Here is a 230686-nt window from a genome sequence, read left to right on the forward strand (position 1 = left end):
TCAATCGCGGCAGCCTGGCGCTCGCTCAACCCTGTGGTTTGTTAATATCGCGCGTTCTGTTTTTCCTTCCGAGGCTGGAGTTTACCGATGTCCGCCCCTGTGACCCCTTTCGGGCTTGCCGCCCTGCCGGATGCCTACAAGGCGGTGCTCTATGTGCTGGCTTTGTCTTTCCCGGGCAAGCATAAAACCGCTTTGCTCGAGCAGTTGCGCGAGATGGGGGTGCGCAGCACCTCAGCCCGGGCGATGGACGGCTCGGCGCTGAGCGAGGTACTGGCGATGCTGCACCGCCTCGACTGGGTCAGCCTCGGCGGCGGCGGACAGCCCTATTGCTTGCCGCCGGAGCGGCGCAATCTGGTGCTGCAGCAGCTCAATAGTGACGTCAGCAAAGACAGCTGGTTGCTTGCGCTGCGTAGCAGCATCGCACCGCAGCGTAGTGCTTGGGATATTCCCAGCCAGGCGAATCAGCGGCTGAGTCTTTGGCTGGCCATCCTGGGTGGGCAGGCAGATGACGTGCGGCAGGGAGTGGCTTTGCTGCAGTCGAGCTCGCTGCGCCAGACCCTGACGGGCGAGTCGCCTTGCCAGCAACTGCTGGCTGACGAGCCGGGCAGGCAGGTGTTTGCCACACTCAAGCATGAGGTCAAAAGCCTGTTGCTGGAGGATTATCTGGGACAGGTGAACTGGCAGTTGCAACCGGCAGATGAGGCTTATCGGCAGGGGTTGGCCTTGCTCGCAAACTCTTCGGCCAGTGTTGAGTTGTCGTTACAACTGATGTTGCAGGCCTTGTGGCGTGGCGACTGGTTGCAGTTTAAAGCGCTGGGACGGGGTGAGCTGGCGTTCATGCAACAGTTCATCCTGCAGTTGTTGCGTGGTCAGTATCCGCAAGCCTTGCTGGCCATGCAGGAGTGGATGCTGGTGATCAAGCGGCAGAGCAAGAAGCGCAAAGTTGACCTGCCGCCGATACTCAATGGTTTCTATTGCCTGCTGTTGTTGGCCTGTGCTGACAAACAGCTGTATCCGGCGCTGAAACAGGCGGTCAGCCTGGGTCTGAAGGAGTATTACGGCCGGGCTTATCCGGCTCTGCAGATGCTGGTCGAACAGCAGCAGGCGAGTGGGCGGCGGCTTGATCCTGAGCTTAGCGAGCCCTTGTCGTTCAATGGTTTCGATGGCCTGCTGCTGGCCCTGGGGCTGTACTGGGCGGATGCCGAGGTGGTGCGCGAGCCAGTGTGGCGGGAGCAGGTCAGTGGCTTTCGCGACAACCTGGCAGCGGCGGGCTACCACTGGCTCGCTGAGGAGCTGGATGCCCTGCTGGCGCAGCAGTTTGCCCAGCTGCGGCGCCAGCCGGACTGGCACCAAGTGGCCGGGCTGGTGCCGCTGGTTAGCCTCTACCAGCGCCAAGAAGCCTGGCAGCATGCCCTGACCGCACTGTCTCTGCTCAAGTCGGGAAAGACCGAGTCGGGCGCTACCCAGATCGAGAAGTCGACGCGATTGGCCTGGTTCGTCACCTTCAACCCTGAGCAGCTGGGTGTCGAACCACGCGAGCAGAAGCTCGGCGCCAAGGGGCAGTGGAGCAAAGGGCGCGCCGTGGCCCTTAAACGCCTGTTCGAGGATGCCGACAGCCTGGACTTCCTGCTGGAGCAGGACCGGCAGACGATTCGCATGATTCAGCCTGGGACCGATTATTACTCTGGTGGGACGCGCTATGAGTTGTCTGCTGAGCACGCCTTGCCTCGACTGGTTGGGCATCCGGCCTTGTTCTGGGCCGATGCGCCGGATGTGCGGGTCGATCTGCTGCTCGGCCAAGTGAGTTTGCAGCTTAAATCACAAGGCACACAGATCCACCTCAAGCTCGAGCCAAATGGTGTGCAGGGCAATCCTGCCGTGCTGCTGCGCAAAGAGACGCCAACGCGCCTGCTGGTTTACCCGATCAGCCGTGAGCTACGGCAGATCGCCGATATAGTCGGTGACGGCCTGAGTGTGCCGCAGGCTGCCAAGGCACAATTGGTCGAGGCCATCGGTGCGATAGCGCCACTATTGCCGATCCACTCGGACTTGCCGGAGTTGGCTGGCCATCTGGACAGTGTAGCCGCCGACGGTACGGTGTATGCGCACCTGTTGCCGCTGGAGGCAGGCCTGCGCCTGCAGTTGCTGGTGCGACCGCTGGCCAGCAGCAGCTGGTTCAAGCCCGGGCATGGATTGGAAAACATACTCGGTGAGCTCGACGGTAAAGCGCTACAGGCAAGTCGTGACCTGCACGCAGAAACCGCCGCGTTGCAGCGGGTGTTGCAGGCCTGCCCGGCGCTGGCGCAGGCCGACACCGATGGTCAGGAGTGGCAGCTGGCCGAACCTCAGGATGCCCTGCAAGTATTGAGTGAGTTGCAGGCGCTGGAGGGCGACTGGTTGCAATGCGTCTGGCCGGAAGGCGAGCGCATGCGGATCAAGGCGCGGCCGGGCATGGGCCAACTCAAGCTCGGGCTCAAGCAGCAGGGCGACTGGTTCGTGCTCAACGGTGAAGTGCAACTGGACGATGGCCGCGTGCTGCACCTACGTCAGCTGCTGGAATTGCTCAAGTCCAGCACCGGGCGCTTCCTCAAGCTTGGTGATAAGGATTGGCTGGCCCTGAGCGACAGCCTGCGCAAGCGCCTGGACGAGTTGGCCCATCTGGCCGATCGGGTCGGCGATGACGGTCTGCGCCTGAACCTGCTGACCACCCCGCTGTTGGCCGGGTTGGCGCAAGAGGCCGGCGAGTTTCAGGCCGATGCCGGCTGGCAAGCGCACCTGGACAAGCTCGAATCGCTCAAGCACTACCAGCCGCAGGTGCCAAGTACCCTGCAGGCCGAGCTGCGCGATTACCAGCGCGAAGGTTTCGACTGGCTGGTGCGCCTGGCCCAATGGGGCGTCGGCGCCTGTCTGGCCGATGACATGGGCTTGGGCAAAACCGTGCAGACCCTCGCCCTGCTGTTGCACCGGGCGCCTGCGGGGCCGCAATTGGTGGTGGCACCGACCTCGGTGGCGCTCAACTGGCAGGCGGAAACCGCCCGCTTTGCGCCAACGCTCAGGCTGCACATCTATCAGCAGACTCGCCACCTTGATGGACTGGGGCCGCTGGATCTGGTGATCGTCAGCTATGGTCTGCTGCAGCAGGATAATCAGGCGTTTGGCCGTCAGCACTGGACCAGCGTGGTGCTGGATGAGGCCCAGGCGATCAAGAACTCGCAGAGCAAGCGCTCGCAAGCGGCGATGACGTTGCAGGCCGACTTCAAGCTGATCGCCAGTGGCACCCCGGTGGAAAACCACCTGGGCGAGCTGTGGAACCTGTTCCGCTTTATCAACCCGGGTCTGCTCGGCAGCCAGGACCGTTTCGCCCAGCGCTTCGCCACGCCGATCGAGCGTGGCGAGCAGGGCGCGCGCAAGGCGTTGAAGGCCCTGATCCAGCCATTCATTCTGCGGCGACTGAAAAGCCAGGTGCTCGACGAACTGCCACCGCGCACCGAGATCACCTACAAGGTGCCGTTGTCCAGCGAGGAGAGGCACCTGTACGAGGCTCTGCGTCAGCAGGCCCTGACGACGCTTACTGCTACGGCGCCTGGCAAGTCGCTGCAGGTGTTGGCAGAGATCACTCGCTTGCGGCGCTTCTGTTGTCACCCGCGCCTGGTCATGCCGGGCTGTGGTCTGAGTGGCAGCAAGCTGGCCGCCTTTGCCGAAATCGTCGAGGAGCTGCTGGAGAACCGCCACAAGGCGTTGGTGTTCAGCCAGTTCGTCGACCACCTGAGCATCATTCGTGGCTGGCTCGATGAGCAGGGCATCAGCTATCAGTACCTAGATGGCGCCACCTCGCCGAAAGAGCGCCAGACACGTATAGCTGACTTTCAGGCCGGCATAGGCGAGATTTTCCTGATCAGCCTGAAAGCCGGCGGTACCGGCCTCAACCTGACGGCTGCCGACTATGTGATCCACCTCGACCCCTGGTGGAACCCCGCGGTAGAGGATCAAGCCAGCGACCGCGCCCACCGTATGGGCCAGCAGCGCCCGGTGACCATCTACCGGCTGGTCACCGAGCACACCATCGAGGAGCAGATCGTCGCCCTGCACGGGAAAAAGCGAGACCTCGCCGACAGTTTGTTGGGTGGCGGCGAGGTCAGCGGCAAGCTGGATGCCGATGCATTGCTGAGTCTGCTCAAAGGCGACCAGTTCTAGTGACGCCAGCGGATACCTGCCCCATGGGGAGACCACTACAGCCCGCCGCCATCGACGATAGGTCATCGCTGGCGGCAGGCTGTGAGGGGATGATTGAGGCAGAAGGCCAGCCAGAGTGCTGACCTTGCAGGTGGGACTTCAGTTACCGGTAGCGCGCATGTGCTGCACGCTGAACATTTCCGGCTTGCTCATTTCCGGGTCGACCTGGCCCTTGAACTGGCCGGTGGTGCAGTGCATGGCTTGCACATCGATCATGCTGAAGCTGTCGTCGATCGACACACCGCTGTCCTTGTTTTTCGCCAGGTGGTGATCCGGGTGGGCCTGGCCGATGGTGAAGGTTTTCCACAGCGCGCCCTTGCGGTCATAGGAGACGGTCCGCGGGATGGTGAAAGTCTGCGCGTCCATGTAGTGCACGCGCTTGGATAGCGGATGGCTACCTTCGACCGGTGCCGCTTCCACCTCGTAGACCTTGCGCAGCTGCCAGGTGATGTCGGGGAAGCAGCCGCCCTGGCCACCGAAAGCCACGACCTGGTAGCCGTCGCTGTCCTGATGGGTCTCGCTGTCCAGGCTCAGGTCGTTGTGGTTGTAAAACGGCATCAGCATGAAACGGGTGCCCTTGTAGGTCCAGTTCATGTCGGAGATGCGCCCGTTGTAACCCTCGAAGTCTTCAATCATCAGGTCTGAGCCGAGGAACGCATCGGTCACCTGGCCGGTGGCCAGGCGCCGTACGCGACGCTGGAAGCCGAGGTAGAGCCAGGAATTGTCGCGCTTGAGGTCGTCCTGGGCGCGGTGGATCAGCAGCTGGGTGTTACGTACGTCGTAGGGCTCGAGCACCTTGACGTAGATGCCGCGAAACAGTTCCGAGGGGTTTGGCGTGATCGCCGGCTTGGGTTCCTGGTTGACCCGACCGATGAAGTTGAGGAAGTGAAAATCGAACTTGATGGTGCGCTCGACCTTGGCCGACTCCATGTCGCGGTACTTCCAGTAGAACGGCGAGATGGCAGCGCTGTCGCCCCAGTTGTAGCCATACTTGTAGTTCCAGGCCAGCTTCTCGCCGGCGCGCGGGTCATTGCTATCCGGTTCCTGGGGGAACGGCCGACCGGCGACCCAGCCTTCGATCTCGCCAGCCTTGGCGCCGAGCTTGACCTTGTCCTGGCCCTGGCGGGTGGCCTCGACATAATTGGGGTGCAGGTCGAAGGAAGTGGTCTCGCCAACCTGCATATCCAGCCAGCCCTTCTCGATGAAGCCGTAGAAGGCCGGGTCGATGATGTCCTTGAACTGGGCGACGTTGGCCTTGTTGATCGTCAGGCCGGCGCTGAGTCCGGCAAAGGCCGGCTTCTCAGCCTGGTAGGGACGGAAAGAACGGTCGATCACAGCCGAGTCGGCTTGGGCGAAACCTGCGCTGATTGCCAGGGCAAGGGCGGCGAAACGGAAGCGGAATTGCTTATTCATGGGTCTTCCTCGTGATGATCAGAAGCTGTAGCGCAGGGTCAGTTGCAGTTCGTCTTCCTTTTGCGCCATGCCAATCGGGCCAGCGCGGAAACGACCAAGGGGTTCATAGCCGGTCAGACCAAGGCTCATGCCTTCTGGTTGGCCGCTGCTGGTGAAGGGGTCCCAGGGGTTGCAGGTACGGCAGTCGTCATACTCGCGGGCGCCGCGACCGACCTTGATGTTGGCGCCGGCGGTGATCTTCAGGGTGTCGCTGAACAGGTACTCGATGCTCGGGGCGATGGCGGTGGCGCCGGCCTTGAAGTCATGGGCGGCGAGCAGTTGCGGGCTGAGGCGGTCGTTCATCCACCAGCCCTTGACCAGCAGGGTGCCGATCCAGTTCTGTTCCCAGTCCGGCATGCCGACCTTGCCCAGCACTCGTTTCTCTTCCTGGTGTTCGTGGATGTGTTGGCCGAACAGCTGGGCGGAGAACAGGAAGGCGCGCCCGGGGTTGAGTGCCGGAATGAAGATGTTCTTGTCCGCACCGATCACGTAGCGGGTCACGTCCGACTCGGAGAACAGCCGCGACTGCATTGTGTTGGCAAACTCCTCACCTTCGGTATGCGCTACCTCGACGCGGAATACCGTGTCGATCGCTTGCGAGTAGTAGTCCATCGAGCCGCCGAGCAAATTGACCCGCGGGAAGTGGATATCGAACGCAATCAAACTCGGCGATACCCCGGTCTCGCCGGTAAAGCCGTTCTGCGCCGGAATGCCACCGCGCAGCGAAGGCAGCTGGGAGCGATAAGTGAGGGCGTTGAGGCTGAAGCCAAAGTCGCCATAAACGCCTTCCAGTTTGATCCCGAACTGGGTGTTGGACAGGCTCCAGGACGGCATGTGTGCCTTGCGGATACCGATCTGGCCGGGGCCGAAATCGGTGGCGGTGTCGCCGAAGGCGAAGTTGGAAACGGTGCCGCCGTTTTCCCACAGGTTGTTCATGCCGCGGAAAAAGCAGGCCGCATCGAGGATCGAGTTGGGGCCGCCGCATTGACCGAGGTTATGCGGGCGAAACTTGTCGACGTTCCACACGAAGGACAGGTTGAGGTCGTCGAACAGCTCGCCGGCGCCCATGCGCCAGTCGGCCTTGGCGATCCACATGGGGATACGGATGTCTTGCAGCTCGTCATAGATGTTGTTGCGCGAATAGTCGACCGGGTTGATCACGTCGAGCACCCGGAACAGGTCGGTGCGGCCCCAGATCACCTGCTGCTTGCCCAGACGCCAGCTGAGGATGTCGCCGTTGGGCAGCTCATTGTCGAAGTCGACGTATAGCTCGCGGATGAAATCGAGGCGATCGTTGAACTCGGGGAAACGCAGCTCGTTGCTGCTGTAGTCGAGGTAGTCGTCGATGCAGCCGCGACTGTCCTTGTCGCAGGGCCGCACCGGCACGCCGAAAGCGACGCCGCCATTGGTTTTGTGCAGGTTCTCACCGAGGACGATCATGCCCTCGTTGGGATTGTTGGCCACGTTGAAGGTGTTCGGCAGCTTCAAGCCGCCGCCGTGCGGCACCGAGCTGGCAGGGTTGATCGCGCCCGTGTCCTCCAGCTGGATGGCGCCCCCTGCGCCACTGCCATATTCGCTGCTATTGAGGTCGTAGACGCCATCGTAGGTGCCGCGGAAGGTGGCGTGGAAGGCGGTGTTCTTGAAGTTCAGCTGGCCCAGGTCGCCGAACTTGCGGTCGGCGTTGAGCTGCAGGGTGTTGCGAAACTTCGACAGGCCGACGCTATCGCGGGCGAAGGTGGCGTTCTCGACATAACCGGTGACCTGCATTTCCTCGTCGGCCAGGGCGCTGGCCAGCGGGGTCAGGCTGCTGCCCGCGCCTGCCAGCGCGGCCAGGGTCCAGTGTTTCAGGCTTTTTCTTATTCTTGTCTGCATGGCAGAACCTCTTGCGGTGGGTTGTTGATGCATTCCGGCTCAGGCCGGTTGGCGCGCCTCGGGCAGCAGCCCACCGTCCGACTGCGCCGAAGTCGGCAACGGATTGGTGGGAATTGCGGGAATCGGTTCGGCGTCCTGGTCGGCGTGGATCACGCCGTCGGCGTCGACATAGGCATCGGTGATGAAGCGCGGCTTGAATACCAGCACCCAGGCCGGCGCCAGGAGCATGGCGGCGATGCCGTTGATCACGATCATCACGCACAGCAGCTTGGCGGCGTCGGCCTGGAAGCGCAGGTCGGAGAGCAGCACCCACATGACGATGCCGGCCATCAGGGTCAGCGCGGTGAAACTTATCGCCATGCCAGTGGTGGCGATGGCGCGGTGCACCGCCGCGGACAGATTGCCGCTCTTGACCATCTCCTCGCGGATGCGGTCCATCATGTAGATCGAGTAGTCGATGCCGACGCCGATGCCCACGGCGATGACCGGCACCGTGTTGATATCAATGCTCATCCCGGCCAGGCCCATGTAGGCGTAGGTCAGCACGGTGGCGAAGAGCATCGCCATCAGCATCATCAGGCCGGCATGCCAGCTGGTGTAGAAGACCATGACGAAGGCGAAGATCAGCACGAACACCAGTGGCAGCACCAGCAGGTTGGTCTCGAACGCCGATTCGTTCATCGCCGCGGCCACCCCAAGGGTGCCGCCGGCCAGGCGAATGCTCAGGCCCGGTACATCCTCGCCGTGTTCGGCGATCCACTGCTTGGCCATGAACATGGCGCGGCGGATGGTCTCGCCCTGGCGGTCCTTGTAATAAAACACCAGGTTGGCGATGCGGTCGTCGGTGTCGTTGAACTCGTCGAGGGCACCGGGGATCGGGCTGGAGGCCATGTAGGTGAACATCAGTCCGCCGACGTAATCGGCGTCATGGGGGATCTGGAACCAGCGCGGGTCGTCGTTGTGCATCAGCCGATTGACCTGCTTGACCAGGTCCGGCAAACCCTTGCTGCCGCCCACCGCCGGGTCACTGAGCATGTGCGCCTGCAGCGACTGCAGCGACTGCAGCACCTCGGGTCGCTTGATCCCGCCGTTCTCGGCGTGTTCGGCGATGATGTACAGCTCCTCGGAACCGGGGAAGCGGTCGTTGATCTCCTTGGACGACAGGTTGTAGTCGTGCTCGGGGTAGAGGATCGGCGAGCCGGGTTCGGAGTCGCCGATGCGCACCTGCGACGAGGCCCACAGCCCGGCGAGAATCGCCAGTGCGGCCAGGCCCAGCAGCTTGCGTGCGGCACCGGGGCGCGACACGGTGGCGGCGCAGGTGGCGCCGATGTGGCGCAGGAAGGTTTCCTTGATCTGCGGGTTCTTCGGCTGCGGCAGGATCGACAGCAGCAGCGGCACGCCGATCAGTACCGAGAAGATCACCGTGGTCGCCCACAGCGAGGCGTAGATGCCGAGCTTGGTGTTCAGCGCGATCGAGCCGATGGCGATCAGCGACAGGCCGATGGCGTCCGAGGCGATGCCCAGGGTGCCGGGGCGGAACAGGCTGTCGAAGGTGGCGCGCGCGGCCAGTTGGCCATCACCGCGCTCGCGTACTTCGGCGTAGTAGCGCTCGACCAACTGCACGCCATGGCTCATCGCCCGTGCGGCAATCAGGAAGGGAATCACCAGGCCCAGCGGGTCGAGGTTGTAGCCCAGCAGGCTGATGATGCCCAGGCCCCAGATGGTCGAAATCAGTACCCCGCCCAACGGGATCAGCACGCCGTAGGCCTTGCGGAAATGAAACACCAGCAGCGCCAGCATCGCCAACACGGTGAACACGAAAATCTGCAGGATCTGCTCCATGTAGGTGTAGGCCCAGCCAACCAGTACCGGTTGGCCAGTGGCGTAGAGGCGCACGCCGTCACGCACCTCCGCCTGACGCAGGGCCTGCAGCTGGGCGAAGGTCTGCTCGTAGTCGAGTTGACCCTCGATCAGTTGCGCCTTGACCAGCGCCACCTTGAGGTCCGGCGAGACCAGCGGCCCATAGACCCGCGGGTTGGCCACCACGTCGGCCTTCATCGCGGCCAGCTGAGCGTCGTCGAGCTGGCCGAATTCGGGCTGGTAGTAGGGCTCGGAGTTGATGCTGCCGACCTCGGTCAGCCAGATCTTGCGCGAGTTGCGGTGGGTCAGGCTGCTGACCAGGTTGTGGTTGACCCCCGGCAGGTTGTCCACCGCCTGGGTGACGCGGTCCAGAGTGGCCAGGTTGACGTTGCTGAACAGGTCGCCGTCGGTGAACTCGACGCCAATCACCAGCACGTTGGCGCCGCCGAAGGTGTCCTTGATGCTGTTGTGCAACTGGATATAGGGGTGTTGCTGCGGCAGCAGGTCGGCGAAGTCGGTATAGACCTTGAGGGCCGGGATCTGCAGGGCGAAGAACAGGGTCAGCGCGCCGATCAGCGCCAGAACCCGGCGCGGGTGACGGAACAGCCAGAGTTTGGCCAGGTAGAAAAAATGGGTGAACCGGTGCATGGACATGGTCAAAGCCTCACTGAGCCTGGGCGGCCAGGGCCGGGCGGGTATCGAGGTTGAGCAGCAGGCCGCGGCCGCCGGCCACGGTCAGGCGATGGTCGTCGCCGCTGCTGGCGGCACGCAGGTAAACCGGCGCATTCGGCGTCGGCACTGTCTGCCAGCGTTCGCCGCTCAGGTGCAGCACGCTGCTGTGGTCGCCAATGGCGAACAGGCCGTCGCGGTTGGCGCTGAAGTTGAAGATCGGCGCGGTGGATGGAGTGTCCTGGCGCTGCCAACTCTGGCCGCCGTCGACGGTGTGGTAGATGAAGCCGTTGAGGCCGCCCACCCAGCCTTCATCGAGGCTGACGAAGTGACTGGTGTGCGGGTAGAACTCGTCCGGCAGATTGCCGCTGGCTTGCCAGCTCTGGCCGGCGTCCGTGCTGTTGAAGACCAGGCCGAACTCACCCGTGACTACCGCCTGATCGGCATCGAGAAACTGCAGGGTGGTGAGCATGGCGTCTTCGTCCAGGCTGGTTGTGTCCCAGCTGGCGCCCTGGTCCTGGCTGCCGAGCAGGGTGGTCAGACCGCCTGCCGCCCACCAGGCACCGCCGGGTGCGCAGGTCGCGGTGAGCATCTGCTCCTCGGTCGGCAGCGCATGGACATTCCAGCTCTGGCCCTGATCGGCGCTGTGCCACAGCCGGTTGTCAAAACCAAGGGCGATGAAGCTGCCGTCCGGGCAGGCATCCACATCGATCAGGCCGGGTTTCCCTGGCAGTTGCTGGCGCTGCCAGGTCAGGCCCTGATCCGGGCTGACCAGGACCACGCCATCGTTGCCGACCAGCACGCTGACGGCCTCGTTGCTGGCCAACGCCTGGTAATGGTCGGTGCGCAGGCTGGCGTGGCTGGTTTCCTGAGAGACTGCCGCCAGATTCAGTTCGGCCTCGCAGCCTGCCAGCAGCATGGGCAGCAGGATGAGAGCGAACGGGAAGCGAGGTAGACGGGTGGCAATAGCGTAGGGCAGGCCGTTACGCGGCTTTAGAGTGAAGCTCATTACAGGTCACCACTTCGATTGTTGTTGTCTTGCAGCGGTTGGTAACCCTAGAGCAACGCCTGTGCCAGTCTTCTTGGATGTTATGTAAGTTATTGAGCTGTATTGATTTATGTGTTTGTTAAGGGCTTTTTGACGAGTCATTCGAGCGGTAGGGGAGGACTTGTCGTTGAGCAAATAATCAAATCGTCCGGGTCTTTGTCCATTTGGTGAAACCGTCTCGAGGCACCCGTCTGCTTGCCATTGGCCGAGCCAGGGGGTGCCCGCTCCTTGGGCGTTTTTTCAGTATTTTCTCGCTGGCGCCTCGGCATCGTGCAGATGCCGGCCGGCCGCAGCCTGTCTAGCTCGGCGACATGCCGCAGCTGGCGCGGTTGATGCATCGAGCCTGGTAACGCAACTGAAGCCCTTGGCTGGCCAAGGGCTGCGCAGGTTGGAGCCGGCCATGAGCAGAACCCACCCGATTTTCCTGACAAGCGCGATGCAAGGGGCACGACAGGTGCTCTGGGATATCGACGCAGACGTCGAGCCGCCACTGGGCGCACACCTGGTCACGCCGCGCCATGGCTATTGCCATCACGGCATCTATGTCGGCAACGGTCGGGTGGTGCATTACGCGGGGTTGTGCGAATCGCTGCAGGCAGGGCCGGTGGAAGAGGTATTGCTGGAGCAGTTCGCGGCGAACCGGCCGGTGTGGATCGAGTATCGGCCCTTGCCTGGTTTCGCGGCCGGACAGGTGGTGGCCAGAGCCCGCTCGCGGCTAGGCGAGCACCGCTATCGGTTGCTGACCAACAACTGCGAGCATTTCTGCACCTGGTGTCGCTACGGCTGCCCGCGCAGCGACCAAGTGCGCGGCCTGCTGGCTCGTCCCTTGGTGGCGCTGGGCCTGGTCTGGCGCCTGTTGCCCAGGCTGCTGGTGCGAGCTAACCCGCAGTTGCTGCGAACCTGTCAGGCCTCGATACCGATCTTCTTCAGCCGGTAAGCCAGGGCTGGGCGGGTCAGGCCGAGGATGCGCGCCGCGCCGGAGACATTGTTGCCTGCGCGCTGCATGGCTTCGCGCATCAACTGTTCTTCGATGGCGTCCAGGCTCAGGCCCGAGCCCAGCACCTGCTCGATCCAGTTCTGCTCGGCAGCCGGCTCTAGCAGGGTGCCTTCATTGGAGAGCCGGCTTTCCAGCAACTCTTCCAGCTGCAACTGCGGGAACAGGGCCTCAAGGCTGATGCTCTCGTTGCTCTCGGTGAGGATGATGCCGCGCTCGATGACGTTCTCCAGTTCGCGGATATTGCCCGGCCACGGGTAGTGCATGCAGGCCTCCATGGCCAGGTCGGAAAGGCCCAGGGTCTTCTTGTTGTATTCGCTGTGGAAGCGCTTGAGGAAATGCTCGGCCAGCAGCGGGATATCTTCCTGGCGTTCGCGCAGGGGCGGGATGCTCACCGGGAACACGTTGAGCCGGTAGTACAGGTCGGCGCGGAATTTGCCCGTCTTGACCGCCTCGCTGAGGCTTTCGTTGGTGGCGGCGATCACCCGTGCGTCGACCTTGCGCGTGCGGTTGTCGCCGACCCGTTCCAGCTCACCTTCCTGCAACACGCGCAGCAGGGTGGCCTGGGCGCGCGGGCTCAGTTCGACCACTTCGTCGAGAAAGATGGTGCCCTGGTTGGCCCGCTCGAAACGGCCCATGCGCGACTGCAGCGCGCCGGTGAAGGCACCCTTTTCCACGCCGAACAGCTCAGCCTCGATCAGGTCTGGTGGAATGGCGGCGCAGTTGACCGCGACGAACGGCTGTTCGGCGCGGGCGCTGCGCAGGTGCACGCTGCGCGCAATCACCTCCTTGCCCACACCACTTTCGCCGAGTAACAGCACCGAGACCTTGCCCTGGGCTGCCTTGTCGATCATCTGGCAGACCTTGGTGTAGGCCAGGGACTGGCCGATGCCATAGTACTGGCCTTCCTGGCGCTGCAGGCTGGTGCGCAGGGAGGCCAGTTGCGACTGCAGCTCGTAGAGTTCCTCGATGATCGGGTCGTTCTTGAAATACTGCTTGAACGCCTCGGCGTCGTCCCATTCCTCGGCCAGCTTGCCGACGATCCGGCACTTGTCGTCGCCGCGGCCGCGGCAGGTGATCTCCTTGAAGATCACCTCGCGGCCCATGAACGAGGAGGAGTAGCTGCAGGCGTAGCCAAGCAGGGTCCAGCACACCGGATCGTCCATCGGACCCAGCTCGCTCTGGCATATCTCCACCTCGAAGGAGTCGATCCACTCCACCTCGACGTAGAAGCGCCCGGCCTCGATGTCGATATCCACCTCAGTGGGGATCGCCTTGACCAGGCCCTTGAGCGAGTGCAGCTGCGGACCGGCGAGGAAGATATCCAGCTCGCTGCAATGCGGGCGTAGCTTGCGCGCCAGTTCGGCGTCGCGCAGGCCGGACGTATAACCCAAACGCAGGAAGAAGCCCTTGGCCCGCTCTATGCCGAGAATGCTCACCAGCTCGCGGCGAAAACTGCCCATGGCGGAAACCTGCATCAGCAACATGCGCTGTTCGCCGAACCAGATCTTGCCTTCCATGCTTTGAAAACGGATCTGTTTGCTCAGATCCTGAAAGTCCGAATGTTGCAGTTGCGGCTTGTAGCTGATTGCCATGGCAAATAGGACCCCTGCTTGTTTTTGTAAGGGGAACCACCTCAGGCCGGTTTCCTTGCAGCCCGTGACAATGGCTGAAGTTACCCGCTGGTTACCTGTTTTTACCTGCATTTTCCGTCAATGGAAGGGCCTGGGGTGGTTGGCGGCCGAGGTCTTGGGGCAACGCCTCGTGGTTCGACTCGGCAGTCACCATATCCAGATCCTTGCGCGGGGGGAAGTCAACCAATTGATGAAATTGGCGCCGCCAGCTCCTCTCACACACCCCCCATCCAGGCGGCTGAGCATTTGCTCAAGCTGGCCTGTGGCATTTGATCAAATCATCAAAAATCCCTCCGGTCAGCTTGGCCATCTTGCGCTGCGTGGCGCATCTCATGCCGTCTTAAAACTTTATATATCTATATAAATCAAATGCTTAAAAGTTTTTTTCGGGCATTGGCACAGCCGTTGCGTTAGGCCTGTCACCCGCCACCAAGGGAGATGGCCCGAACATGAACACGCTTGAACCCCGTTTTGAAGACCTGCCGCGCTACATCCGGGTACGCAGCGAGCCAGATGCCCGCTTCGTCGAGTTCGATTTCGCCATCGGTTACCCGGACCTGTTCGTCGAGTTGGTGCTGCCGCACGCCGCGTTCATCCAGTTCTGCCAGCACAACCGCGTGCTGGTGATGGACCAGGCAATGGCCCAGGCGGTCGACGACGACATGGTCAAGTGGCGCTTCGGTGAAGCCGGCAGCCGCATGCCGGGTAAACACGACTAAGGGTTTGCCCACGGCAGCCACACACAACAACAACAGGTACGGTCGAGATGAGCATAGAAATCAAGACGAACACGGTGGCGCCGATCCGCCAGACCTTCAGCCATATCCGCAGACGTTTCGGCGACAAGCCGGCCAGCCGCTATCAGGAGGCCAGCTACGACGTCGCCGCCACGATCAACTTCCATTACCGCCCGCAGTGGCAGCCGGACAAGCTGCTCAACGATGTCACCCGTACCTGCCTGGTGATGCGCGACTGGTATGCGGTCAGCGATCCGCGCCAGTACTACTACGGCACCTATGTGCAGACCCGGGCACGCATGCAGGAAACCACCGAGCACGAGTACGCCTTCTGCGAGAAGCGCGATCTGCTGGGACGCCTGAGTGACGAGCAGCGGGCGCGCATCCTCCGTGCGCTGGTGCCGCTGCGTCACGCCGAGCTGGGTGCCAACACCAATAACAGCGGCATCGCCGCCGATGGCTGCGCCACCACCGTGGTGCAGATGCACATCTACACCGCCATGGATCGTTTGGGCATTGCCCAGTACCTGTCGCGCATCGGTCTGTTGCTCGACGGCGGCGGTACCGCGGCGCTCGAGCAGGGCAAGCGGCTGTGGCTGGACGACCCGGTCTGGCAGGGCCTGCGCCGTTACGTCGAGGACAGCTTCGTGGTCAAGGACTGGTTCGAGCTGACGCTGGCGCAGAACCTGGTCAGCGATGGCCTGCTGTTCCCGCTGATGTACCAGAAGTTCGACGAGACCCTGAGTGCCGAAGGCGCCGGCGACGTCGGCATGCTCACCGAGTTCATGCGCCAGTGGTACGCCGAGAGCAGCCGCTGGGTCGATGCCATGGTCAAGACCGTGGCCGCCGAGAGCGAGAGCAATCGCCTGCAGATCGAAGCCTGGGTCGAGTACTGGCTGGCCCGTGCCCTCGAAGCGCAGGCACCGCTGGCCGAAATCAGCGCTGGCGGTGCGGCATTCGCCAGCGTGCATCAGGACTTCCTCGCCCGGCTGAACAAGCTCGGCCTGAACATTCAATAAGGATTCAGACCATGTCGCTCGTTTACCTAGTCCTGCAGGACAACGACAACGCCCGCTACCTGGTGGATGGCATCACCCATGACAACCCCCATGCGGTGGTCCAGCACCAGCCCGCGATGATCCGTATCGAGGCCGAAGGCCGTCTGGAGATCCGTCGCGACACCATGGAAGAGCGGCTCGGCCGCGCCTGGGACGTGCAGGAAATGCTGCTGGACGTGATCACCATCGGCGGCAACGTCGACGAGGACGACGATGCCTTCGTTCTCGAGTGGAAAAATTAGGAGCCAAGCCATGACCGCCAACAAGAAAAAACTCGGCCTGAAAGACAAGTACCGCTACCTGACCCGCGACCTCGACTGGGAACCCAGCTACCAGGACAAGAAGGACATCTTCCCCCACGAAGATTTCGAAGGTATCAAGATCACCGACTGGGACAAGTGGGAAGACCCCTTCCGCCTGACCATGGATTCCTACTGGAAGTACCAGGCCGAGAAGGAGAAGAAGCTCTACGCGATTCTCGACGCCTTCGCCCAGAACAACGGCCAGCAGACCATCTCCGATGCGCGCTATGTCAATGCGCTGAAATTGTTCCTCGGCGGCATCAGCCCTTGCGAATACCAGGCGTTCCAGGGCTTCGCCCGGGTTGGCCGGCAGTTCAGCGGCGCCGGGGCGCGGGTCGCCTGCCAGATGCAGGCGATCGACGAGCTGCGCCACGTGCAGACCCAGGTTCACGCGATGAGCCACTACAACAAGCACTTCAACGGCCTGCATGACTTCGCTCACATGCACGACCGGGTGTGGTTCCTTTCGGTGCCCAAATCGTTCTTCGATGATGCGCGCACGGCCGGACCGTTCGAGTTCCTCACCGCCATCTCGTTTTCCTTCGAGTATGTGCTGACCAACCTGCTGTTCGTGCCCTTCATGTCCGGCGCGGCCTATAACGGCGACATGGCCACCGTCACCTTCGGCTTCTCGGCGCAGTCCGACGAGGCGCGGCACATGACCCTGGGCCTGGAAGTGATCAAGTTCATGCTCGAGCAGCACGAGGACAACGTGCCGATCATCCAGGGCTGGATCGACAAGTGGTTCTGGCGAGGCAACCGCCTGCTGTCGCTGGTCGGAATGATGATGGACTACATGCTGCCGAACAAAGTGATGTCCTGGGCCGAAGCCTGGGAGGTCTATTTCGAGGAGGCCGGCGGCGCGTTGTTCAAGGACCTGGAGCGCTACGGCATCCGCCCGCCGAAGTACGTAGAGCAGTGCCCGATAGCCAAGCAGCATGTCTCCCACCAGGCCTGGGCGACCTTCTATCAGTACAGCCAGGCCACCAACTTCCACACCTGGATGCCTAGCGACGAGGAGATGGACTGGCTGTCGGCCAAGTACCCGGAAACTTTCGACCAGTACTACCGCGAGCGCTTCACCTTCTGGCGCGAGCAGCAGGAAAAGGGCGAGCGCTTCTACAACAACACCCTGCCGCAGCTGTGCCAGGTGTGCCAGATCCCGACCATCTTCACTGAGCCGGACGACGCCACCCAGCTCAGCCATCGCAGCCATGTGCATGAGGGCGAGCGTTACCACTTCTGCTCGGATGGCTGCTGCGACATCTTCAAGAACCAGCCGGAAAAGTATGTCCAGGCCTGGCTGCCGGTGCACCAGATCTACCAGGGCAACTGCGGCGGTAGCGACGTCGAGTCGGTGGTGCGTGACTACTACAACATCAACATCGGCGAGGACAACTTCGAGTACCTCGGCTCGCCCGAGCACCAGCGCTGGCTGGAGTGGAAGGGCTTGAATCCGGCTGTCGCCCCGCTGCCCAAGGCGAGTTGAGCCGGGGCGGGACGGCAGCGCCGTCCCGATCCTTCCCATACCAAAAACAAGAGGAACCTCTTCATGACCGTCAATTCCATCGGGCCTTATGAATTCCCCCCGCTCGACCTCGAAGCGAACTTCCACGGCAATCGCCTGCTGTACGTGGGCTGGGATCGCCACCTGATGTTCTGCTCGCCGTTTGCCCTGGCGGTAAGCCCGGCCATGGGCTTCAGCGAGTTGTGCGAGCAGGTGCTGCGTGCGGCCATGGCCGCGCACCCGGACACCGCCAAGGTCGATTTCAGCGCCAGCGTCTGGCTGCTCAACGACGAGCCTTGGACTCCGGATTTCGCCGCCAGCCTGGACGCCAACGGCCTGCGCCATAAGGACATGCTGCGTCTGCAAACCCCCGGCCTGAACGGCTTGGGCAACTCCGCGAGCTGAGGTGAGCACCATGAGTTACAACGTCACCATCGAGCCGACCGGCGAAGTGATCGAAGTGGAGGAGGGCCAGACCATTCTCCAGGCCGCCCTGCGTCAGGGCGTATGGCTGCCTTTCGCCTGCGGCCATGGCACCTGTGCCACCTGCAAGGTGCAGGTGCTGGAAGGCGACGTCGAGGTTGGTGCGGCTTCGCCCTTTGCCCTGATGGACATCGAGCGCGAAGAGGGCAAGGTGCTGGCCTGTTGTGCCACTGTGCAGAGCGACGTGACCATCGAGGCTGACATCGACGTCGACCCCGATTTTCTTGGCCATCCGGTGGCGGACTTCCGCGCCACGGTCAGTGCCATCGTCGAATTGTCGCCGACCATCAAGGGCCTGCACCTGCGCCTGGATCGGCCGATGGCGTTCCAGTCCGGGCAATACGTCAACCTCGACCTTCCGGGCATCGAAGGCAGCCGGGCGTTCTCCCTGGCCAACCCCTCGGGCCAGGCCCGCGACGTGGAGTTGCATGTACGCCTGGTCGAGGGCGGCGCCGCCACCAGCTATATCCACCAGCAGCTCAAGGTCGGCGATCAGCTGCACTTGTCCGGCCCCTACGGGCAGTTCTTCGTGCGCGGCTCGCAGCCGGGCGACCTTATCTTCATGGCCGGTGGCTCGGGCTTGTCCAGCCCGCAGTCGATGATCCTCGACCTGCTGGAACAAGGCGACAGCCGCCAGATCACCCTGTTCCAGGGCGCGCGCAACGTCGCCGAACTGTACAACCGCGAACTGTTCGAGGGCCTGGCCCGCGAGCACCGCAACTTCACTTATGTGCCGGCGCTCAGCCAGGCCAGCGACGATCCGACCTGGCAGGGTTTCAAGGGCTTCGTGCATGACGCCGCCAAGGCCCACTTCGACGGCCGTTTCAGCGGCCACAAGGCCTACCTGTGCGGGCCGCCACCGATGATCGACGCGGCCATCAGCACCCTGATGCAGGGCCGCCTGTTCGAGCGCGACATCTTCATGGAGCGCTTCCTCACCGCAGCCGATGGCGCCGGCGATGGCCAGCGTTCCGCGCTGTTCAAGCGCATCTGAGGGCCGCCGTCATGGGCAGACAGTATCGAGTGACCGAGGTCAGCAGCGGCCAGCACTTCGGTTGCGACGAGGCGCTGCCGGTGCTGACCGCCATGGAACAGCACGGGCTGTTCTGCGTGCCGGTCGGTTGCCGCGGTGGCGGCTGCGGCCTGTGCAAGGTGCGGGTGCTGGCCGGTGACTACGAGTGCGGGCGCATGAGCTGCAAGCACGTCTCGGCAGAGGCGCGCGAACAGGGCTACGCCCTGGCCTGCCGCCTGTTTGCCCGCAGCGACCTGAGCATCGAGCGTTATTCAAAGCCGTGCAGTGAAAACACGGTCGACCCACAACAAAGACAAAAGGTGTCGTTATGAAAAAAGGTGTGATGCGTCCCGGCCACGTGCAACTGCGCGTGCTGGACATGGCCAAGGCCCTGGAACACTACGTCGAGCTGCTCGGTCTGATCGAGGTCGACCGCGACGAGCAAGGCCGGGTTTATCTCAAGGCCTGGACCGAGACCGACAAGTTCTCCGTGGTGCTGCGCGAGGCCGACGAGCCGGGCATGGACTTCATGGCCTTCAAGGTGATCGACGATGCCTGCCTGAGCCGCCTGGCCGGCGAACTGCAGGAGTTCGGTTGCCAGGTGGAAGAACTGCCAGCCGGCGAACTCAAGGACTGCGGGCGGCGGGTGCAGTTTACTTCGCCCTCTGGACACCGCTTCGAGCTGTTCGCGCAGAAGCAGGTCACCGGCAAGTGGGGCCTCGAGGAGGTCAACCCGGAGGCCTGGCCGCGCGGCCTCAAGGGCATGCGCGCGGTGCGTTTCGACCATTGCCTGCTGTACGGCGACGAGCTGGACGAGACCCTGCGCCTGTTCACCGAAGTACTCGGCTTCACCCTCGCCGAACAGGTACTCGATGGCGGCACGCGCATCGCCCAGTTCCTCAGCCTGTGCATGAAGGCGCACGACGTGGCCTTCATCCTCCACCCGGAGAAGGGCCGTTTCCACCACGCCTCGTTCTTCCTCGAGACCTGGGAGGACGTCCTGCGCGCCGCCGACCTGATCAGCATGACCGACACCTCGATCGACATCGGCCCGACCCGTCACGGCCTGACCCATGGCAAGACCATCTACTTCTTCGACCCGTCCGGAAACCGTAACGAGGTGTTCTGCGGCGGCGACTACCACTACCCCGATCACCCGGTGGTGACCTGGACCGCCGACCAACTGGGCAAGGCGATCTTCTACCACGACCGGGTGCTCAACGAACGTTTCCTCACCGTGCTGACCTGAGAGTTTTCCACAACCGCTGAAGGCCCAGTTCGACTTATTGCAGAGATTGCGCAAATGAAAGAGATCAAGCATTTCATTAACGGTGCTTTCGTCGGTTCGGCCAGCGGCCGCACCTTCGAGGACATCAACCCGGCCAACGGCCAGGTGATCGGCCAAGTCCATGAGGCCGGTCGTGTCGAGGTCGACACCGCGGTCAAGGCCGCGCGTGCCGCGCTCAAGGGCCCCTGGGGCAAGATGAGTGTGGCCGAGCGCGCGGAGATCCTGCATCGCGTGGCCGATGGCATCACTGCCCGCTTCGACGAGTTTCTCGAGGCCGAGTGCCTGGACACCGGCAAGCCGAAATCCCTGGCCAGCCACATCGACATTCCGCGTGGGGCGGCCAACTTCAAGGTGTTCGCCGACCTGCTGAAGAATGTCGCTAATGAAGCCTTCGAGATGGCCACCCCGGACGGTGCCGGTGCGCTCAACTACGGCGTGCGCCGGCCCAAGGGGGTGATCGGGGTGATCAGCCCGTGGAACCTGCCGCTGCTGCTGATGACCTGGAAAGTAGGCCCGGCCCTGGCCTGTGGCAACTGCGTGGTGGTCAAGCCATCCGAGGAAACCCCGCTGACCGCCACCCTGCTCGGTGAAGTGATGCAGGCCGCCGGCGTGCCGGCGGGCGTGTACAACGTGGTGCACGGTTTCGGCGGCGATTCGGCCGGCGCCTTCCTCACCGAGCACCCGGATGTCGACGCCTACACCTTCACCGGCGAGACCGGCACCGGCGAAACCATCATGCGCGCCGCGGCCAAGGGCGTGCGCCAGGTGTCGCTGGAACTGGGCGGCAAGAACGCCGGCATCGTCTTCGCCGACTGCGACATGGACAAGGCCATCGAGGGCACTCTGCGCTCGGCCTTTGCCAACTGCGGCCAGGTCTGCCTGGGCACCGAGCGGGTGTATGTCGAACGGCCGATCTTCGATGAGTTCGTCGCCCGCCTGAAGGCCGGTGCCGAGGCGCTGGTGATCGGGCCGCCGGACGATGCGAGCAGCAACTTCGGCCCGCTGGTCAGCCTCAAGCACCGTGAAAAAGTCCTCAGCTACTACCAGCAGGCGCTCGACGACGGCGCCACTGTGGTCACCGGCGGCAGCGTGCCGGACATGCCGGCGCACCTGGCCGGCGGCGCCTGGGTGCAGCCGACCATCTGGACCGGGCTGACCGACGATTCGGCGGTGGTCACCGAGGAAATCTTCGGGCCCTGCTGCCATATCCGTCCGTTCGACACGGAAGAAGAAGCCATCGAACTGGCCAACAGCCTGCCCTACGGCCTGGCGTCGGCGATCTGGACCGAGAACAGCTCGCGCGCCCACCGCGTCGCCGGGCAGATCGAGGCCGGCATCGTCTGGGTCAACAGCTGGTTCCTGCGCGACCTGCGCACCGCCTTCGGCGGCAGCAAGCAATCCGGGATTGGCAGGGAAGGGGGTGTGCACTCGCTGGAGTTCTACACCGAGCTGAAAAACATCTGCGTGAAACTCTGAGGTGCTCATGACTGCATCCCTGAAGGCACCCCCGCAGGCAGCGGAGCAGGCTCCGGAACCTAGCCCCGAGCTGGGTCGCGAGATCCTCGCGGCCGGCTGGCGCACCAACCTGCTGGAGCAGGGCAGCGGCTTTCCGCTGCTGCTGATCCACGGCTCCGGCCCCGGTGTCACCGCCTGGGCCAACTGGCGCCTGGTCATGCCGCAGCTGGCGCAGAACCGCCGGGTGCTCGCCCCGGACATGCTCGGCTTCGGTTACAGCGAGCGCCCGGCGGATGCGCACTACAACCTCGACACCTGGGTGCTGCATGCCCTCGGCGTGCTGGATGCTTTGGGCATCGCCCAGGCCGACCTGGTCGGCAACTCCTTCGGCGGCGCCATCGCCCTGGCCCTGGCCGTGCGCCATCCCGAACGGGTGCGCCGGTTGGTGCTGATGGGCAGCGTCGGCGTGCCCTTCGAACTGACCGCGGGCCTGGATGCGGCCTGGGGCTACACGCCATCGCTGGCCAACATGCGTGCGCTGCTCGACTTCTTCGCCTTCGACCGCGGCCTGGTCAGCGACGAGCTGGCCGAGCTGCGTTACCAGGCCAGCATCCGTCCGGGTTTCCAGGAGTCCTTCGCCGCCATGTTCCCCGCCCCGCGCCAGCGCTGGGTCGAGGCGCTGTGCAGCGACGAGCGGGCGATCCGCGCGTTGCCCCATCAGACCCTGGTGGTACATGGCCGTGAAGACCAGATCATCCCGCTGGAGACCTCGCTGACCCTGTCCCACTGGATTCCCAACGCCCAGCTGCACGTGTATGGCCACTGCGGCCACTGGACCCAGATCGAACACGCCGGCCGTTTCGCCCGCCTGGTCGAGGATTTCCTCGCCGAGGCCGCCCCCCTTTCCTGAGAGAGAGACAAGCATGGACCAGATATTAATCAACGAGCTCGGCGACGAGCTGTACCAGGCGATGGTCAACCGCGAGGCGATCGCGCCGCTGACCGAACGCGGTTTTGCCATCAGCATCGACGACGCCTACCACATCTCCCTGCGCATGCTCGAACGCCGGCTGGCCGCCGGCGAGAGGATCATCGGCAAGAAGATCGGCGTCACCAGCAAGGCCGTGCAGAACATGCTCAACGTGCACCAGCCGGACTTCGGGTACCTGACCGACGCCATGGTGTTCAACAGCGGCGAAGCCATGCCGATCAGCCAGCGGCTGATGCAGCCCAAGGCCGAGGGCGAAATCGCCTTCATCCTCAAGAAGGACCTGATCGGTCCCGGCGTGACCAACGCCGACGTGCTGGCCGCCACCGAGTGCGTGATGCCCTGCTTCGAGATCGTCGATTCGCGCATTCGCGACTGGAAAATCAAGATCGAGGACACCGTGGCGGACAACGCCTCCTGCGGCCTGTTCGTGCTCGGCGACACGGCGGTGTCGCCACGCCAGGTCGACCTGGTCACCTGCGGCATGCTGGTGGAGAAGAACGGCCAGCTGCTCAGCACCGGCGCCGGCGCCGCCGCGTTGGGTTCGCCGGTCAACTGCGTGGCCTGGCTGGCCAACACCCTGGGCCGTTTCGGCATACCGCTGAAGGCGGGCGAAGTGATTCTCTCCGGTTCGCTGGTGCCCCTGGAACCGGTCAAGGCCGGCGACTTCATGCGCGTCGAGATCGGCGGCATCGGTAGCGCCTCCGTGCGCTTCACCTGATCGAACAGAGGACTATCTGATGAGCAAGAAACTCAAGGCGGCCATTATCGGCCCCGGCAATATCGGTACCGATCTGGTGATGAAGATGCTCCGTTCCGAGTGGATCGAGCCGGTGTGGATGGTCGGCATCGACCCCAACTCAGACGGCCTCAAGCGCGCTCACGAATTTGGCATGAAGACCACCGCCGAAGGGGTCGACGGCCTGCTGCCGCACGTGCTGGACGACGACATCCGTATCGCCTTCGACGCCACCTCGGCCTATGTGCATGCCGAGAACAGCCGCAAGCTCAATGCGCTGGGCGTGCTGATGGTCGACCTGACCCCGGCGGCCATCGGCCCCTACTGCGTGCCGCCGGTCAACCTCAAGCAGCACGTCGGCCGGCTGGAGATGAACGTCAACATGGTCACCTGCGGCGGCCAGGCGACCATTCCCATGGTCGCCGCGGTATCCCGCGTGCAATCGGTGGCCTACGCCGAGATCGTCGCCACCGTCTCCTCGCGCTCGGTCGGCCCGGGCACGCGCAAGAACATCGACGAATTCACCCGCACCACCGCCGGCGCCATCGAGCAGGTCGGTGGGGCCCGGGAAGGCAAGGCGATTATCGTCATCAACCCGGCCGAGCCACCGCTGATGATGCGCGACACCATCCACTGCCTGACCGAGGGCGAGCCGGATCAGGACGCAATCACCGCGTCGGTCCACGCGATGATCGCCGAGGTGCAGAAATACGTGCCCGGCTACCGCCTGAAAAACGGCCCGGTATTCGACGGCAACCGCGTGTCGATCTTCATGGAGGTTGAAGGCCTGGGCGACTACCTGCCCAAGTACGCCGGCAACCTCGACATCATGACCGCAGCCGCGCTGCGCACCGGCGAGATGTTCGCCGAGGAAATCGCCGCGGGCACCATTCAACTGCCGCGTCGCGACATTGCGCTGGCCTGAGGAGTAGCACCATGAATCTGCAAGGCAAGAGCGTCATCCTGCACGACATGAGCCTGCGCGACGGCATGCACGCCAAGCGCCACCAGATCAGCCTGGAACAGATGGTCGCGGTCGCCACCGGCCTCGATCAAGCCGGCATGCCGATGATCGAGATCACCCACGGCGACGGCCTCGGCGGTCGTTCGATCAACTACGGCTTCCCGGCGCACAGCGACGAGGAGTACCTGCGCGCGGTGATCCCGCAGCTCAAGCAGGCCAAGGTTTCCGCCCTGCTGCTGCCCGGCATTGGCACCGTCGACCACCTGAAGATGGCGCTGGACTGCGGTGTTTCGACCATCCGCGTGGCCACCCACTGCACCGAGGCGGATGTCTCCGAGCAGCACATCGGCATGGCGCGCAAGCTGGGCGTCGACACCGTCGGCTTCCTGATGATGGCGCACATGATCAGTGCCGAGAAAGTCCTGGAGCAGGCCAAGCTGATGGAGAGCTACGGCGCCAACTGCATCTACTGCACCGACTCGGCCGGCTACATGCTGCCCGATGAAGTCAGCGAGAAGATCGGCCTGCTGCGCGCCGAGCTTAATCCGGCCACCGAGGTCGGCTTCCACGGCCACCACAACATGGGCATGGCCATCGCCAACTCGCTGGCCGCGATCGAGGCCGGTGCCGTGCGCATCGACGGTTCGGTCGCCGGTCTCGGCGCCGGTGCCGGCAACACCCCGCTGGAGGTGTTCGTCGCGGTGTGCAAGCGCATGGGCGTGGAAACCGGCATCGACCTGTACAAGATCATGGACGTCGCCGAGGACCTGGTGGTGCCGATGATGGATCAGCCGATCCGCGTCGACCGCGACGCCCTGACCCTGGGCTATGCCGGGGTGTACAGCTCGTTCCTGCTGTTCGCCCAGCGCGCCGAGAAGAAATACGGCGTGTCGGCCCGCGACATCCTGGTCGAGCTGGGCCGGCGCGGCACCGTCGGCGGCCAGGAAGACATGATCGAAGACTTGGCCCTGGATATGGCCAGAGCCCGGCAGAACCAGAAGGTGAGCGCATGAACCGTACCCTGACCCGCGAACACGTGCTGGCCCTGGCCGAGCACATCGAAAACGCCGAGCTGAATGTCCACGACATCGGCAAGGTAACCAACGACTTCCCCGAAATGACCTTTGCCGACGCCTACGACGTGCAGTGGGAAATTCGCCGGCGCAAGGAGGCCCGCGGCAACAAGATCGTCGGCCTGAAGATGGGCCTGACCTCCTGGGCGAAGATGGCGCAGATGGGCGTGGAAACGCCGATCTACGGCTTTTTGGCCGACTATTTCAGCGTGCCGGACGGCGGCGTGGTGGACTGCGCCAAGCTGATCCACCCGAAGGTCGAGGCGGAAATCTCGGTGGTGACCAAGGCGCCGCTGCGCGGCCCGGGCTGTCATCTTGGCGACGTGATCGCGGCGATCGACTATGTGATCCCCACGGTCGAGGTGATCGACTCGCGCTACGAGAACTTCAAGTTCGACCTGATCAGCGTGGTCGCCGACAACGCCTCCTCGACCCGCTTCATCAGCGGTGGGCGCATGGCCAGCCTGGAGGAGGTCGACCTGCGCACCCTTGGCGTGGTCATGGAGAAGAACGGCGAAGTGGTGGAACTCGGCGCCGGCGCCGCGGTGCTCGGCCACCCGCTGTCCAGCGTGGCGATGCTGGCCAACCTGCTGGCCGAGCGCGGCGAGCACATCCCGGCCGGCACCTTCATCATGACCGGCGGCATCACCGCCGCCGTGCCGGTGGCGCCGGGCGACAACATCTGCGTGCGCTACCAGGGCCTCGGCTCGGTGACCGCGCGTTTCGTTTAAACCGTGTGCGGTCGGCCTGCGAGCCGGCCGCTTTTTGCAGGAGCAGAAGCATGCCCATCGCCCAGCTGTACATCCTCGAAGGTCGCAGTAACGAGCAGAAGGAAACCCTGATCCGCGAAGTCAGCGAGGCCATGTCGCGCTCGCTGGACGCGCCGATCGAACGGGTACGGGTCATCATCACCGAGATGCCGAGCAACCACTTCGGCATCGGCGGCGAACCGGCGAGCAAGGTCAGGCGATGAACGTGGCCCTGCCTGCAGTACAAGGTTGCCGCGCGGGTAGGGCACGTATGCCAGCCATCGCTCGCGGCGGTTTGTCGGTAAACGCACCATAAACCCCACCTCCCGCTGGTGGGGTTTATGGTGCGTTTACATTGAATGGGCACAATCCAGACACAGGAAAAACCAAAGGCCCCAGGTTTTCACCTGGGGCCTTTTCGTTTATATGGTGCCCAGGCGGGCCTCTAACCTATTTCGTATCCATATGTTTTTAAAGGATTTTCTGAGATTGTGATTTTGGTGGCATACAGGGCGGCATACACGGTGCCGGCTGCTGGGCCTGATTTGATCGATTTACTGACCTGGCCATTAAGTGTTCATGGCCTCCGTGAAAGCGCCAGCTCTGAATCGGGCTGCGACGATAGTTGAGTACCGGTAAGCCGTTTTATTTACCCCGGCTTGCTGGTCTCATTCGATGGCCACGCAATAACCCCCTTGCAACCGCGTAGGCGGCGACGCGATCAACTTGAGTGCTAGCCCCAAACGCTTTAGGGTTTCGCTAGCGAAATGAGCCCATGTCGGCATGCGGCTCGCGGGACAATTACAGGGCCGCCTCTGCATGACTGCCAGCACCACTCCCCACCCAGATGTACCACAGCAAGCCGTTTCATCCTCGCTTCAAGCTGTCGAGGATGGGCGTACTGAACGTGTGATCGCATCCACGCAACTGCCCGTGATTGGCCAGTGGTTTTGGGTGCATGAACAATGGTTTGGCTGCGTGATCGGCGTCGGCAGCAATTTTGTCGAATTGAGCGGGCCTGCGGGAGGCAAGTCCAGCCACAACGCGCGCATTCATTTCGCCGACATTAGCCACGCGCTCAGGCACGAGCCGGATCACCAGCGCGTCCTTGCCAACAAAGTCGAGCAAAGCAAGGCTGCCATCGCCAGCCTGATGCAAGAGGTTCAGACACTGACCACGAGCCTTGGCGTCGCGCCTCGGCAGCAGTTGGAGCACAGTACGCCGTCAAGTGCCTCAGGCCTGGCGACACTGGCGGCGCAAGGAGATATCGAGGCATACAAGAAAGCCCTGATAACGGCCCAAAAGGAAGCCTTGCCCAAGCTGCGCGACCAATTACGCAGCGCCAACGAAACATTGATGAGCTGGATCTCGGCAGAAATGCTGCCTTTGGAGGCCCTCGCCGCGCAAAGTACCGATGTTGTCGATGACATTCAGGATCGCGTGTTCAACATTGAGTTGTATGCCGGGTTGGCGGAGAGCGTCGTGCAATTCTGCGAAGGCCAAGCTGCCGAGGCGAGCGAAAAGCTTCGGGTGTTCCAGCGGATGCTGTTCTGCGATGAGGAGGCACTACTTGCCTACGATTGTGGCGGGCTGGAAATCAGCGATCTGCCCTCCTTTCAGGACTGGCTGAGCCAGCCGCAGAACAGGGATCGACTACTGCCTTATCCTCGCTGCCTGGTCGCGATGCGCGTGCGGCGAACCGGCAAGGATCGAGATGCTGACGGATCCCTGCTGTCGCTGATGCACAATCTCGCCTTGGCGGAAGCCGACCACAGCACGTTCCTGTTTATCCGCAATGGCGAGCAGCTTTACCGGATCAGCACCGCGATCGAGTTCGATGAACTGATATTTCCCGACAAGGCGGTATTCGATCCTTGTGAGCCGATGATGGTCAAGATGTGGGGCTCCCGCGTCGAGCAGAAAATCACCCGGCGTGAGTTCGAATCGAGGCTCGCCAGCCATGACGCCTGGCAGGCCAGAGTCGAAGCCTGGGAAGAGCAACATCCATGCAGTGAATGGGAAGCGCGCAACCCCGGTAAAAATTACTACCAGGCCAACCCTCACCGGCTCAGAAACGATGGCGATAATGGCTTCAACCCCGCCAACTGGAAGCCCTTCGATCACAGCAACGTCTACTACGACGAAGCCCTCAAGGAAATCGCTGACGATGTCCGCAAATACAATCGGGTCGCAGTAATCGTTCAGGGTCTGTTCGACCGCTCCAAGTGCCTTGCACCTCATCCGCCGATCCGCAGCTGGACGGCCGAAGGCTTCCGCAGCGCCATCGAGCTGATCTACGACGCTGCGGGCCTCTCCCACGGTGAGCCGCCATGCTTCGAAACCTATCGTGCGCGCTGCAATGCGCTGATCGGCGAGTCATCGATTCTGTTCGGCCAACAACTGGCCTGGCTGAAGCGAGAGGCGCAGCGCGAATGCCGGCGGATCGACAAAGACCCACGAAGCAACAACGGCACACCACGGCCCAAGTTGTTCGAGCCACAGGGCGATCCTGGCCCCGGCTATCTGGCCCGGCCCAGCATGGTGCAAGTAAAAGCACGCAAGGCGGTGTTCGCCTGGCTGCGAGAAAGTCGCTCGCAGAGGGCAGCTTCGAGCAGCCCCATCCGTGTAACCCTGAGCGTGCCTTTTGACGAGATGTTCAACGTCAGCGCCTACCAGCCAGGCGACTATCGGATGTTTTTCCAGGACCACCGCACGCGTAAGCAGTACCTAAAATGGGCACCTTTGCTCATGGCGGCAGAGGATTATCACCAGGGTCGGCTCAAGGCCAACGAGCCTGCATAGTGAACTCCTGCTTTGCCATACGAGTGGAGCCGCCTGCCCGGAAACGAAAGGCCGGATTGCATCTGAATGCCTTCACGTCCAGCCAGGCGCTCGCATCCGGATGCGCTTCAAGCTTGTACACCGAGGGGCTACTTTCCGTCAGGGGGCACGCTGATATACACGACGTTTAAGTGGGGAGAGACAACCAGAAACAACAAAGCCCGCACGGGGCGGGCTTCTTGGGGTGTTTCGTAGACTGCCAGAGACAGGTTGAAACAGGTATTTGGTGCACCAGGCGGGATTCGAACCCACGACCACTGCCTTCGGAGGGCAGTACTCTATCCAGCTGAGCTACTGGTGCAACGCGGCGCAATCATACGCATCTCGCGCGCGGGCGTCCATGCTGGCGGTTGTGCGTGTTTGCGCGCCAATACACTGGGTTTGGCGTGAGTGATCGCCAGATCAACCGATGCCTGGGCGGAGCGTTAATTTTTTCGAACAGACTATTGCCCTTTACCCCTCATGTCCCTAGGATTCGTTTGAGATTTCAAACGATCTTGCTGAAACCGTTCGGAACTCTGTGCAGTCCGGATCAATCCTATCAAGACCTATTGTCTAAAATTGATTAAGCGGGGCATCGGGCCTGGCAAAACATCTTTATAGGGTCCGCCTGCCCGTCGTACCAACAACAACCGTCCGACGCCTGGGTGTCGCGATGAGAAGGAGAAAGTCATGCAATTGAAAGACACCCAGCTGTTCCGCCAACAGGCTTATATCGACGGAACCTGGCTGGACGCCGACAGCGGCCAGACCATCAAGGTCACCAATCCGGCCACCAACGAAGTCATCGGTAGCGTGCCGAAGATGGGCGCCGCGGAAACCCGCCGTGCCATCGAGGCCGCCAACCGTGCCCTGCCGGCCTGGAGCGCGCTGACCGCCAAGGAGCGGTCGAACAAGCTGCGCCGCTGGTTCGAGCTGCTGATCGAAAACCAGGACGACCTCGGTCGCCTGATGACCCTGGAGCAGGGCAAGCCGCTGGCCGAAGCCAAGGGCGAAATCGTCTACGCCGCCTCCTTTATCGAGTGGTTCGCCGAAGAAGCCAAGCGCATCTACGGCGATGTGATTCCCGGTCACCAGCCGGACAAGCGCCTGATCGTGCTCAAGCAGCCGATCGGCGTGACCGCGGCCATCACCCCGTGGAATTTCCCGGCGGCAATGATCACCCGTAAAGCCGGCCCGGCCCTGGCCGCCGGTTGCACCATGGTGATCAAGCCGGCTTCGCAGACGCCGTTCTCTGCCCTGGCCCTGGTGGCTCTGGCCGAGCGCGCCGGTATTCCGAAAGGCGTCTTGAGTGTGGTCACCGGCAGTGCCGGCGATATCGGTGGCGAGCTGACCAGCAATCCGATCGTGCGCAAGCTGAGCTTCACCGGCTCGACCGAGATCGGTCGCCAGCTGATGGCCGAGTGCGCCAAGGACATCAAGAAGGTGTCGCTGGAGCTGGGCGGCAATGCGCCCTTTATCGTGTTCGACGATGCCGACCTGGACAAGGCGGTCGAAGGCGCGCTGATCTCCAAGTACCGCAACAATGGCCAGACCTGCGTGTGCGCCAACCGTCTGTATATCCAGGACGGCGTGTACGACGCCTTCGCCGAGAAGCTGAAAGTCGCGGTGGCCAAGTTGCAGATCGGTAACGGTCTGGACGAAGGCACCACCACCGGCCCGCTGATCGACGACAAGGCCGTGGCCAAGGTCCAGGAACACATCGCCGACGCCCTGAGCAAGGGGGCCAAGCTGCTCACCGGGGGCAAGCCGCACGCCCTGGGTGGCAGTTTCTTCGAGCCGACCATCCTCACTGACGTGCCGAGCAACGCCGCAGTGGCCAGGGAAGAGACCTTCGGCCCGCTGGCGCCGTTGTTCCGCTTCAAGGACGAGGCCGACGTGATCGCCATGTCCAACGACACCGAATTCGGCCTGGCCTCCTACTTCTACGCCCGCGACATGGGTCGGGTGTTCCGTGTGGCCGAAGCCCTGGAATACGGCATGGTCGGCGTCAATACCGGGTTGATCTCCAATGAAGTGGCGCCTTTCGGTGGCATCAAGGCCTCTGGCCTGGGCCGGGAAGGTTCCAAGTACGGCATCGAGGATTACCTGGAAATCAAATACCTCTGCCTGGGTATCTAACCCGGCGATGTAATCCCGCAGGGGCGCACGAGAGCGTTGCGCCTTCTGCTTTTTATATGGACATACCTGTGCTCCGGGTGCGCTGCGGCAGTCGATCATCGAATACTGTCAGGCCGTCATCGGTGACACATCCTTGGACCACGCCGTATCTAGCCGGCGAATGAGGACATCATGAGCAAGACCAACGAATCCCTGATGCAACGCCGCACCGCCGCCGTCCCGCGTGGCGTCGGCCAGATCCACCCGATCTTCGCCGATCGCGCCGAAAACGCCACGGTCATCGACGTCGAAGGCCGCGAGTTCATCGACTTCGCCGGCGGCATCGCGGTGCTCAACACCGGCCACCTGCACCCGAAAGTCATCGCCGCGGTGCAGCAGCAGCTGAGCAAGCTGACCCACACCTGCTTCCAGGTGCTGGCCTACGAGCCCTATGTCGAGCTGTGCGAGAAGATCAACGCCAAGGTGCCGGGCGACTTCGCCAAGAAGACCCTGCTGGTCACCACCGGCTCCGAGGCGGTGGAAAACGCGGTGAAGATCGCCCGCGCCGCCACCGGCCGCGCCGGAGTGATCGCCTTCACCGGCGCTTACCACGGCCGCACCATGATGACCCTGTCGCTGACCGGCAAGGTCAATCCCTATGCGGCCGGCATGGGCCTGATGCCCGGCGGCGTGTTCCGCGCCCAGTACCCGTGCGCGCTGCACGGGGTCAGCACGGACGACGCCATCGCCAGCATCGAGCGGATCTTCAAGAACGATGCCGAGCCGCGCGACATCGCCGCGATCATCATCGAGCCGGTGCAGGGCGAGGGCGGCTTCTATATTGCGCCGCAAGAATTCATGCAGCGCCTGCGCGCCCTCTGCGACCAGCACGGCATCCTGCTGATCGCCGACGAAGTGCAGACCGGCGCCGGGCGTACCGGCACCTTCTTCGCCATGGAGCAGATGGGCGTGGCCGCCGACCTGACCACCTTCGCCAAATCCATCGCCGGCGGTTTCCCGGTGGCCGGCGTGTGCGGCAAGGCCGAGTACATGGACGCGATCGCCCCGGGTGGCCTGGGCGGCACCTACGCCGGTAGCCCGATCGCCTGCGCCGCGGCGCTGGCGGTGATGCAGGTGTTCGAGGAAGAGCAGCTGCTGGAGCGCTGCAAGGCGGTCGGCGAGCGCCTGGTCACTGGCCTGAAAGCCATCCAGACCAAGCACAAGAGCATCGGCGAGGTGCGCGCCCTCGGCGCGATGATCGCCATGGAGCTGTGCGAAGACGGCGATCTGCACAAGCCGAACGCCGCGCTGACCGGGCAGATCGTCGCCAAGGCGCGCGACAAGGGCTTGATCCTGCTGTCCTGCGGCACCTACGGCAACGTGCTGCGGGTGCTGGTGCCGCTGACTGCTGCAGACGAGCTGCTCGACAGGGGCCTGGCGATCATCGCCGAGTGCTTCGCCGAACTGGCGTAAACCAGGCTGGAAAAAAGACCCGCTTCGGCGGGTCTTTTTTTTGCGGATTTTTCCGGCGGGTAAGCAGGCAGAACAGCACCGCTTACGATTCACGCAAGAGGCTGAATTTGCCCAGGAAGAACAGCATCAGGCTGGACTGCGCACCGGCAGCAAGGCGCTGCACATCCAGTGCTCGCCGGCCTCCAAGGCTCCAGCCCCCGCCAGTGCCATGCTGACCGCCTAGCCGTCCTGCACCCGCAGCCACTGGGGCTGTGCGCCAAGGCTCAGGGTCAACACCGCCCGCCTGCTCGGGCGAGTGGACGCTCAAGCGTTCTAGCTCAGAACGGGCGACTTGATTGCGCTTATGCTCTCACTCATTTCCAGTAGCAAGCCGGTAATTTGCTCGGCGCTCATGTCGAACGGGTCGAAGTGATCGCGGGCCGAATATTTCAGGAACAGCTCACGATTGACTCGCTTGGCCCCGGCCCAGCCCATGCTCCAGTTGCAGTAACGACGCAGGCTGATTTCGGCGTAGTCGAGAATGGTCAGATCCTTGTGCCGGCTGTCATCGGCCAGGCGGTTGTACAAGGCGTTCACCTCGCTGCGCGGACCTTCCAGCGCCTGCAGGAAGATATTGGCGTTGCAGCAGAGTATCCCGGTCAGGCCCCTGCCGGGGTTGTTGCGCTGCGAGCTGTCGAGAATCTCGCGGATCAGCTCGGCAGAAACGCCCTGGCTGGCACGGCTGGCATAGGTAAGACGCACGAGCATGATCAGATCCTCGAAACACTTGTGCAGGTAGGTGAGGTTAAAGTTAGTTAATTCTGCATTACTTGTATAAGCTTTGTATAACTAATTTAATGCCGCTCTTCTGTCCCCGCGCGTAACAAAATACCCTGGCCACTCTCTATAGTGGCTACAAACAGCTGGTGGCTTCGCGCCTCAGACACCCCGAGGGGGGGCGCCAGCGATAAGGAGTTAACCGTGCATGCCATGCTGCCTTTGCTCAACCAACTGGCCTTTCCGGCAATCCGCCGGGGCCAGCTGGAAGCGCTGCAGATCAACCTGACCTATCGCTGCAACCAGCGTTGCCTGCATTGCCACGTCAACGCCGGGCCGACCCGCAGCGAGGCGATGACCGACGAAAGCCTGGCGCTGCTGCACCAGGTGATCGATGCCCATCCGGTGCGCACCCTGGATCTGACCGGCGGCGCACCGGAGATGCATCCGCGCTTTCGCGAGATCGTCCAGCATGCGCGCCGCGAGGGGCTGCGGGTGATCGACCGCTGCAACCTGACCATTCTCAGCGAGCCGGGCTATGAAGACCTGGCCGTGTTCCTCGCCGAACAGGGCGTCGAGGTCAGCGCCTCCTTGCCCTGCTACTCGCGCGATAACGTCGACAAGCAGCGCGGCGATGGCGTGTTCGATGCCAGCATCAAGGGCCTGCAACAGCTCAATGCCCTGGGCTATGGCCAGCCCGACAGCGGCTTGCTGCTCAATCTGGTGTACAACCCGCAAGGCCCGAGCCTGCCGCCGCCGCAAGCCGCGCTGGAGGCCGACTACAAGCGCCACCTGGCCGAAGATTTCGGCATTCAGTTCAACCACCTGCTGTGCATCACCAACCAGCCGATTGCGCGTTTCGGCAGCACCCTGGTCAGCAAGGGCCAGTTCAACGCCTACATGCAGTTGCTGCGCGACAGCTACCGCCCGGAAAATGTCGAACCACTGATGTGCCGCAGCCTGGTCAGCGTCGACTGGCAGGGTTACCTGTACGACTGCGACTTCAACCAGATGCTCGACTTGCCACTCGAACTGCAGGGCCGCGTGATCGGCCGTCAACGGCCCCACCTGCGCGACCTGCTGGGCGCCAAGCTGGATGGCAACCCCATCGTCACCCGCGATCACTGTTTCGCCTGCACCGCCGGACAGGGGTCCAGCTGTGGCGGTAGCCTGAGCTAACTTCAACCAAGGAATGTTCCATGCAAGCCACCAGCATCACCGGGCTGTTTTTCTGGGGTTTTCTGCTGGTCTACGGCGTCTTGATGCTGGCGCTGGCGCCGCGTGCCGTGACCCTCGGCGGCTTCTTCAATGGCGAGGACAACCAGGGCCGTAGCGCCGCGCCCTGGCTGCTCACCTCGAGCATCTTCATCAGCTGGATCTTCGCCAAGTCGGTGACCAACGCCGCCAACCTGGGCGCCAGTTACGGCCTGGTCGGTGGTCTGGCCTACGCCATGTACTGGCTGTCGATCCCGCTCACCGGCTTCGTCATCTACCGCCTGCGTCGGCGTTATGCGGCCACCGGGCTGGTGAGTTTTCTCAGCAGCCATTACGGGCGTGGCGCGGCCCTGGCGTTTTCCGCGGCCATCCTGATCCGCCTGTTCAACGAGGTGTGGAGCAACACCGCGGTGGTCGGCGGTTATTACGGTGACTCCGGCAGCCTTGAATTCATCGGCGCCGCGCTGCTGTTTACCGCCGTGACCCTGGCCTACAGCCTGCGCGGCGGTCTGCGCAGCTCGATCCTCACCGATGCGGCGCAGGCGGCGATCTTTATCGTCGCGCTGATCTGGGTGCTCGGCCTGGTGCTGCCGCAGCATTCGCCGGCCGAACTGGCCAGCACCAGCCACTGGGCGCTGAATGGCGGCGTCGATCTGCTCCTGGTCGCCGGCCTGCAAGCCTTCAGCTACGGCTTCCACGATCCGGTGCTGACCGACCGCGGCTTTATCAGCGAAGAGAAGACCATGCGTCGCTCCTTCGTCATCGCCGGGGTGCTGGGTTTTATCGCCATCCTCGCCTTCAGCCTGATCGGCGTGCATGCGCAACTAACCGGCCTGGCCGCCTCGGACAATGTGCCGGCGGCCCTGGCCAAGAGCCTGGGCATCGGGGCACTGCTGGTGATGACGCTGGTGATGGTCTCGGCCGCCGGCTCGACCCTGGACTCGACCTTCTCCAGCCTGGCCAAGCTGGCCGGCCGTGAATTGCCCAAGCTGGCCGGTCGCGACCTGGGGCAGAAGGCCATCGGCGTGGGCATGGCGGTGATGGTGCTGTTCGCCCTGTTTGGCAACCTGCCGATGATCGCCGGCACCGACATCCTCAAGGCCACCACCATCAGCGGCACCATGGTCATCGGCCTGGCCCCGGTGTTTATCCTGCACGGCCTGACCACGCCGACCCGCCTGGGTTTTCACCTGAGCTTCTGGACCGGCCTGGGTCTGGGCGTGGCCCTGACCCTCGGCTGGATTCCGCAGAGCTGGGCCATCGGCGACGGCAAATACGCCCTGCTGCTCGGCACCAACCTTTATGGTCTGGGCCTGTGTGTATTGGGTTATCTGGTACCCGGCTGGTTACGGAGGTCAGCATGATGCTCGGCAGCCGTAAGCACTTCGGCCTGGGCCTGTGCGTGCCTGGCTACCTGATCTCCGGCTGGTTGCGGGGTCGCGCCTGATGCGCGCCGGTCGCGATTGCCCGTTGGATTACCGCTTGCCTGGCGATGCCTTCGCCGGCGAGCCGCTGTTCGACTGCCAGAGCCTGTATGTGGTCGGCGGTCTCTACGGCAATCGCCAGGCCCTGGCGGCGCTGGAACAACGCCTGGGCGCAGAGCCGCAGGCGCGTGTGGTGTTCAATGGCGATGCCCACTGGTTCGACCGCGAACCGGATATTTTCCAGGCCATCGAGCAGGGCTTGAGCGGGCACCTGGCCTTGCGCGGCAATGTCGAAACCGAACTCGGGCGGGCCCATGCCAGCGGCGCCGGTTGCGGCTGCGCCTACCCGGGGTCGGTGGATGAGGCGCTGGTGCAGCGTTCCAATGCCATCCAGGCCGAGCTGAACAGGACCGTACAGCGCTTGCCGGGCGTGGCCGCGCGACTGGCGGCGCGCCCGGCCACGGCGCTGGTCAGCGTCGGCGGCCAACGGGTGGCGATCAGCCACGGCGACGAGCACTCCCTGGCCGGCTGGAATTGCGCCCGCGAAGCACTGGCCGAGCCTGCGCGTCAGCAGCAACTGGAGCAGTGGCTGGCGAGCAACCGGCTGCGGGTGCTGGCCACCAGTCACACCTGCACGGCCGTGGCGTTGAACTTACCCCACGCTGCGTTGATCAATAACGGCGCGGCCGGCTTGCCCAACTTTGCTGGCGGCCGTTATGGGCTGGTCAGTCGTATCGCCACCGCGCCACACCCGGCGGCGCTGTATCGCTGCCAGCGCGAAGGTCTGTTTATCGAGGCATTGCCGTTGAACTACGCTCACGATGCGTTTCTTGCCGACTTCGACCGCCAGTGGCCAACCGACAGCCCGGCGGCGCAGTCTTATCGCTCACGAATTCTCGGGGCCTGTGCGGAGCAACCGCAGCAGGCCCTGCTGGCTGGCTTCAGTCTGTGCCAAAGCCTCTGCGCACTGGAGGCGCTGGATCTATGAATAGTCGCAAACTGGTCCTGCTCGGCCTGATCCTGGCCTTGCTCGGCAGCTTCTTTGTCTTCGACCTCGGCCAGTACCTCAACCTGGACACGCTCAAGGCCCAGCAGGCGGTGCTGAACGCCCAGGTCGCGAGCAATCCCTGGCAGGCGGCCGGGTTGTTCTCCCTCGCCTATGTCGCCGTCACGGCCCTGTCGCTGCCCGGTGCGGCGCTGATGACCCTGCTGGCCGGGGCGCTGTTCGGCTTGCTCGAAGGCCTGGTGCTGGTGTCCTTCGCCTCGACTATGGGCGCGACCCTGGCCATGCTCAGCAGCCGCTTTCTGCTGCGCGACTGGGTGCGTGGACGCTTCGGTCAGCGCCTGGCCGGGATCGATGCCGGGATCGAGCGCGAAGGGGCGTACTACCTGTTCGCCCTGCGCCTGGTACCGGCGTTCCCGTTCTTTCTGATCAACCTGGCCATGGGCCTGACCCGCTTGCCCGTGCGCACCTATTGGTGGGTCAGCCAGCTGGGCATGCTGCCCGGCACCCTGGTCTACGTGAACGCCGGCCGCGAGCTGGGCCAGCTGGAGTCGCTGGGCGGGATTCTCTCGCCGGGACTGCTCGGCGCCTTCATCCTGCTCGGCCTGTTCCCCCTGCTGGCGCGCAAGCTGCTCGGCCTGGTGCAGGCCCGGCGGGTGTATGCCGGCTGGCTCAAGCCCGATGCCTTCGACCGCAATCTGCTGGTGATCGGCGCCGGCGCCGGTGGCCTGGTCAGTGCCTACATCGCCGCGGCGGTGAAGGCCAAGGTCAGCCTGATCGAAAAGCACCAGATGGGCGGCGACTGCCTGAACACCGGCTGCGTGCCGTCCAAGGCGCTGCTGCGCTCGGCCAGGCTGGCCCATGAGCTGCGCCAGGGCGAGGCGCTGGGCTTCAGCGGCGTGCGCGCCGTCGTGGATTTTCCCGCGGTGATGCAGCGTATTCAGCGGGTGATTGCCGACATCGCCCCGCACGATTCGGTCGAGCGCTACAGCGGTTTGGGCGTCGAGGTGATCCAGGGCGAAGCCAAGCTGACCTCGCCCTGGACCGTCGAGGTGAACGGCCAGACCCTGAGTAGCCGCAGCATCATCATTGCCGCCGGCGCGCGCCCGCTGGTGCCGAAGATCCCCGGTGTCGAGCTGGTGCAGGGCTACACCTCGGACACCATCTGGAACCTGCGCGAGCAGCCGCGCTGGCTATTGGTGCTGGGCGGCGGGCCGATCGGCTGCGAGCTGGCCCAGGCCTTTCAGCGCCTCGGCAGCCAGGTGATCCAGGTCGAATTGGCCGAGCGCCTGCTGCCGCGCGAGGATGCCGATGCCAGCGAACTGGTCCTCGCCAGCCTGCAGGCCGACGGCGTCGATGTGCGCCTGCAGCACCGCGCCGAGCGCTTCGAGCTGGTCGATGGCGAGCAGCGCATGATTGCCCGCCGCCTCGACACCGGCGAAGAGGTGACCATCGCCTTTGACTGCCTACTGCTGGCCCTCGGCCGGGTGGCCAATGTCAGCGGCTACGGGGTCGAGGAACTGGGCCTGGTGGTGCGCCCCAACGGGACCCTGGAAACCGACGAGTACCTGGCCACGCGCCTGCCCAACATCTATGCGGTGGGCGATGTCACCGGGCCCTACCAGTTCACCCATGTCGCCGCGCACCAGGCCTGGTATGCCGCGGTCAACGCCTTGTTCGCCGGTTTCAGACGCTTCAAGGCCGACTACCGGGTGATTCCCTACTGCACCTTCACCGACCCGGAAGTGGCCCGGGTCGGCCTCTCCGAAGGCGAAGCCAGGGCGCAGAACATTGCCTATGAAGTGACCCGCTACGGCATCGACGACCTCGACCGGGCGATTGCCGACGAGGCCGCCCGTGGCTACGTCAAGGTGCTCACCGAACCGGGCAAGGACAGGATTCTCGGTGTCTGCATCGCCGGCGAGCATGCCGGCGAGCTGCTCGCCGAATACGTGCTGGCGATGAAGCACAACCTCGGCCTGAACAAGATTCTCGGCACCATCCACAGTTACCCGACCATGGCCGAGGCCAACAAGTACGCGGCCGGCGAATGGAAGCGCGCGCATGCGCCGCAGGGGCTGCTGCGCTGGGTCGAGCGTTTCCACGCCTGGCGCCGGAGCTGATGCGCGCGCTCATGCTCGGCCTGGCGCTGCTGGCGCCCCTGGCCCAGGCACAGAGCGCGCTGGCGCCCTGGACCGCCGGACCGCCGCAGGGCGAGTGGTCGGCGCCCTGGCGCCTGGCGGATATCCCCAAGCTCACGCCTTCGGCACGCAGCCTGGTCGAGCAGGACGGTCGACTGGTGCTGCGCATCCAGGCCGATGCCGCCGCCGGTGGCTTGCTGCATCCGCTCGACCTGCCCGGCGATCGGCCCTGGCAGCTGAGCTGGCAATGGCGCACCGAGCAGAAACTGGACAAGGCGCGCTTCGCCACCCGCGCGGGCGATGACTATGCCGCGCGGGTCTATGTGCTGCTGGATTACCCGCTGGACGAACTGCCCTTCCTCACCCGACAGAAGCTGCGCCTGGCGCGCGCCTTCTTCGACCCCGACCTGCCGGCGGCGACCCTGAGCTACGTCTGGGACAACCGCGCCGCACCCGGCAGCCATGCCCGCAGCGCCTACAGCGAGACGGTGGAGATGCGGGTGCTGCGTGGCCCGCAAGCGCCACTGGGGCAGTGGCTGGAGGAGCACCGCGATCTGCGCGCCGACGCCATCGCCGCCTTCGGCAGCGCGCCGCGGCGCATCCTCGGCGTGGTGTTCGCCGCCGACAGCGACAACACCGGCGAATCGGTCACCAGCTATTTCGCCGACCCGCAGCTGGTCGAGACGCGTTAGAGCTCGCGCATCTCGAAGTCGGCCTTGCTCACCCCGCAATCCGGACACAGCCAGTCGTCCGGCACCTCGGCCCAGGGCGTGCCGGCGGCGATGCCCTCGTCCGGCCAGCCGGCGCTTTCGTCATAGATCAGGCCGCAGACGATGCAGATCCAGGTCTTCATGCCGGTACCTCGCTGTTCAGGGGCTGCAGGTTGCGGTCGAAGTCGGCCAGCGCCGGCATCTCCAGCAGCGCCAGGTGGTCCAGGTTCAGCAGATGGTCACGGTAGTCGTCGAGTAGCTGCTGGCGCGCCGCCGCGACTATATAGGGCACGTGGTAAGCGGCGAATGGCGGCAGCACGCCCAGGCCGATATAGGCCAGGGTGCCGCGCAGTAGCGGACGCAGCATCAGTTCCAGTTCGCCGTGAATGGCCTGCTCGCCAGCGAACATATGTGCCTGGCCGCCGAGGGTGAAACTCAGCAGCGCGCGCTTGCCGGCCAGGCCGCCACGCTCGTAGAAACGCCGGCCGCCGTAACAGGCGCCGGAGACCAGTACCCGGTCGATCCAGCCCTTGAGCATGGCCGGCAGCGAGCACCAGTACAGCGGAAAGTTGAGGATCAGCAGGTCGGCCCAGAGCAGCTTGTCCAGCTCGCCGGCGATGTCCGCGGCCAGCGCCTGGTGCTGGTAAGCGTGGCGCTGCTCCAGGGCATACACCAGGTAGTCGGGGTCGCTGCGCGCGGCGAAGTCGGCGGCCGTGGCCACGGGGTTCCAGTGCATGGCATGCAGATCGGAGCACTGCACGGCATGCCCGGCGGCGCCGAGGGTGGCGATGGCCAGGTCTTTCATCGCGCTGCAGAACGACTGCGCTTCGGGGTGGGCGTGAACGATCAGGACATTCATGGGCGCTATCGTGTGAGGTGCGGGGAAGGGCGCGGCCGCTGTGACCGCGCCCGCGTTCAGGCGGTCTGCGACTGCGCCGCCGGCTGTTCCTTGACCACGCGGGTCCAGCGGTTGGCCCGGGCGAAGGTGCCAAAGTCATTGAAGCGCACGCCTGCTTCGCGCATCACCCGATGGGCGAAGGGCACACTGAGCTGGCGGATATAGAAGGGCTCCTTGACCACGAAATGATGGATCGCATGGCTGCTGCCGAAGTTGCAGCAGAACGCCTGCAGCGGCCACAGCCACCAGGGGTTGAGCACCTGGGTCTGCTGGATCACGTTGCCCGCCTCGACGTCGCCGTAGTAGTGCATGTTGGAGCTGACGAAGTGCAGGCAGAAGGTGCGCAGCACGTTGGGCCCGACCAGCACCACCACGGCGATATGGACGATGTGCATGGCCGCCAGGGTGCTGGCTGACCAGGCGATCGGCGCGCCCAGGGCACTGCCGGTGAAATCGATCAGGTGGAAGCCGAGAAACACATACCAGGTGCCCCAGTTGAGCAGGGCCAGCGGCGCATAGACGCGCAGGGTGCGCCAGAGGATGGCGCGCTTGTGCGCCCAGGTCTTCGCCCGCCGCGTGCGAATCAGCGCGGCCATGACGTTGTCGCCGACCATCAGCAGGCGGGCGATACCCCAGGGTTCGCCGTTGGTGATGGCGCGCTCCTCGAGGTCCTGCTCGCTGCCCGAGACCTTGTGGTGGTTGAGGTGCAGGTGACGGCGGATCCACGGGTTGATGGTGCTCGGGCGCGCCAACCAGACCAGCGCCAGCATCAGGTTGTGTGGCACCCGGCGCTTGCGGAAATACATCGAGTGGATCAGGTCGTGCTCCAGCTCGTGGGTCAGCGAGGCGAAAAAGGCATTCAGCAGCAGGCAGGCCCACCAGGCCAGATGGCCGCCCAGGTACAGCGCCGCCGAGCCGAGCATGCCGGCCAGGGCAAAGGCCAGGATGCCGGCACCGAGGGCATCCTGATGCTTGAGCAGGGGGTAACGCTGGCGCAATTCGACGCCATGCGCCATCACCTGTTGGCGAATATGTGCCGATCGCTGTTGATCATTCATCTGGGCAACACTTGTGGGAGAAAGGGACATGCCTACATCCTCTGCTTGAACATGCTGCTACTGTGCCGCGAGAGTCGGCCAGCCGCCTGACCCTGAACGCCAACCTGTTGACCGGACACGCCAACCTGCATGACAGCCGAACCCACCACCCTGGCCAGCTGGACCCGCGCCCTGCGCAAGCAGCTCGACGCCCTGGGCCTGGACAGCGCCGCACTGTGCCGCCAGGCCGGGCTGGACCCGCGCCTGCTCGACGACCCCAATGCCCGCTGCCCGCTGTCGGCCACCACCCGCCTGTGGCAACTGGCGGTGGCGGCCAGCGGTGATCCGGCGCTGGGCTTGAAGACCTCGCAGTACGTCAGCGCCACCACCTTCCACGCCCTCGGTTACGCGCTGAACGCCAGCAGCAGCCTGCGCGAGGTGTTCGAGCGCATTGAGCGCTACCATCGGGTGGTCAGCGACGCCCTGGTGCTGGAGCTGCGCGAATGCGCCGACTGCTACGAGTTCCGCTTCCGCGTGCCGGCCGATAGCCCGCCACCGGCACCCGAGGCGCTGGATGCTTTCGCGGCGATTTACGTGCGCAGCTGCCGCAGTCGCCTGGGCCGCGCGTTCGCCCCGCTGGCGGTGTACCTGCAGCGCCCCGAACCGGCCGATCCGGCGCCCTGGCACGCGGTGTTTCGCGCGCCGCTGCACTTCGCCGCGGCGGAGAATCTGCTGCGTTTCCCGCGCGCGGCGCTGGACCAGCATCTGGACGACGGCAACCCGGAGCTGGCCGAACTCAACGAGGCGCTGCTGGAACGCAACCTCGCCCAGCTGCAGGCGGCGACCTGGGCGCAAAAGGTCCGCGCCTGCCTGACCGCACAGCTGCCGGACGGCGAACCCTCGGCCGAACGCGTGGCGCAGAGCCTGCACCTGAGCCTGCGCAGCCTGCAGCGCCATCTGGCCGACGAGCACTGCAGCTACGAGGGCCTGCTGGCCGACACCCGCCACAGCCTGGCGCTGCAGCACATGCGCGACCCGCGCTGCTCGATCAGCGAGATCGCCTACCTGCTCGGCTTCGCCGACACCAGCAGCTTCAGCCGCGCCTTCAAGCGCTGGACCGGGCAGACGCCCAGCCATTACCGCGACGGACGCAAACAGCCATGAGCCACTACGATTTAATCCTGATCGGTGCCGGCCATGCCCACCTCGGTGTATTGCGCCGCTGGGCGCGGCTCGAGCGGCCGCCTGGACGGATTGCCCTGCTCAGTGCCGGGCACGAGGCCTGGTATTCCGGGATGTTGCCGGGCCTGCTGGCCGGGCGCCACGTCGCGGCGGATTGCCGGATCGAACTGGCGCCGCTGTGCCGGGCGGCCAAGGTCGAGCTGATTATCGGCGAGGCCGAGGCGCTGTCTGCCATGCAGCGACAGGTGCAACTGAGCGATGGTCGTGGCCTGAATGCCGAGTGGCTGTCGCTGAATGTCGGTGCTCGAGTCGCCTGCCCGCCGCAACAGGGGGCAGGCATGCAGGTGCTGGCGGTCAAGCCGTTCGCCGACTTTCTCAGTGGTTGGCAGAACTGGCAGGCCGATCCGCAGCCGCTGGCAATTCTCGGTGGTGGCGCGGCCGGGGTCGAGCTGGCCCTGGCCCTGGCCAATCAGGTGCCGCAGCTGGCGCTGTTCTGCCGCGGGCCCTTGCTGGCCGGCCACTCGGCCGGCCTGCGCCTGCGCGCCCTCGGTCATCTGCACCAGCGCCGCGTGCGGGTGCGCGAAGACTGCCCGATCAGCCGCATCGACGGCGACTGCCTGATTAGCGGGGCGGCCCCGGTCTGGCGCGGCCCGCGCCTGCTCCTGGCCAGTGGCGCCCAGGCCTTGCCCTGGCTGGCGCAGAGTGGCCTGGACTGCGATGCAGCGGGCTTCGTGCAGATCGCCACGACCTTGCAAAGCCATACCCATCCGCACATTTTCGCCGTCGGCGATTGCGCCAGCCTGCCGGGTACGCGCAAGAGCGGGGTGTATTCGGTGCGTCAGGCGCCGGTGCTGGCGGCCAACCTCAACGCGGTGCTGCGTGGCTTGCCGTTGCGCGCCTATCGCCCGCAACGGCAGAGCCTGGCGTTGCTCGCCACCGGCGATGGCGGCGCCTTGCTCAGTTGGCATGACTACAGCGCCGGAGGGCAGCTGTTCGGACGCTGGAAGGATTACCTCGACCGCGGCTTTATCCAGCGCCACCGCCTTTCCGGTTAGCCGGGTGCGACCAAAGTGTCATGGCCTGGCATGACCCAGCGTGATCGAATCAACCTCCGCTGCGCGGGGTGGCCGCCTACTGCTACGGATAGTCCCGCCGCTGCCCATTCAGTGAGTAAGCAGGCGCTTCGCCGGCAGTGCGCGCAGGGCTCAGGCGCTTGAGCCGCGCGGCGCGAATAAGGACGCCGTGGGCCCTGGATTCGCAGAATAAAAACTATGAGGTCCGTCATGAGCACTGCCATTACCCGCTCTCCCACCGCCTGCGTCGTGCATGTACTCGGGCTGGTCGCCGTGATCATGACCTACCAGCTATTCCAGTTGCCTGGCTACCTGAGCATTGGCTTGTTCCTGCTGCTGGCCCTGTGGCCCTGGTTCGGTCCCTGGCGGCGCGGCGATGACACGGCGTCGACCGGCAGCGCGGCGCGCGCGGATTTCGCCAAGCTGAGCCAGGACCTGTCGCAGCACACCTGCCATAACGCCTTGTCCGCCGCCCAGGTGGCGCATGCGGTGCAGCAACTGGCCGATAAGCTGAAGTCGCAGTTGCTCGCGGTCGAACAGATCAGCCAGGGTGCCAATGCCATCACCCACACCGAGCAGGACAGTGCCCGGCGCGCCGAACAAACCCTGACGTCCGCACAGACCGTGCGCCAGAGCAGTGCCGAGGGCCAGCAGGCATTGCTCCAGGCGATTGCCCGGATGCAGCGCCTCAGCGCGCAGACCACCGCCAGTCGCGAGTTGATCGACGGCCTGAGCAGCCGCACCGAGCAGATCGAGAAGGTGACCCAGGTGATCCAGTCGATTGCCAGCCAGACCAACCTGCTGGCGCTCAATGCGGCCATCGAAGCGGCCCGCGCCGGCGAGCAGGGCCGTGGTTTCGCGGTGGTCGCCGATGAGGTGCGCAACCTCGCCGCGCGCACCGCCACGGCCACCGAGGAGGTCGGCCAGATGGTCAGCGATATCCGCCAGCAGAGTACCGCGGTAGTGGCACATATCCAGGAGCAGGCCAGTGAACTGGATCAGGCCGCCCGGCAGGTCGAGGAGACTGGCGGGCAGTTGCACGGCATCGCCGAGCTGGCCGTGGATGTGGAAAACCAGGTGGCGCAGATCAGCGCCGGCGCCGCGAGCAATCACGAGCGCCTGGCCAGCCTGTTCGTCGCCGTCGAGCAATTGCGCGGCGACGTGCATGCCAGCGAGGCGCAGACCCGTCAGCTGGGCGACGCCGCCGGGCAACTGGTCGGCCAGGCCGAGACCGTCAGCGAACAGCTCGCCGCAGTGGGCCTGGACGATTATCACCAGCGCATCTATGACCTCGCCCGCGAAGGCGCCGCGAGCATCGCCGGCCAGTTCGAGGCCGACATCCAGGCCGGCCGGGTTGGCCTCGACGACCTCTTCGACCGTCACTATCAGCCGGTTCCGGGCAGTTTTCCGGCCAAGTACAAGACCCGCTTCGACCACTACGCCGATCAGGTCTTGCCAGCGCTGCAGGAACCGCTGCTGGCGCGGCACGAAGGCCTGGTGTTTGCCATCGTCAGCACCCCGGAAGGCTATGTGCCGACCCATAACAACGCCTTCAACCACCCGCCCAGCGGCGACCGCGTGCGCGACACGGCGAAGAGCCGCAGCAAGCGCCTGTTCAACGACCGCACCGGCATCCGCTGTGGCAGCCACCAGCAACCCCTGCTGCTGCAGACCTACATGCGCGATACCGGCGAGCTGATGCACGACCTGTCCGTGCCGATTCAGGTGCAGGGCCGCCATTGGGGCGGTTTGCGCCTGGGCTACAAGCCGGAGCCCTAGAGCGGCGCGTTGCGTGCCATCAGACGCTTGTACACTCGGGTGCGCCGCGCCGCTTTCAGTTGCTCCAGCAGTAGCGCACGCAGCGGCGACACCTGTGGATTGGTGCGCTTGCCCCGGCTGAGCTGGCGCAGCTGGAACTTCACCGTGGCCATATAGGCCAGCGAAGCAAACGCCTTGTTCTTCCAGCGAATCGGCGGCAGTTCGGCGCGGGCCTCGAGCTGCCCTGTCTGCCACTGCTTAGGCAATGCAGGATCGATGGCCAAGGCCGTACCGATACCGGCCATGGCCACGCCGCTGGCCAAGACCTGCTCAACCACCGGCAGACGGCGAATACCGCCGGTGACCATGATCGGCATCTTCGCCACGGAGGCTATCTCCCCGGCAAACTCCAGAAAGTACGCCTCACGTGCCAAGGTCCGGCCATCGCGCGAATCACCCTGCATGGCCGGTGCTTCGTAGCTGCCGCCCGACAGCTCGACCAGGTCCACCGCCAGTTCATTGAGCAACTGCACCACCTGCTTGGCATCGGCCTCTGCAAAGCCGCCACGCTGGAAGTCCGCCGAGTTGAGTTTGACCGCCACACTGAAGCCTGGGGCCACCGCCGCCCGCACGGCCTTGACCACCGCCAGCAATAACCGCGCACGGTTTTCCAGCGAGCCACCCCAGCTGTCCATACGCTGATTGCTCAGCGGCGAGAGAAACTGGCTGAGCAAATAGCCGTGCGCCGCGTGAATCTGCACACCATTGAAGCCGGCTTGCTCGGCCAACTGTGCACTGCGAGCAAAGCGCTGGATCAGCTCATGAATTTGCGCCTCATCAAGCGCCTTGGGCAGCGGGAACATCTTCGACAGGCCACCCAGTTCCAGTGCAACCGCAGAGGGCGCGACAGTCTGTTGGCCGAGGTTGGCCTGCATTTGTCGCCCGGGGTGATTGAGCTGCACCCAGATCTGCGCACCCCTGGCCCGACCGATACGCGCCCAGTTGCGGAATTTATCCAGCTGCCGCTCATCCTCCAGCACCACCCCGCCAGGACCGGTCATGGCGCGGCGGTCGACCATCACATTGCCCGTCAGCAGCAAGCCGGCACCGCCTTCAGCCCAGGCCTGATAAAGCCGTAGCAGCTCAGCAGACGGCCCTTGGCTGGTGTCGGCCATGTTCTCTTCCATAGCCGCCTTGGCAATACGATTAGGGATAACGCTGCCGTTGGGCAGTTGCAGGGATTCAAACGCGCTCATGGAGAACTCCGGGGGTGGTCAATGCCGCAAGCCTAAGGTTAAAGTCAACTTTAAGGTCAATAGCCCGGAGTGAAGAGAATGAAGATTGGTGAACTGGCCGTGCGCAGCGGCTTGGCGGCTTCGCGCATCCGCTTCTACGAAGCCAGCGGGCTGATCAACGCCCAGCGCCAGGCCAACGGTTATCGCAGCTATCCGGAGCAAGCTGTGCAAACGCTGGGCATCATCAGCTGCGCGCAACAGGCCGGCTTCAGCCTGGACGAGATCCGCCGCCTGCTCCCGCAAGGCGACTCACAGGGCCTGGAACACGATGAATTGCTGGCCAGCCTGCAGCGCAAGATCGGCGAAATTGAGCTCATGCAGCAGCGCCTGGCACAGAACAAGGCGCAATTACTGGCAATCATTGCCACCATTGAAAGTAAGCCCGAAGGCATGGCTTGCAGCGAAAACGCCGGGCGCGTGCTGGCTAATATGCGCGACGCTCAACCCCGGCAATAGGTCGCGCGCTACCGTCTCTGCTGGGGAAGAAAGTTGTCAGATGGGTAAATAGTGTTGCGCTTGCCATGTACCTTAGCTTTTCAGCTGGCTGGCGAATTGCCCCACTGCATCGACCACCCGCTGAGCATCATCCTGAATTTCGAGCATGACCGAGCCCGCCTCATTGGCCAGGCTCAAGCCTTGCTCAGCCTGCACACGGCTGCTGGCCATACAGATCCGTCACCACTCTGAGCGGCTGCCTTGACGTAAAGCTGCAGAACGGCACAAAGACGAATACCAATGCATTGATTGATTAGCCATGAGTGCCGCGCATCATCGAAGCCACGCTCGGTTTGCGAGCTTCACAGCCCTCTCATTGAGCCTGCGAACGCCCTGCATGCTTGGTCCAGATCCTGAGCTGTTAGGCGTGATGGCACACAATGTTTAGTAACTGCGAACATGAAGGCATCATAAATCTTATTTAACTGGAGCACTTCACCGTGCGAGTCTCCAGGGTTATGAGCTATTCACTCCTGTATCCGGCCCTATTACTTCGCGCGGGCACATGCTGGTCACTGCGGGCCTTCTGGGCGCTCTGGCACTGCCGGCATGCGCGTCCACCAGACATCGCGTCTGCCTGAGCCTAACCAGACGATGCCGCCTAACCGGCGCACCACAAAGCCTCGGTGCTTACCAGGCTGCCTTGGGCCAATGCGCCCAATACCGAACAAGGAACACCGTAATGAACGCCGCCACCCAAGCCGTGACGCCTGCTGCCGAACGCTGCCCGTCCTATTACAGCGCCACCCTCAATGAAGAAACCGACTACCCGACCCTGCTGGGCGAGATCAGCGTCGATGTGGTGATCATCGGCGGCGGGTTTACCGGCGTAGCGTCCGCCGTGGAGCTGGCCGAGCGCGGCCTGAAAGTGGCCATCGTCGAGTCCAACAAGATTGGCTGGGGCGCCACCGGGCGCAACGGCGGTCAGGTCACCGGCAGCCTGTCCGGCGATGCCGCCATGAGCAAGCAAATGCGCAACACTCTTGGCGAAGAGGTAGAGGACTTTATCTGGCACCTGCGCTGGCGCGGCCACGCCATCATCAAGCAGCGCGTGGAAAAGTACGGGATCAACTGCGACCTCAAGCACGGCCACCTGCATGCGGCGATGAAGCCCGTGCACATGCACGAGTTGGAAGCCACCTACGCCGAAGCCGTACGCCGCGGCATGGCTAACGATGTGACCCTGCTTGACCGCGACGGCGTGCGCAGCCATCTGGCCAGCGACCTGTACAACGGCGCGCTGAAGAACACCCGCAATATGCACCTGCACCCGCTCAACCTGTGCATCGGTGAAGCCAAGGCCGCCGCCAGCCTGGGCGCGCTGATCTTTGAGCACTCCGAAGTATTGGAGATTGTTCACGGTGACAAACCGGCGGTGGTTACCGCACAAGGCCGGATCAATGCCAAACAGGTGCTGCTGGCCGGCGACGTGTACCACAAGCTAGAGCCGAAAAAGCTCAAGGGCATGATCTTCCCGGCCATGGGCGGCATCGTCACCACCGCGCCACTTGGCGAGCTGGCCGAGCAGCTCAATCCCCAGGATCTGGCCGTCTACGACTGCCGTTTCGTCCTCGACTACTATCGCCTGACCGCCGACAAGCGCCTGCTGTTCGGGGGTGGCTGCAACTACTCGGGTCGTGACTCGCGCGACATCGCCGCCGAATTGCGCCCCGGCATCGAAAGCACCTTCCCGCAGCTCCAGGGCGTCGGCATCGACTTCCAGTGGAGCTGCGCCATGGGCATCGTGATCAACCGTATCCCGCAACTGGGCAAACTCTCGGACAACGTCTGGTACTGCCAGGGCTACTCCGGCCACGGCATCGCTACCACCCATATCATGGGCGAAATCATGGCCAACGCCCTGACTGGCACCCTCGGCCATTACGACACCTTCGCCGCCTGCAAGCACATCAAGGTGCCGCTCGGCGATCTGTTCGGCAATCCGATGCTGGCCGCCGGCATGTGGTACTACCGGATGCTGGAGACGCTGCGCTAATTGCTTGGTGTGGGGAGGGTGGACAACGCCCTAGGCGCGAGGCCACCTGAGCTGGGCTTGCCGGGGGATTGTCAGCATCAGCGCCAGTTGTTCCTGAGCCAGATGGAACGCCCGCGGCGACGTGCTCGGTGATAAGCCGCATTCGGTGCGCCCGACGCGTTTCGCTGACTCCTTTCGGCTATCGATGCGACGGGTGGGCTAGGCGGCAATCCGCTTTAGCCCATCAGTCGACTGGCGATCCCGCGGGTTCACTATATTGCCATCCACTGCGCAGTCAGCGAGCGGGTATGGCGATACACCGTCATGGGGGCGAAGGCCCGGCCGGAGACGCTTTGCAGGGCGCTGCTCTGGCTGTTGAGGTCGTTTAGCGCGGCTTTCAGGTATTCCCAGCGGACTTTCAGCTTGCTCAAGTCGGTGGCATCCAGGGTGGCCAGTTCGGCATCGATGGCGGGTACCAGCTTGCGCTCGTCCTGGCCCAGGTAGTTATCGGTCTGTTCACGGGCGATTTCGAAGTTGCCCAGATAGGCGCGGCTCAGGTACTGCACGGAGAGGTATTCGAGTTTGGCGGCCAGTTCGCTGTCGCCCTCTGGCGACAGCTGACGGGTCTCGTGGAGTACGCCCAGCAGCGCCTTGCTCAGCTCTTCCGGGTAGCGCCAGGGCAAGTCTGCTTCGTTGGGGCCAAAGGCCACGCCACGCCGGATCTGCAGGACCAGTTCCTGGTGTGCACTGCGCAGGGCATCGCTGCCTTGCGGCAGGCTTTGCACCGCGCCGGCCAATGCTTGCAGGTCGGCTTCGAGGGTGCTCAGGTGTTTCTTCTGGAAACCTTCGCCGCGTAACAGCATCAGGCTGCTGGTCGCCCGGCTGGCCTGAACCTGGACCTGTTCCTGCTGGCTTGCTGCCGTGGCGAAAGCCAGGGGTGCGAGGCCGGCGAGGGCCGCGCTCAGGCAGAGGAAAATGTGACGTAAGAACGGCGTGTTGCGCATTCCGGGGTGCTCCTTGTTATTTTTTTGAGCAATGCGGAGACAGAGGGGCATATCCATCAACGCCATGAGATTACTGCGCCTGCGGCGTGCAAGCATGCCTCGAAAGAGTGATTTCGTCGGAAATATGCCGTCAAGGATTGGCAGCACGCGCCGGCACAGGTTATCGGCCCGAGCCGAGAGAGGGCGTTCGTTTCGGCGCACAGCGATCTGCGAGTGGGCCGCTGCGCTCAATCGGACGCCAGCAGCGAGACGGATTTGACCTGTACCCACAGCGCCTGCTGGGCATGGATACCCAGTTTGTCGAAGGAGTAGCGGGTGATGCGGGCGATCATCCGCTCATCGCCGACCCGCAGGCTGACCAGTATCTGCGCCTGATTCGCCAGGGTCAGCCAGTGTTCGACCCTGGCCGGCAGCAGGTTGAGCAGGCTGGTGTCCCGGGCCTGATGCAGGCTCAGGCTGACATCCCGCGCCTTGAGCTTGACCCGCACCGGCTTGCCCGTGGCCAGGGGCGCATGGGTCAGTTGCAGCACGGCGTCGGTGCCGCTCAGGCGGATGCTCAGCAGTCGATAGTCCGGATCGTAGTGGCTGACGCTGCCGTCGACCACGGCCTCGGCATCCTCCTCGAACAGGAAGGGCAGATCGGGCCTCAGCAGGGTTTCCTTCAGGGGACCGCTGGCCTGCACCCGGCCTTCTTCGAGTACCACCAGGTGATCGGCCAGGCGCGCGACTTCGTCGGGCGAATGGCTGACGTAGAGGATCGGGATGTCCAGCTCTGCGTGCAGGCGTTCCAGGTAGGGCAGCACCTCCAGCTTGCGCTTGAGGTCGAGCGAGGCCAGCGGTTCATCCAGCAGCAGCAGCCGTGGGCTGGTCAGCAGGGCACGGGCGATGGCCACCCGCTGGCGTTCGCCGCCGGAGAGGTTCTCCGGCATGCGCTGCAGCAGATGGCCGATGCCGAGCAGTTCGACCGCCTGTTCCAGCGGCACCCGCCGGCTGTGGGCGGGGATGCGTTTGTGGCCGAACTCCAGGTTGCGCCGCACCGACAGGTGGGCGAACAGGTTGGCGTCCTGGAACACATAACCCAGGGCGCGCCGGTGCGGCGCGACGAACTGGCCCGTTGCGCTGTCCTGCCACAGCTCGCCATTGACCTGCAGGTAAGCGTCGGGGGCCTGGTCGAGGCCGGCGAAGCAGCGCAGGCAGCTGGTCTTGCCCGAACCCGAGTGGCCGAACAGCGCGCTGATGCCGCGGCCGGGCAGGCTCAGGTCGACATCCAGGACAAAGCCCGGGCGCTCGATCTTGAAGCGGGCGCGGATCAGGTTCTGCTCCTTGTGGGGCGGCGCCAGCGGCTTGCCGCCGAACAGTCTGTCGATCATTGCCAGCCCTGCCTGCCGCGGCGGCGGCTCGAGTAGAGCGCGAGCAAGACGATGAAGGAGAACGCCAGCATGCCGCCGGCCAGCCAGTGGGCCTGAGCGTACTCCAGGGTTTCCACATGATTGTAGATCTGCACCGAAGCCACCTGGGTCTTGCCGGGGATATTGCCGCCGATCATCAGCACCACGCCGAACTCGCCCACGGTGTGGGCGAAGCCGAGGATGGCCGCGGTCATGAAGCCGGGTTTGGCCAGTGGCAGGACCACCGTGCAGAACGCATCCCAGGGATTGGCGCGCAGTGTGGCCGCCGCCTCCAACGGTGCGCGGCCGATGGCCTCGAAGGCGTTCTGCAGCGGTTGCACGACGAAGGGCAGCGAATAGAACACCGAGCCGATCACCAGCCCGGTGAAGGTGAAGGTCAGGGTGCCGAGGCCGAGACTCTGGGTCAGCTGACCGATATAGCCATGCGGGCCCATGCTCACCAGCAGGTAAAAACCGATCACCGTCGGCGGCAGCACCAGCGGCAGGGCGACGATGGCGCCGAGCGGCTGCTTCAGCCAGGAGTTGGTCTGCGCCAGCCACCAGGCGATGGGGGTGCCGATCAGCAACAGCAGCACGGTGGTCAGCGAGGCCAGCTGCAGGCTCAGCAGGACGGCGTTGAAATCGGCTTGGGTGAGGGGCATGGCGGCGAACCCTTAGAGTTGGTAGCCGAAGGACTGAATGATGGCCGCCGCTTGCGGGCCTTGCAGGTACTCGATCAGGGCGCTGGCCGCGGGGTTATGCTCGCCCTTCTTGAGCAGCAGCGCGTCCTGCTTGATCGGTCCATGCAGGTCATCCGGCACTACCCAGGCCGAGCCGCGGCTCAGCCGGCCGCCCTGGTACACCTGCGACAGGGCGACGAAGCCCAGTTCGGCATTGCCGGTCGAGACGAACTGCAGCGTCTGGGTAATGCTCTGGCCTTCGACCAGCTTGCTCTGCAGCGCGGCGCTCAAGCCGAGTTTAGCCAGCACCTGACTTGCGGCCAGGCCGTAGGGTGCGGCTTTCGGGTTGGCAATGGCCAGGTGCTGGAACTGGTTCGCCTTGAGCACCGCGGCGCTGCCGTCGAGGTAGTCGGCCCTGGCCGACCACAGCACCAGGCGGCCAATCGCATAGGTGAAGCGCGAGCCGGCAACCCCAAGCCCCGCGCTTTCCAGCTTGGCCGGGGTGCTGGCGTCGGCGGCGAGGAACACCTCGAAGGGCGCACCATGTTCAATCTGCGCATACAGCTGGCCGGTGGCACCGAAGGCGGCCACCAGCGTGTGGCCGGTCGCTTTGGCAAACGCGGGGGCAATCGCCTGAATCGGCGCGGTGAAGTTGGCGGCCACGGCCACCTGCACTTGCCCGGCCAGCGCGCTGGCGCTGAGCGCCAGGCCGGCGAACAGCGCCAGGCAGCTATGAGGGACAGGATTAGTCATCGTATGGCTCTTTGAACCTTGGGTGGCGGGCAACGCCTGGGCACTTTAGCGTGCGCCTAGCGCTATATACAGAGAAATATAGCGCTAGGTGCCACTGGGCCACAGCAGCGGTCTGTGGCCAGCCATTGCCCGCGCCGCCGCTGTGCGGCAGCAGCTGGCGCGCCGTTCAGCCGCGGCGCCAGACACTGGCCAGCCAGGGCTGCTGCGCGCGGGGCAAGCCGGGCGGCCGGTAGTAGTGCTGCAGCTCGACGAAACCGGCGTTGCCGAGCAGGATTCGCCAGTTGGCCAGGTCGTAGTAGGCGCCGTAGCGGTCGCCGTTCCAGCCTTCCTGGTTGTCCCCGCGCGGGTTGGAACTGAGCAGCACCCCGCCCGGCTTGAGTGCGCCATGCAGCTGAGCCAGCACCCGTGGCAGTGCCTGGCTGGGGATATGGAACAGCACGGCGTTGGCGAAGATGCCGTCGAACTGTGCGGCGGGCAGGTCGAGGGCGAGGAAGTCCTGCAGCCAGACCTCGCAGCCGCTGTCGGCACGGGCCATCTCGACGAAGCGCGGGCAGCCGTCCAGGCCGATGGCCGTGTGGCCCAGGGCCTTGAAGGTGCGCAGGTCGCGACCCGGGCCGCAGCCGAAATCGAGGATCCGGTAGGGCTGCTCGGCCTGGATAGCGCCGAGCAGGGCGGCGATGTTCTGGCTGACATCGTGATCGCGGGTGCCTTCGCGGAATTCTTCGGCGCACTGCTGATAATGCTGCAGGGTGAGCGCGCTGATCCGGGCAAGTTCGTCGGCAGTCAGGGGCATCGGGGCAAACCTTGGACAAAATCAAAGCACCATTAAAACCGATCTGCCGGTGTGCGGTCTTGGCCTGTGGCGCAAACGCCGGTTGATGAGGGGCGCGAGCACAACCGCTTGCGGGCGAGCATCGGCACGGCGCTGGATGGGTAAATTCGCTGGCGGTTGCTACGCTGCAGCTGCTGCTGAGCAGCATCAGTCCTTCGGCGCTGCGCGTTATAGTGCTGCAGCCGTTTAACCCGAGTGGATACGCCGCCGATGCCTACGCCGCCAGCCGAGCACGACACCCCGCCAACCGTCAGCCTGTTCGAGGCCTGGTGGTTCTGGCTCAAGCTCGGCCTGATCAGCTTCGGCGGCCCGGCCGGGCAGATTGCGATCATGCACCAGGAGTTGGTCGAGAAGCGCCGCTGGCTGTCCGAACGGCGCTTTCTGCATGCGCTGAACTACTGCATGCTGCTGCCCGGGCCGGAGGCGCAGCAGCTGGCCACCTACATCGGCTGGCTGATGCACCGCACCTGGGGCGGGGTGATTGCCGGGGGGCTGTTCGTGCTGCCGTCGCTGTTCATCCTGATCGGCCTGTCCTGGCTGTATATCGCCTTCGGCGACGTGCCGCTGGTGGCGGGGATCTTCTACGGGATCAAGCCGGCGGTCACCGCCATCGTCATGCAGGCCGCCTGGCGCATTGGCTCGCGGGCGCTGCAGAACAACTGGCTGTGGGCCATCGCCGCGGCGTCCTTCGTCGCCATTTTCGCCCTCAACGTGCCCTTCCCGCTGATCGTGCTCGGCGCGGCGCTGCTGGGCTATCTTGGCGGCCGGCTGTTGCCGGAGCAATTCAGTCTCGGCGGCGGCCATGGCGCTACGGCGAAATCCTTCGGTCCGGCGCTGATCGACGACAACACCCCGACACCCGCCCATGCGCGCTTTCGCGCCTCGCGGCTGGCCCTGATCGGCGCCGCCGGTGCCCTGCTCTGGCTGCTGCCCATGGGCCTGCTGACCTGGTTGTACGGCTGGGAAGGCACCCTGACGCAGATGGGCTGGTTCTTCACCAAGGCGGCGTTGCTCACCTTCGGCGGCGCCTATGCGGTGCTGCCCTACGTCTACCAGGGCGCCATCGGCCATTACGCCTGGCTGACGCCGACCCAGATGATCGACGGCCTGGCGCTGGGCGAGACCACGCCGGGACCGCTGATCATGGTGGTGGCCTTTGTCGCTTTCGTCGGCGCCTATGTGCAGCAGGTGTTCGGCCCTGAGCAGCTGTTTATCGCCGGCGCCCTGGCGGCGACCTTGGTCACCTGGTTCACCTTCCTGCCGTCGTTCCTGTTCATTCTCGCCGGCGGGCCGCTGGTGGAGTCGACCCACGGCGAGCTGAAGTTCACCGCACCGCTGACCGGCATCACTGCCGCCGTGGTGGGGGTGATCCTCAACCTGGCGCTATTCTTCGGTTACCACGTGCTCTGGCCTGAGGGTTTCAGGGGGCGTTTCGACTGGCCCTCGGCGCTGATTGCCCTGGCGGCGGCGCTGGCGCTGTTCAAGTTCAAGCGCGGGGTGATCGAGGTGATCGCTGCCTGCGCGCTGCTGGGCTTGCTGGTGCATATGTGGCTGAATTGAGCGGAGGTACGCGATGAATCGAATTTCGCTTTGCGAACTGGCGGAATGGCAAGTGGCCGGCCGGCAGTTCACCTTGTTGGATGTGCGGCGCGCCTCTGCCCGCCAGGCGGATGCCGCGACCATCGGCGGGGCGCAGTGGTTCGAGCCGGAAGCCGTGTTGAGCTGGAAAGACCAGGTTCCTCGGGATCGCCCGGTCATCCTGTTCTGCGCCCAAGGCCATGAAATCAGTCAGGGCATTGCCGCCACCCTCATGGCCATGGGGCTCGATGCGCGCTACCTGATCGATGGTTTCGCCGGCTGGCAGCGCGCCGGTCAACCGACCCAGCCGCTGCCGGGCTGAGTCGGCTCAGGTCTTGAGCACACCCGAAGCCTTGGCCGTGTGCGTGGCGATGGCATCCATCAGCGCCGGCGACAGGCAGTCGTAGGGCTCCAGGCCCAGTGCCCGCAAACGCGCCCGTACCGCATCCATCTGGGCCGGATCGGCACCGGCTTCGATAATCGAGGAGACGAAGGCGGCAAACTGCGGTGCCGACCAGCCCTGCTCCGACGACAGCTCGGTGTGAATGAAGTCGAGCCCGTAGAAGGGGTGGTCGCGGTTTTCGATGCGGCCGAACATGTGCACACCGCACTGGCTGCAGGCATGCCGCTGGATGGTTGCCTTGGGGTCGACCACCGCCAGCTTTTCGGCGTTGTCGGTGACCGTCAGCTTGTCGCGCGGCACCACCGCCACCATGGAGAACAGCGCGCCCGCAGGCTTCCAGCATTTGCTGCAGCCACAGGCGTGATTGTGCGCCGACTGGGCGTCGACCCTGACCCGTACGGGCTTGTCGGTGCAATGGCAGACCAGGGTGCCGCCGCTGAAGTGTTCCGCGGTTGGCTGGATACCGTTGTCCACCGCCGGATGAATCGCGATTGTGTTGGCCATGTTCCACCTCCCTTGTTGATTCATCGAGAATAGATCAACAGCCGGCGCCGCAAGGCCCCGCCCGGGGGCCGCCGACCAAAGGAGGCGGGGCCGGCCGCTTCAGAGAAACCAGCGGTACTCCCGCGCGCTCAGTTCATGCATAAAGGCCAGGTGGTCCTGACGCTTGTTCTCGCAGTAGACCATGACGAACTCGCTGCCCAGGCCCTGGTTGACCACCGGGTGATCGCGCATCGCCGCCACCGCGCTAAGCATGTCCTGGGGGAAGTCGATGCCGCTCTGGCGATCCTGGTTGAGCGGGGCGATGGGCTCGCGCTGGGCATCCAGGCCGTGCTCCATGCCGCTGAGGATCGCCGCCAGCACCAGATAGGGGTTGGCGTCGGCGCCCGCCAGGCGGTGCTCGATGCGCAGGTTGCGGCCGTCCGACTCGGGGATGCGGATGCACGCGTCGCGGTCTTCGTATCCCCAGCTGGCACGGCTGGCGGCGTTGACCATGGCGCCATAGCGGCGGTAGGCGTTGTGGTTGGCGGCGAAGATCGGCATGCAGTGCGGCAGCAGTTCCAGGCAGCCGGCCACGGCATGGCGCAGCGGGCGTTGCTGGTCGGCCGCCAGCAGGTTGTTGCCGGCGGCGTCGTACAGGCTGACATGCACATGCATGCCGCTGCCCGGCGCCTGCAGGTAGGGCTTGCTCATGAAGCTGGCGCGGTGGCCGTGCTTGAGCGCCACGCCGCGGGTGCTGCGGCAGAACAGGGCGGCCCAGTCGGCGGCGCGCAGGCCGTCGTCGCAGTGGCCGAAGTTGATCTCGAACTGGCCGGGGCCGAGTTCGGCGGTGATCACGTTGGCGTCCACCCCCTGCTCGTTGGCCGCCTCGACGATCTCGTGCAGTACATCGGAGAAGCGCGACAGGCGCTCGATGTGCATGTTCGGCTGGTCGTCGGCATCGCCGCACAGCGGGTCGCGCGGAAACTGCGGCAGGCCATCCTTGAGTGCGCGGTCGAACAGGTAGAACTCCAGTTCAAAGGCCACCACCGGGTGGATGCCGCGCTTGGCCAGGCGCTCAAGCACTTGCGTCAGCACCTCGCGCGGCTCGAACTCGATGGGCGCGGCGGTGCCATCGGAGCTGATCAGCATCTGCCCCAGCGGCTGGTTCTCCCAGCGTACCGGTTTCAGCGTACCGGGGATCAGCCGGCGCGGCGCATCCGGGTCGCCGTCGTTGAAGCAGTAGTCGCCGATCGGGTGCAGGCCGCCCTGGGCACCGAGCAGGACGCAGTTCTGCGGGATCTTCAGCGGGCTACCGGCGGCGACCTTTTCCAGCATCTCGACGGGGTAGCGCTTGCCATAGAAATGCCCGGGAATGTCCAGGCTGATGAGGTCGACGTAGCGCACGGCGGGGTGCTGGGCGCGGAAGGCGCGGACTTCGCTGAGTAGGTCGGGGAAACTATTGGTTGTGGTCATGACGAGGATCCTGCGCGCTGGGGGTTATTTGAAAACCCAAAGCACGCGCGTGGGTTGGTCGGTGAGGTTGGCGTAGCGAAACTGGCTATGCGGCGGTAGCTGGAAGCTGTCGTTGGGCCCCAGGGTCACGGCTTGCGGGTCCTCGCCCAGCCAGATGCTCAACTCGCCTTCGAGGACGAAACCACCCTGTTCGGAGCTGTCGTCCAGGTGCCCTTCGCCGCTGCTGGCGCCTGGGGCGAGGTGGCTTTCGAGCATGGAGAAGCCCGCCGACATGCTCGGTGACGCCAGCACGTCGGTGATGCCGCCGGCGTAATACAGGGTGCGCCGCTCGCCGGGGCGGGTCACCCAGGGCAGCGCGCGCGGCTTGCTCAGGCTGTAGAAATAGGTGGTGGGCACGCCCAGGGTCTCGCTGATCGCGGTGAGGTCGGCCACGGTGGGGCGCGACAGGCCGCGCTCGACCTGGGAGAGGAAGCCCACCGAACGGCCGATGCGCTCGGCCAGTTCGCCGAGGGTGAGGTTCTTGTGCTTGCGCAGGTCGCGAATCAGGATCGCCAGGCCTTCGATTTCGTCGTGCATGTCCATGGTGAGTTCCTCTGAGGCGGTGGTCGGGTGCTGGCGCTTGTTTGATCCATCGGCCTACGGGTATCAGACGCTATCGCGCAGCCGGTACCAGGCCTTGCCCAGCGCCTCCAGCGGCGCGGCCAGGCGTGCGCCGCCGGGGAAGCGCGGGTTGTTAATGGCCTGGTACAAGGTCAGCAGATCATCGTTGCCGAGGATCGCATCGCTCACCGCGCGGGCGCCGGCCAGGGTCGGCAGCACGCCATGGCCGGAGAACCCTTGCAGCCAGTAGCGCTGACCCAGGCGGCCGATATCCGGGGTGCGCTTCATGCTGACGTCGATATGCCCGCCCCAGGCGAACTCCAGGGCGACCCCGCGCAGTTGCGGAAATACCCGCTCCAGATAGGGGCGGGTGGCGGCGGCGACGTCCTTGGGGATGCCGCCCAGGTAAGTGCAGCCGCCACCGAACAGCAGGCGCTGGTCCGGGGTCAGGCGGAAGTAATCGGGGACGAACTGGTTGTCGATCACGCAGCTGTTGCGCGGCAGCAGCGAGTGGGCCAGGGCTGGATCGAGCGGCGCGGTGGCGACCTGATAGGACCCGACCGGCAGCAGCCGGCTGGCCAGCTGAGGATCCAGCCCATCGATGTAGGCGTTGCAGGCCAGCACCAGCACATCACTGCAGACTTCGCCCTGCTCGGTGCGGGCGACAAAGCCGGCGCTGGTGGCGTGGTAACCCAGCACCTGGCTCTGCTCGAAGATCTGCCCGCCGGCCTGCTCGATGGCACTGGCCAGGCCCTGGGCCAGTTTCAGCGGGTTGAGGTGGGCGGCCTCGGGATCGTAGAGCGCGGCCAGGTAGCGCGGGCTGGCGATCCACTCGGGTAGTTCCTCGCCCTCGATAAAGCGCAGGTGTGGGTAGCCCCACTTCGTCACGGCGTCGTGCTGCGCCTCCTGCAGTTGCGCGACGCGCCGCTGTTGCACTGCGGTCCACAGGCTGCCGACCCGGTAATCGACGTCGAAGCCATGCCGCCCGGGCAGTTCGCGCAGCTCCGCGGCGGCCCAGCGCATGCTGTCCCACAGGCGGCGGGCGCGTTCCAGGCCGAGGGCCTGTTCCAGCGGCGGCATGTCGCAGGACCAGCCGAGCAAGGCCTGGCCACCATTGCGCCCGGAGGCAGCCCAGGCCACCCGGCTGGCTTCCAGCAGGATCACCCGCTTGCCGGCCAGGGCCAGGCGCAACGCCGTGTGCAGGCCGCTGAAACCGGCGCCGATGATCAGTACGTCGCAGTTCAGGCGCTCCTGCAGGGTTGGCCGCAAGGCAATAGGGCCAGGGTAGGTACGGGCGTAGAAACTGGCGACATGCTGGGCGGATTGTTTGAACACGGCGCGCCTCATGAAATTAGGTAAATAAATTTCATGAAAAAATACACTATTTATTTCACGTGGCCAAGCCCTGGCCGCGGGTGCGAGCCCGCTAGCCGGGGCTAATGGGGCGTCGGTCCTGGCCATGGGCCAGGCCGAAGGGTATTTGGCCGCGCCTGGGCAGGCGCGGGGGCTCGGTCAGGATTGACTGACCTGGTTGCGGCCACCGTGCTTGGCCACATACAGGGCGCGGTCGGCCCGCTCCAGCAGTTCGCCGGCATCCAGTGCGTGTTGCTCGGTCGAGGCGATACCGGCGCTCAGGGTGACCGAGAACTCGCTGCCGCTGGCGATGAAGTGCAGTTCGGCAAAGCGCTGGCGAATTTCATCGAGAATCCGCAGGGCCTGATCGGCCGGGCAATCGGGCAGCACCACGAGAAATTCTTCGCCGCCATAGCGGCCCAGGCTATCGACCCGGCGCAGGCGCTGGCGCAGCAGGTTGGCCAGGGCGCGAATCACGTTGTCGCCGGCGACGTGACCGTAGCTGTCGTTGACCTTCTTGAAGAAGTCGATGTCGAGCATCGCCACGCTGGCCGGTTTGCCGCTGCGTTGCGCGCGTTCGAGCTCGATGCCGACCTGCTCCTTGATGTCGGCATGCTTGAGCAAGCCGGTCAGGCTGTCGCGGGACAGGGCGATGCTCAGCAGGCGGGCGCGCTGGGCACGGGAGAACACGGTGGTGATCAGGGCGTTGTCGCCGATGGGTTTGGTGACGAAGTCGTCGCCGGCCTTGATCAAGGCATTCATTTGCCGGTTGATATCGGTCTCGGCCGACAGGTAGATGATCGGCACTCGCAGCCAGTCGTCGTTGAAACGGATGATCTGCGCCAGTTCGGGTCCGGTGCAGTCCGGCATGTTGACGTCGAGCAGCACCACCTCCGGGTTGAAACGGCTCATGGCCGCGAAGATCCCCGAAGGGCTTTCGAGCACTTCCACCAGCATGTTGGCGCTGCGCAGGATCAGGCTGTAGCGGCTGGCCAGGTCGTGGTCGTCATCGACGATCAGCACCCGGTAGGGCTCGCCCTGCTGTTGGGCGAAACAGCGTTCCAGGCGGTTTTCCAGCTGGGGAATGTCCACCGGCTTGGTGAAGTAACCCATGGCGCCGACCCGTACCGCCTCCAGGTGGGTGGCGAAGTCGTCCTCGGTGGTAATCACCAACAGCGGCAGGGGTTGTTCCAGGCGCTGTTGCAGGGCGGCGGCATAGGCCAGGCCGGTTTGCTCGGCATCGCCCAGGTTGACGTCGATGATCAGCGCATCCGGCAGGCGCCGTTGCAGCGCCGCGTCGAAATCGGCGATACAGCTGAAGTGCTCGGCATGGTAGCCAAAATTGCCCAGGGTCAGGCGCATGCTCTCGCCGATGCTGGCCTCGTCCTCGAGGATGTAGATGCGGCGCAAGTGCGTCTCGGCTTTTGCCGGCGTTTTCGGGCGCGCGGGGCTTTTGTGCGCCGATTCGCTCTGCACACCTTGCGCGGCGAATTGCTGCAGCTGGAGGATGAACGCCTGCAGGTCCTGATCCTTCAGGCCCGGGCCTTCCAGCCCGTGCAGGGCCTGTTGTTCGAGCTCATGGGCGCGTTGGCCGATGCTGGCGAAGCCGAAGGTGCCGGCCGCGCCGGCCAGCTTGTGCAACTGATCGCGCAGGTCGCGCAATTGCTGCAGCTGCGCCGCGTGATCGGCGGCTTGCAACAGCCTGGCCTTGCTGGCCAGTTCGGGCAATTCCTGGGCCAGGCGCTCGGCGAATTTTTCGCTGAGCAGTTGCAGCTGGTACTGCAGTTCGCTGGTCGGGTTGGATGGTTCAACCATGCACACGGCTCCATATTTGCCGGACCTGGGCGGCCAGTTGCATCGGATCGAAGGGCTTGATGATCACGTCGCGGGCACCCAGGCTGTGGTAGTGCTCGATCTCCGCCGGCTGCACCTTGGCCGTCATGAAGGCCACCGGGATCAGGCCGATGTCCACCAGCTCGCTGAGCTTGATCAGGGTTTGCGGACCATCCATGCCGGGCATCATCACATCCAGCAAGATGAAATCCGGGGCGAAACCCTGGATCTGGTCCAGCGCGTCCTGGCCGGACGAGCAGCTGAGCACCCGGAAGCCGCCAACGGCCTCCAGCGCGACCTTGGCCACGGCCTGGATCGAAGGGTCGTCTTCCACGTGCAGGATGCGGGACAGTTCAGGCATGCCGATTCTCCTTGGTGGGCAGCAGGCGGGCTAGCAGGTGCAGAAATTGTTGCGCACTGGTGCGCGATTTGGCCAGGGAGGCCTCGACCTGGCCGAGGTGCTCGGCAGGCAGGTCCTGTGCGGAGAGTACCACCACGGGCACTCCCGAATGGTGTTGGTGAAGTTCTTCGAGCAGTTCCAGGCCGTTGCCGTCGGGCAGGCCGAGGTCCAGCAAGATCAGGTCGTAGCTGCCTTGGCTCAACAGCTGACGGGCCTCGGTGAGGCTGCTGGCAGAGTTGAACTCGGCCAGTGTGCGGCCCTGTTCGGCAATCACCTGGCGCAAGTCGGCATCGTCCTCGATATGCAGTACCCGGGGTTTTTCCGGCAGCCCGTGCAGGGCCTGGCGCAGGCGGGCCAGCAGGTTGTGGTGGTCGATCGGCTTGTCCAGCCAGTCGATGGCCTGGAAGCTGCCATTCAGGCTCAGGCGGCCCTCGTCGCAGGCAGCGGAAATCACCAGCACCGGCAGCTCCGCGGTGGTGGGATCGTTGCGCAGCTCGCGGATCAACTGCAGGCCGTTGCCGTCCGGCAGGCGCAGATCCAGGGTGACGGCGGCGAAGTGGTGCTCGGCCAGCAGGGTTCGGGCCTGTTCCAGGCTGGTCGCCTGCATCACCCGGTAGCCGGCGTGGCTGAGGAACTGCTGCAGTAACTGGGCGATGTCGGCTTCATCCTCGATCACCAGCAAACTGGGTCGCTGCGCATCTTGGGCGTCGCTCGCCAGGTTCGTGGCGTCCAGCAGCGGCAGCTCGAACCAGAAGGTTGCCCCCTGGCCCTCGGTCGAGTCGAAGCCGATGCGCCCGCCCATACGTTCGATCAGCTCCTTGCTGATGGCCAGGCCCAGTCCGGTGCCGCCTTTTTGGCGGCTGTCGGTGGCGTCGGCCTGGGCGAATTTCTGGAACATCCGCTCGCGGAATGCCGCCGAAATCCCGGGGCCCTGGTCGCTGACGCTGACCCGCAGGCGTTGCTCGCGCACTTCACTGCTCAGGCGCACCTGGGCGCCACGCGGGGAAAACTTGATGGCATTGGAGAGAAAGTTGGCCAGCACCTGCTGCACGCGCATGGCATCGGCCCGCACCTTGAGTGCCGGCCCCCGCTCTTGCACCAGCTGCACGCCATGCTGGTCGGCATAGGCCTGGTTGCTCGCCAGGCTCTCCTCGAGCTGGGCGTCCAGCTGCAGACTGTGCAGCTTGAAGTTCATCTTGCCGGCCACCAGCTTGTCCATGTCCAGCAGGTCGTTGATCAAATGACTCAGGCGCAGGCTGTTGTGATGGGCGATATCGAGCATCTGCCGCATGCTCTCTGGCAGTTCGCCGAGCGCACCGCCCTGGATCAGGCCGAGCGAGCCGGAGATCGAGGTCAGCGGTGTGCGCAGCTCATGGCTGACCGTGGAGACGAACTCGCGCTGCATGCGTTCGATACGCTTGCGCTCGGTGATGTCATGCAGCACCACGACGGCGCCGAGCTGGCGGCCATCGGGGGCATACAGCGGGTCGGCGTTGGCGGTGACAAAGCGGGGCGCCTGGCCCTTGGCGACTATGCTGATTTCTGCGTCGCGCACTCGCTCGCCCTGCAGGGCTTGCAGCAGGGGGATCTTGGCGTTGGCCAGCGGCGTCAAGCCGTCGGCCTCGAACAGGTCGTAGTGGTCGCCCCATTGCTCGGGTGCGAGCTGGCTGACATCGGTGCCATGCCATTGCCGGGCGGTATCGTTGAACAGGGTTAATTGGCCCTGGGCATTGCAGGCGATTACGCCCTCGGCGAGCGCCTCGAGCAGGCGACGGTTCATCTCCTGCTGCTGTTCCAGCTCCTGTTCCTGGTGCTTGCGAGCGCTGATGTCGCTGATCACGCCGTGCCAGATCACCGAACCATCGGCCTGCTGCTGGGGAGTGGCTTTGCCTTCGACCCAGATCAGCCCCTTGCAGGGATGGCATACGCGGTATTCCTGATGCCACTGGCTCAGCGCTCTGGCCGAGTCGCGTATGGCGTCGGCAACGCTGGCGCGATCGTCCTCATGGATGACCGCGAACACGGCCTTGCTATGCGCGAGGACATCGGCCGGGGTCAGCCCGTAGATGTCCACTATGCCCTCGCTGGCGTAGGGGAAGCGCACCGTGCCGCGCTCGGCCAGCAGCGCCTGGAACACCATGCCGGGTAACTGCGCGGCAATCTGCTGCAGGCGCTGCAGGGCCTGATCGCGCTGGCTCAGGTCCTGGGCGATGGCGACGAAACCGCGCAGGGTGCCACCCTCGTCGCGCACCGCCGAGACTGTCAGCAAGGCCGGCAGCGGGCTGCCATCCTGGCGCACGAAGGTCCATTCATGCGGCTGGTCCTGGCCGCGCGCGGCATGGGTGGCCAGCACGGAGAAGTCCGCGCCGATGGATTGCTCGCCTTCCTGGCTGAGCGCCTCGGCGCGGCACGCCAGCTGCCAAGGTTCGAGCAGGGTGCTGGCAAAGGGGCGGCCGAGCAGGTACTGCCGGGCATAGCCGAACAAGTGTTCGGCGGCCGGGTTGACGCTGCTGATCTCGCCCGTGGGCAGGGTGGTAATGATCGCACTGCCGGCGCTGGCGAGGATGGCGCGCTGCAGCGCCGACTGTTCGGCATGCCGGCGCAGGTTCAGGCGCAGCTCGCACTGGCGCTCGACCTGGCGGCCGAGGCGGCGCAGGCCGTCGCGCTGCGCCGCGGTCAATTGACGTGGCTGGCGGTCGATCACGCAGAGGGTGCCGAGGTTGTGCCCGCCACTGGTGGTCAGCGGCATACCGGCGTAGAAGCGGATATGCGGCGCCGCGGTGACCAGCGGGTTGTCAGCGAAGCGCGGGTCTTGTCGGGCGTCGGGAATTTCAAACAATTGCTTGGCGAGGATCGCATGGGCGCAGAAAGCCTGTTCGCGCGGCGTTTCGCAGGCATCCAGGCCGACCTTGCTCTTGAACCACTGGCGCTGCTCGTCGATCAGCGAGATCAGGGCGATGGGCGTATCGCAGAGTTGCGCGGCGAGTTGGGTGAGGTCATCGAAGGCCTCCTCGGCGGGCGTGTCGAGCAACTGGTAGTGCTGGAGCTCGGCGAGTCGGGCGACCTCGTCGATGGGCAGGGTTGCTTCGTTGGGGGGGCGACTCATCTGCAGCTCCTGGCACGGGGAGAGTGCACGGGCAAGGCAGGGCCGCCCAGCAGTCGGAACTGGGATGGACCCAACGCCCTGCATGGCCGGTATGGCCTATTGCGTCGAGTCATGGTCGCTGGCCTCCAGGCTGCGTCGCTTGGCTGCCGTCGCGATGGATTGCTCCAGGCTCGCCAGCAGTTGCGCCTCGTCGAACGGTTTTTCCAGCCAGGCGATGCCCTGTGCGTCCCCTAGCAGCCGGCGGCCCTCATCGCAGAAGGCGGAGATCACCAGAATCGGCAGCTGTTGATGGGGCGTCTGGCGGCGCAGTTCGCCGATCAGGGCCAGGCCGTGACCGTCGCCGAGGCGCAGGTCGAGGGTCATGGCGGCGTACTCGCCCTCGGCCAGCCGTTGCTGGGCCTGGCTGGCGCTGAACGCGCTGTCCACGCGATAGCCGGCGTGACCGAGCATCACCTGCAGCAGGTGGGCAATACTCGGCTCGTCCTCCACCACCAGGATGCGCGGCCCAGCCGTTGCTCGTTGGGCGGTCACCGGCAGCAGGTGCTCCTCGATCAACGGCAGCTCGAACCAGAAGGTGGCGCCCTGGCCAGGCACCGAGTGGAAACCGACACGGCCGTCCATGCGCTCGATCAGTTCTTTGCTGATCGCCAGGCCCAGCCCGGTACCCGCCTGTTCGCGGCGGTCCGAGCCATCGGCTTGGGCGAATTTCTGGAAGATCCGGCTGTGGAAGGCCTCGGGGATACCGCGGCCCTGGTCGCTGACGCTGACCCGGACCCGGTTGCCGCGCAATTCACAGTACAGGCGCACATTGGCGCCAGCCGGGGAAAACTTGATGGCATTCGACAGGTAGTTGGCCAGCACCTGCTGCAGGCGCGCGGCATCCACCCGCACCCAGATGTCGCCCGGCTGGTCGAGCTGGAAGGTTATGCCGTGCTGTTGGGCATAGGCCTGATTGGCTGCCAGGGCCTCCTCGATCAGCGGCTTGATGGGCTGCACCAGCAGGTCGAGGGTCATCTTGCCGGCCGCCAGCTTTTCCATGTCCAGCAGGTCGTTGATCAGGAGGCTGAGGCGCTGGCTGTTCTGCTGGGCGATTTGCAGCATCTGCGCCATCTGTGCCGGTACCACACCCATGGCGCCGCCGGTGATCAGGCCCAGGGCGCCGGCGATGGAGGTCAGCGGGGTGCGCAGTTCATGACTGACGGTGGAGACGAACTCGTTCTTCATGTTTTCGACGCGCTTGCGCTCGCTGAGGTCGAGCAGGGTGCCGCTCAAGCGCTGCAACTGGCCGTCGGCGTTGCGCAGGATAAAGCCCCGCAGCAGCACCGGCACCTGGTGACCCGCCCGGTGCAGCATCAATGCCTCGCGGCTGAACGACTCTGTGCCTGACGTCACCGCACGCCGCAACTCCAGTTGCAATGCCAGCAACTCCTGGGGGGGCAGCACTGGCAGCCAGCGCTGCAGGCTCTGCGGGCTTTCGTCGGGCGAGTAGCCGAGCATCTCCCAGGCGCGGGCCGAGGCGAACAGGCTCGCGGCCTGCAGATCGATATCCCACCAGCCGTCGTTGCTGCCCTTGAGTACCAGGCGCTGGCGCTCCTCGCTCTGGCGCAGGGCTTCGCTGTTCTGGCGGATCTGCAGGGTCATCTTGTGTGCCAGGGCTTCGGCCTGTTCGCGGCGCAGGGTCAGCACCGAGGCCAGCACGAACAGCAGCAGGCTGACGCCGACACCCAGCAGCATCAAGGCGCTGGCCGTGTGAAAACTGGCCTCGAAGGTTGGCAGGCTGCTGAAGTCGAGGGTCCAGTGCTGGCCGTAGAGGTCGAGTTGCAGCTGTGAGCTGAGTTCGGGGTGGCGCTCGGCGTCGCTCGTCCGGGTGCTGAAGAGCAGGGCCTCGGGGCGGGCCTGGGCGCCATCGTAGATGCTGAAGTCCAGCTTGGGCGCCTGGCTGCCGAGGATGCCGGCCATCAGGTCGTCCATCCGATAGGGGCTGTAGACCAAGCCGCGCAGGGCGGCGAGACGTTGCTCCGGACTCTCCAGCGGCAGGTCTGGGCGGTATACCGGCAGGTACATCAACAAGCCGGCCTGCACCTTGCCATGGGTTTCCTGCAGCAGGGTGACCCGTCGGGTGATGCGGGTTTCGCCACTGCTTGCGGCGAGCAGCATGGCGGCTCGGCGGGTGGGTTCGGACAGCATGTCGTAGCCGAAGGCAGCCAGGTTGCGGCCGGTCAGGGGCTCGAGGAAGAGGATCGAACTGTACTGCGCGCGCGGCCCTGGTGGGTGCAGGCGGAAGTTGGGGAAGCCTTCGCGGCGCACCGCCGTTTCGAACCCGGCCACTGCGTCGGGGGGCAGGAAGCGCGTGTAGCCTACACCCTGGATGCCGGGGTAGTTCTGTGTCAGCTCGAGGCGTTCGAGATAGGTGCGCCACTCGCTGCGGTCGACCTCCAGGCTGGCGTCGAACAGGCCGGCCCCGCCAAGCAGAATCTGCTCGTGATCGGTCATGCGCTTGCTGATCGCCTGACTGACCTCGCTGGTCAGCAGCTCGAACTGACGTTGTGCGGCCAGTTGCTCGCGTTCCTGCAGATACAGCCAGGCGCCCAGGTTGGCCAGCAGGGCGATTGCCAATACCGCCCAGGCCAGGGCGTTGCGTCGGCTGAAAAAGGCCTGCCGGTTGGCGGGGCTCATCAGGTTCAAGGTATCGCTCATGGCTTGTCCTTCGCGCGCTGGCGCAGGGTTTCAATGTGCTGCGCGATTGCCCGGCAGGTCGATAAGCGATTGTTCGGGGGTTCCGGCTGGGCGCGGCTCATGCCGGTCGTTCCGCTGTAGCAGGCTCGGCCAGTGGCAGCTCGAACCAGAACGTGGCCCCTTGGCCCTCGCTCGAGTCGAAGCCGATGTGCCCGCCCATGCCCTCGATCAACTCTTTGCTGATTGCCAAGCCTAGCCCGGTGCCGCCCTTCTGGCGGGTGTCGGATGCGTCGGCCTGGGCGAATTTTTGGAAAATCTGCTCTTGAAACTCAGCCGGAACACCCGGGCCGTGATCGCGTACATAGAGGCGCAGATGTTGGTCGCGCCGTTCTGTATACAGATCGACGGTGCCGCCGCGCGGGGAAAATTTGGCCGCGTTGGACAGCAGGTTGGCCAGCACCTGCTGCAGACGGTGAGCGTCGACCCTGACCCGCTCCGCGCAGCTGGCAAGCTGGCGCAGATGAACCCCGTAGTCCGCCGCGTAGGCCTGGTTGCTGTGCAGGGCCTGCTCGATCAGTGGCTGCAGGGCCAGCGGCTGGACATCGAACTGCATCTTGCCTGCCGCCAGCTTGCCGATGTCCAGCAGGTCGTTGATCAGCGTGGCCAGGCGCTGGCCATTGTGCTGGGCGATCTGCAGCATGGGCTGCAAAGCCTTCGGCACCTCGCCCAGGGCGCCGGCATTGATCAGCTCCAGCGGGCCGATGATGGCGGTCAGCGGCGTGCGCAGCTCATGGCTGACGGTGGAGATGAATTCATTTTGCAGGCGCAGCAGGCGTTTGCTCTCGCGAATGTCCTGGATATGCAGGATGCGGGTTGCGCCAGTCTCCAGGCCGCCATTCAGGACTGCGGCACTGAGCATCACTGCGATTGAGTCGCCCCGGGCATCGAGCAGATCTTGTTGCCAGCTGCGGTTGTGCCCAGGGGTTGTTGCCGCCAGTTCGGCATTCAACTGCGCATGACCGGACGCCACGCAGAATTGCCGTAGGTGCTGGTTGAGCAGCGTGGCGGGGCTACGTTGCAGCAGCTGACACAGGGCCCGGTTGGCGGCCAGGATACTGCCCTGCTGATCGAGCAGGGCCAAGCCCTGCGGGGTCATGTCAAAGGCATCGAAAAACTGCTGCTGGCTGCGGTTGAGCGCCAGCAACAGGCTGGCCTGGCGGTGTTGGGCGTGCAACGCCAGGCTGACCAGCGCGGTGCAGATCAGCGCCAGGCTCCAGCCCAACAGGCGAAGCCAGGCAGGCAGCGGTTTGGCCGCGATCAGGTTGTGGGCCTCAAGCTGCCAGTGGGCGCCGGCCAGCACTATCGGTAGCTTGACGCGGGCGGGCTCGGATGCGGTCTGCGTCAGGCTGGCGCTGATCGGCTCGGCAACTGGACGCAGGCGCAGCGCAATGTTGCGCTGGCGGGCAACCTCCTCAACCTGGGCATAGAGCCGGTCGAAGTCGATCACCGTGCTGATCATGCCCCAGTAGCGCTGGTCATCGAGGAATACCGGTACTCGATAGATCAGGCCTGTCCCGCCCTGCACCAGTTGCAGTGGCCCGTCGAGCTTGGCGGTGCGACTGGCGATGATGCGTTGTACTGCGGGCCATTGCTTGGCCTGATCGGGGTAATAAAGGCCGAGCGCGGCTTCGTTGCCGGCCAGTGGGTAGACGAAAGCGATGCGGTTGTCCGGGGCCAGGCCGATATTGCGGATGTGCCGGCCTTGCTGGAACAGCCCCTCCAGCCAGGGCTTCAGTTCCTCTGGATCGATCTGCCCGTGCTTGGCGGGGATATAGGTGGCCAGGCCGGTGGCCAGGTGCAGGGTGGCGTTGAGTTCGGCCAGCAGCACCGCACTGGCTTCGTTGGCATGCGCCAGCAATTGTTGCTGTTCAACCTGCTGCTGGCGCAGGGCGTACTGTTGCAGCAGCAGTTCGCTGCCCAGGCCGAGAAACAGCAGCAGCCCCAGGCTGGCGGTCCAGTTCAGCAGATGGCGCCAGGGGAATGGGCGTGGCGGAACATTGGGCTTCATGTCGGCACCTCAAGCGGAAGCTCGAACCAGAAGGTCGCGCCTTGGCCGGCAATCGAGTCGAAACCGATGCGTCCGCCCATGCGCTCGATCAGTTCCTTGCTGATCGCCAGGCCCAGGCCGGTGCCGCCCTTCTGCCGGGTGTCGCTGGCATCGGCCTGGGAGAACTTGGCGAAGATGCTCGCCTTGAACGCCTCGGGAATGCCTGGGCCGTGGTCACGCACGCTGACCCGCACCTGCTCACCGCGCTGTTGCACGGTAACCTCGACGGGCTGTCCGGCGGGTGAGAACTTGGCCGCATTGGACAGCAGGTTGGCCATGACCTGGGCCAGGCGCTGGCTGTCGACCCGTACCTTGACCGCCGGCAGGGCGTCGAGCAGTTGCAGCGGTACCCGATACTGGCTGGCATACGGCTGGTTCTGCGCGATGGCCTGTTCGAGCAGCGGTTGCAGGGGCTGTTCGCTCAGCTCGATGGGCATCTTGCCGGCCACCAGTTTGTCCATGTCCAGCAGGTCGTTGATCAGCTGGCTGAGGCGCTGGCTGTTGTCCTGGGCGATGGTCAGCATCTGTTGCATGCTCGCCGGCACCGCGCCGAGCACGCCGCCGTTGATCAGGCCGAGGGAACCGGCGATGGCGGTCAGCGGGGTGCGCAGTTCGTGGCTGACGGTGGAGACGAATTCGCTTTTCATCTGTTCGATGCGCTTGCGTTCGCTGATGTCGCGGATCACCGCGATGAAGCGCCGCTGGCCCTGGTGGCTGATCTGCGACATGGCCAGTTCCATGGCGAAGCTGTCGCCACTGCGGCGCAGGCCGTTGATCTCGCGCACCGTGCCGATCAGCCGGTTTTCGCCGGTTTGTTGGTAGCGCGTGAGGTGGCCATCGTAAGCCGTTCGCTCGGGTTCTGGCATCAGCAGGCTGACGTGGCGTCCCGCCACCTGGTCCAGGTTGTAACCGAAGAGTTTTTCCGCGGCATGGTTGAAGGTCTCGATAATGCCCTGCTCATCGATGCTGATGATGGCGTCCAGGACGTTGTCGAGCAGGGTGTGCAGGTAGTGCTCGCGCTCGCGGATGGCCCGCTCGGCCGCGACCCGCTCGCTGACGTCCTGAATCTGTGAGATGAAGTGCACCGGTCGACCATCGCCGTCGCGCACCAGCGACACGCTGAGCAACACCCAGAGGGTCCGGCCCTGGCTGTCCAGGTAACGCTTTTCCATCTGGTAAGCGTTGATCCGTCCAGCCAATAGCGCCTCGATATTTTCCAGGTCGGCGGTCAGGTCGTCGGGGTGGGTGACCTGCTGAAAGTCGCTGGCCAGCAGTTGCGCGCGGCGGTAGCCGAGCATGCGGCAAAGTTCGTCGTTGACCTCCAGCCAGCGCCCCTCGGGGCTGACCAGGGCCATGCCCTGGGGCGCCGTGTTGAAGGCGCTGCTGAACAGTTGCTGGCTGAGCTTGAGTTCGTCTTCGATCTGCTTGCGTTCGCTGATGTCCCAGATGAAACCGTTCAGCCACAGCAGCTTGCCCTGGCCGTCGTATTCGCCGCGACCTTTTTCCCGCACCCAGACGCTGTGACCCTCGGCATGCTGCAGGCGATAGGTGCGCTCGAACACGTTCTGGCGGGTGATTTGCGCCTGGATGGCGCCGGTGCTAATGCGGTCGTCCGGGTGGATCACGCTGGCATAGCTGCGGACCCGGTTGTCGATGAAGTCGCTGACCGGGTAGCCGCTCAGCTGCTCGATTTCATCGCCCATGAAGCGCATGGTCCAGTCTGCATCGTGACGGCAGCGGTAGACCACTCCGGGCAGGTTGGCGACCATGCCGCGGAAACGGCTCTCGCTCTTTTGCAGGGCGCGGGTGGCCTGCTGCAAGGCACTGTGATCGGTGGCGATGCCCAGGTAGCCATTGATGCTGTCTTGCTCGTTGCCGATGGCGCTGATCGTCAGGTTGACGATGCGCTGTTCGCCGTCCTTGCGGATATAGGTCCACTGCTGGGCTTGCGCTTGCCCGCCCTGGATATTGGCAACGAACACCTCGAAGCCCTGGATCTCGCGGCCAAGCTCGTGGCTCAGTTCGCGGCCGCGGGCACGCACCTCTTCGGGCTGATGAAACAGCATCGGTGAGTGCTGGCCAACCACCTCGGCGGCCCGATAACCGAGGAGCCGTTCGGCGCCAGGGTTGAACAGGCTGATCAGCCCGCTGGCATCGGTGGCGATGATGGAAACCCCGGTCGCCGAGTCGAGCACGGCCTGGAGGAAGGCGCGGGCCTCCTGCACCTGAGCCTCGCGCTGCTTGAGTTCGCTGACGTCCTGCACGGTGCCGGCCAGGCGGGTCATGCGCCCCTGTTCGTCGGGCTGCAGGCGGGCCAGTTCATGTACCCAGCGGATCTCGCCATCGGGGCGCAGGATGCGATGCACCACGTCATGTAAGCCGCCCGCCAGCGCCCGTTGTTCGCTGGCCTCGACCAGGGCTCTATCGTCGGGGTGCACGCTGCGCTTGAAGGCTTCGATACTCGGGGTAAACCCCTGGGGGTCGTAACCGAAGATGTCGAAAATGGTGTTCGACCAGTACAGCTCGTCAGTCTCCAGGTTGGCTTGCCAGTGACCCAGGCGGGCAATCTGCTGGGCCTGACCCAGGCGCTCCAGCAAGGTCTGCCGGGTCTGTTCCTGTTGCTGGCGCTCCAGGGTGGCGCCGACCCAGCGGGCGAACAGACGGAGGAATTCGCGGTCGGCCTCATCGAATGGCTGGGGGCGCGCCTCGGGCGAGGCAAAGCACAGGGTACCGAAGCGCTGGCCTGCGACCCAGATGGCAATGCCGATATAGGTTTCCAGGGTGAACAGCGGGTAGCAGGGGTGAGCGGCGTGAACCGATTGGCCCATGCAGTCGATGGCCAGGACTTCATCGCTGTGCCGGGTGAGGCTGCAGTAAGTGTCGCCCAGGGGAAAGTGCTGGCCGTCACGCAGGCTGCCTGCGGGTGAAACCTGAACCCGCACCTGGTAATCATCGGCCTCGATCTTACTGATGATCGCCAATGGCACCTGATAGAAGCAGGCGCCCAGTTGCAGCGCCTGGCGCAGCTGCTCCTGACTGCTCAGGGTGGGCAGGGCGGCAATCTCGTTGAGTACGCGCAGGGCCGCTTGCTGGCGCTGCAGGTGTTGCTGAGCCAGCTCGCGTTGCATGTCGCGGCGCAGCGCCTCGATCAACTGGCCCAGGGTGGCGAGCAAGGGCTGCAGCTGCTCGGTCAGGGCGTCCTGGTAACCGTCTGCGCGGTTGGCCAGGCCGAGCATGCCCACCAGGCGGCCATGGGCATGAATGGGCAGGCCGGCAAACGCCAGCAGCGGCGGATGCCCCGCGGGTAGACCAGCGCTATGCGGATGCTGCGCCGGCTGATTGCTGATCAGCGCCTCGCCACTGCGCATGACCTGGCCGAACAGCGTGTCGAGATTGCGGAACGTCATGCCCTGCGCCGAGCGTTCGGCATAGAACGCGGCGCTGGCGCTGTCCCAGGCAATATTGCTGATGCTGTAGGTGTGCAGGTAGGGCGCGCCCTGATCATCCTCGCGCACTTCGCCGATGAAACCGAACTGGCTGGCGGTCAGTTCGAGGATGCGCTCAAGCAGGGCATCGAAGGTTTCGCGCTGGTTCTGTGCCGTGATATAGGCCGCCTGGGCCTGGGCGATCACCGCCAGCAGCTGACGCGACTGCTCGCTTTGCCGGTGCTTGTGCTGCAGTTCGTCGCGGTGGCGGCTAAGCATTGCCAGGCTGGCGTGACGGGTGCTCAGCAACAGCAACAGGAGCAGGGCCTCTGCGCCGAACCAAGCCAGCAGCCATTTGCCGAGCAGCCAGTGCTGATCGCGCTGGTGGCGCGCGAGCTGTGCGCTGATATCGCGCCAGGTCAGGGCGATGGCTGAGGTGCCTTGAGCGGGGCTGGTGGCTGACCGGTAGTCGGGCAGTAGCACTTGGTTGAGCAGGTAGGTGTGGCCCTGATCTTCGAGCAGCTTGATCGTGTTGCCGGCGCCAGGAGCGGGCAGCCACTGCTGGGTTTTCCAGCGCTGCACCTGGTCGCGCGAGAAGCCTTCCAGCGCCCATTCGCCGGAGTCATCGACCTGGCCGCGCAGTTCTTCAGCGCTCGGCGCGGACGCTGGTGCGGCGCGCCTGACCAGCAGGGCGATGCCGGAATCCAGCTCCTGATCCAGCTGCTGCAGGTCGCTGTTCAGGTTCTGGGTGACCTGCACGGCGCCGACGGTTACGGCTTGGCCTGTGCCTTGCACTTGCAGCAGGCTGATCGCACGCATCACCTGGCTGTCGGTGCCGATATCCAGGCCGGCCTTGTTTTGCTGGTCATGCAGGGCGGCGCTGAGCATCGAGGGATGGCTGCTGGGCAGCTCACCAAAGCGCTCGGGCTGATGCACGCGCAGCAGCACTTCTGCCGTGGGCGCCAGATGGATGTAGAGCTTGAAGGGATGGCTGGCCTGCAGGTTGCGCCAGCGCGGCGCCAGGCGGGTGTAGAGCTGGTCGCGGATGGCCTTCGAGGTGGAGGGATCCGGGCGGCCGCCGTGATGCAGGGCATGGGCCTGGCGCACCAGTTCGATGACCCCGGCGTCGGCGGCAATGCTCTCGGCCAGCAACTGCGCCTGATCGCGCTGGCGCCGCTGGGTGCTGTGCAGGGCCAGGCGCTGAAACTCGGCCTGCTTGGTCAGCTGCAGTTGCCAGAAGGTTTCCCGTTCGTTCAGGGCGAGCCAGCCCAGGGCGGCAAAGAACAGCGCCAGGGCGAGGCTGCCGAGGCCGACTATCCAGCGGATCGCGGCGGATGCTGGGCTGGTGTCCATGCGCGACATCCTCAGCGAACGGGCTGCATTCAGGTCAGCCCGGCAAGGCGCCGCAGGCGGGCCTGGTCCTTGCTGTCGGCAGTGGGATCCTGCTCGCAGGCAGCCAGGCGCATGAGTACGGCCTCACGCTTGACGCTGTTGTTGGGCAGGGCATAACAGGCGCCGATCAGTTCGCGCAGGGCCATGGGCAGCTGCCAGCGAGCTTTCATGGCAATGGCGAAGGGTGAGCTGAATTGGCCAAGTGCCAGCAATAGCTGTTCCTCGCTGAGGCTGTGACCGCGCGTTTGCCAGGCCTGGGCCAGGTAGAGCACGGCGAATTCGCCCATCCGGTGCAGCAGCGCCGCGCTATGAAAGGGCGCGGGGTCCAGGCTGCACTGGCGGGCCAGGGCGATGCTGGTTTCCGCCAGGCGCTCGCAGGCCTCCAGGTGCTCATCGGCAAGGCTGCGCAACAGCGGATGCTCCAGCGCACTGGATTGGCGCAGGGCCAGGCCCATGGCCAGGTTGAGGCTGGTCGCCGCGCCGAGTTTCTGCAGCGCTTCCAGCAGGCTGATGCAGGGGCGGCCGGCCCCGTTGTAGGCGCTGCTGTTGGCCACACTCAGCAGCCGGGCATTCAGGGCGGGGTCATGGCGCCAGTCTTCGGCCAGCTCACGCAGGCTCAGTTGTTCGCCCTTGAAACTTTGCACCAGGCGATCGCGGATCCCCTTGCCCAGGGGCATGTCCAGCTGGTCGGCCGGGAGTTGTTCCAGGTAAGCCAGGAAGTCTTCGTCGCTGACCGCGCGGGCCACGGGAGTCGCGGCCGCGGGCAGTAATTTTTCCAGGCTGGCGGCTACGCGCGAGGCCTGGAAGGGCTTGCTGATGAAGGCGCTGATGCCCAGTGCGCGGACTTCCACCACGCTGCTGCGATCGGTGCGACCGGTGATCATCACCAATGGCACTTCGCGGTTGTGCTGGCGCACCTGTTTGAGCAGCCGTGTGCCTTCGCCGTCCGGCAGGTTCCAGTCGCTGATCACCAGGTCGCTGGGCTGTTGTTGCCAGTCGGCGAGAGCCTCGGCCACGCTGCCAAGGCAGACGATCTCGGCACTCGGGCGCAGGCTCAGAACGATCTGCTTGAGCAGATCGGCGATCCAATGGTCGTCTTCGAGAATCAATACCCGCATAGGGCCAGTTACTCCTAGTCACTGCTGGCTATGATGCTTGAATGCTCAGGGCGCTGCTACGGCTGGTTGGGGGGCGGCCTCGACCGGTTGTGGCCGGCCATACAGATACCCTTGGCCATAATCGCAGCCGATCTGCCGGAGGAACTCCACCTGTTCCGGCCGTTCAATGCCTTCGGCCAGGACCTTGAGGTCGAGGCTGTGACCCAGGGCCACCACCGCGCGGGTAATCGCGGCATCGTCGCTGTCACCGGGCAGACCGCGGACGAAACTTATGTCGAGCTTGAGCTTGTGCACGGGCAGGCGCTTGAGCCGGGCCAGGGAGCTGTAGCCGGTGCCGAAGTCGTCGATGGCCAGGCGTACACCCAGGGCGCGCAGGCGATCGAGCAGCACCAGGGCGGTATCCGGGTTGTCCATTACCGCGCTTTCGGTGACCTCCAGTTCCAGGCAGGTTGGGTCCAGGCCGGTGTCGGCCAGCACCCGAGCCACCTGCAGGTCCAGACCACCTCGGCTGAACAGCCGGCTGGAGACGTTGACGGCGACAAAGCGCGGCGCCTGCGCCTGTTTTTGCCAGAGGACCATCTGCCGGCAGGCCTGTTGCAGTACCCAGGCGTCGATGGCACCGATCAGGCCGCTGTCTTCGGCGACTGGAATGAATTCCCCGGGCGCCACCAGGCCGCGTTGCGGGTGTTGCCAGCGCACCAGCGCCTCGGCGCCGATCAGTTCGCCGCTGGCCAGGTCGTGCAGCGGCTGGTAGTAGACACGCAGTTCCTGGTTGCCCAGGGCATGGTGCAAGGCGCTGACCAGGTCGATGCGATGGCGAGCGAACTCGGTCAGCTCCTGGGTATAGAAGGCGTAGCCTTCGCGGCCGCTGCTCTTGGCCTTGGACAGCGCCGAGTCGGCATTGCGCAGGACCTGCTCGAGGTTTTCGGCATCGCCGGGAAACAGGCTGATACCGATGCTGGCACTCATGTAGAACTCATGGTGGTCGAGGTTGAACGGCGCGCCGAGGCTGCTGAGCAACAGCTGGGCCAGGCCGGCGGCCTGGGCAGCATCCAGGCAATTTTCGCTGAGCAGGCCGAACTCGTCGCCACCCAGGCGGGCCAGGGTCATGCCTGCGCCCAGTTGTTCGGCCAGCCGCTCGGCGACTGCCTTGAGCAGCAGGTCGCCGATGTTGTGGCCCAGGCTTTCATTGATGTGTTTGAAATGATCGAGGTCGATCAGCAGCACCGCACCTTGCTGTTCGGATTTGGCCCGTTTGAGGGCGTGGTCGACCCGTTCGGTGAACAGCAGGCGGTTGGGCAGACCGCTCAGCGGATCATGGTGGGCCAGGTGATCCAGTTCGCTCTGCGAGCGCTTCAACGCACTGATGTCGGAGAACACCGCGACGTAGTGGCTAAGCTCGCCTTGTTCATCGTGGATGGCGCGGATGCGTTGCCACTGCGGGTAGATTTCGCCGTTCTTGCGCCTATTCCAGATTTCTCCGCTCCAATTACCTCGGGCTACCAGCGCGTGCCACAGGCGTTGGTAGAACGCCTGGTCATGCCGGCCCGAACTCAGCAGGCTGGGCTGACGGCCGATAATTTCCTCGGGGCTGTAGCCGGTGATGCGGGTAAAGGCGGGATTGACGTGGACGATTTGCTGGTTGCTGTCGGTGACCAGCACCCCGTCCTGGGTTGCGTCGAATACGGCGGCGGCCTGGCGCAGGCTGTGTTCATCGGCGCGTCGTTGGCTGATGTCGCTGGCGGTGCCGATAAAGCGTTCCGGTCGGCCCTGGGCGTCGAGCTGCAACTGCCCGCGTAACTGGATCCAGCGGTAGTCGCCATCTAGGTGGCGCATGCGCAAGCTCAACTCGAACGCCTCCTGGCTGGCATTGTCGCGGAGAGTGGTGATGGTTTGCTCATAATGAGCGAGGTCGTCGGGGTGCAGCCGTTGCCGCCAGTGCGCCCGGGCGCTGCCCAGGGCGGCGGGTTGCAGGTCGAGCAGGGCGGCATAACCTGCCGAGAAAAACACCTTGTCGCTGCGCAGGTCCCAGTCCCACAAGCCTTCCTTGGCCGAGTCCAGGGCCAGGCTCAGGCGCCCTTCGCTGGCCCGCAGGGTTCGGCGCAGGCGCGCCTGCTGGCGCCCATGCGAGCACAGGATCAGGTACAGGATGAGGCTGCTGAGCAGGACGAAGCTCATCCCCTTGAGCAGCTGCACCTGCTCGATACGTTCGGCAGGCAGGTGCAGCCCGGCCAGCAGGGCATCGCTGAAGAGGACCCACAGCCCGGCGGCCAGCAGGTAGATCAGGGTCAGGCGCACCGTTCCTTGGTGTAGGTTCATGGTGTCGATCGGCTCTTGAGGTGGGCTGTGTGATAGTAGTGCAAGAAGCAACCCGGCATTGTTATCTAAAAGACCAACTGGTTTTCTGATCCATGTCGGGGATAATGCACCGTGGCCTGAGTCTTTCAGACACGCCATGTATTCCTTTCAAGAGGCTCCCGGCTCATGTGGTACAACGGTTTTCTTGACCTGTCGGTCTGGCAGTTGATCGCTGCCGTGCTGGTGATGACGCACATCACCATTGTCGGCGTCACGGTGTACCTGCACCGCTACTCGGCCCATCGCGCGTTGGAATTGCATCCCGCGCTGAAACACTTCTTTCGTTTCTGGCTGTGGATGACCACCGGGCAGAACACCCGCGAGTGGACTGCCATCCACCGCAAGCACCACGCCAAGTGCGAAACCGTCGACGATCCGCACAGCCCGGTGATCAAGGGCCTGGGCACGGTACTGCGCACCGGCGCCGAGCTGTATCAGCAGGAGGCGAAGAACCCGGACACCCTGCGCATCTACGGCAAGAACTGCCCGGACGACTGGATCGAGCGCAACCTCTATTCGCGCTATACCTTCGGCGGTGTGACCCTGATGGCGCTTATCGACCTGGCCCTGTTCGGCGTGATCGGCATCAGCGTCTGGGCGATCCAGATGATGTGGATTCCCGTCTGGGCGGCCGGGGTGATCAACGGTCTCGGACATGCCGTCGGCTATCGCAACTTCGAATGCCGCGACGCCGCCACCAACTTGCTGCCGTGGGGCATCCTGATCGGCGGTGAAGAACTGCACAACAATCACCACACCTATCCCAACTCGGCCAAGCTGTCGGTGCGCAAGTGGGAGTTCGACATGGGCTGGGCCTGGATCCAGCTGTTCAGCCTGCTCGGCCTGGCCAAGGTGCAGCGCGTGGCGCCGATCGCCCATCGCATCGAGGGCAAGCGCCATCTGGATATGGACACCGCCATGGCGATTCTCAACAACCGTTTCCAGATCATGGCGCAGTACCGCAAGCTGGTGATCGGCCCGCTGGTCAAGCAGGAACTGGCCAAGGCCGACGCCTCGGTGCGCCATCAGTTCCACCGCGCCAAGCGCCTGCTGGGCCGCGAGCCGAGTCTGTTGCATGACCAGCAGCAGGTGCGCATCGACGCCATGCTGGCGCAGAGTCAGGCGCTCAAGGTGATCTACGAGAAGCGCCTGGCGCTGCAGCAGATCTGGCTCAAGACCAGCGCCAATGGCCATGACATGCTCGAGGCGATCAAGCAGTGGGTTCACGAAGCCGAGGCCAGCGGTATCCAGTCGTTGCGCGATTTCGCCGAACAGCTGAAAACCTATTCGTTGCGTCCGGGGGCCGTCACCTGATTGCTGCCGATTGACTGACAAAGCCCGCCGTTTGGCGGGCTTTTTGTTGTCCATCGCCGCCACCCACTATGCTGCGCTTGTAGCCCCACCACTGTTGAGGATGGCGGTTGTTATGGATGAGCGCAGCAACCCAACGCAGCAATTGGAAGACTTGACCCTGGCGCTGCTGCACAGCCGAGCCGAGGTCACGCGACTGCGTGAGCGCGAGCGGCTCTTCAGCACCCTGCTCGGCAGTGTCAATGCGGTGCTCTGGGCGTTCGACTGGGCGGCGCAGCGGATGATCTACGTCAGTCCGGCCTACGAGCGTGTTTTTGGCCGTCCTGCCGCGTTGCTGTTGGCCGATTACGGCGAATGGCGCAACAGCATCTACCCCGACGACCTGGATTATGCTGCCGAGAGCCTGGCCAAGGTCCTTGAGTCCGGCGCGGTGGAAGTCCGCGAGTACCGCATCATCCGTGCCGACGGGCAGTTGCGCTGGCTCAGTGACAAATGCTTTATCAGCCGCTCGAGTGAGTCCGGTCAGACGCAGATCATTTTCGGCATCGCCGAAGACATCACCGACAAGAAGCAGTTGGAAGGCGAACTGCAGCGCCTGGCGACCACCGATGTGCTGACTCAGAGCAGCAATCGCCGGCACTTCTTCGACTGTGCCCTGCGTGAGTTCGAGCACGCCCGCAAGTTTGGCAGTCCATTGGCCTTCCTGTTGCTCGACATCGACGATTTCAAGCAGATCAATGACCGTTATGGTCATCAGATGGGCGACCAGGTATTGCAGCGTCTGGCCAGTTGCGGTGCGCTGGCAGTGCGCAGTGGCGATCTGTTCGGCCGTATCGGCGGTGAAGAATTCGCAGCGTTGTTTGTCGGCTGCGAGCCCGCACTGGCCGTGCAGGTCGCCGAGCGCTTAGAGCGGGATGTGCAACGTTTGCGCTTCAGTCACCCGCTGGCGTCGTTCGCCATCACCGTGAGCCAGGGGTTGACCTGCTTGCGGGGGGACGACTCGAGCCTGGATATGCTGTTCGCGCGCGCCGATGCGGCGATGTACCAGGCCAAGCGCCAGGGCAAGAATCAGATCGTGCTCGACTGACGGGCCGGGTGCCATTGGCGAAAATCCGCCGGCAGCGCTCTCGCGCTCGGCGATATTCCGCCTATTCAGCCTTCGCACAACGCCGCAATGGAATCCGTGAGCTTTCGTCAAAGTGGCGGGCTAGAAGTGTTGCTGCTCGGCGCTGGGAGACTGGCACGCTATCTGCTCAAGGCTCTTCGACGCACCGACCGGCCTGCAGGGCCGGCACCCAATAAAAATGAGAAGAGAGCCGCCGATGAACTGCTTCCGCTTGGCTGATGATCCGCCTGTTCCCGTTCCCTTGACGCTCACTCGGCGCGGCTCCGCGCACCCCTGATTGCTGTTCGCCCCAACGCTGGCCCGCTCTGGCGCCTGTTCGGCCGCCCGTCTGGCGAGGCCCGCAGGGGGGAATCAACGAATTCGGTGCGGCCTGCCTCTTCGTGGTCGAAGTCTGCGCCCGTGCCGATGTGTCACCCATAACAACACTGGAGAAAACCATAATGAGAAAGACCTCCCTGGCGCTGGCCATTGCTGCCGGCACCCTGGGCTTGTCCCTGAGCCAAGTCGCCAACGCCGAATTCATCAAGGACAGCAAGGCCAGCCTCGAAGCCCGCAACTTCTACTTCAACCGTGACTTCCGTCAGGACGGCGCCAGCCAGGCCAAGCAGGAAGAGTGGGCTCAAGGCTTCATTCTGCGCATGGACTCCGGCTATACCGAGGGTACTGTGGGCTTCGGGATCGACACCATCGGCATGCTCGGCTTCAAGCTGGACTCGGGCGGCGGCACTGCCGGCAGTGGTCTGCTGGTGCCCGACCGTTCGGGCGGCTCTCAGGACTACTCGTCCGACCTGGCGGTGGCCGGCAAGGCCAGGCTGTCGAAGAGCACCCTGCGCGTGGGCAGCATGCAGTTCAAGAACATGGCCATCGCCTCCAGCGACAGCCGCTTGACCCCGCAGGTGTTCAAGGGCGGCCAGCTGCTTTCCCAGGAAATCGACGGCCTGACCCTGGATGGTGGCTACCTGCGCGAGGTCAACCATCGCAACTCGGGTGATTTCGAAGACCTGTCGATGACCACCGGTGGCAAGCGTGGCATCAGCATCACCGGCGACAAGACCACTGATGCCTTCCAGTTCATCGGCGGCACCTATCAGCTCAGCAAGGAGCTGACCGGCGCCTATTACTATTCGAACCTGGAGGACCTGTATAAGCAGAACTCCTTCAACCTGGTGCACGTGTTGCCGCTGGGCGAAGCGCAGAGCCTGAAGACCGACCTGCGTTACGCGCGCGCCACCGATGATGGCCGCAGCAACGTCGACAACAAGGCGTTCGGGGCGATGGTTACCTATGGTTTGGGCGGGCACAAGTTAGGGCTCGGCTATCAGAAGATGAGCGGTGATACCGGCGCCGCCTATCTCGGCGGTACCGATCCGTACCTGGTCAACTATGTGCAGATCGGTGACTTCGCCAACAAGGACGAGACCTCCTGGCAGGCGCGTTACGACTTCAACTTTGCCGGCGTCGGTATCCCCGGTCTGACCTTCATGACCCGCTACCTGAGCGGCGACAACGTCGACCTGGGCGCTGCCGGTGATGGCAAGGAATGGGAGCGCGACACCGAGTTGATGTACGTCTTCCAGCAAGGCGCGCTGAAGAACCTCAGCCTGCGCTGGCGCAATGCGATGGTGCGTTCGGACTTCACCAACGACATCGACGAAAATCGCCTGATCGTCAGCTACACCCTGCCGCTGTTCTGACCGGCGCCCCTGGTTAACGGGGCTGTCGAGCAGGGCTGAGCAGTTGCATCCTGTTCAGCCGTGAAATAAAAGCCCGGACTCTGTTCCGGGCTTTTTTGTGCCGGCTCATCAGGCAGTGCAGCAACCGCTATCGCGCGGGTCTGCTGACGCCGCCGAATCTGGAAAAGCCGCAATCCGTAGATACCGTCTTGTCTTTCAGCGGGTGAGCGCCAGGTTTGCTAGGCGTATGCGCCGGTGATTGATCGTCGATGGGGAGCGCTTCGAGAATAGCTGCTTGCTTTATAAAATATAAAATAATATATTGTTTTTAGATTAATTGAGGCCGGCCATGAACGCTTCCGAACAAACACTCGACATCCAGCAGCTGCGCGCCAATGCCGACGCGGCCGGGCAGTTGCTCAAGGCCCTGGCCAATCCGGATCGCCTGCTGCTGCTCTGCCAGCTCTCGCAAGGCGAGCGCAATGTCAGCGAGCTGGAAAGCCTGCTCGGTATCCAGCAGCCGACGCTGTCGCAGCAGTTGGCGGTATTGCGCCGTGAAGGGCTGGTGGAAACCCGCCGCGAAGGCAAGCAGATCCACTACCGGATCAGCAGCCCGGCCGCCTTGGCGGTGATCAATACGCTGTACCAGTTGTTCTGCGCAGGAGAAACCCCATGAGTATCGACGGACTCGCCTCGGCTGGACTGACAATCGACTGGCTGAATTTCACGCCCTGGAGTTCTCTCGCCGGCGGTGCCTTGATCGGCCTGGCGGCCAGTCTGTTTGTCCTGGGCAACGGCCGCATCGCGGGTATCAGCGGCTTGCTCGGCGCGGTGCTGGAGGGCGGCGAGGGCCGGGCGGAGAAGGCCATGTTCCTCCTCGGCCTGCTGCTGGCGCCGCTGCTCTGGGGCCTGTTCAGCGTGCTGCCGACAATCGAGTTCCAGGGTGGCTGGCTCAGCTTGCTGGTGGCCGGCCTGCTGGTCGGCGTGGGTACCCGCTACGGGTCCGGCTGTACCAGTGGCCATGGTGTCTGTGGTGTGGCCCGGCTATCGCCGCGTTCGCTGGCGGCGACGCTCGCCTTCATGACCGCCGGATTCGTCACGGTCTTTGTTCTACGTCATCTGCTGGGGGGCTGAACATGCGCAAACTGAGTGCATTGCTGGCCGGCGTGCTGTTCGGTCTCGGCTTGCTGCTGGCCGGCATGGCCAATCCGACCAAGGTGTTGGGCTTCCTCGACCTGGCCGGTGCCTGGGATCCGTCGTTGGCACTGGTGATGGTGGGGGCCATCGCGGTTGCCGCGGGGCCGCTGGCCTGGGCCAAGCGCCGGGCGCAGTCGTTGCTCGGTGCGCCGATGCAGCTACCGGGCAAGCGCGAGCTGGATCGGCGTCTGATCGCTGGCAGCCTGCTGTTCGGCATCGGTTGGGGCATTGCCGGGATCTGCCCGGGGCCGGCGCTGGCCATTCTGCTCAGCGGCCATTGGCAGATCGGAGTATTCGTTCCGGCCATGCTGGCCGGGATGTTGTTGTTCACCGCGCTGCAACGTCGGCGCAGCCTTTAACTCTGGAGATCACCATGAAAACCAATGTTGGCACCATCGACCGCAGCCTGCGCATCGCCGCTGGCTTGATTTTGATCGGCCTGAGCCTGAGCGGCACTATCGGCCTGTGGGGCTGGATCGGCGTCGTGCCCCTGGCTACCGGCCTGCTGCGCACGTGCCCGGCCTATTCGTTGCTAGGCATCAGTAGCTGCAAGCGCTCCTGAGCCGCAGATCGACACCATCATGACGGGCGCTTTACGGCGCCCGACTGAATACCCCAGAGGTATGCGAGGGAGGGCCGTCAGCATGCAAGCGCACATCGAAGCTTTTTTCGATCCTGCCACCTTCACCTACAGCTACGTGGTCAGCGATCCTGCGACCCGGCGCTGCGCCATCGTCGACTCGGTGCTCGACTATGACCCGGCGGCCGGGCGCACCTCGTTCGAGAATGCCGACCGCCTGATCGCCTATGTCCGCGAGCAGGGGCTGAGCGTCGACTGGCTGCTGGAAACCCATGTGCATGCCGATCACCTGTCTGCCGCGCCCTACCTCCAGCGTGAGCTGGGTGGCCAGTTGGCCATCGGCGAGCTGATCACCGTGGTGCAGGCTACCTTCGGCAAGCTGTTCAATGCCGGCAGCGAGTTCGCCACCGATGGCCGTCAGTTCGACCGCCTGTTCCGCGACGGTGAGTGCTTCCGGATTGGCAGCCTCGACGCGCGGGTGATCCATACCCCCGGGCATACCCCCGCCTGTCTGACCTATGTGGTCGGCGATGCGGCCTTTGTCGGCGATACCCTGTTCATGCCCGATTACGGCACCGCGCGCTGCGATTTCCCCGGTGGCGACGCCCGGGTGATGTTCCGCTCGATTCGCAAGCTGTTCGACTTGCCGGAGCAGACCCGCCTGTTCATGTGCCATGACTACAAGGCGCCGGGACGCGAGGAGTTCCTCAACGAAACCACCCTGGCCGAACAGCGTGCGCACAATGTGCATGTGCACGAGGGGGTCAGCGAGGATGAGTTCGTCGCCATGCGCCGCGCGCGTGACGCGACCCTGGGCATGCCGGCCCTGATCCTGCCGGCGGTGCAGGTGAACATGCGCGCCGGGCAGCTACCGCCGCCCGAGGACAATGGCACCCGCTACCTGAAAATCCCGCTTGATGTGCTTTGAGGAGAGGCTGATGGACTCGTCGAATGGCCTGTCGCACACCCCCTTGGCCATGCAGGCGCCGAGCGCAGGCGATATCGCGCGGGAGCAGGCGCAATGAGCCTGAGCCGCTGGCTGCCCTGCCTCGACTGGGGACGGCATTACAATCGCGCCAGCGCCGCGCAGGATGGCCTGGCGGCGCTGATCGTCACCCTGATGCTGATTCCGCAGAGCCTGGCCTATGCCATGCTCGCCGGCCTGCCGCCAGTGACCGGACTGTATGCCAGCATCCTGCCGCTACTGGCCTATGCCCTGTTCGGTTCCAGCCGCACCCTGGCGGTCGGCCCGGTGGCGGTGGTGTCGCTGATGACCGCCGCCGCCCTGGGGCCACTGTTCCCTGCCGGCAGCCCCGAGTATGTCGGCGCCGCCATGCTGCTGGCGCTGCTCTCCGGGCTGTTGCTCGCCGGCATGGCCCTGCTGCGCCTGGGCTTCGTCGCCAACTTCCTCAGCCATCCGGTGGTTTCCGGCTTTATCAGCGCCTCGGGGATTCTCATCGCGGTCGGCCAGCTCAAGCATCTCCTCGGCATTTCCGCCTCCGGCGAGAACCTCCAGCAGCTGCTGCCGGCGCTGCTGCACAACCTGCCGGCGGTGCATGGGCCGACCCTGTTGATCGGGGTCTGCAGCCTGCTGTTTCTCTGGTGGGTGCGCGGCCAGCTAAGCCCTCTGCTGATGCGCCTGGGCCTGGGGGCGAACCTGGCCGGTAACCTGGCCAAGGCCGGTCCGGTGCTGGCAATCATCGTGTCGATCCTGGTCGTCGGCCTGTTGCAGTTGGAGCAGGCCGGCGTCAAGGTCGTCGGCGCCGTGCCCCAGGGCTTGGCGGGGCTGACCCTGCCGACCCTGGACTACGGCCTGGCCCTGCAGCTGTTGCCGGCGGCGCTGTTGATCAGCCTGGTCGGTTTCGTCGAGTCGGTGTCGGTGGCGCAGACCCTGGCGGCCAAGCGCCGCCAGCGCATCGATCCGGACAATGAGCTGCTCGGCCTGGGCGGCGCCAACCTGGCGGCCGCCTTCAGTGGTGGCTTCCCGGTCACCGGCGGCTTTTCCCGCTCGGTGGTCAACTTCGATGCCGGGGCGCAGACGCCCATGGCCGGCGTGCTGACCGCTGGCGGTATCGCCCTCAGCGTGCTGCTGTTGACCCCGCTGCTGCACAACCTGCCGCAGGCGGTGCTGGCCGCGACCATCATCGTCGCGGTGCTCAGCCTGGTCGACCTCAAGGCCCTGGGCCGCACCTGGCGCTATTCCCGCCAGGACGGCGCGGCGCATGCGGCGACTCTCGGCGGGGTGCTGCTGCTCGGTGTGGAGACGGGCATCCTGATGGGCGTCGGCTTGTCGTTGCTGCTGTTCCTCTGGCGCACCAGCCGCCCGCATGTGGCGGTGGTCGGTCAGCTGCCGGGCAGCGAGCACTTTCGCAATATCGAGCGCTTCGACGTGGTGCAGAGCCCCAGCGTACTGTCGCTGCGGATCGACGAGAGCCTGTATTTTCCCAACGCGCGCTTTCTCGAAGAGCGCATCGGCGAGCTGATCGCGGCGCGCCCGCTGGTACGCCATCTGGTGCTGATGTGTCCGGGGGTCAACCTGATCGATGCCAGCGCTCTGGAAAGCCTGGAAGCCAGCGTCGAGCGCCTGCATGCGGCTGGGGTGCAGCTGCACCTGTCGGAAGTGAAGGGGCCGGTGATGGATCAGCTGCGCCGTTCGGATTTCCTCGAGCACTTTGGCGGCAAGGTGTTCATCAGCCAGTACCAGGCGCTGCGCACGCTCGACCCGCTGAGCACGCGGCGCGCCCTGGCGCTGGGCTAGCGCGGAGATCTTGTAAAAACGCTCGCCTACTGCGGCCGCCTCAAACTCCCTGGGCGGCTCGAGTGGCGTTCTGTTCGTAGCGCCAACCCGCCAAGATTGCTGCTGCGGCGATAAACCACGGTGCACTGCCTGCGGCGAGTGGCACCCTACGGGTTGCGGACTTTCCCAGATCCTGCGGATTGCTCTAAACCGTAGGGCGGCCTCGGAGCGCAGCGACAGCCCGCCAGCTTGCTATGGGTCGTGCAAAGCGCCCGCGGTGACCTCGTGCACGCTCTGCGCCCAATCAGCTACAGCTACAGCTACAGCAACAGCAGCGTGGCCAGGCCGAGGAAGGCGAAGAAGCCGACGACATCGGTCACCGTGGTCAGGATCACGCTGCCGGCCAGTGCCGGGTCGATGCCCATGCGCTCGAGCAGCAGCGGGATGCCCCAGCCGGCCAGGGCCGCGCACAGCAGGTTGACCAGGATGGCGACGCCGAGCACGGCGCCTATGCCCCAGTCGCCGAACCACAACACCGCGAGCAGGGCGATCACCACCGACCAGAGCAGGCCGTTGAGGATGGAGATGCCCAGCTCGCGATTGAGCAGGATGCGAATATTGCCTTTCTGCAGCTGCCCAAGGGCCAGGCCACGGATCACCAGGGTCAGGGTCTGGCTGCCGGCGATCCCGCCCATGCTCGCCACTATGGGCATCAGTACGGCGAGTGCCACCAGTTGCTCCAGGGTCGCCTGAAACAGGCCGATCACCCAGGCGGCGCTGAATGCGGTGACCAGGTTGATGCCCAGCCATACCGCGCGGCGGCGTGAACTGACCAGCACCGGTGCGAACATGTCGGCTTCGTCATCGAGGCCGGCCATTTGCATCAAGGCCCGGTCGGAGTCCTCGCGAATCAGGTCGACCACGTCGTCGACGGTGATCCGGCCGAGCACCCGGTTGTGCTCATCGACTACCGGCGCGGACAGCAGGTCGAAGTCCTGGAACAGCTGGGCCACTTCGTTACCCTTGCTGGTCACCGCGATGCCGCCGATATCGCGGTTCATCAACTCGGCTACGGGGCGGTGCAAATCAGCGGTGACCAGGCTGTCCAGGCGCAGGCCACCCTGGTAATGGCCTTTGCGGTCGACCACCATCAGCATGTCGGTCTGGGGCGGCAGCTTTTCCAGCAGACGCAGATAGCGCAGCACCGTGCTGACTTGGACATCGGCACGGATCTGGATGGCGTCGGCGTTCATCAAGCCGCCGGCGGAGTCCTCGGGGTAGGACAGCATCGACTCCAGCTGCTTGCGCTGGCTGGCGCTGCTGGCGTACAGCAGTTTATTGCCGAGCTCGGCGGGCAGGGTCTGGATCAGGTCGACGCGGTCATCGAGTTCGAGGTGCTCGGCCGAGGCGATCAGGTCTTCGAGGTCGAGTTCGAGGGCCAGGGCGACGCGGATTTCATCGTGCAGGTAGGTCAGGACTTTACCGGTCCGCTCGGTGTCGACCATGCTCCATACACTGCGGCGTTCTACCGGCGGCAGCGACTCGAGCAGACCGGCGACCTTGGCCGGGTGCATGCGCTGCAGGATCTTGCCGACCCGCTTGAGCTTCTTCTGGTTCAGCGCATCGCGCACCGCTTCCAGGTGGTTGACGCTGCTTTGCGGGTGTTCCTGTTCTGGCCTGGGCTGAGTCGCGTCCGTCGCATCGCCAGCCAGCTGACTGATCAACTCGATACTGAGGTGAGGCAGGATGCGCACTTCGAGGGCGGGATCGATTTGTTGCCACAGCGCCATGCGCTGCTCGGCATCAAGGCGCTCAAGCATGGCGGCGATCTTGGCCGGATGCATGCGGCTGAGAAACTTGCGCGCACGTTTGTTCTTTCCGGCGCGCAGGGCCTGAATTATATGTTCGCTGTCAGTCAGCGTGTGGTTCTCGTCACTGAGAGGTGGAGCTGGCTTGATCGGATTCATGGCCGCCAGAGTAACACCCGCACCGGGACTGCCGGGAGGCCAATCCGAGGCGGGTGCCGGGCAGGCGAGGGCAGTCAGCCCTGGTCTGCCCGGTGCCGCTCAAGCGCGTTGCGGCGCCGGCTGCTGCTGGGTGATGCAGTGGATGTTGCCGCCGCCGAGGAGGATTTCCCGGCCCGGCACCAGCACCACGCGGTGTTCGGGGAACAGCCGTTCGAGGATGGCGCGGGCTTGCTCGTCCTTCGGGTCGTCGAAGCTGGGCGCGACGATGCCGCCGTTGACGATCAGGAAGTTGACGTAGGAGCCGGCCAGGCGCACCTCGGGGCTGCGAGCCTGGCTGCCGGCGACCAGATCGACGCCGGCGCATTCTTCCGCCGTGGCATGCAGCGGCCCGGGAATCGGCATCTTGTGCACCAGCAGCTGGCGGCCCTTGGCATCGCGCGCCTGTTCCAGCACCCGCATGGCGGCCTGGCAGCGCGGGTAGTTGGGATCCTGCGGGTCGTCGGTCCAGGCCAGCAGCACCTCGCCGGGGCGCACGTAGCAGCAGAAGTTGTCGACGTGGCCGTCGGTCTCGTCGTTGAACAGGCCGTCCGGCAGCCAGATCACGGTGTCGATGGCCAGGTGCTCGCGCAACAGCTGCTCGATCGCCTCGCGATCCAGGTGCGGGTTGCGGTTGCGGTTGAGCAGGCACTCCTCGGTGGTGATCAGGGTGCCTTCGCCGTCGACGTGGATCGAGCCGCCCTCGAGGACGAAGCCCTCGGTGCGGTAGCGCGCGCAACGTTCGATCTCGAGGATCTTGCTGGCCACCTGGTCGTCGCGGTTCCACGGGAAGTAGAGGCCGCCATCGAAGCCGCCCCAGGCGTTGAAGCGCCAGTCGACGCCGCGTATTTCACCCTGGCTGTTGCTGACGAAGGTCGGCCCGGTATCGCGCACCCAGGCGTCGTCCGTGCTGATTTCGACCAGGCGGATGGCCGCGTGGTCGAGGCGCGCGCGGGCGTTTTCGTACTGCCCCGCCGAGACGCAGACGGTCACCGGCTCGAACGCGGCGATGGCCTTGGCCACTGCGGTGAAGGCGGCTTGCGCCGGCTTGCCGCCCAGGCGCCAGTTGTCCGGACGCTCGGGCCAGACCATCCAGGTCTGGCTATGGGCTTCCCATTCGGCCGGCATGCGGAAGCCGTCGGCGCGGGGAGTGCTGTTGAGGATGGTCATGATTCACCTGTAGCCCGGATGCAATCCGGGGTGATCGTTGCAGAGGACTCCCGGAATGCATCCGGGCTACGCACGGGCCGTAGGATGGGTTGAGCGTAGCGATACCCATCGATTGGAATCGGCGCTGCGCGCCTCAGCCTACGCGGCCCGACCCATCCTACGCGGCAGCAAATTATTCCGACGGCATTTCGCCATCGAGGGTCCTGATCGGCCCATAGAGGTTCGGTCGGCGGTCGCGGAAGCTGCCCCAGGCGCTGCGCGTGTGCTCCAGCTGATCGAGGTCGAAGCTGTGCACCAGCACGCCTTCCTCGGTCTGGTTGAGCTCTTCGACCTTGGCGCCGAACTGGTCGGCGATGAACGAGGAGCCGTAGAAGTTGATGTGGTAATCGCCCTGGTCTTCGCGGCCGATGCGATTGCTCGCCACCAGCGGCATCAGGTTGGCGCCGGCATGGCCCTGCTGCACGCGCTGCCAGTGCTCGCGCGAGGTGATGTTGGGGTCATGCGGCTCGCTGCCGATGGCGGTCGGGTAGAACAGGATCTCGGCGCCGAGCAGGGCCATGCTGCGCGCGCACTCGGGGAACCACTGGTCCCAGCAGATGCCCACGCCGATCTTGGCGTAGCGGGTGTTCCATACCTTGAAGCCGGTGTCGCCCGGATTGAAGTAGTACTTCTCGTGGTAGCCGGGGCCGTCGGGGATGTGGCTTTTACGATAAATCCCGAGGTTGCTGCCGTCGGCGTCGATGATCGCGATGCTGTTGAAGCGCGCGCGCCCGGCCAGCTCGAAGAAGCTGATCGGCAGCACCACCTGCAGTTCCTTGGCGACCTTCTGGAAGTGGGCGATGGCTTCGTTGGCCTCGACCGTGGTGGCCAGCTGCAGGTAGTCCGGGTTGGGCTTCTGGCAGAAGTACGGGGTTTCGAACAGTTCCTGGATCAGGATGATCTGCGCGCCCTGAGCGGCGGCCTGGCGCACCAGCTTCTCGGCGTTGGCGATGTTGGCGGCGCGATCCCAGGAACAAGCCATCTGGGTCGCGGCGACGGTAACGATGCGGGACATGGAGCACCTCCTGTAAGCAATGAGCGGTGGCCGTTACACGCTAGCAGACGACCGATGACGACGCCGTGTCGGTGGGCGGTTGTGTGACTTTATAATCGATAAAAATCTGTTTTAAAAGTGTATCTTGTCTTTTTAGTGAATCTTTTTTAAAAATTAGCCGATAAGTATCTGTTATTTGTTGCCAGCTATAACGGTGTGGCGCGTTTCGGCAGGTAAGGCGGCAGGTACAGGCCCAGGTAGGCGTCGAACACACGCATGCCTTCTTCGGCCAGGCGCGGGGTGATGCTGCCGTGCAGTTGCACCGAACGGGCATAGACGCGGTCGCCCAGTTCCATGGCCAGGGCGAACACATCGACATCGTCCGGCAGGGCCGGCAGTTCGAAATGCCGCTCGAACAGCACCTGCATCAGCTGGCCCAGCTCGATGTCGTGCTGGCGGTCGGCCTGGGTCACCTCGGTAAGCCCGTGCTGGGCCAGGATCAGTTGCCGGGCCGCGGGGTCGGCCGCATAGATATCCAGCATGCGCTGCTCGACGATGCGGGATAGGTCGCGCCAGTCGCGCAGTTCGGCATGGGGGATGGGTGCCTGCAGGCTGGCGCGAAAGGCGGCGTGGATGTCGGCGGTCAGGCCTTCGAGCAGCGCCGGCACACTGGCGAAGAAGTGGTAGACCGAGGACGCGGGAATGGCCGCGCGCTCGGCCACGCTGTAGATCGACAGATTGGCCACGCCCTGCTCGGCGAGCAAGGCACGGGCGGCGGCGAGGATCACGGTAATCCGTGCCTGGCTGCTGGCGCGGGGTTTGCGGGCGGTGGCGCTACGCTGCATGGCGATCATCTCGGCAAGGGACGCGCTATTGGACGCCAGCCGGTGCTGTACAGGCAAGTCGGCTGGCCGGGATGCGGCCGTCCTACAGCGACTGGGCGCCGTCGCGAAAGCGCTGCCACACCCGGTCGCGAACCTGCATGTGCTTTTCCGGAAACACCTCCTGGGCATGCAGACGGCGCTTGGTCTCGGCGTTCGGGTAGAGGCCGGGCTGGTTGCGCAGCGCCTCGTCGAGGAACGCCTTGGCGTCGGCGTTGCCGCTGGGGTAGAGGGTTTCCGTGGTAATCAGCGCAGCGACCTCTGGCCGCATCAGGTAGTCGATGAAGCGATGGGCCAGGTCGGTGCGGCGGGCCCTGCGCGGGATCACCAGGTTATCGATGAACAGCACCGACCCTTCGTCCGGAACCAGGAAGCGCACCGCCTGGCCGGCATCGGCCGCCGCCAGGGCATCGCCGACCCAGGCCATGGCCACGCACAGGCGACCATTGTTGAGGTCATCGATATAGCGCTCGCTGTCGACGTAGCGCAGGTTGGGGCGCAGGCCGTCGAGCACAGCGCTGGCGCGCTCGATGCGGCTCGGTGCGCTGCGACTCAGGCTGCGACCTTGATAGTTGAGCAGCAACGACAGGGTTTCGTCCGGCGCATCCAGCACGCTGATGCCGCAACTGGCCAGGCGCGTGCTCTGTTCAGTGTCGAACAGCAGGCTCCAGCTATTGGGTAGCGGGCCACCGAAGGCGGCTTCGGCCTGCGGGGTATTGATTGCCAGGCCAACGGCGCCCCACAGGTAAGGCACCGCGTAACGGTTGCTCGGATCGACCGCTGCGAGCTTGCTCAGCAGTAGTTTGTCCAGGTGCTCGCGGTTGGGCAGCAGGTTGAAATCCAGGGGTTGCAGCAGGCCGTCCTTGATCAGGCGCGGCAAGTCGTTGTGCGAGGGCACGATGATGTCGATGGCCTCGCTGCCATCGAGCGCCGCCTGCATTTCCTCGGCACTGCTGAAGGTGTGGTAGTCGACGCGGATGCCGGTTTCGGCCTCGAAGTCCTTCAGCACTTGCGGGGCGATGTAGTCGTTCCAGTTGTATACGCGCAGGCTGTCGCCGTCCGTCTCCAGTGGCTCCGTTTGCGCGGAGTGGGCCAGTAGCGGCAGTAGGGCGAGCAATAGCGAAGCGCAGAAGCGCAGCATGGGTGTCTCCTTGACGGTGCGTCCACGCCAGCCGGCGCGGCCGTTGGATTGAGTGCAGCGAGCGTCCTCAGCTGAATGCCGCGCAGCACTATCCCGCCACAGGCTTGCGCGCGCGGCTGATCAGGTTGTTGGCAGTTGCAGCTGGATAAAGCGACGCCGGCTCAGGGCCGGCGTCGGGTCTTGCTTACACGGTGTGCAGGTACCAGTTGTACTCGAGGTCGGAGATCGAGTTTTCGAACTCGGCCAGCTCGCTTTCCTTGCAGGCGACGAAGATATCGATGTATTTCGGGTCGATATAACGCGCCAGCACCTCGCTGTCGTCCAGCTCGCGCAGGGCATCGCGCAGGTTGTTCGGCAGGCTTTGCTCGTTCTGCTCGTAGGAGTTGCCTTCCACCGGTGCGGTTGGCTCGACCTTGTTGGTCAGGCCGTGGTGGACACCCGCCAGGACTGCCGCCAGCAGCAGGTAGGGGTTGGCATCCGCGCCCGCGACCCGGTGCTCGATGCGCACGGCATCGGCCGTGTCGTTCGGTACCCGCAGGGCCACGGTGCGGTTATCGATGCCCCAGCATGGCGAGTTGGGTACGTAGTACTGCGCGCCGAAACGGCGGTACGAGTTGACGTTCGGGCAGAGGAAGGCCATCGAAGCCGGCATGGTTTCCAGTACGCCGCCAATGGCGTGACGCAGTGCATCGTTCTGCTCGGGATCTTCGCAGGCAAAAATATTCTTGCCATCCTTGTCGAGGATCGAGATGTGCACATGCAGACCGTTGCCCGCCTGGTTCGGGTACGGCTTGGCCATGAAGGTGGTGTCCATCTCATGGTCGTAGGCGATGTTCTTCACCAGGCGCTTGAGCAGCAGCGCATAGTCGCAGGCCTTGATCGGGTCAGCGACGTGGTGCAGGTTGACCTCGAACTGCGCCGGGGCACTTTCCTTGACGATGGCGTCGGCCGGGATACCTTGCTCTTTAGCGCCCTCGAGAATGTCTTGCAGGCATTCGGCGTATTCGTCGAGGTCGTCGATCAGGTAGACCTGGGTCGAGTGCGGGCGCTTGCCCGACAGCGGCGAGAGCGGCGGCTGCGGGCGACCGTTCACGTTGGCCTGATCGATCAGGTAGAACTCGAGTTCGAAAGCGGCACAAATAGTGAGGCCCAGTTCGTCGAACTTCGCGACCACCTGCCGCAACACTTCCCGTGGGTCGGCAAAGAACGGCTCGCCTTCCATTTCGTGCATGGTCATCAACAGTTGCGCGGTAGGGCGCTTCTGCCAGGGTTCATTGCACAGGGTGTTGGGGATGGGGTAGCAGATACGGTCGGCATCGCCGATATCCAGACCCAGGCCAGTGCTTTCCACTGTCGAGCCATTGATATCCAGAGCGAACAAAGACGCCGGGAGGTTGATGCCGCGTTCGTAAACCTTGTGCAGGCTCGCACGCTCGATGCGCTTGCCGCGCACCACTCCATTCATATCAGCAATGAGAAGGTCGACGAACAGGACCTCAGGATGTTTCTTAAGGAACGCGTTCGCTTCGTTAAGCTGAACGGCACGCGGGGGTACCGACATGATGCAACACCTTTATTGTTAAAAATATCAATCATTGAACTGCAATAAGCTGAGTCAATCTTAAACCTAGAGCTCTGTCAAGGGTGGTTTATTTTGCCCTAAAAAAGCGCATTGCGGCCGTTTTTAGGGCGTTTCAGGGCAGTGCAACCCCCCTCGGAGCCATGGCTGGCGCGGTGCTCATTGGGGTGTGTACAATTTTTTACATGGCTATTGTGTAAAAAAATGAACAAGGCTAAGCTCCGGTTCAACCCTCTAACAGCAATAAAACGGGTGTCTCATGTCGCACCTGCCGTTGATCGGCGTTACCGCCTGTTCCAAACAGGTTGGCCTGCATCTTCACCATATAGCCGGTGACAAATACGTTCGTGCCGTAGCGATCGGAGCCGGCGGCTTGCCGCTGATTATTCCGGCGCTGGGCGAACTGATCGATCAGCCGACCCTGCTCGATAATCTGCACGGTTTGCTGTTCACCGGCTCCCCGTCCAATATCGAGCCTCGTCATTATAGCGGCTCGGCCAGCGAGGCCGGTACTGCGCACGATCCCGAACGCGACCGCACCACCTTGCCACTGATCCGCAAGGCGATCGCGGCAGGCGTGCCTGTGCTCGGCATCTGTCGCGGCTTTCAGGAGATGAACGTGGCGTTCGGTGGCACCCTGTACCAAAAGGTACATGAAGTCGCCGGCATGCTCGATCACCGCGAGCAGGCGGATGAGCCCCTCGATGTGCAATACGGCCCCCGCCACCTGCTGCGGGTGCAGCCAGGTGGCATTCTCGCCGGCCTTGGCTTGCCGAGTGAAATTGCCGTCAATTCCATTCATGGTCAGGGCGTTGAGCGTCTGGCGCCTGGCCTTCGAGTCGAAGCGCTGGCGCCAGACGGGTTGATCGAATCCTTCTCCGTCGAAGGTGCGCCAAGTTTTGCCCTGGGGGTGCAATGGCACCCCGAATGGCAGGTAGGATCCAACCCGAATGATCTCGCCATCTTCCAGGCCTTTGGTGAGGCTTGCAGGAAGAGGGCGGGACTGTGCTGAGCCGACTATATATGAGTCGGCTCTAACCAACCCCGAGGTCTCTATGAGCAGCAAATTGGACCAGCTTTCGAGCTGGCTAAAAGAGCGCAAAATCACCGAAGTTGAATGTCTGATCAGCGATCTTACCGGCATTGCCCGGGGCAAGATTTCGCCGACCAACAAGTTCCTCGACGAGAAGGGCATGCGCCTCCCCGAGAGTGTGCTGCTGCAGACCGTCACCGGCGACTACGTCGAGGACGATATTTATTACGACCTGCTCGACGAAGCGGACATCGACATGTTCTGCCGTCCCGATGCCGATGCGGTGTTTCTGGTGCCGTGGGCCATCGAGCCGACCGCCATGGTGATCCACGATACCTTCGACAAGCAGGGCAATCCGATCGAGTTGTCGCCACGCAACATTCTCAAGAATGTGCTCAAGCTTTATGCCGACAAGGGCTGGAAGCCCATCGTTGCGCCGGAGATGGAGTTCTACCTGACCAAGCGTTGTAGCGACCCGGACTTCCCGCTGGAAGCGCCGATGGGCCGTTCCGGTCGCCCGGAAGTCGGTCGTCAGTCGTTCTCCATCGATGCGGCCAACGAATTCGACCCGCTGTTTGAAGATGTCTATGACTGGAGTGAAATCCAGGGGCTGGATCTCGATACCCTGATCCACGAAGACGGCCCGGCACAGATGGAAATCAACTTCCGCCATGGCGAGGCCCTGCACCTGGCCGACCAGATCACCGTGTTCAAGCGCACCATGCGCGAGGCGGCGCTCAAGCATGACGTGGCGGCGACCTTCATGGCCAAGCCGATCACCGACCAGCCGGGCAGTGCCATGCACATTCACCAGAGTGTGGTGGATATCAAAACCGGGCAAAACCTGTTCTCCAATGCCGATGGCAGCATGAGCGAGCTGTTTATGCAGCACATTGGCGGCTTGCAGAAATACATCCCCGAACTGCTGCCGCTGTTCGCTCCCAACGTCAATTCCTTCCGCCGCTTCCTGCCCGATACCTCGGCGCCGGTGAACGTCGAGTGGGGCGAAGAGAACCGCACGGTCGGCCTGCGCGTCCCTGAAGCCACGCCGCAGAACCGGCGGGTGGAAAACCGCCTGGCCGGTGCCGATGCCAACCCCTATCTGGTGCTGGCTGCCTCGCTGCTGTGCGGTTACATGGGCATGGTGGAACAGCTTCAACCTGGTGCGCCGGTCCAGGGCCGCGGTTATGAGCGGCGCAACCTGCGCCTGCCAATCACCATCGAGCACGCACTGGAGCGGATGGAGGCCTGCAAGGCGGCGGCAGAATACCTGGGTGAGAAATTCATCCGTGGTTACGTGGCGGTCAAGCGTGCCGAGCACGAAAACTACAAGCGGGTAATCAGTTCCTGGGAACGCGAGTTCCTGCTGCTCTCGGTTTGAGTGAACGGGTGCCAGGGCGCGAGACCCGCGCACCCGCAGATGGCGTACATTTTTGAGGTGGATATGACTAAGCAAGCAAGCAACCCGCAAACCCTTGAGTGGCAGGCCATGAGCCGTGACCACCACCTGGCGCCGTTCAGCGACTTCAAGCAGTTGGCGGAGAGCGGCCCACGCGTCATTACCAAGGCCGATGGCGTGTACCTGTGGGACAGCGAAGGCAACAAGATCCTCGATGGCATGGCCGGTCTCTGGTGCGTGGCCATCGGTTATGGTCGCGACGAACTGGCTGATGCCGCCAGCAAGCAGATGAAAGAGCTGCCTTTCTACAACCTGTTCTTCCAGACCGCCCATCCGCCGGTACTGGAATTGGCCAAGACCCTCGCCGAGATCGCCCCCGCCGGCATGAGCCATGTGTTCTTCACCGGCTCCGGCTCCGAAGGCAATGACACCATGCTGCGCATGGTGCGCCATTACTGGGCGATCAAGGGCCAGCCGCAGAAGAAGGTCATCATCAGCCGCATCAACGGTTATCACGGCTCCACCGTGGCCGGCGCCAGCCTCGGCGGCATGAAGTTCATGCACGAGCAGGGCGATTTGCCGATTCCGGGCATCGAGCACATTGCCCAGCCCTATTGGTTCGGCGAAGGCGGCGACATGAGCCCGGACGAGTTCGGTATTTGGGCTGCCGACCAGCTGGAGCAGAAGATTCTCGAAGTCGGTGAGGAGAACGTCGCCGCCTTTATCGCCGAGCCAATCCAGGGCGCCGGCGGTGTGATCGTACCGCCGGACAGCTACTGGCCGCGCATCCGCGAGATTCTCGCCAAGTACGACATCCTGTTCGTCGCCGATGAGGTGATCTGCGGGTTCGGTCGTACCGGCGAATGGTTTGGCAGCGACTACTACGGCCTCAAGCCGGACCTGATGACCATCGCCAAGGGGCTGACTTCCGGTTACATCCCCATGGGCGGCTTGATCGTGCGCGACAGCGTGGTCGAGGTACTCAACCAGGGTGGCGATTTCAACCACGGCTTCACCTATTCCGGGCATCCGGTGGCGGCGGCGGTGGCACTGGAGAACATCCGCATCCTGCGCGAAGAAAAAATCATCGAGCGGGTCAAGGCAGAAACGGCACCCTATTTGCAGCAGCGTCTACGTGAGCTGGCCGACCATCCGTTGGTGGGTGAGGTGCGCGGTGTCGGCATGCTCGGAGCGATCGAGCTGGTGAAGAACAAGGCCACCCGTGAGCGCTATCCGAGCGAGTCGGGTGCAGGCATGATTTGCCGTGGTCATTGTTTTGACAATGGTCTGATCATGCGTGCCGTGGGCGACACCATGATCATTTCGCCTCCGCTGGTCATCAGCAAGGCCGAGATCGACGAACTGGTAGGTAAGGCGCGTGAGTGTCTCGACTTGACCGCCGCGGAACTTGCGGGCTGAAACACGCCGCTCCTTATCGCGTTCAGCGGGCTACGCTGAACGCTGTAACGAGTGTCGCAAGCTTGCAAGGCTGGGCCAGTGCGTTGGTTCGGCTCACCGGAAGGTGCTGCAGCCAGGCTGCTCATTCTCCGGAAAATTTTTACAACAACAGGAGCTGTACGCATGAAGATATTCGGCAAAACCCTTCTCGCGTTGTCCCTCGCCGGGGCGGTGGCGGGTGCCGCGCAAGCTGAGGAAAAAGTGCTGCACGTCTACAACTGGTCGGATTACATCGCCGAGGACACCCTGGAGAATTTCCAGAAAGAAACCGGCATCAAGGTGGTCTACGACGTCTTCGACAGCAACGAAACCCTGGAAGCCAAGCTGCTTTCCGGCGGTTCGGGCTACGACGTGGTGGTGCCGTCCAACCAGTTCCTCGCCAAGCAGATCAAGGCCGGGGTGTTCCAGAAACTCGACAAGTCCAAGTTGCCGAACTGGAAACACCTCAACCCGGACCTGATGGCGGCCCTGGAAAATGCCGACCCGGGTAACCAGTACGCCTTCCCCTATCTCTGGGGCACTACCGGCATCGGTTATAACCCGGAGAAGGTCAAGGCCGCGCTGGGTATCGACAAGATCGACTCCTGGGATGTGCTGTTCAAGCCGGAAAACATGGAGAAGCTCAAGTCCTGCGGCGTCTCCATGCTCGACGCGCCGGATGAGGTCTATGCTGCCGCGCTGCACTACCAGGGCCTGAACCCGAACCCAACCAGCATCGCCGACGTGAAGAAGGCCGAAGAGCTGCTGATGAAGGTGCGTCCTTACATCACCTACTTCCACTCGTCCAAGTACATCTCCGACCTGGCCAACGGCAACATCTGCGTAGCGCTGGGCTGGTCCGGCGACGTGTTCCAGGCTCAGGCGCGTGCCGAGGAAGCGAAGAACGACGTCCCGGTCGCCTATGCGATTCCGAAAGAGGGTGCTGCCTCGTTCTTCGACATGATGGCCATCCCGGCCGATGCCAAGAACCTCGACGAAGCCTATGCCTTCCTCAACTACATCCTGACCCCGGAAGTGATCGCACCGATCTCCGACTATGTCGCCTATCCGAACGGCAACGCCACTGCCACGCCGCTGGTCGCCGAGGAAATCCGCAACAACCCGGGCATCTACCCGACCGCAGAAGCCTCGAAGAAGCTGTACACCTTCAGCGAGTTGAACCCGAAGGTGCAGCGTGCCGTGACCCGCAGCTGGACCAGGGTGAAATCGGGCCGCTGATCGCTGGCCCAGCGAGGTGGTGAGCGCAGGCGATCTGCTGAACCACCCGATTGCTGGCGGGGTATCCCGCCAGCAATCCGGATAATAAAAAGGAAGCCCATATGCATCGTTCAACTCAGCTGGCCGGCCTCGTGTCCGTGCCATTGGCCAGCCTGTTGCCTGCGGTTAGCTCGGTTGGCCGCAATAGCGGGGCTGAACACAGAGCCCGCTTGGCGTTTAGCCGTTGAACCACATGCATTTTGCCACTAACGAGGCCACCCCTTTGCGGGTCGCCGGAATTGAAGAGGACACGGCTGTGCGAGATGCCTCCGGCACCACTCTGACCGCCAGCGCCCCGGCGCTTGGCCTGCTGGCCAAGGCCCAGGCGGCGACAGTTCAGCGACGCACGGCGAACAGCGACAAGCAGGCCGCGGCCTGCACGAGTCATCCAGTGAGCCCCGCGATAATTGCCGGGGCCAGCGCTTACCTTGGCTACGCTAAGTCACATGACCGTGGCCCGTATCGATCGATCAGGGCGTAGCCCGTGACGCGGCGGTGTAGCCGCTGCGAGCAGTTTTGGACAGGTTGTTTCTCTCGGCGGAGTTGCCGATCACAATACAAAGGCCAATGACCCGAAGCTGGAACAGGGTCGACTAGGGCCACAATTTCAAACGTCCGGCCGTCGGGGTTGGGCGCTACTTTTGCGGGAGTTTTGGTAATGGCAGTTGCTTCCAGTGCCTATAAAAAGGTTATTGAGGGAGATCAACAACCCAAAGAGGTGTTGGTCAAAATCGACCGTGTGACGAAGAAGTTCGATGAAACCATCGCCGTCGACGACGTCTCGCTGACCATCAACAAAGGCGAAATCTTTGCCCTGCTCGGCGGCTCGGGTTCGGGGAAGTCGACCCTGCTGCGCATGCTCGCCGGTTTCGAACGGCCGACCCAGGGGCGCATCTACCTGGATGGTGAAGACATCACCGATCTACCGCCCTACGAGCGGCCGATCAACATGATGTTCCAGTCCTACGCGCTGTTCCCGCACATGAGTGTGGCGGACAACATCGCCTTCGGCCTCAAGCAGGACAAGATGTCCCGGGCCGATATTGAGGCGCGGGTCGAGGAAATGCTCAAGCTGGTGCAGATGACCCAGTACGCCAAGCGCAAGCCGCACCAGTTGTCCGGCGGCCAGCGTCAGCGCGTGGCCTTGGCCCGCTCCCTGGCCAAGAGTCCGAAACTGCTGCTGCTCGACGAGCCGATGGGCGCACTGGACAAGAAACTGCGCTCGCAAATGCAGCTGGAGCTGGTCGAGATCATCGAGCGGGTCGGCGTGACCTGCGTGATGGTGACCCACGACCAGGAAGAGGCCATGACCATGGCCCAGCGCATCGCCATCATGCACCTGGGCTGGATCGCCCAGATTGGCAGCCCGATCGACATCTATGAAACCCCGACCAGTCGCCTGGTCTGTGAGTTCATTGGCAACGTCAACCTGTTCGATGGCCAGGTGGTCGAGGATATGGAAGGCCACGCGCTGATCGACAGCCCGGACCTGGATCGCAATATCTTCGTCGGTCACGGCGTCAGCACCTCGGTGCAGGACAAGAGCATCACCTACGCGATTCGTCCGGAGAAGCTGCTGGTCACCACCGAGCAGCCGAGCTGCGAGTACAACTGGTCGCGCGGCACTGTGCACGACATCGCCTATCTGGGCGGCCATTCGGTGTTCCACGTGCAGCTGCCGAGCGGCAAGATCGTTCAATCCTTCGTCGCCAATGCCGAACGTCGCGGCGCGCGGCCGACCTGGGATGACCAGGTCTTCGTCTGGTGGGAGGATGACAGCGGGGTGGCATTGCGCTCATGAATATTTCCCGAAGCATCAGCCGGCGTATGCCCTCAGGGAGGCACTTCGTTATCGGAGTGCCCTTCATCTGGTTGTTCCTGTTCTTCCTGCTGCCCTTCATCATCGTCTTGAAGATCAGCTTTGCCGAAGCCGACGTGGCCATTCCACCCTATACGGAGATTTACAACTGGGCGGAACAGCAGCTGTCGATTGTCCTCAACCTGAGTAACTACATCTTCCTCAGCGAGGACGATCTGTACCTGGCCGCCTACCTCGGCTCAATAAAGATGGCCTTTATCAGTACCGCCCTGTGCGTGCTGATCGGTTATCCGATGGCGTATGCCATCGCCCGAGCCGACAAGGAAATGCAGATGGTATTTCTGCTGCTGATCATGATGCCGACCTGGACGGCGATTCTGATCCGCGTGTATGCCTGGATGGGCATCCTCAGCAGCAATGGTTTGCTCAACAGCCTGCTGCTGAGCATCGGGGTAATCGACTCGCCGATCCGCATCCTCAACACCAACCTCGCGGTGTATATCGGCATCGTCTACTCCTACCTGCCGTTCATGGTATTGCCGCTGTATGCCAACCTGGTGAAACACGACCAGAGTCTGCTGGAAGCCGCTTCCGATCTGGGCTCGAGCAACTTCAACAGCTTCTGGAAAATCACCGTGCCGCTGTCGAAGAACGGCATCATCGCCGGCTGCATGCTGGTGTTCATTCCGGCCGTCGGTGAGTTCGTCATCCCCGAACTGCTCGGTGGCCCGGAGACCCTGATGATCGGCAAGGTGCTCTGGCAGGAGTTCTTCAATAACCGCGACTGGCCGGTGGCCTCGGCCTTGGCGGTGGTCATGCTGGCGGTTCTGATCATTCCGATCATTCTGTTTAACCGCAGCCAAGCCAAAGAGATGGAGGGCCGGGCATGAAGCGTTTCAGTTTCTCCACCCTGATGCTGTGGGCAGGCTTCCTGTTCATCTACTTGCCGATGCTGATCCTGGTGATCTATTCGTTCAACGGTTCGCGCCTGGTCACGGTGTGGGGCGGCTGGTCGGTGAAGTGGTACGTCGGCCTGCTCGACAACACCCAACTGATGGGCGCGGTGATGCGCTCCCTGGAGATCGCCTGCTACACCGCGATTGCCGCGGTCATCCTCGGCACCATGGCGGCCTTCGTCCTGACCCGGGTGACCCGTTTCAAGGGCCGCACCGTGTTCGGCGGGCTGGTCACGGCACCCCTGGTGATGCCCGAAGTGATCACCGGTCTGTCGCTGCTGCTGCTGTTCGTGGCCATGGCCCAGTTGATCGGCTGGCCGGCCGAGCGCGGCATCGTGACCATCTGGATCGCCCACACCACCTTCTGTACCGCCTATGTCTCGGTGGTGGTGTCCTCGCGTCTGCGTGAGCTGGACATGTCGATCGAGGAGGCGGCCATGGACCTGGGCGCCAAGCCCTTGAAGGTGTTCTTCATGATCACCATTCCGATGATCGCGCCCTCCCTGGCGGCCGGCGGCATGATGTCCTTCGCCCTGTCGCTGGACGACCTGGTGCTGGCCAGCTTCGTCTCCGGCCCCGGCGCCACCACCCTGCCGATGGAGGTGTTCTCCGCCGTGCGCCTGGGGGTGAAACCGGAAATCAACGCGATCGCCAGCTTGATCCTGTTGTCGGTGTCGCTGATGACCTTCATGATCTGGTTCATCGCCCGTCGGGCCGAGGTCGCGCGCAAGAAGGCAGTACAGCAAGCCATGGATGAAACCGCTGGCGTGCGGGACCAACAGGGCCCGGACAGCCGCCGCGATCCTTCGCAGGTGCACGCGCCCGCCTAGGTAGTCGTATGGGTAAACAAGAAAGGGTCACTGCGGTGACCCTTTTTTGTGGGGCGCGCGATCCCTGCGTAGGTAGGCTTCGGCGCGCCGCGACAGCCTGCTGGATTGCGCCGCGCCGCCGATCCACGGCGTACTGCCTGTGGGGTTACCGCCCGCATCATTCCGGCTCATGGCGCAGATGTCGACTCACTCGGCATCCCTGCCTTCGCTGGCTTTCTCATGGGGCACGCGGTCGCGGATGCGGAAGATGCCCGTGAAGGTGGGGATGTCTTGCCCATCATCAGTTACGACCATGATTGCCGTCTCGAACTTACGTGCCACGTCCTTGAGGATGCGCATGACCGCCATGGCGCGCGTACTGTCAATCCGCCATGGAGCCGCGCCAACGCTGTCAGTTGTGGCTGTCCCCCTGTCGGCGCGGGTCCAGGCGCGCGCATCATGGAGTTTTTGCCGGCAAGTCCCCGCGCGGATCGGACAACGGGGCTACCCGTTGCGTGGCCTGCACTGCGACGCGGCTTCGATGACAACCGGGGTAAAATTCCACGCTGAGGCCATATGAATGGAACATTTGCCCAGCTGGCAGCGTTAAACCTGTAACGCAGCGTGCAGGGGCCGATGTCTTGGGCAGAAAAGTTGATATGCACGATTCGGAAGAACAGTTGATCAAGCAGGCTCAAGCGGGCAATCGGCATGCCTTCGGCTCGCTGATGCAGCGCAACCAGGCGCGCGTGTTCCAGTTTGTCCGGCGTCTGTGCGCAGGCGGCGACGAGGCTCTGGACATCACCCAGGACACCTTCCTCAAGGCATATCTGGCCTTGGACAAATGGCGGCCCGAGGCACGCTTTCAGACCTGGTTGTTGCAAATTGCCCGCAATACCACCCTGGATGCGTTGCGCCAGCGGCGGCGCCAGCCGTGCGAAGCCCTCGAGGAAGACAGTCAACTACTCAGCCCTGTAGCTTCGCCGGAACAACAGTTAGCTGGCTCACAGCGCCTTGCCCTGTTGGAGCGCCTGCTTGCCCGGCTGCCGCTGGAACACCGCGAGATCTTGCTGCTGCGTGAAGTCGAGGGCCTGTCTTATGCTGAGCTGGCAACCACCTTGGGCATCCAGCAAGGAACGGTCAAGTCGCGGCTGGCCCGGGCCCGCGAGGCCATGCTGAGCAATTATCGACACGCGACCGGAGGGCAACTGAATGACTGAGCACCCGGATATGGAGGCGCTGTCCGCCTACCTCGATGGCGAGTCTGATCCACAGGCAAGCCGCCGTATCGCCACGCATTTGGCCGTCTGCCCCAGTTGCGCCACGATTGTTCGCGACTTGCAGGCGATCAGCCAGGGCTTACGTGCGCTGGTGCCAGAGCCGCCGCCGGTCGACCTGACCGCGCGCGTCAGCGTCTTACTCGAGAGCCCGCGCCTGACCCGCCACCGACCGGCCAGATGGCGTAATAGGCTGCCGGTCGTAGCAGGGGCGGCGGCATCGGTACTGTTCGGCGTGCTGATCGGCTCCGCCTTGCCCCCGGACCCGCCGTCATCCTCTTATCTGAGCCTGAATGCCCTGGCCGTGCTGGGGAGTGCCCCGCCCGGCGCGCTCTGTGCTCGCCCTGAATCCTGCTACCTGAAGGTAACCCTGAAATGACGCACGCCTCCCTTCGTACTGCACTGGTCTTTTCGTTACTGGTCAATGTCGGCGTACTCGCCGCCGCAGGCTGGCAAATGCTCCCGCGTGATGGTCTGCCGATGCCTTCAGGGGCCCCTACCAGCCTGTCCCGCCACCTCCAGTTGAGTGCCGATCAACTGCAGCGCTGGCATGACGCCGAGGTGTTGTTTTTCACCCAGTTGCATGCCTCCGGCGGCGCAATCAAAGCGCACCGCGACCGTCTGATCGAGGCGATCTTCGGTGATGCCCCAGAGCCTGAATTGATCGAGCGCGAGCGGGTCGCGATCTCCCGCCTGCAAGACGCACAGCAGCAACAGGTTATCGAGCAGCTTCTGCTCGAGCGGACCATTCTTACTTCCGAACAACGTCAACGGCTGGCGCAACTGCTCACGCAGCAGCCGGTCGGGCCATCCGGATTCGAAAGCCTGCACCGTGAATAGGCCCAAAAAATGGAACAAAAAACGCCCAGGCGACGTTCAAGTAAATGAAATAAGTCGCTGAGTTCAGCGACCATCATTTACTGCATTGACGGAGTCCCACCATGAACCTGACCCCCCGTACAGCCATTCTCGCCCTGATCCTCGGCGCTTCCTCTCTGAGCTTTGCCTACGCCAGCCTGGCTAGCGAAGCCGCGCACCAGCACGGATCCTCCACACACGCGCTGCAGCTGAACGCTGGCGAAAAATGGGCCACCGATGCGCCGTTGCGCAAGGCCATGGGGGCGCTGAATGGCGCCATGCAGACGTCATTGCCGGCCATCCATGACAACCAGTTGGGCGATGCGCAGTACGACCAGCTGGCCGCTCAGATCAATGATGAGGCGGCCTATATGGTCAAGCATTGCAAGCTGGCACCCGAGGCCGACGCACAACTGCACCTGGTTATCGCCGAGCTGTTGGCCGGTGCCGATAGCATGGCCGGCAAGACCCCCGGCGAGGCCCGCCGAAATGGGGCGGTCAAAGTCCTTGGTGCATTGCAAACCTATGCCAAGTACTTCGCCGATACCTCCTTCGACACCATCGAGCATTAAGTTGATTCTTATGTAGGTTGCACCAATGCCTGACTGGGCATGGCCGACAGAGGGTCACCGCAGTGCCCCTCTGTCGTGTTGTTGGCGATACTCGGCAGTTGCTCGCTTTCCAGATTGTCGATGCGCTCAGCGACTTTAGCTGTACATCCATACAGATTAAGCTTGCCTGGACCCGCGTCACTGCGCATGCTGTGCGCCATCGCGACAAGGAATCGATGATGGCGGCCATGCGGCTCTTCCTCTGTGAAAAACCTTCCCAGGCCAAGGACATCGCCCAGGTGCTCGGGGCCACCCGGCGCGGCGACGGCTGCTGGCTGGGCAGCAACCTGACGGTGACCTGGTGCATTGGCCACCTGCTCGAAACCGCCCCGCCGGACGCCTACGACGCCCGCTACAAGCGCTGGGTGCTGAGTGACCTGCCGATCATCCCCGAGCGCTGGAAGATGCGGGTCAAGCCCAAGACCGCCGGCCAGTTCAAGGCGGTCAAGCGCCTGCTCGGCGAGGCCGACGAGCTGGTCATCGCCACCGACGCCGACCGCGAGGGCGAGATGATCGCCCGCGAACTGGTCGAGCATTGCCGCTACCGTGGGCCGATCCAGCGCCTGTGGCTGTCGGCCCTGGACGATGCCTCGATCCGCAAGGCCCTGGCCGCGCTCAAGCCCGGCGCCGAAACCTTCAGCCTCTACCAGTCGGCCCTGGGTCGCTCGCGCGCCGACTGGCTGATCGGCATGAACATGAGCCGGTTGTTCACCCTGCTCGGCCAGCAGTCCGGTTATCAGGGCGTGCTGCCGGTGGGCCGGGTGCAGACCCCGACCCTGCGCCTGGTGGTCGACCGAGACCGTAGCATCGAAGCCTTCGTGCCCGCGCCCTTTTGGGCCATCGAAGTGCCGCTGCTGGCCGACGGCAGCGCATTCGTCGCCCAGTGGCGCGCCGCGACGGAGGTCTGCGACGAGCAGGGCCGTTGCCTGAATCAGGCGCTGGCGCAGGAAGCAGCGCTGGCCATGGCTAATGCCGGCAGCGCGCGGGTGGTGCAGCTGCGCACCGAGCGCAATCGCGAAGCGCCGCCGCTGCCGTTCGATCTGGGCACCCTGCAGGAGGTCTGCTCGAAGAAGCTCGGCCTCGGCGCCCAGGAAACCCTGGATATCGCCCAGGCGCTCTACGAGACCCATAAGCTGATCACCTACCCGCGCAGCGATTGCGGCTACCTGCCGCTCAGTCAGCACGCCGAGGCCCCGGCCATCCTCGCCGCCCTGGGCCGCGCCGATCCGGGCCTGGCCGGCCTGCGCGAATACCTTGAGCCGCAGCGCCGCTCGCGGGCCTGGAACGACGCCAAGGTCAGCGCCCACCACGGCATCATCCCGACCGCCGCCGCGCAGAACCTCGAGCGCCTGGCCGGCAAGCAACGGGCGGTCTACAGCCTGATCCGCGCGCGCTACCTGGCGCAGTTCCTGCCCAACCACGAATACGACCGTACCCAGGCCGACTTCGATTGCGCCGGCCAGGCCCTGCGCGCGGTCGGCAAGGTAATCGTCGAACCCGGCTGGCGCCGTGCCTTGCCCGAAGCCCTGACGCCGACCAAGGGCCGCGAAGCGCCTCCGGCCCAAGCACTGCCGGCCCTGCGCCAAGGGCAGGACTGCAGCGTGACCGGGGTGAACCTCAAGGACCTGTGGACCCAGCCACCGAAACCCTTCACCGAGGGCGACCTGATCAAGGCGATGAAGAACGTCGCCAAGCTGGTCGACGACCCGCGGCTCAAGCAGAAGCTCAAGGACACCACCGGCATCGGCACCGAAGCGACCCGCGCCGGCATCATTCAGGGCCTGCTCGACCGCGGCTACCTGCTCAAACAAGGCAAGGCCCTGGCCGCCACACCGGCCGCATTCAGCCTGATCGACGCCGTGCCGCGGGCCATTGCCGACCCCGGCACCACGGCGATCTGGGAGCAGGCGCTGGACATGGTGCAGAGCGGCGAGATGAGCCTGGACGAATTCGTCTCAAAACAGTCGGCCTGGATGAGCAAGCAGGTGCAGCGCTGCGCCGGCCTGCGCCTGACCATCAGCGGCCCCGCCGCTGCCGCGCCCTGGAAGGGCAAGCGCAAGACCGGCAAGCGCAAGGCGACGGGGGACAAGCGGGTAGGCAAGCCGCTTGGGCGGTGAGTGGGGACGGGCAAGGCCTGAAAGGCTGTGAGAAAACGCCCACCTACTGCGGTCGCCCCCAGACGCCCGCTGCTGCGCCGATGGTCATGTGGTTTTGTGATTTTCGCTGAATATCCTAGCTTTTATGTTGCTAGTCGAAAGATATGCAGGCGTCATCAAATCCTCGGGCAGCGCTATTTCAGCTGTGCCGATACGTTCAGAGTCCCTGGGCAATTCGCCAGCAACGCCAAAGGGGTAACCAGCCATGAACAAGAAGGAAGCCTACGAGCAGAAACAACAAGCACAACTCGACGAAATCAGTGCGGAGCTCGAAAAGCTCAAAGCCAAGGCCAGCAAGGCGCAGGCAAGTGCACAGATCGAATACCACAAGCAGATCGATGAGCTGCGTGAGCGGCGCGATGCGGCGCAGGCTAAGCTGCAGGCGGTCAAAGCCTCGACCGAGGAGGCCTGGCAAGACCTCAAGAGCGGCGTGGACAGCGCAGTAGACTCACTGGGTGAGTCAATCAAATCGGCGGCCTCGCGATTCGATTAACGATGCCGAGCCGAGGGTTCCGCCAGGCTCTGGAGCCGACCCGGCCCTATTCAACGCCGCTCGCCATCGAACTCGAGCCGCTGGCGAGTCAGTCGAGCAGAGGAGAACAAGTCATGAACCTGTCCGCCTTTTTCAGATCAGCCCTGGTCCTTAGCGTTCTTGTCATAGTTGGCGCCTCGCCACTGTGCCTGGCTGGTACCACGGACGAAAAGGCCACGCTGACCGAGGTGAAGCAAGACACGCAAGACCTGATGCACGCGATCAAGGGGTACAGCATCGAGCAGCGCGATGAAGCGATCACTCAGACGCGGAGCGCACTGGACAAGATGGATAGACGCATTAGCCAGCTGGAAAATCGCGTCGACAAGCGCTGGGACACGATGAGTGTTGCCTCGCGACAAAAGGCACGCGCCACCCTGCAAACACTCAGGCAGAAACGTATCGCGCTGGCCGAATGGTATGGCGGTATGAAAAGCAGTACCGCCGATGCCTGGGAGGAAATGAAAAGCGGATTTGTCGATGCGTACTCGGTACTGGGTGACGCCTGGCAAGACGCGCAGGAGCAATTCGAGTCCGCCGATTAGAGCGTCGCAGCAGCACCGTATTGGCAGCCGCGCACTCGAGGCTGCCAATACGGTGGACGGCTGTGACGTCGAGGGCACATGCCCGCCCAATCACTCGCGCTATCTCCAGCGCTCCTGCGCGCCCATCCATGCTGCCGTTGGCATGAACCCGCGCCCTGGCCGTTGTATCTGGGCACCCTGCCGGAAGTCTGCTCGAAGAAGCTCGGCATCGGCGCCCAGGAAAGCCTGGGTATTGCCCCGGCGCTCTACTAAAACCACAAGCTCATCACTTAACCGCGCAGCTAGTGCGGCTACCTGCCGCTCAGCCAGCACGGCGAGGCGCCGGCCTGCGCCTGACCATCAGCGGCCCCGCCAGCCCGGCCGCTGTCGCGCCCTGGCAGGGCAAACGCAAGGCCGGCAAGCGCAAGGCACGGGGAGTGAGCGGCATAACGAGCAGCTGCCCGCTCCTTGACGGGGGCCGCGCCTGCCGCTTTGTCATCGTTCTACCGCGGCGTCCGGTGTCGGCAGGGCGAACGCGCTAGCTGCTGACGCGAAAGCGCCGGCTCAGGCTGTTCAACCGTTCGGCCAACGTGCTGAGCTGCTGACCATCACTGCTGAGCTTTTGCGCATCGCTGAGATTCTGCTCGGCCACTTGCTGGACGCTGTTGAGGTGCTGGCTGACTTCCGCGCTGGTCGCCGCCTGCTGATGGGTGGCAGCTGCAATCAGCTCGTTCATCTGGGTGATGGCGTTGATGTCCTGCGCCACTGCGCCAAGCAGCTCGGCGGTGGCCTGGCTGTCCTTTACGCAATTGCGCACGCTGTCGCGGCTTGCCTGCATGGCAGAGGCGGCTTGACGGCTACCCTGTTGCAGGCTGCTGATGATCTGCTGGATTTCGGCGGTGGACAGCGCGGTTTTCTGCGCCAGGTTACGCACCTCATCGGCGACGACGGCAAAGCCACGGCCCTGATCGCCTGCACGGGCGGCTTCGATGGCAGCGTTGAGGGCCAGCAGGTTGGTTTGTTCGGCAATCGAGCGGATCACCTCCAGCACCTTGCCGATCTGTTCGGATTGATTGGCCAGCGCTTGTACTTCACTTTCGGTGACGTCGATCTGCGTGGCCAGCTTGCCGATCTCGCTGCGCACATGGTTGACCGAGCGACTGCCCTCGGTGGCCTGCTGGTTTGCCGTTTGCGCCGCACTGGCGGCCCCGTCTGCATGCCCGGCCACTTCATCGATGGCGCTGCTCATCTGCTGCATGGCCGAACTCATGTAGGCAATTTCACCCTGCTGGCGGTCTGCACCGCTGCTTAGATGGCCGGTGGCCTGCACTAGGTTGTCGCCCATTTGCTGCAGCCCCTGGGTGTCCTTGATCACATCGCTGACCAGCTCATCGAGGGTGTTGAGAAAGCGGTTGAAGCCTTTGCTGACCTCGCCCTGCGCGCTGCTGCGGTAGCTAAGGTCAATCGTATCGTCGTGTTTGGTGAGTTGTTCGGCGGCCTGCATCAGCGCCGCGCCTTCGACTGCTTCGGCATGGGTCTGCCGGGCCAGGTAGATCAGGATCGCGCTTTCCACCACGACATAGAATGCATGCAGGAAGATGATCGGCCAGCTGCCATTCTTCACCACAATCACCTCAACACCCTGCGATTGCAGGGCGAAGAAACTCAGGTGATGCACTGCAATCACCGTGGCGGCCACCACGATGGGCAACCAATCGCGGTAATACACCAGAAATGCCAGCAGTACGAAGATGCCAAAGTGCATTTCCAGCATGCCGCCAGCCTGGTTGATGTGCAGCGCCGACATCACCATAAAGGCCGCGCCAATCGTGCAGCGCAGCAGTCGCCTGCCGGCGATCAGCTGATGTAGCGCACTCATCACCGCCGCCGTACCGCCGCCGACCAGCAGTGCCTGGCCCCAGGTGCCATGCCAGGCCGCGAGGCCCAGCGCGTAGAGGAACATCAGCCAGAGCACGCCCAACATGATGCGATCCGCTTTGCGGTAGTGCTGTTCAAGGGGAGAAAGACTGTTAGGCATGTCGAGACACTCGGTTAATGGCTGTGTACTCACTGCGGAGTATGGCGGCCATCCGTGGGCTCGTAGGGTATGTGCTAATGCATAAGCTATACATGATAATAGTTTTGTACAACTATTGTTTAGCTCTTGCGGGTTTTGCTTGGCAGTAAGCAGTCGGTGCAGGGAGTGACGGGATAGGCTGAATCTCGCCTGCTAAGCGGGCCGGGCAGCGGTTATGCAGTGTGCTTGGCAGCAACCAGCGGCAGTCAGACGCGGCAGCTTCCCCAGCGGCGGGTGCCCGCTGGTTTAAGTTTGAACGAGTCAGTTGCTCTGCCAGTCGCAGAAGCAGCCTAGCGCCAGGGTGTTGCTGGCATTGACCGTGCGCCCGGCGCTGAGGGCCTCGAGGATCGGCTCGATAAAGCTGTTGCTGGAGGTGCAGGTGACCCCTGCGCTGTAGGGGCCGAAATAGGCCAGCTGACCCTGCTTGTCCCAGATCGCCACCGCCGGGCTGGCCGGTATGCCCGCGCTGCCGGGGAGCGGGGCGAGGGTTTGAATGGCGCTCAGGGTGGCCGGTAACTGCCCCTTGCTGCCAGGCTTTTGCACGGCATGAAAACTCACGCCCTGGGGGCCGAAGTGCTTGATCAGTTCGCCCAGGTGTTGCTGATTGCCGATATTGCACGGGCAGGCCGGGTCCCAGAAGTGCACCAGGCGAATCGGCCCGGGGCCGGCCAGTTCGGCGGGCAGGCGCAGCTGCTCGCCATAGAACAGGGCGGTCTGCTCGCTGAAACTGCGCAGGTAGCGTGCTTCATACCACCAGTAGGCGGCGAACATGGCGGCGGCCCAGAGCAGGATCAGCAGGCTGGCGAGCAGGGTCTTGCGGTTGGGGCTGGACATGGCACGTTCGGCAGGTGAAAGGACGCATAGCTTGCCATGGCCTGCCGGGCAGCAGAATATCTTTAACAGTGCGCCGCGTGCTGGAAAACGGCGAACGCCTTTGCGAGTAGGGCCTGCGCGAACCCGCGTCGTTAAACGGCCTGCTGTATCTGTTCCGCGGGAAGCCGCCTGACTTGATGGAAAGTTCTATGCCAGACCGTTTTAAGCCCGCAGACCTGGTCGCCAGTCTGCGCCCCTTGGCCGCCGCGACCATGGCTTTGCCACACGAACAGGCGTACCGGCGTTTCTACGGCTTCGGCCAGTTGCCGACCGAGGGCAGCCTGCTCGGCTATTTTCAGGTCGGCGCATACCGGATTGCCGCTCAGGTCTGGTTGCCGCCGGTTCCGCGCGCCACCTTGCTGTTAATCCATGGCTATTACGACCACAGCGGTCTGTATCGCCATGTGATCGAGTGGGCACTGGGCCTTGGCTTTGCCGTGCTGGCGATCGACCTGCCGGGGCACGGTCTGTCCAGCGGTGCGCGCGCCAGCATCGGCGACTTCGCCGAGTATCAACTGGTGTTGCAGGGCGCGCTGGAGCAGGCCGCCGCCCTTGATCTGCCGCAGCCCTGGCACTTGTGCGGGCAAAGTACCGGCGGCGCGATCCTGATCGACTACCTGTTGACCGGCCAGCCCGGGCCCGAAGTGGGTGAGGCGATTCTGCTGGCGCCGCTGGTGCGGCCGCGGGCCTGGGGCTGGTCGCAGTTGAGCTATCGAATGCTGAAGCCCTTCATTCGCGAGATTCCACGGCGCTTCAGCGACAACTCGAGCGACCCCGAGTTTATCGACTTCGTGCACAACCGCGATCCGTTGCAGGCGCGCAGCCTGCCAACCGCCTGGGTTGGCGCCTTGAGCCAATGGGTGCCGCGGATCGAGGGAGCGCCACGCAGCGCGCGCAGCCCGCTGATCATCCAGGGCGAAGCGGACATGACCGTGGACTGGCAGCACAACCTGAGGCTGTTGCAGGACAAGTTCGCCGCCCCGCAGATTCTGCGCCTGGCCGAAGCGCGCCATCACCTGGCCAACGAATCTGCGGTACTGCGTCAGCGCTATTTCGATTTTCTCCGCGAGCGCTTGGCCTGAGCGGCAGGGGCCAACTCAGGCTGGGCTGAGCGGTGCGCAGGGTATTCAGCCGCGCAACCGGTCAGATTCCCCGCGGTGCCGGCGCCAGGTTGGCGCTGCTCTGGCCGACCGCCAGGCCGGCGCGGATGGCTGCCAGGGCGGCCTGGTAGTACGCCTGACCTGCTGTCGATTGGGCGAAGCTGACGAATTCTTCCAGTTCCGGATCGGACAGTTCGCGATAGACGTGTAGCAGGGTGTTGTCCAGGTCCGCGCCGATCTGTTCGATCAGGCGCTGGCGCTGGGTGTTGAGCAAGCTCTGGGCGCTATCGCCCCCGAACAGGCCGGGGAGCATCTGGCTGAGGCTGTCGGCCGCGACCCCGGCCAGGGCCAGGCTGACTTCGGCGCCGGCCTCCTCGGCCGGCAGCGCCTGGGCCAGGTGGCGGATCAGCAGGCGTCGGGTGGCGTCAGCTTCAATGCGCGGCAAGCCTTTCTCATACAGTGCCAGCTGGTCGCGGCGGGTGGCGAGTTGTTCGGCGGCGCTGACCTTGCGGCCCAGTTCCGACTGGAAAAACTGCAGGGCCGGAAGCGGGTCGGTGAGGTTTTGCCGCAGGCTTTGCTGCGCGCGCTGATCGATCGCCAGCGGGGCAAAGCGCTGGTTGCTGTTGTTCACCAGCGCCTGGTAGACCGCTGGCGGCAGGCTGTTGCGATAACGCGCCTGGGCGGCACTCAGGGCATCGTTGAAATGCACGCGTTGCTGCGGCCAGCCGGCGGCCTGGTAGAGCTGATCTTGCGCGTCTGCCAGGCTGGGGAGGCTGAGGAACAACAGTAAAACTATGGATAGGACGCGCATACAGACTCCTGTCTAGCGGACAGCTATTTTCGATGGCTTGGCGGAGCTTGTCGAGGCATGGTCAGCAGACTGATAGAATCGCCGGCATGACTATTTCAACTCATTCTGCGCTGTTGACGCGTATCGTTGACGACCTGGCCGAACAAGGCTGGTCGTTGCAGCCTTGGTTCGCTCCTCAGACTCTGACCCTCGAACTGGCCGAAGAGTGCCGCAAACGTGCTGCGCAGGGTGAATTAACCCCCGCCAGCATCGGCCGCGGCACTGGCCAGGAGATACGCGAAGGGGTGCGCGGCGATCGTATTCAATGGCTGGATGCCGGCCTGGCGCCGGCTTGCGACCAGTATCTGGCGCTGATGGACGGGCTGCGTCAGGCACTCAATCGCGAGCTCTATCTGGGCCTGGAAGAATACGAGTGCCACTTTGCCTTGTATCCGCCCGGCGCTTTCTATCAGAAACATCTCGATCGCTTCCGCGATGACGACCGCCGTGCGGTGTCGGCCGTGTTCTATCTCAACCCGGATTGGCAGCCCGAGCAGGGCGGCGCCTTGCGTCTCTACCTGGCGGATGCGACGACACGCGATGTGCCACCCGAGGCCGGCAGCCTGCTGGTGTTCCTTTCCGCGGACATGCCCCATGAGGTGTTGCCGGCGACCCGCGAGCGCCTGTCGCTGACCGGCTGGTTCCGTCGGCGCGGCGACAACCCGCTGTAGCTCAGCGGATGGCTGGCAGTGCCCAGGAGGATGTCTATGCAGAAGATTCTGGTCAGTCGCTGTCTGCTCGGTCATCCCGTGCGCTACGACGGCGGCGCCCATGGCCCCTTCGCTCTGCTTCGGCGCTGGCAGGCCGAGGGGCGGGTGGTCGCGCTCTGCCCGGAAGTCGCTGGCGGCTTGTCGACCCCGCGACCGGCGGCGGAAATCCCCTCGGGCCAGGGCGCGCCGGTGCTCGATGGCCTGCTGCCGGTGCTGACCATCGATGGCGAGGACGTCACGGCGGCCTTTGTCGCCGGTGCCGAACAGGCCCTGGCGCTGGTTCGCCAGCACGGCATCCGCCTGGCGCTGCTCAAGGCGCGCAGCCCGTCGTGCGGCAACCGTGAGAACTACGACGGCAGCTTCGGCGGTGTGAAAGTCGCTGGCGAAGGCGTCACTGCCGCCGCCCTGCGCCGCGCCGGGGTGCTGGTTTTCAGCGAGGAGGAGCTGGACGCGGCGTCTCTGGCGTTGGCGGCGCTGGACAATTTGCCAGGCGAAGCCGCGCTCCTCGACTAGAGTCATAGTTTCTGGTCCTTGCTTGAGGTCTGCGCTATGAATCCTGTGTTCGCTGGTCTTGGTCTGCTTGCCGCGCTGCTCGCGCCCCTCGGTTCTGCCTGGGCGCAAACGCCGCGCACCCCGGCGCCGGAAGGGGCGCAGGTGTACTTTATCGAACCGGCCGACGGCGCGATGGTGGGGCAGCACTTCACCGTCAAGTTCGGTCTCAAGGGCATGGGGGTGGCGCCAGCCGGCACCGATGCGCCGGCCACGGGTCATCACCATCTGCTGGTGGATGTCGCCGAGCTGCCGGCGATGGACATGCCGCTGCCGGCGACCGACAACATCCGCCACTTTGGCAAGGGCCAGACCGAGACCGAGCTGAGCCTGCCACCGGGCCAGCACACGCTGCAGCTGCTGGTTGGCGATAAGAGCCATGTGCCGCTCGATCCGCCGGTCATGTCGCAGCAGATCAGCGTCACGGTGCAGTAACGCGGGGCGGCCTTTTCTCCGCCGGCTGAGGCCTGCTCAGCCAGCGCCGCTGAACCAGCCAAAGCCCAACAACAGCTGCACCAGGGTGGCGTTGGCGATATCGATGAAGAAGGCCCCGAGCAACGGGATCACCAGGTAGGCCTTGGGGCTGGGGCCGAAGCGGCTGGTCAGGGCGTTCATGTTGGCGATACCCACCGGCGTGGCGCCCAGGCCCATGCCGATAAAACCGGCGCAGATGCAGGCCGCGTCGTAGTCGCGGCCCAGCAGGGGAAATACCAGCCACACAGTGAACAGGGCGATCACCGCGGCCTGAATCAGCATCACCAGGCTGATCATGCCCAGCGCGCCCTGCAGCGACAGCAGCGGCAGGCTGATCAGACTCATGCCGAGGAACAGTTGCAGGCTCAGGTCGCCCATCAATTGGATCGGCCGCGGGTCCACCTCGATCTTGCACAGCTCCAAACCATTGCTCAGCAGGATTCCCAGGAACATGGCGGTGAGAAAGGCCGGCAAGCGGGTGCCCAGCGCAGCCAGCCAGTCATACACCGCCGCGCCCAGGGCAAAGCACAGGGCCATCAGCAGCACCGCGGTCAGCAGGCTGTTGAGGTCAATCAGGTAGGTGGTGCGCTTGCCGACTTCGATGTGTGGCAGTTCCGGCTCGCGCTGAGCGGGCGATAGTCGGTGCCGGCGGATCAGGAAGGCCGCGACCGGACCGCCAACCAGGCCGCCGCTGATCAGGCCGACGGTGGCGAAGGTCATGCCCAGGGTGCTGGCGTTCGCCAGGCCGAAGTGCTCCTCGAACAGCTGCCCCCAGGTCAGCGCGGTGCCGTGGCCGCCGGCCAGGGAAATGCTGCCGCCAATCAGGCCGTACAGCGGGCTTTCGCCAGCGAGCATGGCCAGCGCCGTGCCGGTGAGGTTCTGGAACAGCAGGAACACCACGGCCAGGCCCAGCATGATCGCCAGTGCCTTGCCGCCCTCGAGCATCTGGCGCAGCTTGGCGGACAGGCCGATGGTGCTGAAGAAGCCGATCAGCAGCAGGTCACGCAGTTGCAGGTCGAAACGGATTTGCCAGCCGCTGGTCCACTCAATCAGCGCGACCAGGGTGCTGATCAGCAAGCCGCCGCTCACCGCAGGCGGAATGTTGTAGCGATTGAGCACGCTGATCTTGTGGTTGATGCGATAGCCCAGCCACAGCGCGACTATCGCCAGTGCCAGGGTGGTTGCGGTGTTGACCAGGATAATCGGAGAAGCTTGCATGGGCTGCCCTTGAGTGCGCGGCGCTCATGGCCTGGCGGTGACTCGCGCGCGCACGAGCCTGTCGTGGGGAGGCGCTCGATTGTGCGATGAGCACTCCAGGCGCCCATCTGGCCCCCTCAAGCTTAGTCGGGAGCAAACGCTGCGCAAAAAAAGGGAGGCCTGAGCCTCCCTTGTGCACTGTCGATGCCGCGTTAGAACAGTACGCGGCTACGGATGGTGCCGTTGACGTGTTGCAGTTTTTCCAGCGCCAGGTCGGAGTAGTCGGCGTCGACGTCTATCACCACATAGCCAACCTTGTCGTTGGTCTGCAGGAACTGACCAGAGATGTTGATGGCGTTTTCGGCGAACACCTTGTTGATCTCGCTCATCACGCCCGGCACGTTCTGGTGAATGTGCAGCAGGCGGTGCTTGCCCGGGTGCGCCGGCAGGGCGACCTCGGGGAAGTTGACCGAGGACACCGAGGTGCCATTGTCGCTGTACTTGACCAGCTTCTCCGCCACTTCCAGGCCGATGTTGGCTTGGGCTTCGGCGGTGGAGCCGCCGATGTGCGGGGTCAGGATCACCCGATCCAGGCCGCGCAGCGGGCTTGCGAACTCTTCGTCGTTGGACTTGGGCTCGACCGGGAACACGTCGATGGCGGCGCCGATCAGGTGTTCGTCCTTGATCGCGGCGGCCAGGTGCTCCAGCTCGACCACGGTGCCGCGGGCGGCGTTGATCAGGATGCCGCCCTTCTTCATGGCGCGGATTTCCTTCTCGCCGATCATCCACTGGGTGGACGGCAGTTCCGGCACGTGCAGGGACACGATGTCGCACATGCCCAGCAGGTCGTGCAGCTTGGCGATCTGGGTGGCGTTGCCCAGCGGCAGCTTGGTCACGGTGTCGTAGAAGAACACCTGCATGCCTAGGGCTTCGGCCAGGACCGAGAGCTGGGTGCCGATCGAGCCGTAGCCGATGATGCCGAGCTTCTTGCCGCGGATCTCGAATGAGTTGGCCGCACTCTTGATCCAGCCACCCCGGTGGCAGGAGGCGTTCTTTTCCGGGATGCCGCGCAGCAGCAGGATGGCCTGGGCCAGCACCAGTTCGGCCACCGAGCGGGTGTTCGAGTAGGGCGCGTTGAACACGGCGATACCGCGCTCACGGGCGGCGTCGAGGTCGACCTGGTTGGTGCCGATGCAGAAGCAACCGACCGCGACCAGGCGATTGGCGCAATCGAAGACGTCGGCGGTCAGCTGGGTGCGCGAGCGAATGCCGATGAAGTGCGCCTCGGCGATCTTTTCTTTCAGCTCACCGTCGGACAATGCGCCCTTGTGGTACTCGATGTTGGTGTAGCCGGCAGCCTTCAGGGTGTCCACGGCGTTCTGGTGGACGCCTTCGAGAAGAAGGAACTTGATCTTGCTCTTGTCGAGAGAGGTCTTGCTCATCGGAGTACCTGTAGTCCCACAAATAGTGTCAGGAAAATGCATCGGCGGCGGCGTCGCCGAGCGAGCCCGCTGAATCTGCTCGGGGGCACGATTCGCGGGGTGCGTATGCTAGCATGATCTTCTTTTTCCATGTTCGGTTGCGACCTGAATGGTTCTCAGGGCGACCATGAATCGTTTGAGAGTTCACTTGATGACTACTGCTGCGCTGATCGAAGAGCTGAAGACCCTGGTTGAGCCCGGCAAGGTGTTGACCGACGCCGATTCCCTCAACACCTATGGCAAGGATTGGACCAAGCATTTCGCCCCGGCTCCCTGCGCCATCGTCTTTCCCAAGAGCATCGAGCAGGTCCAGGCCATCGTCCGCTGGGCCAACCAGCACAAGGTCGCCCTGGTGCCGTCGGGCGGTCGCACCGGGCTGTCGGCCGCGGCCGTTGCCGCCAACGGCGAAGTGGTGGTGGCCTTCGATTATATGAACCAGATTCTCGCGTTCAACGAATTCGACCGCAGCGTGGTCTGTCAGCCAGGTGTGGTGACCAAGCAGTTGCAGCTGTTCGCCGAGGACAAGGGGCTGTACTACCCGGTCGACTTCGCCTCCTCGGGCTCCAGCCAGTTGGGCGGCAATATCGGCACCAATGCCGGCGGGATCAAGGTGATTCGCTACGGCATGACCCGCAACTGGGTGGCCGGGCTCAAGGTCGTCACCGGCACCGGCGAGCTGCTGGAGCTGAACCAGGACCTGATCAAGAACGCCACCGGCTACGACCTGCGCCAGCTGTTTATCGGCGCCGAAGGCACCCTGGGCTTCGTGGTCGAGGCCACCATGCGCCTCGATCGCACCCCGCAGAACCTCACCGCCATGGTCCTCGGCGCTGCCGACTTCGACTCGATCATGCCGGTGCTGCACGCCTTCCAGAACAAGCTGGACCTGACCGCCTTCGAGTTCTTCTCCGACAAGGCCCTGGCCAAGGTCATGGGCCGTGGCGACGTGCCGGCACCGTTCGAGACCGACTGTCCTTTCTATGCGCTGCTGGAGTTCGAGGCCAGCAGCGAGCAGGTGGCCGAAGCGGCCCTGGCCACCTTCGAGCATTGCGTCGAGCAGGGCTGGGTGCTCGACGGCGTGATGAGCCAGAGCGAGCAGCAACTGCAGAACCTGTGGAAGCTGCGCGAATACATCTCCGAGACCATCAGCCACTGGACCCCGTACAAGAACGACATCTCGGTCACGGTGTCGAAAGTGCCGGCCTTCCTGCACGATATCGACGCCATCGTCGCTGAACACTACCCGGACTTCGAGATCGTCTGGTTCGGCCACATCGGTGACGGTAACCTGCACCTGAACATCCTCAAGCCGGAAAACCTGTCCAAGGACGAGTTCTTCGCCAAGTGCACGACGGTCAACAAGTGGGTGTTCGAGACCGTGCTGAAGTACAAGGGCTCGATCAGCGCCGAACATGGCGTCGGCATGACCAAGCGCGACTACCTGCACTACAGCCGCTCGGCAGCGGAGATCGGCTACATGAAGGCAATCAAGGCGGTGTTCGATCCCAATGGCATCATGAACCCCGGCAAGATCTTCCCCTGAAAGCTGCTGCACTCGACCATTGCGCGCTGAAACGGACACGATCGTAGGGCGGGTGCAACCCGCTACCTGATAACGGCGGGTTGCACCCGCCCTACGCGGCCCGCTCCCACCAAGAGCCGAGTAGCGCATTCCCCCAAGGAGTCGCCCATGAGTTACCAGCACCAGTACGTCGACGGTACCCATATCCATTTCCCCATGGGCAAGGTGGTGTGCATCGGCCGCAACTACGCCGAGCATGCCAAGGAACTGAACAACCCGGTGCCCAGCGAGCCGCTGCTGTTCATCAAGGCCGGCAGCTGCGTGGTGCCGCTGGACGACGGTTTTGCCATCCCCGAGGAGCGTGGTGCGGTGCATTACGAGGCGGAAATTGCCGTGCTGATCGGCAAGCCGTTGTCGCGCACACCCGATGCCGAAGAAGTGCTGGACGCGATTTCCGGCTTCGCCCCGGCCCTCGACCTGACCCTGCGCGACCTGCAGGCCAAGCTCAAGGACAAGGGTTACCCCTGGGAAATCGCCAAGTCCTTCGACGGCGCCTGCGTGCTGGCGCCCTTCGTGCCGGGCGACGCGCTGGAGGATCTGGGCGACATCGGTATTCGCCTCTCGATCAACGGCGAAGTGCGTCAGGACGGCAACAGCCGTGACATGCTCAACCCGATTCTGCCGATGATCCAGCACATTGCCGGTCACTTCAGCCTGCAGCCAGGCGACGTGATCCTCACCGGTACGCCGGTCGGGGTCGGCCCGCTGCACAAGGGCGATGAGTTGGTGCTCGAGCTGGTCGGTCACTCGCGCTTCCACAGCCGCGTGCTGTGACGGACTAGCCATGAGCGGGGCGCCTGGAGGCGTCCCTATGGGTAATCGAACTTCAAGCTCTGGTCGCTAGTCTGACGGCCATGGTTTTCTCGAGTCCTGCCCAATGCCTGCCCCGCTCTTTCGTTTCATGCGCCCGCGCCGGCTGGTGCTGCTGGTGCTGCTGGTCGCCACGGCGCTGCTGATCAATTTCTTGCGGCTGGACGAGCGCGCCTGGTTCTGGCTCGGGGAAGGCCGCCTGAGCGTGGTCGAGCAGCAGGCGAGCATCTGGCTGCCAGGCTATCGCGCCGTCATGCAGGGCAAGTCACTGTCCGGTCTGGAGCAGGATGAAACCTCAGGGCTGACTTACAGCCCCGCCACCGACACCCTGTTCACCGTGACCGGCAAGCACCCGCAGCTGGTCGAGTTGACCCTGGGCGGCGAGGTGCTGCGGCGTATCCCGCTCACCGGCTTTTCCGATCCCGAGGGGGTTGAGGTCATCTCCAACGGCCGTCTGGCGATCATCGATGAGCGCCGGCGCAGCATGACGGTGTTCAGTCTCGACGCCGCCACACAGAGCCTGGATGCCGGGGACTACCCCTCGTTCGACCTGGGTTTTGCCGATTCCGGCAACAAGGGCTTCGAGGGGGTTGCCTGGGACTCGCTCAATCAGCGCGTGCTGCTCGGCAAGGAGCGAGGCCCGCTGGGGCTGTTCAGCTTGTCGTTAGCCAACGAGGAGGGTGCAGTCGGGACGCTGCAGGCCTTGCCCTCGAAGCGGGCGTTCGTCCGCGATATTTCTTCGTTGAGTTTCGATGCGCGCAGCGGCCACACCCTGGTGCTGTCCGACGAGTCGCGCTTGCTGCTGGAGCTGGACGAGCAGGGGCAACCGGTCAGCTTCATCAGCCTGATCGGCGGTCTGAATGGCTTGCAGCAGAGCATCAAGCAGGCCGAAGGCGTGACCATGGATGCGGCGGGCAACATCTACATCGTCGGCGAACCCAACCTGCTCTACGTCTTCAGCAAACCGGCACCTGTGGTGTTGCCCGCCCAGGTCGATTAAGCCTGGCGACGCCTGCGCACCACCCGCACTCAGCAGGCAGTGCGGCCTGGTCGGTCGGTGTGGCGCCGATCCTGGCGGGTTGTCGCTGTTGGGCAGGCAGCAGCGATTCATGGCCTCGCTTGCCCAGGCCCGGTCCGCGCGGCGGATCTGTTGCATTTGTGGAAGAGCAAAGCCGGGTGATCGCCCGGCCTTCGCCGGCCTGGCCGTCAGCTTTCGTCGTGCAGGGGCGCCGACGGTGCATTTTTCTTCACCGATTCGACGCCGTTCTGGCAGCCGGACTCGCTGGCATATAGCTGGCTCTGACCGACTACCTGGCCGTTGGTGGCCTTGAGGACGAAGTGAAACTTGCCGCCGGCGGCGGGTTTGACCTCGAAAGCGCCCTCGCGCTGCGAGTTCTTCTGCACCGATTCGATGCCGTTGAGGGCCGAGGCTTTGCTCTTGTACAGCTCGCTGGTGAGAATGATCTCGCCGTTGCCGGCGAGCAGGTTGAAGTGAAACTGCCCGTCCTTGGCTGTTTTCAGGTGAAATTTGCTGGCCATGCTGAGTTCCTTGCCGTGGGGTGGAATACCCCAGCAAGCCTAGCTCTCATTGCCAATCCGGCCAGTCCGCTCAGCGGGTCAGGGTTTTCACCCCGTCGGCGGTGCCGAGCAGCAGCACGTCTGCCGGGCGGGCGGCGAACAGGCCATTGGTGACCACGCCGACGATGTTGTTGATCTGCGCCTCCAGTTCGCGCGGGTTGACGATCGACAGGTTGTAGACGTCGAGGATCTGGTTGCCGTTGTCGGTGAGCACGCCATCGCGGTACACCGGGTCACCACCGAGCTTGACCAGTTCGCGGGCGACATGGCTGCGCGCCATCGGAATCACTTCCACTGGCAGCGGGAAGGTGCCGAGTACCGGCACCAGCTTGCTGGCGTCGGCGATGCAGATGAAGGTCTGGGCCACGGCGGCGACAATTTTCTCGCGGGTCAGGGCGGCGCCGCCGCCCTTGATCAGGTTGAGGTGCTCGTCGCTTTCATCGGCGCCATCGACATAGAACTCCAGGTCGCTGACGGTATTCAGTTCATAGACCGGAATGCCGTGGCCTTTCAGGCGCGCGGCAGTGGCTTCGGAACTGGCCACGGCGCCGTCGAATTCGGCCTTGTGCCGGGCCAGGGCATCGATAAAGCAGTTGGCCGTGGAGCCGGTGCCGATCCCGACGACGCTCTTGGCGTCGAGCTGGGGGAGGATGAAGTCGACGGCAGCCTGGGCGACTGCTTGCTTGAGTTGATCCTGGTTCATCGCGGTCTGTGCCTGGGTGGAATTGGAAGGCGAGAATTATAGCCGCATGTGGCTGAAATCCTCGCCTTCCGCACGACCCCTATGAGGCTTCGCGATACGGATTGCGTGGATCGTGCAGCCAGTCGAGGAACGGCTTGCCGGTGTCCTGCGCGACCATCTCGATGCAGCTCTCGACCGGGCAGGTGATCTGGCACAGGTTGCAGCCCACGCATTCCTCGTCGATGACCTCGTATTTGTGGGTGCCGTCGGCCTGGGTCAGGCTGGCGATGGCCTGGTGCGCGGTGTCTTCGCAGGCGATGTGGCAGCGGCCGCAGCCGATGCAGGCGTCCTGGTCGATCTTGGCGATCACCTGGTAGTTGATGTCCAGGTATTTCCAGTCGGTGGTGTTGCCCACCGCGCGGCCGGAAAAGTCCTTGAGGCTGGCATAGCCCTGGCTGTCCATCCAGCGCGACAGGCCGTCTTTCATCTCCTCGACGATGCGAAAGCCGTGCAGCATGGCGGCGGTGCACACCTGCACCGCGCCGCAGCCGAGCGCCACGAACTCGGCCGCATCGCGCCAGCTGCCGATGCCGCCGATGCCGCAGATCGGCAGGCCGCGGGTCTCGGGGTCGCGGGCGATCTCGGCGACCATGTTCAACGCGATCGGCTTGACCGCCGAGCCGCAGTAGCCGCCGTGGGTGCTCTGGCTGCCGACGATGGGGTTGGCGACCATGCGCTCCAGGTTGACGCTGGTGATCGAGTTGATGGTGTTGATCAGCGACACCGCATCGGCGCCGCCGCGGTAGGCGGCGCGGGCGGACAGGCGCACGTCGGTGATGTTCGGCGTGAGCTTGACGATCACCGGCAGCGAGCTGTAGGTCTTGCACCAGCGGGTGACCATCTCCACGTATTCCGGCACCTGGCCGACTGCCGCGCCCATGCCGCGCTCGGGCATGCCGTGGGGGCAGCCGAAGTTCAGCTCGATGCCGTCGCAGCCGGTGGCCTCCACCAGCGGCAGGATGGTTTTCCAGGATTCCTCGACGCAGGGCACCATCAGCGAGACGATCATTGCGCGGTCCGGCCAGTCCTTCTTCACCTGGGTGATTTCGCGCAGGTTGATTTCCAGCGAGCGGTCGGTGATCAGCTCGATATTGTTGAAGCCCTGCACCTGGCGGTTTGGCCCGAAGTGCGCCGAGTAGCGCGACGACACGTTGACCGCTGCCGGGTCTTCGCCGAGGGTCTTCCAGACCACCCCGCCCCAGCCGGCCTCGAAGGCGCGGACCACGTTGTAGGCCTTGTCGGTCGGCGGCGCGCTGGCCAGCCAGAACGGGTTGGGAGCCTTGATACCGGCGAATTCGATCGATAGATCAGCCATTTATGCGGCCTCCACGGTGAGCATGAGGTGGGCGTGGATGGCCTCGGCGGCCAGCTTGCCGTGTTGCACTGCCTGGACGGTGAGGTCCTGGCCCAGCGCCGTGCAGTCGCCGCCGGCATAGATGCCGGGAAGGCTGGTGCGCAGTTGAGCATCGACCCAGATGCGCTCGCCCTCGCGCTGCAGTTCGCGGGCCAGCGGATCGACCAGGGCCGCGCCGTCGAAGGCCTGGCCGATGGCGGTGAAGATGGCGTCGGCGGCCAGTTCGAAGGTTTCGCCGGTGGCCTGCAGGCGGCCGTTGTCCAGGCGGGTGCGGGCGAAGCGCATGCCGCGCACCTGACCCTGATCGTCGAGCAGCACCTGCTCGGGTTGGGCCCAGGTCAGCAGGCGTACCTGGTTGTCCTTGGCAATGGCCTGCTCATGCTCGGTGGCGCCCATCTCGCTGAGGCCACGGCGATACACCAGGTTGACGTCGTCGGCGCCAAGCTTGCTCATCTGCACCGCCATGTCGATGGCGGTGTTGCCGGCGCCGAGTACGATGCAGCGCCTGGCCAGCGGCAACTGGCTGAGGTCGTCGGTCTGGCGCAGTTCACGGATGTAGTCGGTGGCGGCCAGCAGGCCCGGCGCGGCGTCGTCGGCCAGGCCGAGGCGCTTGCTGGCCGCCAGGCCGATGCCGAGGAACACCGAATCGAACTGCTGGTGCAGCTCGGACAGGCTGAGGTCGTCGCCCAGTTTGTGACCGTGGCGGATCTCGATGCCGCCGATCTGCAGGAGGAACGCCAGTTCGCGCTGGGCGAAGTCGTCCACCAGCTTGTACTTGGCGATGCCGTATTCGTTGAGGCCGCCGGCTTTCTCGCGGGCCTCGAAGATCACCACCTCGTGGCCGTGCATGGCCAGGCGATGGGCGCAGGACAGTCCCGCCGGGCCGGCACCGACCACGGCGATGCGCTTGCCGCTGGCCGCGGCGCGCTGGAACGGGTGTTCGCTGAACTGTGCGTTGTCGATGGCATGGCGTTGCAGCAGGCCGATCAGGACCGGCGCGCATTCCTGGGCATTATTGCGCACGCAGGCCTGCTGGCAGAGGATTTCGGTGGGGCAGACGCGGGCGCAACTGCCGCCGAGGATATTCGCCGAGAGAATGGTCTGTGCCGCGCCCTGGACGTTTTCATGGCTGATGTTGCGGATGAACGAGGGGATGTCGATCTCGCTCGGGCAGGCGTTGATGCAGGGTGCATCGTAGCAATACAGGCAGCGCGCGCTTTCCAGCGCGGCCTGGCGGGCGGTGAGCGGCGGGGCCAGATCGGCGAAGCGATCGGCCAGTTCGGCCGCGCCGGCATCCGGTCGCGGCAGGTGGCTGAGGGTGTCTATCACGGTTGTTGTCTCCCGGTTTTGTGGCTCTTATTGGGCAGTGAACAGCGGATAAGCGGCCGGCCGGCCTCTGTGGGCCGGATCTGGCAAAGGGGTGTGGGTTAGCGGTCTACCGGCGTCGGCCGGTTCATCTCGGCGCGCTTGCTCAGCAGGTCGAACACCGCCGGGTAGGCTGGGCGCTCGATGTAGCGGCCGGCACCGCGCTCGGCGCGCAGGTCGCCGTCGGCCCAGACCAGCTTGCCCTGGCTGATGGTGTGGCTGGGCACGCCGCGCACGGTCTTGCCTTCGAAGATGTTGAAGTCGACCTGCTGGTGGTGGGTCTTGGCCGAGATGGTCCGGGTGCCTTGCGGGTCCCAGAGCACCAGGTCGGCATCGGCGCCGACGCGCAGCGCGCCCTTGCGCGGGAACAGGTTGAAGATCTTCGCGGTGTTGGTGCTGGTCAGGGCGACGAAGTCATTCATCGACAGGCGGCCGCTGTTGACCCCTTCGTCCCAGAGCACGGCCATGCGGTCTTCGATGCCGGCGGTGCCGTTGGGGATCTTGCTGAAGTCGTCGCGGCCGGCGGCTTTCTGATCGGCGCAGAAGCAGCAGTGGTCGGTGGCGGTGGTGTGCAGGTTGCCCGACTGCAGGCCGCGCCAGAGCGCGTCCTGATGGCCGCGCGGGCGGAACGGCGGGCTCATCACGTAGCCGGCGGCGGTCTGCCAGTCCGGGTGGCGGTAGACGCTGTCGTCGAGCAGCAGGTGGCCGGCCAGTACTTCGCCGTACACCGGCTGGCCCTTGGCCCGGGCGTAGGTGATCTCGTCCAGGGCTTCCTGGGTCGAGACGTGCACCAGGTACAGCGGCGTGCCCAGGGTTTCGGCGATGCGAATCGCGCGGCTGGCGGCCTCGCCCTCGACCTGGGAGGGGCGCGACAGCGGATGCGCCTCGGGGCCGGTCAGGCCCTGGGCCAGCAGTTTCTGTTGCAGGTGATAGACCAGCTCGCCGTTTTCCGCGTGCACGGTGGGCACCGCGCCCAGCTGCAGGCAGCGTTCGAAGCTGGCCACCAGGGTGTCGTCGGCGGCCATGATGGCGTTCTTGTAGGCCATGAAGTGCTTGAAGCTGTTGACCCCGAATTTTTCCACCAGCTCGCCCATTTCGGCGGCGACCTGCTCGCTCCACCAGGTGATGGCGACGTGGAAGCCATAGTCGGCGGCGGACTTCTCCGCCCAGCCGCGCCAGGTGTGGAAGGCTTCGAGCAGCGACTGCTGCGGGTTGGGGATGACGAAGTCGATGATCGAGGTGGTGCCGCCGGCCAGGCCCGCGGCGGTGCCGCTGAAGAAGTCTTCGCTGGCCACCGTGCCCATGAAGGGCAATTGCATGTGGGTGTGCGGGTCGATGCCGCCGGGCATCAGGTACTGGCCGCTGCCGTCGAGCACCTGACAGCCCGCGGGGGCGTCGAGGTTATCGCCGATGGCCTGGATCAGACCGCCTACGCAGAGCAGGTCGGCGCGATAGCTTTCCTCATGGGTAACCAGGGTGGCACCACGGATCAACAGCGACATAGCGAGTTCCTCTCAGGCTGACCGGTGTGTGCCGGTTCTTGGTGTTATGGCGGGTCAGTCTGGCGGATGCATAAATCCTGTCAGATGTGACAGGAATGAATCTAGTCCTAGCCTGACGATTGAGCAAGATTATTTTTACAGCTAATTTTTAGGTTATTAAGCCTATGAAAAATATCGGTTAAATATTGAATCAAGCAAAATTCTGAGGGGTTTAGCATTTTGACGAGCTTGACAAGATTCAGAATTGGCCGAGATTTGCAGTGGAAATTCAAGCGTTCGAGTCGCGGCCGTGACTGGCACGCGACGGTGCGCAAATGGTTGCCTGCACCAGTTTGAATCCTGACTATGTGGACAGGCATGCCGGGACGGCTGCCGATGAACGGACGATAGCCCCGCAAGGAGCGCGAGCGGTTTTGTAAAGTTGTTACAGATCAAATGGTTAGCTTGTTTCAGTAGGGCTGGTGAAGGTTTCGGCACGTTTATTGAGTGTTGCCGCTACCGAGTCGGCCGGCGCTGGGACACAAAAATACTCCGGCCATCGGCTCATCCCGATGAGCGAACAATCAGAACAATTCCTGGAGAGGCTCCATGCAACAGAGCAGATCGCAAGTGATCGAACGCGATGGTTTGTACGAACTGGCTGCTGGCCCCGACGTACTCGACAGTCCGCGCTATAACCACGACATCGCCCCGACCCAGGTGCATGAGCGCACCTGGAACAAGTGGCACATCACCGCACTCTGGGTCGGCATGTCGATTTGCGTACCGACCTACACCCTCGGCGGGGTGCTGACCGCCTACTTCGGCCTGTCGGTCGGCGAGGCGCTGCTGGCGATCCTGCTGGCCAATATCGTGGTGCTGGTGCCGCTGACCCTGAATGCCTTCCCCGGCACCAAGTACGGCATTCCCTTTCCGGTGCTGCTGCGTTCCTCCTTCGGCGTGATCGGCTCCAACGTGCCCTGTCTGATCCGCGCGGTGGTGGCCTGTGGCTGGTTCGGCATCCAGACCATGTTCGGCGGCCTGGCCATCCACCTGTTTCTCGGTTCGATCTTCGAGGGCTGGAAGGAGCTTGGCGGCACCGGCGAGGTGATCGGCTTCATGATCTTCTGGACCCTCAACCTGTGGGTGGTGCTGCGTGGCGCCGAGTCGATCAAGTGGCTGGAAACCCTCTCGGCGCCGCTGCTGGTGCTGGTTGGCGCCGGCCTGTTGGTCTGGGCGATGCCCAATGTGTCGATGAGCGAACTGCTGGCGCAGCCGCCCACTCGCCCCGAAGGCGCCAGCGTGACGGGCTACTTTCTCGCCGGCTTGACCGCCATGGTCGGCTTCTGGGCCACCCTGTCGCTGAACATTCCGGACTTCAGTCGATATGCCAAGAGCCAGAAGGATCAGATCCTCGGGCAGATCATCGGTCTGCCGTTGACCATGTTCCTGTTCGCCTCCCTAGGCGTGGTGCTGACCGCCGCTTCCGCCTCGCTGGTCGGTGAAACCGTGTCCGACCCGGTCAGCCTGATCGGCCACATCCAGAGCCCCGGCTGGGTCGCCCTGGCCATGGCGCTGATCATAGTCGCGACCCTGTCGACCAACACCGCGGCGAACATCGTCTCGCCAACCAACGACTTCCAGAACATCGCGCCCAAGCTGATCAACCGGACCAAGGCGGTATGGCTTACCGGCTTTGTCGGTCTTGCCCTGATGGCCCACGAACTGCTGAAGAAACTCGGCCTGCTGGTCTCGGACCTGAGCCTGGAAAGCGTCTATTCCAACTGGCTGCTGGGCTATTCGAGCCTGCTCGGGCCGATCGCCGGGATCATGGTGGTGGACTACTTCCTGATCAAGAAACAGCGCCTCGACCTGGCCGGGCTTTACCGCGACGACGTTTACCCGGCGTGGAACTGGATCGGCTTTGTCGCCTTCGGCGTGCCGGTGGCGCTGACCCTGCTGTCGCTGGGCAGCAATGCCTTCAGCTGGTTCTATGACTACGGCTGGTTCACCGGTTCCTTCCTCGGCGGCCTGCTCTATTTCGGCTTGTGCCGGCTGCGTAGCAGCAGCCCGGTTGCGCTCGCCAAACCCACGCTCTAACGGCGCCGGCGCCGGCAATCAGGCGGCGCCTTGCCCTGCATCCTTGCCTGAGGAAATCAGCATGAACAGCACCCAATCCGTCCTCCAGTCCAGTCAGCCACATATCAACGGTGAACGCCTGTGGCAGTCGCTCATGGAGCTGGCCCAACTCGGTGCCACGGCCAAGGGCGGGGTTTGCCGCCTGGCCCTGACCGATCTCGACCGCCAGGCCCGTGACCTCTTCGTGCGCTGGTGCGAAGAGGCCGGCTGCAGCGTGACGGTCGATGCGGTGGGCAATATCTTCGCTCGCCGCCCCGGGCGTAATCCCGAACTGCCACCGGTAATGACCGGCAGCCACATCGACACCCAGCCCACCGGCGGCAAGTTCGACGGCTGCTTCGGCGTGCTGGCCGGGGTCGAGGTGCTGCGCACCCTCAATGACCTGGGCCTGGAGACCGAGGCGCCGCTGGAAGTGGTGGTCTGGACCAACGAGGAAGGCTCGCGCTTCGCTCCCTGCATGATGGGTTCTGGGGTGTTCGCCGAGAAGTTCACCCTGGCCGAAACCCTGGCCAAGCGCGACGCCGAGGGCGTCACGGTGGGCGAGGCGTTGAATGCCATCGGCTATGCCGGCAGCCGTGCGGTGAGCGGGCATGCGGTGGGCGCCTACTTCGAGGCGCATATCGAGCAGGGACCGATCCTCGAGGATCAGGGCAAGACCATCGGCGTGGTGCTCGGCGCCCTGGGGCAGAAGTGGTTCGACTTGAGCCTCAAGGGCGTCGAGGCGCATGCCGGGCCGACCCCGATGCACCTGCGCAAGGACGCCCTGGTCGGCGCCGCCGCAGTGGTGGCGGCGGTCAACCGGGTGGCCCTGGAGCACCAGCCGCACGCCTGCGGCACCGTCGGTTGTCTGCAGGCCTATCCCGGCTCGCGCAACGTGATCCCCGGCGAGGTGCGCATGACCCTGGATTTCCGCCACCTCGAGCCGGCGCGCCTGGATTCGATGATCCAGGAGGTGCGCGGCGTGATCGAGGCGACCTGTGCCCAGCACGGCTTGAGTTTCGAGCTGACCCCCACCGCCGACTTCCCGCCGCTGTATTTCGAACCGGGTTGTGTCGAGGCGGTACGCGGCGCGGCCCAGGGCCTGGGGCTGTCGCATATGGACATCGTCAGCGGCGCCGGGCATGACGCGATCTTCCTCGCCGAACTGGGTCCGGCCGGGATGATCTTCGTGCCCTGCGAGGGCGGCATCAGCCATAACGAGATCGAGAATGCCGCGCCGGCCGATCTGGCCGCAGGTTGCGCGGTGCTGCTGCGGGCGATGCTGGCCGCGTCGGCGGCCATCGGCAGCGGCAAACTGGCGGCCTGATGGGCCGATTCGCTATCGACTGGCGGCGCTAGGGTCAGGGACGACCGCCGCTAGGTTGTCCATGATCCGCGCGCCTGGCTCGCCAGTCGTGAAGGCCTCGGCCGGCGCGCCCACAAAGCCCAGCTCAACAGCCTCGTGCTCATCGCCGCGTTCGCCGCGGCGCTGCTCATCGCCCACTTGACCGGCGGCGGCCGAGCCGGGCTTGCTCGATCCGTTGGCCAGCACCTTCGACATCAATCGCGAGCTGTACTGGCTCTGCTACCTGGCCGATTGGCGGCTGTGCGCTCGGGGGGCTCGGCATGGGGCTGATCGTCAGCCTGTTCGTGGTCTCGGCGTGAGCCGTTGATCGCTGCGGCAACACGCCACGCTTGGCCGGCGGGCAATGGATGGCGATACTGTCGGCCGTTCCTTTAGCCCAAGCTGTCTGTCGTGAAGGTGTTATGAAGCTGAAAAGCCTGTTCCTCGTTGTGCTTGCCCTGAGCCTGACTGCTTGCGGGGGTGTCGATCCGAATTCACCGCAGGGCCAGCGCCAGGCCATCTTCAAGCAGATGCTCAAGGTCAGTGAAGACCTCGGTGGCATGCTGCGCGGGCGCATCGCCTTCAAGGAGCAGGATTTCGTCAGCGGTGCGGTCGAACTCGATCGGCTGGTCCGCACGCCCTGGCAGCACTTTCCCCAGGTCAAGGAAGAGGGCGGTGAGACTCGCGCCAAGGATGAAGTCTGGCAGCGCCAGGAGCGTTTCCAGCAACTGGCTCGCGAGTTGGAAGCAAACACCGCCGCGCTGGTTGCCGCGACCGCTGTCCTGCCGTTGAAAAGTGCCGAACTGGGCGCGCCCGTGCAGCGCGTCGAGGACAGTTGCAAGGCCTGCCACGAGGAGTTTCGCGCGTTCTAGCCGGTGGTCTTGCGGCATAACGCCCGATCAGGTCGCGGCATTTACGAGGCGTGCAGGTCAGCGCGTCCGCTTAAAACCCCTCGACCCGCGCGGCGCGCAGTTGTTCGCGCAATGTGCGCACTTCAGGATGTTGAAAGAAGGCTTGCAGCTGCGCCGCGCGGGTCGGGCCGATGCCCGGCTGGCGCTGCCACTGTGCCTGGCTGCGTCGCGCCAGCTCATCCCAGTTGTCCGCCAGCGGCGCCGCGCCGCTGGGCGGCATGCCGAGCGCGTGCAGCCAGTCGACGAAGGGTCGTTGCCGGGCCAGGCTAAATCGCTGTTCGAGCCTGCGGGCGCTGCGCGGGCCCAGACCGGGAATCTCGGCCAATTGCACGGCGGAAAGGGTCAGCCAGTCGAGCAGGCCGTCTAGCTGCTGCGCCTGCAGCAATTTGTCCCAGGTGCCGGGGCCGACCCCGGGCAGCGCCAACCCCTGGTTGCCACTGAGCCAGGCCAGGCGTGCGCGAAATTGGCTGGTGCAGGCCGGCGTCGCCCGCCAGCAGCTCAGCGGATGGTAGTCGTCGGGTTGCGGTGCCTTGACCACGGGGCGTTGCTGGCTGCGCCAGACCACACCGTCCAGTTTGGGAATGGTCAGCCCGGCCAGCTCGATGGCGACCTGGTCGCCTGGGCCTATGTCCAGGCTGCGCCAGCGTTGCAGCGAACCGAGGCTGACATATTCGATGCTGCGCGCGTCCAGCTTGATCGGCTGCAAGCGCAGCACCGGGGTGATGCGCCCGCTGCGGCCAATGCGGAAATCCACCGCCTGCACCACCGCGAGCGCCTGGCTCAGCGGGTATTTCCAGGCGACCGCCCAGTGCGGGGGCTTGGCTTGCCAGCGCGGCGCCGGCGGTCGCGTACCCTGGCGCAGCACCACGCCGTCGCTGGCGAAGGGCAGCGCGCTGCGGTACCAGTGCTCGCGCCAGTGCCTGGCCTGGTTGAAGTCGCCGATTGGCTGGCTCAGGCGCAGGCTGTCGACAAAGCCCATGGCGGCGAGGCGCCGCAGGCGCTCGCGCATCCCGCTCGGACCGTCCGGCCAGTCCCAGACGAACAAACCGATGGCGGCGGCTTGCTGCTCGTCGAGGCGCTGCCGCGCCAGCAGTCCGGCGATCCGGCCGCGCGCGCCGCGGCCACCGGCCTCGGCTTGCACATGCCGGGGCAGGCGCCAATAGAGTTCGCCCTGCAGGGTCAGGTCAAGGGGCGTCGGCAGGCGTTGCACAATCGCCGGCAGGCGCTGCACCAGGGCCGTCCAGTCCTGGCCGCTGCGGCCATTACCCCGGCTGATGGCCTGTTGCAGATGACCGCCACGGTAGACCAGGGTGACCGCCACGCCATCGACCTTGGGCTGGATCCACAGGTCTTCGCGGCTCGCCATCCAGTCGCGCACCGCCGCGTTATCCGCCAGCTTGCGCAACCCGGTGTGCGCCACCGGGTGGGCAATGCGCCCGGCGCTGCTGGCCAGCGCGTCGGGCGGCGCGGCGCCGGCCTCGGCAAAGCAGTCGTGCCACTGTTCCAGCCGGGCGCGCGCCTGATCGTAGAGTTCGTCGGCTACCAGGGACACGCCCTGACGGTGGTAGGCGTCGTCCCATTGGGCGAGCTGCCTGTCGAGTGCGGAGATTTCCCTCGTGGCGCGCTGGGCGGGCCAGTCGGGGCAGACTGCAGCCAGGCAGTCGAGGGCCAGGGGCAAGAGGCAGAGGGCTAGCCAGGGCTTCATCATGAGCGTCCTTGCTCGGAACCAGAGCCTGTAGCCTAGTCGATTGTGCTCAGTTGGTTGCGGGACGAGCGTAGGTGGCGGTCAGCGAGGCCTTGCCCAGGCTGTTGGCGTTGAGCATGTAGCCGACCAGTGCGGGCATGGCGCTGGCGTCCAGGTCCAGCTTGGCAACTTTCAACGCATGCACGGTGAAGATGTAGTGGTGCGGTGGGTCGCCGGCTGGCGGGCAGGCGCCGCCGAAGCCGGGCACGCCATAGTCGGTGACGCTTTGGACACTGCCGGCAGGCAGGCTGGGGCCACCCGGCTGTCCGGCGGCGGCCGGCAGGGCTGTGCTCGAGGCCGGCAGGTTGAACAGCAGCCAGTGCCACCAGCCACTGCCGGTCGGCGCATCGGGATCGTAGACGGTGATGGCGAAACTCTGGGTGCCGGCCGGGGCGTCCTTCCAGCTCAGGGCGGGCGCCCGGTTCTGTCCCTGGCAGCCGAAACCGCTGTATTCCTCGACGCTGCTCAGGGGCTGGCCGTCGTGGATGTCCGGGCTGCTCAGTTCAAATGCCTGGGCCAGGCTGCAGACCAGCAAACTGGCGCAGAACAGGGCGAGAGGGGGCGAGGCGAGGCGCATGGTGATGCTCCAGGTGGTCCAGATGAATCCTGAGTATTGACCAGTTGGCTCAGGCTGGCGCGCCCGCTGCACTCGATTTAGCGCGCGCTGCTCATCTGTCTCAGGCTGCTGGGAACGCCGGCATAAAAATACCCGTATCTGTCGATACGGGTATTTTCTGAATCCGCCGCTCAGCCAGCTGGGTTTACACCCAATTGGCTAAGCGGGGCTGTTGCCTGGTGTCACCCTTTACAGGCCTGCAGCCGCGCGCAGTTCGGCGGCCCTGTCGGTTTTTTCCCAGGTGAAGGAGGTGAAGCTGTCGCCGTCGACGGTCATCTCGACCGGGGTGCGGCCGAAGTGGCCATAGGCCGCGGTCGCCTGGTACATCGGGTGCAGCAGGTCGAGCATGTTGGTGATCGCGTACGGGCGCAGGTCGAAGTGTTCGCGCACCAATTGAATGATCATGTCGTCGCTGATCTTGCCGCTGCCGAAGGTGTTGAGCGAGATCGAGGTCGGTTGGGCCACGCCGATGGCGTAGGACACCTGGATCTCGCAGCGCTCGGCGAGGCCAGCGGCGACGATGTTCTTCGCCACGTAGCGCCCGGCGTAAGCCGCCGAACGGTCGACCTTGGATGGATCCTTGCCGGAGAAGGCGCCGCCGCCGTGACGGGCCATGCCGCCGTAGGTGTCGACGATGATCTTGCGCCCGGTCAGGCCGCAGTCGCCCACCGGGCCACCGATAACGAACTTGCCGGTCGGGTTGATGTGGTACTGGGTGCCCTTGTGCAGCAATTCGGCCGGCAGGGTGTGCTTGACGATCAGTTCCATGACCGCTTCCTGCAGGTCGGCCTGGCTGATTTCCGGGTTGTGCTGGGTCGACAGCACCACCGCGTCGATACCGACCACCTTGCCGTTTTCGTAGCGGCAGGTGACCTGGGATTTGGCGTCCGGACGCAGCCACGGCAGCAGGCCGGATTTGCGCGCTTCGGCCTGGCGCTCGACCAGGCGGTGGCTGAACACGATAGGGGCGGGCATCAGCACGTCGGTTTCGTTGCTGGCGTAGCCGAACATCAGGCCCTGGTCGCCGGCGCCCTGGTCTTCCGGCTTGCTGCGGTCGACACCCTGGTTGATGTCCGGGGACTGCTTGCCAATGATGTTCAGCACGCCGCAGGTGGCGCCGTCGAATCCGACGTCGGAGCTGGTGTAGCCGATGTCGCAGATGACGTCGCGGACGATCTGCTCGAGGTCGACCCAGGCGCTGGTGGTGACTTCGCCGGCGACGATGGCCACACCGGTCTTGACCAGGGTTTCACAGGCCACGCGGGCGTGCTTGTCCTGGGCGATGATGGCGTCGAGCACCGCATCGGAGATCTGGTCGGCGATCTTGTCTGGATGGCCTTCGGAGACGGACTCGGAGGTGAAGAGGGAGTATTCGCTCATCGATCGGTTTTCCTATTGTTTACCGGTGGCTGAGAGCGGCCCGTGGGCCTGTGTGTTCATCTGGCTTGGCGAAGTGCCGCACCTGAATCTGGAAACCATTGCGCAACCCCACGTACAGGCTTTCGCCAGTAGTGAGTCCTGCGGCGACCGCCCAGCGGGCCAGGTCGTCCTGTTCGAAACCCAGCCAGAGATCGCCGCAGGCTTGCCGGGCCCAGCTCTGGTTGTGGCTGCACAGCTCGGTGATCAGCAGGCTGCCGCCGCTGTTCACCTGCCGGGCCAGTCGTTTCAGCGCCTCGGCGGGGGCGGCGAAATGGTGCAGGACCATGTTCAGCACCACGCAGTCGGCGGCCGGGTAGTCATCGTTGAGGGCATCGGCGAGTCGCAGCTCGACGTTGCCCAGACCTTCTTGTTCGCAGCGCGTGCGCGCCAGTTCGAGCATCGCCGGGCTGTTGTCCAGCGCGGTGACCTGGCCGAAGCGGCGCGCCAGCTCGGGCAGGAAGGCGCCGTCGCCGGGGCCGATTTCCAATGCCGTGGCCTGCGCCGCGAAACCCAGGGCGTCGAGCAGCGACAGCAGGCTGTCGCGGTACTGCGGCAAGCCGGCGATCAGGTCCTGCTGGGCCTGGAAACTGGCCGCCGTGCGGGCGAAAAAATCCTGGCTGGCGGCGGCGCGCTGGCCGTGCACCTCGGCGATCCGCGCCTGGATAGCGCTGGGCAGGGCCAGGGCATCGACCTCATCGAGCAGCGCCGCGTGCAGGGTGCCGCCCAGGCGCTCGCCTTGGGCCAGGGCGCGGCGGTAGAAGATTGCGTTGCCTTCGCGCCGCGTGGCCACCAGGCCGGCCTGGGCCAGCACCTTCAAGTGGTGGCTCATGCCGGACTGACCAGTGGCGAAGATCTGCGCCAGTTCCAGCACGCCGAAGGAATCGTTGGCCAGGGCGCGCAGCACGTTGAGGCGCAACGGGTCGCCGCCGGCCTTGCACAGGGCGGCGAGGGCGTCGACGGGATGGAAGGCCAGATGTGAGGCGCGCATATTCATAGGCCGAGCAGTTTAGTCGGTCATTTTTCATCCAGCAATATCAATATCAAAAAGTTTTGATATTGATATTGCTGCTGTGGAAGCCAGAAACATTGGCTCTGCGACTATCTGTCATTGCCCCGGCGGGCTCTGCTGGGCGAAAATGGCCGCCTTTTTCGACCTTCCTGTTGCAAAACCCGTAGGAGATTCAGTGATGCCCAGCCGTCGTGAGCGAGCCAATGCCATTCGTGCCCTGAGCATGGATGCCGTGCAGAAAGCCAACAGCGGCCACCCCGGTGCCCCTATGGGGATGGCGGACATCGCCGAAGTCCTCTGGCGCGATTACCTCAAGCACAACCCGAGCAACCCGGAATTCGCCGACCGCGACCGCTTCGTGCTGTCCAATGGCCATGGCTCGATGCTGGTCTATTCGCTGCTGCACCTGACCGGTTACGACCTGGGCATCGACGACCTCAAGCAGTTCCGCCAGCTGGGCAGCCGCACGCCCGGCCACCCGGAGTATGGCTACACCCCGGGCGTCGAGACCACCACCGGCCCGCTCGGCCAGGGCCTGGCCAATGCCGTGGGTTTCGCCCTCGCCGAGAAGGTGCTGGGCGCCCAGTTCAACCGCGAAGGCCACAACATCGTCGACCACAACACCTACGTGTTCCTCGGCGACGGTTGCATGATGGAAGGCATCAGCCATGAGGTCAGTTCCCTGGCCGGCACCTTGGGCCTGGGCAAGCTGATCGCCTTCTACGACGACAACGGCATTTCCATCGACGGCGAAGTCGAGGGCTGGTTCACCGACGACACGCCGAAGCGCTTCGAGGCCTACGGCTGGCAGGTGATCCGCAATGTCGACGGCCACGACGCCGAAGAAATCAAGATCGCCATCGACACCGCACGCAAGAGCGAGCAACCGACCCTGATCTGCTGCAAGACCACCATCGGCTTCGGTTCGCCGAACAAGCAGGGCAAGGAAGACTGCCACGGCGCACCGCTGGGCGTAGACGAAATCGCCCTGACCCGCGCCGCCCTGGGCTGGAACCACGGTCCCTTCGAGATCCCGGCCGAGATCTACGCCGAGTGGGACGCCAAGGAAGCCGGCGCCGTTGCCGAAGCCGAATGGGATCAGCGCTTTGCCGCCTACGCCGCCGCCCACCCGGAACTGGCCGCCGAGTTCAAGCGCCGCATCAGTGGCGAGCTGCCGGCCGATTTCGCCGAAAAGGCCAGCGCCTATATTCAGGAAGTCGCCGAAAAGGGCGAAACCATCGCCAGCCGCAAGGCCAGCCAGAACACGCTGAACGCCTTCGGTCCGCTGCTGCCGGAGTTTCTCGGTGGCTCGGCCGACCTGGCCGGCTCCAACCTGACCCTGTGGAAGGGCTGCAAGGGCGTCTCGGCTGCAGACGCCGCCGGCAACTACATGTACTACGGCGTGCGCGAGTTCGGCATGAGCGCGATCATGAACGGCGTCGCCCTGCATGGCGGCCTCGTGCCCTACGGCGCGACCTTCCTGATCTTCATGGAATACGCGCGCAATGCCGTGCGCATGTCGGCGCTGATGAAAAAGCGCGTGCTCTACGTGTTCACCCACGACTCCATCGGTCTCGGCGAAGACGGCCCGACCCACCAGCCGATCGAGCAGTTGGCCAGCCTGCGCAGCACGCCCAACCTCGACACCTGGCGTCCCTGCGATGCGGTGGAATCGGCGGTGGCCTGGAAGTGCGCGATCGAGCGCAACGATGGCCCCAGCGCGCTGATCTTCAGCCGGCAGAACCTGCCACACCAGGGCCGCGATGCCCAGCAATTGGCCGACATTGCCCGCGGTGGCTACGTGCTGAAAGACTGCGCCGGCGAGCCGGAGCTGATCCTGATCGCCACCGGTTCGGAAATCGGCCTGGCGGTCGCCGCCTACGAGCAGCTCAGCGCCCAGGGTCGCCAGGTGCGCGTGGTGTCCATGCCGTCGACCAGCGTGTTCGATGCCCAGGATGCCGGCTACAAGCAGGCGGTATTGCCGCTGCAAGTGGGCGCGCGGATTGCCATCGAGGCGTCCCACGCCGACTACTGGTACAAGTATGTCGGCCTGGAAGGTCGCGTCATCGGCATGACCACCTTCGGTGAGTCGGCCCCCGCGCCGGCACTGTTCGAGCACTTCGGCTTCACCGTCGAGAACCTGCTGGAAACCGCCGCCGAACTGCTGGAAGACTGATCCCGTAGGATGGCGTTGAGCGAAGCGATACCCATCAATTAGTTGCGATGGGTATCGCCAAGCTCAGGCTACGCGCCCCGCCTCATCCTACGAGTGTTCCCCACCGAGATCGCCATGTCTAATCGCCCCTACAGAATCGCCCTCAACGGCTACGGCCGCATCGGCCGCTGCGTGCTGCGCGCGCTGCATGAGCGCGGTGCCGGGGCGCGTCTGGAAATAGTCGCGCTGAATGACCTGGCCGACCAGGCCAGCATCGAATACCTGACCCGCTTCGACTCCACCCACGGACGCTTTCCCGGCGAGGTGAAAGTCGACGGCGACTGCCTGCATATCAATGGCGACTGCGTGCGGGTGCTGCGCCAGGCGACGCCGGAAGGCATCGACTGGGCGGCGTTGGGGATCGACCTGTTGCTGGAGTGCTCCGGCGCCTACCACACCCGCGCCGACGCCCAGCGTTTCCTCGCGGCCGGCGCGCCGCGGGTGCTGTTCTCCCAGCCGATGGCCAGCGAAACGGCGGTCGATGCCACCGTGGTCTTCGGGGTCAATCAGCAGTGCCTGACCGGCGAGGAGAGGCTGCTGTCCAACGCCTCCTGCACCACCAATTGCGGGGTGCCGCTGCTCAAGCTGCTCAACGAGGCGGTGGGCCTGGAGTACGTTTCCATCACCACCATCCACTCGGCGATGAACGATCAGCCGGTAATCGACGCCTACCACCACGAAGACCTGCGCCGTACGCGCTCGGCCTTCCAGTCGGTGATTCCGGTGTCCACCGGCCTGGCGCGGGGCATCGAACGCTTGCTGCCGGAGCTCAGCGGGCGGATCCAGGCCAAAGCCATACGCGTACCGACGGTGAACGTGTCCTGCCTGGACATCACCTTGCAGACCGCGCGTGACACCAGCGCCGCGGAAATCAATCGGGTGCTGCGTGAGGCCGCCGAACGTGGCCCGCTGCAGGGCTTGATCGCCTACACCGAGTTGCCCCATGCCAGTTGCGACTTCAACCACGACCCGCACTCGGCCATCGTCGATGGCAGCCAGACCCGGGTTTCCGGGCCGCGCCTGGTCAACCTGCTGGCCTGGTTCGACAACGAGTGGGGTTTTGCCAATCGCATGCTCGACGTGGCCGAACACATTCTCGCCGTGTCTCCTGTATCCATTCAACCAGCCCCCGTGAAGGACTGATTCCATGACCGTTCTGAAGATGACCGACCTCGACCTCCAGGGTCAGCGCGTGTTGATCCGCGAAGACCTCAACGTGCCGGTAAAAGACGGCGCGGTGACGAGCGACGCGCGCATCCTCGCCTCGCTGCCGACCATCAAGCTGGCCCTGGAAAAGGGGGCGGCAGTCATGGTCTGCTCGCACCTGGGCCGTCCCGAAGAGGGCGTGTTCAGCGAGGCCGACAGCCTCAAGCCGGTCGCCGACTACCTGAGCCGCGCGCTCGGCCGTGAAGTGCCGCTGCTGCGCGATTACCTCGGCGGCGTCGCGGTCCAGCCCGGCGAGCTGGTCCTGCTGGAAAACGTGCGCTTCAATCCGGGCGAGAAGAAAAACAGCGACGAACTGGCCCGGCAATATGCCGCCCTGTGCGACGTGTTCGTCATGGACGCCTTCGGCACCGCCCACCGCGCCCAGGGCTCGACCCATGGCGTGGCCAAGTTTGCCAAGGTGGCCTGCGCCGGCCCGTTGCTGGCGGCCGAGCTGGATGCCCTGGGCAAGGCGCTGGGCAATCCGGCCAAGCCGATGGCGGCCATCGTCGCCGGCTCCAAGGTGTCGACCAAGCTCGATGTGCTCAACAGCCTGAGCCAGATCTGCGACCAGCTGATCGTTGGCGGCGGGATTGCCAACACCTTCCTCGCTGCCGCCGGTTTCCCGGTTGGCAAGTCGCTGTATGAGGCCGATCTGCTGGATACCGCCAAAGCCATCGCGGCCAAGGTCAGCGTGCCGCTGCCGGTGGACGTGGTGGTGGCCAAGGAGTTCGCCGAGTCCGCCACCGCCACCGTCAAGCTGGTCGCCGACGTGGCCGCTGACGACATGATCCTCGATATCGGCCCGCAGACCGCGCGGCAATTCGCCGAGCTGCTGAAGTCGTCGAAGACCATTTTGTGGAACGGTCCGGTCGGGGTGTTCGAGTTCGATCAGTTCGGTAACGGCACCAAGGTGCTGGCCGAAGCCATCGCCGCCAGCCCGGCGTTCTCGATTGCCGGTGGTGGCGACACCCTGGCGGCCATCGACAAATACGCCGTCGCGAAGCAGATTTCCTATATCTCCACTGGCGGCGGCGCCTTCCTCGAGTTCGTCGAGGGCAAGGTGCTGCCGGCCGTGGAAGTGCTGGAGCAGCGCGCCAAGGGCTAGCACCTGTTGCTCGGCGAGGCTGAACCAGGCTGCCCGCGGGTTGTCGATTGACATGCGCGCGGCGTGGGCCGGCTATCCTTTACCGCAAGGGCGAAGCAGGGCTGGTCTGCCCGGTCGCTGCCGATGATGTGCGCGGCCACCCTGGCGGCTTGGTTCGGATGCCGTCCGGGCTACGAATTTCATCCCCTGGTGCGCCAGGGGCGGACGAGCTGACCCCTTGTCCCTGAATGCTTGAATAGCGCCTGCCCCTGCGGCAGGCTTGCACGATTAACGAGTCCCACCGGGAGAAAGAACACCATGGCACTTATCAGCATGCGCCAGATGCTCGACCACGCCGCCGAATTCGGCTACGGCGTGCCGGCTTTCAACGTCAACAACCTCGAGCAGATGCGCGCCATCATGGAAGCGGCCGACCAGACCGATTCGCCGGTGATCGTCCAGGCTTCCGCCGGTGCCCGCAAGTACGCCGGCGCGCCCTTCCTGCGTCACCTGATCCTGGCGGCGATCGAAGAATTCCCGCACATCCCGGTGTGCATGCACCAGGACCACGGCACCAGCCCTGACGTCTGCCAGCGCTCGATCCAGCTGGGCTTCAGCTCGGTGATGATGGACGGCTCCCTGATGGAAGACGGCAAGACCCCGGCCGACTACGACTACAACGTCCGCGTGACCCAGCAAACCGTGGCCTTCGCCCACGCCTGCGGCGTGTCGGTGGAAGGTGAGTTGGGCTGCCTGGGCAGCCTGGAAACCGGCATGGCCGGCGAAGAAGACGGCGTCGGCGCCGAAGGCGTGCTCGATCACAGCCAGATGCTCACCGACCCGGAAGAAGCCGCCGACTTCGTCAAGCGCACCCAGGTCGACGCCCTCGCCATCGCCATCGGCACCAGCCACGGCGCCTACAAGTTCACCAAGCCGCCGACCGGTGACATCCTCGCCATCGACCGGATCAAGGAGATCCACAAGCGCATCCCCAATACCCACCTGGTGATGCACGGTTCTTCTTCGGTGCCGCAGGAGTGGTTGGCGATCATCAACCAGTACGGCGGTGACATCAAAGAAACCTACGGCGTGCCGGTCGAAGAAATCGTCGAAGGCATCAAGTACGGCGTACGCAAGGTCAACATCGACACCGACCTGCGCCTGGCGTCCACCGGTGCCATGCGCCGGCTGATGGCGACCAATCCGAGCGAGTTCGATCCGCGCAAGTTCTTCGGTGCCACCGTGACGGCCATGCGCGACATCTGCATCGCCCGCTACGAAGCCTTCGGCACCGCCGGCAACGCCTCGAAGATCAAGCCGATCTCCCTGGAAGCCATGTTCCAGCGTTACGCCAAGGGTGAACTGGCCGCCAAGGTCAACTAAGCTTCGGCTGCAACGAAAAAGCCCGCTAATTAGCGGGCTTTTTGTTGGGCGTGCCCTGTCCGGCGCTTCGGGCATCGCCTGTGCGGCGGCCCGACGGACCGATAGGGTTTGCGCCCATGATTGCGGCATACTGCGCAATCCAGGCCCCACGAGAACCGCTCGGTACCCTCCATGACCCCTCTGAAATTTCTCCAGGGCTACCCGCTGCAGTTGCAAGAGCAGATCCGCCAGCTGATCGCCCAGGAGCGGCTGGGCGACTACCTGGCCCAGCGTTACAACGGCAAGCACGGCGTGCAGAGCGACAAGGCGCTGTATGCCTATACCCAGGCGCTCAAGCAGGAGCACCTGAAGAACGCGCCGGCCATCGACAAGGTGTTGTTCGACAACCGCCTCGACCTCACCCATCGCGCCCTCGGCTTGCACACCGCGATTTCCCGGGTGCAGGGCGGCAAGCTCAAGGCCAAGAAGGAAATCCGCGTCGCCGCCCTGTTCAAGGATGCCGCGCCGGAGTTTCTCCAGATGATCGTGGTACATGAACTGGCCCACCTGAAAGAGGCCGAGCACAACAAGGCGTTCTACAAGCTCTGCGAATACATGCTGCCTGATTATCATCAGGTGGAGTTCGATCTGCGCGTCTATCTGACCTGGCGCGAGCTGCAAGGGCGTAGCCCGGCCTGAACGCACGGGCGGCCGGTCAGCCAGTCGCCGAGTGGCTTCTCAGCCGCGCAGCTGCAGATTAAGCTGGTCGACCACTTCCGCCCAGTCGGCGTCCTCGAGGATTTCCTCGCGCAGAAAGCTGGCCTGGGCGGCGCTCCAGAAGGGCGCATCGGCCAACTTGCAGGTTTCCGGCAGCGGCGAATGGCTGGCGATGAAGCGCTCGATGCTGGCTTGTTCGGCGGGCAAACCGAGCTGTTTGAACAGTGCCGAAAGATCGTGGCTAGGGTTTTCCACGCGGTGCTCCTCTGGTGAGTGGACTCGTCATACAGCCTAGCGTATATCGACACATATTGGCTGCAGGAGGCAGACCGGCAAGGCCTGCTTGGAGTCAGGTTTTTCACCGACTTGAGGTGCACACGGCATGCATTCAGGGATTTTGCGCAGGTTGTGCGCCGGGCTGGCCAGCCTGGCGCTGCTGCTCCCACCGTTGGCACTGGCGCGCGAGTTGCTGGCGGTCGGCAGCGATTTCCCGCGGGTATTCGAGCGCTCGGCCGCGGGCGACTATCAGGGGCTCGGGCCTGACGTCCTGCGCCAGGTACTCGAGCCGCGTGGCTACAGCCTGCGCTTTGCGTCCTACCCCTGGGCTCGCGCGCAACGCATGGTCGAGCTGGGGCAGGCCGATATCCTGATCGGCCCCTATCGCAGTGCGGCGCGCGAGGCGCGTTTCGCGTTTGTCGGGCCGGCCTTCTATCGCGACCGGATTGTCTTGTATTGCCGCCGCACCGGGTCCTGTCAGTGGTCTGGCGATCTACGCCAGCTGGCCGGCCAGCGCGTTGGCGTGGTCCGCGCCTGGGCCTACGGTGCGCGTTTCGATAGCGCGCGTGAGGGGCTCGATCTGGTCACCGTGGAGGGGGTCGGCAACGGCCTGAAGATGCTCAGCCTGGGTCGCCTCGAACTCCTCGCCAGTAATCAGCGCAACACCCTGCCGAAGCTGCAGGCGCTGGGTTTGACTGATGAAATCAGCCAGCTCGAGCCCCCTGTCGATACCCTCGACGGTTACTTCGCCTTCCCTCTGGGCAGCAGCCATGCACGCCTGCGCGAGGATTTCGACGAGGGCTTGCGGCAGCTGCTCGAGCGTGGACAACTGGCGCGGCTGGCGGACCAGTGGCAGGTGGACATTCCTTGATCAAGGCCAGGTGCCAGCCAGGTTCTGCGGCTCGAGGTGGGGCCAGGCAAGGGCCGATTGAGCGCCGGCGGGCTGAAACCCACCCCGCGGAACCTTGAGGCCGTCGTTCAGCAGACCCGCAGCACCTCGAAGCGCTGGGTGCTGCTGCCCATGCGCAGCTCCACCTGATCGCCTTCGCCGCAGCCGATCAGGCGTTGCCCAAGCGGTGCGCGCGGACTGATCACCCGCACTTCCTCTCCTTCCAACCGCAGCTTCAGGCCGGCGCCGTCCGGGCCGAGGAACAGGCACTGCTCGACCCCCTGGGCATCGGCCAGCCACACCAAGGCGCTGAGCTGAATGCCCAGTTGCGCATCGAAGGGCCGCAGCCGGAGTTTTTCCCAGGCGCTCAGGGCCTGGCGAATTTCCTCGACCCGGCGCGCCTGCCCGGCGGCCAGATAGGAGGCCTCCAGGCCCAGGGTGTCGTACTTGTTCTCGGCAATATTCTCTTCATGGGTGGCCGCTTCATAGGCGGTCAACGCCGCTTGCTGGGCCAGCGCCAGGTCGCCGTGCAGCTTGTCGAGAATCAGTTGCTGGAGCAGGGCTTTGTTCAACGGTCACTCGCAGGGTCGGCAGGAAAAATCTCGGTCTATGCACCAAAGTCTAGTGTCGCCATGGCTACCGAAGGCGGCATTGTGCACGGGTGGCTACTAAAAGCGAGGGTGTGGGAATGAACATGATGCGGTCGATGGGGTTTTTCTTCCTGTTTCTGCTGGTGCCGCTGGGCGCCTTGCTGGCCAGCTACCCAGGGCCGATTGCCGACTGGTTGAGCGCTCTGTTCGGTGTGTCAATCACCCGGGGCAACCTCGGCGCCGGCTTCATGGTGCTGGCGGCAATCTGCCTCAAGGTCGATCTGAGCATTCGTCGTCGCGCCCAGGCCAGCCAGGCGAGCATCGCCTGACAGCGAGTGGCCATCCGCCAGCAAGCTGGCGCAATAGATCACGGCCTTGGTTACACTGTGCGCCATCCGCGGCGGGAGGCCATGATGGAGACGACACAGTCGGACTACTCGATTTATCGGCAGGTGGTCACTCAGCTGATGAATGACCAGGAGCAGCTGCCCAGCCTGCCGATGTTGACCCTGGAAATCCGCCGGGCGCTGGCCAAGCCCGAGGTCAGCATGCCCCAGCTGGTCAGCCTGATCAGCAGGGATCCGGCGCTCAGTGCGTTGCTGATGAAATACGCCTCCAGTGCCTTGCTGCGCAGCCGCGTGGCGCCGAAAACCCTGCAGGATGTGTTGCGCGTGCTCGGCCTGCAGCAGGTGGATCGGGTGGTGATGCTGCACAGCGTCAAGAGCCTGTTCGTGCTGCACAGTCCCAGCCACAAGTTGCTGTTCATGGACGCCTGGCAGCGACTGACCCTGAAGGCGAGCATCTGCGGTTTTCTCGCGCGCAAGCTGGGGCAGGTGCAGGCCGATCATGCGGTGCTCGCCAGCCTGCTCAGCGAGGTGGGTTCGCTCGCGGTGCTCTCGGCCTTCAAGGGCGGCGACCTGGTGCCGACGCCGGCGCGTTACCACGGCCTGTGCCAGGCCTACAGCAAATCGCTGGGGCTGATGCTGCTGAAGAAGTGGGGCGTGGATGAGGCCTACGTGGACATCGTGCGCGAAGCGGGCAACTGGCCGCTGCAGCGCCAGCGGCAGATCGAGTTGCTCGATCTGGTCAACCTGAGTCTGTTCCACACCCTGCTTGATAGCGGCAGCGAAGCGCCGTTACCCGCACTGACCAGTCTGGCCGCCTATGCCAAGCTCAATGGCTTGCACAATGACGTGGCGGCGGACGGCAGCCTGGCCCTGGTCAGCCAGCATTGGGACGAGATCCAAGAGCTGGCCGCGGTACTGCGCTAAGGTTTGCCCAGGCATGAGCCTGTAAAGCTGCCCGCTACGGCTTGTTACGGTCCTTGAGCAGGTGGGCGGTGAGAGTGCGCAACGGCCCGAGTTGCCGGCAGATCAGCGCCAGCTGGGTCTGCACCAGGCGCTGCTGGTCGTCCAGGGCATCGGTGCGCTGCTCCAGCGCGGCGGCCAGTTGCTCTTCGGCATCGCTCTGGATCGCCACCGCCCGCTCTTCGGCCAGGCTGCTGGCGATTTCATCGAGGCTGGCGGCCAGGCGTGCGGCGCTCGCCGGCAGCGGGCTGTGCGGGTCGCCGAGGAGGACCTCACCGCGGTGCGCGCCGAGGCCCGAGAGATAACTCAAGAGGGTGTGCGAGAGCACCAGAAAGCGGAAGCCGATGTCCGCCTCCTTGCGGAAATGCCCGGGCTCCATGAGCATGTTGCCCAGGGTGGTGGACAGGGCGGCTTCGGCATTGTGCGCATTGCGTCGGGCCAGACGGTAGGCCAGGTCGTCGCGTTTGCCGCTGACATATTGCTGGATGATCTGACGCAGGTAGGTGCTGTTGCAGCTGAGGGTGTTGGCCAGCATGCGGTTGAGTCGGCGCCCCTGCCAGTCCGGCAGGATCAGGAACACCGCCAGCCCGGCGATCAGGCTGCCGATCAGGGTGTCGACCAGGCGTGGAAGGATCAAACCGTAGCCGTCGCCGACCTGGTTGAAGCAGAACAGCACCAGCAGGGTGATTGCCGCCGTGGCCAGGGTGTAGCGGCTGCTGCGGGTGGCGAAGAAGGCCACCCCGGCGGCCACGGCGAAGAAGGCCTGCACCAGCGGGCTGGGGAACAGGTCGAACAGCGCCCAGCCGAGCACCAGGCCGAGCACCGTGCCGGCGATCCGCTGCACCAGCTTGAGGCGGGTGGCACCATAGTTCGGCTGGCAGACGAACACCGTGGTCAGCAGGATCCAGTAACCCTGGGTCGGATGGATCCAGTGCAGCACGCCATAGCCGGCGGCCAGGGCAATGGCCAGGCGCAGGGCGTGGCGAAACAGCAGCGAGGTCGGGGTCAGTTGCTGGCGCAGCCGCTCCGCGACCTCCTTGAACGACTGTGGTTCGCGATCCAGCAGGCTGCTGTCCTGCTGCTCGGCCAGGGCATCGGGGTTGCTGGCGTGGCCGAGCAGTTGGTCGAGGGCCGCCAGGTTGCCGGCCAGGGCGCCCAGCGAGCGCAACAGCTGGCGCCAGGCCGGGTTGCTCTGCAGGCCCAGGTGCTGCAAGGAGGCATGCAGATCGTCCAGCGCCTGGCTGCAGTGCTCGCGGTACTCGAACGGCTGGCGCAGTTCGATGGCCTGGGCCAGGCGCTGACAGGCCTCGCCCTGCAGGCGCAGCAGACGCTGGCAGCGGAACAGCACATCGCTGTGAAAGAAGGCTTCGGCCAGTTCGTTGTAGGGGTAATGCGAGGAGCTGGCGCGCTCGTGGAGATCCTGGGCGAGGAAGTACAGCTTGAGGTAGCGACTGACCTTGCTGCCCGGTCGGTCATTGCCGACGCGGTGCAGGATGATTTCCTTGGCAGCATTCAGCGCTGCCACCACTCGACCGTTCTGCTTGGCCAGGGCCAGGCGCCGCTCCTCCACGTCGAGTTGGCGCAGCGGCTCGAACAGGGCGGCCTTGAGCTTGAGGTACTGGCCCAGTTCGCGGAACAGCCGGGCCAGGCTGTGTTGCACCGGCTGGTTGGCGAATAGCGCATTCCAGATCACCGACAGCACCCCGTACCAGGCCGCGCCGGCCATCATCATCAGCGGCTCCAGCCACAGGCCGGCAATGCCGCCGCGCTGTTCCACGCCGATCATGCTGTAGATCGCCAGGATCAGGGTGGCCGAGCCCAGGGTGGCGTAGCGCTCGCCGAGGGCGCCGAGCATGCTCAGGGCAAACCCCGACAGCGCCAGGGCACTGACGAACAACCAGGGGTAGGGGAACAGCCACTCGACCATGTAAGCCGCCGCGCTGAAGCAGCCGAGGGTCACCAGCAGCGCGGTCAGCCGACCTTGCCAGCTGTCGTCGGTCTCGGCCAGGGCGCTGGCGATCACCCCGAGAAACAGCGGCGTCAGCGCCTGCATCCAGTCCTGTGCCCAGCACAGCCACAGGCTGCCGCTGAGGGCGATGAACACCCGCAGGCTGTAGCTGAATTTATCCAGCGCCCACAGACGGCGCAGGGAATGGCGAAAAGAGCTGGCGGGCATCCGGGCGACCTTGAGCAGCGGTAATAGTGAGCAGACTAACGGAGTATGCGGGCGTCTGGCACTCCCCTGCTGGCAGCTTTTGCTGGCTGTCTGTCAGCTCGGGGCGAGGATGCCGGCTCTGCGCGAAAAGTCATGGACTATCCTTCTAAGCAGACAACCGTGCTTTGCAAGTCTTTTGCCACCTGTAGCGGCTGTCGTGGAGAGGGCCGTGAAGGTTTTCCCGATACTGCGTTTGCTCCTGGTCCTAGGCCTGTTGCTCTTGCCCGCGGGGCTGATGGCGGCACCCGGGGTGGTGGTGGAGCTGCGCGTAAATGGTGCGATTGGCCCGGCCAGCGCCGATTACGTGGTGCGTGGCCTGTCCCGCGCGGTGGACGAGGGTGCGCAACTGGTGGTGCTGAGCATCGACACCCCCGGCGGTCTGGACACCTCGATGCGCTCGATCATCAAGGCGATTCTCGCCAGTCCGATTCCGGTGGCCAGCTACGTTGCCCCCAGTGGTGCACGGGCCGCCAGTGCCGGCACCTATATCCTCTATGCCAGCCATATTGCAGCGATGGCGCCGGGCACCAATCTCGGCGCAGCCACCCCGGTGCAGATCGGCGGCATGCCCGGTTCACCGTCGCCCGCCCCGGACCAGCCGGGCAGCGCCGATAAGGGCGACCAGCCCGACAATGCCGCCGAGGCGGAGAAGGCCGGGGTGCCGACCGATACCCTGAGTAAGAAACAAATCAACGATGCCTCCGCCTATATCCGCGGATTGGCGCAGATGCGCGGGCGCAATGCCGAGTGGGCCGAGCAGGCGGTGCGCGAGGCGGTCAGCCTGTCCGCCGAAGAAGCGCTCGCACGCAAGGTGGTCGATTACCTGGCCCGTGACCTGGCCGACCTGCTCAGGCAGCTGGACGGTAAAAACTTCAGCGCCGCCGGCGTCGAAGTGACGCTGCAAACCGCCGATGCCGTAGTGGTCAGCCGCGAGCCGGACTGGCGCGCACAGTTTCTGGCGGTGATCACCAATCCCAGCGTGGCGCTGCTGCTGATGATGATCGGCGTCTATGGATTGTTCTTCGAATTTTCCAACCCGGGCAGCGGCGTCGGCGGCGTGCTCGGTGGCATCTGCCTGATTCTGGCGCTGTACGCCCTGCAGTTGTTGCCGGTCAACTACGCGGGAGTGGCCTTGATCCTGCTCGGCATCGCCTTTATCGCCGCCGAAGCATTCCTGCCGAGTTTCGGAGTGCTGGGGATTGGCGGGTTGGTCGCTTTCGTCTTCGGTGCCTTGATTCTGATCGACACCGAAGTGCCCGGCTTCGGCATACCCCTGGCGTTGATCGTGACCCTGGCCCTGACCACTGGCGCAGTGGTTTTCGCCATTCTCAGCATGGCCTTGCGCGCCAGGCGCCGCGCCCTGGTCGGCGGCGACAGCGAATTGATCGGCAGCCTGACGCGGATCCAGGCGGTGCAGCCGAGCAACCCGCTGGGCGGCTGGGTGCAACTGCAAGGCGAGAACTGGCAGGTTGTCAGCCAGGTGCCGCTGCAGCCCGGCCAACAGGTGCGGGTGCTGGCGCGCAAAGGCTCGACGCTGGACGTCGCCACCACTGAAGAAACACCGCCACAAGGAGACTGACATGGGTTTCGAATTGAGTTTTGCCACGCTGGCGGTGCTGCTGATGGCGCTGCTGATTTCGGCGTTCCGCATCCTGCGCGAATACGAGCGCGGCGTGGTGTTCCAGTTGGGACGCTTCTGGAAGGTCAAGGGACCGGGTCTGGTGATCATCATCCCGGGCATCCAGCAGATGGTCCGTGTCGATTTGCGCACCATCGTCCTGGACGTGCCGACCCAGGATGTGATTTCCCGCGACAACGTCTCGGTCAAGGTCAATGCGGTGATCTATTTCCGCGTCCTCGATCCGCAGAAGGCGATCATCCAGGTCGAGGATTACCACGGCGCCACCAGCCAGTTGTCGCAAACCACCCTGCGCGCGGTACTCGGCAAGCATGAGCTGGACGAGATGCTCGCCGAGCGCGAACGCTTGAATGTCGATATCCAGCAAGTGTTGGACGCGCAGACCGACGCCTGGGGCATCAAGGTGGCGAACGTCGAGATCAAGCATGTCGACCTCGACGAATCGATGATTCGGGCCATCGCCAAGCAAGCCGAGGCCGAGCGCGAGCGGCGGGCCAAGGTGATTCATGCCGAGGGTGAATTGCAGGCCTCGGAAAAACTCATGCAGGCCGCCGAAATGCTCGGCCGCCAGCCTGGGGCCATGCAGCTGCGCTACATGCAGACCCTGAGCAATATCGCCAGTGACAAGAGTTCGACCATCGTCTTTCCGCTGCCGATCGAGCTGCTTCAGGGCATGGCCGAACTCAAGGGTAAGAGTTAGCCGGCCAGCGACCGCGCAGGGACTCGCGGTATGCGAGCCCCTGCACCGCGGTCGAGGCTGCTGACGGAGGCTGCGATGAACATCCGCTACGAGAGTATTCTGGCCACCATCGGCCGCACCCCGGTTATCCGTATCAACCGCCTGGCGCCGGCCGGCATCGAGTTGTACGTCAAGGCGGAAGCCTTCAACCCCATGGGCTCGGTGAAGGACCGCATGGCCCTCAGCGTGATCGAGGCGGCCGAAGCCAGCGGTGCGCTGCAACCCGGGCAGACGGTGATCGAGGCCACCAGCGGTAACACCGGCATTGGCCTGGCCATGGTCTGCGCCGCCAAGGGTTACCCACTGGTGGTGACCATGGCCGAGAATTTCAGTATCGAACGGCGCAAGATCCTGCGTTTTCTTGGTGCGCGGGTGGTGCTCACCCCGGCGGCGCTGAAGGGCAGCGGTATGGTCGGCAAGGCCGAGGAGCTGGCGGCGGCCCACGGCTGGTTCCTGGTGCGCCAGTTCGAGAACGAGGCCAACGCCGACGCCCACACGCGCACCACTGCCCTGGAAATTCTCGATGCCTTCGCCGATGGCCAGCTTGATTACTTCGTCACCGGCTATGGCACCGGCGGCACGCTCAAAGGCACCGCGCGGGTGTTGCGCGAGTACCGCCCGACAACCCGCATCGTGGTCTGCGAGCCGGATAACTCGCCGCTGCTGGGCAGTGGTATCGAACAAATGCATGACGCCGAGGGTCGGCCGCTGAACAGTCACCCGGCGTTTCGCCCGCATCTGATGCAAGGCTGGACCCCGGACTTCATCCCCAAGCTTACCGACGATGCCCGCCGGCTGGGCCTGATCGACCGGATCATGCCGGTCAACGGCAACCAGGCCCTGCACTACGCCCGTCAGCTGGCGCGCCAGGAGGGCATCTTCTGCGGGCCTTCGAGTGGCGCCACCTTCGCCGGTGCCATGGCGGTGGCCGCCGAGGCTGCCCCTGGCAGTCGCATCCTCTGCATGCTGCCGGATACCGGCGAGCGCTATTTGTCCACGCCGCTGTTCGAGGACATTGCCGTGGACATGACCGCGGAGGAGCAAGACCTGGCCAGTTCCACGCCCAACTTTCGCTTCGACGTTGCCGTCAGCGCGCCCGGCGCCGGGCCGTCGGCGCCTGTCGAGCCGGCTGCTGATGCCGAGACCGAGGCGCTGCTGGCGCAGATCCTCGCCGACCCGCAGCGGCCATTGGTGATGTTCGCCCTGGAGTGGTGCGAGTTCTGCTGGTCGGCGCGCAAGCTGTTCCATGCCCTGGGCGTGGCCTACCGCTCGATCGACCTGGACTCGGTCGAATACCAGCAGGGCGACCTCGGCGGCCGCCTGCGTGTGGCGCTGCGGCACAAGAGCGGGATGCTCACCATCCCGCAAGTCTTCATCGGTGGCGAGCTGGTCGGTGGCTGCAACGAACTGTTTGGCGCCTATGCCGATGGCCGGCTCGCCACCATGCTGCGGGCCCACGGCGTCGACTTGGCTGAGGCGCCGACGATAGATCCGGCGACTCTGGCGCCGGCCTGGCTGCATCCGCGCAGCTGACCGGCGGCGGACAAGCTGTCGCGCTCTGCGCCTAGTGCAGGGAAGCGTGCCGAGATATGCGGGTGAATTAGGGCTTTGCCCTGAAACGTAGCGGATATACAGGGAGGCCAGCCCCGTTGCTCTTCTAGACTTCAAGGTACTCGGCTGGATTAAGGAGAAGATCATGCGTATCGGTGTTCCCAAAGAGATCAAGAACCATGAGTACCGCGTTGGCCTGACCCCGCACTCGGTCGCCGAACTGACCAGCCTTGGCCATCAGGTCTGGGTCGAGACGTTGGCCGGCGCCGCCATCGGCTTCAGCGACGGCGACTACCAGGCGGCTGGCGCGCAGATCGCCGGGGACGCGGCGCAGGTGTTTGCCGAGGCGCAATTGATCGTCAAGGTCAAGGAACCATTGACCGCCGAGCGCGCACGGCTGCGTCCCGAGCACACCCTGTTCACCTACCTGCACCTGGCGCCGGACCGGCCGCAGACCGACGAGTTGATGGCCAGCGGCGCCACCTGCATCGCCTACGAAACCGTCACCGACAGCCACGGTCGTCTGCCGTTGCTGGCGCCGATGTCCGAGGTCGCCGGGCGCATGTCGATCCAGGCCGGAGCCAACTGCCTGGAAAAAGCCAAGGGCGGGCGCGGAGTGCTGCTCGGCGGCGTACCGGGGGTGGCGCCAGGCAAGGTGGTGATCCTCGGCGGCGGCGTGGTCGGCAGTCATGCCCTGGCCATGGCGGTGGGGCTGGGCGCCGACGTCACGGTGCTGGACAAGAACGTCGATGCCCTGCGGCGTCTGGACAACCAGTACGCCAGCCGCATCACCACCCTCTATTCGACCGGCGCTACACTGCGCGAGCAGATCCTCGCGGCCGACCTGGTGATCGGTGGCGTACTGATTCCCGGTGCCGCCGCGCCCAAGCTGATCAGCGCCGAGATGGTCCGGCAAATGCAGCCCGGCTCGGTGCTGGTGGATGTGGCGATCGACCAGGGTGGCTGTGCCGAGACTTCGAAAGCCACCACCCACGCCGATCCGACCTATGTGGTCGACGAAGTGGTGCACTACTGCGTGGCCAATATGCCCGGTGCGGTGGCGCGCACCTCGACCCTGGCGCTGAACAACGCGACCCTGCCATTCGTCATCGCACTTGCCGAGAAAGGCGTGCGCCGCGCGCTTGAGGATGACCCGCACCTGCGCAACGGCCTCAACGTGGCCAAGGGTGTGATCACCTGCGCCAGCGTCGCCGAGGCCCACGGCCTGCCCTCCCAGTCGGCGGCCAGCGTGCTCGAGCATTTGCTGTAGCGCGGGCGGCCGCGCAGGTTGGGAGCTTCGATGGTTCCCACGCTCTGCGTCCTACCCCTGGTCAGGACCTGGGTACGATCAAAATGTGGCTTGGAAGGGGCTCGGCTCGGGCAGGGTGCGCACGGCGCACCCTACTTGATTGCATCGGGCCAGATAACTTGAGGCCGCCTAGCTGAGCCGCCTTCACTTCGCGGTGCTTCTCAATGCCCCGAAATCACGCTGAACCGCCCCAGCAGCGGCAGGCGGGCCAGTTGGCGGGTCAGCGGTGCGCTGCAGCGCTCCAACCAGGCGCTGGCCTTGTCAGCGAAGTGCGTATAGCAGCCCCAGGCCAGCGCCAGCAGGCTGAGGAACACCCCGCCGACCAGCGCGTCCGAAGCCCAATGGGCGCCAGCGACCAGGCGCGGCAGCATGAACAGCACGGCCATGCTCCAGACCAGCAGGAGCCTCCAGCCGCGGGCGAAGAAACTCATGAACAGCGCCCAGATCAGCAGCACCGAGGCGTGGTCGCCGGGGAAGCTGCGGCTGGCGCTGTCTTTCATGTCCCAGCGCTCTTTCCAGGTGGGGAACAGCTCGGTCAGGCGCGCGCTGCCTTCTACCACCAGCGAGGCGCTCGGCCGTTGCCAGCCCATCAGCTTGACCAGCTCGGCGAAGCCGACACGCCACAGCAGCAACACCAGCAAGACGGTAAGAAAGGCGAACAGCGCCCGGCGTACATGGGCGCCGCTGAACAGCAGATCGGCCTTGAGCATCACTGCCAGCATCAGCAGGCCGACCCCCAGGTCCACCGGGCGCATGCTGGCGATGGCCCAGGTCTGTGCCCACAGGCCGGCCGCATGCACCGGCTCGTTGAGCAGGGCGAACAGGGTCAGGTCGAGTTGATCCCAGAGCTGGCGGGTCGGCTGCCACAGCCAACTGGCGAGCAGCAGCACGGCGCCGATGTGGCAGAGCAGCAGGGGGCGCAGGCGCCATTGGCTGTTGAGAAAAGTAGTGGGCATGATGCTGCTCCTTGCTGAAAAATAATCGTGTGCCTTCCAGGCGGCGCGCATTGTAGGGGAGCTGGCGGGTGTTTGCATGTGACGTGCGCGCCAAATTCCCCGGGAATGATCGTTTTTCGGCGCGTCCGTGACGGTCATTCGGCGCGCGGCCCTTGGTTGGGCCGGCATTTGTGCATAAAATCGCCAGCCTCTAGCAATTCCCCTTGCAGGCGAGCCCGCTATGCCCGATTTCACCCAACGCTTTCTGTTCGACGACGCCGACATTCGCGGCGAGTTGGTCGTCCTGGGCGAGAGCTACCAGCACGTGCTGGCCAAACATGACTATCCGCAGCCGGTCGCGCAATTGCTCGGCGAGCTGCTGGCCGCCGCGGCCCTGCTGGTGGGCACCCTGAAGTTCGACGGCCTGCTGATTTTGCAGGCGCGCTCCTCGGGTGCGCTGCCGCTGTTGATGGTCGAATGCTCCAGCGCCGGCGAACTGCGCGGGATCGCCCGCTACCATGCCGAGCAGATTGGCGCCGATGCCGGGCTGGCCGAGCTGATGCCCGATGGTGTGCTGGCGATGACCGTTGACCCCACCCAGGGCCAGCGCTATCAAGGTATCGTCGACCTGGATGGCGCCACGCTGAGCGATTGCCTGACCAACTATTTCACCACGTCCGAGCAATTGGCCACCCGCTTCTGGCTCTGTGCCGATGGTCAGCGTGCGCGCGGTATGCTGCTCCAGCAATTGCCGGCCGATCGCTTGAAAGAGCCTGAAGAGCGTGAGGCCAGTTGGCAGCATGTGACGACCCTGGCCGGTACCTTGACCCACGAAGAGCTGCTGGGCCTGGACAACGAAACCCTGTTGCATCGCCTCTATCATGAGGAGTCGCTGCGCCTGTTCGAGCCGCGAACGCTGCAATTTCGCTGCAGCTGCTCGCGGGAGCGTTCGGCCAATGCGTTGGTCAGTCTCGGTCAGGCCGATGCCGAGCTGCTGTTGAGCGAGCATGCCGGCCAGGTGGTGATCGACTGCCAGTTCTGCAACCAACGCTATGCGTTCGATGCAGCCGACATCGCCCAGCTGTTTGCTGGCGGCGGCAGTGCTGGGCCTGCGGACACGCTGCATTGACGCCGATAGCGTTCGTCTATCGACCCGCTTAGCGGATCGGGTGCTGCCAATAGACGTGCTTTCTGGCATACTTCCGCGACTTTTTTCTCGCTGTAGTAGTGTCTTTGCTTTTACTACAAACCGTTTGGAAAACTCGGCCCATTGGCCGACGGGGACCCTCATGACGCAAGCCAACACCGCCGTGTACACCGACATCAGCGCCGCCCAACTGGTCGAAGAAGCCATTCGCCGCGGTGAGGGCGAACTGGCCGCCAGCGGCGCCCTGGTCGTTCGTACCGGTCACCGCACTGGCCGTTCGCCGGCTGATCGCTACATCGTTCGGGAACCGAGCACCGAGGCGCAAATCGCCTGGGGCGCGATCAATCGCCCGTTCCCGGCCGACAAGTTCGACGCCCTCTGGGATCGCGTCGAGGCGTTCAATCGCGAGCAGGATTTCTTCGTTTCCCACGTCCATGTAGGTTCCGCCGAGGAGCACTACCTGGCGGTCAAGATGACCACTGCCACGGCTTGGCAGAACCTGTTCGGCCGTCAGCTGTTCATCAATCCCGAGACCTACAACCCGGCCGGCAAGGACGAGTGGAAGGTGCTCAACGTGGCCAACTTCGAGTGCGTGCCCGAGCGTGACGGCACCAACTCCGACGGCTGCGTGATCATCAACTTCGCCGCCAAGAAGGTACTGCTGGCCGGTATGCGCTACGCCGGCGAAATGAAGAAAGCCATGTTCTCGGTGCAGAACTTCCTGCTCCCGGAAAAAGACGTGCTGCCGATGCACTGCGCCGCCAACATCGGCGAAGAGGGCGACGTGACCCTGTTCTTCGGCCTGTCCGGCACCGGCAAGACCACCCTGTCGGCCGACGAGTCGCGCTACCTGATCGGCGATGACGAACATGGCTGGGGCGAGGGCGTGGTGTTCAACATCGAGGGCGGTTGCTATGCCAAGTGCATCGACCTGTCCGAGAAGAACGAGCCGGTGATCTGGAAGGCCATCCAGTTCGGCACCGTGCTGGAAAACGTCATCCTCGACGAAGAGCGCGTGCCGGATTACACCGATGACAGCCTGACCCAGAACAGCCGCGCCGCCTACCCGCTGGAATTCGTCGAGAAGCGCAGCGAGAAGAACCTCGGCGGCGAGCCGAACGCGGTGATCTTCCTCACCTGCGACCTGACCGGCGTACTGCCGCCAGTGTCGATCCTCAACGAAGAGCAGGCGGCCTACCACTTCCTGTCGGGCTACACCGCACTGGTCGGTTCCACCGAAATGGGCAGCGGCAGCGGCATCAAGTCGACCTTCTCCACCTGCTTCGGCGCGCCCTTCTTCCCGCGCCCGGCTGGCGAGTACGCCGAGTTGCTGATCAAGCGCATCCGCGGTTTCAACTCCAAGGTCTATCTGGTCAACACCGGCTGGACCGGCGGTGGCTATGGCGTCGGCAAGCGCTTCAACATTCCGACCACCCGTGGCGTGATTGCCGCAATCCAGAGTGGCGCGCTGATCGGCACCGAGACCGAGCAACTGCCGATCATCAACCTCAGCGTGCCGACCTCGGTACCGGGCGTCGAAACCAACCTGCTCAACCCGCGCAATACCTGGGAAGACCAGAACGCCTACGACGAGGCCGCCAAGGGCCTGGCCAAGCTGTTCATCGACAACTTCAAGAAGTTCGAGGTCAGCGACGCCATCAAGCAGGCCGGCCCGCAGCTCTAAGCCGTAGCGCCTCCTGCGACAGGGCCGCCTTCGGGCGGCTTTGTCATTTCCGCACCTCGCGCCTGGCTGGTTGCGCTGCTCCCGCGGTGTTCGGGCTGGCGATTCGTCGGCGACCCGCAAGGGGCCGAGAGGATCGTTTCGCGATCATGTCATGGCTGCGTGGCACTCGCAGGCGTCACTGCCCACCGTCTCGATTATGGGTGGCCTGACTCACCCTCACCGCGCTATGGTCACAGGCCATTCAGCGGTCAACGGAGTGACAGCTCATGTACACAACTCTCGAACGTGTTTTCGGTTTCAAGCAACTGCGTCCCGGCCAGGAAGCGGCGATCGGCGCCGTGCTGGCCGGGCGCTCGGCGGCGGCGATCTTCCCGACCGGCTCGGGCAAATCGCTGTGCTACCAGTTGTCGGCGCTGCACCTGCCGCACCTGACCCTGGTGGTCTCGCCATTGCTGGCGCTGATGCAGGATCAGCTGGCCTTTCTCGCCCGCCACGGCATCAGCGCCGCCAGCATCGACTCGGCGCAGAGCCGCGAAGACGCCAGCGCGGTGATGGCCCGGGCCAAGTCCGGCGAACTGAAGATCCTGATGATCTCGGTCGAACGCCTGAAGAACGAACGTTTCCGCAACTTCATCGGCCAGGTGCCGATCTCCCTGCTGGTGATCGACGAAGCCCACTGCATCTCCGAGTGGGGCCACAACTTCCGCCCCGACTACCTCAAGTTGCCCGACTACCAGCGCCAGTTCGGCATTCCCCAGGTGCTGCTGCTCACGGCCACCGCGACGCCGCCGGTGATCGCCGACATGCAGGCCAAGTTCGCCATCGCCCCGGCGGATGTGATCACCACCGGCTTCTACCGGGCCAACCTCAACCTGCTGGTCGAGCCGGTCAGTGGTGCCGACAAGCAGCGGCGGCTGGTCGAGTGGCTGGGCGCCAAGGCCGAGCAGCCGAGCATTGTCTACGTCACCCAGCAGAAGACCGCCGAGCAGGTGGCCGAACGCCTGAGCCAACGTGGAATCGCCGCCAGCGCCTATCACGCCGGCATGGCCCATGAGGCGCGCGAGGCGATCCAGCGCCGCTTCATGGGCGGGCAGATCAACTGCATCGTCGCCACCATCGCCTTCGGCATGGGCATCGACAAGAGCGACATCCGCAACGTGGTGCACTTCGACTTGCCCAAGTCGATCGAGAACTACAGCCAGGAGATCGGCCGGGCCGGGCGCGACGGCCAGCCGTCCGACTGCCTGGTGCTGGCCAACCGCGACAGCCTCAACGTGCTGGAAAACTTCGTCTATGGCGACACGCCCGAGCAGGATGGCATCCGCGGCGTGCTCGACGAGCTATTGGCCAGCAGCCAGGATGGTCAGTGGGAGCTGATGCTGGGCGCCTTGTCCGAACAGAGCAACATCCGCCAGCTGCCGCTGAAGACCCTGCTGGTGCAGCTGGAGCTGCGCGGCATCATCGCCCCGCGCTATGCCTATTTCGCCGAATACCGCTTCAAGCACCTGCTCGAGCCCGAGGCCCTGCTGGCCAAGTTCGACGGCGAGCGCCGCCAGTTCGTCGAGGCCATCCTCGACAGCTCGCAGCGCGCGCGCACCTGGTGCACCCTGGATTTCGACGTACTCTACCAGCAGCACCAGGCCGAGCGCGGGCGGGTGGTCAAGGCGCTGGATTACTTCCAGGAGAAGGGCTGGATTGAGCTGGAAAGCAAACAGATGACCGAGGTCTATGCGCTGCTCGATGCCGGCTTCGACCCCGCAGCACTGAGCGCCGAATTGCATGACTACTTCAAACAGCAGGAACGCAGTGAGATCACCCGCATCCACGCCATGCTCGAGCTGTTCGCCACCGAGCACTGTCTGAGTCAGCGCCTGGCCGCCTACTTCGGTGACCGCCAGGCACCCGAGCGCTGCGGCCACTGCTCGGTGTGTCATGGCCAGGTCGCCCACCTGCCGGAGCCGCCGCCGCTGCCCGCCTTGGCCGAACATGACCTGCACCGCCTGTGCGGCAGCTTTATCCAGCGCCACGCCGAGCTGAAAGGCAGTGCCCCCAGCGCCGAATGCCTGACCCGCTTCCTCTGCGGCATCAGCGTGCCGCTGTTGACCAAGCTCAAGGCGCGCAGCATTGCCGGCTTCGCCGCTCTGGACAGCTACCCCTACGCCGGGGTGCGCGCCTGGGCCGAGCAGCAACTGGCATCGCACTGCCGGTGACCGCTAGCCGGTTCGGTAGGGGCGTGCGCACTGCTGACAGCACGCGGCTGCCACACTCCCTGCGTGCCCATGGAGGTGGCTTGTGCGTGGCTCGGGCCGCGTTCCGTTCGGCGCGAAGCCACAGCCCGCCGTAGGGTGTGTCGTACTGAAGTGTCCGACTAATTCCAGACTCACCTGAACGGGCTTGGGCGCCGCGGCAAATTTGTCAGCGCACAGGACGCATTCCTATGTCGATGCTGAATCGGCATAGGAATGCGTGAGGGGAGGGGGATCAGAACCGAGGCGGTGCTGATGAGGGGCAGCAGCGTCTCGGATTTCGATGGTTCACGCCCTATTAGGGCACTGGCTAGGTGTCGCTGGCCGCCTGGACTGATGCCAGGGTGCGGCGTTGGATCGCCATGCTCTGCAGCTGAACGGAGCTTCGTTAGCGCTATGGCTATCAATCCTGACCTATGGTCGGGTTATACCGTTCTACTGTTTCGCCTTGTACGATTTTCCCAAACGCGAGCTGCGGCTTTACGCGCTAAGCGCTAAGTTCGGTTGCTACCTGTAGTTGACCTGCACCCACGGTCTGTCATTCCGACTCCATGGTTATACGTGCATTCTGTGCTTTGGCACTGCGGCCAGCGTGCAGAATCACGCGGGTGCTGATTGGGGGACAAGTGATGCTGGGTGTCGTCATTCGCTTAAGTCCTCCTTGTTGCTGTCCTGAGTCATAAGGTAGCCCGATTTATCGCCAGAGGTTTAGTACAAGTGGCGATAAAACCTGATGCTTCAGGAATTAACGCGCATAAATCCCCGGCACAGCGCCATATTCCCTGGGCTGGGCCGGTTTTCCCTGTCGGCAATCCTGCCTGTGCCCGGTCATGGAGCGGCTGTATGCCTCAAGAGGCTCACAAGGCAGCAGGCCTTTAGTGGGACCGGAATGGCGCGATGCGCAGTGGTCGAACCGCCACAGGCGCAAACGGCGCGTTTCCAGACATTTCGGGGTCGACTTCAGACATCCGTGCAGGCGCCAGACCCTCTAGGTTAGGCGGGTGTTATATCAGCCGAAAAACTTGGAGTAGACATGTCCAGCCCGATCACCGTTCTCCGCGATACCACCCCCATGCCGATGCTCGACGCCTGCAAATGGGAAAAGCTTGCTGGCGACCCGCACACCGTCAACCTCAACGCCTACACCTCGGAAGACGGCAGCAAGATCATGGGCACCTGGATCTGCACCCCCGGCAAATGGCGGGTCGCTTACGATAAGTGGGAGTACTGCCACTTCCAGGAAGGCTACTGCATCATCACCCCGGACGGTCAGGCGCCGATCCACCTCAAGGCCGGTGATATCTTCATCGTCGAGCCGGGCATGAAGGGCACCTGGGAAGTGGTCGAGACGGTGCGCAAGTACTTCGTCTTCGCCTGACATCCGCAGTCGCGCCGCCAGGCGCAGAGGCAGGGTGGCGTTCAACCGCCACCTACGGAGCTTCTGGCGCGCTCGCTTCCTCATCCGTCAAGCGTTGCAGGTAGTGGGCGAAGTCCGGATCTTCCCCGCGCAGTAACTGTGGCAGCCGTTCGCGGAAGTCCTCGCGTCGGCTCCATTCGCGCATGTAGTCCTCCCAGGAATGCCAGCGCCGCTGTTTCTTCGCGTCCATGTTGGGCTCGTAGATCAGCAGATAGGCACGCTCGAACAGGGAAATGAGCATGTCGAAGATCAGCAACATGCGTTCGCGCTGTTCGTCGGTCAAATCCGGGGTGGCAGGCTGGCTGCGCAGCTTCAGGTCCGGGTTGGCCAGTACCACTTCGAGGAAGTCGATATAGGCATCGGAGATCTGCTGCCAGGTGGCTTCCCGTTCATTCGCGCGCTCCTTGCGCTGTTCGACGAGGAACACGCCAATCGCAAAGGGCAAGGCTACCACCGTGACGATGTAGGACAGCAGTTCCCAGGTTTCGAGTGTCATATCTCCCTCGTTGGCTAAAGGCCGGTAGAACAAGCAAAGCCCATTTTTTGCCGCGCACTGGCGCCAAACGCTCCCCGCGCCCTTGGCAGCATATGACCAGTGGCAAAACGGTGGCCCGCACGCTGGCTATGCTCAGGTAGCGGGCCGAATGGGCCGCACCAGTGCTGTCTTCGCCCACGCAGCAGTATTTCTCGAACAGCATCGCGTTTATACAGGCAGTCTTCAGGTCAAACGGTGAGACAAGGAAGACAGGGGAAGTTGGGTTACGACGTGTCGTGTGCAACCTGAAAGTGGATGCCTTCGGCAAATTGATGGACGGTCCCAGGCGGCAGTTCAGATGATTTGACGACTAGGGGTTCGCATTATGTTCACGCGGCGTACATTCTTGAAATATACCGGCGGCACCTTTCTCACACTGTATGCAATTGACCGGTACGGGGTGCCCATCGCACTCGCACAGATTCCCGGTGGCTCACTCGATCCAGATGAGATTGCCAAGTTTCAGACCCCCTTGCTGATTCCTCCGGTCATGCCGAGAGCGGCAAAGATCAATAAGGTGGCTGGCAAGCAGGTCGACTACTACGAGATATCGGTCAAGCAGTTTGCCCAGCAGATTCTCCCGGATGGCCTGCCGGCCACCATCGTTTGGGGTTATGGCGCGCTGTCGGCCAAGGGCAATCGAGGCGTGTTGTTGCATAACGCCCCCGCGCTGACCATCGAGGCCAAATGGAACACCCCGGTCCAGGTCAAGTGGATCAACGAACTCACGGACGATGTCGGCAACTACCTGCCGCACCTGCTGCCGGTGGACCCGACCCTGCACTGGGCCAACCCACCCGGCGGTATCGCCGGGCGCGACATGCGACCGGACTTCAACAGCACACCGCCGCCCTACACCGGGCCGGTACCCATGGTCACCCACGTGCACGGTGCCGTTGGCGTCGGCGACGAGAGCGACGGCTATGCCGAGGCCTGGTACCTGCCCGCCGCCAGCAATATCCCACAGGATTTTGCCCATGAAGGCACCTGGTACGGGTTCTTCGCCAGCAAGGCCGAGGCCAGCTTCGGTGAGACCTGGGGACCAGGCTTTGCCACCTTCCAGTATCCCAACCTCAATCGCGCCTCGACCCTCTGGTACCACGACCACACCCTCGGCATGACCCGTCTCAATGTCTACGCCGGCCCGGCTGGTTTCTACCTGGTGCGTGGTGGTCCGGATGGCGACACCGCGGTGAGCGACACCCGCTCCGGCATGCCGGCGCAGCTGCCAAGTCCGGCGCCGCGGGAGAACGACAAATTCCCGCCGAACAAGACCTACTACGAGATTCCCATCGCTATCCAGGATCGTTCGTTCAACGTCGATGGCTCGCTGTTCTACCCCGACTCACGCGATTTCTTCGACGACATTACCGGCCCCTTCATTCCCGACACCGACATCGCGCCGGCCTGGAACCCCGAGTTCTTCGGCAACACACTGATGGTTAACGGCAAGACCTGGCCGTTCCAGACCGTCGAGCAGGTGCGCTACCGTCTGCGCCTGCTCAACGGCTGCCAGTCGCGCTTCCTGATCCTCGACTTCGGCAATATCCCCGGCGTGGAGGTCTGGCAGATCGGTAACGAAGGCGGCTTTCTGGCTGCGCCGGTCAACCTCAGCGCCGATCACGGCAACCGCCTGCTGATGGGGCTGGCCGAACGGGCCGACCTGATTGTCGATTTCAGCAACGTGCCAGTGGGCAATTACGTGCTGGGCAATGTAGGCCCGGACGAACCCTTCGGCGGCGGCGAGCCGGGTCTCGATTTCGAAATAGCCGACCCGGCGACCACCGGCCAGGTCCTGGAGTTTCGCGTGGTGCCGGCCGTGGCCGTTGATCCGAGTACACCGCCGCAGTTTCTGCAGTTGCCGGCGATCACGCCGCTGCCGGCGGCAAGCGTCACCCGTCGCCTGGTCCTGATCGAGGAGGTGTCAGACTTCTTCGCCGATGCCCCGGCCGAAGCATTGCTGGGCACCCTGGCCGGCGACCCCGCCGAGGAGCCGGCACAGTGGAGCAAGCGCCTGTGGGTAGAACCGGTGACCGAGAACCCGGCGGTGGGTGCGACCGAGGTCTGGGAACTGTACAACGCCACCGCCGACGCCCACCCGGTCCACATCCATGAGGTGGTGTTCGAGGTCATCGACCGGCAGGATATCTTCGTCAACGAGGATGAACGGCAGGTGCAACTAGTCCCCGCCAGCGCGCCCATTCCAGCCGAGCCCTGGGAGAGCGGTTTCAAGGATACCGTCATCGCCTACCCCGGTCAGGTCACGCGCCTACGCGCACAATTCAACTCGCCCGGCCAGTTCGTCTGGCACTGCCACATCCTCGAGCACGAGGACAACGAGATGATGCGGCCAGTGCGCATCGGCCCCCTGCAGCCGGGGCAACCGGACTAGTCGCGCGAGCTGACTGTGAGGGCGTCGGCCTGCGCGCGGCGCCCTCCGAGCCCATGTCCAGCGGCTGATCCGGGTGTCGGGGGTGCTCGCGTCCGCGTCATTCCAGGCAGCATTTACCCCCTTGCGCCAACGATAAGGGTTGCCTTCCTCGTCGGGCATTGTCATAACTGTCACGTGGCCATGTGTGGGCGCCTACTCAGCGCTCCCATGCAGGCTCAACGCACTACAGGGTTGCGCGTACGCAGCTGCAGCGTCGCAGATTGTGGTCTTTGTCAGCGCCGCAACGACAAAGTCCGGAACCTAGACGGTATGCCTGCCCTCGAAGGTACAGACCCGTCAGAAGCGAGGAATACCATGCAAATTCATGTGAGAAGCAACCATATCGAAGGAAGTGTCCGGCTTCAGGAGTGGGTAAGCGCGACAGTGTCCGAGCGGCTGGACCGTTTCGAAGATTTTCTCACCCGGGTTGAAGTTCATCTCAGCGACGAGAATGGCAACAAGGCCGGCGCCGACGACAAGCGCTGCCAGATCGAAGCACGGCCCAAAGGCCATCAATCCATTTCAGTCACCCACAAAGCCTCCTCGCTCGATCAGGCCGTGGACGGCGCCACCGAAAAAATGCGCCATGCCCTCGAGCACATGGTCGGCAAGCTTGTGGTCAGGGCCGTATCCACCGGGCATATCGATGACCCGCGCCTGAGCGAAGATCCCGAACAAGTCACCGAGGCCCTGCTGCAGGAAGAATTCCTGGCCAAAGAAGAAGCCCTGAGCCGCGCTTGAGGCGTTCACATTCGTTGATTCCTGAATGATTGCAATAAGGGGCTGCCATGCGTACATGGCAGCCCCTTTAAGGTTGCGCAATCCGCCACGCCGGCACCTAACCACTCCCTGTGCAGGCACGGCGCCGCTGTCGGTTTGCTGCGCAATAAGCCCCTCGTCATCCGTTTGTCCGCTATCCGCGGCTTAGTCGCTCGACCACGCGTCGGCGCAATCCCGGGTCCTCGCGTGCAGGGCTCCCGGCCTTTGACTAGCAGCGCACAAAGTGCCGATCGCCCCCGGTCCCATGCACAGGCCCGAGTGGTCGGTGCACTGGCAGGCCGCCGCGACAATCAAGCGCTAAACTAATTCTGACGCGCCGCGCCGGAGCATGCCCGCGGTCGCGCGGATGCGCCCCACTCACTCAAGAGGAGCGTAAAGATGCAGATCGGCATGATCGGCCTCGGCCGCATGGGCGCCAGCATGGTCACCCGCCTGCTGCGCGGCGGCCATGACTGCGTGGTCCATGACCAGGCGCCCGAAGGCATCGCGCGCCTGGTCGCGCTTGGCGCCACGGGCGCCGCAACGTTGCCGCAGTTCGTCGAGACGTTGAAGGCACCGCGTGCGGTCTGGCTGATGGTGCCGGCCGCGGCCGTAGATGCCCTGCTCGAACAACTGACCCCCCTGCTGAACGCCGGCGACATCGTCATCGACGGCGGCAACTCGCACTATCACGACGACCTGCGCCGCACCGCGGACCTGGCGGCAGCGAATATCGCCCACGTGGACGTCGGCACCAGCGGAGGCGTGGCCGGCCTGGACCGCGGCTACTGCCTGATGATCGGCGGCGGCAGTGAGTCGGTGCAGCATCTCGCGCCGGTGTTCGCCACCCTGGCCCCGGGGGCCGGCACGGTGGCGGCGACCCCTGGCCGCCGCGCGGGCACCGGCACGGCCGATCAGGGCTGGCTGCATTGCGGGCCGCACGGTGCCGGCCACTTCGTCAAGATGGTGCACAACGGCATCGAGTACGGGCTGATGGCCGCCTATGCCGAGGGTCTGAACATCCTGCATCACGCGAATATCGGCCTGCGCCAGCACGCCGTCGATGCCGAGACGACGCCGTTGCGCGAACCCGCGCATTACCAGTACGAGCTGAACCTGCCCGACATTGCCGAGGTCTGGCGCCGCGGCAGCGTGATCGGCTCTTGGCTGCTGGATCTGACGGCCGCAGCGCTGGCGGGCGACCCCACGCTGGCCGGCTATGAAGGCCGGATCTCGGACTCCGGCGAAGGCCGCTGGACGGTGCAGGCAGCCATCGACGAGGCGGTGCCCGCCCCGGTGCTGAGCGCGGCGCTGTATGCCCGCTTCGGTTCGCGCGGCGATGCCGACTTTGCCAACCGCGTGCAATCGGCCATGCGCCATGAGTTCGGCGGCCACCTCGAGAAGCCGGCCGCCGGCGGGCCAAGCGGGACCTGACATGAACCCAGCCACCAGCTCTCCCCCGACCCAGTCCGCCGATGCCCTGGTGCTGTTCGGCGCCAGCGGCGACCTGGCACACAAGAAGATCTTTCCGGCGCTCTACGCGATGGCCCGCAGTGGTGTGCTGAAGGTGCCGGTGATCGGCGTCGCCTCATCGAAGTGGAGCGTCGAGCAATTTCGCGCGCGCGCCCGGGACAGCGTCGAGCAAGGTGGCGGCGAGGTCAGCCCGCGTGCACTCAACCACCTCCTGTCGACGCTGCAGTACGTCAGTGGCGACTACCAGGATGGGTCCACCTTCGCAGCCTTGAGAGAGGCGCTGCAGGGGGCGCAGCGGCCGACGTTCTACCTGGCGATACCGCCGGCGCTGTTCCCCACGGTGATTCGCAGCCTCAAGGCCGCGGGCCTGGCCGAAGGTGGGCGAGTCATCATCGAAAAGCCATTCGGCCATGATCTGGCCTCGGCCCGCGAACTCAACCGGGTTGCACTGGATGCCTTCCCCGATGACGCGACCTTCCGTATCGATCACTTCCTGGGTAAGGAAGCGATCATGAACATCCTGTATTTCCGCTTCGCCAATACCTTTCTCGAGCCGATCTGGAACCGCAACCACATCGCCAGCGTGCAGATCACCCTGGCCGAGCAGTTCGGCGTCGAGGGCCGCGGGGCCTTCTACGAGAGCGCCGGCTGCCTGCGCGACGTGATGCAGAATCATCTGTTCCAGATCGTCGCGCTGCTGGCGATGGAGCCGCCGGCCAGCCGCCACTTCGAGGCCGTGCACCGCCACAAGGCCGATGTCTTTGCCGCCATGCGGCCGTTAGGCGCCGACGACATCCTGCGCGGGCAATACCAGGGCTACCGCGACGAGCCGCAGGTCGCCAACGACTCCGATGTCGAAACCTTCTGCGCTCTGCGCGTGCATGTCGATTCCTGGCGCTGGGGCGGCGTGCCCTGGTACCTGCGCTCGGGCAAGTGCCTGCCGCTCACCGCCTGCGAGGTGGTGGTGCGCCTGAAGCCGCCACCACAGAATCTGTTCGGCGACGCGGTCAAGGCCGACGCAGTCAACACCCTGCGCTTTCATCTGTCACCGCACTCGACGATTGCACTCGCCGCCCGCGTCAAGCGGGCCGGCAAGGAGTTCGTCGGTGACCAGCGCGAGTTCTTGCTGCTCGAAGAGGAGCCCGGCGAGCAGTCCCCCTACGAGCGCCTGCTGACCGACGCGATGGCCGGTGACGGCGCGCTGTTCGCCCATGAGGACGCCATCGAATCGGCATGGGCCGTGGTGGAACCGGTGCTGGCCAAACATCCCCCGGTCATTGCCTACGCGCCGGGCTCGTGGGGGCCGCCTGCCGCCAACCATTTCATCGCCGCCGATGGTGGCTGGCACAATCCCGAAGTGGCGGGCTGAACCATGCCTTTGCCCATCGAAGACTACGCCATGATCGGCGACGGCCGGACCGCCGCGCTGGTGGGCCGTGATGGTTCGATCGATTGGCTGTGCCTGCCCCGCTTCGACTCGGGCGCGTGTTTTGCCGCTCTGCTGGGCAGCCCTGACAATGGGCGCTGGATCATCTCGCCCAGCGCCGAGATTACGGCGGTGCGGCGCCGCTATCGGCAAGGCACCCTGATCCTGGAAACCGACTTCGAGACGGCGTCGGGAGCCGTGCGCGTGATCGACTGCATGCCGCTGTCCAATGAGCGTTGGGACGTGCTGCGCATCGTCGAAGGCCTGCGCGGGCGCGTTAGCATGCACATGGAACTGGTCATCCGCTTCGACTACGGCTCCATCGTGCCGTGGGTGCGCCGCAGCGATGACACCCTGTTGGCGGTCGCCGGGCCGGATTCGCTCGAATTGCACACACCGGTCCCCACGCGCGGCGTGCGGATGACCACGCAGGCCGACTTCGAAGTCGGCAGCGGGGAGCGGTTGCCCTTCGTGCTCAACTTCCGGCCGTCGCACTGGCCGGCGCAGCCAGCCATCGACGCTGAGCAGGTACTGGCGCAGACCGAGCGTCACTGGCTGGCGTGGTCACAGCGCTGCAGCTTCGAGGGTCGCTGGCAGGAGCCGGTGCAGCGCTCCTTGCTGACGCTGAAGGCGCTCATCTACCAGCCCACCGGCGGCATAGTCGCGGCGCCTACCACCTCACTGCCTGAGCAGCCGGGTGGCGCGCGCAACTGGGACTACCGGTACTGCTGGCTGCGCGACGCCACGCTCACCCTGAACGCCCTGCTGCTCACCGGCTACACGAAGGAGGCGCTGGCCTGGCAGGACTGGCTGCTGCGCGCGGTGGCCGGCAGCCCGGAGGACATGCAGATCCTCTACAGCGTGACCGGCGCGCGGCGGCTCGAGGAGACCGAGCTCGCGTGGTTGCCCGGGTATCTGCAGGCCGCCCCGGTGCGGATCGGCAACGCGGCGGCCGAACAGTTCCAGCTCGACGTCTATGGCGAAGTGATGGACACCCTGCACCTGGCGCGCGCGGCAGGGCATGAGCCGCAGCCACATTCCTGGCAGATTCAATGCGCCTTGTTGAGCTTCCTCGCTAGCCATTGGCAGGAGCCTGACGAAGGCATCTGGGAAGTGCGCGGGCCGCGCCGCCACTTCACCCACTCCAAAGTGATGGCCTGGGTCGCCTTCGATCGCGGGGTCAAGGCCGTGGAACGGTATGGCCTGGAAGGGCCCGTCGATGAATGGCGGCGCACCCGCGACAAGATCCACAGCCAAGTCTGCGATGCCGGGTTTGATCCGGTGCGCAACAGCTTCGTCCAGTATTACGGCAGCCAAGCACTCGACGCCAGCCTGCTGCTGATCCCCTTGGTGGGCTTTCTGCCGCCCGACGATCGCCGAGTACTGGACACGATTGCCGCGATCGAGCGCGAGCTGGTCGTCGACGGCCTGGTCCAGCGCTACCCGGCGGACAGCGAGGCGGAGGTCGACGGCCTGTCGCCGGGCGAAAGTGCCTTCCTGCCCTGCAGCTTCTGGCTTGCGGACTGCCTGGCGGTGACCGGCCGGCGCGCCGAGGCCGAGGCGCTGTTCGAGCGCCTGCTGGCCTTGCGCAACGACGTCGGCCTGCTGTCCGAGGAGATCGACCCGCGCAGCGGGCACATGCAGGGCAATTTCCCGCAGGCGCTCAGCCACATGGCGCTGGTCAATACCGCACGGCTGCTTTCCTTGGCGCCGCGCCAGCTCGATGAATCGAGCAAGCAGGGCGAACGCCCTGCCGCCGCGAAAATCATGCCGCCGTAGCGGGTCCGACCCGACACCCTGAATTGCCAACCTTCCGCTTCCGCGTGAGCGCGAGCTGGCCGTCATCCATCGCTGGCTGCATCGTGACCTAAGCAGAAACTAATCGTCTGCCGGGTAATATTCGCAAGCCTGGCCAGTTGAGTACGTGGGTCAATGAGCATTGAAGCCCCAAGGCCTGATCGGCCTGGCACTGGGCGAGCCATTCGGCAGGCTGACGGCCAGCGTCTACCCTGTAGCGGGTGAACCCGCCTGGCCGCTGTCGTCGACCGGGCCAGGCAATACGACAGCGAGGCAGGCCATGGCTGTGGAACACCTGGACGTCCTGATCATCGGTGCCGGCCTGTCCGGCATCGGCGCGGCCTATCACCTGATGCGCCAGTGCCCGGGCAAGCGCTTCGCGATCCTCGAGGGTCGCGAAGCGCTTGGCGGCACCTGGGATCTGTTCCGCTACCCGGGCATTCGTTCCGACTCGGACATGTACACCCTGGGCTACAACTTCAAGCCCTGGGCCGATCCGCAGGCGATTGCCGACGGCCCGTCGATCCGCCGTTATATCGAGGAGACCGCGCGGGAGCACGGCATCGACGCCAGAATCCGCTACCGGCACCGGGTGCTCAAGGCCGACTGGTGCAGCGAGGCGGCGCGCTGGACCTTGCAGGTGCAGTGCGGCGAGGCGGCCGAGCCGAGCCTGCTGAGCTGCCAGCAGTTGCTGATGTGCACCGGCTACTACCGCTACGAGGCCGGCTATACCCCGGCGTACCGGGGCCGCGAGCTGTTCCGCGGCGTATTCATCCACCCGCAGTTGTGGCCGCAGGACTTCGACTACAGCGGCAAGAACGTGGTGGTGATCGGCAGCGGCGCCACCGCCATGACCTTGGTGCCGGCGCTGACCGACAAGGCCCGGCACGTGACCATGCTGCAGCGCTCGCCGAGCTACGTGGTCAGCCTGCCGCAGCGCGATGGACTGGCCCGCCTGCTGCGCCGCTGGCTGCCGCCGGCCCTGGTCTATCGCCTGCTGCGCACGCGCAACGTGGCCATGCAGCTGGCTTTCTACACGCTGGCCAGGGGCTTGCCGACCCTGACGCGCAAGCTGCTGCTCGCTCAGGCCCGGCGCCAGCTTGGCGCGGATTTCGACATGCGCCACTTCAGTCCGCGCTACCGGCCGTGGGATCAGCGCCTGTGCGTGGTGCCGGATGGCGATCTGTTCAAGGCGCTGCGGGCGGGCAAGGCCTCGCTGGTGACCGAGCAGATCGACAGCTTGACCGAAACCGGGATCCGCCTGAAAACCGGTCAGCTGCTGCCGGCCGACGTGATCGTCAGCGCCACCGGCCTGGACCTGCTGCTGTTCGGTGGTATCGAGGTGGCGGTGGACGGCCAGCCGTTCGACGCGGCCACCAGCATGGGCTATCGCGGCAGCATGCTGCGCGACCTGCCCAATGCCGCGGTGGTGCTCGGCTACAGCAACGCCAGCTGGACGCTCAAGGCGGACCTGTCCAGCCAGTACTTCTGTCGCCTGATCAAGCACATGGACGCCATCGGCATGCGCCAGTGCACCCCGCGCGACCCGGCACGTCGGGTCGGGGAAGCGCCGTTTCTCGACCTGACCTCCGGCTACATCCAGCGCGCCGCCGAGAGGATTCCCAAGCAGGGCGATCGCGTGCCCTGGAAGCTCTACCAGAATTACCTGCTCGATCTGGTGCTGCTGCGCTACGGCAAGCTGGAGGACGGCTACCTTGAATTCAGCTCGCCGCCACCCGACGAGGATGCCGAGGCGGTCGGCTCGGCCGTATGAGGCTCGGCCCCGCCGCGACGCTACCAGCGGCAGCGAAAAATCTTCGCCCACTGCTTTCCCAGTGGCACATTGCCATGTACTATTTGTGACGCGCTTCACGGATGACCACAAGCGCAGCCCATTGCGAATGGCATTGGTCACTGGACGAAAGGACTCGCCATGAATACTCAGAAAGAGCAACGGTACCTCCCCGCGCTGCGTGCGCACATTGATCAAATGCTCAACAACGGCTGGAAAATCATCAGCCGCAGCCCCCTCAAGTTGAGCAGTGGCCGCAGAACCTGCCTGGTCATGCACGGCATGTTGATCGGCGAAGTCGACTAGTAATTCCATTGCAGGTAGCTAGCTGCGAATAGCGTGGACGACTGCTCGCCCTCGGCCTCACGCAGCAGGCGCTGCAGCTAGGCGCAACCATCTGGATCCTCACCACACAGTCGTTGCGGCAGCTGTTCGCGGACGTCCTCGTGCGGGCTCCGCTTGAGCATCCAGTACTCCGAGAACCTCCAGCGCCGGCGTTTCTCCTGATCCTTGTCGAACCCCAGCAGCTAGGCGCACCCGAGCAGCCAATGAGCCTGTCGACGCTCGCCAGCATGCGCCTGCGCTCAGGTCGGGGCGCGGGTGACTGCGTAGCTTGAGGTCCGGGTTGGCCTGCACCACCCCGAAGCAGTCATCTCGATCCCGTACGTAAGGCTCACTCATGCACAGGCCATTTTGCCTGACCTGCCCGCACTCCGAGCGGTCAGTCAAGGCTATGGCGTTTTTGCGTTTGGTGGTGAGGGATATCGCGGCGCAACAGCGCAGCCTGCGCCAGAGTGGTATCGGCAATTCGTCTATTTATAAATTTTTTGAACCGCTTTCGAGGCGCGTGCGACTTAGACAGGAATCACAATCAAAATTGAGGAATATGTAATGAACAAATCTACTGTTGCTTGCCTGCTGACCAACGTCGTTCTTTCTGTCCTTGCGGCAAATGTGATGGCGGCTAATCCCAACGGGCCCATCCCGAAATGTCCCTTGGGGCAGATCCCGGTACTGGAGCAGGGCCATTACCAGTGTCAACAGCCTTCCATCAAGGCTAAGGACTCGTCAGCTCGGAATGCAAGCGCCAAAACGCCAGTACTTACCCCCGCTAAAGTCGTGCTGCCCGACTACGCAATCCTGGGGGCCAAGCGGGTTTACGGAAAGACCAATACCTTTGCGGTTACAGTGAGGAACAATGGCACGGCCACATCTCCCGCCAATCAAATTTTCGGCGCGCATTATCTGGCGGACAATTCATCCTGGGGCGCGGATGCAATTATTCCGTCCTTGAATCCCGGTCAAACCAAGGTCATCAATATAACCATCCCGCCAGAGAACTATACCCGCGGTGACCGTATCAAGTTCACGGCGGATAACTTCAAGCAGGTTGTGGAGAGCAACGAAAACAATAATTCGTATGCGATGAACTACAACTGATTGCGCTGTAGTTCAACCGTCCCCGGATGTCATTCGATGTCCGGGGTTTCTTTGCGTTTATGCTCCCGGCGAATGTGCGCTTCTTGCACTCTCCGACCCACAACGATCCCGCTCGTGAACGGCGGGCGCATCCGCCTGAGGATAGTGGCAGCGGTGTGTCGGCTCAACTCGACCCCTGGCGCTTGTATGCATGCGCTCCACGAGCCTCCGCCATGGCGCCATCAGCCCTGGCCGCAGGCAATTATCTGCTCGATCAGCCACTGCAAGGCCGCGTCGCGTTGGCGCTGCGCCAGGCAGACGACTTCCAGGTGGAAGGGGCCGAGGGGGAAGGGCAGGTCGAACAGTTGCAGCGGCAAGAGCGCGGCGAAGTGGCGGGCCAGTTGCCTGGGCAGCACGGCCGCCAGTTCGCTGCTGGCGACGATATGCGCGGCCTGCAGGTAGTTCGGCGTGGTGTAGAGAATCTCGCGACTGAGGCCCTGTTCGCCCAGCCACTGGTCGACCATGCCGCGGGTCTGACCGCCGTGAACCCACAGGTGGCGCAACTTGAGAAATGTCTGCAGATCCAGCGCCCCCGCCGCCTGCGGGTGGTCGCGACGTAGTGCCAGTTGCAGGGTTTCGCTCATCCAGTGGCGACGGGCGAAGCGCGCGGGCGTCTCCTCGAAGCGGCCCAGCACCAGATCCAGTTCACCCTTGTCCAGGGCTTCGGCAGGCAGGCTCGGGCTGAGGTGGCGGATGTCGAGGCGAATCCCCGGCGCCTGCCGGCTGAGCCGCTCGACCAGGCGCGGCATGCAGATCAGCTCGACGTAGTCGGTCACCGCGATATTGAAGCGCTGCCGGCTGCTCGCCGGATCGAAGGCCTCGCCGGCCATCAGGCTCTGCTCGATCTGCTGCAGGGCGGCGCGAATCGGCGCTTCCAGGGCCAGCGCCCGCGGCGTCGGTTGCATGCTGCGGCCGACGCGCACCAGCAGCGGGTCGTCGAGCAATTCGCGCAGACGGTTGAGTGCATTGCTCACCGCCGGCTGGCTGAGTGACAAACGCTCGGCGGCGCGCGAAACATGCTGCTCGCGCATCAATGCCTCGAATACGCGCAGCAGGTTCAGGTCGAAGGTTGAGATATTCATCTACTGAATACGACTTATCACAAGACTAAATTTCAAAAATAGTAGCGCCTTGTTTATGGTGATGGTCGATTTTTCTTCGCCTGAATGTGCCCGTGCTGAATGGCGCTGGCGCACGCACTGCTTCTCGTCGGAGCGGGGGGACGCCTAGTCCCATGCCCTGCGAATCGCGGCCATGGCCCGCTCCTACAGGGATAGCATCCAGGCGTCATGCACTTTCATTCTCCCGCCAGAGGAACCCCGATGAGCCACTCCGTTGTCACTGTTCAGCAAGCCGCCGTGATCGGCGCCGGCACCATGGGTCGCGGCATCGTCATGAGCCTGGCCAACGCCGGCATTGCCGTGCTCTGGCTGGACAACAACCCGCAGATGCTCGAACAGGCGCTGCAGGTGGTGGCCGCGACCAATGCGCACAATGTCACGCTCGGCCGGATCAGCGCCGAACAGTCGGCCGCGCGCCTGGCCTGCGTCACCCCGGTGAGCGACTACGCGGCCCTGGCCGGGGTCGATCTGGTGATCGAGGCGGTGTACGAGAACCTCGAGCTCAAGCAGCAGATCTTCCGCAGCCTGGATGCCGTCATGCAGCCAGCGGCGATCCTGGCCAGCAACACCTCGGCGCTGGATATCGACGCCATCGCCGCCGTCACCGCGCGCCCGCAGCAGGTGCTGGGCCTGCACTTCTTCAGCCCGGCGCACATCATGAAGCTGCTGGAAATCGTCCGCGCCGGCAAGACTGCGCCGGCGGTGCTGGGCGCCGCCCTGGAGCTGGGCCGGCGCATCGGCAAGGTGGCGGTGGTGGCCGGCAACTGCCACGGCTTCATCGGCAACCGCATGCTCGCCAGCTACGTGCGCGAGGCGCGCCTGCTGCTGCTCGAAGGCGCCTACCCGCACCAGGTCGACGCCGCGCTGCAGGGCTTCGGCTTCGCCATGGGCCCGTTCCGCATGTACGACGTGGTCGGCATCGACCTGGAGTGGCGCGCCCGCGAACTGGCCGGCAAGGGTCAGAACGAGCCGACGGTGCAAGTGGACAACCGCCTGTGCGGCCTTGGCCGCTTCGGCCAGAAGGCGCGCCTGGGGTATTACCGCTACGCCGAGGGCAGCCGCCAGGCCGAGCATGATCCCGAGGTGGACGCCCTGGTGTTGCAGGTCTCCGAGCAGCTGGGCTTCGCCCGCCGCGCCATCGATCCGGCGGAAATCCTCGAGCGCTGCCTGCTGGCGCTGGTCAACGAAGGCGCGAAAATCCTCGAAGAGCAGATCGCCAGCAACAGCCACGACATCGATCTGGTCTACCTCAACGGTTACGGCTTCCCGGCGGAGAAGGGCGGGCCGATGGCCTGGGCCGATGCGCAGGGCCTGGCGGACATTCTGGCGCGGCTCAAGGCCTTGCAGGCGCAGTTCGGCGAGCATTGGCAACCGGCCCGGCTGATCGAAACCCTGGCCGCCATCGGCCAGCCGTTCGCCTCCGTGCAGGAGAGCCGGGTATGAATTACCAGGCGCCGCTGCGCGATATGCGCTTCGTTCTCCATGAGCTGTTCGATATCGGCAACCACTGCGCGCTGCTCGGCAATGGTCTGGACCGCGAGCTGATCGACGGCGTGCTGGAGGAGGGCGCGCGCTACGCCGCGGGCGTGCTGGCGCCGCTCAATCGCCAGAGTGACGAGCAGGGTTGCCAGCTGGACGCCGGGCAGGTGAGCACCCCCGAGGGCTTCGCCGAGGCGTACCAGCAGTACGTCGACAACGGCTGGGCGAGCATGACCGGGCCGAGCGAGTTCGGCGGCCAGGGCTTGCCGCAGATGCTGGCGTGCAACTTCCACGAGATGCTGATGAGCGCCAGCTTGTCGTTCCGCGTGTATTCGGGGCTGACCGAAGGCGCGGTGCTGGCGCTGCACCGGCACGGCAGCGAGACGCTCAAGCGCGACTACCTGGCCAAGCTGGTCAGCGGCCAGTGGGCCGGTACCATGTGCCTCACCGAGCCGCAAGCCGGTACCGACCTGGCGCTGCTGCGCACCAAGGCCGAGGCGCAGGCGGATGGCAGTTACAAGGTCAGCGGCAGCAAGATCTTCATCAGCGGCGGCGAGCAGGACCTGTCGGAAAACATCGTCCACCTGGTGCTGGCGCGTCTGCCCGATGCGCCGGCCGGGGTGAAGGGCATCAGCCTGCTGCTGGTGCCGAAATTCATCGCCAGCCCGGATGGCGGCCTGGGCGCGCGCAATGCCCTGAGTTGCGGCGCCCTCGAACACAAGATGGGCATCAAGGGCGCGGCCACCTGCGTGATGAACTTCGATGGCGCGACCGGCTGGCTGATCGGCGCGGCCAACCAGGGCCTGGCCTGCATGTTCACCATGATGAACGATGCGCGTTTTCAGGTCGGCTTGCAGGGCCTGGGTATCGCCGAGGCGGCGTTCCAGGGCGCCCTGGGCTATGCCCGCGAGCGTCTGCAGTCGCGGGCGCTGGGCGGCGCGGTCGCGCCGGGCAAGGCCGCCGACCCGATCATCAGTCATCCCGATGTGCGGCGCATGCTGCTGACCCAGAAGACCCTGGTCGAAGGCAGTCGCATGCTCGCCGTCTACTGCGCGCGCCAGCTCGACCTCGAACACGCCCACCCGGACCTGGCCGCGCGCCAGGCCGCCGGCAAGCGCGCGGCGCTGCTGATCCCGCTGGTCAAGGCCTTCTGCACCGACATGGGCCAGGAAGTCGCCAGCCTCGGCGTGCAGGTGTATGGCGGTCACGGTTATATCCGCGAGTGGGGCATGGAGCAGTTGATGCGCGACAGCCGCATCACCCAGCTGTACGAAGGCACCAACGGCATCCAGGCGCTGGACTACATCCGCCGCAAGGTGCTCGGCGATGGCGGCAGCGAACTGTCGCAACTGCAGGCCGAGTTCAGCCAGTTATGCGACGAGCAGATGAGCCGTCCGACCCTGGCCGAGCTGGCCCATGCGCTGCAGGCGCGCATCGGCGAATGGCGCGAACTGAGCAGTGCGGTGATCGCCGCCAGCCAGCGCGATGTGCAGGAGATCGGCGCCACCTCGGTGGACTTCCTCCAGTACTCGGCCTATGTGTTGTTGGCCGGTCTCTGGCTGCAGGCCGCCGCCCGGGCGCAGGATGTGCTGGACGAGGGGCTGGCCGGGCCGGCCTTCTACCAGGCCAAACTGCACAGCGCGACCTTTTACTTCAAGCGCGTGCTGCCCCGCGCCAGCGGCCACCGCGAGGCGCTGCTCGGTGGCGCAGCCTGCCTGATGGCCATGCCAGAGGACAGCTTCGCCTTCTAACAACCCCGTAGGGTGGAAAACCGCGAAGCGTTTTCCACCAGCGGCCGAAATGGTCGGAGGCAGCGGTGGACAAGCTACGTGTTGTCCAGCGCTATCTCCGGGCTACATCAAGAGGTCTTGCCCATGCAGCCATTCAGCTTCGCCAGCACCGCGCAGATCATCTGCGAAAGCGGTTCCGCCCGTCGGCTGGCGGCCCTGTGCGTCGAGCGCGGAGCCCGCTCGGTGTTTATCGTCACCGACCCGGGGATCACCCAGCTCGGTCTGCTCGCCGAGGTGTTGCCCGGTTTCCTGCTGGAAGGGCTGACCGCCCAGGTGTTCGATCAGGTGGTGGCCGATCCGCCGGCGGCCATCGTGCAGAGTGCGGTGGCCCAGGCCAGGGCGCTCAAGGCCGAGCTGATCATCGGCTTCGGCGGCGGCAGTTCGATGGACGTGGCCAAGCTGGTCGCGCTGCTCGCCCACCCCGACTGCAGCCAGGAACTGGCCGATATCTACGGCGTCGGCAATGCCAGAGGCCGGCGGCTGCCGTTGATCCAGGTGCCGACCACTGCCGGCACCGGCTCGGAAGTGACCCCGGTGGCGATCGTCACCACCGGCGCCACGACCAAGCTGGGCGTGGTCTCGCCGCTGCTGCTGCCGGACCTGGCGCTGCTCGACGCCGACCTGACCCTGGGCCTGCCGCCGGCGGTAACTGCCGCCACCGGCATCGACGCCATGGTGCATGCCATCGAGGCTTACACCAGCGCGCTGAAGAAGAACCCGCTGTCCGACCTGCTGGCGCGCGAGGCGTTGCGTCTGCTCGCCGCCAATCTGGACGAGGCGGTGCACAACGGCGGCAACCGCGAGGCGCGCCAGGCCATGCTGCTCGGCGCCTGCCTGGCCGGCCAGGCGTTCGCCAACGCGCCGGTGGCGGCGGTGCATGCGCTGGCCTATCCGCTCGGTGGCCACTTCCACATCCCCCACGGCCTAAGCAATGCCCTGGTGCTGCCGCACGTACTCGGTTTCAATGCCTCGCTGGCCGCGCCGCTGTATGCCGAGCTGGCGCCGCTGGTGCTGGGCGCCAAGTTGCGCCCCGGCAGCGCCATGCAGCAGACCGAGCAGTTCATCCTCGAGCTGGCCGATTACAGCGAACGCAGCGGCCTGCCCACGCGTCTGCGCGACGCCGGGGTGCCGCAGCAGATGCTCGCGCAACTGGCGGCCGACGCCATGCTGCAACAGCGCCTGCTGATCAATAACCCGCGCGAGATGACCGAGGCACACGCCCTGGCGATCTACCAGTCGGCCTATTGAGGCGCGGCGAAGCTCTTTCGCGGCCAAGGCGGATCGCCGACCGCCGCTTCGCAGGTACGCCGAGGCTTGTGGGGGAGGGGCCTTGACCGCGAAGCTTTTGCACACTGACCCGGACACGACCAACAAGGATTACCCATGCCGCAACCCCAGCACCTGCGCCGCGACTACCCGCACTTCCAGCCGATCAGCACACGCTGGCACGACAACGACATCTACGGCCATGTGAATAACGTCACCTACTACAGCTACTTCGACAGCGCGGTGAACGCCTACCTGATCGAGGTCGGTGGCCTGGATATCCACGACGGCGAGGTGGTCGGTTTCGTCGTCAGTTCCAGCTGCGACTACTTCGCCTCCATCGCCTTCCCCGAACGCATCGAGATCGGCCTGCGGGTCGCCAAGCTGGGCAACAGCTCGGTGCAGTACGAGCTGGCGGTATTCAAGCAGGACGAGGAACAGGCCTGCGCCGCCGGGCGCTTCGTCCATGTCTTCGTCGAGCGGCAGAGCAACCGGCCGCTGCCGATTCCCGAGCGCCTGCGCGCGGCGCTGGCGGCCTTGCAGGTGCAATAGCTGTTCGCGGGCCTGGGACTGGGCGTCGCCCCGCTGCCACGACAGCGGTTGCCGGTATGCTGCACCCTGCCGCGGAATCATGGTGAATTTGCCGCCGGCGCACTAGGCTGTCGGCAGTCGTCTTGTGAAAGAGTGCCCATGCCCAATCCAACCCGAGAGCAGGCGCAGCAGCGCGCCGAGCGGATTCATGCCTTCGAGCAGGAACTGGCGCAGTTGCAGAGCGAGCGGGTGGTCAGCCTGACGCCGCAACAGCAGGTGGCGATCAGTCTCTATCACCGGCGCCTGCTCGGCCATTTCGCCACGACGCTGGACATCGACGCCGACCAGCGCTCGCGGCAGTTGTCGCTGGGCATGCGCCTCGCCTCGCTGTTCGGCTCCCTGGCGCTGGCGACGGCCGTGTTCTTGCTGTTCCATCAGTTCTGGGGGCTGTTCAACGAGGCGGCGCAGGTGGCGATCCTGCTCGGCAGCGCACTCGGCAGCCTGCTGCTGACCTTCTGGATTCAGGCGCGCGACCGTTCCGGTTACTACGCCCAGCTGGCCGCGCTGCTGTGTTTCGTCTGCTTCGTGCTCAACCTGAGCATGCTCGGGCAGATCTTCAACATCATCCCATCGGACCAGGCCTTGCTGCCCTGGGGCGCGCTGGCCTTGCTGCTCGCTTACCAGTGCCGGCAGCGCCTGCTGCTGGCGATTGGCATCCTCTGCCTGGGGCTGTTGGTCGCCATTCGCTGCAACGCCTGGGGTGGCTTCTACTGGCTTTCGGTGGGCCAGCGGCCGGAGAATTTCCTGCCGGTGGCGCTGCTGCTGTTGGCCATTCCGCAGCTGTTCGAGCAGTCGCGCTACAGCGGCTTCGCCAGCCTCTATCGCGGCATGGCGCTGCTGTTTCTGTTCGTACCGCTGCTGCTGTTGTCCTACTGGGGGGCCGGTAGCTACCTGCCCTGGTCGAGCGCGGCGGTCGAGTCGGTTTACCAGCTGTTCAGCTTCCCCCTCGCCGGGCTGGTGATCTGGCAGGGGATTCGCCGCGGCTGGACGGAGCTGGTCAATATCGGCCTGCTGTTCGCGGTGATCTTCCTCTACGCCAAGCTGTTCGACTGGTGGTGGCAGCTGCTGCCCAAATACCTGTTCTTCCTGCTGCTGGGCCTGCTTTCGCTGTTGCTCCTGGCCCTGCTGCAACGCTGGCGCAGAAGCGCCCAGGACGGTGCGCAATGACCCCCTGGAGCACGCGCCGGCGCCTGTGGCTGGGCCTTGGCCTGATTCTGCTGAGCAACGCCCTGGCCCTGGCCGGGGTCTACTACAACCGCAGCGGTGAGCCCGAGAGCCGCCTGACCCTGAGCGAGCGCGAACTGCAGTGGCCCTATGGCGACTGGTTCCAGCGCGAGGACAACAGCGGCCTGCGCTTGCAGCTGAGGTGGCGCCGCGCCGACGCGTACGGCTCGCTCGACTGGCTGAGTGCAGACAAACTGCAGGCCCTAGGCTTCCAACTGCCTGACTTCAGCCGGGGCGACTGGCAACGGCGCCTCAACCGGCAGTTGGCACGGCCGGTGGTGCTGGTGCTGGAACTCGCCGGTCCGGCGTACCAGCGCCAGGTGCAGCAGGCGCGCCAGGCGCTGGCCGAGGCCGAGGAGCGGGTGCGCAGCCGGCCGGATGATCAGGAACTGCAACGCCAGCGCGACGGCCGCCGCGAGCAACTAAGCCAGGAAGAACAGCGTGACAGCCGCCTGTTCCTGATCGATGCCGGCCTCGATGCTCAGGCGCTGCGCCAGACCTACCCGGATCGCCAGCGCTACCTGTTGCTCGGCGGACGCCTGAAGCCCCATGCCGGCAGTGGCAAGGCGCAACCGGGCGGATTTTCCGCAGCCATCTACCCCGATCAGTTGCGGATCAGCGTGCCGCATGGCCTGCGTGAGGTGTTCAGCGACTGGCCGCAGGGTGGCGCCTATCGCGCGGAGCTGCCGCCGCTGCAGGTCCAGCTGGCATTCGGCCGCCGGTATGAACCGTGGATACTCGAGGCCAGCCGTCGCTAGGCACTGGCCAGCGGTTTTGTCACGAGGCTCCGGCATCAAGCCGCTTTTGCCGGGATCGCGCGAAGACGCTCTCGCGCCGGCGCTCGCTATGTACTCAGCCCCTGCGCCTTATGGCGCGGCCAGCGCCGCGAGGCGGCCGCGCTTGAGGTCGACGCTGGCGAGGATCAGCAGGCCAAGCACGAAGTAGCTGCCGGTGATCAGGATCGCCAGGCGGTGATCGCCATCGGTCAGCCAGCTGGTCAGGCCGTAGGTCATCGGCCCGATTATCGACGACAGCTTGACCGCCTGGCCCCACAGGCCATAGAACTCCGCGCGCCGGGTCGGCGGCGCGAGCAGGCCGACGATGGCGCGCCCGGCCGACTGGCTGGCGCCCATGCACAGCCCGGCGATGTTCGCTGCCAGCCAGAACAGCGGCGGCCCTTCGGCGGCCCAGGTCAGACCGATCATCAGCAGCCAGCCGAGCAGGGTCAGGGTCAGGGTGGTGAGATGGCCGAGGCGATCCTGGACGTAGCCGAACAGCACGGCGCCGATCGAGGCGGTGACATTCACCAGCAGGATCAGCTTGAGGGTGTCCTGGGTGGTGAAGCCCATGACCTGATCGGCATAGATGGCGGCCAGGGTCACCACCGCGGCGATCCCGGACTGATAACTCAGGGTGCAGGCGAGAAAGCGCAGCAGGTCGCGGTAACGTCCGGCTTCGCGGGCCGTCTGGGCGAAACGGGCAAAGGCCACCCGCACACCGTGGCGGGCGCCGGGTTGCAGCTGCGGCTGGCTGCGCTCGCGCAGGTAGAGGAAGGTCGGCAGGCTGGACAGGGCGAACAGGGCCGCGGTCAGCAGCATGCACACCGGCACGAACTGCGCCGCGGTGTGGCCCTGGGCCTGGGCCCAGCTGACATAGGCCAGGCTGGCGCCGAGGCTGAGCAGGCCGCCGATATAACCGAAGCCCCAGCCCCAGCCGGAGACCCGGCCGATGGCATCCTCGTCGGCGATTTCCGGGAGGAACGCGGCAATCAGGTTTTCGCCGCTGCCGAAGCAGAAGTTGGACAGCACGACGAACAGGATGGCGATGACCAGCGCGCCCGGCCCGGCCAATGCCAGGCCGGCGGTGCACAGCACGCAGCCGAGGGTGCTCAGCAGCAGCAGCCGCTTCTTGCAGGCATAGGCATCGGCGAAGGCACCGAGTAACGGCGCGCTGACGATGATCAGCGCGTAGGACAGGGCGGTCGAGCTGGTCCAGGCCAGGGTGCCCCAGGTGGCACCGCTGGCCACCACCGCGACGAAGTAGGCGTTGAACACCGCGGTGATCACCACCGTGGTGTAGCCGGAGTTGGCGAAGTCGTACATCGCCCAGGCCCAGGCTTCGCGGCGCGTGACTCCGGGGGCGAGGCTGGGGGGCATGGCAAGCACTCCGGTGGCGGGCGCGGGGTTGGCGCCGGGCAATTCAACCAAGCCTAGCAGCCCACCCGGCGAGAGACGACGGCGCTATAACCGCCGGGCTGCTATGGGCTAGAGGTTATTATCGCCAATGGCGGCAAAGGCTTATTGTTTTCGAGCGAGGGTGGTCGTCAAGACTGCCCACCCGGTGAGGGTCGCCGATGAGCCGTTTGCCTCATGCACCACGCGCCCATCCCGATGCAGCGGCTGTGGCGCAACGACTGTTACGCATCATCAGACAGACGCTTGTCGAGCTGCGCCCCGATACGGCGGCTGATTCGCCCGTCAGCCTGCACAGCGTACTCGACAGCGATCTGGGGCTGGACAGCCTGACCCGGGTCGAGCTGTGGTCACGGGTCGAGCGTGAGTTCGGCGTGCGCCTGCCGGAGACGCTGTTCGCCTCGGCGGAGACCCCGGCTGATGTGCTCGAGGCGCTGCTGACATGCGCCCCGACCGTCGCCGCGGGGCCGCGCGGCAGTGTCGAACGCTTGCCCGTCAGCCCGCAGGAGCGCCTCACCCCGGACGCCGCGCAGACCCTGAACGAGGTGCTCGACTGGCATGTGCAGCGCCATCCGCAGCGCATCCATGTGCGGCTGCTGGGCGAAAACGATACCCCCGAAGACATCAGCTACCTGGCCTTGCAGCAGGGGGCCGGGGCGGTAGCCTGCGGGTTGCAGCGCCGTGGCCTGCAAGCCGGGCAGCGGGTGGCACTGATGCTGCCAACCGGGCGCGATTTTCTCTATGGCTTCTTCGGCATCCTCCTCGCCGGTGGCGTGCCGGTGCCGATCTATCCGCCCATGCGCCTGTCGCAGATCGAGGAGCACCTGCGCCGCCAGGCCGGCATTCTGGCCAACGCCGAGGCGACGATGCTGCTCACCGTCAGCGAAGCCAAGCTGCTCGCTCGTTTGCTCAAGCCGCAAATCCCCAGCCTGCGCGAAATCGCCACCGTGGCCGAGTTGTGCGCCGAACCCGGCAGCTTCCTGGCGACGCCGCGCCAGGCCCGGGATCTGGCCTTCCTGCAGTACACCTCGGGCAGCACCGGTCAGCCCAAGGGGGTGATGGTCAGCCATGCCAATGTGCTGGCCAACCTGCGGGCGATGGGCAAGGCGCTGCGCGTCAGCGCCGACGATGTGTTCGTCAGCTGGCTGCCGATGTACCACGACATGGGCCTGATCGGTGCCTGGCTCGGCAGCCTGTATTACGGCGTCGTCCTGGTGCTGATGTCACCGCTGGCCTTCCTCGCCCGTCCGGCGCGCTGGCTGGAGACCATCCAGCGCTACCGCGGCACCCTGTCGGCGGCACCCAACTTCGCCTACGAACTGTGCCTGGGCAAGCTCGCCGACAGCGAGATCCAGGGCCTCGACCTGAGCAGTTGGCGCCTGGCCCTGAACGGTGCCGAGCCGGTCAACCCGGACACCCTGCAGCGTTTCGCCGAGCGCTTCGCCGGCCATGGCTTTGCCCCCTCCGCGCTGATGCCGGTGTATGGCCTGGCCGAGGGCACCCTGGGCGTGGCCTTCCCGCCGATGGGCCGCGCGCCGCTGATCGACTGGGTCGAGCGCGAGTCGTTCCAGGCCCGGGGCCGGGCCGTGCGCGCCAAGCCGGGCAGTACCGATGCGCTGCGCATGGTCAGTTGCGGGCAGCCGGTGCCAGGGCATCAGGTGCGCATCGTCGATGATCACGATATCGAACTGCCCGAACGTACCGAGGGTCATCTGCAATTCAAGGGGCCGTCGACCAGCAGTGGCTATTTCCATAACCCGCAGGAGAGCCAGCGGGTGCGCCATGGCGAATGGCTCGACTCGCTCGATCTGGCCTACATGGCCGCCGGCGAGGTCTACCTCAGTGGGCGGGCCAAGGACCTGATCATTCGCGGCGGGCGCAACATCTATCCCTACGATCTGGAGACCGCGGTCGGCAGCCTGCCTGGCCTGCGTAAAGGCTGCGTCGCGGTGTTCGGCAGTGGCGACCCGGCCAGCGCCAGCGAGCGCCTGGTGGTGCTGGCGGAAACCAACGAACAGAACCCCCGCGTGCGGCAGCGCCTGCAACAGCAGATCAGGCGGGTGGCCGTCGACCTGACCGGGGTGCCGCCGGACGATATCGTCCTGGCGCCGCCGCACAGCGTGCTGAAAACCTCCAGCGGCAAGATCCGTCGCGCCGCCAGTCGCGAGCTGTACGAACGCGGCGAGGTCGGCCGGTCGGGGCGGCCGGTGTGGCGGCAACTGCTGCGCCTGCTGCAGTCGGCCGTGTGGGCGCTACTCGGTCGCGGCTGGCGCAGCGTTCGGCGCGCCTGCTATGCCGGGTATTTCTGGGCCTTGCTCGGCCTGCTCGGCAGCCTGACCTGGACCGCCGTGCTACTGCTGCCACGGTTGAGCTGGCGCCGCCGTTTGACCGGAGGCGCGGCCCGTCTGTTCTTGCGCCTGGCGGGCATCCCCTTGCACATCGAGCGCCTGGACAGGCTGCGCCATCCGGAGGTGCGCGTGCTGGTCGCCAACCATGCCAGCTATCTCGACGGTTTGTTGCTCTGTGCGGCATTGCCGCCCGAGTTCAGCTTCGTCGCCAAGCGCGAGTTGGCCGGGCAGCGCATCGCCGGGCCCTTCCTGCGCCGGCTCGGCACCTGCTTCGTCGAGCGCTTCGACCTGCAGCGCAGTGCCGCCGATGCCGAACACCTGGCGGCGGCTTTGCGCTCCGGACAGTCGCTGCTGTTGTTTCCCGAAGGCACGCTGAGCCGCGAGCCGGGGTTGCTGCCATTTCGCATGGGCGCCTTCGTCCTCGCCGCGCGCGCCGACGTGCCGCTGGTGCCGCTGGCCATCGTGGGCTCGCGCATGGTGCTGCGTGAGGGTCAGTGGTTTCCCCATCGTGGTGCAATCCACCTGCACATCTGCGCTCAACTGCTGGCGCCGGGCCCCGACTGGCGGGATGCGATCAAGCTGCGCGACAGCGCACGGGCCGAGTTGCTGCAGCGCCTGGACGAGCCGGATCGATTGCGGCTGACGGGTTGACGGGGACTGGCGTCCCGATCAGTTACGGCATGGGTATCGGAGGGGTATCTGGTCGGTAGCCGTGAATGCTTCCTGGCAGGAGCCTGGAAAAAAGCCGCTCACTTGGCTAAGTGAGCGGCTGCTGTCGAAGGCAATGGTGCCGGGCGCACCCTGGCTCAGTGGTGGCGATGTTTCTTGTGCTTGTGCTTGTGCTTGTGGCCATGGCGGTGGCCACCGCCGTCATAGCGGTTGTCATAGCGGTTGTCGTTGCTCAGTTCGTTGCCGAGTGCGCCGCCGGCGGCGCCACCCAGACCGGCACCGAGGAGCGATCCGCTGCTGCCGCCGACTTGGCCGCCGAGCACCGAGCCGCCCGCCGCGCCGAGACCACCGCCGAGGGCGGCGCCAGTCTTGTTGCCGTCGCGGGCGGTAATCGCGCCGCCGGCGGCGCCACCGACCCCGGCACCAATCGCCGCGCCGCTACTGCCGCCGACCTGCTGGCCGATGACGTTACCCAGGACGCCGCCGACGCCGCTGCCGAGGGCGACTTTGCCGGAGTCGCCGGCCAGGGCATAAGGCGCGGCGATAAGGCTGCTGAGCGCGAACGCTACGAGAATTTTGCGCATGGTTTGAGTCCTGCTGAAAAAGGGGACAAGCGTACTGCAGTCACGATTAGTGGCTTTTCGCTACATCGCACAGATGTAGAGGCGCATGGCGGGCTTTGGTTCCCTGCCGCGCCAATGTTGGTTGCGCGATCCCCTGCCAATGCGCGCTGTGGCCGTGTCTATCAGTCGCGCCAGCCGTGACCGTGGTGCCTGCGCTTGTGGCGCTTGCCGTGGTGATGACGATGGCCGTGGCGGTGGTGGTCACGGTAATAACCGCGGTCGCCACGGTAGTCGCGGTCGTCGTAACGGTTGGCATCGCCGTAGCTGTTGCCGATGGCGCCGCCGGCCCCACCACCGAGCGCCGCGCCGATCAGGCCGCCGGTGGGGCCGCCCATTTGCTGGCCGATGACGTTGCCGCCGGCCGCCCCCAGACCGCCACCGATGGCCGCCTCGGTCTTGTTGCCGTTGCGTGCACCGACCGAGCCGCCCGCGGCGCCGCCGACGCCGGCACCGATGACCGCGCCGGTGTTGCCACCGATTTGCTGGCCGACCACCGAGCCCAATACCCCGCCCAGCGCGCCGCCGACGCCGGCCCTCATGTTATCGCCTGCCATTGCCTGTCCTGCGGCGAGGCCGAGGCTCAGTAGCAGCATCGAAATGTACTTCATGGAGAAGTTCTCTCAGTGGTTAAGTCGGGGGGCGATGCTGGGGTGGGCGAGCAGGCCTGGCAAGCGCCTGCCGACGAGCGGTGCGCTTGGGTAAATGTTGTGTAAGTAACTGTTTTTAATGGAGAACTTTTTAAGGATTGGGTGGTCTGAAGTCCTTGTTTCAAGCCGCTCTGGTCTGGGCGTTGTTCAGGCCCTTCGAGGGGCTTTCAGCGCCTGCAGTCAGGCGCGCTGGCGTACAGCAAAGGTGCTAGCCCATTGGCACCTGTAGGAACACGCCGCCCGACCGCTGGATCGGCCGCCACCGGGGCGGTCAGGCTGGCCCGCCATCCTGGCAGCACTCGGCCAGCATGAAATCCAGGGCCTGCTGCAAGCGGGCGAAGTCGACCCGGTTGAATACTTCGCGGCCTTCGCGCTGCTGCACGAGCACGCCGGCCTGCACCATGCTGTTGAGGTGATGGGCAAGGGTCGAGCGGGGAATGCCGATGCGCTCCTGCAACTGGCCGAAGTTGAGCCCGTCCGGGCCACTGCGCACCAGGGTGCGGAAGACCTGCAGGCGCAGCGGATTGCCCAGCGCCTCGAGGCAAGATGCGACTTCATTGAGTTCCATGGCGCGGAGAATAGACAAGCGGTCAGCGGCATGCAACCATATAACTAGAATACTAGTTATATGGTTGTTCGGTAATGCGACGGCGCCTGCCGTCCGGGAGCCCGTCGTGAACAAGTCAGCTTTGCGCTTCGTCGCCGGTAACGGCCTGCTCGACCGCCGCGCCTTTCTCAAGAGCGGCTACGGCCTGACCCTTGCCGCCGCCCTCGGCCTGTCGCCGGCCGGGCGGGTGCTGGCGCAAGGCGAGCCGCCCATGCCGGCCTGGATGACCCGCCTGGGCGGCGCCGACAGCGACTACGGCAGCCCCGCGGCCCATGAGCGCCAGGTGTTGCGCCAGCTGCAGCCGAGCACCGCGCAGACCGCCGGTTTCAGCATCTGGCATTCGCCGTTGCAGCATCAGCGCGGCAGCATCACCCCCAGCGGCCTGCACTTCGCGGTGCACCACAACGGCATCCCGGCCATCGATCCCGAGCGTCATCAGCTGCTGATTCATGGTCTGGTCGAGCGGCCGCTGAAGTTCGACCTGGAGCGATTGCTGCGCTACCCCATGGTGTCGCGTATCCAGTTTCTCGAATGCGCGGGCAACACCGCGGCCAACGCCCTCTCGCCGACCGCGCGCGATGCCGATTGCCAGGCATTGTTCGGCCAGGTATCGGGCGCGGAATGGACCGGCGTGCCGCTGTCCTATCTGCTGCGAGAGGCCGGGGTCAAGGCCGCGGCGCGCTGGGTGATCTGCGAGGGCGCCGACGGCGGCTCGCACAGCCGCAGCCTGCCGCTGGCCAAGCTGCTGGACGACGCCATCATCGCCTTCTACCAGAACGGCGAACGCCTGCGGCCCTCCCAGGGTTATCCGCTGCGCCTGTTCGTGCCGGGCTGGGAAGGCAACGTCAGCGTCAAGTGGCTGCACCGCCTGGAGGTCAGCGACAGCCCGGTGTTCAGCAAGGACGAGTCGGGGCTCTATACGCGCATTCTCAGCGACGGCGAGATTCTCGCGTTCGGCTTCCCGATGGAGGTCAAGTCGGTGATCACCCATCCCAGCGGACAGCAGCAACTGCCCGAGCTCAAGGGCTTCTACGAGGTCTCCGGGTTGGCCTGGTCCGGCATGGGGCGCATCGCCAAGGTCGAGGTCTCCGCCGACAACGGCCGCAGCTGGGCGCCGGCGCAGCTGCAGACGCCGGTGCTGGACAAGGCACTGACCCGTTTCAGCATCCCCTGGCAGTGGACGGGCGCGGCCACCACCCTGCTCAGTCGCGCCACCGACGCGCTGGGCAACACCCAGCCGAGCCGCAGCGAATGGCGCAGCCGTTACGCGGCCCACTCGTTCAACCACTACAACGCCATCCAGGCCTGGCGGGTTAGCAGCAGCGGCGAGGTGGAGAATGTTTATGCGTAGCCTGTGGCTGCTGCTGGCGCTGACCGGCAGTGCGACGGCGCAACCGGTGATCGATTTCGGCCAACCGCTATCGCAGCAGACCATCGAGCGTTATGCCATCAGCGTATTCCCCGACGGGCGCAACCTGCCCCCAGGCCAGGGCAGCGTGCTCGCCGGCGGCGAGCTTTACGCCAGCCAGTGCGCCGGCTGCCACAGCGCCAACGGCAAACAAGGCCCGGCGGCGCGCCTGGTCGGCAGCGACGGTTTTTTCAGCTTCGACGACCCACTGCGGATCCTGCGGATCAGCGAGCATCCGTTGCTGCTGCTCTCGGTGGGCGGTCAATGGCCTTACGCCACCAGCATCTTCGACTACATCCGGCGGGCCATGCCGCACTATGCGCCGAAGAGCCTGAGTAATGATCAGGTGTATGCCGTCACCGCCTATCTCCTGCACCTCAATGGCCTGCTGGACGCGAGCGCGGTGCTCGACCAGGACAGCCTGGCCAAGGTCGAGATGCCCGGGCGCAAACGCCTGCGCTGGGCGCAAGACGCACCGCAGCCCGTCGCGCCCTGAGAGGGGCCACCCGTCTTCGCCGCAGCGCTGGCGCTGGCGCGCAGCCAACTGGCGCCTGGCAGGCGTCAGCATCCGCCTCGACCTGGCAAAAAATCCAGGCGTTCAGGCATCACAGCAGGCTCTCGCGGCTCCACTGCTCCAGCGCCTGGGCCAGTGGCAGCACCTCGCCGGGACGGCTCAGGGCGTAGCCGGGCAGCTGGGCGATGCGCGCCTGGAACTCGGGGTTCTGCAGCACCTCGAGCAGGGCGCCCATGGCCGGCAGGGCCAGACTGTCCTGGTGGCAGAGCAGGCAGTAGTGCTCGCGAGCGATGGGGATGAAGGCCAGGCCGAACAGGCGCGCCGCCGCCTCGACACCGAAGCCGACATCGGCCATGCCGCTGGCGACGTAGGCGGCCACCGCGGCGTGGGTGTATTCCTCGTTATGAAAGCCGTCGATGTCGGCAGTGTCGATCGCCGCCTGCTGCAGCAGGCTTTCCAGCAGCATGCGCGTGCCCGAACCCTGTTCGCGGTTGACCAGGCGCAGGCCGCTGCGCTGCAGGTCGGCCAGCCCGGCGATGCCCAGCGGGTTGCCGGGGGCGAGGATCAGCCCCTGGGTGCGCACGACGAAGGTGATCACCCGGTGCTCGGTACGCAGCCAGGGCTGGATGCGCGCCATGCTCAGGTTGCCCAGTGGCCCGGCCGGCACGTGCAGGCCGGCCAGGTCGCAGTCGCGGCGTTGCAGCGAAAGCATTGCCTCGACGCCGCTGCGAAACTGCAACTCCCACTGCCAGCGGCCGTCCTGTTCCAGCCACTCGCGCAGCGCCGCCACGGCGAAGCCATGGCTGGCATGGATGCGCAGGCCGGGGCGGGTTTCCTGCAGCGCACGGTTGAGTTCGATTTCCAGCTCGCCGGCGAGGTTGTCCAGTTGCGGCGCCAGGCGCGCGCGGATCCGTTGGTCGGCGCGCAGCAGTTTTTCCCCGAGGCTGGTGAGGCGCGCGCCCTTGCCGCGCTGCAGCTCGATCAGCGGGCTGCCGAAGAAGGCTTCCCACTTGCCCAGCAGGTTCCACGCATGCCGGTAGGAGTAGCCGCTGCGGGCCGCAGCCTCGGTCAGCTTGCCGCTATCGTGGACATTTTGCAGCAGGCTCAGGCCCTGCGGGTCTAGGCTGCTGCCATCGGTCTGGTGAAAGCGCCAGCGCGGTTGAATCTCGATGCGGATCATATGTCCTCTGCTTCATATTTGATCGGGCGTATCTGCATGTTAGCTTGGCTGTCCGTGGTTTTCATGACCTGCAAATAAGAACTCAATTTCATATGTTGTGCGCCTTAGGGGTCGCTCGGTCCTTCGCCGGATAGTTTCGGCGGCTGGCGGCGATCACCACCCGCGCACAGCGGCCGGAGCCTCGAACATGGCCAAGCTTGCCCCGCATGCCGACTTACCGCAGTACCAGGCCGTCACCCGCGAGGTGTTGGCGGCGCATCGCGACGAACCGGGCGCCCTGCTGCCGATTCTTCACGACATCCAGGATCGTCTCGGCGCGGTGCCGCCCGAGGTGCTGCCGCTGATCGCCGAAGACCTCTGCCTGTCGCGCGCCGAGGTGCACGGCGTGGTCAGCTTTTACCACGATTTCCGTGCCACTCCGCCCGGTCGCCTGCACCTCAAGCTTTGCCAGGCCGAGGCCTGCCAATCGATGGGGGCCAAGGCGCTGACCGCCGAGCTGCAGGAAAAACTCGGTCTGCAACTGGGCGAGACCCGTGAAGACGGCAGCCTGACCCTGGAAGCGGTGTATTGCCTGGGCAACTGCGCCTGTGCGCCGAACGCCATGCTCAATGGCCAGTTGCACGGTCGGGTCGATGCCGAGGACCTGCTGGACTTGCTGGAAGAACAGGAGGCACGCGCATGAGCCAGTTGAAGCAAGCCATCACCGTCTACGTCCCGCGTGACGCCAGCGCCCTGAGCCTGGGCGCCGACAAGGTGGCCCAGGCCATAGTCGCCGAGGCACGGGCGCGCAATATCGAAGTGCGCCTGGTGCGCAACGGTTCGCGCGGGCTGTTCTGGCTCGAACCGCTGGTCGAGGTCGCCACCCCGGCCGGGCGCGTGGCCTATGGCCCGGTCAAGACCCGCGATGTCGCCGGGCTGTTCGATGCCGGTTTCCTTGCCGCCGGCGAGCACCCGCTGGCACTCGGCCTGACCGAAGAAATCGACTACCTCAAGCGCCAGGAGCGCCTGACCTTCGCCCGCGCCGGGATCACCGATCCGCTGTCGCTGGCCGACTATATCGCCCATGACGGCTACCGCGGCCTCACGCGCGCACTGCAAATCGGCGCCGAGGCGATCATCGCCGAGGTGCTCGACTCCGGCCTGCGCGGCCGTGGCGGCGCGGCCTTCCCCACCGGGATCAAGTGGCGCACCGTGGCCGGCTGCGCGGCTGAGCAGAAGTACATCGTCTGCAACGCCGACGAGGGCGACTCGGGCACCTTCTCCGACCGCATGGTGATGGAAGACGACCCCTTCGTGCTGATCGAGGGCATGACCATCGCCGCCCTGGCCGTCGGCGCCACCGAAGGCTACATCTACCTGCGCTCGGAATACCCGCACGCCGAGGCCGCGCTCACCGCGGCCATCGCCACGGCCTATGCCGAGGGCTACCTGGGCGACGACATTCTCGGCAGCGGCCAGCGCTTCCACCTGCACCTGCGCCGTGGCGCCGGTGCCTATGTCTGCGGTGAGGAAACCTCGCTGCTGGAAAGCCTCGAAGGCAAGCGCGGCGAAGTGCGGCCCAAGCCGCCACTGCCGGCGATCGAGGGCCTGTTCGGCATGCCGACGGTGATCAACAACGTGATCTCGCTGGCCTCGGTGCCGATCATCCTCGACAAGGGCGGCGCTTACTACAAGGACTACGGCATGGGCCGCTCGCTCGGCACCCTGCCGATCCAGCTGACCGGCAACATCGCCCGTGGTGGCCTGATCGAGAAGGCCTTCGGCGTTACCCTGCGCGAACTGCTCTACGACTACGGCGGCGGTTCGGCCAGCGGTCGGCCGATCCGCGCGGTTCAGGTCGGCGGCCCGCTGGGTGCCTACCTGCCGGAGTCGCAATTCGACACGCCGCTGGACTACGAGGCCTTCGCCGCCCTCGGCGCGGTGCTCGGTCACGGCGGCATCGTGGTGTTCGACGATACGGTCGACCTGGCCGACATGGCCCGCTACGCCATGGAATTCTGCGCCATCGAATCCTGCGGCAAGTGCACGCCCTGCCGGATCGGCTCGACCCGTGGCGAAGAGCTGCTCGAGCAGATCATCGTCGCCCGTTCCGAAGGCCCGCAGCCGGGGCGCATCGAACTGCTCAAGAGCCTGTGCGACACCATGCTCGGCGGTTCGCTGTGCGCCCTCGGCGGCATGACACCCTATCCGGTGTTGAGCGCCCTCAATCACTTTCCCGAAGACTTCGGCGTGTCGCAAGACGCAGCCGCAGCCCGCTGAACCGGAGACACCGACATGGCCCTGTTTCGTGAACTCGACTATGGCACCCCCGCCCGTACCGGCGCCCCGGTAACCGTGGAAATCGACGGCCAGGCGATCACCGTGCCGGCCGGCACTTCGCTGATGCGCGCGGCCCAGGAGGGCGGCATCGCCGTGCCCAAGCTGTGCGCCAGCGACAGCCTGGAGCCCTTCGGCTCGTGCCGCCTGTGCGTGGTGGAAATCGAAGGCCGCCGCGGCTTCCCGGCGTCCTGCACCACCCCGGTGGAAGCCGGCATGAAGGTGCGCACGCAGAGCCCGAAACTGGCCGATCTGCGCCGTGGCACCATGGAGCTGTACATCTCCGATCACCCGCTGGACTGCCTGACCTGTTCGGCCAACGGCAACTGCGAGCTGCAGGACATGGCCGGCGTGGTCGGCCTGCGCGAGGTGCGCTACGACCCGGTGAAGACCCACCTGGCCGAGCCAAAAGACGAGTCCAACCCCTATTTCACCTTCGACCCGGCCAAGTGCATCGTCTGCAACCGTTGCGTGCGTGCTTGCGAAGAAGTGCAGGGCACCTTCGCCCTGACCATCAGCGGCCGTGGCTTCGACTCGCAGGTCAGCGCCGGCCAGGATGAGGACTTCCTCGACTCCGAGTGCGTGTCCTGTGGCGCCTGCGTGCAGGCCTGCCCGACCGCCACACTGATGGAAAAGTCGGTGATCGAGATGGGCCAGGCCGAACGCAGCGTGACCACCACCTGCGCCTATTGCGGCGTCGGTTGCTCGTTCAAGGCAGAAATCAAGGGCAACGAAGTGGTGCGCATGGTGCCGAACAAGGACGGCCACGCCAACCACGGTCACTCCTGCGTCAAGGGCCGCTTCGCCTGGGGTTACGCCACCCACCCGGACCGCATCGCCGCGCCGATGATCCGCGATAGCATCGACCAGCCCTGGCGCACCGTCGACTGGGACGAGGCGATCAGCTACACCGCCAAGCGTTTCAAGGACATCCAGGCGCAGTACGGCCGCGATTCGGTCGGCGGCCTGACCTCCTCGCGCTGCACCAACGAAGAAGCCTACCTGGTCCAGAAGCTGGTACGCGCCGCCTTCGGCAACAACAACGTCGACACCTGCGCGCGGGTCTGCCATTCGCCGACCGGCTACGGCCTCAAGGTCACCCTCGGCGAATCCGCCGGGACCCAGGATTTCGACTCGGTGCTGGCCGCCGACGTGGTGCTGGTGATCGGCGCCAACCCCACCGATGGTCACCCGGTGTTCGGCTCGCAGCTCAAGCGGCGCCTGCGCGAGGGCGCCAAGCTGATCGTCGCCGACCCGCGCGGCATCGACCTGGTGCGCGGCCCGCACGTCAAGGCCGACTACCACCTGCAACTGCGCCCGGGCAGCAACGTCGCCCTGCTCAACAGCCTGGCCCACGTCATCGTCAGCGAAGGCCTGGTCAATGAGGCCTTCGTCGCCGAGCGCTGCGAGACTGCGGACTTCGAGCAATGGCGTGCCTTCGTCGCCGACCCGCGGCACAGCCCCGAGGCCATGGCAGAACTGACCGGCGTGCCGGCCGCCGCAGTGCGCGCCGCCGCGCGGCTCTATGCCACCGGCGGTAACGCCGCGATCTACTACGGCCTGGGCGTGACCGAACACAGCCAGGGTTCCTCGACCGTGATGGCGATCGCCAACCTGGCCATGGCCACCGGCAACATCGGCCGCGCCGGTGTCGGCGTCAACCCGCTGCGCGGGCAGAACAACGTGCAGGGCTCCTGCGACATGGGCTCCTTCCCCCATGAGCTGCCCGGCTACCGCCACGTTTCCGACCCGCAGGCGCGGGCGCAGTTCGAACAGTCCTGGGGCGTCAGCCTGCTCGACGAGCCGGGCCTGCGCATTCCCAACATGCTCGCGGCGGCGCACGCCGGCACCTTCAAGGGCATCTACATCCAGGGCGAAGACCCGGCGCAATCCGACCCGGACACCCAGCACGTCACCGACGCGCTACGGGCCATGGAGTGCGTGGTGGTGCAGGACCTGTTCCTCAATGAAACCGCCAAGTTTGCCCATGTGTTCCTGCCGGGCGCCTCCTTCCTCGAGAAGAACGGCACCTTCACCAACGCCGAGCGGCGCATCTCGCCGGTGCGCAAGGTGATGCCGGCGCTGGCCGGCAAGGAAGACTGGGAAGTGACCATGGCGCTGTCCAACGCCCTCGGCTACCCGATGAACTACAGCCACCCGTCGCAGATCATGGACGAGATCGCCAGCCTGACGCCGACCTTCACCGGGGTCAGCTATGCCAAGCTCGATCGCCTGGGCAGCATCCAGTGGCCGTGCAACGACGCCGCGCCGGAGGGCACGCCGATCATGCACGAGGATGCCTTCGTGCGCGGCAAGGGCCGCTTCATGGTCACCGAATACATCGCCACCGAGGAGCGCACCTCGCGCAAGCGTCCGCTGATCCTCACCACCGGGCGGATCCTCTCGCAGTACAACGTCGGCGCGCAGACCCGGCGCACGGAGAACAGTGCCTGGCATGCCGAGGATGTCCTCGAGTTGCACCCGGTGGATGCCGAAGACCGCGGGATCAACGACGGCGACTGGGTGGCGATCAACAGCCGCGCCGGCGAGACGGTGATGCGTGCGGTGGTCACCGAGCGGATGCAACCGGGGGTGGTCTACACCACCTTCCACCATCCGGAATCCGGCGCCAACGTGATCACCACCGACAACTCGGACTGGGCGACCAACTGTCCGGAGTACAAGGTCACCGCCGTGCAGATCAGCAAGGTCGAAGCACCTTCGCAGTGGCAGGACGAGTTCCAGGCCTTCACCAAGGAACAGCTCGACCTGCTGCCGCAGATCAAGGTGACCCAGCTCTAAGCGCCGCTGGCGGCGGGCGATCCGGGTGATCGTGCGCCGCTGTTCTTTTTCAGCTCTTCGACCGCCAGAGGCTCGCAGATGGGCATGAACGCCACACAATTGATCAAGATGGCCAACCAGATCGGCGCCTTCTTCGCCTCCCAGCCCAACCCCGAGCAGGCGCGCGCGGACTTCGCCCTGCACCTGAAGAAGCAATGGGATCCGCAGATGCGCATCGCGCTCTATGCCCACATCGACGCCAGCGCCGGCGAAGGCCTTAGCGCCTTCGCCCTGGAGGCGATGCAGGGCCTGCGCGAGCAGATCGAGCCGCTGGCCAAGAGCGCCTGATAGCCTGTCCGGCGCGGTCTCGGCCGGGCGCAACGCTCACCAACAAGCCCGCAGCGTGCGGGCTTGTTTTTTTGGAGCGAGGCGGCGCCGCAGGCGTCAAGGCAAGCGCGGCCAGTGCTGCGAGCTGGTCGAGTCCACCCACAGCGGCTGCTGGCGGGTTGATGCGACGGCGCGCGCGATACAAGTGGATCCAGCGCTGTGCCCATTCGCCATAGACAGGGCCCGTTCGAATGGCATAGTTTCTGAGAGGAAGCGGCTGGCGCACCTGCTCCAGCTGCTTGGGTTGGCTGTCATTTCTAGCGAAGTTCTCTCTCAACGCAGCGCTCAGGACACGGCAAGACGCGACAGGGGCTTGCGGGTGTGCTGAGCCGCGCTGGCGCGGGCATGCGCCTTGTTCTCCTCTGCGTACACATCGCTCGCTTCGCTCACCGGGACGGCATGCCGCCGCCCCTCAACCGTTCCGTAACGCCATAGGCCCTCTATGTGGATGCGCGCCACCTGCTTACTTGAATTCAATAGCCCGGTTGCGACGCCGTTTATCTTCATGCTGCGCCCACGCAGTGGCTGGCAGCAGTGGGTCGGCCGCGAGCAATACCTGTTAACGCCCAGCGTATCGGCGGTTGAGTTCACCGATCCATTTGGCAACCTTTGCCAGCGCCTGGTCGCGCCGGCCGGGCAATTCGCGGTGCACACCTCGTTTGATGTCGAGGCCGCCGAAGCCTCGGATACCGCGCCCGGCGCGTACTTTGTCGAGGTGCAACAGCTACCCGAAGAAACCCTGCCATTCCTGCTGCCCAGTCGCTTCTGCGAGTCTGATCGCTGCACACAACTGGCCGCGTCCATCGTTGCCGGGCGACTGCCTGGGTACGACCAATGCAGCGCGATCGTGGAGTACATTCGCCAGACCATTGCCTATACGCCCGGAGCGGGTCAGCTCATTATCAGTGCATGCGAGGTCAACGAGCGGTCACAGGCGGTCTGCCGGGACATGGCGCATCTGGGCATTGCCTGTTGTCGTGCGCTGTCGATTCCGGCGCGCATGGTCGTGGGCTATCTGGAAAACCTGCAACCGATGGACCTGCATGCCTGGTTCGAGGCCTACGTGGGCGGGCGCTGGTACACCTTTGATCCAACCCAGGATAATGAGCAGGGCGGCAGGATTGCCGTCGCCTACGGGCGCGACGCGGCCGACGTGGCCATCTACACCCAGTTCGGCAATCCGGTTGAATTACGGCACATGCAGGTATCGGTCGAACGAATCGCGGCACCGTCCTACTGACTGGTTTCTGTCTTTGCCTGCAGCGGCGCCGGGCTGTACACCCGTGGGGCGCTGCGGTGCGGCAGGTGGATCAGGTTGAGGCAATGGCGACGCGCCCAGTCCGTCGCCAGGTCGGTTGGGGCGGAGAGGCTGACCAGGGTGCCGATGCCGGCGCGCACGGCCTTGTGAATCAGTTCCAGGCTGCAGCGGCTGGTGACCACGGCGAAGCCCTGGCATGGCTGCAGTTGCTCGCGCAGCAGGGCGCCGATCAGCTTGTCCAGGGCGTTGTGGCGGCCGATGTCCTCGCGGCACAGGCGCAGCTCGCCGCTGCCATCGACGAAGGCCGCGGCATGCAGCGCGCCGCTGTGGCGGGCCAGGCGCTGGGCTTCGGTGAGGCGATCGCGCAGCGCGTGTAGGTGGGCGGGCGGCGGCAGGGCATGGGTCGGCAACACCGCGAGCTTGGGCAGGGCCTGCTCCAGCGCCTCGACCCCGCAGAGGCCGCAGCCACTGGTGCCGGCCAGCTGCCGGCGCTGCTGCTTGAGCGCCCAGAAGGCGCGATTGCTGATGTCCACCTCGGCATTCAGGGCAGCGCCGCTGCGCGTGAGGCGGATGTCGTAGATCTCGTCGATCGAATCGACCAGGCCACCGCTCAGGCTGAAGCCGGCGATAAAGTCTTCCACCGCCGAGGGCGAGACCATCATCACCGCATGACTGATGCCGTTGTAGCTGATGGCCAGCGCGCACTCTTCGGCCAGTACGGCATCGGCCACCACGCTCGACGTGCCCAGTTCGGCGTAGGCATAGACTTCACCCGCGTGAGTGGGCGCGTCGGGGGCCTGGGCGGCGGGGGGCGTAAATGCAGCGCGTGACATGGCTGGGGTCTCTGAATCCGGCGTATTGGCCTAGCCTAAGCCCGCCGGGCGCAGGCGTCTAATGAGGATTGGTGCGATGCCGAGCGTGGACATCGGCAAGTCGTTTTCAAGCGTGCCGCTCAGGGCAGCAGGTCGCGGTAATCCTCCACTGCGGCGAATTCCTCGGTGTCTTTCGGGCCTTTGCGGCTGTCCGGCTGGCGCACCGCCAGCAGATGGCCGACGCCGAAGTCACGGGCGCTGCGCAGCACCGGCAGGCTGTCGTCGATGAACAGGCTGCGCGCCGCATCGAAGCCGAGATCCTGCTGCAGGGCGAACCAGAACTGCTGGGCTTCCTTGGCGAAGCCGTAGTCGTGGGAGCTGATCAGGCGATCGAAGTAGGGCGCCAGTTCGATGCGTTCGAGCTTCAGCGACAGCGAATCGCGATGGGCGTTGGTGATCAGCACCACGCGCTTGCCGGCGGCGCGTACGGCGGCGAGGAAGGTGTCGGCGTCCGGGCGCAGGGCGATCAGGTGGGCGACCTCGCGCTTGAGGTCGCGGATCGACAACTTCAGCTCGCGGCTCCAGAAGTCCGTGCAGTACCAGTTGAGCTGGCCGGCATGCTCATGAAACAGCGGCAGCAACTCGGCGTCGGCCAGCGCCCGGCTGATGCCGTGCAGCTCGGCATAGCGCTGGGGCAGGTGCTCCAGCCAGAAGTGGTTGTCGAAATGCAGGTCGAGCAGGGTGCCGTCCATGTCCAGCAGTACGGTGTCGATCTCGGTCCAGGGCAATGACGGCATGGCGGCTTCTTGTCGGCAGATGGCGGAGGTTGTCGCGAATCTGCCGACTGACGTCGTGATCGCGCAATCTCCGGCGGGGCTAATCGGAAAAGGCGCGGTATGATAACTCGCCCCGCCACTCTCAGGAGCCGCACCATGCGTCAGAAACCCACCGTACTCGCCCGCGAGATTGTCGCCAGCAGTCGCCTGTTTCGTGTCGAGGAACTGCAGCTGCGTTTCGCCAACGGTGTGGAACGGACCTATGAGCGGCTGGTCGGCAAGGGCGTCGGTTACGGCGCGGTGATGATAGTGGCGCTGGCCGATGCCGAGCATGTGCTGCTGGTCGAGGAATACTGCGCCGGCACCGACGACTACCAGCTGTCGCTGCCCAAGGGGCTGATCGAACCGGGTGAGGACGTGCTGGCGGCGGCTGACCGCGAACTCAAGGAAGAAGCCGGTTTCGGCGCGCGGCGGCTGGAGCACCTGACCGAGTTGAGCCTGTCGCCCGGCTATATGAGCCAGAAAATCCAGGTGGTGCTGGCCACGGACCTGTACCCGCAAAGCCTGCCCGGCGACGAGCCGGAGCCGATGCGGGTGGACAAGGTCAACCTGCGCGAACTCTCGAGCCTGGTGCAGCATCCCCAATTCAGCGAGGGCCGGGCCCTGGCCGCGCTCTACCTGGCGCGCGATCTGCTGACCCAGCGTGGAGACTTCGTGCTATGAGCCATCCCCTGATCCCGGCAGTCATCCAGTTGGTGCGCGAGGCCGGCGCGGCGATTCTGCCGCATTGGCGCGCCGGTGTGCTGGTCACCGAGAAGGCCGACGCCTCGCCGGTGACCGCCGCCGACATGGCCGCCCATCACATCCTCAACGATGGCCTGGTCGCGCTCGATCCGAGCATTGCGGTGCTGTCCGAGGAGGACGCCGATATCGCCTACACCGAGCGCGCGCAATGGCGCCGCTGGTGGCTGGTCGACCCGCTGGATGGCACCAAGGAGTTCATTGCCGGCAGTGAAGAATTCACCGTCAACGTTGCGCTGATCGAGCAGGGCCGGGTGGTGTTCGGCGTGGTCGGGATTCCGGCCAGTGGTCGCTGTTACTACGGCGGCGCCGGCCTGGGTGCCTGGCGCGCCGAGGCCGATGGTGTGGAGAAGCCGATCAGCGTGCGCCTGAACCCGGACGAAGCCTTTACCGTGGTCGCCAGCCGGCGTCACAGCAGCCCGGCGCAGGAGCGTCTGCTCGAGGGCCTGAGCGAACGCTTCGGCGACCTGCAACTGGCCAGCGTCGGCAGCTCGCTGAAGTTCTGCCAGCTGGCCGAAGGCATTGCCGATTGCTACCCGCGCCTGGCGCCGACCTCGCAGTGGGACACCGCCGCCGCCCAGGGCGTGCTGGAAGGCGCCGGCGGCGAAGTGCTGACCCTGCAGGGCGAGGTGCTGACCTATGAGGCGCGCGAATCGCTGCTCAACCCCTCCTTCCTCGCCTTGCCGGCTGCCGCCGAGTGGCGCGCCGAACTGATCCAGCTGGCCCGCGCCCTCGACTGAGAGCAGGTTTACCCAGCTATTGCGGCGCCTTCAGGCGCCCACTGCTGAGCCACCTCAAGCAATCCGCGACCGAGGGAGACACTCACCGCAGGCAGTGGACCATGGGTTCGCTGGTGCGGTACCAGAGCTGGCGGGTTGTCGCTGCGCTCCGAAGCCGCCCTACGATCACGCGATCTGGAGGCTATCCACAACCCGTAGGGCGTCACTCGCCGCAGGCAGTGCGCCGTGGTTAATGGGCGCGGCACAAATTTTGTCGGGCTGTCGCTGCACTCCGAACGGATCGCCGCCCGAGCCGCCCTACGCTCTGAGGGAGTCGCCGGATGCGGAGCGATCCGGGTGTCAGTCGGTGATCAGTTGCTCGACCAGGTCCGGGTCGTCGATAAAACGATTGCGCGTGCCCTGCAGACTGCCGATCTTTTCGTTGCGGGCGTTTTCTTCGGCATCCGGCGGGTCGGTCCGGTGCCACTGCTTGTACATGCGCACGTCGCCGACGATGGGCAGGCCGTACTCGATGTGCATGTAGAAGATCGCCCGGGCGATATTGCCCTTGGCGGCGTCGCGCGGCTCCAGCACTTTGAAGCGGCTTTTGAGGTCGCAGCCGATGTCGGCGAAGGTGCTCTGCTCGCTGGCGTCCAGCAAGCCGAACTGCGCCTTGCGCCGCAGCTGTTCGGCGCGGGTCAGCGCCGGATAGAGGTTATGCAGATCGGCCGTCATATAGGCATAGCGCGGGTTCATGATGCTGCACTGACGATCGGTGATGCAGCGCAGGGCGCTTTTCAATTGCTTGCTGCTGTAGATCGGGCTGATGCTGAGCAGTCCGCCGCCTCCTTGGCCGGTGAAGGCCTTGGCGCAATACAGCGAGGTGCCGCCGGCGCCATACAGCTCATTCCAGAACAATTGGTCGCGCACTCGTGGGTCGGAAATCTGGCTCTGGCCATTGGCCAGAATCGGCAGGCTGAAACTGGCTGCCAGGCAACTGAGGGCGATAATGACTGCTCGCATGATAAGGGTCCGCTAACCGCCGTGTTCGGGGTCTGTTGTTGTTCTGCAGTGGCCGCATCTGACAAGACCGACGTCACATGATCAAGCCGAAAGATTGGCGCCATGTAAGCCTTAGCTTACATGGCGTGCTGTCGATCGCCACTACTGTGGTGGCTGCTGGGCGGCTAATCTTCTGCCCATGGACGTAGCGCAGGAAGCGCAAAGTAACCAAAAGGGATACGCTGGATAGCCGCCAGGATGGTGCGCGCAACACGGATGTCAGTACACAGTCTGCAAAGGCCCCGCACCAGCGGGGTTTTCTTTTTTGGGCGTTCGCCCGGTACGGCGCTTCTGCCGCGTCAATCCCCAGTAGAGTGATGGTCCCAGCGGGGGCAGCCAGCAACGGCATCCAGGCGTCGGCGGGCGCAGGTAAGTCGATTCGATGGCGACCCGCAGTGAACTGTGACGACTTTGCACTCCCCGAGACCCGCCATGCTGATTGCGCTTGCCCAGTGTTTGCCCCCTTTCCGCGCCGTCTGGCTCCTGCTCGCGGCCTTGAGCCTGGGCGCTATCCAGCCAGTGGCCGGCGCGCCGCTATACCGCGTGGGTGTGGAAGACGTCGATTACTACCCCATTTATGCGCTGTCGGCTGACGGCCGGTACCGCGGTTACGCCCGCGACCTGCTCGACCTGTTTGCCGCCCACGCGGAAATCCAGCTGCGCTATGTGCCGTTGCCGGTACAGCGGCTCTATCACGAATACTGGGCGGGCCGGCTCGACCTGGTATTCCCCGACAGCCCACGCTGGCATGAGGTCGGTAAACCACAGGGTGTGATTACCTACTCGCAGCCGCTGCTGACCTTCCAGGACGTGATGCTGGTGTTGCCGGCGCGGTTGGGCCAGCCGCTTGAGCGTTTTCGCAAACTCGGCTTCGTGCGCGGGTTCACCCCTTGGAAATTTCATGCCGAGATGGCCGCAGGCTTAGTTGAGATCCACCGGGCGCCGAGCCCGGAGGGGTTGATCCGGATGACCCTGGCCGGCTACATCGACGGCGCCAACATGGCCCAACAGGTCGCACGCTACCACCTGGGCCAGCTCGAACGGCCGGATGCCCTGGTGGCGGAGCCCCGCTTGTTGCAGTCCGGCGACAGCCACTATTACCTGTCGAGCATCCGCCACCCCGAACTGATCCAGCGCTTCGATGCCTTCCTGCGCAGCGAGCGGCAGGCGGTCGCTGCGCTCAAGGCGAAGTACGGGCTGTAAGCCGGGGCCCAGCGGTTATGCAGCTGTCGAGCCCCGGCGCGGCAGTTGGCGAATGCGCGCTGGCCCGCGCGGGTCAGTCGTCTACCTGCTTCTCCACCCACTCGGCATAGGCGTTGATGAATTTCTGCAGGAACGGCTTGATGCCGTCGCCGATCATGCCGGCTTCCTCGAAGAAGCTGCCGGCGCCGCCCAGGTAGGCCTCCGGCTGCTGCATCATCGGCACATCGAGAAACACCATGGACTGGCGCAGGTGCTGGTTGGCGCCGAAGCCGCCGATGGCGCCCGGCGAGGCGCTCAGCACCGCACCCGGTTTGCCGCTGAAGGCGCTCTGGCCGTAGGGGCGCGAACCGACGTCGATGGCGTTCTTCAGCGGCGCCGGCACCGAGCGGTTGTATTCCGGGGTGACGAACAGCAGCGCATCGGCCGCCTTGAGCGCGGTGCGAAAGCTGGTGTAGGCCTCCGGCGGCCGGTCGTGGTCGATGTCTTCGTTGTACAGCGGCAGGTCGCCGATCTCGACGATCTCCAGCTTCAGCGAGGCCGGTGCCAGTTCGGCCAGCGCCAGGGCCAGCTTGCGGTTGATCGAGCCTTTGCGCAGGCTGCCGACCAGGACGGCGATGTGGTGAACCTTGCTCATGATGACTCCTTGTTGAGGGGTGAGCTGAAACTATAGACCGTCTCTGGGCCGAAGGTCCTGGCGGGCCTCGCTCAGCTGAAGGCCGTGAGCAAATCCTCGACTATGGCCTGCTGCGCCTCGCTCGGCTGACGGCCACGGTGACTGGCGAGGTGGAATTGCACGTTGAAGCCGAGTTGCTCCGCCAGCAGCGCTCGCAGCTGGCCACGCTCCACCCAGGGCGCGGCGATGTGCCGGGGCAGGTAGCCGATATGGGCGCCGGAAAGGACGAAGGCCAGGCTGCCTTCGACCTGTTCGCTGCGTGCGCTGCTGGCAGCGGACTGCCAGGGCTCGACGGCCTGAGTAAAGCGGTAGGGATGGTGCACTCCGTCCTGCTCGAGCAACTGCTCGCGGCTGAAGAGCGGCTGGTCGAACAACGGGTGGCCGACAGCGCAGTACAACGCTTGTTCTTCCTCGAACAGCGGACGGAAATCAAGGGCGCTCTGGGTGCCGGAGAAGTAGCCGATGGCCAGGTGCAACTGGTCCTGCAGCAGGCGCCGTTCCAGCTCGGCCGGCATGGCGCTGAGCAGTTCGATCTGCACCGCCTGGTTGCGCCGGCGAAAGCGGCCGATGGCCGCGCCGACCTGCGCCAGCACCCGCTCGTCGAGTGCCTCGGACAGGCCGATGCTGAGGGTGCCGAGCAGCTTGTCGGCCATGCCCTGAGCCTCACCCTTGAAGGTATCGATGGCGGCGAACAGCTTGTGCGCCGCCAGCAGCACCTGCTCGCCCTTGGGCGTCAGGCGGAAACCGGCCTTGCCGCGCTCGCACAGGCGAAAGCCCAGGCGCGTCTCCAACTTGGCCATCTGCGTGCTGATGGTCGACTGGCCGATGCCCAGTTCGCCTTGCGCGGCGCTGAAGCCGCCGCTCGCCACCACAGTGATGAACAGTCGCAACAGTTGCAGGTCGAGGTCGCGGACTTGGCTGAGCATGGCGGCTCCAAACATTGATGAAAGTAGATGCCAGAGTAGATTACTTCATATTTATCAGAAGCAAGTCGCGGCGCAGCATGGCTCTACCTGACCCCTGCGACAGGGGTCGTTACCGAGCCAATTTGCCTGAGGGTATCGCCATGCGTCTTGCCACGAGTGTGTTACTGATCGTCTTCGCCCTGCCGCTGCAGGCCGAGGAGCGGGTGCTGAACATCTACAACTGGGCCGATTATGTGGCGCCGCAGGCGCTCAAGCGCTTCCAGGCCGAGAGCGGCATCGGGGTCAAGTACGACACCTTCGACAGCACCGAGGTACTCGACAGCAAGCTGCTTACTGGAAACAGCGGCTACGATGTCGTCTTCCCGCCCTCCAGCGGCCTGGCGCGAGCGATCCAGGCCCAGGCGCTGCAGCCGGTCGGCGCCCTGAGCAATGCCGGCAACCTCGATCCGGAACTGCTGGCCAAGCTGGCCGGCGTCGATCCCGGCAACCGCTACGGCGTGCCTTATACCTGGGGCACGGTGGGCCTGGGCATCAACCAGCAGGCGGTCGAGCAGCGCCTGCCGGGCGTGGCGCTGGACAGCCTCGATCTGCTGTTCAAGCCGGAGTACGCCAGCAAGCTCAAGGACTGCGGCATCGCCGTGCTGGACTCGCCGCAGGAGGTGATCGCGATCGCACTGAACTACCTGGGCAAGGACCCGTACAGCACCGCCGCCGCCGACCTCGAGGCCGCGCAGCAATTGCTCGCCCAGTTGCAACCCAGCCTGCGCTACATCGGCAGCGGCAAGCATATCGACGACCTGGCCAAGGGCGAGATTTGCCTGGCGCTGACCTACACCGGCGACGCTGGCATGGCCGCCGCCCGCGCCGTCGAGGTCAACCAGCCCTTCGAGGTGCTGTTTCGCATCCCGCAGGAGGGCACGTTGATCTGGTTCGACACCATGGCGATTCCGGTCGATGCACCGCACCCGCAGGCCGCCCGCGCCTTCATCGACTACATGCTCAAGCCCGAGGCGATCGCCGAGCTGACCAACGAGCTGTATTTCGCCAATGCCAACCAGGCGTCGGCACCGCTGATCGATGACGCGGTACGCAGCGATCCGGACATCTACCCGCCGGCCGCGGTGCGCGCCAGGCTGTTCCCCGAGCAGATCATGGCACTCAAGGACCAGCGCAAGCGCACCCGCCTGTGGACCGCCTTCCGCACCCACTACTGATACCCCAGAGAACGAGTAGACGATCATGGACCACGCCTTCGACAACGACCAGGCCATCACCCGCGACAGCCTCTACGGCACCCGCGCCGAACCGACCTACGCCGGCATCACCAGTTTCATGCGCCGGCGCTACACGCGGGATTTGCGCGGCGTCGACCTGGTGGTCAGCGGGGTGCCCTTCGACACCGCCACCACCAACCGCCCCGGCAGCCGCTTCGGCCCGCGGGCGATCCGCGCCGCCTCGATCCAGTCGGCCTGGGCCCGGCACTTTCCCTGGGAATTCGATCCCTTCGACCTGCTGGCCTGCATCGACTACGGCGACTGCTACTTCGACCACGGCACCCCGCAGGACACCCCGGCGGCCATCGAGGCCCACGCCGACAAGATCCTCGATGCCGGCTGCGCCATGCTCACCCTGGGTGGCGACCACTTCATCAGCTACCCGCTGCTCAAGGCCCACGCCAGGAAGCACGGCGCCTTGTCGCTGATCCACTTCGACGCCCACAGCGACACCTGGCCGGACGAGGAGGGCGCGCGCATCGACCACGGCACCATGTTCTACCACGCGGCCAGGGAGGGGCTGGTCGACCCGGCACGCTCGGTGCAGGTCGGCCTGCGCACCAGCAACGACGACGTCATGGGTTTCCAGGTGCTGGATGCGCGTGAGGTGCACCGGCACAGCCCGGAGCAGATCGCCGAGCGCATCCGCGCGCGGGTCGGCGACCACCCGGTGTACCTGACCTTCGACATCGACTGCCTCGACCCGGCCTTCGCCCCTGGCACCGGCACCCCGGTGTGCGGCGGCTTGTCCAGCCACCAGGCGCTGGAGATCCTGCGTGGCCTGCGCGGCATCAACCTGGTGGGCATGGACGTGGTGGAAGTGGCGCCGCCCTACGACAACGCCGAGGTCACCGCCCTGGCCGGCGCCACCCTGGCGATGGAGATGGTCTGCCTGTACGCGGCGCGGCATAAGCTGTAAGGCGCCTCTGCACATAGGCTGAGGCGCTTGTGTCGTCTTGCCGCTCCAAGCCCCGGGCCGCCTGCAGGTAGCTCGGGGCTTTTTTGTGGTCCATGGCGCAGGGCAAGTGGGCCTGGTGGCTGGTTCAGTGAGGCAATTGTGGCGCCTGAGACCCCGATACGTTCGCCATGGCCCACTTTGACTCATCGCAGTGCTGGGTTCGTAACCGCGGTTACTCGGCTGCGGATGACCGGCTAGCCGCAGCGGGCACTCGATGCAAGGTGTTGCGCCTTGGCTGCTGTTCAAGAGCGAAGTTTGTATACAAAGCGCTATCCGGGCCATGGCAATTGTTCACATGCTTGTGAGTAATTGTTGACAGCATGTTGCGCAATCTCATTGAAACGTAGTACACAGGGTCTCGCGTTTGCGCACCCAGTGCCGCTCAGCGAAGGGCAACCAGAAGGGTGCAGGGCTCCACAAGGCGTTGCTCCTCTCCAATAATAAAACGCCGATACCCGCTCGCTTGAGCTGTTAAGGTCATCGGAAGACAGGAGAAAACCCAATGCATCAAGAGCAGGCCACAGCAGCCGCCGATGCCCAGCCGCGCTTGATCTTGACCGGCATCCGCAAGGTCTATCCCGCGGTTGTCGCCAATGATGGCATCGACCTCAGCGTGATGCCTGGCGAGATTCATGCCGTGCTCGGCGAGAACGGTGCCGGCAAATCCACCCTGATGAAGATCATCTACGGCGTGACCCGGCCGACCTCAGGCCACATGGTCTGGGAAGGTCAGCCGGTCACGGTGGAAAACCCTGCCCATGCGCGCAGCCTGGGCATCGGCATGGTGTTCCAGCACTTCTCCCTGTTCGAAACCCTCACCGTGTTGGAGAACGTTGCCCTGGCCCTGCCGGGCAAACCCGACATGAGTGACCTGGCCCGGCGCATCGAGTCGGTGTCCAAGCGTTATGGCCTGCCGGTCGACCCGCGTCGACACGTGCATGCGCTCTCGGTGGGGGAGCGTCAGCGGGTCGAGATCGTCCGCTGCCTGCTGCAGAATCCACGCCTGCTGATCATGGATGAGCCGACCTCGGTGCTCACCCCGCAGGCGGTCCGCAAGTTGTTCGAGACCCTGCGCCAACTGGCCAGCGAGGGCTGCTCGATTCTCTATATCAGCCACAAACTCGATGAGATTCAGGAACTCTGCCACAGCGCCACCGTGCTGCGCGGCGGCAAGGTCACCGGCGCCTGCATTCCCGCCGAGGAAACCCCCAAGAGCATGGCGCGGCTGATGATCGGCAAGGACCTGCCGGCTTGCGAGCACACCGCCGCGCCGGCTGACGGCGAGATTCGCTTGAAGCTGGATGGGCTGTCGCAGGCCTCCATCGATCCCTTTGGCACCGACCTGAAGAACCTGCAGCTGGAGGTGCGCTCCGGCGAGATCGTCGGCATCGCCGGGGTCTCGGGCAATGGCCAGGCCGAGCTGTTGGCGGCCATTTCCGGGGAGGCCCCGCTGAGCGAGAAAGGCCCGGTGCAGATCTGCGGCAACGCGGCGGGGCGCTTGTCGCCCGACCAGCGTCGGCAGATCGGCCTGTGCTTCGTGCCGGAAGAGCGCCTGGGCCGTGGCGCGGTGCCGAGCATGGCGCTCAGCGACAACGCGATTCTCACCGCCGCCGTGTCGAAAGGCCTGGTCCGGCACGGCCTGATCGACTTTCGCGCGGCCAAGGCCTTCGCCCGCGAATGCATCGCGCGCTTCAACGTCAAGTGCGCTGGGCCGGCCGCGCAGGCCCGCTCGCTGTCCGGCGGCAATCTGCAGAAGTACATCATGGGCCGCGAGATCATGCAGGCGCCCAAGTTGCTGGTGGCTGCCCAGCCCACCTGGGGCGTGGACGTAGGTGCATCGGCCTTTATCCGCCAGCAGATCATCGACCTGCGAAACGCCGGGTGCGCGGTGTTGGTGGTGTCCGAGGAACTCGATGAGCTGTTCGAGATTTGCGACCGCATCGCGGTGATCGCCGATGGGCGATTGTCGCCGACCCGGCCCTTGGCCGAGACCTCGGTGGAGGACATCGGCGTGTGGATGAGCGGCATGTGGCCAGGCAGCGAGAGCGCCGCCACATCGACCAGCAACCAATAACAAGGGATCGCGCAGCATGCTCTCATTCAAGCTTGAAACCCGCCCCGAAGCCTCGCGCACCATGAGCTATCTGTCGCCGCTGATTGCGGTGGCACTGACCATGCTCGGCGGCTTGCTGCTGTTCTCGGCCTTGGGCAAAGATCCCCTGGAAGGCTTCCAGGTGTTCTTCCTCAACCCGTTGCGCCACTGGTACGGCGTGTCCGAACTGCTGCTCAAGGCCGTCCCGCTGATGCTCATCGCGGTGGGCCTGGCCATCGGTTTTCGCGCCAATGTGTGGAATATCGGCGCAGAAGGCCAGTTCATCCTCGGCGCCTGTGGCGCGACTGGGGTGGCCCTGGCCATGGGCGACTCCAGCGGCCCGCTGGTGCTGCCGGCGATGGTCGTCGCCGGGGCGCTGGGCGGTGCCGCCTGGGCGGCGATCCCGGCATTCCTGCGCACCCGCTTTAACGCCAACGAGATCCTGGTCTCGCTGATGCTGGTGTATGTCGCGCAATTGCTGGTGTCCTGGCTGGTGTTCGGCCCCTGGATGGACCCCGACGGCTTCAACTTCCCGCAGAGCAAGATGTTCTCCGACTCGGCGCTGTTGCCGCTGCTGGTCGAGGGCACGCGGCTCAACCTGGCCTTCGTCATGGCGCTGGGGGTGCTGGTGATCGGCTATGTGTTCATGCACAACAGCTACCTCGGCTTCAAGATGCGCGTGGCCGGCGAGGCGGCGGATGCGGCGCGTTATGCCGGCTTCTCGGCCAAACGCATGGTCTGGATCGGCCTGCTGGTGGGTGGGGCCTGCGCGGGTCTGGCCGGCATGGCCGAGGTGGCCGGACCCATGGGCCAGCTCACCGACAAGGTCGCCAGCGGCTACGGCTTCGCCGCCATCATCGTGGCCTTCGTCGGGCGGCTGAATCCCATCGGGATCTTCTTTGCCAGCCTGTTGATGGCGCTGTTGTTTCTCGGCGGTGAGCAGGCGCAGCTGTACCTGAGCCTGCCCGCGTCGATCTCCAAGGTGTTCCAGGGCATGTTGCTGTTCTTCCTGCTCGGCTCGGACCTGTTTATCAACTATCGGCTGCGCGTGCGGCTGACCCTGGCCAAGGCGGGAGACTGACATGGAGCAGAGTCTGATTACCTCGATGCTGTTCGCCACCCTGGTGGCGGGCACGCCGCTGATCATCGTGGCCCTGGGCGAACTGATCACCGAAAAGGCCGGGGTGCTCAACCTGGGCGCCGAAGGCACCATGGCGATGGGCGCGGTGGCCGCCTTCGCCGCCACCCATTACACCGGCAATCCCTACCTCGGCGTGCTGGCCGGCATGGCGGCGGGGGCGCTGATGAGCCTGCTGTTTGGCCTGCTGACCCTGACGCTGATGGCCAACCAGGTGGCCTCCGGGCTGGCCCTGACGATCTTCGGCGTCGGCCTCTCGGCCTTTGTCGGCAAACCCTTCGAGTCGCTGACCCTGCCGGCGGTGCCGGCGATCCGCATCCCGCTGCTGGCCGATATCCCGCTGCTCGGGCCGGCGCTGTTCAACCAGCAGTCGCTGGTGTATTTCTCCTGGGCCCTGCTCGGCGGGGTGATCTGGTTCCTCTACAAGAGTCGCGCCGGACTGATCCTGCGCGCCGTCGGCGAGTCGCCCTCGTCGGCCCACTCGATCGGCTATTCGGTGATCGGCATCCGCTACCTGGCCACCACCTTCGGCGGCGCCATGGCCGGTATCGGCGGCGCCTTCCTGTCGGTGTTCTACACCCCGCTGTGGGTCGAGGGCATGGTCTCGGGGCGCGGCTGGATCGCCCTGGCGCTGGTGGTGTTCGCCACCTGGCGGCCGCTGCGGGTGATGGCCGGGGCCTACCTGTTCGGCGGGGTGATGATCAGCCAGTTGTTTATCCAGGGCTCGGGCCTGCAGATCGAGGTGCCGTCGCAGTTGCTCTCGGCGCTGCCTTATCTGGCGACCATTTTCGTGCTGGTGCTGATTTCGCGTAATCAACAGACCATCCGGCTCAACTCGCCGATGTCGCTCGGCCAGCCTTACCGGCCGGACGCCTGAACCGTTGGCCGGTGCAGGGAGACGCCGGCTAGGTTAATTTTTCACCGAATACCAACCCCCACAACAGTGAGTCAGGAGAGGCATCGATGAGCAATCGCAGGAACTTCATCAAGGCAGCGAGTGGTGTGGCAGTGGCAACAGCGTTGGGCTTTGGCCTGCTGGGTGCGGCGCAGGCGGCCGATCCGCTCAAGGTCGGCTTCGTCTATATCAGCCCGATCGGCGACGCCGGCTGGACCTACCAGCATGACCAGGGGCGCTTGCAGATGGAAAAAGCCCTGGGCGATAAGGTCGCAACCAAGTACATCGAGAACGTCCCGGAAGGTGCCGACGCCGAACGGGTTATCCGCGAGCTGGCCAGCAGCGGTTACAACCTGATCTACGCCACCAGTTTCGGCTACATGAACTACGTCGAGCGGGTCGCCAAGCAGTTCCCCAACGTCACCCTGATGCATGCCACCGGCTACAAGACGGGCAAGAACTTCGGCAACTACAACGCGCGCTTCTATGAGGGCCGCTACCTCAATGGCGTGGTCGCCGGCAAGATGAGCAAGTCCAACGTACTGGGCTATGTCGCCGCCTTCCCCATCCCCGAAGTGGTGATGGGCATCAACGCCTTCGCCCGCGGCGCGCGCAGCGTCAATCCGGATGCCGAAGTACGGGTGATCTGGGTCAACAGCTGGTACGACCCGGGCAAGGAGCGCGAAGCCACGCTGACCCTGATCTCCCAGGGCGCCGACATGCTCACCCACCACACCGACTCCACCGCCGTGGTGCAAGCCGCCGAGGAGAAGGGCGTGAATGCCTTCTCCTACCACTCGGATATGAGCAAGTACGGCGCCAAGGCGCAGCTCTCCGGCACCACCCACCAGTGGGGCAAGTTCTACACCGATACCACCCAGAGCGTGCTCGACGGCACCTGGAAACCGGCTTCCACCTGGGGCGGGATCAAGGAGGGGATGATCGAGATCGTGCCGCTCAATTCGTCGGTTCCAGCCGATGTCAAAGCGCTGGTGGATAAACTGGAAGGCGACATGCGCGCCGGCACCTTCCACCCCTTCGCCGGCCCGGTGGTCGACCAGGACGGCAAGACGCGCGTCGCCGCCGGCGAGGTCATCAGCGACGAGGACCTGAGCCACATGAAGTACTTCGTCGAGGGGGTCGCGTCCAAGCTGCGGCAGAACTAAGTCGCGCCGAACAAAAGGCCAACCGCGCGGTTGGCCTTTTGCGTTGCGGCCTTACCAGAGCGGCAGGCTGTAGCTGACGATGAAGCGGTTCTCGTCCAGGTCACTGCCGAAGTTGCTGCGGGTGGTGGCGTTGCGCAGGCGCAGGCCGAGGTTCTTCAGCGGGCCGTCCTGGAATACGTAGGCGATGTCGGTGTCGCGTTCCCAGGTCTTGCCCTCGCTGAGGCCGACGCCGCGGTCGACGTTGTCGCCGGACAGGTAGCGGGTCATGAAGGTCAGCCCTGGAACGCCGAGGGCGGCGAAGTCGAAGTCGTAGCGCAGCTGCCAGCTGCGTTCGTCCTGGTTGCCGAAGTCGTTGATCTGCACCAGGTTGACCAGCGCGTTGTCGGCGCCGGCGAGGTAGGCGAAGCCGGTGTCGCCGCTCAGGCGCTGGTAGCCGGCGGTGAAACCCTGGGCCCCCAGGCGGTAGCTGAACAGGGCGCCGAAGGCGTCGTTGTCGACGTTGCTGCCACCGTCATCGCTGGAGCGGGCGAAGCGGATGTCCGACTTGAAGCTCTGCCCCTCGCCCAGCGGCAACTGGTACACCAGGTTGACCAGGTGCTGGTCATAGATGCCGTCGAGGCCGCCGTAGTAGTAGCTGGTGGCCAGTTCCGGGGTCCATTGGTAGCGGCCACCGGCGAACAGGAACTCGTCGCTGGTCTTGCTGCTGCCCAGCACGATGTTGCGCTTGCCGCCGTTGTACACGGTCATTTCCTGGTTGTCCGAGGAGTCGCGCTGGTTGACCCGGTCGAGGCGGCCGAGGTCGAGGTTCAGGCCCTCCACCTCGTTGCTGTTGAGCCAGGCGCCGCGGAAGCTCTGCGGCAGCAGGCGGCTGTCGTTGCGCATCACCGCCGGCAACACCGGCTGCAGGGTGCCGAGCTTGAGGGTGCTGCTGGAGGCGCGCAGCTTGGCGGTGAAGCCGGCCTCGGCGTACTCGTCCTGGGCGCGCTTTGGCGCCTCGCGGTCGCTCTTGAGGATGCCGGTGCCGGTGCGGTCCGGGCTGGAGTCGAGCTTGACCCCGAGCAGGCCGATGGCGTCGAAGCCGAGCCCGATCGGGCCCTCGGTGTAGCCGGACTCGAAGCGCAGCTGGAAGCCCTGGGCCCACTCCGCGGCCTTGGCCTGGGGCGCGCCGTGCTGGCGGAAGTCGCGGTTCATGTAGAAGTTGCGGGTATCCAGCACGGCCTTGCTGTCGTCGACGAAGGCCGCCAGGGCCGGGGCGCTCAGACCCAGGGCGATGCTCGCGGCGAGCAGCTGGCGGTTGAGTATCGGGGTGTGTCGCATGGGTAGTTCCTCTTGTTGTTATGGTCGCTACGGTTTTTTTGCCCACAGCCGTCCTGGCAGCGCCTGCCGGGGCAGGGCCGTGGGGTTGGGGGTGAAACCTGAAAAAATGCGCGGGGCCAATAGGCGGCCCCGCGTTTTCGCTCAAGGGTTACAGGGTCTCGCGCAGACCCAGGCACTCTGCGCGGAACAGCCGCGCATCCATCAGTCGTGGTTGGCGCACGATGGGGGCGAAGTCCATGCGCGCAAGGATGTCGCGCTGCAGGTCGACGCCGGGGGCGATCTCGATCAGTTCCAGGCCTTGCAGGGTCAGGGCGAACACGCAGCGCTCGGTGACGTAGAGCACCGGCTGGCCACGCTCGGCGGCCTGGCGTCCGGCGAAGGTGCGCTGCTCGACCTCAGCGACGAACTTGCGCACCTCGCCATCGGCGACGATGCGCAACTGACCGTCTTCGATGCGGATGTCCTGCTTGCCGGCGCTGAAGGTGCCGACGAACACCACCCGCTTGGCGTTCTGGCTGATGTTGATGAAGCCGCCGGCACCGGACAGCCGGCTGCCGAACTTGGACACGTTGAGGTTGCCCGCCGCATCGGCCTGGGCCAGGCCGAGGAAGGCCAGATCCAGGCCGCCGCCGTCGTAGAAGTCGAACTGGTAGGGCTGGTCGAGCAGGGCGCTGTGGTTGCTCGCCGCGCCGAAATCCAGGCCCGAGGCCGGAATGCCGCCGATTACCCCGGGCTCGGCGGTCAGGGTCAGCCGGTCGATCACGCCTTCCTCGGCGGCCACCGCGGCCACGCCTTCGGGCATGCCGATGCCCAGGTTGACCACCGCGCCGGCCTGCAACTCCAGGGCGGCGCGGCGGGCGATCAGCTTGCGCACGTCCAGCGGCAGCGGCGCCAGGCTGTCCACCGGCACCCGGGTCTCGCCAGCGAAGGCCGGGTTGTAGGCGGTGGCGAAGGTCTGCTGGTGATTCTGCGGTTCGGCCACCACCACGCAGTCGACCAGGATGCCGGGGATCTTCACCTCGCGCGCATTCAGCGAGCCGCGCTCGACGATGCGCTCTACCTGGGCGATCACCAGGCCGCCGCTGTTGTGCGCGGCCATGGCGATGGCCAGGCTCTCGATGGTCAGCGCCTCGCGCTCGAACGACAGGTTGCCGTCCGGGTCGGCGCTGGTGGCGCGGACGATGCCGACGTGGATCGGCAAGGCCGGGTAGAACAGGTAGTCCTCGCCGTCGATGGGCATCAGCCGCACCAGCTCGGTGGTGGTGCGCGCATTGAGCTTGCCGCCACCGTGGCGCGGGTCGACGAAGGTGCCCAGGCCGACCCGTGACAGCTGCCCCGGCTTGCCCGCGGCGATATCGCGGAACAGTTGCGAGATCACCCCCTGCGGCAGGTTGTAGGCCTCGATGCGGTTGTCCACCGCCAGCTGCTGCAGCCCGGGCACTAGGCCCCAGTGGCCGCCGATCACCCGCCGCACCAGGCCCTCGTGGGCCAGGTGGTTGAGGCCGCGGCCCTTGCCGTCGCCCTGGCCCGCGGCATACACCAGGGTCAGGTCGCGCGGCGCCTGTTCGCTCCGGAAACGCTGCTCCAGGGCGATGGCGATTTCCTCGGCGAAACCGATGCCGACGAAGCCGCCGGTGGCGACGTTGGCGTTGTCGGGAATGCGAGCCACGGCGGCGGCGGCGGTGATGATCTTGCTCATGGCGGTTACTCGTAACGAAGGGGGGCTAGGTCACCCGTAGGAGTGGGGGGGACGCCTAGTCCCATGTCCGCGAACCGCGATCGCGGCCATGGGCCGCTGCTACGGGACGGTTGCTTAGAAACTGCCGAACAGGGTGCCCAGGGTCATCACCATGGCCGGCGCGACCCCGGGGAGCGCCACGGTGTTGACGAAGATGAACGTGTACGACTCGCGGTGGCTGGCTGCCGCGCTTGGCGACGATGCCGTGGGCGATGGCGCGGGCCGAGCAGGAATCGTCCATCGGCTTGCAGAGCAGCGGGGCGAGCAGCCGCTCGTTGAGGCCGCGGTAGGCGAGCAGCAGCAACAGGGCGAGGGACAGCAGAATGCCGAGGGTACCCATGGTGGCAGCGATTCCTTTTGTTGTTGTTTTCTGGCGCGCGCTACGGCGCGTCGACTTGCGGATTGTTAGAGCGAAAGGCGTGCCAGGTCGGCGCAACGGTTGTGAAAAACTCGCGGGACCGGCCGCAGGCCAGGCGCCATGGGGTTTGGCGCCCGTGTCGGCGGGTGTCGCCGCGCTCCCCGCGCAGCTGCCGGGGCGAAGGCGAGTGTCTGCTTGGCTGGACATGCTCAGCGGGGCGGTGGCCGCCGAAGACGTTGTCCAGTTTTCTGGACGGCGGCGCGGCGGCGCTCCGGTAGAGAGGCGCGGCGGGGTGTCGCCCAGTGGAGCGTCGCCCGGCCCACTGTCGGTAAGGCGTACTCGCGTAGCGGGGGATGAAGAGGGGCGTTTTCGCTATCGCTTGGCGGACTGTTCGCTGCGCTCCTGATCGGAACGCCGCCCGGTCCGCCCTACGAGCCGAGGGCGATCAGCAGATCTGAAGCAACCCGCGATCCGTAGGACGCTACTCGCCGCAGGCAGTACGCCAGGGTTCGTCGGTACGGCATAAGCGCTGGCGGACTGTTCGCTGCGCTCCTGATCGGAACGCCGCCCGGTCCGCCCTACAAGCCGAGGGCGATCAGCAGATCTGAAGCAACCCGCGATCCGTAGGGCGCTACTCGTCGCAGGCAGTACGCCAGGGTTGATCGGTACGGCACAAGCGCTGGCGGACTGTTCGCTGCGCTCCTGATCGGAACGCCGCCCGGTCCGCCCTACGAGCCGAGGGCGATCAGCAGATCTGAAGCAATCCGCGATCCGTAGGGCGTACTCGCCGCAGGCAACACGCCAGGGTTGATCGGTACGGCATAAGCGCTGGCGGACTGTTCGCTGCGCTCCTGATCGGAACGCCGCCCGGTCCGCCCTACGAGCCGAGGGCGATCAGCAGATCTGAAGCAGTCCGCGATCCGTAGGGCGCTACTCGCCGCAGGCAGTACGCCAGGGTTGATCGGTACGGCATAAGCGCTGGCGGACTGTTCGCTGCGCTCCTGATCGGAACGCCGCCCGGTCCGCCCTACGAGCCGAGGGTGGCCGCCAAATTTGCAAGCAATCCGCGATCCGTAGGGCGCTACTCGCCGCAGGCAGTACGCCGTCGTTTCCCGGCACGGCACAAGCGCTGGTGGGCTGTCGCTGCGCTCCGACCGGACCGCCGGCCGGTCCGCCCTACGGCTTGTGCGGAGCAGCGGGATTGCCCGTCAGCGCGCGCTCAGGCCATGCTGCTGCAGCTTGCTGTACAGGCTGGCGCGGGAGATGCCCAGTTCAGTGGCGGTGCGCCGGCGGTTGCCGGCGCAGGCCGCCAGGGCCTGCTGCAGGGCACGGCGTTCGGCTTCGGCGATGCTCTCGGCCAGCGGCCGCAGGGTGCCTGCGAACGCTTCGGTGGCGGCCAACGGCTCGGCCGGCAGCGCTTGTGCCGGCAGGCCCGCTGCGGCGAGCAGCGGCTGCAACTGCGCCACCTCCAGCTGCGTCCCGTCGGCGTCCAGTTGCGCGCGCTCGAGCAGGTTGCGCAGCTCGCGCACGTTGCCCTTCCAGGGCTGGGCGCCGAGCAGCGCCAGGGCCGCGCGGCTGAGTTCCATGGGCGCCTGGCCGGAGCGGTTGGCGATGTCGTCGAGCAGGTGCTCGACCAGGGCGGGAATGTCCTCGCGCCGTTCACGCAGCGGCGGCACCTGCAGGGCCAGGACGTTGAGGCGGTAGTAGAGGTCGTCGCGGAACTGGCCGGCGGCGACTTTGGCCTCCAGGTCGATATGGGTGGCGGCGATCACCCGCACATTGAGCGGCTTGACCTGGTTGGCGCCGAGCGGCTCGACCTCCTGCTCCTGCAGCACGCGCAGCAGCTTGGCCTGCAGCGGCAGCGGCAGGTCGCCGATCTCGTCGAGGAACAGGGTGCCGCCGTTGGCCACCTCGAACTTGCCGATGCGGCCCTTGCGGTCGGCGCCGGTGAAGGCGCCGGGCGCGGTGCCGAACAGCTCGGCCTCGACCAGGGTTTCCGGGATGGCCGCGACATTGACCGCGACGAAGGGGCCGTTGGCCCGCGGCGACAGGTTGTGGATGCCCTGGGCCAGCAACTCCTTGCCGGTGCCGGTCTCGCCGCGCAGCAGCACAGTAGCGTCCAGTTGCGCGGCGCGCCGGGCCATGCGCTTGACCTCGCTGGCCGGCGCGCTGCTGCCGATGAAGCCGGCGATGGTGTAGCGCGCCCGCCGCGCCTTGGCCAGCTCGTGCTGGGTGGCCAGCAGCTGGTTCTGCAGCACCGTGAACTTGGCCATCAAGGGCTTGAGGTGACGGGCACGGTCGAACAACACGAAACCCAGGGCGCCGACCAGGGTGCCGTCCTCGTCGCGCAGCGGGATGCGGGTGACCACGAAATGCTCGCTGCCGAAGGCCATCAGGTCGAGCATGCTCGGCTGGCCGCTTTCCACCACCTCGCGCAGGCGGCTGGCCGGCAACACCTGCTCGATCTCCTGGCCGAGCACGCTACGCGGATCGTCGATGCCGACCTTCTCGGCGTACTTGTCGTTGATCCAGACGATCCGCGCCTGGCGATTGACCGCGATGGTGCCCTCGCACTGGGCGTTGAGGTGATCGAACAACAGCGGCATGGCCACCGCGCGAAAACGTTCGGGCGAGACGCCGATGATCAGGCCGTGCTGGTCGAGGTCGTCGCGGGATATGGCCATGGCAGCTGGGGTTCCAAGGAGTGGTGCAGGCGATTATGGGAGCCGGCGCCTGGCCGAGGCAAGGCAGGCGCGCCGCTCGAGCGGGGTTCAGGGCCCGCCATACACCTCGTTGGGCAGCCAGGTGGCCAGCTCCTGGAAATTGAACACCAGGGCCAGGCCGAGCAGTTGCAGGAGGATGAACGGCAGTACCCCCAGGTAGATATGCCGGGTGGTGATCTCCGGCGGGCACACGCCCTTGATGTAGAACAGGGCGAAGCCCACCGGCGGGGTGAGGAACGAGGTCTGCAGGCACAGGGCGAAGAGGATGGCGAACCACAGCGGGTCGACGCCCATGGAGAACAGCACCGGCGCCACCAGCGGCAGGATGATCAGGGTGATCTCCACCCAGTCGAGGAAGAAGCCCAGCAGGAAGGTGATGAACAGCACGGTCAGCAACACGCCGGTCTGGCCGAACGGCAGGCCGGTCAGCGCCGCGCGCACCACGTCGTCGCCGCCGAGGCCGCGCAGTACCGCGGCGAACACCGTGGCGCCGATGAAGATGCCGAAGATGAACGCGGTGGTGCGGCTGGTCTGGTACAGCGCCTCCTTGAGCACTGCCAGGTTCAGGCGGCGGCCGATCGCGGCCATCAGCAAGGCGCCGGCCGCGCCCACCGCCGAGGCCTCGGTGGTGGTGGCGATACCGAAGAAGATCGAGCCGAGCACCGCGAGAATCAGCGTCAGCGGCGGCACCACGGCCCAGAACACGTCGATCAGGGCGCGGGCGTCCAGCGGCGGGCGATTCTTCGGTGCCGGGGCGAAGTCCTTCTTCAGCCAGGACGCGATGAGGATATAGAGGATGTACAGGACGGCGAGCAGCATGCCGGGAATCAGCGCGCCCATGAACAGCTTGCCGACCGAGGCCTCGGGGGTGCCGAGGCGGTCAGCCATCAAGACCAGCATGATGCTCGGCGGCACCAGGATGCCCAGGGTGCCCACCGAGCAGGCGGTGCCGACCGCCAGGCTCTTGTTGTAGTTGGCCTGCAGCATGGGCCCCAGCGAGAGCATGCCGAGCAGCACCACCGAGGCGCCGACGATGCCGGTGGAGGCGGCCAGCAGCACGCCGACGATCACCACGGTGATCGCATAGCCGCCGCGCAGCGGCCCGAGCACCCGCACCAGGCTGTGCATAAGGCGTTCGGCGATGCCGGAGCGGTCGAGCATGATGCCCATGAAGATGAACAGCGGCAGCGCCACCATCAGTTCGTTGGCGACGATGCCGTAGATGCGCGCATCCAGCACGCCGATGGTGCCGCTCCAGGTGAACCAGAGGTCGGCGTCGAAATATTCCACCAGCACATGGCCGGTGACGGCGAACACCAGGCCGATGCCGGCCAGCGACCAGGCTACCGGGAAACCCAGCAGCAGCAGGACCATGAAGCTGGCGAACATGGCCATGACGAGAATTTGTTCCAGACCCATTACTTCAGCCTCGTGATCAGGGATGCGGATGGCCGCCGTTGCGGTCATCGGCGGGCACGCTAATGGCCCGGGGGAAGTTGAACAGCAGGGTGCTGCAGCGCGAGGCGCGGGAGAACAGGGCGATGCCCACCAGGATCAGACCCAGCGGCAGCACGCTCTTGAACAGGAAGCGATAGGGCAGCCCGCTCGGCGCCTGCGAGTGTTCCTGGTAGACGAAGGCGGTGTAGGCGTAGGGAATCAGGCTGTCGACCATCAGGCCGATCACCGGCAGGGCCAGCAGGACGATGCCCGCCAGCTCGATCTGCGCCTGCAGGCGCAGGGAGAACTTCTCGCGCAGGACATCGACGCGCACATGGTCGTCGCGCACCACGGCATAGGCCAGGGACAGCATCATCGCGGCGCCGAACAGGTGCCAGGACAGCTCTTCCAGGGCGATCGAACCGCGCGCCAGGACGAAGCGGCTGAACACATTGCTCAACACTACCCCCAGCACCCCCAGCCACAGCCAGGCACTGGCCTGGCCGATGGCGACGATCAGGCGGTCCAGGCGCCAGGACAGGCGATTGTTGGGCAGGTCAGCTGTGGCCAGCGGATCGGCAGAAGCAGGTTGCTGCATCGGGAAAACCTCGCACGTATCAGGCAGGAAGACGCAACGGGCCGCGGCATGGCCGGGCCCGTGCAGGTTCAGGTTGCGTGATCAGTCGTGCTGATAGAAGTCCCGTGGCAGGTAACCCATGCTGTGCCAGGTGCCATGCAGGCTCATGAACTCGCGCTGACTGGTCAGCACGCGCTTGAACATGGCGTCCTGGCCGGCGATCTCGTCGAGCACCTCGTTGGTCACGCGCTGCAGTTCACGCAGCACCGGCTCGGGCAGGACCCGGGCTTGCACGCCTTCCTTCTTGTACTCGGCGAGGGCGGTCGGCTGCGCCCACTCGCTCTCCGCCAGGCCCTTGAGGGTGGCCGACTCGCAGCCCATCTCGATCAGCGCGCGGCTCTGCGGCTCGAGCTTGTTCCACACGTCCTGATTGACCAGCAGGTGCGAGGTGGTCAGGGTCTGGTGCCAGCCCGGCATGATGTAGTTCTTGATGATCTGGTCGAGGCCGAGCATCTTGTCGATCGCCGGCTGGGAGAACTCGGTGGCGTCGATGGTCTTGCGCTCCAGCGCCTGGTAGATCTCGCCGCCGGGGATCATGGTGACCGAGGCGCCGAGCTTCTCCAGCACCTTGCCGCCGATGCCGGCGAAACGGATGCGCAGGCCGTCGAAGTCCTCGAGCTTCTCGATCGGCTTGGCGAACCAGCCGGCGCCTTCCGGGCCGATGATGCTGCACAGCATCGGGTGGATGTTGTGCGGGGCGTAGATTTCCTCCAGCAGCTTCTTGCCGTCGCCCTGGTAATACCAGGCCAGGTAGGCCGGCGGCTCCATGTTGAAGGGCGCGCCGGAATACAGCGGCAGGGCCGGGATACTGCCCTGGTCGTAGCCGATCCAGGTGTAGCCGGCCGGGTACTTGCCGCTGCTCACCGCATTCATGATCTCGAACGGCGGCACCAGTTCGCCCGGCTCGTAGTAGCGCAGCTGGATATCACCGGCGGAGATGGCCTTGAGCGAGTCGGCGAGGTGCTTGATCGGAGTGGTCAGGCCCACCAGGTGCGACGGGAAGGCCAGCGGCACCTGCCAGCGGATCTTCTCGCTGGCCATCGCCGGGCTGGCCAGCAGGCTGCCGGTAAGCAGGGCGGCGGCGGTAACGCCTTGGGTCAGGCGGGAGAGCTGTTGTTTCATCGACATGCTGGAATTCCTTGTTGTTGTTTTTGTCTGGGCTGCCGGTCGGGCAGCGACCAAGGCGAAGCGGGGCGGATCACGCCCGTCAGCTGCAGCAGCCGGCGCAGCAAGGGCGCCGACGGTTGGCTTTAGGGACTAAGCAGGTTCTGTGCCTCATTGAATAAATCCATTTAAATCAATCGGTTAATTTGTTTTATGGCGGATGGGTGAATCATTCGGTCCGGGAATCTGGACACTCGTCCAGGCGGCCTGGGCAGAGTGTCCAGAAATCAAGACCAGTGTCCGTAAATCCGGACGTCGCTCCCCCGGTGGTGCGCGATGATGGCAACGGCGCAAGACCGGCCGCCCCGAGCGCCACCCTCTAGACTAGTCGCTGCAGCCGCTCCCGTGGCTCATGCCATGCGCTAATGGCGCGCATCCACGGCATCTGCGATAGTCGATCGGCTAAGCCGCGCGGTCCCCAGCCGGCAGCGGCGGGCTGGAAACGAAAAAGCCGCGCAGGGCGCGGCTTTGAAGATGGTGGGCCCACACGGACTTGAACCCTGGACCAGGGGATTATGAGTAGCCTGGAAACGCTGCAAGCCCAGTGAAATCGTGCATAGCTAAGCGTAGGTGCAGTGAGCTGAAAGTAGCGTGGTTGCTTGTGTTGAACGTAATTTGGCGAAATGGATAGAAGCTGGGCACTGTACCGTCAGCGTACCGTTTTCGCACCTTGAAGCGGCCAGAGTTTGCCTGTGGAGCTGTTTTCTAGTGCTTATCTGATCCAGCGCTTTAGAGCTCGTACTTCTCCTTGCGCTGGATGAAGGCATCCCGCCCACCTTCTAGGATGCTGGCCACCTGATCGCGGATCACTGGGACGTCAATTGACCACTACAGCCCATCCTTTACAGAGCTGCGAACGAGGATGGCGTTTGGATATCAACCCCTCTAGACTCGAGCGACGCCCCCTGAAGGGAGGGCTCGAAAATCAAATATCCAGGGAGGTGAATGGCCATCCCTAGGTGCACTACCTACCTGAAACGGATTTCCAGTCATGTGGCACGATAACGAAACGACGATCGACTACCTCAATTTTGGCGTCGTGGCAGATGCTTGCGCCAGTTTGTTGCGACGTGCTGGTGGAGCACCGATATCGATTGGGGTATCAGGGGGTTGGGGCGCTGGGAAATCTTCGCTCGTCCAGATGATCGCATCTCGATTGAAGGAGGCTGATAAGCCTGAAGGCGCTGATGGAAGCGCTGAAGCCAAAAAGAATACCTATGTCGTCGTTACGTTCAATCCTTGGCTGTACCAGGATTTCGAAAGCGCACGCAGCGCTTTGCTTCAGATCGTCGGTGATGAAGTACTGCGCTTGGCAGAGAGCGAACCGAACCTGCTGAAAAAGGCCAAACGGCTTTGGCAGCGAATCAATCTTCTTCGGTTGGCGCAGCTAGGCGGCGAGGCCGCCGTGACAATTACAACCGGTATCCCTGTAGGGGCCATCGGACAGGCGATAGGCAAAGTCGTCGGTTTGATGGGGTCATCAGATAAAGAAGCTGAGCCTAGCGACGACAAAGAAGAAGGCGTTGAACTGAGCAGCCTGGGCGGTTTGATCAAGCCCGGTCAACCGCTTTCTTTGCCCAATGAAATTCATGCGTTCCGCGTCGCCCTTGAAAAGCTTCTGGATGAGCTGAAAGTCACGATGGTGGTTTTTGTCGACGACCTGGACAGGTGCTTACCGAAGACAGCCATCTCAACATTGGAATCTATCCGGCTGCTTTTGTTTATCAAAAGAACAGCCTTTGTAATTGCAGCGGACAATGAGTTCATTCGCGGAGCGGTCAAGGTTCACTTCGAAGGCACGGGCATTACCAGCGATATTGCGACGAACTATTTCGACAAGCTGATTCAAGTTCCGCTTCACGTGCCCAGGTTGGGCGTCAACGAAGCCAAGGCTTATCTGGTGCTTCTGCTGCTCCAGCGCGCTACAGAAGACGGGCAGTATTCAGCTGAAAATTTCGAAGCGGCGAAGGAGTCGATCTCTTCTCGCCTGCGCCAGAGCTGGAAGGGCGAGACGATTACAGCTGAGTTTCTCTATGGGCTCGTGAGCAACGATCAAGAGTTGGTGGATTTGATGGACTTGGCGCAGGGACTTGCCTCCCTGATGTTTAAGTCCACAGCAGTGAGCGCAAACCCAAGGCTCATGAAGCGCTTTCTAAACACGGTCTTCTTACGCAGTGCCTTGGCGGAACCTCAGGGCATAAAGCTGGATATTCCATCGTTGGCCAAGTGGCACTTATTGGAACGCTGTGATGAGAATCTCGCCAATGCACTCGCGGCGATGGTCAACTCTGAAAACGATGGCCAGGTAGAGATTTTGCGATCAGCCGAGGCGGCAGCGGATGAGGACGCCCCGTTGCCTGCTTTATTCACCAATGAGGCATTCGCGAGAGAATGGCTAAAGCTATCCCCGGCTCTTGGAGCCACAGACCTTAGGGCTCTGCTCCATTTGAGTCGCGATACCGCTACTCGCGATTTCGGCGATGACAACATGACTCCAGAATCCCGAGAGCTCAGAGACACCTTGAAGCTGGCTACAAGCGGTCATGCTGAACTAAGCGCATTGATTCTAAAAGTAGGTCAGGTACAGGCCGAGATCGCGATGGCGAAAGCATGGCAAAGCAACGCGTCATCACGTACGTGGAAGGCTGCCAAGGACGTGTTCATGCTGATTGAAGTCTGCAAAACATTCCCAGACTTAGGGAAGAAAGCGGCTTCTCTGCTCAATCAGGCCCCATTGAAAGACATTGGCCCGGGCGTCATTCCCCCACTTGCACGTCAGCCTTGGGCCAGCGAAGCGCTCAAGTCATGGCAAGACTTCAATGAAGTCCAAAAAGCGACTAAAAACGCAATCAACGCAGCGGTAAAGAAGGGAATCTAAATGGGTACTTCGACTTCCAGCGGTGGGGGCAAAGGCGGCTCCCCGTTCGACCCTGAGTGGTTGGATCTAGGCGCAGGCGCACCAAGTAATGGCGATGGCGCGCCTCCTGATGCGGGCGATGGTAATGGCTCACCCCAAGACTCGGGCGATGGTGCTGCTGGCGATGGCGATGGCGATGCTGGGGATGGTGTAGATGGTGTAGATGAGGGAGCCGCGCAGGAGGCAGAGAATCCAGATTTCGCCCCAGGTCGCAGGTTTGCACCGGCTCGTTCCAAACTATCGAATTACTTAGGCGGCGGTGGCCGTGATGCTCTGCGCGGTGCTGCCAAGAGCATGGTGAGCAAAGGCATGGGTGGCTCTGGTCGGGCCGCCTCTACCATGCGCGGCACCGCACAGGGTGCAGGTCGACTCGGTGCGTTTCTGGAAGCTGTTCGGGACGGCACGGATGCACGCATCAGAGACTGGGTGCAGCGCGTTCGCGGCGCCAACTTGTCGGCTAACGATCTTGCGCTCGAACTGATCAGAGAGGTCATGCCCGATACGGGCAGTATCGATGATGAATCGTTGCGAAATGCAGCGGCCGACGCCATGGCAATGCTCTACGAACAAGATCCGCAGGTCGACATCTTCAGTCTCTCAGATCAGCAGATTGCTGACGTCATCGGCTACACGATCGCCAATGAGGTGTGTAACCGCATGGATCTGCAGCTAGGGCAGACCTACGAAAAGCTCAAGCACCAGCCGAGAGAGATTCAGGCGCTGCGTAATGACATCAAGGAATGGGTACACGGAGAGGTATGCGCGGTCATGGAACAAATCCTGCCAAGACAACTCGACCCGCAAGGTCTCGCCAAAGCGGTACTTGAAACGGCGTTGGGGGTATTCGCAGAATGATTAAAGTTATCTGCACGACCGTGGAGCGACTTCCTGCAAATCTCGCCAAGGGCGAGCGGGCATTCACCTATTTCAAGAGTGCCAGGCGAGAAGGGGTAGGCACCATTGCTGCCGGGTGGCACGGTTCGCTTAAACGTAAGCGTTTTCACCCGACCCCGGATACCTGGGATTTTGTCCAATTCTGCCTTGCGGTATGCAGTGCAGACTTATGCGGACTGCGCAGCACAAGTGCAGACGGTTGGACGCGCACTATCCAGCTTTCCGTTGGGTTGCACGAGCCATTGCGATGGCAGCCCTGGAAAGACGATCTTGAGCAAATGCTCAAGGTTCTGACCGGTGATTATTGGACATTGATCTTCACCGACGCGGGCGCCGCTCCACCGCAAGGGCGTCAGGAAATCATTGATCATGACTGCGTTTCACTGCTATCGGGCGGGCTCGATAGCCTCATCGGTGGCATTGACCTGGTTGCTCAAGGGCGACGTCCATTGTTCGTGTCTCAACTCGCTCATGAAGACTCCGAGCGGCAACGACACTACGCAGCGATGCTCAGTGGGCCTGGCTCACATTATCAGTGGAGCCACGGGATTGGGTTCAAGGGTGCCAGAGAGCCATCGACTCGTGGACGCTCGTTGGCTTTCTACGCATTTGCTGTGCTGGCGGCGTCAAAGCTGGGCGATGCACGCCCGACAATCTTCATTCCAGAAAACGGTTTCATCTGCGTGAATCCACCATTGGTACCTGGCCGGGTTTCCAGCTTGAGTACTCGCACGACTCATCCGCTGTTCATCAGCAAGCTTCAGAATGTCTTGGATGGATTGGGTGTTTCCGTTCATCTCGAGTTGCCCTATCGATTCAAGACGAAAGGCGAGATGATGAGCGATTGCCTCAACCAAACATTGCTCCAGCGGTGGGCGTCCGACTCCACGAGCTGCGGTCGATTTCGTACATACAACCGCACGCATTGCGGCCGTTGTGTTCCCTGTATGATTCGGCGCGCAGCATTCAATGCGTGGTCACCTGGTGTAGATGGAACACGCTATAAGTTTCCTTCGCTTGCTGGAAGCGACAAATCCGGAGGCCCCGATGATCCCATGGCAGTAGCGCTCGCAGTACTGACTGCCAGGAATAAGGGACTTGATAGTTTTCTCGGCGCTTCGTTGGCGTTTGCATCGCCAGCAGAGCGTGCCCATTACCGCCGTGTTCTAGCGAGTGGTATCAACGAGTTGGAAGCTTTGCTGGTTGGGGATGGAATACTTTGATCGACTTTCACTGCCACCTCGATCTGTATCCCAACGCTCGTGATGTGTACGCCGGAGCAGTTAAGAAGAACGCTTTTACATGGTTAGTGACCACGAGCCCTAGGGCGTATGAAGCCTCCAGTCGGGTGCTTGGTAGCGATCCAAAAGTATTGATTACCCCAGGTCTACATCCAGAAATTGTCCATGATCGGTTTCACGAGCTGGAGCTGTTACTGGAGCAAGTCGGACCGGCGAAAGCTGTTGGCGAGGTAGGATTGGATGGCTCTCGGCGCTTTCAGCGCAGTTACGAGTTGCAGCGCAAAGTATTCGTCTCCACGATCGAAAGGTGTCATCAGCTTGGTGGGCGAGCGCTCAGTATTCATTCCCGGCAGGCTGTGGGCGACGTCTTATCAGCCCTTAAGTCCTACCCGGATTATGGGGTCGCTGTGTTGCACTGGTTCACTGGAACGGGGGCAGAACTCAAGTCTGCGGTTGAAGCGGGGTGCTGGTTCAGCATAGGGCCGGCCGCATTCAACTCCGCCGCCGGTAAGGCTTTGGCGAAAAAACTACCAAAAGATAGGGTGGTACCTGAAAGCGACGGTCCGTTTGCTCAAGTGGATGGGGTGTCCGTCCTGCCCTGGAGTTTGGATATGACGGCGGCGCTGCTCTCTGATTCTTGGGGACTACCTGCGACGGAGGTTCAGGAGCGTCTCAAAGAGAACTCTCGGCAGCTGCTAACGCTCATTGGGTATCAGGTGGATATCCCTTAAAGAGTTCTGCCTCTGAGCTCTAGCTGTAAAGTATGAAAGGGTATGACCCGTGTGGCTGTTATGGACGCTTACCATAGCTAAAGATTTATTTTTCGCTCTTCATGCGCTAGGCAGGGCGTTATCGTCACACCCTCGAGTCGGTAAGCGATACGGTTCATGTTAGTTGACCCCCTGCATCACCCGGCATTTTGGAAAAGTCGAGCAGCCCCAGAATTGCGGACCCGCTTTCGGCCCTGATTTCACGGTGCGGATCAGCAGGGCGCTGCCACATTTCGGGCATTGCCGCTCGGATGTCGGATCACTGCGGCGCTTAAGGTTTTGCACATGCTCGCGGTGGGTGGCGAGGGTGGGTGCGCGGCGGCCGGTTTGCAGGGCATGCAGCATGGCGTCGACTTCAGCCTCGCTGAATACCTGCTGCTGGAATGACTGGATATAGCGGATAAAGCCGATGCCCTGGGTGACGTTGGCCGGCACCTCGGTTTTGAAGGTGCTGCCACCGACGAAGGTGATGACCGAGTGCAGGTGCTCGGGGCTGACGCCGAGGGCGGCTTCCAGGGCTTTGAGGTGTTTGTAGTTCTGCCGCAGCGGGTTCTGGAATTTGAAGGTGCGTTTGTAGAGCTTCTGCGTCCACTGTGGCTGCTTCTCGCTGCCGAAGATCCAGCCGCTCATGTTCTTCGTTTCCAGCACGAAGATGCCGTAGGGCGAGAGGAAGACGTGGTCAATCTGCGTGGTGCCGTCAGGCGTGTTCAGGGTGACGTTGTGCAGGCGGCGGTAGGTTTGCTTGTCCAGCTGCCAGTGGGCGAACAGGCGCACCAGCAGCTCGCCGATATGCCCCTTGGCCCAGGGCGACTTGAGCAGGCCAATCAGCAGCATCAGCGGAATAAACCAGCCGAGCGTGCCCCAGACTTGCGTAATGATAGGGGTGAAGTCCATTTCTCAACCTTCAATAGTCCTGAGGTATTCTGGATCTTACCGGAAGTAAGCGTAAGTGGACGAAGTTATCGCCGGGAAAGCCATTGCTTGAATAACATCGCTGAAACATCGCAAACGTGCGTGCTAGAGCGTAATCTGCGATGTAGTTTTGAGTCAGCGTTGTTCGTCAAGTAGCTGCAGTCGGGCCATTACCTCTTCTCTGGCGAGAGGCGAGTAGATCCAGTTTTTGTATTTTTGGTTGTACTCGCCGCCGAGTTGGTTGCGCCAGGACTTGAGCAGTTCGGTGATCTGCGGGTTATACGTCCAGGAGCGAACGGCTATCGAGCCTGTGGGCAGTATTCGGGCCGACACCCACATACCCATGATGGTGAAACGGTGCTCTGGGCATTTGCTGGTGGGTTCGGTTACTAGCGCGGTAATCGCTAGCGATACCGCATCAATCGCTAGCGGTAATAGCACGGGCGGTGCCTCTGGGAAAATCCAGGTGATGTTGGATGCCTGCTCGAGGATGAGTTTTTTCAGCTCGGCTGATGGAATCGGCAGTTTGCTGCAGAGCAAGTCGCTCAGGTCTAGCTCGATGGTCTTGATGCCAACAGCTTTGATCCGCTCCAGTTTTTCCTCGGCAATGAACGAAGTAACGGCGATTTCGATAAACAGCTGGGTACCATCGTAGAGGTGGGCCACTAGGTCAGGCTGAAAACCGGCCTGGGGCACTTCTTGGTCCACTTTGACGAAGTCCCACCAGCTGGTTGGGTCTGGGCTATCAGGGTAAACACCGGGCATGGGTGGAAGCTGTAGGCCAAGGTTGTCGCAAATGACTTCCTTGGCGTAAAGGTGCAGGAGACTTTCACGTTGGATATAACAGCTTTCTTTGTTTGAGTGGTGAGCGAAGTGGTGTTCGCGGATCATGCCTTTGCGGGCGATTACTGCCTCGCCACAGCAAACGCAGGTGCAGTTGCAAGAAAGCCCGCGTAAGGCTTGGTCGATGGTGGTTAGTCGGCTGTTTTGGTTAAGTGCTACGAACATGCTCATGGTTTACTCCGTTGGTGTAAAGACGGCTCCAAGAGTCATGTGTCATGTGGTTCGGAACATCCCCATAACCCTCGCATAAGGGGGTTCGTGTAGGGTTCATTTGGTACGTGAAAGCCTTTTGTTACGGGCGGTAGGGAGATGTTTGTGCTGGAAGTAATGCGCTGCCTGGATGAAGAGCTAAAGCAAAATCCGGCGCCTGATTTGAAGGCTTACACAGTGATTAGGTTCTTGCTGGACTCCAGTATCACAGCCCTCGAAAAAGGTAATCGCGATCCGCAGACGTTTGATCGCCCGAGTTTATTGGCTTCTTGTTATCCCAAGGTAAAAGTCGATGGACGCAATCCTGCGCGCTGGCTTCCGGCGGGAACACTGGAGACTTTTTTGGATTCGCGCAGGAATTCACTGCTTGCTCGGATAGAGAAAGCTGGATTGGACCAACTGCCTGCTATCGGAAGTAATGATGGTGTTGGAGGCTCGGGCAATCAGCGCATCTACTGGCTAACGGTTGGGTCTGCCGAAGATCTACGGTCAATGCCGGCGGCTGAGCAGGATCTTAAAAGTCTCGTCTATACGCGGACTGAGATAGGGGAGGTGAAGCCTGCTTTGTTTTTAAGGCTTTTTTTCAAGAAGGGTGAGCTGAAGAATCGTAGCTGGCGTGGGCTATTGCTATTAATCAGCGTATTGCTAGGAATGCTTTTTTTATCGCTGTGGATCTTGGCTTCGTTGTGGACTCTGTCTATTGCCGATCAGGCGCTAACGCTTCGCCAGTTGGTTGGTAGCATTGTAGTGTGCGGCTTCGCCTGGATTGTTTGGCAGAACGTTTATCTGCCTTGGATGCAGTTACTGGACAACCGTGTGGCCAAGGCGGCGAGCCCATTGCTGGCGATCACAGAGGACTCTGCTGAGCTCGAAATGTATCGAGATAGCGAGAAGCACCCGTGGACTCGCTTTGTTCGGTTCTCGAGTGATTGCCCGCTCTGCAGTGGTCGAATCCTGCTGATGCCAGGCAAACCGGACCATCTGGTTCCGTTGGTTGGGCGGTGCGGCGAGAGTCCTCATGCGCACGTGTTTAGCTTCGATAGAGCGAGGATGTCAGGTGTTTATATTGGGCCGGCATTGAGCTGATGGGCGTTGCGATTGATCCCCTTTTCTCGGGCGTGAAAATGGGATCAATCGTGGAACAGGTCAAAAAGGCTCGCGGGGGCTGTCCCCTCCGGCAATCGCATAGCGCGTACTTCTTCCGCGCCCCGTCAGCCGTTGCAATACACCCTTCTCAAGAAGATCAGCCAAGTGCCGCGTAGCAGTGGCCTTACTGACCTTGGCGACCGCTTGGTACTGCGCCGCGCTGATGCCGGCCTCAAAGCCTTTCTCGCCACCATCCAGTAAGCGGTTTAGCACCTTGATCTGCTCGGCGGAAAACGGTTGGGCACGATGTTGCTGCCAGAAGCGCGCCTTGGCCAGTACACGGTCGATGCGGGCAAGTGCCTG

Annotated in this window: 193 protein-coding genes, 1 tRNA gene and 1 pseudogene (1 of these 195 cut by a window edge); 118 read left to right on the forward strand and 77 right to left on the reverse strand. The window is 64.5% G+C overall.

What is annotated here, in order from left to right:
• Positions 1-87 precede the first annotated feature (87 nt).
• Positions 88-4194: a DEAD/DEAH box helicase gene (locus tag PH586_RS13810; protein ID WP_271348346.1), complete on the forward strand. Its 4107-nt coding sequence runs from the start codon at positions 88-90 to the stop codon at positions 4192-4194.
• A 138-nt stretch (positions 4195-4332) separates the two neighbouring features.
• On the opposite strand, the gene PH586_RS13815 is transcribed toward PH586_RS13810, so the two are convergent.
• From PH586_RS13815 to PH586_RS13830, 4 genes are read right to left on the reverse strand one after another with little or no spacing between them, the layout of a single operon-like run.
• Positions 4333-5646 (reverse strand): DUF1329 domain-containing protein, encoded by a 1314-nt coding sequence (locus PH586_RS13815; protein WP_271348347.1) that lies wholly within the window; start codon positions 5644-5646, stop codon positions 4333-4335.
• 18 nt (positions 5647-5664) lie between these two features.
• Positions 5665-7557, reverse strand: coding sequence for a DUF1302 family protein (locus tag PH586_RS13820; protein WP_271348348.1), 1893 nt, complete (start codon positions 7555-7557; stop codon positions 5665-5667).
• 39 nt (positions 7558-7596) lie between these two features.
• Positions 7597-10071 carry an efflux RND transporter permease subunit gene (locus PH586_RS13825; RefSeq protein WP_271348349.1) on the reverse strand — a complete coding sequence of 825 codons (2475 nt, stop codon included), beginning with the start codon at positions 10069-10071 and terminating at the stop codon, positions 7597-7599.
• Between the two features lie 10 nt (positions 10072-10081).
• Positions 10082-11095 carry a WD40/YVTN/BNR-like repeat-containing protein gene (locus PH586_RS13830; protein WP_271348350.1) on the reverse strand — a complete coding sequence of 338 codons (1014 nt, stop codon included), beginning with the start codon at positions 11093-11095 and terminating at the stop codon, positions 10082-10084.
• Between the two features lie 439 nt (positions 11096-11534).
• Here PH586_RS13830 and PH586_RS13835 point away from each other — a divergent pair, with 439 nt between their 5' ends.
• Positions 11535-12071 (forward strand): lecithin retinol acyltransferase family protein, encoded by a 537-nt coding sequence (locus PH586_RS13835; RefSeq protein WP_271348351.1) that lies wholly within the window; start codon positions 11535-11537, stop codon positions 12069-12071.
• On the opposite strand, the gene PH586_RS13840 is transcribed toward PH586_RS13835, so the two are convergent.
• A complete protein-coding gene (locus tag PH586_RS13840) occupies positions 12038-13723 on the reverse strand; it encodes a sigma-54-dependent Fis family transcriptional regulator (RefSeq protein ID WP_271348352.1) in 1686 nt (561 codons plus the stop codon). The genes PH586_RS13835 and PH586_RS13840 overlap by 34 nt on opposite strands.
• 488 nt (positions 13724-14211) lie before the next feature.
• On the opposite strand from PH586_RS13840, the gene PH586_RS13845 reads away from it, so the two are divergent.
• The 16 genes from PH586_RS13845 (at position 14212) to PH586_RS13920 (ending at position 28919) form a co-directional block, all read left to right on the forward strand.
• The gene (locus PH586_RS13845; protein WP_271348353.1) at positions 14212-14481 is read left to right on the forward strand and encodes a phenol hydroxylase subunit; all 270 of its coding nucleotides are present in this window, start codon (positions 14212-14214) and stop codon (positions 14479-14481) included.
• Positions 14482-14528: 47 nt separating this feature from the next.
• Complete coding sequence (locus tag PH586_RS13850; protein WP_271348354.1) at positions 14529-15518, forward strand: aromatic/alkene monooxygenase hydroxylase subunit beta; 990 nt, start codon at positions 14529-14531, stop codon at positions 15516-15518.
• A gap of 11 nt (positions 15519-15529) precedes the next feature.
• A complete protein-coding gene (locus PH586_RS13855; RefSeq protein WP_238044628.1) occupies positions 15530-15799 on the forward strand; it encodes an MmoB/DmpM family protein in 270 nt (89 codons plus the stop codon).
• A gap of 10 nt (positions 15800-15809) precedes the next feature.
• The gene (locus PH586_RS13860; RefSeq protein WP_271348355.1) at positions 15810-17348 is read left to right on the forward strand and encodes an aromatic/alkene/methane monooxygenase hydroxylase/oxygenase subunit alpha; all 1539 of its coding nucleotides are present in this window, start codon (positions 15810-15812) and stop codon (positions 17346-17348) included.
• A 63-nt stretch (positions 17349-17411) separates the two neighbouring features.
• Entirely contained in the window at positions 17412-17771 is a 360-nt protein-coding gene (locus PH586_RS13865; RefSeq protein ID WP_271348356.1) for a phenol hydroxylase subunit P4, read from the forward strand.
• A gap of 10 nt (positions 17772-17781) precedes the next feature.
• On the forward strand, positions 17782-18843 hold the full coding sequence (locus PH586_RS13870) for an NADH:ubiquinone reductase (Na(+)-transporting) subunit F (RefSeq protein ID WP_271348357.1): 1062 nt from the start codon (positions 17782-17784) through the stop codon (positions 18841-18843).
• A gap of 11 nt (positions 18844-18854) precedes the next feature.
• Positions 18855-19193, forward strand: a complete 339-nt coding sequence (locus tag PH586_RS13875) for a 2Fe-2S iron-sulfur cluster binding domain-containing protein (protein WP_271348358.1) — start codon at positions 18855-18857, stop codon at positions 19191-19193.
• Positions 19190-20110 (forward strand): catechol 2,3-dioxygenase, encoded by a 921-nt coding sequence (locus tag PH586_RS13880; protein WP_271348359.1) that lies wholly within the window; start codon positions 19190-19192, stop codon positions 20108-20110. The genes PH586_RS13875 and PH586_RS13880 overlap by 4 nt, the downstream gene beginning before the upstream one ends.
• A gap of 54 nt (positions 20111-20164) precedes the next feature.
• Positions 20165-21625: a 2-hydroxymuconic semialdehyde dehydrogenase gene (locus PH586_RS13885; protein ID WP_271348360.1), complete on the forward strand. Its 1461-nt coding sequence runs from the start codon at positions 20165-20167 to the stop codon at positions 21623-21625.
• A 7-nt stretch (positions 21626-21632) separates the two neighbouring features.
• Positions 21633-22514 carry an alpha/beta fold hydrolase gene (locus tag PH586_RS13890; RefSeq protein WP_271348361.1) on the forward strand — a complete coding sequence of 294 codons (882 nt, stop codon included), beginning with the start codon at positions 21633-21635 and terminating at the stop codon, positions 22512-22514.
• A gap of 13 nt (positions 22515-22527) precedes the next feature.
• A complete protein-coding gene (gene dmpE, locus PH586_RS13895; RefSeq protein WP_271348362.1) occupies positions 22528-23313 on the forward strand; it encodes a 2-oxopent-4-enoate hydratase in 786 nt (261 codons plus the stop codon).
• Between the two features lie 19 nt (positions 23314-23332).
• On the forward strand, positions 23333-24256 hold the full coding sequence (locus PH586_RS13900) for an acetaldehyde dehydrogenase (acetylating) (protein WP_271348363.1): 924 nt from the start codon (positions 23333-23335) through the stop codon (positions 24254-24256).
• A gap of 11 nt (positions 24257-24267) precedes the next feature.
• Positions 24268-25308, forward strand: a complete 1041-nt coding sequence (dmpG, locus tag PH586_RS13905) for a 4-hydroxy-2-oxovalerate aldolase (RefSeq protein WP_271348364.1) — start codon at positions 24268-24270, stop codon at positions 25306-25308.
• The gene (dmpH, locus tag PH586_RS13910) at positions 25305-26099 is read left to right on the forward strand and encodes a 2-oxo-3-hexenedioate decarboxylase (protein ID WP_271348365.1); all 795 of its coding nucleotides are present in this window, start codon (positions 25305-25307) and stop codon (positions 26097-26099) included. Before dmpG ends, dmpH begins: the two co-directional genes overlap by 4 nt.
• 5 nt (positions 26100-26104) lie before the next feature.
• Positions 26105-26341: a 2-hydroxymuconate tautomerase gene (locus PH586_RS13915; protein ID WP_271348366.1), complete on the forward strand. Its 237-nt coding sequence runs from the start codon at positions 26105-26107 to the stop codon at positions 26339-26341.
• A gap of 595 nt (positions 26342-26936) precedes the next feature.
• Entirely contained in the window at positions 26937-28919 is a 1983-nt protein-coding gene (locus tag PH586_RS13920) for a hypothetical protein (protein WP_271348367.1), read from the forward strand.
• Between the two features lie 263 nt (positions 28920-29182).
• Here the strand turns inward: PH586_RS13920 and PH586_RS13925 are convergent.
• Positions 29183-29259, reverse strand: a tRNA-Arg gene (locus PH586_RS13925).
• 371 nt (positions 29260-29630) lie between these two features.
• On the opposite strand from PH586_RS13925, the gene gabD reads away from it, so the two are divergent.
• Both gabD and gabT read left to right on the forward strand, forming a co-directional pair.
• Positions 29631-31079, forward strand: coding sequence for an NADP-dependent succinate-semialdehyde dehydrogenase (gene gabD / locus PH586_RS13930; protein WP_271348368.1), 1449 nt, complete (start codon positions 29631-29633; stop codon positions 31077-31079).
• A 171-nt stretch (positions 31080-31250) separates the two neighbouring features.
• Positions 31251-32531: a 4-aminobutyrate--2-oxoglutarate transaminase gene (gene gabT, locus PH586_RS13935; RefSeq protein ID WP_271348369.1), complete on the forward strand. Its 1281-nt coding sequence runs from the start codon at positions 31251-31253 to the stop codon at positions 32529-32531.
• A gap of 312 nt (positions 32532-32843) precedes the next feature.
• On the opposite strand, the gene PH586_RS13940 is transcribed toward gabT, so the two are convergent.
• The gene (locus tag PH586_RS13940; RefSeq protein WP_271348370.1) at positions 32844-33278 is read right to left on the reverse strand and encodes a BLUF domain-containing protein; all 435 of its coding nucleotides are present in this window, start codon (positions 33276-33278) and stop codon (positions 32844-32846) included.
• A 222-nt stretch (positions 33279-33500) separates the two neighbouring features.
• Here PH586_RS13940 and arsS point away from each other — a divergent pair, with 222 nt between their 5' ends.
• From arsS to PH586_RS13965, 5 genes are all read left to right on the forward strand, one after another.
• Positions 33501-34466, forward strand: a complete 966-nt coding sequence (arsS, locus tag PH586_RS13945; protein WP_271348595.1) for an arsenosugar biosynthesis radical SAM (seleno)protein ArsS — start codon at positions 33501-33503, stop codon at positions 34464-34466.
• Positions 34467-34486: 20 nt separating this feature from the next.
• Positions 34487-35866, forward strand: a complete 1380-nt coding sequence (locus PH586_RS13950) for an SLC5/6 family protein (protein ID WP_271348371.1) — start codon at positions 34487-34489, stop codon at positions 35864-35866.
• Between the two features lie 82 nt (positions 35867-35948).
• Positions 35949-36914, forward strand: a complete 966-nt coding sequence (locus PH586_RS13955) for a metallophosphoesterase family protein (RefSeq protein ID WP_271348372.1) — start codon at positions 35949-35951, stop codon at positions 36912-36914.
• The gene (locus PH586_RS13960) at positions 36911-39052 is read left to right on the forward strand and encodes an FAD-dependent oxidoreductase (protein ID WP_271348373.1); all 2142 of its coding nucleotides are present in this window, start codon (positions 36911-36913) and stop codon (positions 39050-39052) included. The genes PH586_RS13955 and PH586_RS13960 overlap by 4 nt, the downstream gene beginning before the upstream one ends.
• Positions 39052-39762 carry a DUF3047 domain-containing protein gene (locus PH586_RS13965; protein WP_271348374.1) on the forward strand — a complete coding sequence of 237 codons (711 nt, stop codon included), beginning with the start codon at positions 39052-39054 and terminating at the stop codon, positions 39760-39762. Before PH586_RS13960 ends, PH586_RS13965 begins: the two co-directional genes overlap by 1 nt.
• Here PH586_RS13965 and PH586_RS13970 read toward each other — a convergent pair.
• Genes PH586_RS13970 through PH586_RS13980 form a run of 3 tightly spaced genes read right to left on the reverse strand, consistent with a single transcriptional unit; the run spans position 39759 to position 41736 of the window.
• Positions 39759-39923, reverse strand: coding sequence for a rubredoxin (locus tag PH586_RS13970; protein ID WP_271348375.1), 165 nt, complete (start codon positions 39921-39923; stop codon positions 39759-39761). The genes PH586_RS13965 and PH586_RS13970 overlap by 4 nt on opposite strands.
• Complete coding sequence (locus PH586_RS13975) at positions 39920-40639, reverse strand: NAD(P)H-dependent oxidoreductase (RefSeq protein WP_271348376.1); 720 nt, start codon at positions 40637-40639, stop codon at positions 39920-39922. The genes PH586_RS13970 and PH586_RS13975 overlap by 4 nt, the downstream gene beginning before the upstream one ends.
• A gap of 56 nt (positions 40640-40695) precedes the next feature.
• The gene (locus PH586_RS13980) at positions 40696-41736 is read right to left on the reverse strand and encodes a fatty acid desaturase (protein ID WP_271348377.1); all 1041 of its coding nucleotides are present in this window, start codon (positions 41734-41736) and stop codon (positions 40696-40698) included.
• Positions 41737-41865: 129 nt separating this feature from the next.
• Between PH586_RS13980 and PH586_RS13985 the strand changes: the two genes are divergently transcribed.
• The 3 genes from PH586_RS13985 (at position 41866) to PH586_RS13995 (ending at position 45749) form a co-directional block, all read left to right on the forward strand.
• Positions 41866-42879 carry an AraC family transcriptional regulator gene (locus PH586_RS13985; RefSeq protein WP_271348378.1) on the forward strand — a complete coding sequence of 338 codons (1014 nt, stop codon included), beginning with the start codon at positions 41866-41868 and terminating at the stop codon, positions 42877-42879.
• Complete coding sequence (locus PH586_RS13990) at positions 42876-43952, forward strand: FAD-dependent oxidoreductase (protein ID WP_271348379.1); 1077 nt, start codon at positions 42876-42878, stop codon at positions 43950-43952. The genes PH586_RS13985 and PH586_RS13990 overlap by 4 nt, the downstream gene beginning before the upstream one ends.
• Before the next feature lie 297 nt (positions 43953-44249).
• Positions 44250-45749 carry a methyl-accepting chemotaxis protein gene (locus PH586_RS13995; RefSeq protein WP_408636934.1) on the forward strand — a complete coding sequence of 500 codons (1500 nt, stop codon included), beginning with the start codon at positions 44250-44252 and terminating at the stop codon, positions 45747-45749.
• Here PH586_RS13995 and PH586_RS14000 read toward each other — a convergent pair.
• A complete protein-coding gene (locus PH586_RS14000) occupies positions 45746-46984 on the reverse strand; it encodes an NADH:flavin oxidoreductase/NADH oxidase family protein (RefSeq protein WP_271348381.1) in 1239 nt (412 codons plus the stop codon). The genes PH586_RS13995 and PH586_RS14000 overlap by 4 nt on opposite strands.
• 78 nt (positions 46985-47062) lie before the next feature.
• On the opposite strand from PH586_RS14000, the gene PH586_RS14005 reads away from it, so the two are divergent.
• Complete coding sequence (locus tag PH586_RS14005) at positions 47063-47479, forward strand: MerR family transcriptional regulator (protein ID WP_271348382.1); 417 nt, start codon at positions 47063-47065, stop codon at positions 47477-47479.
• 72 nt (positions 47480-47551) lie between these two features.
• On the opposite strand, the pseudogene PH586_RS14010 reads toward PH586_RS14005, so the two are convergent.
• Positions 47552-47689: pseudogene (locus PH586_RS14010) on the reverse strand (chemotaxis protein); the annotation flags it as partial.
• A 511-nt stretch (positions 47690-48200) separates the two neighbouring features.
• Here PH586_RS14010 and PH586_RS14015 point away from each other — a divergent pair.
• Complete coding sequence (locus PH586_RS14015) at positions 48201-49514, forward strand: NAD(P)/FAD-dependent oxidoreductase (protein ID WP_271348383.1); 1314 nt, start codon at positions 48201-48203, stop codon at positions 49512-49514.
• A 251-nt stretch (positions 49515-49765) separates the two neighbouring features.
• On the opposite strand, the gene PH586_RS14020 is transcribed toward PH586_RS14015, so the two are convergent.
• The 5 genes from PH586_RS14020 to PH586_RS14040 form a co-directional block, all read right to left on the reverse strand.
• On the reverse strand, positions 49766-50497 hold the full coding sequence (locus PH586_RS14020) for a hypothetical protein (protein WP_271348384.1): 732 nt from the start codon (positions 50495-50497) through the stop codon (positions 49766-49768).
• A 227-nt stretch (positions 50498-50724) separates the two neighbouring features.
• Entirely contained in the window at positions 50725-51867 is a 1143-nt protein-coding gene (modC, locus tag PH586_RS14025; RefSeq protein ID WP_271348385.1) for a molybdenum ABC transporter ATP-binding protein, read from the reverse strand.
• Positions 51864-52547: a molybdate ABC transporter permease subunit gene (gene modB / locus PH586_RS14030; protein WP_271348386.1), complete on the reverse strand. Its 684-nt coding sequence runs from the start codon at positions 52545-52547 to the stop codon at positions 51864-51866. Before modB ends, modC begins: the two co-directional genes overlap by 4 nt.
• Before the next feature lie 12 nt (positions 52548-52559).
• Positions 52560-53318, reverse strand: a complete 759-nt coding sequence (modA, locus tag PH586_RS14035; protein ID WP_271348387.1) for a molybdate ABC transporter substrate-binding protein — start codon at positions 53316-53318, stop codon at positions 52560-52562.
• A gap of 166 nt (positions 53319-53484) precedes the next feature.
• Entirely contained in the window at positions 53485-54111 is a 627-nt protein-coding gene (locus PH586_RS14040) for a class I SAM-dependent methyltransferase (RefSeq protein ID WP_271348388.1), read from the reverse strand.
• A 249-nt stretch (positions 54112-54360) separates the two neighbouring features.
• Here PH586_RS14040 and chrA point away from each other — a divergent pair, with 249 nt between their 5' ends.
• Positions 54361-55710: a chromate efflux transporter gene (gene chrA, locus PH586_RS14045; protein WP_271348389.1), complete on the forward strand. Its 1350-nt coding sequence runs from the start codon at positions 54361-54363 to the stop codon at positions 55708-55710.
• Positions 55711-55723: 13 nt separating this feature from the next.
• Positions 55724-56050, forward strand: coding sequence for a rhodanese-like domain-containing protein (locus tag PH586_RS14050; RefSeq protein WP_271348390.1), 327 nt, complete (start codon positions 55724-55726; stop codon positions 56048-56050).
• Between the two features lie 6 nt (positions 56051-56056).
• On the opposite strand, the gene gfa is transcribed toward PH586_RS14050, so the two are convergent.
• The 12 genes from gfa to PH586_RS14120 form a co-directional block, all read right to left on the reverse strand.
• Positions 56057-56635, reverse strand: a complete 579-nt coding sequence (gene gfa, locus PH586_RS14055) for an S-(hydroxymethyl)glutathione synthase (RefSeq protein ID WP_271348391.1) — start codon at positions 56633-56635, stop codon at positions 56057-56059.
• Positions 56636-56734: 99 nt separating this feature from the next.
• Positions 56735-58087, reverse strand: a complete 1353-nt coding sequence (locus tag PH586_RS14060; protein ID WP_271348392.1) for a glutamine synthetase family protein — start codon at positions 58085-58087, stop codon at positions 56735-56737.
• Between the two features lie 24 nt (positions 58088-58111).
• Positions 58112-58669: a helix-turn-helix domain-containing protein gene (locus tag PH586_RS14065; RefSeq protein ID WP_271348393.1), complete on the reverse strand. Its 558-nt coding sequence runs from the start codon at positions 58667-58669 to the stop codon at positions 58112-58114.
• A gap of 63 nt (positions 58670-58732) precedes the next feature.
• Complete coding sequence (locus tag PH586_RS14070; protein WP_271348394.1) at positions 58733-60022, reverse strand: NAD(P)/FAD-dependent oxidoreductase; 1290 nt, start codon at positions 60020-60022, stop codon at positions 58733-58735.
• 177 nt (positions 60023-60199) lie between these two features.
• Entirely contained in the window at positions 60200-61855 is a 1656-nt protein-coding gene (locus tag PH586_RS14075; RefSeq protein WP_271348395.1) for a diguanylate cyclase, read from the reverse strand.
• Entirely contained in the window at positions 61848-62234 is a 387-nt protein-coding gene (locus PH586_RS14080; protein ID WP_271348396.1) for a response regulator, read from the reverse strand. Before PH586_RS14080 ends, PH586_RS14075 begins: the two co-directional genes overlap by 8 nt.
• Positions 62227-65379, reverse strand: a complete 3153-nt coding sequence (locus PH586_RS14090; RefSeq protein WP_408636868.1) for a response regulator — start codon at positions 65377-65379, stop codon at positions 62227-62229. Before PH586_RS14090 ends, PH586_RS14080 begins: the two co-directional genes overlap by 8 nt.
• Before the next feature lie 96 nt (positions 65380-65475).
• Complete coding sequence (locus tag PH586_RS14095; RefSeq protein ID WP_271348397.1) at positions 65476-68076, reverse strand: hybrid sensor histidine kinase/response regulator; 2601 nt, start codon at positions 68074-68076, stop codon at positions 65476-65478.
• A gap of 97 nt (positions 68077-68173) precedes the next feature.
• On the reverse strand, positions 68174-70123 hold the full coding sequence (locus PH586_RS14100) for an ATP-binding protein (RefSeq protein ID WP_271348398.1): 1950 nt from the start codon (positions 70121-70123) through the stop codon (positions 68174-68176).
• Entirely contained in the window at positions 70120-74940 is a 4821-nt protein-coding gene (locus tag PH586_RS23595; RefSeq protein ID WP_333908329.1) for a PAS domain S-box protein, read from the reverse strand. Before PH586_RS23595 ends, PH586_RS14100 begins: the two co-directional genes overlap by 4 nt.
• Before the next feature lie 29 nt (positions 74941-74969).
• The gene (locus PH586_RS14115) at positions 74970-76097 is read right to left on the reverse strand and encodes an HDOD domain-containing protein (RefSeq protein ID WP_271348399.1); all 1128 of its coding nucleotides are present in this window, start codon (positions 76095-76097) and stop codon (positions 74970-74972) included.
• Between the two features lie 45 nt (positions 76098-76142).
• Positions 76143-78416: a putative bifunctional diguanylate cyclase/phosphodiesterase gene (locus PH586_RS14120; RefSeq protein WP_271348400.1), complete on the reverse strand. Its 2274-nt coding sequence runs from the start codon at positions 78414-78416 to the stop codon at positions 76143-76145.
• 165 nt (positions 78417-78581) lie between these two features.
• Between PH586_RS14120 and desA the strand changes: the two genes are divergently transcribed.
• The 9 genes from desA (at position 78582) to PH586_RS14165 (ending at position 87100) form a co-directional block, all read left to right on the forward strand.
• Positions 78582-79769 carry a delta-9 fatty acid desaturase DesA gene (gene desA, locus PH586_RS14125; RefSeq protein ID WP_271348401.1) on the forward strand — a complete coding sequence of 396 codons (1188 nt, stop codon included), beginning with the start codon at positions 78582-78584 and terminating at the stop codon, positions 79767-79769.
• A gap of 112 nt (positions 79770-79881) precedes the next feature.
• Positions 79882-80853, forward strand: coding sequence for a GGDEF domain-containing protein (locus PH586_RS14130; RefSeq protein WP_271348402.1), 972 nt, complete (start codon positions 79882-79884; stop codon positions 80851-80853).
• A 479-nt stretch (positions 80854-81332) separates the two neighbouring features.
• Positions 81333-82586: an OprD family porin gene (locus tag PH586_RS14135; protein WP_271348403.1), complete on the forward strand. Its 1254-nt coding sequence runs from the start codon at positions 81333-81335 to the stop codon at positions 82584-82586.
• 328 nt (positions 82587-82914) lie between these two features.
• A complete protein-coding gene (locus PH586_RS14140; protein ID WP_271348404.1) occupies positions 82915-83241 on the forward strand; it encodes an ArsR/SmtB family transcription factor in 327 nt (108 codons plus the stop codon).
• A 26-nt stretch (positions 83242-83267) separates the two neighbouring features.
• Positions 83268-83699, forward strand: a complete 432-nt coding sequence (locus PH586_RS14145) for a YeeE/YedE family protein (RefSeq protein ID WP_271348598.1) — start codon at positions 83268-83270, stop codon at positions 83697-83699.
• Positions 83700-83701: 2 nt separating this feature from the next.
• On the forward strand, positions 83702-84121 hold the full coding sequence (locus tag PH586_RS14150; RefSeq protein WP_271348405.1) for a YeeE/YedE family protein: 420 nt from the start codon (positions 83702-83704) through the stop codon (positions 84119-84121).
• Positions 84122-84135: 14 nt separating this feature from the next.
• Complete coding sequence (locus PH586_RS14155; RefSeq protein WP_271348406.1) at positions 84136-84324, forward strand: YgaP family membrane protein; 189 nt, start codon at positions 84136-84138, stop codon at positions 84322-84324.
• Between the two features lie 82 nt (positions 84325-84406).
• Positions 84407-85270 (forward strand): MBL fold metallo-hydrolase, encoded by an 864-nt coding sequence (locus tag PH586_RS14160; protein ID WP_271348407.1) that lies wholly within the window; start codon positions 84407-84409, stop codon positions 85268-85270.
• A 93-nt stretch (positions 85271-85363) separates the two neighbouring features.
• On the forward strand, positions 85364-87100 hold the full coding sequence (locus PH586_RS14165) for a SulP family inorganic anion transporter (protein ID WP_271348408.1): 1737 nt from the start codon (positions 85364-85366) through the stop codon (positions 87098-87100).
• Between the two features lie 299 nt (positions 87101-87399).
• On the opposite strand, the gene mgtE is transcribed toward PH586_RS14165, so the two are convergent.
• The 6 genes from mgtE to PH586_RS14195 all read right to left on the reverse strand — a co-directional run bounded on the left by mgtE (position 87400) and on the right by PH586_RS14195 (position 94868).
• A complete protein-coding gene (gene mgtE, locus PH586_RS14170) occupies positions 87400-89046 on the reverse strand; it encodes a magnesium transporter (protein WP_271348409.1) in 1647 nt (548 codons plus the stop codon).
• 99 nt (positions 89047-89145) lie between these two features.
• A complete protein-coding gene (gene aguA / locus PH586_RS14175) occupies positions 89146-90252 on the reverse strand; it encodes an agmatine deiminase (RefSeq protein ID WP_271348410.1) in 1107 nt (368 codons plus the stop codon).
• Between the two features lie 172 nt (positions 90253-90424).
• Positions 90425-91306, reverse strand: a complete 882-nt coding sequence (gene aguB / locus PH586_RS14180; protein ID WP_271348411.1) for an N-carbamoylputrescine amidase — start codon at positions 91304-91306, stop codon at positions 90425-90427.
• A gap of 185 nt (positions 91307-91491) precedes the next feature.
• A complete protein-coding gene (locus tag PH586_RS14185; RefSeq protein WP_271348412.1) occupies positions 91492-92130 on the reverse strand; it encodes a TetR/AcrR family transcriptional regulator in 639 nt (212 codons plus the stop codon).
• Positions 92131-92212: 82 nt separating this feature from the next.
• Positions 92213-93307, reverse strand: a complete 1095-nt coding sequence (locus PH586_RS14190) for a polyamine ABC transporter substrate-binding protein (protein ID WP_271348413.1) — start codon at positions 93305-93307, stop codon at positions 92213-92215.
• 184 nt (positions 93308-93491) lie between these two features.
• Entirely contained in the window at positions 93492-94868 is a 1377-nt protein-coding gene (locus PH586_RS14195; protein ID WP_271348414.1) for a glutamine synthetase family protein, read from the reverse strand.
• A gap of 277 nt (positions 94869-95145) precedes the next feature.
• Between PH586_RS14195 and PH586_RS14200 the strand changes: the two genes are divergently transcribed.
• From PH586_RS14200 to PH586_RS14230, 7 genes are all read left to right on the forward strand, one after another.
• The gene (locus PH586_RS14200; RefSeq protein WP_271348415.1) at positions 95146-95898 is read left to right on the forward strand and encodes a gamma-glutamyl-gamma-aminobutyrate hydrolase family protein; all 753 of its coding nucleotides are present in this window, start codon (positions 95146-95148) and stop codon (positions 95896-95898) included.
• 43 nt (positions 95899-95941) lie between these two features.
• A complete protein-coding gene (locus PH586_RS14205) occupies positions 95942-97300 on the forward strand; it encodes a glutamine synthetase family protein (RefSeq protein ID WP_271348416.1) in 1359 nt (452 codons plus the stop codon).
• Between the two features lie 63 nt (positions 97301-97363).
• A complete protein-coding gene (locus PH586_RS14210) occupies positions 97364-98737 on the forward strand; it encodes an aspartate aminotransferase family protein (protein WP_271348417.1) in 1374 nt (457 codons plus the stop codon).
• A gap of 162 nt (positions 98738-98899) precedes the next feature.
• Entirely contained in the window at positions 98900-99994 is a 1095-nt protein-coding gene (locus tag PH586_RS14215) for a polyamine ABC transporter substrate-binding protein (protein ID WP_271348418.1), read from the forward strand.
• A gap of 697 nt (positions 99995-100691) precedes the next feature.
• The gene (locus PH586_RS14220) at positions 100692-101834 is read left to right on the forward strand and encodes an ABC transporter ATP-binding protein (RefSeq protein ID WP_271348419.1); all 1143 of its coding nucleotides are present in this window, start codon (positions 100692-100694) and stop codon (positions 101832-101834) included.
• Positions 101835-101860: 26 nt separating this feature from the next.
• On the forward strand, positions 101861-102742 hold the full coding sequence (locus tag PH586_RS14225) for an ABC transporter permease subunit (RefSeq protein ID WP_271348599.1): 882 nt from the start codon (positions 101861-101863) through the stop codon (positions 102740-102742).
• On the forward strand, positions 102739-103638 hold the full coding sequence (locus tag PH586_RS14230; protein ID WP_271348420.1) for an ABC transporter permease subunit: 900 nt from the start codon (positions 102739-102741) through the stop codon (positions 103636-103638). The genes PH586_RS14225 and PH586_RS14230 overlap by 4 nt, the downstream gene beginning before the upstream one ends.
• Before the next feature lie 186 nt (positions 103639-103824).
• Here the strand turns inward: PH586_RS14230 and PH586_RS14235 are convergent, their stop codons facing one another.
• Entirely contained in the window at positions 103825-103986 is a 162-nt protein-coding gene (locus tag PH586_RS14235; protein WP_271348421.1) for a hypothetical protein, read from the reverse strand.
• 290 nt (positions 103987-104276) lie between these two features.
• Here PH586_RS14235 and PH586_RS14240 point away from each other — a divergent pair, with 290 nt between their 5' ends.
• From PH586_RS14240 to PH586_RS14275, 8 genes are all read left to right on the forward strand, one after another.
• Positions 104277-104837 carry an RNA polymerase sigma factor gene (locus PH586_RS14240; protein ID WP_271348422.1) on the forward strand — a complete coding sequence of 187 codons (561 nt, stop codon included), beginning with the start codon at positions 104277-104279 and terminating at the stop codon, positions 104835-104837.
• On the forward strand, positions 104830-105273 hold the full coding sequence (locus PH586_RS14245) for an anti-sigma factor family protein (RefSeq protein ID WP_271348423.1): 444 nt from the start codon (positions 104830-104832) through the stop codon (positions 105271-105273). The genes PH586_RS14240 and PH586_RS14245 overlap by 8 nt, the downstream gene beginning before the upstream one ends.
• Positions 105270-105734, forward strand: coding sequence for a Spy/CpxP family protein refolding chaperone (locus tag PH586_RS14250; RefSeq protein WP_271348424.1), 465 nt, complete (start codon positions 105270-105272; stop codon positions 105732-105734). The genes PH586_RS14245 and PH586_RS14250 overlap by 4 nt, the downstream gene beginning before the upstream one ends.
• A 101-nt stretch (positions 105735-105835) precedes the next feature.
• Positions 105836-106324: a hypothetical protein gene (locus PH586_RS14255; RefSeq protein ID WP_271348425.1), complete on the forward strand. Its 489-nt coding sequence runs from the start codon at positions 105836-105838 to the stop codon at positions 106322-106324.
• A 227-nt stretch (positions 106325-106551) separates the two neighbouring features.
• Positions 106552-108480: a DNA topoisomerase III gene (locus PH586_RS14260; protein WP_271348600.1), complete on the forward strand. Its 1929-nt coding sequence runs from the start codon at positions 106552-106554 to the stop codon at positions 108478-108480.
• Positions 108481-108724: 244 nt separating this feature from the next.
• A complete protein-coding gene (locus PH586_RS14265) occupies positions 108725-109012 on the forward strand; it encodes a sll1863 family stress response protein (RefSeq protein WP_271348426.1) in 288 nt (95 codons plus the stop codon).
• Between the two features lie 113 nt (positions 109013-109125).
• Entirely contained in the window at positions 109126-109596 is a 471-nt protein-coding gene (locus PH586_RS14270) for a sll1863 family stress response protein (RefSeq protein WP_271348427.1), read from the forward strand.
• A gap of 78 nt (positions 109597-109674) precedes the next feature.
• Positions 109675-109848, forward strand: a complete 174-nt coding sequence (locus PH586_RS14275) for a hypothetical protein (protein ID WP_271348607.1) — start codon at positions 109675-109677, stop codon at positions 109846-109848.
• 265 nt (positions 109849-110113) lie between these two features.
• Here PH586_RS14275 and PH586_RS14280 read toward each other — a convergent pair whose 3' ends face one another.
• Both PH586_RS14280 and PH586_RS14285 read right to left on the reverse strand, forming a co-directional pair.
• Positions 110114-111613 carry a methyl-accepting chemotaxis protein gene (locus tag PH586_RS14280; protein ID WP_271348428.1) on the reverse strand — a complete coding sequence of 500 codons (1500 nt, stop codon included), beginning with the start codon at positions 111611-111613 and terminating at the stop codon, positions 110114-110116.
• Between the two features lie 300 nt (positions 111614-111913).
• Complete coding sequence (locus tag PH586_RS14285) at positions 111914-112486, reverse strand: DUF6436 domain-containing protein (RefSeq protein WP_271348429.1); 573 nt, start codon at positions 112484-112486, stop codon at positions 111914-111916.
• A gap of 188 nt (positions 112487-112674) precedes the next feature.
• On the opposite strand from PH586_RS14285, the gene PH586_RS14290 reads away from it, so the two are divergent.
• Positions 112675-113607 carry a phospholipase BipL gene (locus tag PH586_RS14290; RefSeq protein ID WP_271348430.1) on the forward strand — a complete coding sequence of 311 codons (933 nt, stop codon included), beginning with the start codon at positions 112675-112677 and terminating at the stop codon, positions 113605-113607.
• Between the two features lie 61 nt (positions 113608-113668).
• Here PH586_RS14290 and PH586_RS14295 read toward each other — a convergent pair whose 3' ends face one another.
• Complete coding sequence (locus PH586_RS14295) at positions 113669-114436, reverse strand: hypothetical protein (protein WP_271348431.1); 768 nt, start codon at positions 114434-114436, stop codon at positions 113669-113671.
• An 86-nt stretch (positions 114437-114522) separates the two neighbouring features.
• Between PH586_RS14295 and PH586_RS14300 the strand changes: the two genes are divergently transcribed.
• The 3 genes from PH586_RS14300 to PH586_RS14310 are packed head-to-tail and all read left to right on the forward strand — an operon-like array spanning position 114523 to position 116169.
• Positions 114523-115146, forward strand: a complete 624-nt coding sequence (locus tag PH586_RS14300) for a 2OG-Fe(II) oxygenase (protein ID WP_271348432.1) — start codon at positions 114523-114525, stop codon at positions 115144-115146.
• A 36-nt stretch (positions 115147-115182) separates the two neighbouring features.
• Entirely contained in the window at positions 115183-115698 is a 516-nt protein-coding gene (locus PH586_RS14305) for a DUF523 domain-containing protein (protein WP_271348433.1), read from the forward strand.
• 36 nt (positions 115699-115734) lie between these two features.
• Positions 115735-116169: a DUF4399 domain-containing protein gene (locus PH586_RS14310; protein ID WP_271348434.1), complete on the forward strand. Its 435-nt coding sequence runs from the start codon at positions 115735-115737 to the stop codon at positions 116167-116169.
• Between the two features lie 36 nt (positions 116170-116205).
• On the opposite strand, the gene gltS is transcribed toward PH586_RS14310, so the two are convergent.
• Positions 116206-117426 carry a sodium/glutamate symporter gene (gltS, locus tag PH586_RS14315; protein ID WP_271348435.1) on the reverse strand — a complete coding sequence of 407 codons (1221 nt, stop codon included), beginning with the start codon at positions 117424-117426 and terminating at the stop codon, positions 116206-116208.
• 191 nt (positions 117427-117617) lie between these two features.
• Positions 117618-118847, reverse strand: a complete 1230-nt coding sequence (gene serA, locus PH586_RS14320; protein ID WP_271348436.1) for a phosphoglycerate dehydrogenase — start codon at positions 118845-118847, stop codon at positions 117618-117620.
• A 190-nt stretch (positions 118848-119037) separates the two neighbouring features.
• Between serA and PH586_RS14325 the strand changes: the two genes are divergently transcribed.
• From PH586_RS14325 to PH586_RS14335, 3 genes are all read left to right on the forward strand, one after another.
• A complete protein-coding gene (locus PH586_RS14325) occupies positions 119038-120429 on the forward strand; it encodes an FAD-binding oxidoreductase (RefSeq protein ID WP_271348437.1) in 1392 nt (463 codons plus the stop codon).
• A gap of 147 nt (positions 120430-120576) precedes the next feature.
• Positions 120577-121242, forward strand: coding sequence for a fumarylacetoacetate hydrolase family protein (locus PH586_RS14330; protein WP_271348438.1), 666 nt, complete (start codon positions 120577-120579; stop codon positions 121240-121242).
• 103 nt (positions 121243-121345) lie between these two features.
• On the forward strand, positions 121346-122278 hold the full coding sequence (locus tag PH586_RS14335) for an SdiA-regulated domain-containing protein (RefSeq protein ID WP_271348439.1): 933 nt from the start codon (positions 121346-121348) through the stop codon (positions 122276-122278).
• A 206-nt stretch (positions 122279-122484) separates the two neighbouring features.
• Here the strand turns inward: PH586_RS14335 and PH586_RS14340 are convergent, their stop codons facing one another.
• From PH586_RS14340 to hydA, 5 genes are all read right to left on the reverse strand, one after another.
• A complete protein-coding gene (locus tag PH586_RS14340; protein WP_271348440.1) occupies positions 122485-122817 on the reverse strand; it encodes a YegP family protein in 333 nt (110 codons plus the stop codon).
• Between the two features lie 70 nt (positions 122818-122887).
• A complete protein-coding gene (rpiA, locus tag PH586_RS14345) occupies positions 122888-123559 on the reverse strand; it encodes a ribose-5-phosphate isomerase RpiA (protein ID WP_271348441.1) in 672 nt (223 codons plus the stop codon).
• Between the two features lie 79 nt (positions 123560-123638).
• Positions 123639-124913 (reverse strand): NAD-dependent dihydropyrimidine dehydrogenase subunit PreA, encoded by a 1275-nt coding sequence (preA, locus tag PH586_RS14350; RefSeq protein ID WP_271348442.1) that lies wholly within the window; start codon positions 124911-124913, stop codon positions 123639-123641.
• Entirely contained in the window at positions 124914-126281 is a 1368-nt protein-coding gene (locus tag PH586_RS14355; protein ID WP_271348443.1) for an NAD(P)-dependent oxidoreductase, read from the reverse strand.
• 98 nt (positions 126282-126379) lie between these two features.
• Complete coding sequence (hydA, locus tag PH586_RS14360) at positions 126380-127819, reverse strand: dihydropyrimidinase (RefSeq protein ID WP_271348444.1); 1440 nt, start codon at positions 127817-127819, stop codon at positions 126380-126382.
• Between the two features lie 588 nt (positions 127820-128407).
• Between hydA and PH586_RS14365 the strand changes: the two genes are divergently transcribed.
• The gene (locus PH586_RS14365; RefSeq protein WP_271348445.1) at positions 128408-129898 is read left to right on the forward strand and encodes an NCS1 family nucleobase:cation symporter-1; all 1491 of its coding nucleotides are present in this window, start codon (positions 128408-128410) and stop codon (positions 129896-129898) included.
• A gap of 61 nt (positions 129899-129959) precedes the next feature.
• On the forward strand, positions 129960-131243 hold the full coding sequence (locus PH586_RS14370) for a Zn-dependent hydrolase (RefSeq protein ID WP_271348446.1): 1284 nt from the start codon (positions 129960-129962) through the stop codon (positions 131241-131243).
• Positions 131244-131255: 12 nt separating this feature from the next.
• Here PH586_RS14370 and PH586_RS14375 read toward each other — a convergent pair whose 3' ends face one another.
• Complete coding sequence (locus PH586_RS14375; protein ID WP_271348447.1) at positions 131256-131477, reverse strand: hypothetical protein; 222 nt, start codon at positions 131475-131477, stop codon at positions 131256-131258.
• A 206-nt stretch (positions 131478-131683) separates the two neighbouring features.
• On the opposite strand from PH586_RS14375, the gene PH586_RS14380 reads away from it, so the two are divergent.
• Complete coding sequence (locus PH586_RS14380; RefSeq protein ID WP_271348448.1) at positions 131684-132133, forward strand: c-type cytochrome; 450 nt, start codon at positions 131684-131686, stop codon at positions 132131-132133.
• Positions 132134-132203: 70 nt separating this feature from the next.
• Here the strand turns inward: PH586_RS14380 and ligB are convergent, their stop codons facing one another.
• The 4 genes from ligB to PH586_RS14400 all read right to left on the reverse strand — a co-directional run bounded on the left by ligB (position 132204) and on the right by PH586_RS14400 (position 136945).
• Positions 132204-133877, reverse strand: coding sequence for an NAD-dependent DNA ligase LigB (ligB, locus tag PH586_RS14385; RefSeq protein WP_271348449.1), 1674 nt, complete (start codon positions 133875-133877; stop codon positions 132204-132206).
• Positions 133878-133926: 49 nt separating this feature from the next.
• A complete protein-coding gene (locus PH586_RS14390) occupies positions 133927-134499 on the reverse strand; it encodes a YbhB/YbcL family Raf kinase inhibitor-like protein (RefSeq protein WP_408636937.1) in 573 nt (190 codons plus the stop codon).
• A gap of 222 nt (positions 134500-134721) precedes the next feature.
• Entirely contained in the window at positions 134722-135912 is a 1191-nt protein-coding gene (gene metK / locus PH586_RS14395) for a methionine adenosyltransferase (protein WP_271348451.1), read from the reverse strand.
• Positions 135913-135931: 19 nt separating this feature from the next.
• Positions 135932-136945, reverse strand: a complete 1014-nt coding sequence (locus tag PH586_RS14400) for an ArsR/SmtB family transcription factor (protein WP_271348452.1) — start codon at positions 136943-136945, stop codon at positions 135932-135934.
• A gap of 193 nt (positions 136946-137138) precedes the next feature.
• On the opposite strand from PH586_RS14400, the gene tkt reads away from it, so the two are divergent.
• The 5 genes from tkt (at position 137139) to PH586_RS14425 (ending at position 143526) form a co-directional block, all read left to right on the forward strand.
• Positions 137139-139136 (forward strand): transketolase, encoded by a 1998-nt coding sequence (gene tkt, locus PH586_RS14405; RefSeq protein WP_271348453.1) that lies wholly within the window; start codon positions 137139-137141, stop codon positions 139134-139136.
• 114 nt (positions 139137-139250) lie between these two features.
• Positions 139251-140318: an erythrose-4-phosphate dehydrogenase gene (gene epd / locus PH586_RS14410; protein ID WP_271348454.1), complete on the forward strand. Its 1068-nt coding sequence runs from the start codon at positions 139251-139253 to the stop codon at positions 140316-140318.
• A gap of 4 nt (positions 140319-140322) precedes the next feature.
• On the forward strand, positions 140323-141486 hold the full coding sequence (locus PH586_RS14415) for a phosphoglycerate kinase (protein ID WP_271348455.1): 1164 nt from the start codon (positions 140323-140325) through the stop codon (positions 141484-141486).
• A 297-nt stretch (positions 141487-141783) separates the two neighbouring features.
• Positions 141784-142848, forward strand: coding sequence for a class II fructose-bisphosphate aldolase (gene fba / locus PH586_RS14420; protein WP_271348456.1), 1065 nt, complete (start codon positions 141784-141786; stop codon positions 142846-142848).
• 171 nt (positions 142849-143019) lie between these two features.
• A complete protein-coding gene (locus PH586_RS14425; protein ID WP_271348457.1) occupies positions 143020-143526 on the forward strand; it encodes a M48 metallopeptidase family protein in 507 nt (168 codons plus the stop codon).
• A 39-nt stretch (positions 143527-143565) separates the two neighbouring features.
• On the opposite strand, the gene PH586_RS14430 is transcribed toward PH586_RS14425, so the two are convergent.
• Entirely contained in the window at positions 143566-143799 is a 234-nt protein-coding gene (locus PH586_RS14430) for a DUF2789 domain-containing protein (protein ID WP_271348458.1), read from the reverse strand.
• Between the two features lie 127 nt (positions 143800-143926).
• Between PH586_RS14430 and PH586_RS14435 the strand changes: the two genes are divergently transcribed.
• Positions 143927-144691 carry a substrate-binding periplasmic protein gene (locus PH586_RS14435; protein ID WP_271348459.1) on the forward strand — a complete coding sequence of 255 codons (765 nt, stop codon included), beginning with the start codon at positions 143927-143929 and terminating at the stop codon, positions 144689-144691.
• A gap of 107 nt (positions 144692-144798) precedes the next feature.
• On the opposite strand, the gene PH586_RS14440 is transcribed toward PH586_RS14435, so the two are convergent.
• The gene (locus PH586_RS14440; RefSeq protein WP_271348460.1) at positions 144799-145281 is read right to left on the reverse strand and encodes a GreA/GreB family elongation factor; all 483 of its coding nucleotides are present in this window, start codon (positions 145279-145281) and stop codon (positions 144799-144801) included.
• A 116-nt stretch (positions 145282-145397) separates the two neighbouring features.
• Between PH586_RS14440 and PH586_RS14445 the strand changes: the two genes are divergently transcribed.
• Together PH586_RS14445 and PH586_RS14450 are read left to right on the forward strand one after the other, a co-directional pair.
• Complete coding sequence (locus PH586_RS14445) at positions 145398-145628, forward strand: hypothetical protein (RefSeq protein ID WP_271348461.1); 231 nt, start codon at positions 145398-145400, stop codon at positions 145626-145628.
• Positions 145629-145709: 81 nt separating this feature from the next.
• The gene (locus PH586_RS14450; RefSeq protein WP_271348462.1) at positions 145710-146570 is read left to right on the forward strand and encodes an HDOD domain-containing protein; all 861 of its coding nucleotides are present in this window, start codon (positions 145710-145712) and stop codon (positions 146568-146570) included.
• A gap of 34 nt (positions 146571-146604) precedes the next feature.
• Here the strand turns inward: PH586_RS14450 and yccS are convergent, their stop codons facing one another.
• Positions 146605-148782 (reverse strand): YccS family putative transporter, encoded by a 2178-nt coding sequence (gene yccS / locus PH586_RS14455; protein ID WP_271348463.1) that lies wholly within the window; start codon positions 148780-148782, stop codon positions 146605-146607.
• A 274-nt stretch (positions 148783-149056) separates the two neighbouring features.
• Between yccS and PH586_RS14460 the strand changes: the two genes are divergently transcribed.
• The 4 genes from PH586_RS14460 (at position 149057) to ald (ending at position 154020) form a co-directional block, all read left to right on the forward strand.
• Positions 149057-150400, forward strand: a complete 1344-nt coding sequence (locus tag PH586_RS14460; protein WP_271348601.1) for an NfeD family protein — start codon at positions 149057-149059, stop codon at positions 150398-150400.
• 1 nt (position 150401) lies between these two features.
• Positions 150402-151160 carry a slipin family protein gene (locus PH586_RS14465; protein ID WP_271348464.1) on the forward strand — a complete coding sequence of 253 codons (759 nt, stop codon included), beginning with the start codon at positions 150402-150404 and terminating at the stop codon, positions 151158-151160.
• A gap of 75 nt (positions 151161-151235) precedes the next feature.
• Positions 151236-152732 (forward strand): pyridoxal-phosphate dependent enzyme, encoded by a 1497-nt coding sequence (locus PH586_RS14470; RefSeq protein WP_271348465.1) that lies wholly within the window; start codon positions 151236-151238, stop codon positions 152730-152732.
• Between the two features lie 163 nt (positions 152733-152895).
• A complete protein-coding gene (ald, locus tag PH586_RS14475; protein WP_271348466.1) occupies positions 152896-154020 on the forward strand; it encodes an alanine dehydrogenase in 1125 nt (374 codons plus the stop codon).
• Between the two features lie 200 nt (positions 154021-154220).
• Here the strand turns inward: ald and PH586_RS14480 are convergent, their stop codons facing one another.
• Positions 154221-155015, reverse strand: a complete 795-nt coding sequence (locus tag PH586_RS14480; protein ID WP_271348467.1) for a phosphatase PAP2 family protein — start codon at positions 155013-155015, stop codon at positions 154221-154223.
• Between the two features lie 220 nt (positions 155016-155235).
• Here PH586_RS14480 and hslO point away from each other — a divergent pair, with 220 nt between their 5' ends.
• From hslO to PH586_RS14500, 4 genes are all read left to right on the forward strand, one after another.
• Entirely contained in the window at positions 155236-156123 is an 888-nt protein-coding gene (gene hslO / locus PH586_RS14485; RefSeq protein ID WP_271348468.1) for an Hsp33 family molecular chaperone HslO, read from the forward strand.
• A gap of 160 nt (positions 156124-156283) precedes the next feature.
• Positions 156284-157825, forward strand: a complete 1542-nt coding sequence (locus tag PH586_RS14490) for a phosphoenolpyruvate carboxykinase (protein WP_271348469.1) — start codon at positions 156284-156286, stop codon at positions 157823-157825.
• A 266-nt stretch (positions 157826-158091) separates the two neighbouring features.
• The gene (locus tag PH586_RS14495; protein WP_271348470.1) at positions 158092-160035 is read left to right on the forward strand and encodes a RecQ family ATP-dependent DNA helicase; all 1944 of its coding nucleotides are present in this window, start codon (positions 158092-158094) and stop codon (positions 160033-160035) included.
• Between the two features lie 1069 nt (positions 160036-161104).
• Complete coding sequence (locus tag PH586_RS14500) at positions 161105-161449, forward strand: cupin domain-containing protein (RefSeq protein ID WP_271348471.1); 345 nt, start codon at positions 161105-161107, stop codon at positions 161447-161449.
• Positions 161450-161501: 52 nt separating this feature from the next.
• Here PH586_RS14500 and PH586_RS14505 read toward each other — a convergent pair whose 3' ends face one another.
• A complete protein-coding gene (locus tag PH586_RS14505; RefSeq protein ID WP_271348472.1) occupies positions 161502-161984 on the reverse strand; it encodes a hypothetical protein in 483 nt (160 codons plus the stop codon).
• Positions 161985-162423: 439 nt separating this feature from the next.
• On the opposite strand from PH586_RS14505, the gene PH586_RS14510 reads away from it, so the two are divergent.
• From PH586_RS14510 to PH586_RS14545, 8 genes are all read left to right on the forward strand, one after another.
• Positions 162424-164415 (forward strand): multicopper oxidase family protein, encoded by a 1992-nt coding sequence (locus PH586_RS14510; protein WP_271348473.1) that lies wholly within the window; start codon positions 162424-162426, stop codon positions 164413-164415.
• A 354-nt stretch (positions 164416-164769) separates the two neighbouring features.
• Positions 164770-165195 (forward strand): HPF/RaiA family ribosome-associated protein, encoded by a 426-nt coding sequence (locus PH586_RS14515; RefSeq protein WP_271348602.1) that lies wholly within the window; start codon positions 164770-164772, stop codon positions 165193-165195.
• Positions 165196-165612: 417 nt separating this feature from the next.
• Entirely contained in the window at positions 165613-166647 is a 1035-nt protein-coding gene (gene gnd, locus PH586_RS14520) for a phosphogluconate dehydrogenase (NAD(+)-dependent, decarboxylating) (protein WP_271348474.1), read from the forward strand.
• A gap of 1 nt (position 166648) precedes the next feature.
• Positions 166649-168055 carry a glucose-6-phosphate dehydrogenase gene (gene zwf, locus PH586_RS14525; RefSeq protein WP_271348475.1) on the forward strand — a complete coding sequence of 469 codons (1407 nt, stop codon included), beginning with the start codon at positions 166649-166651 and terminating at the stop codon, positions 168053-168055.
• Between the two features lie 3 nt (positions 168056-168058).
• The gene (locus PH586_RS14530; RefSeq protein ID WP_271348476.1) at positions 168059-169891 is read left to right on the forward strand and encodes a glycoside hydrolase family 15 protein; all 1833 of its coding nucleotides are present in this window, start codon (positions 168059-168061) and stop codon (positions 169889-169891) included.
• Positions 169892-170189: 298 nt separating this feature from the next.
• Positions 170190-171683: a flavin-containing monooxygenase gene (locus PH586_RS14535; protein WP_271348477.1), complete on the forward strand. Its 1494-nt coding sequence runs from the start codon at positions 170190-170192 to the stop codon at positions 171681-171683.
• A 159-nt stretch (positions 171684-171842) separates the two neighbouring features.
• Positions 171843-172007 (forward strand): hypothetical protein, encoded by a 165-nt coding sequence (locus tag PH586_RS14540; protein WP_271348478.1) that lies wholly within the window; start codon positions 171843-171845, stop codon positions 172005-172007.
• A gap of 585 nt (positions 172008-172592) precedes the next feature.
• Positions 172593-173141: a CARDB domain-containing protein gene (locus PH586_RS14545; protein ID WP_271348479.1), complete on the forward strand. Its 549-nt coding sequence runs from the start codon at positions 172593-172595 to the stop codon at positions 173139-173141.
• 221 nt (positions 173142-173362) lie between these two features.
• On the opposite strand, the gene PH586_RS14550 is transcribed toward PH586_RS14545, so the two are convergent.
• The gene (locus tag PH586_RS14550) at positions 173363-174262 is read right to left on the reverse strand and encodes a LysR family transcriptional regulator (RefSeq protein WP_271348480.1); all 900 of its coding nucleotides are present in this window, start codon (positions 174260-174262) and stop codon (positions 173363-173365) included.
• A 240-nt stretch (positions 174263-174502) separates the two neighbouring features.
• Between PH586_RS14550 and PH586_RS14555 the strand changes: the two genes are divergently transcribed.
• The 6 genes from PH586_RS14555 to PH586_RS14580 all read left to right on the forward strand — a co-directional run bounded on the left by PH586_RS14555 (position 174503) and on the right by PH586_RS14580 (position 181409).
• Positions 174503-175744, forward strand: coding sequence for a 3-hydroxyacyl-CoA dehydrogenase (locus tag PH586_RS14555; protein ID WP_271348481.1), 1242 nt, complete (start codon positions 174503-174505; stop codon positions 175742-175744).
• Positions 175741-177531 (forward strand): acyl-CoA dehydrogenase C-terminal domain-containing protein, encoded by a 1791-nt coding sequence (locus tag PH586_RS14560; protein WP_271348482.1) that lies wholly within the window; start codon positions 175741-175743, stop codon positions 177529-177531. Before PH586_RS14555 ends, PH586_RS14560 begins: the two co-directional genes overlap by 4 nt.
• Before the next feature lie 123 nt (positions 177532-177654).
• A complete protein-coding gene (locus PH586_RS14565; protein WP_271348483.1) occupies positions 177655-178818 on the forward strand; it encodes an iron-containing alcohol dehydrogenase in 1164 nt (387 codons plus the stop codon).
• A 135-nt stretch (positions 178819-178953) separates the two neighbouring features.
• Complete coding sequence (locus PH586_RS14570; RefSeq protein ID WP_271348484.1) at positions 178954-179388, forward strand: acyl-CoA thioesterase; 435 nt, start codon at positions 178954-178956, stop codon at positions 179386-179388.
• 138 nt (positions 179389-179526) lie between these two features.
• Positions 179527-180594 carry a DUF2157 domain-containing protein gene (locus tag PH586_RS14575; protein ID WP_271348485.1) on the forward strand — a complete coding sequence of 356 codons (1068 nt, stop codon included), beginning with the start codon at positions 179527-179529 and terminating at the stop codon, positions 180592-180594.
• A complete protein-coding gene (locus PH586_RS14580; RefSeq protein ID WP_271348486.1) occupies positions 180591-181409 on the forward strand; it encodes a DUF4824 family protein in 819 nt (272 codons plus the stop codon). The genes PH586_RS14575 and PH586_RS14580 overlap by 4 nt, the downstream gene beginning before the upstream one ends.
• Before the next feature lie 108 nt (positions 181410-181517).
• Here PH586_RS14580 and PH586_RS14585 read toward each other — a convergent pair whose 3' ends face one another.
• Positions 181518-182807 carry an MFS transporter gene (locus tag PH586_RS14585; RefSeq protein ID WP_271348487.1) on the reverse strand — a complete coding sequence of 430 codons (1290 nt, stop codon included), beginning with the start codon at positions 182805-182807 and terminating at the stop codon, positions 181518-181520.
• 197 nt (positions 182808-183004) lie between these two features.
• On the opposite strand from PH586_RS14585, the gene PH586_RS14590 reads away from it, so the two are divergent.
• On the forward strand, positions 183005-185842 hold the full coding sequence (locus PH586_RS14590; protein ID WP_271348488.1) for an AMP-binding protein: 2838 nt from the start codon (positions 183005-183007) through the stop codon (positions 185840-185842).
• Between the two features lie 155 nt (positions 185843-185997).
• Here PH586_RS14590 and PH586_RS14595 read toward each other — a convergent pair whose 3' ends face one another.
• The 3 genes from PH586_RS14595 to PH586_RS14605 form a co-directional block, all read right to left on the reverse strand.
• Positions 185998-186444, reverse strand: a complete 447-nt coding sequence (locus PH586_RS14595; RefSeq protein ID WP_271348489.1) for a hypothetical protein — start codon at positions 186442-186444, stop codon at positions 185998-186000.
• A 161-nt stretch (positions 186445-186605) separates the two neighbouring features.
• Complete coding sequence (locus tag PH586_RS14600) at positions 186606-187091, reverse strand: hypothetical protein (protein WP_271348490.1); 486 nt, start codon at positions 187089-187091, stop codon at positions 186606-186608.
• A 310-nt stretch (positions 187092-187401) separates the two neighbouring features.
• The gene (locus PH586_RS14605) at positions 187402-187716 is read right to left on the reverse strand and encodes an ArsR/SmtB family transcription factor (protein ID WP_271348491.1); all 315 of its coding nucleotides are present in this window, start codon (positions 187714-187716) and stop codon (positions 187402-187404) included.
• Positions 187717-187804: 88 nt separating this feature from the next.
• Between PH586_RS14605 and soxC the strand changes: the two genes are divergently transcribed.
• Together soxC and PH586_RS14615 are read left to right on the forward strand one after the other, a co-directional pair.
• A complete protein-coding gene (gene soxC / locus PH586_RS14610; RefSeq protein ID WP_271348492.1) occupies positions 187805-189088 on the forward strand; it encodes a sulfite dehydrogenase in 1284 nt (427 codons plus the stop codon).
• A complete protein-coding gene (locus PH586_RS14615; RefSeq protein ID WP_271348493.1) occupies positions 189081-189641 on the forward strand; it encodes a c-type cytochrome in 561 nt (186 codons plus the stop codon). Before soxC ends, PH586_RS14615 begins: the two co-directional genes overlap by 8 nt.
• 109 nt (positions 189642-189750) lie before the next feature.
• Here the strand turns inward: PH586_RS14615 and PH586_RS14620 are convergent, their stop codons facing one another.
• Complete coding sequence (locus tag PH586_RS14620; protein WP_271348494.1) at positions 189751-190839, reverse strand: substrate-binding domain-containing protein; 1089 nt, start codon at positions 190837-190839, stop codon at positions 189751-189753.
• A gap of 187 nt (positions 190840-191026) precedes the next feature.
• On the opposite strand from PH586_RS14620, the gene PH586_RS14625 reads away from it, so the two are divergent.
• The 5 genes from PH586_RS14625 (at position 191027) to PH586_RS14645 (ending at position 197563) form a co-directional block, all read left to right on the forward strand.
• On the forward strand, positions 191027-191521 hold the full coding sequence (locus PH586_RS14625; protein WP_271348495.1) for a formate dehydrogenase subunit gamma: 495 nt from the start codon (positions 191027-191029) through the stop codon (positions 191519-191521).
• Complete coding sequence (locus PH586_RS14630; RefSeq protein ID WP_271348496.1) at positions 191518-193098, forward strand: formate dehydrogenase beta subunit; 1581 nt, start codon at positions 191518-191520, stop codon at positions 193096-193098. The genes PH586_RS14625 and PH586_RS14630 overlap by 4 nt, the downstream gene beginning before the upstream one ends.
• A gap of 15 nt (positions 193099-193113) precedes the next feature.
• The gene (fdhF, locus tag PH586_RS14635) at positions 193114-195957 is read left to right on the forward strand and encodes a formate dehydrogenase subunit alpha (RefSeq protein WP_271348497.1); all 2844 of its coding nucleotides are present in this window, start codon (positions 193114-193116) and stop codon (positions 195955-195957) included.
• 84 nt (positions 195958-196041) lie between these two features.
• On the forward strand, positions 196042-196284 hold the full coding sequence (locus PH586_RS14640; protein WP_271348498.1) for a formate dehydrogenase subunit delta: 243 nt from the start codon (positions 196042-196044) through the stop codon (positions 196282-196284).
• 481 nt (positions 196285-196765) lie between these two features.
• Entirely contained in the window at positions 196766-197563 is a 798-nt protein-coding gene (locus PH586_RS14645) for a transglutaminase family protein (protein WP_271348499.1), read from the forward strand.
• Here PH586_RS14645 and fdhD read toward each other — a convergent pair.
• Together fdhD and yrfG are read right to left on the reverse strand one after the other, a co-directional pair.
• On the reverse strand, positions 197557-198414 hold the full coding sequence (gene fdhD, locus PH586_RS14650; protein WP_271348500.1) for a formate dehydrogenase accessory sulfurtransferase FdhD: 858 nt from the start codon (positions 198412-198414) through the stop codon (positions 197557-197559). The two genes, PH586_RS14645 and fdhD, sit on opposite strands and share 7 nt — an antisense overlap.
• 119 nt (positions 198415-198533) lie before the next feature.
• A complete protein-coding gene (gene yrfG / locus PH586_RS14655; RefSeq protein ID WP_271348501.1) occupies positions 198534-199190 on the reverse strand; it encodes a GMP/IMP nucleotidase in 657 nt (218 codons plus the stop codon).
• A gap of 135 nt (positions 199191-199325) precedes the next feature.
• On the opposite strand from yrfG, the gene nudE reads away from it, so the two are divergent.
• Together nudE and cysQ are read left to right on the forward strand one after the other, a co-directional pair.
• Positions 199326-199892, forward strand: a complete 567-nt coding sequence (gene nudE / locus PH586_RS14660) for an ADP compounds hydrolase NudE (RefSeq protein WP_271348502.1) — start codon at positions 199326-199328, stop codon at positions 199890-199892.
• Complete coding sequence (gene cysQ / locus PH586_RS14665; protein WP_271348503.1) at positions 199889-200710, forward strand: 3'(2'),5'-bisphosphate nucleotidase CysQ; 822 nt, start codon at positions 199889-199891, stop codon at positions 200708-200710. The genes nudE and cysQ overlap by 4 nt, the downstream gene beginning before the upstream one ends.
• 339 nt (positions 200711-201049) lie before the next feature.
• Here cysQ and PH586_RS14670 read toward each other — a convergent pair whose 3' ends face one another.
• Complete coding sequence (locus tag PH586_RS14670; protein ID WP_271348504.1) at positions 201050-201712, reverse strand: endonuclease; 663 nt, start codon at positions 201710-201712, stop codon at positions 201050-201052.
• A gap of 471 nt (positions 201713-202183) precedes the next feature.
• Here PH586_RS14670 and PH586_RS14675 point away from each other — a divergent pair, with 471 nt between their 5' ends.
• Positions 202184-202954: a substrate-binding periplasmic protein gene (locus PH586_RS14675; RefSeq protein ID WP_271348505.1), complete on the forward strand. Its 771-nt coding sequence runs from the start codon at positions 202184-202186 to the stop codon at positions 202952-202954.
• A gap of 73 nt (positions 202955-203027) precedes the next feature.
• Here PH586_RS14675 and PH586_RS14680 read toward each other — a convergent pair whose 3' ends face one another.
• Positions 203028-203588 carry an NADPH-dependent FMN reductase gene (locus PH586_RS14680; protein ID WP_271348506.1) on the reverse strand — a complete coding sequence of 187 codons (561 nt, stop codon included), beginning with the start codon at positions 203586-203588 and terminating at the stop codon, positions 203028-203030.
• Between the two features lie 71 nt (positions 203589-203659).
• Positions 203660-204553: a LysR family transcriptional regulator gene (locus tag PH586_RS14685; RefSeq protein WP_271348507.1), complete on the reverse strand. Its 894-nt coding sequence runs from the start codon at positions 204551-204553 to the stop codon at positions 203660-203662.
• A 140-nt stretch (positions 204554-204693) separates the two neighbouring features.
• Here PH586_RS14685 and PH586_RS14690 point away from each other — a divergent pair, with 140 nt between their 5' ends.
• The 6 genes from PH586_RS14690 (at position 204694) to PH586_RS14715 (ending at position 212076) form a co-directional block, all read left to right on the forward strand.
• Entirely contained in the window at positions 204694-205767 is a 1074-nt protein-coding gene (locus tag PH586_RS14690) for a polyamine ABC transporter substrate-binding protein (RefSeq protein WP_271348508.1), read from the forward strand.
• 25 nt (positions 205768-205792) lie between these two features.
• Positions 205793-206746 carry an agmatinase gene (gene speB / locus PH586_RS14695; RefSeq protein WP_271348509.1) on the forward strand — a complete coding sequence of 318 codons (954 nt, stop codon included), beginning with the start codon at positions 205793-205795 and terminating at the stop codon, positions 206744-206746.
• Positions 206747-207287: 541 nt separating this feature from the next.
• A complete protein-coding gene (locus tag PH586_RS14700; RefSeq protein WP_271348510.1) occupies positions 207288-208859 on the forward strand; it encodes an ABC transporter ATP-binding protein in 1572 nt (523 codons plus the stop codon).
• Positions 208860-208875: 16 nt separating this feature from the next.
• Positions 208876-209958: an ABC transporter permease gene (locus PH586_RS14705; protein WP_271348511.1), complete on the forward strand. Its 1083-nt coding sequence runs from the start codon at positions 208876-208878 to the stop codon at positions 209956-209958.
• A 1-nt stretch (position 209959) separates the two neighbouring features.
• Entirely contained in the window at positions 209960-210892 is a 933-nt protein-coding gene (locus PH586_RS14710) for an ABC transporter permease (RefSeq protein ID WP_271348512.1), read from the forward strand.
• A gap of 86 nt (positions 210893-210978) precedes the next feature.
• Complete coding sequence (locus PH586_RS14715) at positions 210979-212076, forward strand: BMP family ABC transporter substrate-binding protein (RefSeq protein WP_271348513.1); 1098 nt, start codon at positions 210979-210981, stop codon at positions 212074-212076.
• A 51-nt stretch (positions 212077-212127) separates the two neighbouring features.
• On the opposite strand, the gene PH586_RS14720 is transcribed toward PH586_RS14715, so the two are convergent.
• The 7 genes from PH586_RS14720 to PH586_RS14750 all read right to left on the reverse strand — a co-directional run bounded on the left by PH586_RS14720 (position 212128) and on the right by PH586_RS14750 (position 221414).
• Entirely contained in the window at positions 212128-213393 is a 1266-nt protein-coding gene (locus PH586_RS14720; protein WP_271348514.1) for an OprD family porin, read from the reverse strand.
• Positions 213394-213541: 148 nt separating this feature from the next.
• Entirely contained in the window at positions 213542-215092 is a 1551-nt protein-coding gene (locus tag PH586_RS14725; RefSeq protein ID WP_271348515.1) for an acyl CoA:acetate/3-ketoacid CoA transferase, read from the reverse strand.
• Between the two features lie 55 nt (positions 215093-215147).
• Entirely contained in the window at positions 215148-215471 is a 324-nt protein-coding gene (locus tag PH586_RS14730) for a hypothetical protein (RefSeq protein WP_271348516.1), read from the reverse strand.
• A 1226-nt stretch (positions 215472-216697) separates the two neighbouring features.
• Positions 216698-218173 carry a sigma-54 interaction domain-containing protein gene (locus PH586_RS14735; protein ID WP_271348517.1) on the reverse strand — a complete coding sequence of 492 codons (1476 nt, stop codon included), beginning with the start codon at positions 218171-218173 and terminating at the stop codon, positions 216698-216700.
• 87 nt (positions 218174-218260) lie between these two features.
• Positions 218261-219631, reverse strand: coding sequence for a TRAP transporter large permease (locus tag PH586_RS14740; RefSeq protein ID WP_271348518.1), 1371 nt, complete (start codon positions 219629-219631; stop codon positions 218261-218263).
• Between the two features lie 16 nt (positions 219632-219647).
• Positions 219648-220247: a TRAP transporter small permease subunit gene (locus tag PH586_RS14745; RefSeq protein WP_271348519.1), complete on the reverse strand. Its 600-nt coding sequence runs from the start codon at positions 220245-220247 to the stop codon at positions 219648-219650.
• 81 nt (positions 220248-220328) lie between these two features.
• The gene (locus PH586_RS14750) at positions 220329-221414 is read right to left on the reverse strand and encodes a TRAP transporter substrate-binding protein (protein WP_271348520.1); all 1086 of its coding nucleotides are present in this window, start codon (positions 221412-221414) and stop codon (positions 220329-220331) included.
• Positions 221415-222441: 1027 nt separating this feature from the next.
• Here PH586_RS14750 and PH586_RS14755 point away from each other — a divergent pair.
• From PH586_RS14755 to qatD, 4 genes are read left to right on the forward strand one after another with little or no spacing between them, the layout of a single operon-like run.
• Complete coding sequence (locus PH586_RS14755) at positions 222442-224328, forward strand: KAP family P-loop NTPase fold protein (RefSeq protein ID WP_271348521.1); 1887 nt, start codon at positions 222442-222444, stop codon at positions 224326-224328.
• Entirely contained in the window at positions 224329-225222 is an 894-nt protein-coding gene (locus PH586_RS14760) for a hypothetical protein (protein ID WP_271348522.1), read from the forward strand.
• Positions 225219-226484 carry a Qat anti-phage system QueC-like protein QatC gene (qatC, locus tag PH586_RS14765; RefSeq protein ID WP_271348523.1) on the forward strand — a complete coding sequence of 422 codons (1266 nt, stop codon included), beginning with the start codon at positions 225219-225221 and terminating at the stop codon, positions 226482-226484. Before PH586_RS14760 ends, qatC begins: the two co-directional genes overlap by 4 nt.
• Complete coding sequence (gene qatD / locus PH586_RS14770; RefSeq protein WP_271348524.1) at positions 226481-227233, forward strand: Qat anti-phage system TatD family nuclease QatD; 753 nt, start codon at positions 226481-226483, stop codon at positions 227231-227233. Before qatC ends, qatD begins: the two co-directional genes overlap by 4 nt.
• A gap of 159 nt (positions 227234-227392) precedes the next feature.
• Here qatD and PH586_RS14775 read toward each other — a convergent pair whose 3' ends face one another.
• Positions 227393-228166, reverse strand: a complete 774-nt coding sequence (locus PH586_RS14775; protein WP_271348525.1) for a nuclease-related domain-containing protein — start codon at positions 228164-228166, stop codon at positions 227393-227395.
• 153 nt (positions 228167-228319) lie between these two features.
• Positions 228320-229198, reverse strand: a complete 879-nt coding sequence (locus PH586_RS14780; protein WP_271348526.1) for a competence protein CoiA family protein — start codon at positions 229196-229198, stop codon at positions 228320-228322.
• Positions 229199-229342: 144 nt separating this feature from the next.
• Between PH586_RS14780 and PH586_RS14785 the strand changes: the two genes are divergently transcribed.
• Positions 229343-230323 carry a hypothetical protein gene (locus PH586_RS14785; RefSeq protein WP_271348527.1) on the forward strand — a complete coding sequence of 327 codons (981 nt, stop codon included), beginning with the start codon at positions 229343-229345 and terminating at the stop codon, positions 230321-230323.
• 60 nt (positions 230324-230383) lie between these two features.
• Here PH586_RS14785 and PH586_RS14790 read toward each other — a convergent pair whose 3' ends face one another.
• Positions 230384-230686 carry the 3' portion of a Fic family protein gene (locus tag PH586_RS14790; RefSeq protein ID WP_271348528.1) on the reverse strand. Its footprint extends 843 nt past the window's final position, so 303 of the gene's 1146 nt are visible here — the last part of the coding sequence; its start codon lies beyond the right edge, outside the window — the gene reads right to left on this strand; the stop codon is at positions 230384-230386.

Origin of the sequence: Pseudomonas aestuarii (assembly GCF_027988105.1) — a bacterium.
GTDB lineage: Bacteria > Pseudomonadota > Gammaproteobacteria > Pseudomonadales > Pseudomonadaceae > Aquipseudomonas > Aquipseudomonas aestuarii.

Bases quoted from the DNA above. Each gene is read 5' to 3' on its own strand.
- PH586_RS14490 (WP_271348469.1), top strand. From the start codon at position 156,284: ATGACGCAAGCCAACACCGCCGTGTACACCGACATCAGCGCCGCCCAA.
- PH586_RS13860 (WP_271348355.1), top strand. From the start codon at position 15,810: ATGACCGCCAACAAGAAAAAACTCGGCCTGAAAGACAAGTACCGCTAC.
- PH586_RS13980 (WP_271348377.1), bottom strand. From the start codon at position 41,736: ATGAATGATCAACAGCGATCGGCACATATTCGCCAACAGGTGATGGCG.
- rpiA (WP_271348441.1), bottom strand. From the start codon at position 123,559: ATGAACCAGGATCAACTCAAGCAAGCAGTCGCCCAGGCTGCCGTCGAC.
- PH586_RS14775 (WP_271348525.1), bottom strand. From the start codon at position 228,166: ATGGACTTCACCCCTATCATTACGCAAGTCTGGGGCACGCTCGGCTGG.
- PH586_RS14300 (WP_271348432.1), top strand. From the start codon at position 114,523: ATGACTATTTCAACTCATTCTGCGCTGTTGACGCGTATCGTTGACGAC.
- PH586_RS14720 (WP_271348514.1), bottom strand. From the start codon at position 213,393: ATGCGACACACCCCGATACTCAACCGCCAGCTGCTCGCCGCGAGCATC.
- PH586_RS14435 (WP_271348459.1), top strand. From the start codon at position 143,927: ATGCATTCAGGGATTTTGCGCAGGTTGTGCGCCGGGCTGGCCAGCCTG.
- mgtE (WP_271348409.1), bottom strand. From the start codon at position 89,046: ATGAATCCGATCAAGCCAGCTCCACCTCTCAGTGACGAGAACCACACG.
- fdhF (WP_271348497.1), top strand. From the start codon at position 193,114: ATGGCCCTGTTTCGTGAACTCGACTATGGCACCCCCGCCCGTACCGGC.
- PH586_RS14080 (WP_271348396.1), bottom strand. From the start codon at position 62,234: ATGCCTGAACTGTCCCGCATCCTGCACGTGGAAGACGACCCTTCGATC.
- PH586_RS14215 (WP_271348418.1), top strand. From the start codon at position 98,900: ATGAAGATATTCGGCAAAACCCTTCTCGCGTTGTCCCTCGCCGGGGCG.
- PH586_RS14335 (WP_271348439.1), top strand. From the start codon at position 121,346: ATGCCTGCCCCGCTCTTTCGTTTCATGCGCCCGCGCCGGCTGGTGCTG.
- PH586_RS13920 (WP_271348367.1), top strand. From the start codon at position 26,937: ATGACTGCCAGCACCACTCCCCACCCAGATGTACCACAGCAAGCCGTT.
- PH586_RS14500 (WP_271348471.1), top strand. From the start codon at position 161,105: ATGTCCAGCCCGATCACCGTTCTCCGCGATACCACCCCCATGCCGATG.
- PH586_RS13850 (WP_271348354.1), top strand. From the start codon at position 14,529: ATGAGCATAGAAATCAAGACGAACACGGTGGCGCCGATCCGCCAGACC.
- PH586_RS14250 (WP_271348424.1), top strand. From the start codon at position 105,270: ATGACGCACGCCTCCCTTCGTACTGCACTGGTCTTTTCGTTACTGGTC.
- PH586_RS13840 (WP_271348352.1), bottom strand. From the start codon at position 13,723: ATGGCAATCAGCTACAAGCCGCAACTGCAACATTCGGACTTTCAGGAT.
- PH586_RS14600 (WP_271348490.1), bottom strand. From the start codon at position 187,091: ATGAAGTACATTTCGATGCTGCTACTGAGCCTCGGCCTCGCCGCAGGA.
- arsS (WP_271348595.1), top strand. From the start codon at position 33,501: ATGCTGCCTTTGCTCAACCAACTGGCCTTTCCGGCAATCCGCCGGGGC.
- epd (WP_271348454.1), top strand. From the start codon at position 139,251: ATGTCTAATCGCCCCTACAGAATCGCCCTCAACGGCTACGGCCGCATC.
- PH586_RS13810 (WP_271348346.1), top strand. From the start codon at position 88: ATGTCCGCCCCTGTGACCCCTTTCGGGCTTGCCGCCCTGCCGGATGCC.
- PH586_RS14450 (WP_271348462.1), top strand. From the start codon at position 145,710: ATGATGGAGACGACACAGTCGGACTACTCGATTTATCGGCAGGTGGTC.
- PH586_RS14310 (WP_271348434.1), top strand. From the start codon at position 115,735: ATGAATCCTGTGTTCGCTGGTCTTGGTCTGCTTGCCGCGCTGCTCGCG.
- gabT (WP_271348369.1), top strand. From the start codon at position 31,251: ATGAGCAAGACCAACGAATCCCTGATGCAACGCCGCACCGCCGCCGTC.
- PH586_RS14135 (WP_271348403.1), top strand. From the start codon at position 81,333: ATGAGAAAGACCTCCCTGGCGCTGGCCATTGCTGCCGGCACCCTGGGC.
- PH586_RS14575 (WP_271348485.1), top strand. From the start codon at position 179,527: ATGCCCAATCCAACCCGAGAGCAGGCGCAGCAGCGCGCCGAGCGGATT.
- yrfG (WP_271348501.1), bottom strand. From the start codon at position 199,190: ATGCCGTCATTGCCCTGGACCGAGATCGACACCGTACTGCTGGACATG.
- PH586_RS14205 (WP_271348416.1), top strand. From the start codon at position 95,942: ATGAGCAGCAAATTGGACCAGCTTTCGAGCTGGCTAAAAGAGCGCAAA.
- PH586_RS14340 (WP_271348440.1), bottom strand. From the start codon at position 122,817: ATGGCCAGCAAATTTCACCTGAAAACAGCCAAGGACGGGCAGTTTCAC.
- PH586_RS14195 (WP_271348414.1), bottom strand. From the start codon at position 94,868: ATGTCGGTACCCCCGCGTGCCGTTCAGCTTAACGAAGCGAACGCGTTC.
- PH586_RS14675 (WP_271348505.1), top strand. From the start codon at position 202,184: ATGCTGATTGCGCTTGCCCAGTGTTTGCCCCCTTTCCGCGCCGTCTGG.
- hslO (WP_271348468.1), top strand. From the start codon at position 155,236: ATGCCCGATTTCACCCAACGCTTTCTGTTCGACGACGCCGACATTCGC.
- PH586_RS14540 (WP_271348478.1), top strand. From the start codon at position 171,843: ATGAATACTCAGAAAGAGCAACGGTACCTCCCCGCGCTGCGTGCGCAC.
- PH586_RS14565 (WP_271348483.1), top strand. From the start codon at position 177,655: ATGCAGCCATTCAGCTTCGCCAGCACCGCGCAGATCATCTGCGAAAGC.
- PH586_RS14000 (WP_271348381.1), bottom strand. From the start codon at position 46,984: ATGAGCGCGTTTGAATCCCTGCAACTGCCCAACGGCAGCGTTATCCCT.
- PH586_RS14530 (WP_271348476.1), top strand. From the start codon at position 168,059: ATGCCTTTGCCCATCGAAGACTACGCCATGATCGGCGACGGCCGGACC.
- PH586_RS14095 (WP_271348397.1), bottom strand. From the start codon at position 68,076: ATGAGCGATACCTTGAACCTGATGAGCCCCGCCAACCGGCAGGCCTTT.
- PH586_RS14230 (WP_271348420.1), top strand. From the start codon at position 102,739: ATGAAGCGTTTCAGTTTCTCCACCCTGATGCTGTGGGCAGGCTTCCTG.
- PH586_RS13900 (WP_271348363.1), top strand. From the start codon at position 23,333: ATGAGCAAGAAACTCAAGGCGGCCATTATCGGCCCCGGCAATATCGGT.
- PH586_RS13870 (WP_271348357.1), top strand. From the start codon at position 17,782: ATGAGTTACAACGTCACCATCGAGCCGACCGGCGAAGTGATCGAAGTG.
- PH586_RS13835 (WP_271348351.1), top strand. From the start codon at position 11,535: ATGAGCAGAACCCACCCGATTTTCCTGACAAGCGCGATGCAAGGGGCA.
- PH586_RS14515 (WP_271348602.1), top strand. From the start codon at position 164,770: ATGCAAATTCATGTGAGAAGCAACCATATCGAAGGAAGTGTCCGGCTT.
- PH586_RS14615 (WP_271348493.1), top strand. From the start codon at position 189,081: ATGCGTAGCCTGTGGCTGCTGCTGGCGCTGACCGGCAGTGCGACGGCG.
- PH586_RS14710 (WP_271348512.1), top strand. From the start codon at position 209,960: ATGGAGCAGAGTCTGATTACCTCGATGCTGTTCGCCACCCTGGTGGCG.
- cysQ (WP_271348503.1), top strand. From the start codon at position 199,889: ATGAGCCATCCCCTGATCCCGGCAGTCATCCAGTTGGTGCGCGAGGCC.
- PH586_RS14400 (WP_271348452.1), bottom strand. From the start codon at position 136,945: ATGAATATGCGCGCCTCACATCTGGCCTTCCATCCCGTCGACGCCCTC.
- PH586_RS14140 (WP_271348404.1), top strand. From the start codon at position 82,915: ATGAACGCTTCCGAACAAACACTCGACATCCAGCAGCTGCGCGCCAAT.
- PH586_RS14130 (WP_271348402.1), top strand. From the start codon at position 79,882: ATGGATGAGCGCAGCAACCCAACGCAGCAATTGGAAGACTTGACCCTG.
- PH586_RS14240 (WP_271348422.1), top strand. From the start codon at position 104,277: ATGCACGATTCGGAAGAACAGTTGATCAAGCAGGCTCAAGCGGGCAAT.
- aguA (WP_271348410.1), bottom strand. From the start codon at position 90,252: ATGACCATCCTCAACAGCACTCCCCGCGCCGACGGCTTCCGCATGCCG.
- PH586_RS14745 (WP_271348519.1), bottom strand. From the start codon at position 220,247: ATGCAGCAACCTGCTTCTGCCGATCCGCTGGCCACAGCTGACCTGCCC.
- PH586_RS14585 (WP_271348487.1), bottom strand. From the start codon at position 182,807: ATGCCCCCCAGCCTCGCCCCCGGAGTCACGCGCCGCGAAGCCTGGGCC.
- PH586_RS14290 (WP_271348430.1), top strand. From the start codon at position 112,675: ATGCCAGACCGTTTTAAGCCCGCAGACCTGGTCGCCAGTCTGCGCCCC.
- serA (WP_271348436.1), bottom strand. From the start codon at position 118,847: ATGAGCAAGACCTCTCTCGACAAGAGCAAGATCAAGTTCCTTCTTCTC.
- PH586_RS14715 (WP_271348513.1), top strand. From the start codon at position 210,979: ATGAGCAATCGCAGGAACTTCATCAAGGCAGCGAGTGGTGTGGCAGTG.
- fba (WP_271348456.1), top strand. From the start codon at position 141,784: ATGGCACTTATCAGCATGCGCCAGATGCTCGACCACGCCGCCGAATTC.
- dmpH (WP_271348365.1), top strand. From the start codon at position 25,305: ATGAACCGTACCCTGACCCGCGAACACGTGCTGGCCCTGGCCGAGCAC.
- PH586_RS14555 (WP_271348481.1), top strand. From the start codon at position 174,503: ATGAGCCACTCCGTTGTCACTGTTCAGCAAGCCGCCGTGATCGGCGCC.
- qatC (WP_271348523.1), top strand. From the start codon at position 225,219: ATGATTAAAGTTATCTGCACGACCGTGGAGCGACTTCCTGCAAATCTC.
- PH586_RS14050 (WP_271348390.1), top strand. From the start codon at position 55,724: ATGAATCGAATTTCGCTTTGCGAACTGGCGGAATGGCAAGTGGCCGGC.
- PH586_RS14570 (WP_271348484.1), top strand. From the start codon at position 178,954: ATGCCGCAACCCCAGCACCTGCGCCGCGACTACCCGCACTTCCAGCCG.
- PH586_RS14185 (WP_271348412.1), bottom strand. From the start codon at position 92,130: ATGCAGCGTAGCGCCACCGCCCGCAAACCCCGCGCCAGCAGCCAGGCA.
- PH586_RS14275 (WP_271348607.1), top strand. From the start codon at position 109,675: ATGCCCGCCCAATCACTCGCGCTATCTCCAGCGCTCCTGCGCGCCCAT.
- gfa (WP_271348391.1), bottom strand. From the start codon at position 56,635: ATGGCCAACACAATCGCGATTCATCCGGCGGTGGACAACGGTATCCAG.
- PH586_RS13875 (WP_271348358.1), top strand. From the start codon at position 18,855: ATGGGCAGACAGTATCGAGTGACCGAGGTCAGCAGCGGCCAGCACTTC.
- PH586_RS14460 (WP_271348601.1), top strand. From the start codon at position 149,057: ATGGCGGCACCCGGGGTGGTGGTGGAGCTGCGCGTAAATGGTGCGATT.
- PH586_RS13990 (WP_271348379.1), top strand. From the start codon at position 42,876: ATGAGCCACTACGATTTAATCCTGATCGGTGCCGGCCATGCCCACCTC.
- PH586_RS14685 (WP_271348507.1), bottom strand. From the start codon at position 204,553: ATGCTCAGCCAAGTCCGCGACCTCGACCTGCAACTGTTGCGACTGTTC.
- PH586_RS14155 (WP_271348406.1), top strand. From the start codon at position 84,136: ATGAAAACCAATGTTGGCACCATCGACCGCAGCCTGCGCATCGCCGCT.
- PH586_RS13955 (WP_271348372.1), top strand. From the start codon at position 35,949: ATGCGCGCCGGTCGCGATTGCCCGTTGGATTACCGCTTGCCTGGCGAT.
- PH586_RS14255 (WP_271348425.1), top strand. From the start codon at position 105,836: ATGAACCTGACCCCCCGTACAGCCATTCTCGCCCTGATCCTCGGCGCT.
- PH586_RS13815 (WP_271348347.1), bottom strand. From the start codon at position 5,646: ATGAATAAGCAATTCCGCTTCCGTTTCGCCGCCCTTGCCCTGGCAATC.
- PH586_RS14075 (WP_271348395.1), bottom strand. From the start codon at position 61,855: ATGGTTGAACCATCCAACCCGACCAGCGAACTGCAGTACCAGCTGCAA.
- PH586_RS14235 (WP_271348421.1), bottom strand. From the start codon at position 103,986: ATGGCGGTCATGCGCATCCTCAAGGACGTGGCACGTAAGTTCGAGACG.
- PH586_RS14285 (WP_271348429.1), bottom strand. From the start codon at position 112,486: ATGTCCAGCCCCAACCGCAAGACCCTGCTCGCCAGCCTGCTGATCCTG.
- PH586_RS14735 (WP_271348517.1), bottom strand. From the start codon at position 218,173: ATGGCCATATCCCGCGACGACCTCGACCAGCACGGCCTGATCATCGGC.
- PH586_RS14730 (WP_271348516.1), bottom strand. From the start codon at position 215,471: ATGGGTACCCTCGGCATTCTGCTGTCCCTCGCCCTGTTGCTGCTGCTC.
- PH586_RS14210 (WP_271348417.1), top strand. From the start codon at position 97,364: ATGACTAAGCAAGCAAGCAACCCGCAAACCCTTGAGTGGCAGGCCATG.
- PH586_RS13950 (WP_271348371.1), top strand. From the start codon at position 34,487: ATGCAAGCCACCAGCATCACCGGGCTGTTTTTCTGGGGTTTTCTGCTG.
- PH586_RS13890 (WP_271348361.1), top strand. From the start codon at position 21,633: ATGACTGCATCCCTGAAGGCACCCCCGCAGGCAGCGGAGCAGGCTCCG.
- PH586_RS14200 (WP_271348415.1), top strand. From the start codon at position 95,146: ATGTCGCACCTGCCGTTGATCGGCGTTACCGCCTGTTCCAAACAGGTT.
- PH586_RS14295 (WP_271348431.1), bottom strand. From the start codon at position 114,436: ATGCGCGTCCTATCCATAGTTTTACTGTTGTTCCTCAGCCTCCCCAGC.
- preA (WP_271348442.1), bottom strand. From the start codon at position 124,913: ATGGCTGATCTATCGATCGAATTCGCCGGTATCAAGGCTCCCAACCCG.
- PH586_RS14065 (WP_271348393.1), bottom strand. From the start codon at position 58,669: ATGGACATGCACGACGAAATCGAAGGCCTGGCGATCCTGATTCGCGAC.
- PH586_RS14100 (WP_271348398.1), bottom strand. From the start codon at position 70,123: ATGAAGCCCAATGTTCCGCCACGCCCATTCCCCTGGCGCCATCTGCTG.
- PH586_RS13970 (WP_271348375.1), bottom strand. From the start codon at position 39,923: ATGAAGACCTGGATCTGCATCGTCTGCGGCCTGATCTATGACGAAAGC.
- PH586_RS14700 (WP_271348510.1), top strand. From the start codon at position 207,288: ATGCATCAAGAGCAGGCCACAGCAGCCGCCGATGCCCAGCCGCGCTTG.
- modA (WP_271348387.1), bottom strand. From the start codon at position 53,318: ATGACTAATCCTGTCCCTCATAGCTGCCTGGCGCTGTTCGCCGGCCTG.
- PH586_RS14560 (WP_271348482.1), top strand. From the start codon at position 175,741: ATGAATTACCAGGCGCCGCTGCGCGATATGCGCTTCGTTCTCCATGAG.
- dmpE (WP_271348362.1), top strand. From the start codon at position 22,528: ATGGACCAGATATTAATCAACGAGCTCGGCGACGAGCTGTACCAGGCG.
- PH586_RS14270 (WP_271348427.1), top strand. From the start codon at position 109,126: ATGAACCTGTCCGCCTTTTTCAGATCAGCCCTGGTCCTTAGCGTTCTT.
- PH586_RS14640 (WP_271348498.1), top strand. From the start codon at position 196,042: ATGAACGCCACACAATTGATCAAGATGGCCAACCAGATCGGCGCCTTC.
- PH586_RS23595 (WP_333908329.1), bottom strand. From the start codon at position 74,940: ATGGACACCAGCCCAGCATCCGCCGCGATCCGCTGGATAGTCGGCCTC.
- yccS (WP_271348463.1), bottom strand. From the start codon at position 148,782: ATGCCCGCCAGCTCTTTTCGCCATTCCCTGCGCCGTCTGTGGGCGCTG.
- PH586_RS14670 (WP_271348504.1), bottom strand. From the start codon at position 201,712: ATGCGAGCAGTCATTATCGCCCTCAGTTGCCTGGCAGCCAGTTTCAGC.
- PH586_RS14705 (WP_271348511.1), top strand. From the start codon at position 208,876: ATGCTCTCATTCAAGCTTGAAACCCGCCCCGAAGCCTCGCGCACCATG.
- hydA (WP_271348444.1), bottom strand. From the start codon at position 127,819: ATGTCGCTGTTGATCCGTGGTGCCACCCTGGTTACCCATGAGGAAAGC.
- PH586_RS13940 (WP_271348370.1), bottom strand. From the start codon at position 33,278: ATGCTCGTGCGTCTTACCTATGCCAGCCGTGCCAGCCAGGGCGTTTCT.
- chrA (WP_271348389.1), top strand. From the start codon at position 54,361: ATGCCTACGCCGCCAGCCGAGCACGACACCCCGCCAACCGTCAGCCTG.
- PH586_RS14415 (WP_271348455.1), top strand. From the start codon at position 140,323: ATGACCGTTCTGAAGATGACCGACCTCGACCTCCAGGGTCAGCGCGTG.
- PH586_RS14330 (WP_271348438.1), top strand. From the start codon at position 120,577: ATGAGTTACCAGCACCAGTACGTCGACGGTACCCATATCCATTTCCCC.
- PH586_RS14595 (WP_271348489.1), bottom strand. From the start codon at position 186,444: ATGCGCAAAATTCTCGTAGCGTTCGCGCTCAGCAGCCTTATCGCCGCG.
- PH586_RS14480 (WP_271348467.1), bottom strand. From the start codon at position 155,015: ATGCCCACTACTTTTCTCAACAGCCAATGGCGCCTGCGCCCCCTGCTG.
- PH586_RS13855 (WP_238044628.1), top strand. From the start codon at position 15,530: ATGTCGCTCGTTTACCTAGTCCTGCAGGACAACGACAACGCCCGCTAC.
- PH586_RS14755 (WP_271348521.1), top strand. From the start codon at position 222,442: ATGTGGCACGATAACGAAACGACGATCGACTACCTCAATTTTGGCGTC.
- tkt (WP_271348453.1), top strand. From the start codon at position 137,139: ATGCCCAGCCGTCGTGAGCGAGCCAATGCCATTCGTGCCCTGAGCATG.
- PH586_RS14375 (WP_271348447.1), bottom strand. From the start codon at position 131,477: ATGTCGAAGGTGCTGGCCAACGGATCGAGCAAGCCCGGCTCGGCCGCC.
- PH586_RS14325 (WP_271348437.1), top strand. From the start codon at position 119,038: ATGACTACTGCTGCGCTGATCGAAGAGCTGAAGACCCTGGTTGAGCCC.
- PH586_RS14495 (WP_271348470.1), top strand. From the start codon at position 158,092: ATGTACACAACTCTCGAACGTGTTTTCGGTTTCAAGCAACTGCGTCCC.
- PH586_RS14015 (WP_271348383.1), top strand. From the start codon at position 48,201: ATGAACGCCGCCACCCAAGCCGTGACGCCTGCTGCCGAACGCTGCCCG.
- metK (WP_271348451.1), bottom strand. From the start codon at position 135,912: ATGAGCGAATACTCCCTCTTCACCTCCGAGTCCGTCTCCGAAGGCCAT.
- dmpG (WP_271348364.1), top strand. From the start codon at position 24,268: ATGAATCTGCAAGGCAAGAGCGTCATCCTGCACGACATGAGCCTGCGC.
- ligB (WP_271348449.1), bottom strand. From the start codon at position 133,877: ATGAAGCCCTGGCTAGCCCTCTGCCTCTTGCCCCTGGCCCTCGACTGC.
- PH586_RS13985 (WP_271348378.1), top strand. From the start codon at position 41,866: ATGACAGCCGAACCCACCACCCTGGCCAGCTGGACCCGCGCCCTGCGC.
- nudE (WP_271348502.1), top strand. From the start codon at position 199,326: ATGCGTCAGAAACCCACCGTACTCGCCCGCGAGATTGTCGCCAGCAGT.
- PH586_RS14425 (WP_271348457.1), top strand. From the start codon at position 143,020: ATGACCCCTCTGAAATTTCTCCAGGGCTACCCGCTGCAGTTGCAAGAG.
- PH586_RS14160 (WP_271348407.1), top strand. From the start codon at position 84,407: ATGCAAGCGCACATCGAAGCTTTTTTCGATCCTGCCACCTTCACCTAC.
- PH586_RS14445 (WP_271348461.1), top strand. From the start codon at position 145,398: ATGAACATGATGCGGTCGATGGGGTTTTTCTTCCTGTTTCTGCTGGTG.
- PH586_RS14505 (WP_271348472.1), bottom strand. From the start codon at position 161,984: ATGACACTCGAAACCTGGGAACTGCTGTCCTACATCGTCACGGTGGTA.
- PH586_RS14245 (WP_271348423.1), top strand. From the start codon at position 104,830: ATGACTGAGCACCCGGATATGGAGGCGCTGTCCGCCTACCTCGATGGC.
- ald (WP_271348466.1), top strand. From the start codon at position 152,896: ATGCGTATCGGTGTTCCCAAAGAGATCAAGAACCATGAGTACCGCGTT.
- PH586_RS14470 (WP_271348465.1), top strand. From the start codon at position 151,236: ATGAACATCCGCTACGAGAGTATTCTGGCCACCATCGGCCGCACCCCG.
- PH586_RS14545 (WP_271348479.1), top strand. From the start codon at position 172,593: ATGAACAAATCTACTGTTGCTTGCCTGCTGACCAACGTCGTTCTTTCT.
- PH586_RS14020 (WP_271348384.1), bottom strand. From the start codon at position 50,497: ATGCGCAACACGCCGTTCTTACGTCACATTTTCCTCTGCCTGAGCGCG.
- PH586_RS14750 (WP_271348520.1), bottom strand. From the start codon at position 221,414: ATGTCGATGAAACAACAGCTCTCCCGCCTGACCCAAGGCGTTACCGCC.
- PH586_RS14115 (WP_271348399.1), bottom strand. From the start codon at position 76,097: ATGCGGGTATTGATTCTCGAAGACGACCATTGGATCGCCGATCTGCTC.
- PH586_RS14680 (WP_271348506.1), bottom strand. From the start codon at position 203,588: ATGAGCAAGGTTCACCACATCGCCGTCCTGGTCGGCAGCCTGCGCAAA.
- PH586_RS13825 (WP_271348349.1), bottom strand. From the start codon at position 10,071: ATGTCCATGCACCGGTTCACCCATTTTTTCTACCTGGCCAAACTCTGG.
- PH586_RS14265 (WP_271348426.1), top strand. From the start codon at position 108,725: ATGAACAAGAAGGAAGCCTACGAGCAGAAACAACAAGCACAACTCGAC.
- PH586_RS14535 (WP_271348477.1), top strand. From the start codon at position 170,190: ATGGCTGTGGAACACCTGGACGTCCTGATCATCGGTGCCGGCCTGTCC.
- PH586_RS14165 (WP_271348408.1), top strand. From the start codon at position 85,364: ATGAGCCTGAGCCGCTGGCTGCCCTGCCTCGACTGGGGACGGCATTAC.
- PH586_RS13865 (WP_271348356.1), top strand. From the start codon at position 17,412: ATGACCGTCAATTCCATCGGGCCTTATGAATTCCCCCCGCTCGACCTC.
- PH586_RS14580 (WP_271348486.1), top strand. From the start codon at position 180,591: ATGACCCCCTGGAGCACGCGCCGGCGCCTGTGGCTGGGCCTTGGCCTG.
- PH586_RS14780 (WP_271348526.1), bottom strand. From the start codon at position 229,198: ATGAGCATGTTCGTAGCACTTAACCAAAACAGCCGACTAACCACCATC.
- PH586_RS14645 (WP_271348499.1), top strand. From the start codon at position 196,766: ATGTGGATGCGCGCCACCTGCTTACTTGAATTCAATAGCCCGGTTGCG.
- aguB (WP_271348411.1), bottom strand. From the start codon at position 91,306: ATGTCCCGCATCGTTACCGTCGCCGCGACCCAGATGGCTTGTTCCTGG.
- speB (WP_271348509.1), top strand. From the start codon at position 205,793: ATGGACCACGCCTTCGACAACGACCAGGCCATCACCCGCGACAGCCTC.
- PH586_RS13885 (WP_271348360.1), top strand. From the start codon at position 20,165: ATGAAAGAGATCAAGCATTTCATTAACGGTGCTTTCGTCGGTTCGGCC.
- PH586_RS13965 (WP_271348374.1), top strand. From the start codon at position 39,052: ATGCGCGCGCTCATGCTCGGCCTGGCGCTGCTGGCGCCCCTGGCCCAG.
- modB (WP_271348386.1), bottom strand. From the start codon at position 52,547: ATGCCCCTCACCCAAGCCGATTTCAACGCCGTCCTGCTGAGCCTGCAG.
- PH586_RS14040 (WP_271348388.1), bottom strand. From the start codon at position 54,111: ATGCCCCTGACTGCCGACGAACTTGCCCGGATCAGCGCGCTCACCCTG.
- PH586_RS14620 (WP_271348494.1), bottom strand. From the start codon at position 190,839: ATGATCCGCATCGAGATTCAACCGCGCTGGCGCTTTCACCAGACCGAT.
- PH586_RS14305 (WP_271348433.1), top strand. From the start codon at position 115,183: ATGCAGAAGATTCTGGTCAGTCGCTGTCTGCTCGGTCATCCCGTGCGC.
- PH586_RS13995 (WP_408636934.1), top strand. From the start codon at position 44,250: ATGACCTACCAGCTATTCCAGTTGCCTGGCTACCTGAGCATTGGCTTG.
- PH586_RS14365 (WP_271348445.1), top strand. From the start codon at position 128,408: ATGCAACAGAGCAGATCGCAAGTGATCGAACGCGATGGTTTGTACGAA.
- PH586_RS14625 (WP_271348495.1), top strand. From the start codon at position 191,027: ATGGCCAAGCTTGCCCCGCATGCCGACTTACCGCAGTACCAGGCCGTC.
- PH586_RS14380 (WP_271348448.1), top strand. From the start codon at position 131,684: ATGAAGCTGAAAAGCCTGTTCCTCGTTGTGCTTGCCCTGAGCCTGACT.
- gltS (WP_271348435.1), bottom strand. From the start codon at position 117,426: ATGCAAGCTTCTCCGATTATCCTGGTCAACACCGCAACCACCCTGGCA.
- PH586_RS13830 (WP_271348350.1), bottom strand. From the start codon at position 11,095: ATGAGCTTCACTCTAAAGCCGCGTAACGGCCTGCCCTACGCTATTGCC.
- PH586_RS14725 (WP_271348515.1), bottom strand. From the start codon at position 215,092: ATGAGCAAGATCATCACCGCCGCCGCCGCCGTGGCTCGCATTCCCGAC.
- PH586_RS14260 (WP_271348600.1), top strand. From the start codon at position 106,552: ATGCGGCTCTTCCTCTGTGAAAAACCTTCCCAGGCCAAGGACATCGCC.
- PH586_RS14590 (WP_271348488.1), top strand. From the start codon at position 183,005: ATGAGCCGTTTGCCTCATGCACCACGCGCCCATCCCGATGCAGCGGCT.
- gabD (WP_271348368.1), top strand. From the start codon at position 29,631: ATGCAATTGAAAGACACCCAGCTGTTCCGCCAACAGGCTTATATCGAC.
- gnd (WP_271348474.1), top strand. From the start codon at position 165,613: ATGCAGATCGGCATGATCGGCCTCGGCCGCATGGGCGCCAGCATGGTC.
- PH586_RS14150 (WP_271348405.1), top strand. From the start codon at position 83,702: ATGCGCAAACTGAGTGCATTGCTGGCCGGCGTGCTGTTCGGTCTCGGC.
- PH586_RS14465 (WP_271348464.1), top strand. From the start codon at position 150,402: ATGGGTTTCGAATTGAGTTTTGCCACGCTGGCGGTGCTGCTGATGGCG.
- modC (WP_271348385.1), bottom strand. From the start codon at position 51,867: ATGATCGACAGACTGTTCGGCGGCAAGCCGCTGGCGCCGCCCCACAAG.
- PH586_RS14190 (WP_271348413.1), bottom strand. From the start codon at position 93,307: ATGCTGCGCTTCTGCGCTTCGCTATTGCTCGCCCTACTGCCGCTACTG.
- PH586_RS14760 (WP_271348522.1), top strand. From the start codon at position 224,329: ATGGGTACTTCGACTTCCAGCGGTGGGGGCAAAGGCGGCTCCCCGTTC.
- PH586_RS13960 (WP_271348373.1), top strand. From the start codon at position 36,911: ATGAATAGTCGCAAACTGGTCCTGCTCGGCCTGATCCTGGCCTTGCTC.
- PH586_RS14550 (WP_271348480.1), bottom strand. From the start codon at position 174,262: ATGAATATCTCAACCTTCGACCTGAACCTGCTGCGCGTATTCGAGGCA.
- PH586_RS14090 (WP_408636868.1), bottom strand. From the start codon at position 65,379: ATGAGTCGCCCCCCCAACGAAGCAACCCTGCCCATCGACGAGGTCGCC.
- PH586_RS14280 (WP_271348428.1), bottom strand. From the start codon at position 111,613: ATGCCTAACAGTCTTTCTCCCCTTGAACAGCACTACCGCAAAGCGGAT.
- PH586_RS14005 (WP_271348382.1), top strand. From the start codon at position 47,063: ATGAAGATTGGTGAACTGGCCGTGCGCAGCGGCTTGGCGGCTTCGCGC.
- PH586_RS14740 (WP_271348518.1), bottom strand. From the start codon at position 219,631: ATGGGTCTGGAACAAATTCTCGTCATGGCCATGTTCGCCAGCTTCATG.
- PH586_RS13880 (WP_271348359.1), top strand. From the start codon at position 19,190: ATGAAAAAAGGTGTGATGCGTCCCGGCCACGTGCAACTGCGCGTGCTG.
- PH586_RS13820 (WP_271348348.1), bottom strand. From the start codon at position 7,557: ATGCAGACAAGAATAAGAAAAAGCCTGAAACACTGGACCCTGGCCGCG.
- PH586_RS14060 (WP_271348392.1), bottom strand. From the start codon at position 58,087: ATGACCACAACCAATAGTTTCCCCGACCTACTCAGCGAAGTCCGCGCC.
- PH586_RS14120 (WP_271348400.1), bottom strand. From the start codon at position 78,416: ATGAACCTACACCAAGGAACGGTGCGCCTGACCCTGATCTACCTGCTG.
- PH586_RS14225 (WP_271348599.1), top strand. From the start codon at position 101,861: ATGCCCTCAGGGAGGCACTTCGTTATCGGAGTGCCCTTCATCTGGTTG.
- PH586_RS14370 (WP_271348446.1), top strand. From the start codon at position 129,960: ATGAACAGCACCCAATCCGTCCTCCAGTCCAGTCAGCCACATATCAAC.
- PH586_RS14630 (WP_271348496.1), top strand. From the start codon at position 191,518: ATGAGCCAGTTGAAGCAAGCCATCACCGTCTACGTCCCGCGTGACGCC.
- zwf (WP_271348475.1), top strand. From the start codon at position 166,649: ATGAACCCAGCCACCAGCTCTCCCCCGACCCAGTCCGCCGATGCCCTG.
- PH586_RS14690 (WP_271348508.1), top strand. From the start codon at position 204,694: ATGCGTCTTGCCACGAGTGTGTTACTGATCGTCTTCGCCCTGCCGCTG.
- PH586_RS13845 (WP_271348353.1), top strand. From the start codon at position 14,212: ATGAACACGCTTGAACCCCGTTTTGAAGACCTGCCGCGCTACATCCGG.
- PH586_RS13975 (WP_271348376.1), bottom strand. From the start codon at position 40,639: ATGAATGTCCTGATCGTTCACGCCCACCCCGAAGCGCAGTCGTTCTGC.
- PH586_RS14220 (WP_271348419.1), top strand. From the start codon at position 100,692: ATGGCAGTTGCTTCCAGTGCCTATAAAAAGGTTATTGAGGGAGATCAA.
- desA (WP_271348401.1), top strand. From the start codon at position 78,582: ATGTGGTACAACGGTTTTCTTGACCTGTCGGTCTGGCAGTTGATCGCT.
- fdhD (WP_271348500.1), bottom strand. From the start codon at position 198,414: ATGTCACGCGCTGCATTTACGCCCCCCGCCGCCCAGGCCCCCGACGCG.